Origin of the sequence: Pseudomonas sp. LAM2023 (assembly GCF_016620375.1) — a bacterium.
Lineage (GTDB): Bacteria > Pseudomonadota > Gammaproteobacteria > Pseudomonadales > Pseudomonadaceae > Aquipseudomonas > Aquipseudomonas anuradhapurensis.
In genome coordinates this window covers 738,307-960,361 of the sequence record NZ_JAENHV010000015.1, presented here as the reverse complement: position 1 = coordinate 960,361, position 222,055 = coordinate 738,307, and the positions used below count along the sequence as shown (strand labels likewise).

The 222,055-nt window shown below is 61.8% G+C and carries 216 protein-coding genes (1 of these 216 cut by a window edge); 122 read left to right on the top strand and 94 right to left on the bottom strand.

All coding sequences use genetic code 11. The annotated features are described in order from the left end of the window. Positions 1-607: 607 nt before the first annotated feature. The gene (locus tag JKP78_RS10000; RefSeq protein ID WP_186690189.1) at positions 608-1,828 is read right to left on the bottom strand and encodes a CaiB/BaiF CoA transferase family protein; all 1,221 of its coding nucleotides are present in this window, start codon (positions 1,826-1,828) and stop codon (positions 608-610) included. 14 nt (positions 1,829-1,842) lie between these two features. Then, positions 1,843-3,024, bottom strand: coding sequence for an acyl-CoA dehydrogenase (locus JKP78_RS09995; RefSeq protein ID WP_200626604.1), 1,182 nt, complete (start codon positions 3,022-3,024; stop codon positions 1,843-1,845). 161 nt (positions 3,025-3,185) lie between these two features. On the opposite strand from JKP78_RS09995, the gene JKP78_RS09990 reads away from it, so the two are divergent. The 10 genes from JKP78_RS09990 (at position 3,186) to JKP78_RS09945 (ending at position 13,065) form a co-directional block, all read left to right on the top strand. Then, complete coding sequence (locus JKP78_RS09990) at positions 3,186-4,085, top strand: LysR family transcriptional regulator (RefSeq protein ID WP_200626603.1); 900 nt, start codon at positions 3,186-3,188, stop codon at positions 4,083-4,085. Positions 4,086-4,522: 437 nt separating this feature from the next. Then, entirely contained in the window at positions 4,523-5,644 is a 1,122-nt protein-coding gene (locus tag JKP78_RS09985) for a Re/Si-specific NAD(P)(+) transhydrogenase subunit alpha (protein WP_186690193.1), read from the top strand. An 11-nt stretch (positions 5,645-5,655) separates the two neighbouring features. After that, entirely contained in the window at positions 5,656-5,970 is a 315-nt protein-coding gene (locus tag JKP78_RS09980) for an NAD(P) transhydrogenase subunit alpha (RefSeq protein ID WP_016484308.1), read from the top strand. 2 nt (positions 5,971-5,972) lie between these two features. Beyond that, positions 5,973-7,409, top strand: a complete 1,437-nt coding sequence (locus JKP78_RS09975; protein WP_170027715.1) for an NAD(P)(+) transhydrogenase (Re/Si-specific) subunit beta — start codon at positions 5,973-5,975, stop codon at positions 7,407-7,409. A gap of 184 nt (positions 7,410-7,593) precedes the next feature. Beyond that, the gene (locus JKP78_RS09970; RefSeq protein WP_170027714.1) at positions 7,594-9,087 is read left to right on the top strand and encodes an acetyl-CoA hydrolase/transferase family protein; all 1,494 of its coding nucleotides are present in this window, start codon (positions 7,594-7,596) and stop codon (positions 9,085-9,087) included. 455 nt (positions 9,088-9,542) lie between these two features. Next, positions 9,543-9,758, top strand: a complete 216-nt coding sequence (locus tag JKP78_RS09965) for a DUF1127 domain-containing protein (RefSeq protein ID WP_003256968.1) — start codon at positions 9,543-9,545, stop codon at positions 9,756-9,758. A 303-nt stretch (positions 9,759-10,061) separates the two neighbouring features. Next, positions 10,062-10,379: a DUF2388 domain-containing protein gene (locus JKP78_RS09960; RefSeq protein WP_170027713.1), complete on the top strand. Its 318-nt coding sequence runs from the start codon at positions 10,062-10,064 to the stop codon at positions 10,377-10,379. 85 nt (positions 10,380-10,464) lie between these two features. Beyond that, entirely contained in the window at positions 10,465-10,758 is a 294-nt protein-coding gene (locus tag JKP78_RS09955) for a DUF2388 domain-containing protein (RefSeq protein ID WP_186690195.1), read from the top strand. 34 nt (positions 10,759-10,792) lie between these two features. After that, entirely contained in the window at positions 10,793-11,113 is a 321-nt protein-coding gene (locus JKP78_RS09950) for a DUF2388 domain-containing protein (RefSeq protein ID WP_012316830.1), read from the top strand. Next, positions 11,110-13,065 (top strand): DUF7844 domain-containing protein, encoded by a 1,956-nt coding sequence (locus JKP78_RS09945; RefSeq protein ID WP_170027711.1) that lies wholly within the window; start codon positions 11,110-11,112, stop codon positions 13,063-13,065. The genes JKP78_RS09950 and JKP78_RS09945 overlap by 4 nt, the downstream gene beginning before the upstream one ends. A gap of 118 nt (positions 13,066-13,183) precedes the next feature. On the opposite strand, the gene JKP78_RS09940 is transcribed toward JKP78_RS09945, so the two are convergent. Further along, positions 13,184-13,585: a GFA family protein gene (locus JKP78_RS09940; RefSeq protein WP_170027710.1), complete on the bottom strand. Its 402-nt coding sequence runs from the start codon at positions 13,583-13,585 to the stop codon at positions 13,184-13,186. Between the two features lie 267 nt (positions 13,586-13,852). Between JKP78_RS09940 and JKP78_RS09935 the strand changes: the two genes are divergently transcribed. The 9 genes from JKP78_RS09935 to JKP78_RS09895 all read left to right on the top strand — a co-directional run bounded on the left by JKP78_RS09935 (position 13,853) and on the right by JKP78_RS09895 (position 24,067). After that, positions 13,853-15,160: a CitMHS family transporter gene (locus JKP78_RS09935; protein ID WP_170027709.1), complete on the top strand. Its 1,308-nt coding sequence runs from the start codon at positions 13,853-13,855 to the stop codon at positions 15,158-15,160. Positions 15,161-15,231: 71 nt separating this feature from the next. Next, positions 15,232-16,002, top strand: a complete 771-nt coding sequence (locus tag JKP78_RS09930) for a TerC family protein (RefSeq protein ID WP_170027708.1) — start codon at positions 15,232-15,234, stop codon at positions 16,000-16,002. A 214-nt stretch (positions 16,003-16,216) separates the two neighbouring features. Beyond that, complete coding sequence (locus JKP78_RS09925) at positions 16,217-17,875, top strand: Na/Pi cotransporter family protein (protein WP_200626602.1); 1,659 nt, start codon at positions 16,217-16,219, stop codon at positions 17,873-17,875. A gap of 31 nt (positions 17,876-17,906) precedes the next feature. Next, positions 17,907-19,307, top strand: coding sequence for a M16 family metallopeptidase (locus tag JKP78_RS09920; RefSeq protein ID WP_186690201.1), 1,401 nt, complete (start codon positions 17,907-17,909; stop codon positions 19,305-19,307). 149 nt (positions 19,308-19,456) lie between these two features. After that, positions 19,457-20,479 (top strand): DUF5924 family protein, encoded by a 1,023-nt coding sequence (locus tag JKP78_RS09915; RefSeq protein WP_186690203.1) that lies wholly within the window; start codon positions 19,457-19,459, stop codon positions 20,477-20,479. A gap of 119 nt (positions 20,480-20,598) precedes the next feature. Then, positions 20,599-21,723: an ABC transporter permease gene (locus JKP78_RS09910; protein ID WP_186690205.1), complete on the top strand. Its 1,125-nt coding sequence runs from the start codon at positions 20,599-20,601 to the stop codon at positions 21,721-21,723. Beyond that, the gene (locus tag JKP78_RS09905) at positions 21,720-22,511 is read left to right on the top strand and encodes an ABC transporter ATP-binding protein (RefSeq protein ID WP_186690207.1); all 792 of its coding nucleotides are present in this window, start codon (positions 21,720-21,722) and stop codon (positions 22,509-22,511) included. Before JKP78_RS09910 ends, JKP78_RS09905 begins: the two co-directional genes overlap by 4 nt. 3 nt (positions 22,512-22,514) lie before the next feature. After that, on the top strand, positions 22,515-23,453 hold the full coding sequence (locus tag JKP78_RS09900) for an MlaD family protein (protein WP_170027702.1): 939 nt from the start codon (positions 22,515-22,517) through the stop codon (positions 23,451-23,453). After that, positions 23,450-24,067, top strand: a complete 618-nt coding sequence (locus JKP78_RS09895; protein WP_200626601.1) for an ABC-type transport auxiliary lipoprotein family protein — start codon at positions 23,450-23,452, stop codon at positions 24,065-24,067. The genes JKP78_RS09900 and JKP78_RS09895 overlap by 4 nt, the downstream gene beginning before the upstream one ends. A gap of 148 nt (positions 24,068-24,215) precedes the next feature. On the opposite strand, the gene JKP78_RS09890 is transcribed toward JKP78_RS09895, so the two are convergent. From JKP78_RS09890 to JKP78_RS09865, 6 genes are all read right to left on the bottom strand, one after another. Then, positions 24,216-25,445 (bottom strand): nucleoside recognition domain-containing protein, encoded by a 1,230-nt coding sequence (locus JKP78_RS09890; protein ID WP_200626600.1) that lies wholly within the window; start codon positions 25,443-25,445, stop codon positions 24,216-24,218. Between the two features lie 246 nt (positions 25,446-25,691). After that, positions 25,692-27,020, bottom strand: a complete 1,329-nt coding sequence (gene gltP / locus JKP78_RS09885; protein WP_200626599.1) for a glutamate/aspartate:proton symporter GltP — start codon at positions 27,018-27,020, stop codon at positions 25,692-25,694. A 740-nt stretch (positions 27,021-27,760) separates the two neighbouring features. Next, positions 27,761-28,231, bottom strand: coding sequence for an inhibitor of vertebrate lysozyme family protein (locus tag JKP78_RS09880; RefSeq protein ID WP_170027698.1), 471 nt, complete (start codon positions 28,229-28,231; stop codon positions 27,761-27,763). Positions 28,232-28,233: 2 nt separating this feature from the next. Beyond that, the gene (locus tag JKP78_RS09875) at positions 28,234-28,395 is read right to left on the bottom strand and encodes a DUF1328 domain-containing protein (protein WP_003252966.1); all 162 of its coding nucleotides are present in this window, start codon (positions 28,393-28,395) and stop codon (positions 28,234-28,236) included. 42 nt (positions 28,396-28,437) lie between these two features. Next, the gene (locus tag JKP78_RS09870; protein ID WP_170027697.1) at positions 28,438-28,728 is read right to left on the bottom strand and encodes a hypothetical protein; all 291 of its coding nucleotides are present in this window, start codon (positions 28,726-28,728) and stop codon (positions 28,438-28,440) included. Between the two features lie 178 nt (positions 28,729-28,906). After that, positions 28,907-29,728, bottom strand: a complete 822-nt coding sequence (locus JKP78_RS09865; RefSeq protein WP_186690215.1) for a BON domain-containing protein — start codon at positions 29,726-29,728, stop codon at positions 28,907-28,909. Between the two features lie 212 nt (positions 29,729-29,940). Here JKP78_RS09865 and algB point away from each other — a divergent pair, with 212 nt between their 5' ends. After that, positions 29,941-31,287, top strand: coding sequence for a sigma-54-dependent response regulator transcription factor AlgB (gene algB, locus JKP78_RS09860; RefSeq protein ID WP_170027695.1), 1,347 nt, complete (start codon positions 29,941-29,943; stop codon positions 31,285-31,287). After that, positions 31,284-33,065: a KinB sensor domain-containing domain gene (locus tag JKP78_RS09855; RefSeq protein ID WP_200626598.1), complete on the top strand. Its 1,782-nt coding sequence runs from the start codon at positions 31,284-31,286 to the stop codon at positions 33,063-33,065. The genes algB and JKP78_RS09855 overlap by 4 nt, the downstream gene beginning before the upstream one ends. Here the strand turns inward: JKP78_RS09855 and JKP78_RS09850 are convergent. From JKP78_RS09850 to JKP78_RS09820, 7 genes are all read right to left on the bottom strand, one after another. Next, entirely contained in the window at positions 33,044-34,645 is a 1,602-nt protein-coding gene (locus JKP78_RS09850; RefSeq protein ID WP_186690219.1) for an EAL domain-containing protein, read from the bottom strand. The genes JKP78_RS09855 and JKP78_RS09850 overlap by 22 nt on opposite strands. Before the next feature lie 100 nt (positions 34,646-34,745). Continuing rightward, a complete protein-coding gene (locus JKP78_RS09845) occupies positions 34,746-35,534 on the bottom strand; it encodes an N-acetylmuramoyl-L-alanine amidase (RefSeq protein ID WP_186690221.1) in 789 nt (262 codons plus the stop codon). An 80-nt stretch (positions 35,535-35,614) separates the two neighbouring features. After that, positions 35,615-37,546: a GGDEF domain-containing protein gene (locus tag JKP78_RS09840; protein ID WP_186690223.1), complete on the bottom strand. Its 1,932-nt coding sequence runs from the start codon at positions 37,544-37,546 to the stop codon at positions 35,615-35,617. Between the two features lie 27 nt (positions 37,547-37,573). After that, a complete protein-coding gene (locus JKP78_RS09835) occupies positions 37,574-38,428 on the bottom strand; it encodes an endonuclease/exonuclease/phosphatase family protein (RefSeq protein WP_170027689.1) in 855 nt (284 codons plus the stop codon). A gap of 12 nt (positions 38,429-38,440) precedes the next feature. Then, the gene (gene dsbA / locus JKP78_RS09830) at positions 38,441-39,073 is read right to left on the bottom strand and encodes a thiol:disulfide interchange protein DsbA (protein ID WP_170027687.1); all 633 of its coding nucleotides are present in this window, start codon (positions 39,071-39,073) and stop codon (positions 38,441-38,443) included. Positions 39,074-39,355: 282 nt separating this feature from the next. Further along, positions 39,356-39,973, bottom strand: coding sequence for a c-type cytochrome (locus JKP78_RS09825; protein WP_170027685.1), 618 nt, complete (start codon positions 39,971-39,973; stop codon positions 39,356-39,358). 31 nt (positions 39,974-40,004) lie between these two features. Continuing rightward, the gene (locus JKP78_RS09820) at positions 40,005-40,307 is read right to left on the bottom strand and encodes a c-type cytochrome (RefSeq protein WP_170027683.1); all 303 of its coding nucleotides are present in this window, start codon (positions 40,305-40,307) and stop codon (positions 40,005-40,007) included. 201 nt (positions 40,308-40,508) lie between these two features. Between JKP78_RS09820 and yihA the strand changes: the two genes are divergently transcribed. Then, positions 40,509-41,141, top strand: coding sequence for a ribosome biogenesis GTP-binding protein YihA/YsxC (gene yihA / locus JKP78_RS09815; protein ID WP_186690225.1), 633 nt, complete (start codon positions 40,509-40,511; stop codon positions 41,139-41,141). Positions 41,142-41,496: 355 nt separating this feature from the next. Here the strand turns inward: yihA and polA are convergent, their stop codons facing one another. Beyond that, positions 41,497-44,244: a DNA polymerase I gene (polA, locus tag JKP78_RS09810; RefSeq protein WP_186690227.1), complete on the bottom strand. Its 2,748-nt coding sequence runs from the start codon at positions 44,242-44,244 to the stop codon at positions 41,497-41,499. A 75-nt stretch (positions 44,245-44,319) separates the two neighbouring features. On the opposite strand from polA, the gene JKP78_RS09805 reads away from it, so the two are divergent. Both JKP78_RS09805 and JKP78_RS09800 read left to right on the top strand, forming a co-directional pair. Continuing rightward, positions 44,320-44,607 carry a DUF2782 domain-containing protein gene (locus JKP78_RS09805; protein WP_170027677.1) on the top strand — a complete coding sequence of 96 codons (288 nt, stop codon included), beginning with the start codon at positions 44,320-44,322 and terminating at the stop codon, positions 44,605-44,607. Between the two features lie 69 nt (positions 44,608-44,676). Then, the gene (locus JKP78_RS09800; protein ID WP_170027675.1) at positions 44,677-45,627 is read left to right on the top strand and encodes a homoserine kinase; all 951 of its coding nucleotides are present in this window, start codon (positions 44,677-44,679) and stop codon (positions 45,625-45,627) included. A 48-nt stretch (positions 45,628-45,675) separates the two neighbouring features. Here the strand turns inward: JKP78_RS09800 and JKP78_RS09795 are convergent, their stop codons facing one another. Then, positions 45,676-46,629: a metal ABC transporter solute-binding protein, Zn/Mn family gene (locus JKP78_RS09795; RefSeq protein WP_234454563.1), complete on the bottom strand. Its 954-nt coding sequence runs from the start codon at positions 46,627-46,629 to the stop codon at positions 45,676-45,678. Positions 46,630-46,647: 18 nt separating this feature from the next. Here JKP78_RS09795 and zur point away from each other — a divergent pair, with 18 nt between their 5' ends. The 4 genes from zur (at position 46,648) to JKP78_RS09775 (ending at position 49,517) form a co-directional block, all read left to right on the top strand. Then, on the top strand, positions 46,648-47,133 hold the full coding sequence (gene zur / locus JKP78_RS09790) for a zinc uptake transcriptional repressor Zur (protein ID WP_186690231.1): 486 nt from the start codon (positions 46,648-46,650) through the stop codon (positions 47,131-47,133). Continuing rightward, positions 47,130-47,906, top strand: a complete 777-nt coding sequence (gene znuC, locus JKP78_RS09785) for a zinc ABC transporter ATP-binding protein ZnuC (RefSeq protein ID WP_170027669.1) — start codon at positions 47,130-47,132, stop codon at positions 47,904-47,906. Before zur ends, znuC begins: the two co-directional genes overlap by 4 nt. Continuing rightward, positions 47,899-48,681 carry a zinc ABC transporter permease subunit ZnuB gene (gene znuB / locus JKP78_RS09780; protein ID WP_200626596.1) on the top strand — a complete coding sequence of 261 codons (783 nt, stop codon included), beginning with the start codon at positions 47,899-47,901 and terminating at the stop codon, positions 48,679-48,681. The genes znuC and znuB overlap by 8 nt, the downstream gene beginning before the upstream one ends. 128 nt (positions 48,682-48,809) lie before the next feature. Further along, the gene (locus JKP78_RS09775) at positions 48,810-49,517 is read left to right on the top strand and encodes a PA5502 family lipoprotein (RefSeq protein ID WP_186690233.1); all 708 of its coding nucleotides are present in this window, start codon (positions 48,810-48,812) and stop codon (positions 49,515-49,517) included. A gap of 109 nt (positions 49,518-49,626) precedes the next feature. Here the strand turns inward: JKP78_RS09775 and katE are convergent, their stop codons facing one another. Then, complete coding sequence (katE, locus tag JKP78_RS09770; RefSeq protein WP_200626595.1) at positions 49,627-51,762, bottom strand: catalase HPII; 2,136 nt, start codon at positions 51,760-51,762, stop codon at positions 49,627-49,629. 224 nt (positions 51,763-51,986) lie between these two features. Here katE and JKP78_RS09765 point away from each other — a divergent pair, with 224 nt between their 5' ends. The 3 genes from JKP78_RS09765 (at position 51,987) to JKP78_RS09755 (ending at position 54,500) form a co-directional block, all read left to right on the top strand. Next, positions 51,987-52,994, top strand: coding sequence for a methionine ABC transporter ATP-binding protein (locus JKP78_RS09765; RefSeq protein WP_170027661.1), 1,008 nt, complete (start codon positions 51,987-51,989; stop codon positions 52,992-52,994). Next, positions 52,994-53,665 (top strand): methionine ABC transporter permease, encoded by a 672-nt coding sequence (locus tag JKP78_RS09760; protein ID WP_009683598.1) that lies wholly within the window; start codon positions 52,994-52,996, stop codon positions 53,663-53,665. Before JKP78_RS09765 ends, JKP78_RS09760 begins: the two co-directional genes overlap by 1 nt. 64 nt (positions 53,666-53,729) lie before the next feature. Next, on the top strand, positions 53,730-54,500 hold the full coding sequence (locus JKP78_RS09755; protein WP_170027657.1) for a MetQ/NlpA family ABC transporter substrate-binding protein: 771 nt from the start codon (positions 53,730-53,732) through the stop codon (positions 54,498-54,500). Between the two features lie 122 nt (positions 54,501-54,622). On the opposite strand, the gene JKP78_RS09750 is transcribed toward JKP78_RS09755, so the two are convergent. From JKP78_RS09750 to JKP78_RS09730, 5 genes are read right to left on the bottom strand one after another with little or no spacing between them, the layout of a single operon-like run. Beyond that, a complete protein-coding gene (locus JKP78_RS09750) occupies positions 54,623-55,255 on the bottom strand; it encodes an SCO family protein (RefSeq protein ID WP_170027655.1) in 633 nt (210 codons plus the stop codon). Then, positions 55,252-56,151, bottom strand: a complete 900-nt coding sequence (gene cyoE / locus JKP78_RS09745) for a heme o synthase (protein ID WP_186690236.1) — start codon at positions 56,149-56,151, stop codon at positions 55,252-55,254. Before cyoE ends, JKP78_RS09750 begins: the two co-directional genes overlap by 4 nt. After that, positions 56,136-57,209, bottom strand: a complete 1,074-nt coding sequence (locus JKP78_RS09740; protein WP_186690238.1) for a COX15/CtaA family protein — start codon at positions 57,207-57,209, stop codon at positions 56,136-56,138. Before JKP78_RS09740 ends, cyoE begins: the two co-directional genes overlap by 16 nt. 9 nt (positions 57,210-57,218) lie before the next feature. Next, complete coding sequence (locus tag JKP78_RS09735; protein WP_186690240.1) at positions 57,219-57,800, bottom strand: hypothetical protein; 582 nt, start codon at positions 57,798-57,800, stop codon at positions 57,219-57,221. Further along, positions 57,769-58,506 carry an SURF1 family protein gene (locus JKP78_RS09730; protein ID WP_200626594.1) on the bottom strand — a complete coding sequence of 246 codons (738 nt, stop codon included), beginning with the start codon at positions 58,504-58,506 and terminating at the stop codon, positions 57,769-57,771. The genes JKP78_RS09735 and JKP78_RS09730 overlap by 32 nt, the downstream gene beginning before the upstream one ends. A gap of 63 nt (positions 58,507-58,569) precedes the next feature. Between JKP78_RS09730 and JKP78_RS09725 the strand changes: the two genes are divergently transcribed. Then, on the top strand, positions 58,570-58,773 hold the full coding sequence (locus JKP78_RS09725; protein WP_003258925.1) for a twin transmembrane helix small protein: 204 nt from the start codon (positions 58,570-58,572) through the stop codon (positions 58,771-58,773). Positions 58,774-58,937: 164 nt separating this feature from the next. Here JKP78_RS09725 and JKP78_RS09720 read toward each other — a convergent pair whose 3' ends face one another. Genes JKP78_RS09720 through coxB form a run of 4 tightly spaced genes read right to left on the bottom strand, consistent with a single transcriptional unit; the run spans position 58,938 to position 63,179 of the window. Further along, the gene (locus JKP78_RS09720) at positions 58,938-59,825 is read right to left on the bottom strand and encodes a cytochrome c oxidase subunit 3 (protein ID WP_170027644.1); all 888 of its coding nucleotides are present in this window, start codon (positions 59,823-59,825) and stop codon (positions 58,938-58,940) included. Positions 59,826-59,841: 16 nt separating this feature from the next. Next, positions 59,842-60,408, bottom strand: coding sequence for a cytochrome c oxidase assembly protein (locus tag JKP78_RS09715; RefSeq protein ID WP_170027642.1), 567 nt, complete (start codon positions 60,406-60,408; stop codon positions 59,842-59,844). 10 nt (positions 60,409-60,418) lie between these two features. Beyond that, a complete protein-coding gene (ctaD, locus tag JKP78_RS09710) occupies positions 60,419-62,008 on the bottom strand; it encodes a cytochrome c oxidase subunit I (RefSeq protein WP_170027640.1) in 1,590 nt (529 codons plus the stop codon). A gap of 43 nt (positions 62,009-62,051) precedes the next feature. Beyond that, entirely contained in the window at positions 62,052-63,179 is a 1,128-nt protein-coding gene (coxB, locus tag JKP78_RS09705) for a cytochrome c oxidase subunit II (RefSeq protein ID WP_186683858.1), read from the bottom strand. A 369-nt stretch (positions 63,180-63,548) separates the two neighbouring features. Between coxB and JKP78_RS09700 the strand changes: the two genes are divergently transcribed. Next, positions 63,549-64,193: a hypothetical protein gene (locus JKP78_RS09700; RefSeq protein ID WP_170027636.1), complete on the top strand. Its 645-nt coding sequence runs from the start codon at positions 63,549-63,551 to the stop codon at positions 64,191-64,193. A gap of 102 nt (positions 64,194-64,295) precedes the next feature. Next, on the top strand, positions 64,296-65,384 hold the full coding sequence (locus tag JKP78_RS09695) for a hypothetical protein (RefSeq protein WP_225931911.1): 1,089 nt from the start codon (positions 64,296-64,298) through the stop codon (positions 65,382-65,384). 2 nt (positions 65,385-65,386) lie between these two features. On the opposite strand, the gene JKP78_RS09690 is transcribed toward JKP78_RS09695, so the two are convergent. The 6 genes from JKP78_RS09690 to prlC all read right to left on the bottom strand — a co-directional run bounded on the left by JKP78_RS09690 (position 65,387) and on the right by prlC (position 73,716). Further along, positions 65,387-66,904 carry a SulP family inorganic anion transporter gene (locus JKP78_RS09690; protein WP_200626593.1) on the bottom strand — a complete coding sequence of 506 codons (1,518 nt, stop codon included), beginning with the start codon at positions 66,902-66,904 and terminating at the stop codon, positions 65,387-65,389. 193 nt (positions 66,905-67,097) lie between these two features. Next, entirely contained in the window at positions 67,098-67,817 is a 720-nt protein-coding gene (locus tag JKP78_RS09685; protein ID WP_063912352.1) for a carbonic anhydrase, read from the bottom strand. A 293-nt stretch (positions 67,818-68,110) separates the two neighbouring features. Next, positions 68,111-69,169 (bottom strand): PA0069 family radical SAM protein, encoded by a 1,059-nt coding sequence (locus JKP78_RS09680; protein ID WP_200626592.1) that lies wholly within the window; start codon positions 69,167-69,169, stop codon positions 68,111-68,113. A 77-nt stretch (positions 69,170-69,246) separates the two neighbouring features. Continuing rightward, the gene (locus JKP78_RS09675) at positions 69,247-71,241 is read right to left on the bottom strand and encodes a M3 family metallopeptidase (RefSeq protein ID WP_186683861.1); all 1,995 of its coding nucleotides are present in this window, start codon (positions 71,239-71,241) and stop codon (positions 69,247-69,249) included. Between the two features lie 109 nt (positions 71,242-71,350). Further along, on the bottom strand, positions 71,351-71,632 hold the full coding sequence (locus JKP78_RS09670) for a YheV family putative zinc ribbon protein (protein WP_170027626.1): 282 nt from the start codon (positions 71,630-71,632) through the stop codon (positions 71,351-71,353). Further along, complete coding sequence (gene prlC, locus JKP78_RS09665; RefSeq protein WP_186683862.1) at positions 71,629-73,716, bottom strand: oligopeptidase A; 2,088 nt, start codon at positions 73,714-73,716, stop codon at positions 71,629-71,631. The genes JKP78_RS09670 and prlC overlap by 4 nt, the downstream gene beginning before the upstream one ends. A 66-nt stretch (positions 73,717-73,782) precedes the next feature. On the opposite strand from prlC, the gene JKP78_RS09660 reads away from it, so the two are divergent. Both JKP78_RS09660 and JKP78_RS09655 read left to right on the top strand, forming a co-directional pair. Then, positions 73,783-74,331 (top strand): gamma carbonic anhydrase family protein, encoded by a 549-nt coding sequence (locus tag JKP78_RS09660; protein ID WP_170027622.1) that lies wholly within the window; start codon positions 73,783-73,785, stop codon positions 74,329-74,331. 122 nt (positions 74,332-74,453) lie between these two features. Next, entirely contained in the window at positions 74,454-75,104 is a 651-nt protein-coding gene (locus JKP78_RS09655; RefSeq protein ID WP_200626591.1) for an HAD family hydrolase, read from the top strand. Between the two features lie 45 nt (positions 75,105-75,149). Here the strand turns inward: JKP78_RS09655 and JKP78_RS09650 are convergent, their stop codons facing one another. Beyond that, complete coding sequence (locus tag JKP78_RS09650) at positions 75,150-76,286, bottom strand: aminopeptidase (RefSeq protein ID WP_200626590.1); 1,137 nt, start codon at positions 76,284-76,286, stop codon at positions 75,150-75,152. A 66-nt stretch (positions 76,287-76,352) separates the two neighbouring features. Here JKP78_RS09650 and JKP78_RS09645 point away from each other — a divergent pair, with 66 nt between their 5' ends. Together JKP78_RS09645 and JKP78_RS09640 are read left to right on the top strand one after the other, a co-directional pair. Then, positions 76,353-76,766 (top strand): PA0061/PA0062 family lipoprotein, encoded by a 414-nt coding sequence (locus JKP78_RS09645; protein ID WP_186683868.1) that lies wholly within the window; start codon positions 76,353-76,355, stop codon positions 76,764-76,766. Between the two features lie 55 nt (positions 76,767-76,821). After that, complete coding sequence (locus JKP78_RS09640) at positions 76,822-77,235, top strand: PA0061/PA0062 family lipoprotein (RefSeq protein WP_186683870.1); 414 nt, start codon at positions 76,822-76,824, stop codon at positions 77,233-77,235. 34 nt (positions 77,236-77,269) lie between these two features. Here JKP78_RS09640 and JKP78_RS09635 read toward each other — a convergent pair whose 3' ends face one another. Both JKP78_RS09635 and JKP78_RS09630 read right to left on the bottom strand, forming a co-directional pair. Further along, a complete protein-coding gene (locus JKP78_RS09635; RefSeq protein WP_170027612.1) occupies positions 77,270-77,503 on the bottom strand; it encodes a DUF1161 domain-containing protein in 234 nt (77 codons plus the stop codon). A 74-nt stretch (positions 77,504-77,577) separates the two neighbouring features. Further along, a complete protein-coding gene (locus JKP78_RS09630; protein ID WP_170027610.1) occupies positions 77,578-78,003 on the bottom strand; it encodes an OsmC family protein in 426 nt (141 codons plus the stop codon). Positions 78,004-78,154: 151 nt separating this feature from the next. Here JKP78_RS09630 and JKP78_RS09625 point away from each other — a divergent pair, with 151 nt between their 5' ends. Next, positions 78,155-79,159, top strand: coding sequence for an LLM class flavin-dependent oxidoreductase (locus JKP78_RS09625; RefSeq protein ID WP_186683872.1), 1,005 nt, complete (start codon positions 78,155-78,157; stop codon positions 79,157-79,159). Positions 79,160-79,354: 195 nt separating this feature from the next. On the opposite strand, the gene JKP78_RS09620 is transcribed toward JKP78_RS09625, so the two are convergent. Both JKP78_RS09620 and JKP78_RS09615 read right to left on the bottom strand, forming a co-directional pair. Next, positions 79,355-79,576, bottom strand: coding sequence for a DUF1161 domain-containing protein (locus tag JKP78_RS09620; RefSeq protein WP_186683874.1), 222 nt, complete (start codon positions 79,574-79,576; stop codon positions 79,355-79,357). A 100-nt stretch (positions 79,577-79,676) separates the two neighbouring features. Then, positions 79,677-79,892, bottom strand: a complete 216-nt coding sequence (locus tag JKP78_RS09615) for a dodecin (protein WP_170027603.1) — start codon at positions 79,890-79,892, stop codon at positions 79,677-79,679. Positions 79,893-80,042: 150 nt separating this feature from the next. On the opposite strand from JKP78_RS09615, the gene JKP78_RS09610 reads away from it, so the two are divergent. After that, entirely contained in the window at positions 80,043-80,366 is a 324-nt protein-coding gene (locus tag JKP78_RS09610) for a DUF883 family protein (protein ID WP_170027601.1), read from the top strand. Here the strand turns inward: JKP78_RS09610 and JKP78_RS09605 are convergent. Next, complete coding sequence (locus JKP78_RS09605; protein WP_186683876.1) at positions 80,363-81,259, bottom strand: LysR family transcriptional regulator; 897 nt, start codon at positions 81,257-81,259, stop codon at positions 80,363-80,365. The two genes, JKP78_RS09610 and JKP78_RS09605, sit on opposite strands and share 4 nt — an antisense overlap. Positions 81,260-81,369: 110 nt before the next feature. Between JKP78_RS09605 and trpB the strand changes: the two genes are divergently transcribed. Together trpB and trpA are read left to right on the top strand one after the other, a co-directional pair. After that, positions 81,370-82,587 carry a tryptophan synthase subunit beta gene (gene trpB / locus JKP78_RS09600; RefSeq protein ID WP_012269890.1) on the top strand — a complete coding sequence of 406 codons (1,218 nt, stop codon included), beginning with the start codon at positions 81,370-81,372 and terminating at the stop codon, positions 82,585-82,587. After that, positions 82,584-83,393 carry a tryptophan synthase subunit alpha gene (gene trpA, locus JKP78_RS09595; protein ID WP_200626589.1) on the top strand — a complete coding sequence of 270 codons (810 nt, stop codon included), beginning with the start codon at positions 82,584-82,586 and terminating at the stop codon, positions 83,391-83,393. Before trpB ends, trpA begins: the two co-directional genes overlap by 4 nt. Before the next feature lie 114 nt (positions 83,394-83,507). On the opposite strand, the gene JKP78_RS09590 is transcribed toward trpA, so the two are convergent. Then, complete coding sequence (locus tag JKP78_RS09590; protein ID WP_186671631.1) at positions 83,508-83,840, bottom strand: DOPA 4,5-dioxygenase family protein; 333 nt, start codon at positions 83,838-83,840, stop codon at positions 83,508-83,510. Positions 83,841-83,891: 51 nt separating this feature from the next. Between JKP78_RS09590 and JKP78_RS09585 the strand changes: the two genes are divergently transcribed. Continuing rightward, complete coding sequence (locus JKP78_RS09585) at positions 83,892-84,509, top strand: NAD(P)-dependent oxidoreductase (RefSeq protein ID WP_186683880.1); 618 nt, start codon at positions 83,892-83,894, stop codon at positions 84,507-84,509. Positions 84,510-84,638: 129 nt separating this feature from the next. Here JKP78_RS09585 and JKP78_RS09580 read toward each other — a convergent pair whose 3' ends face one another. Next, positions 84,639-85,538, bottom strand: a complete 900-nt coding sequence (locus JKP78_RS09580) for a choline sulfate utilization transcriptional regulator (RefSeq protein ID WP_200626588.1) — start codon at positions 85,536-85,538, stop codon at positions 84,639-84,641. Between the two features lie 108 nt (positions 85,539-85,646). On the opposite strand from JKP78_RS09580, the gene betC reads away from it, so the two are divergent. From betC to JKP78_RS09565, 3 genes are all read left to right on the top strand, one after another. Then, positions 85,647-87,164: a choline-sulfatase gene (gene betC, locus JKP78_RS09575; RefSeq protein WP_186683884.1), complete on the top strand. Its 1,518-nt coding sequence runs from the start codon at positions 85,647-85,649 to the stop codon at positions 87,162-87,164. 16 nt (positions 87,165-87,180) lie between these two features. Continuing rightward, the gene (choX, locus tag JKP78_RS09570; protein WP_186683886.1) at positions 87,181-88,110 is read left to right on the top strand and encodes a choline ABC transporter substrate-binding protein; all 930 of its coding nucleotides are present in this window, start codon (positions 87,181-87,183) and stop codon (positions 88,108-88,110) included. A 143-nt stretch (positions 88,111-88,253) separates the two neighbouring features. Then, the gene (locus JKP78_RS09565) at positions 88,254-89,819 is read left to right on the top strand and encodes a SulP family inorganic anion transporter (RefSeq protein ID WP_186683888.1); all 1,566 of its coding nucleotides are present in this window, start codon (positions 88,254-88,256) and stop codon (positions 89,817-89,819) included. Positions 89,820-89,945: 126 nt separating this feature from the next. On the opposite strand, the gene aroE is transcribed toward JKP78_RS09565, so the two are convergent. Together aroE and hemF are read right to left on the bottom strand one after the other, a co-directional pair. Continuing rightward, the gene (gene aroE, locus JKP78_RS09560; RefSeq protein WP_186683890.1) at positions 89,946-90,770 is read right to left on the bottom strand and encodes a shikimate dehydrogenase; all 825 of its coding nucleotides are present in this window, start codon (positions 90,768-90,770) and stop codon (positions 89,946-89,948) included. Positions 90,771-90,795: 25 nt separating this feature from the next. Further along, positions 90,796-91,707, bottom strand: a complete 912-nt coding sequence (gene hemF / locus JKP78_RS09555; protein WP_186683892.1) for an oxygen-dependent coproporphyrinogen oxidase — start codon at positions 91,705-91,707, stop codon at positions 90,796-90,798. Positions 91,708-91,841: 134 nt separating this feature from the next. Between hemF and JKP78_RS09550 the strand changes: the two genes are divergently transcribed. After that, positions 91,842-92,819, top strand: a complete 978-nt coding sequence (locus tag JKP78_RS09550; RefSeq protein ID WP_186683894.1) for an NADPH:quinone reductase — start codon at positions 91,842-91,844, stop codon at positions 92,817-92,819. Between the two features lie 160 nt (positions 92,820-92,979). Here the strand turns inward: JKP78_RS09550 and JKP78_RS09545 are convergent, their stop codons facing one another. Both JKP78_RS09545 and dprA read right to left on the bottom strand, forming a co-directional pair. Continuing rightward, a complete protein-coding gene (locus JKP78_RS09545; protein ID WP_015268440.1) occupies positions 92,980-93,537 on the bottom strand; it encodes an L-threonylcarbamoyladenylate synthase in 558 nt (185 codons plus the stop codon). A gap of 42 nt (positions 93,538-93,579) precedes the next feature. After that, positions 93,580-94,677, bottom strand: a complete 1,098-nt coding sequence (gene dprA, locus JKP78_RS09540; protein ID WP_186683905.1) for a DNA-processing protein DprA — start codon at positions 94,675-94,677, stop codon at positions 93,580-93,582. Positions 94,678-94,885: 208 nt separating this feature from the next. Here dprA and def point away from each other — a divergent pair, with 208 nt between their 5' ends. Genes def through JKP78_RS09515 form a run of 5 tightly spaced genes read left to right on the top strand, consistent with a single transcriptional unit; the run spans position 94,886 to position 99,414 of the window. Further along, positions 94,886-95,392, top strand: coding sequence for a peptide deformylase (gene def, locus JKP78_RS09535; RefSeq protein ID WP_051097836.1), 507 nt, complete (start codon positions 94,886-94,888; stop codon positions 95,390-95,392). Positions 95,393-95,452: 60 nt separating this feature from the next. Next, the gene (gene fmt / locus JKP78_RS09530; RefSeq protein WP_186683906.1) at positions 95,453-96,385 is read left to right on the top strand and encodes a methionyl-tRNA formyltransferase; all 933 of its coding nucleotides are present in this window, start codon (positions 95,453-95,455) and stop codon (positions 96,383-96,385) included. Next, positions 96,382-97,692 carry a 16S rRNA (cytosine(967)-C(5))-methyltransferase RsmB gene (gene rsmB, locus JKP78_RS09525; RefSeq protein ID WP_186683907.1) on the top strand — a complete coding sequence of 437 codons (1,311 nt, stop codon included), beginning with the start codon at positions 96,382-96,384 and terminating at the stop codon, positions 97,690-97,692. The genes fmt and rsmB overlap by 4 nt, the downstream gene beginning before the upstream one ends. Positions 97,693-97,715: 23 nt before the next feature. Further along, on the top strand, positions 97,716-99,089 hold the full coding sequence (gene trkA / locus JKP78_RS09520; protein WP_170027569.1) for a Trk system potassium transporter TrkA: 1,374 nt from the start codon (positions 97,716-97,718) through the stop codon (positions 99,087-99,089). A gap of 10 nt (positions 99,090-99,099) precedes the next feature. Then, a complete protein-coding gene (locus JKP78_RS09515) occupies positions 99,100-99,414 on the top strand; it encodes a tetratricopeptide repeat protein (RefSeq protein ID WP_186671657.1) in 315 nt (104 codons plus the stop codon). 139 nt (positions 99,415-99,553) lie between these two features. Here JKP78_RS09515 and JKP78_RS09510 read toward each other — a convergent pair whose 3' ends face one another. Together JKP78_RS09510 and JKP78_RS09505 are read right to left on the bottom strand one after the other, a co-directional pair. Continuing rightward, positions 99,554-100,441: a lysophospholipid acyltransferase gene (locus JKP78_RS09510; RefSeq protein WP_186683908.1), complete on the bottom strand. Its 888-nt coding sequence runs from the start codon at positions 100,439-100,441 to the stop codon at positions 99,554-99,556. Positions 100,442-100,482: 41 nt separating this feature from the next. Further along, a complete protein-coding gene (locus JKP78_RS09505; protein ID WP_170027563.1) occupies positions 100,483-101,034 on the bottom strand; it encodes a DNA-3-methyladenine glycosylase I in 552 nt (183 codons plus the stop codon). A gap of 83 nt (positions 101,035-101,117) precedes the next feature. Between JKP78_RS09505 and glyQ the strand changes: the two genes are divergently transcribed. From glyQ to JKP78_RS09485, 4 genes are read left to right on the top strand one after another with little or no spacing between them, the layout of a single operon-like run. After that, complete coding sequence (glyQ, locus tag JKP78_RS09500) at positions 101,118-102,065, top strand: glycine--tRNA ligase subunit alpha (protein WP_023377955.1); 948 nt, start codon at positions 101,118-101,120, stop codon at positions 102,063-102,065. Beyond that, positions 102,062-104,116, top strand: a complete 2,055-nt coding sequence (gene glyS / locus JKP78_RS09495) for a glycine--tRNA ligase subunit beta (protein WP_186683909.1) — start codon at positions 102,062-102,064, stop codon at positions 104,114-104,116. The genes glyQ and glyS overlap by 4 nt, the downstream gene beginning before the upstream one ends. Before the next feature lie 3 nt (positions 104,117-104,119). Further along, complete coding sequence (gene gmhB, locus JKP78_RS09490; RefSeq protein WP_170027560.1) at positions 104,120-104,647, top strand: D-glycero-beta-D-manno-heptose 1,7-bisphosphate 7-phosphatase; 528 nt, start codon at positions 104,120-104,122, stop codon at positions 104,645-104,647. A 46-nt stretch (positions 104,648-104,693) separates the two neighbouring features. After that, positions 104,694-105,479, top strand: a complete 786-nt coding sequence (locus tag JKP78_RS09485; protein ID WP_170027558.1) for a lysophospholipid acyltransferase family protein — start codon at positions 104,694-104,696, stop codon at positions 105,477-105,479. Between the two features lie 202 nt (positions 105,480-105,681). Here the strand turns inward: JKP78_RS09485 and JKP78_RS09480 are convergent, their stop codons facing one another. Beyond that, the gene (locus tag JKP78_RS09480; protein ID WP_186683910.1) at positions 105,682-107,301 is read right to left on the bottom strand and encodes an MFS transporter; all 1,620 of its coding nucleotides are present in this window, start codon (positions 107,299-107,301) and stop codon (positions 105,682-105,684) included. Between the two features lie 99 nt (positions 107,302-107,400). After that, positions 107,401-109,047 carry a GMC family oxidoreductase gene (locus tag JKP78_RS09475; protein WP_186683912.1) on the bottom strand — a complete coding sequence of 549 codons (1,647 nt, stop codon included), beginning with the start codon at positions 109,045-109,047 and terminating at the stop codon, positions 107,401-107,403. A gap of 292 nt (positions 109,048-109,339) precedes the next feature. Here JKP78_RS09475 and JKP78_RS09470 point away from each other — a divergent pair, with 292 nt between their 5' ends. Next, the gene (locus JKP78_RS09470; protein ID WP_170027552.1) at positions 109,340-110,227 is read left to right on the top strand and encodes a LysR family transcriptional regulator; all 888 of its coding nucleotides are present in this window, start codon (positions 109,340-109,342) and stop codon (positions 110,225-110,227) included. Here JKP78_RS09470 and JKP78_RS09465 read toward each other — a convergent pair. The 3 genes from JKP78_RS09465 to JKP78_RS09455 are packed head-to-tail and all read right to left on the bottom strand — an operon-like array spanning position 110,216 to position 113,226. Further along, on the bottom strand, positions 110,216-111,034 hold the full coding sequence (locus JKP78_RS09465; RefSeq protein ID WP_200626587.1) for a sulfite exporter TauE/SafE family protein: 819 nt from the start codon (positions 111,032-111,034) through the stop codon (positions 110,216-110,218). The two genes, JKP78_RS09470 and JKP78_RS09465, sit on opposite strands and share 12 nt — an antisense overlap. Then, positions 111,031-112,302, bottom strand: coding sequence for an NAD(P)/FAD-dependent oxidoreductase (locus JKP78_RS09460; protein WP_200626586.1), 1,272 nt, complete (start codon positions 112,300-112,302; stop codon positions 111,031-111,033). The genes JKP78_RS09465 and JKP78_RS09460 overlap by 4 nt, the downstream gene beginning before the upstream one ends. A 39-nt stretch (positions 112,303-112,341) precedes the next feature. Further along, positions 112,342-113,226, bottom strand: a complete 885-nt coding sequence (locus JKP78_RS09455) for an MBL fold metallo-hydrolase (RefSeq protein WP_186683915.1) — start codon at positions 113,224-113,226, stop codon at positions 112,342-112,344. Positions 113,227-113,449: 223 nt separating this feature from the next. Here JKP78_RS09455 and JKP78_RS09450 point away from each other — a divergent pair, with 223 nt between their 5' ends. After that, entirely contained in the window at positions 113,450-114,742 is a 1,293-nt protein-coding gene (locus tag JKP78_RS09450) for a sigma-54 interaction domain-containing protein (protein ID WP_200626585.1), read from the top strand. A 60-nt stretch (positions 114,743-114,802) separates the two neighbouring features. Here the strand turns inward: JKP78_RS09450 and JKP78_RS09445 are convergent, their stop codons facing one another. From JKP78_RS09445 to dnaA, 5 genes are all read right to left on the bottom strand, one after another. Then, entirely contained in the window at positions 114,803-115,582 is a 780-nt protein-coding gene (locus JKP78_RS09445; RefSeq protein WP_200626584.1) for an SDR family NAD(P)-dependent oxidoreductase, read from the bottom strand. Between the two features lie 164 nt (positions 115,583-115,746). After that, positions 115,747-118,167, bottom strand: a complete 2,421-nt coding sequence (gene gyrB / locus JKP78_RS09440) for a DNA topoisomerase (ATP-hydrolyzing) subunit B (RefSeq protein ID WP_170027529.1) — start codon at positions 118,165-118,167, stop codon at positions 115,747-115,749. Between the two features lie 4 nt (positions 118,168-118,171). Further along, positions 118,172-119,275 (bottom strand): DNA replication/repair protein RecF, encoded by a 1,104-nt coding sequence (gene recF, locus JKP78_RS09435; protein ID WP_170027527.1) that lies wholly within the window; start codon positions 119,273-119,275, stop codon positions 118,172-118,174. Positions 119,276-119,290: 15 nt separating this feature from the next. Beyond that, complete coding sequence (gene dnaN, locus JKP78_RS09430; RefSeq protein WP_170027525.1) at positions 119,291-120,394, bottom strand: DNA polymerase III subunit beta; 1,104 nt, start codon at positions 120,392-120,394, stop codon at positions 119,291-119,293. Positions 120,395-120,434: 40 nt separating this feature from the next. Continuing rightward, positions 120,435-121,973 carry a chromosomal replication initiator protein DnaA gene (gene dnaA / locus JKP78_RS09425; RefSeq protein WP_186683927.1) on the bottom strand — a complete coding sequence of 513 codons (1,539 nt, stop codon included), beginning with the start codon at positions 121,971-121,973 and terminating at the stop codon, positions 120,435-120,437. Positions 121,974-122,566: 593 nt separating this feature from the next. Here dnaA and rpmH point away from each other — a divergent pair. From rpmH to JKP78_RS09310, 23 genes are all read left to right on the top strand, one after another. Then, positions 122,567-122,701: a 50S ribosomal protein L34 gene (rpmH, locus tag JKP78_RS09420; RefSeq protein WP_003253163.1), complete on the top strand. Its 135-nt coding sequence runs from the start codon at positions 122,567-122,569 to the stop codon at positions 122,699-122,701. A gap of 13 nt (positions 122,702-122,714) precedes the next feature. Continuing rightward, positions 122,715-123,119: a ribonuclease P protein component gene (rnpA, locus tag JKP78_RS09415; RefSeq protein WP_170034354.1), complete on the top strand. Its 405-nt coding sequence runs from the start codon at positions 122,715-122,717 to the stop codon at positions 123,117-123,119. Next, positions 123,112-123,357 (top strand): membrane protein insertion efficiency factor YidD, encoded by a 246-nt coding sequence (gene yidD / locus JKP78_RS09410; RefSeq protein WP_075046823.1) that lies wholly within the window; start codon positions 123,112-123,114, stop codon positions 123,355-123,357. Before rnpA ends, yidD begins: the two co-directional genes overlap by 8 nt. A gap of 2 nt (positions 123,358-123,359) precedes the next feature. Continuing rightward, the gene (yidC, locus tag JKP78_RS09405) at positions 123,360-125,042 is read left to right on the top strand and encodes a membrane protein insertase YidC (RefSeq protein ID WP_200626583.1); all 1,683 of its coding nucleotides are present in this window, start codon (positions 123,360-123,362) and stop codon (positions 125,040-125,042) included. A gap of 86 nt (positions 125,043-125,128) precedes the next feature. Further along, on the top strand, positions 125,129-126,499 hold the full coding sequence (gene mnmE / locus JKP78_RS09400; RefSeq protein ID WP_200626582.1) for a tRNA uridine-5-carboxymethylaminomethyl(34) synthesis GTPase MnmE: 1,371 nt from the start codon (positions 125,129-125,131) through the stop codon (positions 126,497-126,499). Positions 126,500-127,132: 633 nt separating this feature from the next. Then, a complete protein-coding gene (mnmG, locus tag JKP78_RS09395) occupies positions 127,133-129,025 on the top strand; it encodes a tRNA uridine-5-carboxymethylaminomethyl(34) synthesis enzyme MnmG (protein WP_186683930.1) in 1,893 nt (630 codons plus the stop codon). Further along, positions 129,022-129,672, top strand: coding sequence for a 16S rRNA (guanine(527)-N(7))-methyltransferase RsmG (gene rsmG / locus JKP78_RS09390; RefSeq protein WP_170033985.1), 651 nt, complete (start codon positions 129,022-129,024; stop codon positions 129,670-129,672). Before mnmG ends, rsmG begins: the two co-directional genes overlap by 4 nt. Before the next feature lie 18 nt (positions 129,673-129,690). After that, positions 129,691-130,482, top strand: coding sequence for a ParA family protein (locus JKP78_RS09385; RefSeq protein WP_060499722.1), 792 nt, complete (start codon positions 129,691-129,693; stop codon positions 130,480-130,482). A 9-nt stretch (positions 130,483-130,491) separates the two neighbouring features. Next, positions 130,492-131,364, top strand: a complete 873-nt coding sequence (locus tag JKP78_RS09380; RefSeq protein WP_170033983.1) for a ParB/RepB/Spo0J family partition protein — start codon at positions 130,492-130,494, stop codon at positions 131,362-131,364. 148 nt (positions 131,365-131,512) lie between these two features. Next, a complete protein-coding gene (locus JKP78_RS09375; RefSeq protein ID WP_008092225.1) occupies positions 131,513-131,920 on the top strand; it encodes a F0F1 ATP synthase subunit I in 408 nt (135 codons plus the stop codon). Between the two features lie 16 nt (positions 131,921-131,936). Continuing rightward, a complete protein-coding gene (gene atpB, locus JKP78_RS09370) occupies positions 131,937-132,806 on the top strand; it encodes a F0F1 ATP synthase subunit A (RefSeq protein WP_200626581.1) in 870 nt (289 codons plus the stop codon). Positions 132,807-132,950: 144 nt separating this feature from the next. Then, the gene (gene atpE, locus JKP78_RS09365) at positions 132,951-133,208 is read left to right on the top strand and encodes a F0F1 ATP synthase subunit C (protein ID WP_003097235.1); all 258 of its coding nucleotides are present in this window, start codon (positions 132,951-132,953) and stop codon (positions 133,206-133,208) included. Between the two features lie 57 nt (positions 133,209-133,265). Next, positions 133,266-133,736 carry a F0F1 ATP synthase subunit B gene (locus JKP78_RS09360; RefSeq protein ID WP_023383136.1) on the top strand — a complete coding sequence of 157 codons (471 nt, stop codon included), beginning with the start codon at positions 133,266-133,268 and terminating at the stop codon, positions 133,734-133,736. A 12-nt stretch (positions 133,737-133,748) separates the two neighbouring features. After that, positions 133,749-134,285 (top strand): F0F1 ATP synthase subunit delta, encoded by a 537-nt coding sequence (locus tag JKP78_RS09355; RefSeq protein ID WP_043214190.1) that lies wholly within the window; start codon positions 133,749-133,751, stop codon positions 134,283-134,285. 21 nt (positions 134,286-134,306) lie between these two features. Further along, positions 134,307-135,851 (top strand): F0F1 ATP synthase subunit alpha, encoded by a 1,545-nt coding sequence (atpA, locus tag JKP78_RS09350; protein WP_087500987.1) that lies wholly within the window; start codon positions 134,307-134,309, stop codon positions 135,849-135,851. Positions 135,852-135,899: 48 nt separating this feature from the next. After that, the gene (gene atpG, locus JKP78_RS09345; protein ID WP_170033982.1) at positions 135,900-136,760 is read left to right on the top strand and encodes a F0F1 ATP synthase subunit gamma; all 861 of its coding nucleotides are present in this window, start codon (positions 135,900-135,902) and stop codon (positions 136,758-136,760) included. 27 nt (positions 136,761-136,787) lie between these two features. Continuing rightward, a complete protein-coding gene (atpD, locus tag JKP78_RS09340; protein WP_170033980.1) occupies positions 136,788-138,164 on the top strand; it encodes a F0F1 ATP synthase subunit beta in 1,377 nt (458 codons plus the stop codon). Positions 138,165-138,208: 44 nt separating this feature from the next. Then, a complete protein-coding gene (locus JKP78_RS09335; RefSeq protein ID WP_023383131.1) occupies positions 138,209-138,634 on the top strand; it encodes a F0F1 ATP synthase subunit epsilon in 426 nt (141 codons plus the stop codon). Between the two features lie 111 nt (positions 138,635-138,745). Beyond that, the gene (gene glmU / locus JKP78_RS09330) at positions 138,746-140,113 is read left to right on the top strand and encodes a bifunctional UDP-N-acetylglucosamine diphosphorylase/glucosamine-1-phosphate N-acetyltransferase GlmU (RefSeq protein ID WP_200626580.1); all 1,368 of its coding nucleotides are present in this window, start codon (positions 138,746-138,748) and stop codon (positions 140,111-140,113) included. A 279-nt stretch (positions 140,114-140,392) separates the two neighbouring features. Next, positions 140,393-141,169: a DeoR/GlpR family DNA-binding transcription regulator gene (locus tag JKP78_RS09325; RefSeq protein WP_170033976.1), complete on the top strand. Its 777-nt coding sequence runs from the start codon at positions 140,393-140,395 to the stop codon at positions 141,167-141,169. 3 nt (positions 141,170-141,172) lie between these two features. Then, the gene (gene glmS, locus JKP78_RS09320; RefSeq protein WP_170033974.1) at positions 141,173-143,008 is read left to right on the top strand and encodes a glutamine--fructose-6-phosphate transaminase (isomerizing); all 1,836 of its coding nucleotides are present in this window, start codon (positions 141,173-141,175) and stop codon (positions 143,006-143,008) included. 507 nt (positions 143,009-143,515) lie between these two features. After that, positions 143,516-144,124 (top strand): LysE family translocator, encoded by a 609-nt coding sequence (locus tag JKP78_RS09315; protein ID WP_200626579.1) that lies wholly within the window; start codon positions 143,516-143,518, stop codon positions 144,122-144,124. 257 nt (positions 144,125-144,381) lie between these two features. Further along, positions 144,382-145,104, top strand: a complete 723-nt coding sequence (locus JKP78_RS09310) for a helix-turn-helix transcriptional regulator (protein ID WP_186683936.1) — start codon at positions 144,382-144,384, stop codon at positions 145,102-145,104. On the opposite strand, the gene JKP78_RS09305 is transcribed toward JKP78_RS09310, so the two are convergent. Further along, entirely contained in the window at positions 145,105-145,773 is a 669-nt protein-coding gene (locus JKP78_RS09305) for an acyl-homoserine-lactone synthase (RefSeq protein WP_170033968.1), read from the bottom strand. A 382-nt stretch (positions 145,774-146,155) separates the two neighbouring features. Here JKP78_RS09305 and JKP78_RS09300 point away from each other — a divergent pair, with 382 nt between their 5' ends. From JKP78_RS09300 to JKP78_RS09250, 11 genes are all read left to right on the top strand, one after another. Further along, positions 146,156-147,424 carry a beta-ketoacyl-[acyl-carrier-protein] synthase family protein gene (locus tag JKP78_RS09300; protein ID WP_186683938.1) on the top strand — a complete coding sequence of 423 codons (1,269 nt, stop codon included), beginning with the start codon at positions 146,156-146,158 and terminating at the stop codon, positions 147,422-147,424. 2 nt (positions 147,425-147,426) lie between these two features. Next, positions 147,427-148,233 (top strand): MaoC/PaaZ C-terminal domain-containing protein, encoded by an 807-nt coding sequence (locus JKP78_RS09295; protein WP_186683940.1) that lies wholly within the window; start codon positions 147,427-147,429, stop codon positions 148,231-148,233. Next, a complete protein-coding gene (locus tag JKP78_RS09290; protein WP_186683941.1) occupies positions 148,230-148,496 on the top strand; it encodes an acyl carrier protein in 267 nt (88 codons plus the stop codon). The genes JKP78_RS09295 and JKP78_RS09290 overlap by 4 nt, the downstream gene beginning before the upstream one ends. 32 nt (positions 148,497-148,528) lie before the next feature. Beyond that, positions 148,529-149,428 carry a diiron oxygenase gene (locus tag JKP78_RS09285; protein WP_200626578.1) on the top strand — a complete coding sequence of 300 codons (900 nt, stop codon included), beginning with the start codon at positions 148,529-148,531 and terminating at the stop codon, positions 149,426-149,428. Continuing rightward, a complete protein-coding gene (locus JKP78_RS09280) occupies positions 149,425-150,948 on the top strand; it encodes a phytoene desaturase family protein (protein WP_200626577.1) in 1,524 nt (507 codons plus the stop codon). Before JKP78_RS09285 ends, JKP78_RS09280 begins: the two co-directional genes overlap by 4 nt. Continuing rightward, positions 150,933-151,784, top strand: coding sequence for an alpha/beta hydrolase (locus JKP78_RS09275; RefSeq protein WP_234454562.1), 852 nt, complete (start codon positions 150,933-150,935; stop codon positions 151,782-151,784). Before JKP78_RS09280 ends, JKP78_RS09275 begins: the two co-directional genes overlap by 16 nt. Positions 151,785-151,815: 31 nt before the next feature. Next, complete coding sequence (locus JKP78_RS09270) at positions 151,816-152,571, top strand: SDR family NAD(P)-dependent oxidoreductase (protein ID WP_170033955.1); 756 nt, start codon at positions 151,816-151,818, stop codon at positions 152,569-152,571. 43 nt (positions 152,572-152,614) lie between these two features. Further along, complete coding sequence (locus JKP78_RS09265) at positions 152,615-154,120, top strand: phytoene desaturase family protein (RefSeq protein ID WP_170033953.1); 1,506 nt, start codon at positions 152,615-152,617, stop codon at positions 154,118-154,120. 40 nt (positions 154,121-154,160) lie between these two features. Next, a complete protein-coding gene (gene fdxA, locus JKP78_RS09260) occupies positions 154,161-154,532 on the top strand; it encodes a ferredoxin FdxA (protein ID WP_200626576.1) in 372 nt (123 codons plus the stop codon). A gap of 21 nt (positions 154,533-154,553) precedes the next feature. Then, positions 154,554-156,194 carry a phytoene desaturase family protein gene (locus tag JKP78_RS09255; RefSeq protein WP_200626575.1) on the top strand — a complete coding sequence of 547 codons (1,641 nt, stop codon included), beginning with the start codon at positions 154,554-154,556 and terminating at the stop codon, positions 156,192-156,194. A gap of 78 nt (positions 156,195-156,272) precedes the next feature. Beyond that, positions 156,273-156,713, top strand: a complete 441-nt coding sequence (locus JKP78_RS09250) for a hypothetical protein (protein ID WP_170033947.1) — start codon at positions 156,273-156,275, stop codon at positions 156,711-156,713. A gap of 90 nt (positions 156,714-156,803) precedes the next feature. Here JKP78_RS09250 and lpdA read toward each other — a convergent pair whose 3' ends face one another. Next, a complete protein-coding gene (lpdA, locus tag JKP78_RS09245; protein WP_186683948.1) occupies positions 156,804-158,204 on the bottom strand; it encodes a dihydrolipoyl dehydrogenase in 1,401 nt (466 codons plus the stop codon). A 207-nt stretch (positions 158,205-158,411) separates the two neighbouring features. Between lpdA and cfaB the strand changes: the two genes are divergently transcribed. Further along, on the top strand, positions 158,412-159,596 hold the full coding sequence (gene cfaB / locus JKP78_RS09240; protein ID WP_170033943.1) for a C17 cyclopropane fatty acid synthase CfaB: 1,185 nt from the start codon (positions 158,412-158,414) through the stop codon (positions 159,594-159,596). A gap of 48 nt (positions 159,597-159,644) precedes the next feature. Here cfaB and JKP78_RS09235 read toward each other — a convergent pair whose 3' ends face one another. The 8 genes from JKP78_RS09235 to cls form a co-directional block, all read right to left on the bottom strand. After that, on the bottom strand, positions 159,645-159,986 hold the full coding sequence (locus tag JKP78_RS09235) for a DUF2933 domain-containing protein (protein WP_186683950.1): 342 nt from the start codon (positions 159,984-159,986) through the stop codon (positions 159,645-159,647). 43 nt (positions 159,987-160,029) lie between these two features. Then, positions 160,030-160,248, bottom strand: coding sequence for a hypothetical protein (locus JKP78_RS09230; protein WP_200626574.1), 219 nt, complete (start codon positions 160,246-160,248; stop codon positions 160,030-160,032). Then, on the bottom strand, positions 160,245-162,428 hold the full coding sequence (locus tag JKP78_RS09225; protein ID WP_186683953.1) for a heavy metal translocating P-type ATPase: 2,184 nt from the start codon (positions 162,426-162,428) through the stop codon (positions 160,245-160,247). Before JKP78_RS09225 ends, JKP78_RS09230 begins: the two co-directional genes overlap by 4 nt. Positions 162,429-162,452: 24 nt before the next feature. Continuing rightward, positions 162,453-162,722, bottom strand: coding sequence for a DUF5676 family membrane protein (locus JKP78_RS09220; RefSeq protein ID WP_186683956.1), 270 nt, complete (start codon positions 162,720-162,722; stop codon positions 162,453-162,455). After that, complete coding sequence (locus JKP78_RS09215) at positions 162,719-163,405, bottom strand: methyltransferase family protein (RefSeq protein ID WP_200626573.1); 687 nt, start codon at positions 163,403-163,405, stop codon at positions 162,719-162,721. Before JKP78_RS09215 ends, JKP78_RS09220 begins: the two co-directional genes overlap by 4 nt. A gap of 26 nt (positions 163,406-163,431) precedes the next feature. Further along, positions 163,432-163,839 carry a hypothetical protein gene (locus JKP78_RS09210; protein ID WP_186683960.1) on the bottom strand — a complete coding sequence of 136 codons (408 nt, stop codon included), beginning with the start codon at positions 163,837-163,839 and terminating at the stop codon, positions 163,432-163,434. A 107-nt stretch (positions 163,840-163,946) separates the two neighbouring features. Then, positions 163,947-164,345, bottom strand: coding sequence for a hypothetical protein (locus JKP78_RS09205; RefSeq protein WP_200626572.1), 399 nt, complete (start codon positions 164,343-164,345; stop codon positions 163,947-163,949). Positions 164,346-164,485: 140 nt separating this feature from the next. Next, positions 164,486-165,925, bottom strand: a complete 1,440-nt coding sequence (cls, locus tag JKP78_RS09200; RefSeq protein ID WP_170033919.1) for a cardiolipin synthase — start codon at positions 165,923-165,925, stop codon at positions 164,486-164,488. Positions 165,926-166,058: 133 nt separating this feature from the next. Here cls and JKP78_RS09195 point away from each other — a divergent pair, with 133 nt between their 5' ends. Beyond that, on the top strand, positions 166,059-166,586 hold the full coding sequence (locus JKP78_RS09195; RefSeq protein WP_170033917.1) for a DUF3617 domain-containing protein: 528 nt from the start codon (positions 166,059-166,061) through the stop codon (positions 166,584-166,586). On the opposite strand, the gene folE2 is transcribed toward JKP78_RS09195, so the two are convergent. After that, complete coding sequence (gene folE2 / locus JKP78_RS09190) at positions 166,570-167,475, bottom strand: GTP cyclohydrolase FolE2 (RefSeq protein WP_186683964.1); 906 nt, start codon at positions 167,473-167,475, stop codon at positions 166,570-166,572. The two genes, JKP78_RS09195 and folE2, sit on opposite strands and share 17 nt — an antisense overlap. Positions 167,476-167,499: 24 nt before the next feature. Beyond that, the gene (locus JKP78_RS09185; RefSeq protein ID WP_186683966.1) at positions 167,500-167,880 is read right to left on the bottom strand and encodes a glutamine synthetase; all 381 of its coding nucleotides are present in this window, start codon (positions 167,878-167,880) and stop codon (positions 167,500-167,502) included. A 115-nt stretch (positions 167,881-167,995) separates the two neighbouring features. Between JKP78_RS09185 and zigA the strand changes: the two genes are divergently transcribed. The 3 genes from zigA to JKP78_RS09170 are packed head-to-tail and all read left to right on the top strand — an operon-like array spanning position 167,996 to position 170,836. Continuing rightward, positions 167,996-169,204, top strand: coding sequence for a zinc metallochaperone GTPase ZigA (gene zigA, locus JKP78_RS09180; protein ID WP_200626571.1), 1,209 nt, complete (start codon positions 167,996-167,998; stop codon positions 169,202-169,204). Next, complete coding sequence (locus JKP78_RS09175) at positions 169,201-169,827, top strand: DUF1826 domain-containing protein (RefSeq protein ID WP_186683970.1); 627 nt, start codon at positions 169,201-169,203, stop codon at positions 169,825-169,827. Before zigA ends, JKP78_RS09175 begins: the two co-directional genes overlap by 4 nt. Before the next feature lie 40 nt (positions 169,828-169,867). Then, positions 169,868-170,836 carry a CobW family GTP-binding protein gene (locus JKP78_RS09170; RefSeq protein ID WP_186683975.1) on the top strand — a complete coding sequence of 323 codons (969 nt, stop codon included), beginning with the start codon at positions 169,868-169,870 and terminating at the stop codon, positions 170,834-170,836. Here JKP78_RS09170 and JKP78_RS09165 read toward each other — a convergent pair whose 3' ends face one another. Further along, positions 170,837-171,229, bottom strand: a complete 393-nt coding sequence (locus JKP78_RS09165) for a DUF3301 domain-containing protein (RefSeq protein WP_170033905.1) — start codon at positions 171,227-171,229, stop codon at positions 170,837-170,839. Between the two features lie 120 nt (positions 171,230-171,349). Between JKP78_RS09165 and pdxY the strand changes: the two genes are divergently transcribed. Continuing rightward, the gene (gene pdxY / locus JKP78_RS09160; RefSeq protein ID WP_170033903.1) at positions 171,350-172,222 is read left to right on the top strand and encodes a pyridoxal kinase PdxY; all 873 of its coding nucleotides are present in this window, start codon (positions 171,350-171,352) and stop codon (positions 172,220-172,222) included. On the opposite strand, the gene JKP78_RS09155 is transcribed toward pdxY, so the two are convergent. After that, positions 172,219-172,704 carry an acyl-CoA thioesterase gene (locus JKP78_RS09155; protein ID WP_009683536.1) on the bottom strand — a complete coding sequence of 162 codons (486 nt, stop codon included), beginning with the start codon at positions 172,702-172,704 and terminating at the stop codon, positions 172,219-172,221. The genes pdxY and JKP78_RS09155 overlap by 4 nt on opposite strands. A gap of 352 nt (positions 172,705-173,056) precedes the next feature. On the opposite strand from JKP78_RS09155, the gene JKP78_RS09150 reads away from it, so the two are divergent. After that, entirely contained in the window at positions 173,057-174,817 is a 1,761-nt protein-coding gene (locus JKP78_RS09150) for a cation:proton antiporter (protein WP_186683977.1), read from the top strand. Positions 174,818-174,949: 132 nt separating this feature from the next. On the opposite strand, the gene JKP78_RS09145 is transcribed toward JKP78_RS09150, so the two are convergent. The 5 genes from JKP78_RS09145 to zwf all read right to left on the bottom strand — a co-directional run bounded on the left by JKP78_RS09145 (position 174,950) and on the right by zwf (position 180,742). Then, a complete protein-coding gene (locus JKP78_RS09145) occupies positions 174,950-175,357 on the bottom strand; it encodes an SMI1/KNR4 family protein (protein ID WP_186683979.1) in 408 nt (135 codons plus the stop codon). A gap of 114 nt (positions 175,358-175,471) precedes the next feature. Then, positions 175,472-176,335, bottom strand: a complete 864-nt coding sequence (locus JKP78_RS09140; RefSeq protein ID WP_200626570.1) for a Tim44 domain-containing protein — start codon at positions 176,333-176,335, stop codon at positions 175,472-175,474. 252 nt (positions 176,336-176,587) lie between these two features. Then, positions 176,588-178,774: a DNA helicase II gene (gene uvrD / locus JKP78_RS09135; RefSeq protein WP_170033895.1), complete on the bottom strand. Its 2,187-nt coding sequence runs from the start codon at positions 178,772-178,774 to the stop codon at positions 176,588-176,590. Positions 178,775-178,904: 130 nt separating this feature from the next. After that, positions 178,905-179,219 carry a hypothetical protein gene (locus JKP78_RS09130; RefSeq protein ID WP_186683985.1) on the bottom strand — a complete coding sequence of 105 codons (315 nt, stop codon included), beginning with the start codon at positions 179,217-179,219 and terminating at the stop codon, positions 178,905-178,907. Positions 179,220-179,299: 80 nt separating this feature from the next. Further along, positions 179,300-180,742 carry a glucose-6-phosphate dehydrogenase gene (gene zwf / locus JKP78_RS09125; protein ID WP_200626569.1) on the bottom strand — a complete coding sequence of 481 codons (1,443 nt, stop codon included), beginning with the start codon at positions 180,740-180,742 and terminating at the stop codon, positions 179,300-179,302. Positions 180,743-180,845: 103 nt separating this feature from the next. Between zwf and hexR the strand changes: the two genes are divergently transcribed. Together hexR and JKP78_RS09115 are read left to right on the top strand one after the other, a co-directional pair. After that, on the top strand, positions 180,846-181,712 hold the full coding sequence (hexR, locus tag JKP78_RS09120) for a transcriptional regulator HexR (protein WP_011536461.1): 867 nt from the start codon (positions 180,846-180,848) through the stop codon (positions 181,710-181,712). A gap of 208 nt (positions 181,713-181,920) precedes the next feature. Continuing rightward, entirely contained in the window at positions 181,921-182,139 is a 219-nt protein-coding gene (locus tag JKP78_RS09115) for a PA3496 family putative envelope integrity protein (RefSeq protein ID WP_170033889.1), read from the top strand. On the opposite strand, the gene JKP78_RS09110 is transcribed toward JKP78_RS09115, so the two are convergent. Beyond that, complete coding sequence (locus JKP78_RS09110; RefSeq protein WP_325166787.1) at positions 182,081-183,043, bottom strand: LysR family transcriptional regulator; 963 nt, start codon at positions 183,041-183,043, stop codon at positions 182,081-182,083. The genes JKP78_RS09115 and JKP78_RS09110 overlap by 59 nt on opposite strands. A gap of 189 nt (positions 183,044-183,232) precedes the next feature. Here JKP78_RS09110 and JKP78_RS09105 point away from each other — a divergent pair, with 189 nt between their 5' ends. Further along, entirely contained in the window at positions 183,233-184,648 is a 1,416-nt protein-coding gene (locus JKP78_RS09105; protein ID WP_170033885.1) for an acetyl-CoA carboxylase biotin carboxylase subunit, read from the top strand. Positions 184,649-184,659: 11 nt separating this feature from the next. Continuing rightward, positions 184,660-186,468, top strand: a complete 1,809-nt coding sequence (oadA, locus tag JKP78_RS09100) for a sodium-extruding oxaloacetate decarboxylase subunit alpha (RefSeq protein WP_170033883.1) — start codon at positions 184,660-184,662, stop codon at positions 186,466-186,468. Positions 186,469-186,622: 154 nt separating this feature from the next. Here the strand turns inward: oadA and JKP78_RS09095 are convergent, their stop codons facing one another. The 3 genes from JKP78_RS09095 to JKP78_RS09085 are packed head-to-tail and all read right to left on the bottom strand — an operon-like array spanning position 186,623 to position 188,390. Then, complete coding sequence (locus tag JKP78_RS09095) at positions 186,623-187,294, bottom strand: GNAT family N-acetyltransferase (protein WP_186683993.1); 672 nt, start codon at positions 187,292-187,294, stop codon at positions 186,623-186,625. Positions 187,295-187,301: 7 nt separating this feature from the next. Then, positions 187,302-187,748, bottom strand: coding sequence for a GNAT family N-acetyltransferase (locus JKP78_RS09090; RefSeq protein WP_170033879.1), 447 nt, complete (start codon positions 187,746-187,748; stop codon positions 187,302-187,304). Positions 187,749-187,760: 12 nt separating this feature from the next. Further along, positions 187,761-188,390 carry an FMN-binding negative transcriptional regulator gene (locus JKP78_RS09085; protein ID WP_186683995.1) on the bottom strand — a complete coding sequence of 210 codons (630 nt, stop codon included), beginning with the start codon at positions 188,388-188,390 and terminating at the stop codon, positions 187,761-187,763. A 90-nt stretch (positions 188,391-188,480) separates the two neighbouring features. Here JKP78_RS09085 and pdxR point away from each other — a divergent pair, with 90 nt between their 5' ends. Continuing rightward, positions 188,481-190,019, top strand: coding sequence for a MocR-like pyridoxine biosynthesis transcription factor PdxR (gene pdxR / locus JKP78_RS09080; protein WP_200626568.1), 1,539 nt, complete (start codon positions 188,481-188,483; stop codon positions 190,017-190,019). A gap of 80 nt (positions 190,020-190,099) precedes the next feature. On the opposite strand, the gene JKP78_RS09075 is transcribed toward pdxR, so the two are convergent. From JKP78_RS09075 to aspA, 4 genes are all read right to left on the bottom strand, one after another. Continuing rightward, positions 190,100-191,203, bottom strand: coding sequence for a polyamine ABC transporter substrate-binding protein (locus JKP78_RS09075; RefSeq protein WP_200626567.1), 1,104 nt, complete (start codon positions 191,201-191,203; stop codon positions 190,100-190,102). Next, positions 191,204-192,247: a histone deacetylase family protein gene (locus tag JKP78_RS09070; RefSeq protein ID WP_186683998.1), complete on the bottom strand. Its 1,044-nt coding sequence runs from the start codon at positions 192,245-192,247 to the stop codon at positions 191,204-191,206. Between the two features lie 152 nt (positions 192,248-192,399). Then, positions 192,400-193,392 (bottom strand): AraC family transcriptional regulator, encoded by a 993-nt coding sequence (locus tag JKP78_RS09065; protein WP_170033870.1) that lies wholly within the window; start codon positions 193,390-193,392, stop codon positions 192,400-192,402. Positions 193,393-193,573: 181 nt separating this feature from the next. After that, positions 193,574-194,998: an aspartate ammonia-lyase gene (aspA, locus tag JKP78_RS09060; RefSeq protein ID WP_003260072.1), complete on the bottom strand. Its 1,425-nt coding sequence runs from the start codon at positions 194,996-194,998 to the stop codon at positions 193,574-193,576. A 182-nt stretch (positions 194,999-195,180) separates the two neighbouring features. On the opposite strand from aspA, the gene JKP78_RS09055 reads away from it, so the two are divergent. From JKP78_RS09055 to JKP78_RS09035, 5 genes are all read left to right on the top strand, one after another. Further along, complete coding sequence (locus JKP78_RS09055) at positions 195,181-196,113, top strand: LysR substrate-binding domain-containing protein (protein WP_170033868.1); 933 nt, start codon at positions 195,181-195,183, stop codon at positions 196,111-196,113. A gap of 171 nt (positions 196,114-196,284) precedes the next feature. Continuing rightward, a complete protein-coding gene (gene purE, locus JKP78_RS09050) occupies positions 196,285-196,776 on the top strand; it encodes a 5-(carboxyamino)imidazole ribonucleotide mutase (RefSeq protein ID WP_170033866.1) in 492 nt (163 codons plus the stop codon). A 10-nt stretch (positions 196,777-196,786) separates the two neighbouring features. After that, a complete protein-coding gene (locus JKP78_RS09045) occupies positions 196,787-197,869 on the top strand; it encodes a 5-(carboxyamino)imidazole ribonucleotide synthase (protein WP_170033864.1) in 1,083 nt (360 codons plus the stop codon). Positions 197,870-197,966: 97 nt separating this feature from the next. Next, positions 197,967-198,212, top strand: coding sequence for a GlsB/YeaQ/YmgE family stress response membrane protein (locus JKP78_RS09040; RefSeq protein ID WP_003253308.1), 246 nt, complete (start codon positions 197,967-197,969; stop codon positions 198,210-198,212). A gap of 48 nt (positions 198,213-198,260) precedes the next feature. Next, on the top strand, positions 198,261-198,794 hold the full coding sequence (locus tag JKP78_RS09035) for a DUF3299 domain-containing protein (RefSeq protein WP_170033862.1): 534 nt from the start codon (positions 198,261-198,263) through the stop codon (positions 198,792-198,794). Between the two features lie 91 nt (positions 198,795-198,885). On the opposite strand, the gene JKP78_RS09030 is transcribed toward JKP78_RS09035, so the two are convergent. Beyond that, entirely contained in the window at positions 198,886-199,782 is an 897-nt protein-coding gene (locus JKP78_RS09030; protein ID WP_200626566.1) for a D-hexose-6-phosphate mutarotase, read from the bottom strand. 71 nt (positions 199,783-199,853) lie between these two features. Next, entirely contained in the window at positions 199,854-200,252 is a 399-nt protein-coding gene (locus tag JKP78_RS09025; protein WP_003253317.1) for an acyl-CoA thioesterase, read from the bottom strand. 362 nt (positions 200,253-200,614) lie between these two features. On the opposite strand from JKP78_RS09025, the gene JKP78_RS09020 reads away from it, so the two are divergent. The 8 genes from JKP78_RS09020 to JKP78_RS08985 all read left to right on the top strand — a co-directional run bounded on the left by JKP78_RS09020 (position 200,615) and on the right by JKP78_RS08985 (position 211,197). Further along, the gene (locus JKP78_RS09020) at positions 200,615-201,904 is read left to right on the top strand and encodes an MFS transporter (RefSeq protein ID WP_170033858.1); all 1,290 of its coding nucleotides are present in this window, start codon (positions 200,615-200,617) and stop codon (positions 201,902-201,904) included. A 234-nt stretch (positions 201,905-202,138) separates the two neighbouring features. After that, the gene (locus tag JKP78_RS09015; RefSeq protein WP_186684000.1) at positions 202,139-203,137 is read left to right on the top strand and encodes a phosphate ABC transporter substrate-binding protein PstS; all 999 of its coding nucleotides are present in this window, start codon (positions 202,139-202,141) and stop codon (positions 203,135-203,137) included. Between the two features lie 139 nt (positions 203,138-203,276). Next, positions 203,277-205,565, top strand: coding sequence for an ABC transporter permease subunit (locus tag JKP78_RS09010; protein WP_186684001.1), 2,289 nt, complete (start codon positions 203,277-203,279; stop codon positions 205,563-205,565). Between the two features lie 71 nt (positions 205,566-205,636). Beyond that, positions 205,637-207,253, top strand: a complete 1,617-nt coding sequence (gene pstA / locus JKP78_RS09005) for a phosphate ABC transporter permease PstA (RefSeq protein WP_200626612.1) — start codon at positions 205,637-205,639, stop codon at positions 207,251-207,253. A gap of 71 nt (positions 207,254-207,324) precedes the next feature. Next, a complete protein-coding gene (gene pstB / locus JKP78_RS09000) occupies positions 207,325-208,158 on the top strand; it encodes a phosphate ABC transporter ATP-binding protein PstB (protein WP_170033852.1) in 834 nt (277 codons plus the stop codon). Between the two features lie 64 nt (positions 208,159-208,222). After that, a complete protein-coding gene (phoU, locus tag JKP78_RS08995; protein WP_170033850.1) occupies positions 208,223-208,993 on the top strand; it encodes a phosphate signaling complex protein PhoU in 771 nt (256 codons plus the stop codon). A 164-nt stretch (positions 208,994-209,157) separates the two neighbouring features. After that, positions 209,158-210,060, top strand: a complete 903-nt coding sequence (locus tag JKP78_RS08990) for a response regulator (protein ID WP_186684003.1) — start codon at positions 209,158-209,160, stop codon at positions 210,058-210,060. Positions 210,061-210,300: 240 nt separating this feature from the next. After that, complete coding sequence (locus JKP78_RS08985; protein WP_200626565.1) at positions 210,301-211,197, top strand: M23 family metallopeptidase; 897 nt, start codon at positions 210,301-210,303, stop codon at positions 211,195-211,197. Positions 211,198-211,314: 117 nt separating this feature from the next. Here JKP78_RS08985 and JKP78_RS08980 read toward each other — a convergent pair whose 3' ends face one another. The 3 genes from JKP78_RS08980 to phoB all read right to left on the bottom strand — a co-directional run bounded on the left by JKP78_RS08980 (position 211,315) and on the right by phoB (position 214,874). Next, the gene (locus JKP78_RS08980) at positions 211,315-212,655 is read right to left on the bottom strand and encodes a hemolysin family protein (RefSeq protein WP_170033844.1); all 1,341 of its coding nucleotides are present in this window, start codon (positions 212,653-212,655) and stop codon (positions 211,315-211,317) included. Positions 212,656-212,828: 173 nt separating this feature from the next. After that, entirely contained in the window at positions 212,829-214,154 is a 1,326-nt protein-coding gene (gene phoR, locus JKP78_RS08975; RefSeq protein ID WP_186684007.1) for a phosphate regulon sensor histidine kinase PhoR, read from the bottom strand. A 30-nt stretch (positions 214,155-214,184) separates the two neighbouring features. Beyond that, positions 214,185-214,874, bottom strand: coding sequence for a phosphate regulon transcriptional regulator PhoB (phoB, locus tag JKP78_RS08970; protein ID WP_003253341.1), 690 nt, complete (start codon positions 214,872-214,874; stop codon positions 214,185-214,187). Positions 214,875-215,044: 170 nt separating this feature from the next. Here phoB and JKP78_RS08965 point away from each other — a divergent pair, with 170 nt between their 5' ends. Further along, positions 215,045-215,416 (top strand): COG4315 family predicted lipoprotein, encoded by a 372-nt coding sequence (locus JKP78_RS08965; protein ID WP_170033840.1) that lies wholly within the window; start codon positions 215,045-215,047, stop codon positions 215,414-215,416. Positions 215,417-215,533: 117 nt separating this feature from the next. On the opposite strand, the gene ubiA is transcribed toward JKP78_RS08965, so the two are convergent. Together ubiA and JKP78_RS08955 are read right to left on the bottom strand one after the other, a co-directional pair. Beyond that, positions 215,534-216,424, bottom strand: a complete 891-nt coding sequence (gene ubiA, locus JKP78_RS08960) for a 4-hydroxybenzoate octaprenyltransferase (RefSeq protein ID WP_170033838.1) — start codon at positions 216,422-216,424, stop codon at positions 215,534-215,536. Continuing rightward, entirely contained in the window at positions 216,424-216,981 is a 558-nt protein-coding gene (locus JKP78_RS08955; protein WP_170033836.1) for a chorismate--pyruvate lyase family protein, read from the bottom strand. Before JKP78_RS08955 ends, ubiA begins: the two co-directional genes overlap by 1 nt. Before the next feature lie 227 nt (positions 216,982-217,208). Between JKP78_RS08955 and JKP78_RS08950 the strand changes: the two genes are divergently transcribed. The 4 genes from JKP78_RS08950 (at position 217,209) to JKP78_RS08935 (ending at position 219,545) form a co-directional block, all read left to right on the top strand. Then, positions 217,209-217,376 (top strand): rubredoxin, encoded by a 168-nt coding sequence (locus JKP78_RS08950; RefSeq protein WP_003253349.1) that lies wholly within the window; start codon positions 217,209-217,211, stop codon positions 217,374-217,376. Between the two features lie 16 nt (positions 217,377-217,392). Beyond that, entirely contained in the window at positions 217,393-218,541 is a 1,149-nt protein-coding gene (locus JKP78_RS08945; protein WP_200626564.1) for an NAD(P)/FAD-dependent oxidoreductase, read from the top strand. Positions 218,542-218,728: 187 nt separating this feature from the next. After that, entirely contained in the window at positions 218,729-219,028 is a 300-nt protein-coding gene (locus JKP78_RS08940; RefSeq protein WP_170033830.1) for an HU family DNA-binding protein, read from the top strand. Between the two features lie 148 nt (positions 219,029-219,176). Then, complete coding sequence (locus JKP78_RS08935; RefSeq protein WP_186671829.1) at positions 219,177-219,545, top strand: SCP2 sterol-binding domain-containing protein; 369 nt, start codon at positions 219,177-219,179, stop codon at positions 219,543-219,545. Positions 219,546-219,684: 139 nt separating this feature from the next. Here the strand turns inward: JKP78_RS08935 and JKP78_RS08930 are convergent, their stop codons facing one another. Both JKP78_RS08930 and recG read right to left on the bottom strand, forming a co-directional pair. Next, on the bottom strand, positions 219,685-221,088 hold the full coding sequence (locus JKP78_RS08930) for an aminoacyl-tRNA deacylase and HDOD domain-containing protein (RefSeq protein WP_186684011.1): 1,404 nt from the start codon (positions 221,086-221,088) through the stop codon (positions 219,685-219,687). Between the two features lie 78 nt (positions 221,089-221,166). Further along, positions 221,167-222,055: the end of an ATP-dependent DNA helicase RecG gene (gene recG, locus JKP78_RS08925; RefSeq protein ID WP_186684013.1), read on the bottom strand. It continues 1,190 nt past the right edge of the window; 889 of the gene's 2,079 nt are visible here — the last part of the coding sequence; the start codon falls outside the window, past its right edge; it ends in the stop codon at positions 221,167-221,169.

Sequence of the window (222,055 nt, the reverse complement as noted above, 5' to 3'; positions counted from 1 at the left end):
CCAGCGTTCAATCTGAGCCATGATCAAACTCTTCAGTTCAATACTGCTTGGGTTTTTAAGAAACCCTAAACTTGGCTCAGCAATCTCAAATGACTATGTGATTTCTCGCATGGCCACTTCTGATGCTGATAATCTTTGTGACTATCAGTCCGTACTCACAAGCACCCACACGAATTGCTTGATTCGATTTGTTAAAGAGCGTTTGGCTAAGAGCTTTTCATCTCAACCGAGGCGCGCATTCTACGCTTTCCTCATTTGCTGTCAAGCGTTTATTTTGAAGTTTTTTGCGAGAAACTCGTTTAGCTTCAAACACTTGACTCGCTGCGATCGCTCGTAGCGGGAGGCGAATCATACAGCGTTTAAAACCGCTGTCAACCTTCATCTCGACCGCTGCCGATCATTCGATCGAAGCACTTCCGATACTACCTGAATTACTCAACTCTTTGATTATCAAGGAGTTTTGCGCTTCGACCACCTCGGAAGTGGGGCGCATTATAAGGGCATTTGAGACCGCGTCAACCCTTGAATTCGAAGAAAGCCGAATATCGCTGAAAAGCAAAGCGGGGCGGCCTGACGGCCACCCCGCTTTTATCAGGACCACACCCCTTCATAGCACGCCGGTATCGCGAAGCCGTCGCACCTCATCTGCATCCAACCCCAGCACGTCTACCAGCACCGCATCGGTATGCTCACCCAGCAGCGGCGGCGCCCGTCGATATTCCACCGGCGTCTCCGACAGGCGAATAGGGCTCGCCACCTGTGGCACGCTACCCGCCAATGGGTGTGGAATGTCCACTGCCAGCCCACGCGCGAGCACCTGCGGGTCCTGGAACATCTGCGCCAGGTCATTGATAGGCCCACACGGCACCCCGGCGGCCTCCAGCTGGCTCACCCACTCGGCCGTGGTCTTGAACACCGTGGCCTGACGGATCAAAGGGATCAGTTCCGCCCGGTTGGCCACTCGCATTTTATTGGTAATGAAGCGCGGATCGTCTGCCCATTGTGGTTGCCCGGCCACCTCGGCAAATTTGCGGAACTGGCTGTCGTTACCCACGGTAAGGATGAAATCGCCATCCGCCGTCGGGAAATCCTGGTACGGCACGATATTCGGATGCGCATTTCCCAGGCGACGAGGCGGTACACCTGTGGTCAGGTAGTTCATCGCCTGGTTGGCCAGGCAGGCGACTTGAACATCGAGCAATGCCATGTCGATGTGCTGGCCTGCCCCGGTCTGCTCCCGGTGGGCGAGGGCAGCGAGAACCGCCACGGTGGAATACAGCCCGGTCAGGATGTCGGTCAGCGCCACCCCCACCTTCACCGGCCCTGCGCCTTGCTCACCCTCCGGGCGGCCGGTCAGACTCATCAGCCCACCCAACCCCTGGATCATGAAGTCATAGCCGGCGCGCTTGGCATAAGGCCCGGTCTGGCCGAAGCCGGTGATGGAACAGTAGATAAGCCGCGGATTGACGGCTTTCAGGCTTGGGTAGTCCAGGCCATAGGCAGCCAACCCACCCACCTTGAAGTTCTCGATGACGATATCGGACTTCGCCGCCAACTCACGCACCAGGCGTTGCCCCTCGGGCTGGGTGAAGTCGATGGTCACCGAGCGCTTGTTGCGGTTGGCCGACAGGTAATAAGCAGCCTCGCTGGTATTCTGCCCCTCGGCATCCTTGAGGAAGGGCGGCCCCCACGAGCGCGTGTCGTCGCCACTGCCAGGGCGCTCGACCTTGATCACATCAGCACCGAGGTCAGCGAGAATCTGGCCAGACCATGGGCCGGCCAACACGCGCGAAAGGTCCAGCACCCGCAGATGTGATAGCGCGCCCATGGGCTGGCTCCTTATCAATAGAAGGCCTGGATACCGGTTTGCGCGCGCCCCAGGATCAGCGCATGCACGTCATGAGTACCCTCATAGGTGTTGACCACCTCAAGGTTGACCAGGTGACGGGCCACACCGAATTCATCGGAAATGCCATTGCCACCCAGCATGTCACGCGCCATGCGGGCGATATCCAGTGCCTTGCCGCAGGAGTTGCGCTTCATGATCGAGGTGATTTCCACTGCAGCCGTGCCTTCGTCCTTCATCCGCCCAAGGCGCAGGCAGCCCTGCAGCGCCAGGGTGATTTCGGTCTGCATGTCGGCCAGCTTTTTCTGGATCAGCTGGTTGGCCGCCAATGGGCGACCGAACTGTTGCCGGTCCAGGGTGTACTGACGCGCGGTGTGCCAGCAGGCTTCGGCGGCACCCAGCGCACCCCAGGAGATGCCATAGCGCGCCGAGTTCAGGCAGGTGAACGGACCTTTGAGGCCGCGCACCTCGGGGAATATGTTGCCTTCCGGTACGAACACATTGTCCATGACGATTTCGCCGGTGATCGAAGCGCGCAAGCCAACCTTGCCGTGGATCGCCGGTGCGCTGAGACCTTCCCAGCCCTTTTCCAGGACAAAGCCGCGAATATCCCCCTCGTCATCTTTGGCCCAGACTACGAACACATCGGCGATCGGGCTGTTGGTGATCCACATCTTGCTGCCAGTCAGGCGGTAGCCGCCGTCGACCTTGCGTGCACGGGTAATCATCGAACCCGGGTCGGAGCCGTGGTTAGGCTCGGTCAGGCCGAAGCAGCCGATCCATTCGCCGCTGGCCAGCTTGGGCAGGTACTTCTGCTTCTGGGCCTCGGTACCGAATTCGTTGATCGGCACCATCACCAGCGACGACTGCACGCTCATCATCGAGCGGTAACCCGAGTCGATACGCTCCACCTCGCGGGCGATGAGGCCATAGCACACGTAGTTCAGGCCACTGCCACCATATTGCTCGGGAATGGTGGCGCCCAGCAGCCCGACCTCACCCATTTCACGGAAGATCGCAGGGTCGGTCTGCTCATGACGGAAGGCTTCGAGCACACGCGGCGCGAGCTTGTCCTGGGCGAACTGATAAGCGCTGTCACGCACCATGCGCTCTTCTTCAGTGAGCTGCTGATCGAGCAGCAGCGGGTCGATCCAGTTGAAGCTTGCTTTACCGGCCATGAGTGAGATCCTCGAAATTGGGAGCAGTTTCTTGTGCCTTTGAGCCTAGGCCTGATCGGCTGCAGGGACAAACGAGGATTGCGCACCAATTAGTGATAATTTGTCACTTCGTAAATGGGCAAAACGCCTTATTGACAGCGTGACAAGTGAGGTTGACGTACATGCGGCGCAAGATTCCCAGTACCGCTGCGCTGGTTTGCTTCGAAGCGGCGGCGCGCAACGAGAGCTTTACCAAAGCCGCCCAGGAGCTCGCCCTGACCCAGGGGGCTGTTTGTCGGCAGATAGCGGGCCTGGAAGCTTTCCTCAATGTGGAACTGTTCCGCCGCTCGCGGCGTGGAGTGAAACTGACCGAAGCCGGCCTTTCCTACAGCCGCCAGGTGGCCGCCCAACTGGATGCCGTCGAGCGCGACACCTTGTCGGTGATGCGCCAGCAGGGCGCCAACGTGATCGAATTGGCCGTGGTGCCTACCTTCGGCACCCAGTGGCTGCTCCCGCGGCTCAAGGATTTCCAGCAGCGTCACCCAGAGGTCACGGTCAACCTCACCAATCGCACCCGGCCTTTCCTGTTTGCCGACACGACCTTCGATGCAGCCATCTACTTTGGCGATGGCGACTGGTCCGGCACCCAGTCGCACCGGCTGATGGGAGAAAACCCGGTACCGGTATGCAGCCCGGCGCTGCTGCACGGCCAGGGTACGCTCGAGCCACAACGGATTGCCCAGCTGCCGTTGCTGCAGCAAAGCACGCGCCCCTATGCCTGGCGCCAATGGTTCAGCAGCATCGGCATGAACGTGGAACGCGACATGACAGGCCCGCGCTATGAACTATTCTCGATGCTCGCCCAGGCGGCCATGCATGAAATGGGCATTGCCCTGATTCCGCCATTCCTGATCCAGCGCGAGTTGGAGGAGGGTAGGTTGGTGGTCGCTAACTGGCATGCCCTCAGCAGTGACAAGGCCTACTATCTGATGATTCCGGAGCGCAAGGTGGAGTCGGCTTCGCTGCGCGCTTTCCGCGACTGGCTGGTTGGCCAGGCCCAGGCCTACACAGCAAGAAGTTAGTTGAAGCGCTACAACCTGACTTCGTAGTCAATTATTTTAAACACCTACAGATGTATGTATTTGTCGCATAGACATAAACTGTTATGCGAGTGCAAAAATCCTGTTTGACCCGGCTGACTGCGCGGCTTTGCGGGTTATTTTGCGACATTCACCAAGCTGTAAGCGAATTGGCCAGAAATTTTTTGATTTTTTCTCCTAGTCTGCCAATAGCCCTTGCTTGACGGGCTGCAGCCTGACCGTTGCGACATACGGTCACAGGGTGACTTGTAGTTTTGACTTCGTTTCGCTCCAGAACCGGTTGAAGGCCCCTGGCTTCGTCTGCAAAATGCTTCGCCCGCCCGGGATTCGGCGGGCCGGCGCTCCACAGCCGCCCCAGCGCACCATCCGAAGTGTGTTGGCTTTTACAAAGACAAAAGGTCACCGCAGGAGAAATAGTCGTGCACATTGGTGTTCCTCTCGAGACGCAGACCGGTGAGACAAGGGTCGCTGCGACCCCCGAAACCATCAAGAAACTGATTGGCCAGGGCCATCAGGTTACCGTCCAACGGGGGGCAGGGCTCAATGCCAGCATTCCGGACAGTGCCTATGAGGCCGTGGGCGCTTCCCTTGGGAGCGCAGCCGATGCCTACGGCGCCCAATTGGTGCTCAAGGTGGTCGCCCCCAACGACCAGGAACTGGCCCTTATCAACAGCGGCAGCCTCCTGGTGGGCATGCTCAACCCCTTCAACAACGAGCTGATCGGCAAGATGGCCGAACGCGGCATTACCGCCTTCGCCCTGGAAGCCGCGCCACGCACCTCGCGGGCCCAAAGCCTCGATGTGCTGTCGTCGCAGGCCAACATCGCCGGTTACAAGGCAGTGTTGCTGGCAGCCCATCACTATCCACGCTTCATGCCCATGCTGATGACCGCCGCCGGTACAGTTAAGGCTGCGCGCGTGCTGATTCTGGGGGCGGGCGTTGCCGGCCTGCAGGCCATCGCCACGGCCAAGCGCCTGGGCGCAGTGATCGAGGCGTCGGATGTACGCCCGGCGGTGAAGGAGCAGATCGAGTCGCTGGGGGCGAAGTTCATCGACGTGCCGTACGAGACCGATGAGGAACGCGAGTGCGCCGAAGGCGTGGGCGGGTATGCCCGGCCGATGCCAGCCAGCTGGATGCAACGCCAGGCCCAGGCCGTGCACGAGCGCGCCAGGCAAGCGGATATCGTCATCACCACCGCGCTTATCCCAGGGCGCAAGGCGCCAACCCTGCTCAGCGCAGAAACCGTCGCGCAGATGAAGCCTGGCTCGGTGGTCATCGACCTTGCGGCAGCCCAGGGCGGCAATTGCCCGCTGACCGTCGCCGACCAGGTGGTGCAGCACAACGGCGTGATCATCGTCGGCCCGACCAACCTGCCAGCCCAGGTGGCTGCCGATGCTTCGGCGCTGTATGCACGCAACCTGCTGGACTTCATGAAGCTGCTGTTCGACAAGGACGGCGTGCTGGTCATCAATCTCGAAGACGACATCGTCGCGGCCTGCCTGATGTGCCGCGATGGCCAGGTCGTCCGCAAGAACGGCTAAGGAGCACGACAATGGAAGACATGCTGATTTCCCATGGCATCTACAACCTGATCATCTTCGTGCTGGCCATCTACGTGGGCTACCACGTGGTCTGGAACGTCACCCCGGCGCTGCACACCCCGCTGATGGCCGTTACCAACGCCATCTCCGCCATCGTCATCGTCGGCGCCATGCTGGCCGCCGCGCTGACCGTGACCCCGGCCGGCAAGCTGATGGGTACCCTCGCCGTGGCCCTGGCCGCGGTCAATGTGTTCGGTGGCTTCCTGGTCACCCGCCGCATGCTTGAGATGTTCAAGAAGAAAGCCAAGAACGAGGGGCAGAAGTAAGCATGAGCATGAATCTGGTAACACTCCTCTACCTTGTCGCCTCGGTCTGCTTCATCCAGGCGCTCAAGGGCCTGTCGCATCCGACCACCTCGCGGCGCGGCAACCTGTTCGGCATGATCGGCATGGGGATCGCCATCCTCACCACGGTTGGCCTCATTTACAAGCTTGGTGCCGAGCTGGCTACCGCCGGCATCGGCTACGTCCTGGTTGGCCTGCTGGTCGGCGGTAGCGCTGGCTCGATCATGGCCAAGCGCGTCGAGATGACCAAGATGCCGGAGCTGGTCGCCTTCATGCACAGCATGATCGGCCTGGCCGCGGTGTTCATCGCCATCGCCGCCGTGCTGGAGCCGCAATCGATGGGCATCGTCGCCGCGATCAGCGACCCGATCCCCACCGGTAACCGCCTGGAGCTGTTCCTCGGCGCGGCCATCGGTGCCATTACCTTCTCCGGTTCGGTGATTGCCTTCGGCAAGCTCTCGGGCAAGTACAAGTTCCGCCTGTTCCAGGGCGCACCGGTACAGTTCGCCGGCCAGCACAAGCTGAACCTGATCCTCGGCCTGACCACCATCGCGCTGGGCTTGCTGTTTACCTTCACCGGGCACTACAGCGCCTTCACCCTGATGCTGGTCCTGGCCTTCATCATGGGCGTGCTGATCATTATTCCGATCGGCGGCGCCGACATGCCGGTGGTGGTGTCGATGCTCAACAGCTATTCGGGCTGGGCAGCGGCCGGCATCGGCTTCTCGCTGAACAACTCGATGCTGATCATTGCAGGCTCGCTGGTCGGTTCGTCCGGTGCCATCCTTTCGTACATCATGTGCAAGGCAATGAACCGTTCGTTCTTCAACGTCATCCTCGGCGGTTTCGGCGGCGATACCGATGCTGGCGCGGCGCAAGGCTCGAAAGAGCAGCGCCCGGTGAAATCCGGCTCGGCTGACGATGCCACCTTCCTGCTCAGCAACGCCGACAGCGTGATCATCGTTCCGGGTTACGGCCTGGCGGTGGCCCGCGCACAGCATGCACTGAAGGAACTGACCGAGAAGCTGAGCCACAACGGCGTGACCGTGAAGTACGCGATCCACCCGGTGGCCGGCCGTATGCCCGGGCACATGAACGTGTTGCTGGCCGAGGCGGAAGTGCCTTACGACCAGGTGTTCGAGATGGAAGATATCAACGCCGAGTTCGGTCAGGCCGACGTGGTACTGGTTCTGGGCGCCAACGACGTGGTCAACCCGGCAGCGAAGAACGACCCGAAATCGCCGATTGCCGGTATGCCGATCCTCGAAGCCTTCAAGGCCAAGACCATCATCGTCAACAAGCGCTCCATGGCCAGCGGCTATGCCGGGCTGGACAACGAACTGTTCTACCTCGACAAGACCATGATGGTGTTTGGCGATGCCAAGAAAGTCATCGAGGACATGGTCAAGGCAGTAGAGTGACAGCCGCTACTGCAAACCAGCTGATATAAAGAAAGCCCCGGTCAGAATCTGCCGGGGCTTTTTTGATTGATCCGGATCAACGGCTCTACTTCAAGGCTTCTCATACGACCATGGTCGTGGGACGGCAAGGGGCGAAGTCTCTAGACTGCGCTGCAGTAGTTTCAGTAGCCCGAGATAACAATCCATGTACCGTGATCGTATCCGCTTGTCCTCCCTGCATAGCAAGGTAATGAGTGCGGCTGATGCCGCTGGTCTGATCGAGGACGGCATGACCGTCGGCATGAGCGGTTTCACCCGCGCCGGCGAAGCCAAGGCCGTGCCGCATGCCCTGGCCGAGCGAGCCAAGCAGTCGCCACTGAAAATCAGCCTGATGACCGGCGCCAGCCTGGGCAACGACCTGGACAAGCAACTGACCGAGGCCGGCGTGCTGGCTCGTCGCATGCCGTTCCAGGTCGACAGCACACTGCGCAAGGCCATCAACGACGGCAAGGTGATGTTCATCGACCAGCACCTGTCGGAAACCGTCGAACAACTGCGCAACCAGCAGTTGAAGCTGCCGGACATCGCGGTCATCGAAGCCGTGGCCATCACCGAGCAAGGCCATATCGTGCCAACCACCTCGGTGGGCAACTCGGCCAGCTTCGCGATCTTCGCCAAGCAGGTGATTGTCGAGATCAACCTCTCGCACAATACCAACCTCGAAGGCCTGCACGACATTTATATCCCCACCTATCGCCCGACCCGCACGCCTATCCCGCTGGTCAAGGTAGACGACCGAATCGGCAGCACCGCGATCCCGATCGACCCGGCCAAGATCGTCGGTATCGTCATCAGCGACCAGCCGGACTCGCCATCCACCGTACTGCCGCCGGATGACGAAACCCAGGGCATCGCCGACCACCTGATCAACTTCTTCAAGAAAGAAGTGGAAGCTGGCCGCATGACCAACAAGCTCGGCCCGCTGCAGGCCGGTATCGGCAGCATCGCCAACGCGGTGATGTGCGGCCTGATCGAGTCACCGTTCGAAGACCTGACCATGTACTCCGAAGTACTGCAGGACTCCACCTTCGACCTGATCGATGCTGGCAAGCTGAGCTTCGCCTCGGGCAGCTCGATCACCTTGTCCACCCGCCGCAACGCCGACGTGTTCGGTAACCTGGAGCGCTACAAGGACAAGCTGGTGCTGCGCCCGCAGGAAATCTCCAACCACCCGGAAGTGGTCCGGCGCCTGGGCATCATTGGTATCAACACCGCGCTGGAGTTCGATATCTACGGCAACGTCAACTCCACCCACGTGTGCGGCACCAGGATGATGAACGGCATCGGTGGCTCGGGGGACTTCGCCCGTAACGCTCACCTGGCGGTATTCGTCACCAAGTCGATTGCCAAGGGTGGTGCGATCTCCAGCGTGGTACCGATGGTCAGCCACGTCGACCACACCGAGCACGACGTCGACATCCTGGTGACCGAGCAAGGCCTGGCCGACCTGCGTGGCCTGGCGCCGCGTGAGCGGGCAAGGGCGATCATCGACAACTGTGTGCACCCGGACTATCGCGCTGCGCTGAACGATTATTTCGAACGCGCCTGCCAGCGGGGCGGCCATACTCCGCATATCCTGCGTGAAGCGCTGAGCTGGCACGAAAACCTGGAAGAAACTGGGCGCATGCTGGCTGGCTGACCACACCGTTCCCGGAATGGCGGCCCTGCTTCCGCTGTTCCGGTCCCTGTATTTATAGGCGCGGCCTTGGGTCGCGATGTGCTGTGCAGCGGCCCTGCAATCTCAGCTATAACATCGTACCTTGGGGCCGCTTTGCGGCCCTATCGCGACACAAGGCCGCTCCTACAAGACCTGTGCTTTACAGTCCAATCATTTTAGATAACAAAAACTGTTCTACTGTGCTGGTATTTTTACCGCCGCAAGCCGGACCAAACACTCTCCATCTCTAAAAACGCACCATATGTGTGCGCACCAGTACAGTTACGCCAATTTCGAGTGCAACAGTAGGGTTACACAGTTAACTGAGCCATCGTCTTTCCACTGAACTGTATCTACTGTTATGGACAGCAGAGGAGGATCATTGGCATCAGTTAAATCACTACCTAATCCCGCCATAAGCGGAAGGATGAAACATCATGGAACGTACCCTCAGTTCCGGTCTGGTTTTTGAAAGCAACGCCCAGCAATCCAACGCTTCGCTGCCGCTGCGCGCCCTGTCCACCCTGCTGCTGTGGCAGCGCCGTATGGCCAGCCGCCGTCAACTGGCTCGCCTGGACGCCCGCCTGCTGGCCGATGCCGGTATCAGCGAGTCGCAGCGTTACGAAGAGCTGAGCAAGCCTTTCTGGCGCTAAGCTCCGGCTTGCCGGCTTCGGCCGGCACCGCGAATTCTCAAAACCCGTTGCAGGAGACTGCGACGGGTTTTTTGTTTGTAAGGCCCATGCTAGAGCCCTTGCAGGCAATACCAGTACAGTTTATTTAATTTTAAAATCAAACGGTACAATTCCAATCCCGCCTTTCATTAACATCTGGAAACACCGGCGCGTGATACGCTTGGCTTAACAGTCTGGTAGAACCCACTGTCAAAAGTACCGCGACGAGCTGTGCGAGCGTCCGATAAGCAGAACCACCCGACCCTAGTCCAGGAGTCCACCATCATGTCTCGTAAATACCTGATTGGCGCAGCCCTGATGCTGAGCCTGGCCGGCACCGCAAGCGCCACCAGCTTCGTTGTCACCACCGACGCCGTCGTTGGCGCGGTGGCTGCGTCCACCGATGCCACTTCCGACATTTCTTCCTCGTTCCGTGACGACAAGATTGTCCAGGCCGCCCGTGACGACGCCGCCAGCTTCGTTGGCAGCCAAGGCGATATCCGTGGTGCCAAGCTGGAGAGCGCGTTCCTGCACATCCGTTCGCAGATGCCAGCGCTGCAGGCCAGCGACGCGCAACTGGCCCAGGCCATCCTGGCGCTCTGACCCCGACTGATTCGTGCGGCTGTGCCGGTTTGCGCCGGCACGGCCGTACGCCGTTGCCCCCACGTTTCCAGCTGTCGTAAAGCCCATGCGTTATCTGTTGCCTCTGCTGTTTTCCGTTGTTGGCATGGCCAGTGCCCATGCCATGGACACCGCTACGCAAGGCCTGGTCATCACAGGCTATGTCACCAGCCAGGTCACCACTGCACCGTTCGACCGTAAACTGGTCCGCCAGGCCCGCGACGATGCGGCTGCCTTCGTTGCCAGCGACGGCCAGATCCGTGGCGTGCGGCTTGAGGCAGCACTGCAGGCGTTACGCCACAATTGCGCACGGCAGGCCGTCGGCGACCTGGAACTGGCGCAAGCAATTCTCGTCCAATAATTCATCTGGCTCCTTGTATTTTCGGAGATGTTCCATGCGTAAACCGCTGATTGCCGCTACCCTCGGCATGCTCCTGCTGGCCGACCTGGCCCAGGCCCAGACCCTGGTGGCCACCAGCAACATCATCGTGCGTGCCTTTGGCCGCTCGATCGATTTCACTTCTGACACCACCACCTCGATCCGCGACTCCAAAGTGGTGCGCGAAGCCCACGACGACGCTGCCAGCTTCGTCGCAAGCAACGGAGATATCCGCGGCGCCCAGCTCGAGGCAGCCTTCAATACCTTGCGCGAGCGCGTGCCGGAAGCACGCGGCGCCAGCGACCAGGTACTGGCTGAAGCCATCCTCGCGCTGTGAACCGCGTGCGCGCCTGGCTGCTCGGCTGCGCCCTGACGCTGCTCGGCACGCCCGCCCTGGCCGACCTGCAGCTCGAGCTGCAGGCGTCCGGCCTTGATTCGCAACAAACTCAAGCCACCCAGGCCCTGCTCGACGAGGCCCTGGGCAAGCTGCCACCCCGTTTCAAGCAACAGCTGGACCGCCGTGTGCGGGTCAGCTGGAGCGACAACATGCCGGCCGACGCCTATGGCCAGGCATCGCTGGTTTCTACCCTGGAGCTTAACCGTCGCCTGCTGCCCAGCCTCGCTGATGGCAGTGCTGCCAGCGAACGTACCAACCGCCCACATGGCACTGTGCGTGAAGAACTGCTGGCCACCGTGCTGCATGAGCTCACCCATATCTACGACCGCGCCCGGCTGTGGCCTAGCGCCGAGAGCTCGCTGATCGCCCGCTGCAAGCGCCAGCAAGGCACGCTTGGCAAGATCGGCCTGCCCGAGGCATGCCGTGGCCAGGCAGAGCGTCGCTTTACCCTCAGCGACGACCCGCGCCTGCTCGATCTGGCCGGCTGGCAGCAATACGTGGGCCGACGCGGCGAGCGCGAACAGCACAATGGCCAGTTCGTGCGCAGCCCGGACAGTTATGAGCTGAGCAGCCCCAAGGAATACATCGCGGTCAACATGGAGTATTTCCTCCTCGACCCGAGCTACGGTTGCCGCCGCCCGGCACTGAACCAGTACCTGCGCGAGCACTTCGGCTGGGCACCGCAACAGGACGCCTGCGCCAAAGGCCTGCCATTCATCAACGCCGGCAGCGATTTCGCCCGCCAGCCGCTCGGCGAGATCGACCCTGAGCGGGTCTATGAAGTGGACTATCTGCTGGCCGAAGCCAACCAGAACCTGGTCAGCCGCTGGGGCCACAGCATGCTGCGCCTGGTCATCTGCAAGCCGGGCCGGCCACGCGGGCCGGACTGCCGCCTCGACCTCGACCAGAGCCTGGTGCTGTCGTACCGCGCCTTTGTCAATGATGTGCAGCTGTCGAGCTGGGACGGCCTGGTCGGCGCCTACCCGTCACGGCTGTTCGTGCTGCCGCTGGGCCAGGTGATCGACGAATATACCAAGACCGAACTGCGCAGCCTGGCCTCGGTGCCCTTGCGGCTCAGCCGCGACGAGATAGAGAACCTGGTACGCCAGGCCGCCGAAATGCACTGGAGTTACGACGGCAACTACTGGTTCCTGTCCAACAACTGCGCGGTGGAGTCGTTGAAACTGCTGCGCAGCGGCACTGCCAACCCACGCCTGAACGACCTCGACAGCATCATGCCCAACGGCTTGCTGGCGGTGCTCAAGGGCAGGGGGCTGGCTGATACCAGCGTGCTTGACGACCCGCGCGAAGCGCTGCGCCTCGGTTACCGCTTCGACTCCTACCGCGACCGCTATCAGGCCATGTTCGAGGTATTGAAGAAGCAGCTGCCGATCAAGCAGGACAAGGTCGAAGACTGGCTGGGGCTGGACGCCGAGCAACGGCGGGCCTGGTTCGCCAAGGCCGACCTGCGCACCAGTGCAGCCTTGCTGCTGCTTGAACAGGCCAGCTTGCGCCGGCAATTGTTGCTGGCCCAGGACGAGGTCAAACAGCGCTACCTGAATGCCGCCGCGCAGAATGACGGCAGCGTCAGCAAGGCCGACGCCACCCTCAGGCAGATGCTCGCCAACAGCGGCTTCCTCAGCCGCCCGGCAGAGTTGCTCGACACCAAGGGCTACGGGCTGCCGCAACCGCAGGAGCGCAAGCACCTGGAGCGCGTCAGCAGTGAGCGGCAGGCGCAGCTGTTGCGCTTGAGCACCAACCTGGACAAAGAGGTGAGGGCGCTGCTGGAGCCGTCGCGGGCCAGCGAAATTGCCGCCGTCGAGGCCAATGTAAAGCAGATCGGCGAGCATCTGCGGGCCTTGCACAAGGCCGCCGGTGGCCTGCAGTTGTGAGTATGGCTGTACCGGCCCTATCGCCAGCAAGCCGGCTCCCACTATCTACACAAGTCTGATGGTGGCGGGATACCTGTGGGAGCTGGCTTGCCGGCGATAGGGCCAACAGCACAATTTCTTACAGGTTTTCCTCGGCCTCCGAAGGCAGATTTTCATCCAGGTGAAGCCAAGGCAACCGGCTGCCCACCCAGATATGCCGCTTGGCCCTGACCCGTTCCGGGTGGTCCAGCGTCGCCACCGTCACATCCACCGTGCCCAGGCTATGCGTGGTCACCAACGCCACATGCGCCCCGCAATGCCCACAGAAGTACCGGCTGCAACTGGCTGGCGCGACATAGCAGTTCGGCTCGCCCGCCAACCAGCGGAACCCCGAACGGGGCAGGGTGAGCCAGGTCACCACCAGCCCTCCGCTGACCCGCCGGCAGATCGAACAATGGCAATGGGCAATATCCGTCAGATCGCCCTCCAACCGATAACGCAAGGCGCCACAATGGCAGCCGCCCTCGGTCATATCCTGCATCACCTACCTCTCGTCGCCTTTGCTTCGGCGAAAGCTGGCTGAAAGCTTGCCCTCATAGGATAGCCCCCACTACCGGCACAAGACCGGTCAGCCAGCGCACCCGGTAACCACCGCGCCCGGCCCAATCAACAACAACAATGGTGATTCTGATGTATTCCTGTGCCCCACGTTCCGTAGCCCCCCTCCGCATGCTCCCCGCGCAGCGCCAAACACGCTGATCCGCCCGAATCGACGTTCCTTTCGCCGCGCCACACCTGGAGTACTGCCATGCTGACCTTCCTCGGCTTTGCCATGGTCATCACCTTCATGTACCTGATCATGACCAAGCGCCTGTCGGCCTTGATCGCGCTGATCCTGGTACCGATCCTGTTCGCCCTGTTCGGCGGCTTTTCCGCCAAGATCGGCCCGATGATGCTCGAGGGCATCAGCAAGCTCGCGCCAACCGGAGTGATGCTGATGTTCGCCATCCTCTACTTCGCCCTGATGATCGACTCCGGCCTGTTCGACCCGGCCGTGCGCAAGATCCTCAAGCTGGTCAAGGGCGACCCGCTGAAAGTCTCCGTCGGCACCGCCGTGCTGGCCCTGGTGGTCTCGCTCGACGGTGACGGTGCCACTACCTACATGATCTGCTGTGCCGCCATGCTGCCCATGTACAGCCGCCTGGGCATGAGCCCGCGGATCATGGCCGGCCTGATCATTCTCGCTGGCGGGGTGATGAACATGACTCCGTGGGGTGGCCCGACTGCCCGCGCCGCCAGCGCCCTGCACGTGGACCCGTCGGAGATCTTCGTGCCGATGATCCCGGCCATGCTGTTCGGCGTACTGGCGATCCTGGCCATCGCCTACCTGTACGGCAAGCGCGAGCGTGCCCGCCTGGGCGAACTGCACCTGCCCACCGACGATATCGACCATAGCGAAATCACCGTTTCGCAGTTCCCGGATGCGCGTCGGCCGAAACTGCTGTACTTCAACGGGGCCCTGACCGCTGCGCTGATGGCGGCGCTGATCGCCGGGGTGCTGCCGCTGCCAGTGTTGTTCATGATCGCCTTCAGCATCGCCATGATCGTCAACTACCCCTGCCTGCAACAGCAGAAGGACCGCATTGCCGCTCACGCCGGCAGCGTGCTGGCGGTCACCGGGCTGATCTTCGCCGCCGGCATCTTCACCGGCATCCTGTCGGGTACCGGCATGGTCGACGCCATGTCCAAGAGCCTGCTGGCGGTCATCCCGGAAGCGCTCGGCCCGTACCTGGCGGTGATCACCGCGATTGTCAGCATGCCGTTCACCTTCTTCATGTCCAACGACGCGTTCTACTACGGCGTGCTCCCCGTGCTGGCCGAAGCCGCCAGCCACTACGGCATCAGCCCGGTGGAAATGGCCCGTGCCTCGATCGTCGGGCAGCCGGTACACCTGCTCAGCCCGCTGGTACCCTCCACCTATCTGCTGGTGGCCCTGGCCGGCATCGAGTTCGGCGATCATCAGCGCTTCACCTTGAAGTGGGCAGTGCTGGTGTGCCTGTGCATAATGCTCGCCGCGCTGCTGATGGGGATTTTCCCGCTGTTCAGTAGTCTTTAATAAACGCGAATCACCCTAACGCGACGTGCCCTGGTGTGGGCACGTCGCCTTTACCGCTCGAAGGAAAACACATGGAATGGCTGACCAGCCCGGAAATCTGGGTTGCCTTTTTCACCCTTACCGCGCTTGAGATCGTCCTCGGTATCGACAACATCATCATGATCTCGATCCTGGTCAGCCGCATGCCCAAGCACATGCAGCCGCGCACCCGGATCTTCGGCCTCGCCCTGGCCATGGTCACCCGCATCATGCTGTTGCTGTCGATCACCTGGGTCATGCGCCTTACCGCCGACCTGTTCGTGGTGTTCGACCAGGGTATTTCCGGGCGTGACCTGATTCTGTTCTTCGGTGGCCTGTTCCTGCTGTGGAAAAGCTCGCAAGAGATCTACCACGGCCTGGAAGGCGAGGATGAGAACGCTGAAGAGCCGAAAGGCGCGGGTGGCAAGTTCTTCTATACCATCATCCAGATCGCCATCATCGACATCGTGTTCTCGCTGGACTCGGTCATTACCGCAGTGGGCATGGTGTCCCACGTACCGGTGATGATCGCCGCCATCGTCGTCGCGGTGCTGGTGATGATGCTGTGCGCCGGCACCATCAGCGAGTTCATCGACAAGCACCCGTCGTTGAAGATGCTCGCACTGTCGTTCCTGATCGTGGTCGGTACCGTGCTGATCGCCGAATCTTTCGACGTGCACGTGCCGAAGGGCTACGTCTACTTTGCCATGGCATTTTCGCTGGCGGTGGAGGCCATCAACATTCGCATGCGCACCGCCCTGGCCCGCAAGGAAGGCAAAGAGCACGAACCGGTGAAACTGCGCAAGGACATTCCGGGTCAATAAGATCAGGAAGCGCAGTACAAAAAGGGCCCTTCGGGGCCCTTTTTTTCATGCCGGCAATCATTCATTTCCAGCGTGTTTCAAATAAATGGCAGCCATGCGAAGCTGGCAACAGCTACGCAAAACGACTAAAGCTTTGAGTGAGCACTGAAAATTCTTCAAACGCTCGCGCTTCATCTCTTGGCCCGCTGGGCCAATGTATCAGGGGGCCGTCGCCATGCTGACCCTGCTCAACCTGCTCTCGGCCGTGACACTTCTGGTCTGGGGCACCCACATCGTACGTACCGGCATCCTTCGGGTATTCGGCTCGAGCCTGCGGCGCATCATCGGCCACAACATGAACAAGCGGCCGCTGGCGTTCGTCGCCGGTATTCTGGTCACCGCCATGGTGCAAAGCAGTAACGCCACCGCCATGCTGGTCACCTCGTTCGTCGGCCAGGGCCTGATGGCCATGACCCCGGCCCTGGCGATCATGCTCGGAGCCGACGTGGGGACCGCGCTGATGGCCCGGGTGCTGACCCTGGACCTGTCGTGGCTATCGCCGCTGCTGATCTTCCTCGGCGTGATCTTCTTCCTCTCGCGCAAGCAGACGCGGGCCGGCCAGCTGGGCAGGGTAGGCATCGGGCTCGGCCTGATCATCCTGGCACTTGAGTTGATCGTGCAGGCCGCTACGCCGATTACCCACGCCCAGGGTGTGAAAGTGCTATTCGCCTCGCTGACCGGCGACATCATGCTGGATGCCCTGGTCGGTGCGCTGTTTGCCATGGTTTCCTATTCCAGCCTGGCCGCCGTGCTGCTCACGGCGACGCTGGCGGGCGCCGAAGTGATCAGCCTGCCGGTGGCCATCGGCCTGGTGGTCGGCGCCAACATCGGCAGCGGCCTGCTGGCCTTCATCAGCACCAGCATGCAGAACGCCGCCGGCCGTCGGGTGGCCCTGGGCAGCCTGTTGTACAAGCTGATTGGCCTGTTGCTGATCATCCCTGTGCTGCACCCGCTGGTGGCCTGGATGGACTCACTGAGCTTCAGCGCGCAGGAGCTGGTCATCGGCTTTCACCTGCTCTACAACACCCTGCGCTGCCTGATCATGCTGCCCACGGTGAAACCGATGGGCCGGTTGTGCAACACCTTGCTACCCGACCGGGAAAACGGCAATGGCCAGGTACGCCCGCGCCACCTCGATACTTCGGCACTGGAAACCCCCAGCCTGGCCCTGGCCAACGCTGCGCGCGAAACCCTGCGCCTCGGCGACATCGTCGACAGCCTGCTCGAAGCCATGCTCGGTGCCCTGCGCGGCGCCCAGACAGCCTTGCCGCAGCAGGTTCGCGCCTTGGGCGAAGACGCCGACGCCTTGTACAACGCGATCAAGCTGTACCTGGCGCAAATGTCGCGTGAAGACCTCAGTGAGCAGGACAACCGTCGCTGGGCGGAAATCATCGAGCTGGCGATCAACCTCAAGCTGGCCTGTGACCTGATCGAACGCATGCTGCGCAAGGTCCAGCAACAAAAAACCAGCCAGCGCCGGGAATTCTCCCAGGTGGGCCTGGAAGAGCTGACCGGGCTGCAGGAACAGCTGCTGGCCAACCTGCGCCTTGGGCTGTCGGTATTCCTCAGTGCCGACTCGGAGAGCGCCCGCCTGCTGTTGCGCGAGAAGCGCCGATTCCGCGCCCAGGAACGGCGCCTGGCCCACGCCCACGTCAGCCGCTTGCAGCGCAAGGTGGTGCAAAGTATCGAGACCAGTTCGCTACACTTGGAGCTGATCGCCGACATGAAGCGGTTGAACTCTTTGTTCTGTAGCAGTGCCTATGTGGTACTGGGTGGCTCGGACACGGGCGGGCTGATGCTCGACAGCGTGCCGGACGAAGCCCGCCTGCCGTGATTTCCGCCTACCTGAGGACCCAAGCTCGCCCATGCGTTGCCTGATGTTCGTTTGCCTGCTGATCTGCAGCCTGCCCACATTCGCCCTCGACCGCTCGCGGGTTGAAGGCTACCTGTTGCCCAATGGCCTGCAGGTCATCCTGAAAAACGGCTACGAACGTGACCATGTGGCGATCCGCCTGGTAGTCGGCGTAGGCCTGGACGACTTCAATTGCGAGCAGAAGGAGCTGCCACACCTGCTTGAGCACTTGCTGTTCAGCGGCATCGATGAAAGCGGCGAAGGTGGCCTGGAAGAGCGCCTGCAGGCGCTGGGTGGCGAATGGAACGCCTATACCAGCAGCGCCGACACCACGTTCGTCATCGAAGCGCCAGCGCGTAACCAGCGCAAGGTCCTCGACCTGCTGCTGGCAGTTATCCGCGACACCCAGATCGATGCCAAAACGCTGGCCACCGCCAAGCGCATCATCGAGCGCGAGGATGGCGGCCACTATGGCCACCTGCAGCGCTGGCTCGACCGCCAGGACATCGGCCACCCCGCCAGCGACCAGCTGGCCACCGAACTGGGCCTGAAGTGCCCGGAGCGCTCCAACCTCGACGACATGACCTTGGAGCAGGTGCAAACCTTGCGTGACCACTGGTACGCGGCCAACAACATGACCCTGATCATGGTCGGCGGCCTCGACCGCCTGCTGCCGGCCTACCTGGAACGTACCTTCGGCGAACTGCCTGCCAGCGAGCCGGAAGAGCGCCGTACCCTGGAAAGCATCAGCCAGCAGGCCGAGCAGCGCCGCGACCTGACCCGTGGCTGGCTGGGTGACAACGTCAAGCTGCACTGGCTGTTCGTCGAGCCAGTGCTGGACAACGACCACCAGGCCACCCTTGACCTGCTGTCGCATTACCTGGAATGGGCGCTGTATGACCAGCTGCGCCTGCGCAACGGGCTGTCCTACGGCCCTTCGGCGCAACGTGAAAGCTTTGGCGACACCGGCCTGCTCAGCCTCAATGCCGACCTTGAACGCGAAGACATCGACCAGGCGGTCAAGGTGATGCAAGCGTTGTTCGACCACCTGCGCAAGGAAGGCCTCGACCCGGACACCTTTGCCCGCATCAAGGACGCCAGCGTTGCCAAGGAAAGCTGGAGCACCCAGGGTAACAGTGCCTTGGCCGACTATTACTGGGGTGCCCTGAACGACTACAACGACGGGCGCTTCACCGACCCTGCGCGCAAGCTGCGCCAGGTGAGCCTGGAGCAGGCCAATGAAGCGCTCAAGGCATTGCTCAAGAAGGATGGTTATGTGCGCGTCGAGAAGCCGTTGCTTGGCTATGATGACCTTTATGGCCTGGCGGCCTTGCTGTTGGGGCTGATCCTTGCGGCAGGGCTGTTGCGCTGGCGTCGGCATGGCCCGGAAAAACCGGGCGGCGCTACACGCTAGCGTGTAATCGGCGGTATCCTTTTGCCATTACCGGCCGCTTCGCGGGCACGCCCGACCCACAAGGAGCGCTTTATCGCTGAGCCTTGTGGGAGCGGGCATGCCCGCGAAGCGGCCGGCACAGCCACCTCATCTTCTCCGTTGTAGAGCCAATGCCCCACATACCCCGCATCGTCCAGCGCATCATCGATCTGCTCAAACGCTACCCCGGCATCATTGCGCTTGGCGGTTTCCTTTCAGGCATCGGCAGTTTCATCCTGGTTGACCGTCAGGCCAGCCTGGCCAGCTGGGTGGCCGTGCTGATGCTGGTCAGCTGGGTCTGGCTGATGCTGGAGAACACCCTCACCGGCCTGTTCGCGCGGATCTTCAACCGCGAAATTCCGCAACCGCTGTTGCGCTATGCAACGCAGATGATTCACCAGGAATCGCTGTTCTTCGTGCTGCCATTCTTCTTCGTCACCACCACCTGGAACAGCAGCCAACTGGTGTTCACCGGCCTGCTCGGCGCCGCCGGCCTGGTCTCGATCATCGACCCGCTCTACTACAAGTGGCTGGCACCACGGCGTTGGCTGTTCCTGGCGCTGCATACGCTGACCCTGTTCGCCGCATTGCTCACTGCGCTGCCGATCATCCTGCACCTGACCACCGCGCAAAGTTTCAAGCTGGCCCTGATCATCGCCATGGCACTGTCGTTCCCCAGCCTGGCCAGCAGCTTCCCGATCAACAACTGGCGGCGTGCCGTCGCCCTGGTGCTGGTTACCCTGTCGGTCGGCGGCGGCGGGTGGCTGCTGCGCTCATGGGTGCCACCGGCGACCCTGTGGATGACCGACGTCGCGGTCAGCACCGAGGTGCAAAACCGCCAACCAGGCGCTTCGCTGAAAGAAATCGCGGCCAGCCGCATCAGCAGCGACGGGCTGTATGCCTATACCGCGATCAATGCGCCACGCGGCCTGAACGAACGGATCTACCACGTCTGGCAAAAAGATGGCCAGGAGGTCGACCGCATTGCCCTGGACATCCATGGCGGCCGCAAGGAAGGCTACCGCGCCTGGACGCACAAACAGAACTTCCCGCCGAACCCGGAGGGCAAGTGGCAGGTAAGGGTACTGACCGAAGATGGGCAGGTGATTGGCGTACTGCGCTTCAAAGTGGTCGACGACACGCCAGCGCAATGATGAGGGAGAGACGTTGTGCCCCCCGTGCCCCACACAGCACATAATCACCAAACAGCCCCTGCCCGCTGCGCTATGATCAGGCCCTGAGCCTCACTGCCGAGTCAGGAGCATGGAGCCCGATGACCCCACCCAGCGCCACCCTGGACACCAGTAGCCAACCGGCTTGCCTGCGCATTACCGGCGACTGGACGCTGGCGCATTACGCCAGCCTCAAGCGTGACAGCGAGCATCTGCGCGCACAGTACGCCGCCGATACCGTTGCCGATCTCAGCCAACTGGGGCGCCTGGATACCGCCGGGGCCTCGCTGCTGGCCGAACTGCTCGGTGCCGAGCGCCTGTCGCACTGCACCGACCAACTGCCCGAAGCCAGCCGCGCACTGCTGAAGAACGTGTATTGCTCCGTGCAGGACTACTGCATTCCGGTCAAGGAGCCCGAGCGCAACGTGCTGCTGTTGCTGCTGGAACGCATCGGCTGCGCCGTCGGCACCTTGTGGCAAGACAGCCTGCAGTTGCTCGGCTTCGTTGGCGTGATTCTCGAAACCCTTATGCGCCGCGCCCTGCAACCGCATCGCTGGCGCTTTACCCCGGTCGTCGCGCACATCGAACAGACTGGCCTGGATGCCGCGCCCATCGTCGCCTTGCTGACCTTCCTGGTGGGCGCGGTGGTAGCCTTCCTCGGCGCCACGGTGCTGGCTGATTTCGGCGCGACCATCTTCACCGTCGACCTGGTGGCCTTCTCGTTCCTGCGCGAGTTCGCCGTGCTGCTGACCGCCATCCTCATGGCCGGGCGCACCGCCAGTGCGTTCACCGCACAGATCGGCTCGATGAAGGCCAACGAGGAGATCGACGCCATCCGCACCCTGGGCCTGAACCCCATGGAACTGCTGGTGGTGCCACGGGTACTGGCCTTGCTGATTTCGCTGCCCTTGCTCACCTTTGTCGCGATGATCTGCGGCATCGCCGGCGGCGCGGTGGTATGTGCGCTGTCGCTGGACATTTCACCAGCCATGTTCCTGTCGCTGCTGCAAAGCGACATCGGCGTACAACATTTCCTGGTGGGCCTGGCCAAGGCGCCGTTCTTCGCCTTCCTGATTGCCGCCATTGGCTGCCTGGAAGGCTTCAAGGTCAGCGGCAGCGCCGAATCGGTAGGGGCGCATACCACCTCGGCAGTGGTGCAGTCGATATTCGTGGTCATCGTGCTGGACGCGGTGGCCGCCCTGTTCTTCATGGAGATGGGCTGGTGAGTGGCCGGGAACGCGTGATCGAGGCGCGGGGCATCTGCAACCGCTTTGGCCGCCAGAGCGTGCATGAAAACCTCGACCTCGACCTGTACCGCGGCGAGATCCTCGCCGTGGTCGGTGGCTCAGGCAGCGGCAAATCGGTACTGCTGCGCAGTATCATCGGCCTGCGGCGGCCCAATGAGGGGCAGATCAAGGTGTTCGGCCAGGATCTGGCCGGCCTGCGCGAAGAGCAACGCTCACTGGTCGAGCGGCGCTTCGGCGTGCTGTTCCAGAAGGGCGCGTTGTTTTCCTCGCTGACGGTGACCGAGAACGTGGCCTTGCCGTTGATCGAGCATGCCGGGCTGTCCCGCGCCGATGCCGAGCATCTGGCCGGGGTGAAGCTGGCCCTGGCCGGCTTGCCGATCTCAGCCGCTGACAAGTACCCGGCCTCGCTGTCCGGCGGCATGATCAAGCGCGCGGCACTGGCCCGCGCCTTGGCGCTGGACCCTGACATCCTGTTCCTCGACGAGCCCACCGCCGGCCTGGACCCGATTGGCGCCGCCGCCTTCGACCAACTGATCCTGACCCTGCGTGACGCGCTGGGCCTGTCGGTATTCCTTATCACCCACGACCTCGACACCCTCTACACCATCACCGACCGCATCGCCGTGCTGTCGCAGAAGAAGGTCCTGGTCGCCGGCCCGCTGGCCGAGGTCGAACAGGCCAGCGACGCCTGGATTCAAGAATATTTTCATGGCCCACGCGGGCGCGCAGCCGAACAGGCCGCCGTCCGAGCCGGGCAGGAGCGCTGAGCAATGGAAACCCGAGCCCATCACGTCCTTATCGGCCTGGTCACCGTCCTGGTGGTGGCCGGCGCCATGCTGTTCGGCCTGTGGCTGACCAAATCCAGTGTCGACGACGCCTTCAAGGACTACGAGGTGGTGTTCAACGAAGCGGTCTCTGGCCTGTCGCGCGGCAGCCCGGTGCAGTACAACGGGATCAAGGTGGGTGACGTGTCGACCCTGCGCCTGGACCCGAAAGACCCCCGCCGGGTACTGGCACGGGTGCGCTTGAGCGCAGACACCCCAGTGAAGGAAGACACCCAGGCCAAGCTGACCCTGGCCGGCGTGACCGGCAACTCGTTCATCCAGCTCAGCGGCGGCACCCCGCAAAGCCCTGAACTGAAAGGCAAGGACGGCAAGCTACCAGTGATCATCGCTTCGCCCTCGCCGATCTCGCGGCTGCTCAATGACAGCAGCGACCTGGTGACCAACATCAACCTGCTGCTGCACAACGCCAACCAGATGTTCTCCGACGACAACATTGGCCACCTCAGCAACACCCTGGCCAACCTCGACAAGACCACTGGCGCCTTCGCCGGCCAGCACGGCAGCATCACCCAGGCCATCGAGCAACTGGTGGAGGTGGGCAAGCAAGCCAGCGCCACCCTGGCTGAAACCCAGGCGCTGATGCGTAATGCCAATGGCCTGCTGGGCAGCGAGGGCAAACAGGCGATCGGCAGCGCCGAGCAGGCCATGCAGTCGTTGGCCGAAAGCACCGCAACCATCAACCGCCTGCTCGAGGACAACCGCGAAGCGATTGGCGACGGCGCCCAGGGCCTGAACCAACTCAGCCCGGCGATTCGCGAACTGCGCGAAACGCTCAACGCACTCAAGGGTATTTCCCGGCAGCTGGAGGCCGACCCCAGCGGCTACCTGCTAGGCCGCGACAACAACAAGGAGTTCCAGCCATGAAACCGTCGCTGCGCCTGCTGGCCCTGGCGGCTGCGCTGAGCCTGGCCAGTGCCTGCTCGATCCTGCCGCAGAGCGAACCCGTCGACCTCTATCGCCTGCCGGTCAACCAACCCAGCCGTACAGTGCCAGCGCTGGACTGGTCACTGCGCCTGAACAAGCCGCTGGCCAGCGAGGTGCTGGCCGGTCCGCGGATTGCCGTGATTCCCCAGGGCAACGTGGTCAGCAGCTACAAGGGCGCACGCTGGAGCGACGCGGTGCCGGTGCTGCTGCGCAATCGCCTGCTGGACGGCTTTCAGCGTGACGGCCAGGTACGGCGGCTGAGCGCCGACGACAGCAATCTGCAGGCCGACTTCGAACTGGCCGGCGAGCTGCAGGCGTTCCAGAGCGAATACCGGGCGGACGGGGTGGTGGAAGTGGTGATTCGCTATGACGCACGGCTGGTACAGGGGCGCACTCAGCGCGTCCTCGCCAGCAAACGCTTCGAAATCCGCAAACCATTGGCCGAACGGCAGGTGTCAGCGGTAGTCGCAGGCTTTGGCCAGGCTTGTGACCAGCTGACTTCGCAGGTGGTGGGCTGGACCATTGCCCAGGCAGGTAGCGTTCCCGCGCCCTGAAAGCCTGTCCGCGTTGTGTAGGAGCGGCCTTGCGTCGCGATGACGCGCGCAGCGGCCCAGGCCAGCGTCAACGCAGAAATCGCCGGGGCCGCTTCGCGCCCCATCGCGACGCAAGGCCGCTCCTACAACAGCCCGTAGCGCAGATAACTCAGGCGAAGAACCAGTAGCAGACGAAGATCGCTGCTATGACACCGCACAATTCCGCCAGCAATGCGCAACCAACCGCATGGCGCACCCGCTGGATACCCACCGCACCGAAGTACACCGCCAGCACATAGAAGGTGGTTTCGGTGCTGCCCTGGATGGTCGCTGCCACCAGCGCCGGGAAGCTGTCGACGCCCTGGGTCTGCATGGTCTCGATCAGCATCGCCCGCGCGGCACTGCCAGAGAACGGCTTGACCAGCGCCGTGGGCAGGCCCTCGACGAAGCGGGTGTCCAGGCCCATCCAGGTCACCAGGTGGCGAATGCCGTCGAGGGCCATTTCCAGGGCGCCAGACGCGCGCAGCACGCCCACCGCCACCAACATCGCCACCAGATAAGGCAACAGGCCTTTGGCTACATCGAAACCTTCCTTGGCGCCTTCGATAAAGGCTTCATACACCTGCACCCGCCTCAGGGCACCAATCACCAGGAACAGGATGATCACGCCAAACAGGGTGAGATTGCCCAGGATCGACGACAGGCTGGCCAGCGCAGCCGCCGACAGGGTACCGAGGAACGCCATGAAGCCGCCCAGCAGCAAGGCACCGGGGATCAGGTAGGCGAGCACCACCGGATCCCACAGGCGCAAGCGCTGCATCACCGCCACCGACAGCAGGCCGACCATGGTCGAGACACTGGTGGCCAACAGGATGGGCAGGAATACCATGGTCGGGTCCGCTGCGCCCTGCTGCGCCCGGTACATGAAGATGGTCACCGGCAGCAAGGTCAGCGACGAGGCGTTGAGCACCAGGAACAGGATCTGCGCATTGCTCGCCGTGGTACTGCTGGGGTTCAGCTCCTGCAGCGCGCGCATGGCCTTCAGGCCGATCGGCGTGGCAGCATTGTCCAGGCCCAGGCCGTTGGCGGCAAAGTTCATGGTGATCAGGCCCAGGGCAGGGTGGCCGGGCGGGACCTCGGGCATCAGGCGGGCGAATAACGGGCCAAGCACCTTGGCCAGCCACTCGACGATGCCAGCCTTCTCGGCAATCTTGAGAAAGCCCAGCCAAAGGGTCAGGGTGCCGAACAACAGCACCATGACCTCGACCGACAGCTTGGCCATGGCAAAGATGCTCTCGACCATGGCCGCGAAGATACCGGCGTTGCCGCCAACCAGCCATTGCGCCAGGGCGGAGACTGCCGCCACCAGGAAAAAACCAAGCCAAAGGCCGTTGAGCATCCGTGTGATCCCCCTGAAAAATGCCCGAATGATAGCGTATCGCGGCCCTGGCGACCGCGCTTGCGTGTAGCAGCAGCCTTGTCTCGCCAGAGGGGTGCGCAGCGCCCCAGGACTCAAGCTTCGCTGCTCTAAATTACCGGGGCCGCTCTGCGCCCCATTCGCAACGCAAGGCCGCGCCTACCGCAAACACACCGGAAAACAAAAAGCCCCGACAAGTCGGGGCTCTTGGTCAAACGTAGGTGAGGCTCAGCGCTTGGCAGCTTCGCCAAGCACCGCGGCTTCCTGTTTGTCGGCAATCAGCGAGGCGTAGTACTTGTCGCCCTTGGCAGCATCGTACATGCCTTCCCAACGAGCGATGACCAGGGCCGCCAGGGCGTTGCCCACCACATTCAAGGCGGTACGGGCCATGTCCATGATGCGGTCGACACCGGCGATGAAGGCCAGGCCTTCCAGCGGGATGCCCACACTGCCCAGGGTAGCCAGCAGGACCACGAAGGACACGCCCGGTACGCCAGCGATACCTTTGGAAGTGACCATCAGGGTCAGGACCAGCAGCAGCTGCTGGCTCCACGACAGGTCGATACCGTACAGCTGGGCGATGAAGATGGCCGCGATGCTCTGGTACAGGGTCGAACCGTCGAGGTTGAAGGAGTAGCCGGTCGGTACCACGAACGAGCAGATCGATTTCGGCGCACCGTACTTCTCCATTTTCTCGATCACGCGCGGCAGCACGGTTTCCGAGCTGGAGGTGGAGTAGGCGAGGATCAGCTCATCTTTCATGATGCGCATGATCTTGATCACCGAGAAGCCGAACAGGCGGGCGACCAGGCCCAGCACCATGAAGGCGAAGAAGGCGATGGCGAAGTACACCAGCAGCACCAGCTTGGCCAGCGGCAGCAGCGAGCTGAAGCCGAAGTTGGCAACGGTCACGGCGATCAGGGCGAACACGCCGATCGGGGCGTAGTTCATGATCATGTGGGTGACCTTGAACATGGTCTCGGAAACCGCCTGGAAGGTACGTACCAGCGGGTCACGCAGCTCTGCCTGCAGGCTCGACAGGCCCAGGCCGAACATCACCGAGAAGAAGATGATCGGCAGCATTTCGCCACGCATCAGCGCTGCGAAGATGTTCGACGGGATCAGGTTGAGCAGGGTCTCGATGAAGGCATGCTCATGCTGCACTTCGGCTGCAGTAGCCTGGTACTTGGAGATGTCCACGGTACCCAGGGTGCTCATGTCGATACCGGCCCCAGGGTGGAACAGGTTTGCCAGGACCAGACCCACGACAATGGCGATGGTGGTCACCACTTCGAAGTAGATGATGGTCTTCAGGCCGATGCTGCCGAGTTTTTTCGCGTCGCCAACCCCGGCGATACCCACGATCAGCGACGAAATCACGATCGGGACGACGATCATCTTGATCAGGCGAATGAAGATGTCACCAGCGGGCTGGAGGACGTTGCTGATCCACCATGCCTTTTCTGCACTGAAATGATTCAGTAGCGCGCCGATTGCAACACCCAGGATCAGACCGATGACGATCTGCCAGGCGAGGCTCAGTTTTGCCTTCTTCATGTCTTTACCCTTTGTTCTAGTGGTCATGGGCACCCGGCGGAACGCTTGTAACAGAGCCATTGCCCTGTTGATGGGCAACGGATGGTGCGTCCGACGAGTTCATGTAAGGACACCGCAGGCGAACGACAGAACGCTCGGCCAGCGAAAAAGGCCGCAACTATTGCGATGGCAAAAGGGGAAATCTAATGCCGGAAGCGCATACCCCATGCCGTTCATGCATAGGCTTTTTGACCCCCAGGATGAGTTCGCAAGTGCTTGATTTATAACGTTCGGAATCCCGAACAGAACCAAAACGCCAATTTTCGGCAGATTTGGCGGGGTGGAAAGAGCTAGGAGGATGGCTTGTTCGACTATCCGAATGGCGCAAATGCCGCTTGATTGACGAGTCGGCTGTGGAAAAAAAAATGATGTACGGTCGAAACAAAATGTGTCTCGGGAGGGAATTCGCGCAGGAAAAGAGGAGGTTGCCCTATGGCTCCTCGGAAGCCAGGTCTGGCCAGGTGCCCTTGTGGCACCGCCGACCTGATGCTTCCGATTCCGCCTTTCCTGACCCGGCCCAATGCTGGAGGCACTCCCTGTACCCCTAGGCCACTCCGATCCTGTAGCAATCAGAACGGCCCGGCCCCTTGGTCATGTGCTGCCCCTCCTCGGGGCGGCGCATCATAGAAGGCCGAACTATAGAAAGGTTCGGCTTCTATTACGTGACAGTGCGTGACTCTTCATATGTACCGCGCAGGCGCTCAGTACCAGTTCGGGTCACGCTTGAGTTGCTCTTGCAGCATCGCCTTCATGCCGTCATCCGGCTTACCCAACCAGCGATACTGGGCATGGCGGGTTGGCGATTTGTCCTTGGGCAAGCCTTCGGGTACCTCCACGAGCATCCCGTATGCATCGTCCTTGTCCCAGCTGAACGCCACGATCAGGCGCTTGTAGGTGCAGTTGTCCTGTCGTTCACACAACGGGCCAACCAGATACTTGTCGCCATCCTCGGTAACGGCCGACATCTGTTGCTGGGAACTGCCGGTCAGATTGACCACCCAATCGGGCAGGCGTTCCTCGCCTTCGATTGCGTCCTGCCAGGTTTCCCGATATTCCGGGTCCGAGCCGAGCAACTGGTCGACCCGGACCTGGCCGTCATTGGCCGCCATCGCCGCCGCACTGCCGCCCATCAACAGGGCGGCAGCCAGGGCTGTCCAACGCTTCCTGCCCATCTTCAACCTCGTCCACGTCCAAAGAAGAAGGAGGCTACGAACAGCACCAGGAAGACAATGAACAGAATCTTCGCGATACCTGTTGCAGCGCCTGCGATACCACCGAAGCCCAGTACCGCGGCGACAATGGCGATGATGAGGAAAGTGATAGCCCAGCTCAGCATGATGGTTCTCCTTTCTTTATCGAAATCGGTCTGGCCGTCGGGTCAGAAGACCCAGCGATCCTGCGGCACGACAGTTTCCACAGTGGCCGGTGAAGCCGTGGCCTGGCCGGCTGAAATCGGGCCGGTGGCCTTGACCAGGGTGTTGGCATGAGTCGCCTGGATCTGGGTCAACAGGGCGGTCTGCGCCGCCACTTGCTCGGCCAGGCGCGCGGTCTGCCAGCTGTAGTAGAACAGGCCAGCGGCCAAGGTCAGCAGCAGCGCCATGGCGAGTGAAAGCATCTGGCGCAGGGGCAGTGCGGCGTCTTGCGAGCGGTTGACGGGTTGACGGTTCATGCCGGCTCCTCCTGCTGTAATTTTTGTTCAAACCTGAACAGGTAATTGCAGCCAGCATGCCAGCCTAGGAATCTCAGCAAAATCCTTTTAAATCAATGAGTTATGAGTAATCGCCAACCCAGCGAAGCTCGTATCCTGCACGATGCCCGCCTGGCCGTCGTGCGAATTGCACGATCGCTCAGCCCTCGACCTTGGTCGCCACCTTGAGCAGGTCGGCATCGACGCCCCGCACACCGACGATCTGCCGGGCGATTTCGACGGCAATGGTTTTCTGTTCGCTGCTGACCACCTCGCCTGACAACCGAACCAGGCCTTCTTCACTGGCCACTTTCAGGTTCAGGCCGTCAAGGTTGCGACTGAAGCGGTAGCTGTTCTGGATTTTATCGATGATCCAGCTGTCGCTCGGTTGTGGCCCGGTCGGTACGCCCGCCGGGGCTTCCCTGCCCTTGGCCATGGCAGCCGAATCAAGACTGACCAGGTTGTTCACCAGCTGCACGCCATCGGTGGTACGCGCCACCACGCCTGCGAGTTCCTTGGCCTCGGCACTGTCGACCTTGCCGCGCAGGGTCACCACGCCCTCGCTGCTTTGTACATCTATAGGGGCGTTCTCGGTGGTGCGGCTCCACAGCAGACGGGCGCGGATAACGGCCGCCAGGGTGGCGTCTTCCAGACGCTGGGCGTAGGCACGCAATTCCAGCGGGCGCTCCACCAGCTGGGCGTTGACCCGCAGCTGATTGTCCACCCTGTCGATGCCGCGGGTGGCCAGGGCTACCTGCTCGGCCAACTGGCGCTCGACGTCGTTCTCCACTTCACCGGAAAGCCGCGCCTGCTTGCCGTTTACTTCGACGTCGATCCGGAACAGGTCGAGCATGCGGTTGAGCGACAGGGCTGTTTGCAGCGCACCTTCAAGGCGCGCGTCCTGTACCGGGTCGGCGAATGCCGGGGTGAACACCGGCAGCAAGGCGGCTGCCAACACGGCGGTACGCAGGTGAAAGCTCATGTCAATGCCTCCTTCTGTAGGCAAATACTGAAAATCATCGCAACCAATGTGCCACCCGGCATCTCTAAGCAAATCATCGGAATAGCGCGGCCTCTGGGCTTTGATTGGCCATTGGCTAGCATGCAAAGGACAGATTCCTTCAGAATTGACCATGCAACTTGCCCGATTTTTCCCACACTAATTTGAAGACCTAACCCTAAGGAGCGCAGGACATGGAATCAGCTCAGGACACTCAAGGCCGCATTCTGCTGGTGGATGACGAGTCCGCGATCCTGCGCACTTTCCGCTACTGCCTGGAGGATGAGGGCTATAGCGTGGCCACGGCCAATAGCGCGGCGCAGGCCGAAACCCTGCTGCAGCGCCAGGTATTCGACCTGTGTTTCCTCGATTTGCGCCTGGGCGAAGACAACGGGCTCGACGTGCTGGCGCAAATGCGTATCCAGGCCCCCTGGATGCGAGTGGTGATCGTGACTGCGCACTCGGCGATCGACACGGCAGTGGATGCGATCCAGGCCGGCGCGGCCGATTACCTGGTCAAGCCGTGCAGCCCCGACCAGCTGCGCCTGGCCACCGCCAAGCAGCTGGAAGTGCGCCAACTGTCTGCACGCCTGGAAGCCCTCGAAGGCGAAGTGCGCAAGCCCAAGGACGGCCTGGACTCGCACAGCCCGGCGATGATGGCGGTGCTGGAAACCGCCCGCCAGGTTGCCACCACCGACGCCAATATCCTCATCCTTGGTGAGTCCGGTACCGGTAAAGGCGAACTGGCCCGGGCCATCCACGGCTGGAGCAAGCGGGCGCGCAAAGCCTGCGTGACCATCAACTGCCCGTCGCTGAACGCCGAACTGATGGAAAGCGAGCTGTTCGGCCACACCCGCGGCGCCTTTACCGGCGCCAGCGAAAGCACCCTGGGGCGGGTCAACCAGGCCGACGGCGGCACGCTGTTCCTCGACGAAATCGGTGATTTCCCACTGACCTTGCAGCCAAAGTTGCTGCGCTTCATTCAGGACAAGGAGTACGAGCGCGTCGGCGACCCAGTCACCCGCCGTGCCGATGTACGTATCCTCGCCGCCACCAACCTCAACCTCGAAGAAATGGTGCGCGAAAGCCGCTTCCGTGAAGACTTGCTGTACCGCCTGAACGTCATCACCCTGCACCTGCCGCCGCTGCGCGAGCGCAGTGAAGATATCCTGACCCTGGCCGACCGCTTCCTCGCCCGCTTCGTCAAGGAATACTCCCGACCCGCGCGCGGGTTCAGTGACGAAGCCCGAACAGCGCTGCTCAACTACCGCTGGCCCGGCAACATCCGTGAACTGCGCAACGTGGTGGAGCGGGCCAGCATCATCTGCCCGCAGGAGCGCGTGGAAGTCAGCCACCTGGGCATGGGCGAGCAGCCCGCAGGCAACACCCCGCGCGTTGGCGCGGCCCTGAGCCTGGATGAGCTGGAGCGCGCCCATATCGGCGCGGTGCTGGCTGCCAGCGACACCCTGGACCAAGCCGCCAAGACCCTGGGCATCGATGCCTCCACCCTGTACCGCAAGCGCAAGCAGTACAACCTATGAAGTGGCCACCCATGAAGCTGCGTACGCGGCTGTTCCTCAGCATTTCGGCGCTGGTTACCGTGGCGCTGCTGGGCCTGTTGCTGGGGTTGGTCAGTGTTCTGCAGATGGCCGCAGTGCAACAGCAATTGGTGCGCGATACGACCCATGTCCTGGAGGTTGGGCTGAAACTGCGCCAGAACCTCGGCGAACAGATGACCCTGATTCTTGACGAGGACACCACCCCGGAAAGCCTGCGGCTGCTGCAGGAAGATTTCCAGGCCCTGCTCAATCAGGCCCTGGAACAGGGCGGCGAGCGTCCCAGCTTCAGCAAGGCCAGCCGCAATTACCAGGCATTTCTCCAGGCCTACCGGGAGAGCGCCGCGCCCGCTCGCAGCATGGGTGCAGAGCAGCCGCTGGGCGCCGCCTTCAACCAGGTTCGCAGCGACCTGATCGATTCCCACAAACAGGCTTTGGAGCATATTACCCGCAGCGAGGAACTCACCCGCGACCACGCCTTGCTGATCAGCGGCGTGCTTGGCCTGATGGGCCTGGTAGTGCTGGTGCTGGGCTTCGTCACTGCGCACAACATCGCGCGGCGCTTTGGCCAGCCGATCGAAGCACTGGCCAAAGCGGCCGACCAGCTTGGCGAAGGCAATTTCGATGTCACCCTGCCGGTGACCCAGGCCGCCGAGCTCAACCAGCTGACCCGCCGCTTCGGCATGATGGCCGAGGCCATGCGCAAGCACCAGGCCACCAATGTCGATGAACTGCTGGCCGGCCAGCAACGCCTGCAGGCTGTACTGGACAGTATCGACGACGGCTTGCTGATCATCGACCGCCAGGGCCGCCTGGAACACCTCAACCCGGTGGCCCAGCGCCAGCTGGGCTGGTCCGACAGCCGCGTGGGAAGCAGCCTGGCCGACGCCTTGCAGCGCCCGGAACTGGAACAACAAATTCGCCAGGTGCTGCGCGGCGGCAACCTCGACCGCCCACCGGATGACCTGAACATCGAGGTCGATGAAGAAACCCGCCTGCTCACCTACAGCCTGACCCCGGTCAGCCACCCGCAAGGGCCAATCCTCGGTGCGGTGATGGTGTTGCACGATGTGACCGAGCAACGCGCTTTCGAACGCGTGCGCAGCGAGTTCGTGCTGCGCGCTTCTCACGAGCTGCGTACCCCGGTAACCGGCATGCACATGGCCTTCGGGCTGCTGCGCGAGCGCCTCAAGTTCCCACCCGAGGCTCGCGAGCAGGACCTGCTGGAAACCATTGGCGAAGAAATGCAGCGCCTTACCCAGTTGATCAATGACTTGCTCAACTTCAGTCGCTACCAGAGCGGGCTGCAGAAGCTCGAGCTGGCCCCGTGCGCCATCGACGAGCTGCTGGACCGTGCGCAACTGCGCTTTGCCGAGCAGGCAGCGCACAAGCAGATCGAGCTGATCCGAGAGCTGGAACCGCCGTTGCCACGCATCCAGGCCGACGTCGCCCAACTCGACCGGGTCCTGGACAACCTGTTGCACAACGCCATCCGCCATACTGCCAGCGGCGGGCGGATTCGCCTGCATGCACGACGCCATGCGGAACGGGTGATCATCAGCGTCGAGGATAACGGCGAGGGCATCGCCTATGGGCAGCAGGGGCGCATCTTCGAACCGTTCGTGCAGGTAGGGCGCAAGAAGGGCGGGGCTGGCTTGGGGCTGGCGCTGTGCAAGGAGATCGTGCAGCTGCATGGCGGGCGCATGGGGGTTTTCTCCCGGCCAGGGCAGGGCACCCAGTTCTACATGGCGCTGCCGGCCTGACGCCCGCGGGTCACCAACTCGGCAAACTGGCGGGCATTCAACGGCCGGGCAAATAGCCAGCCCTGGCCATAATGAACCCCTTCGCTACTGAGCAGTAGCGCCTGGTCCTCGCTCTCGATGCCTTCGGCAATCACCCGCAGATGCAGGTCATGGGCCATGCGGATGATATGCGGGGCAACCCCACTGCTGGCGGCGTCATGCCCCAAGGCATCGATGAACGCCTTGTCGATCTTCAGGCAATCCACCGGCAGGGTCTGCAGATAAGCCAGGCTGCAATAACCCGTGCCGAAATCATCGATCAACACCTGATGGCCCACCGCCCGCAGTGCCTGCAGGTTATCGCGCGCCACCACCACATCGATCAGGCCACGCTCGGTCACCTCGAAGGCAATCTGCCTGGCCGCCACTTTGTGCAAGGCCAGCAAGCGTGCCGCCACCCGGCCTATCCGCGGCACCATCACATCGCAAGCCGCGAGGTTCACCGAAATGTACAAGTCGGGGTGCGAGCGCAGCAGCTGGCCCAACTGCTCCAGCACTCGCTGCAGGACAAAGTCGGTGATCTGGCGAATCTGCCCGGTGTTTTCCGCCAGCGGAATGAACAGGTCCGGGCTGGTCAGCGTCCCGTCCGGGCGGCGCCAGCGCACCAAGGCCTCGGCCCCCACGCAGCGTCGGCTGTCGAGTTCGAAGATCGGTTGATAGAGCACCTGCAGCTCACCGCGGCGCAAGGCGTTCTGCAATTCCGAACTCATCGAGCGCTTCTGCAGGATCAATTGCAGCACCACCCAGCCGATGAAGCAGGCTGCCAGCACGCTACCGGGGAACAGTAGCCAGAGCATGCCGTTCATCCGCAGCGGCAGTTTCGCCCGCGGGGCGATCAGCACCAGCTGGTAATCCGGTGACTTGGTCGGCATGCGGTAGATCAAGCGGTCGCTGAGTTCGAGCAGCGACTTCTGGCTGGTCGACCAGGCCGAGGGTGGCGGCCAGACCTGCGGCGGGCCCAGGACCGGAATGGCCCGGGCGCCATTATCCAATACCACCACCAGGCTACCGCCTGGAGGAAGGTCGACCACATCGGTCAGGTGGCCACGGGAGGTGGACACCACGAACTTGCCTCGCCCCAACATCAGCGCGGCCAGGTTCTCGTTCGGCTCGGTCGTGGTGTTCAACCAATAACTGTAGGTCGGCCCCTGAATGTCAGGGGCACGCAAGCGTTCGAAGGCCCGCTCGTCACCACGGCTGGAGCAGGCGACGCTCCCATCCACGTACGCCGCCTCATAAATGAACCGCGAACTCAGGCTTACCTGCTGCAGTGTCGTGAGCATCGCCGGGCTGCAACCTCGCAAGGGCTGGGCCTGCAACAGGTCGACCCCTTCACGCAACTGGCCGAACACCTGCTCCAGGCGCTCCAGAAAGCGTTCGCCCTGGGCATTCATCTGTTCGCTCTCGCTTTGCTTCATCTGCTGCAAGGCAATGCCGAGGCTGGCGGAGAGCAACAGTGCGGCACTGGCCAATGCTGCCAGGGTGGCCAGCAACCAGGGATGGAAAAAAATTTGGCGCAGCAACACGGTGAGCGCTGACATCGACGGCATCCAGTTGATTACTAAGGTATAGCAACTGGATCGGGAATCACCTTTGCCGTCTGGCGCCTGGATTGAACCTCTGCCGGCCGCTGCGACAGGCTTAACGCATGTGGTTGAGTACCTGCAGCATCGCCGCTGTCTGGGCATCCGGCATGCCGTCGAAACGCTGTGGGCGGAAGCGCATCTGGAATGCGGCGATCACATGGCGGGTGGCGACATCCAGTACGCCGGTTTGCTCGATCGCATAGCCAAACCGCGCCAACTCCTGCTGATACCAGCCGACACTGGGTGGGTTGACGCTGAAATAGGCCTGCTGGCGCGCCACTGCATTGGCATCCGGCCAGATCCCCAGCCCGGCATCGGCCAGCCGCTTCCAGGGGAACAGCGGCCCCGGATCCAGCTTGCGCAGCGGCGCGATGTCGCTGTGGCCAATGATGTGGCGGGGCTCGATGTGGTTACGCTTCACGATGTCCTTGAGCAGCGCGATCAGCGACTGGATCTGCGCTTCGCTGTAAGGGTGCCAGACCCGGCCGTTCGGCGTGTCGGTAAAGCCTGGGTTGACGATTTCGATACCAATGGAAGAAGAATTCAGCCAGGTTCGCCCCTGCCACTGGCTATCCCCTGCATGCCAGGCGCGACGGCTCTCATCCACCAACTGGTACACCGTGCCCGGGCCATCGCCAATCAGGTAGTGACTGCTGACTTCGCCATGGGTCAGCAACGCCAGGGACCTATCCAGCGAAGCATTGGTGTAATGGAGGACAACGAACTGTATACGGTTGTCCTGGTTGGCCGAAGGATGGCTACGGTCGATGCGCAGGCCCGTCGAGCAACCGGCGACAGACAACAGCAAGAAGGAAATCAGCGTTCTTTTAAGCGTGGAAAGCACGTCAGTGGCCTCAGCGTATGAGCGCTACAGTATAACGTGCTCCCCTGGTACCGTGCGTGCCGCGATTCAGCAACAGCCGACTACCCCTGCTCGACGCGATTGCGCCCCAGGTCCTTGGCCCGGTACAGCGCCGCATCGGCGCGCTTGAGCACCTGGTCGCCACGCTCGCCGGAACGGAACGCACTCAGGCCGATGGACGTGGTGATCACCACCCGTTCGCCCTTGAAGTGGAACGGGCACGCCTCGACGGCAGCGCGCAGAGCCTCGGCCACCTCGGCAGCCGCTGCCAACGAGGTCTGCGGCAGCAACAGGACAAACTCTTCGCCACCAAACCGGGCGATGAACCCGCGACCGTTCAGGCGCTTGCGCAACTGGTCGGCGACAATTTTCAATACCTTGTCCCCGGCCAGGTGCCCGTAGCCGTCGTTGATGCGTTTGAAATGGTCAAGGTCGAGGATCGCCATCGTCAGGTGGCCACCTTTATCCTGCCACTCGATCATTTCGCGCTCGACCCGCTCGCTCCATGCCGCACGGTTGGGCAGGCCGGTAAGCGGGTCGAGCAAGGCTTTCTGCCGCTGTTCTTCCAGGTGCTCGCGATAGCCGAGCGCCTCCTGCTCCATGTTCGCCACCCGCTCCGACAACCCTTGCAGGCGCCCTGCCAGCTCCTGCTCACGGCGATCGCGCTCATGCTTGTGCTGGTCCATGGTTACCAGCAAGCCTTCCAGGCGGTTGTCCAGGATGTGCTTGAGGCTGTCCACATCGGCAGCACCTTGCACGCTGCTTTGCAGCCCGTCGACGTGCTCGCGCAGCTGGTTATCCAGCTCGCGGGCAGCAGAACTGTTGTCGGCATGGCCAACACTGGCCTCGTGCAAGTGGCTCTGGAAGCCTTCCAGGCGTTCGTTGAGCTGCTGCAGGTAGGTTTCGAATTCATGCTGGCCGCTGTCGGTGATCGCCAGCATCAGCACAGCCAGGTCGTCCAGCACCGGGATCAGCTCATACCAGTTCAGGCCGCGGGCAACCCGTTCACGCATCTCCAGCGCCTGGGCCTTGTGCCGCTCGGGCAGGCTGAGATCATCGAGCAGGCCGAGCAGGGTCTGCTCGATATGCGCAGCCACCTGGCTGTAGGGCGGCTCGACCGCATCCGGCAGGGCATAGGTGCCGTCTTCGCCAGGGGTTTCCTCAGGTATTTGTGGCGGCTCTGCTTCAGCCAGCAGCTCGCCACCGGAGGCTTGCGGTAGGGGTTCGTCGTGCGCAGCTGGCGGCGGCAACGGGGCTGGCGATAGTTCGGCCGTTTCGATCAACGCCGGGCCAGGCACTTCCAGCTCGGCCTCCGCCGCCACAGGTACATCGTCAACAGCGGCTTGGGGGGCTGGCAGCGGCTGCAACGCATCCACATCGTCGGCCTGCGCGGCATCAATCGCCTGGGGCTGCGTGGTTACAGCAGGCGGCGCCACCGCTACAGGCGTCGGTGCGCCTGGGGTGTCTTCCTCACGGCTGCCGAACAGGCGCTGCAACAAACCCGGCCGGGCCTCTTCCCCACGCTTGCCCAGGGCTGACAGTGCGCGGCCCTGCAAGCCGCTCAGTTCACCCAGCAACGGCGGCAGATCGCGTGACTGGGCGACGCCGCCTTCGAGCTTCTTCGCCAGTTTTTTCAACGGCCGCGAGACTTCGTTCGGCAGCGGCAGGCCTTGCAGTTGGCCAACCAGTGCGGTCAAGGCGTCACCGACCTGGTTCATGCGGGTTTCCCGACGCTGCTCGGAATCCAGCACCGCTTTCTCCAGGCGCGGAATCAGGCCGGCGAGGCCAGCGTCCATGTTGTCGCTGCGGATGACCTCGCGCATTTCCTTCATGCACTGGTCCACCACCTTGTCACTGCCTTCGGCAGCCAGGGTGCTGCGGACCAGGCCGCGGCGCAGCAAGTCGAGACGGGCCTCCCAACGGCGCTCGAGCCGTTCCTGCTGCTCGATGCTTTTAAGGTATTTTTCTTTCCAGCGCTCAGCGTCTTCAGTCATGCCCGGGTCCGCAAACGGTGATGGCAATTAGCTCGGGACCGGCAGCGTATCCACAGTCAATGCATCAGGCAATCGAATCTCGACGGCAACGGGAAGGTGGTCAGAAATTGGCTGTGCCAGCACCTCGACACGCTCCAGCGTGAGGCTTGGGCTGAGCAGGATGTGGTCCAGGCAACGCTGTGGCCGCCAGCTCGGGAAGGTGGCCTCGACTTGCGGGGCAATCAGGCCCAGGTCGCGCAACGGCGAGTGCTCCAGCAGGTCGGTGGCATGGGTGTTCATGTCACCCATCAACACCTGGTGGCGGTAGCCGCCAATCAGCTCACGAATGTAGCCCAACTGCAGCGCGCGGGTCTTGGCACCAAGGGCCAGGTGCATCATGACCACGATCAGGGCATCGTCACCCTCGCCGAAACGCACCAGGATCGCTCCGCGCCCGGCCGGGCCGGGTAACGGATGATCTTCGAGCACGTGTGGCTTGATGCGGCTGAGCACCCCATTGCTGTGCTGGGCAAAACGCCCGAGGTTGCGGTTGAGCTGCTGGTACCAGTAGGGGAAAGCACCCAGGTGGGCGAGGTGTTCGACCTGGTTGACGTAGCCCGAACGCAGGCTGCCACCATCGGCCTCCTGCAAGGCCACCAGGTCGAAGTCACCCAGCAGTTTGCCGATCTTCTGCAGGTTGCCGGCACGCCCGTTGTGCGGCAGCAGGTGCTGCCAGCTGCGGGTGAGGTAATGCCGATAACGCTCGGTGCTGATGCCCACCTGGATGTTGAAACTGAGCAGCCGCAGGCGACCATCCTCAGGCAGGCCAGGGGCCTGCAGGTGATGCTCGTTGACCTGCGGCTGGTGCAGGCCAATGCCACGCGTGGACCTGAAGCGGGGCATGGGCTGCGCCGCTTACTTAGCGGCGCGCTCCTTGTCGATCAGCTGGTCGGCAACATTCAGCACGCCTTCCGGCCCGCCGGCGGTACCCAGGTCGAAGCGGTACTTGCCGTTGACCACCATGCTTGGTACGCCGGTGATTTCGTACTTCTTCGCCAGTTCCTTGGCCTGGTTGACCTGGCCCTTGATGGCGAACGAGTCGTAGGTGGCCAGGAACTTGTCCTTGTCCACGCCTTGGGTGGCGAGGAATTCGGCCATGTCATTCTTGTCGGTCAGGCGCTTGTGCTGGTTCTGAATGGCATCGAACACCGCCGCGTGCACCTTGTGCTCGACGCCCATGGCCTCGAGGGTCAGGAACATCTGGCCGTGCGCATCCCATGGGCCACCGAACATGGCCGGTACGCGCTTGAAGTTGACGTCCTTGGGCAGCTTTTCAACCCAAGGGTTGATGGTCGGCTCGAAGTGGTAGCAGTGTGGGCAGCCGTACCAGAACAGCTCGACGACTTCGATCTTGCCAGGCACGGAAACCGGAACAGGGTTGCTCAGCTCGATGTATTCCTTGCCAGCCACAGGCTCTGCGGCCTGGACGGCAGTCATACCGAATACGCTGGCGGCGACCAGCGCAGCGCTGAGAATCAGTTTACGCATGCTTTACTCCTGAGCAGTCTTGGGTCGCCCCGACGCGACCTGCACTGTGACAGGCCGGGAAGGGCTCGAGTTCTGTAGTGTAACGGCTGCGGACTGAAAAAAGGGCGGTCCGGCCGCCCTTTCATCATTGGCTTACAACATTAACTGAAAGTTAATGCGCCGCCTGTAATGGCCTTATCGCCGGCAAGCCGGCGCCCACCTCGACCGCATCGACCTCAGGCGATGGAGTACCTGTGGCAGCTGGCTTGCCAGCGATAGGGCCATGGCAGGCTGTCGAGGGTCTCAGTGCAGCCCCTGGATGTAGCTGGCCAACGCCTCGATATCGTGGTTGCTCAGCTTGCCGGCGATGGTGCGCATGGTCATGGCATCGCCATCATTGGTGCGGTTGCCTTCGCGGAAATCGGTGAGCTGTTTGGTCACATACTGCGCGTGCTGGCCGCCCAGGTGCGGGAAGCCGGCCAGGGCGATGCCGGCGCCATTGGGCGAATGGCAACCGGTGCAGGCAGGCATGCCCTTCTCCAGGTCGCCGCCGTTGAACAGCGCACGGCCACGCTCGACGAGCTTGGGATCGGCAGCGCCAACGCTGCCTTTCTGGCTGGAGAAGTAGGCGGCGATATCAGCCAGGTCCTGGTCATTGAAATTGGCCAGCATCCCGGTCATTTCCAGCACGGTGCGCTTGCCCGACTTGATATCGTGCAGTTGTTTTTCGAGGTAGCGCTGGCCCTGGCCGGCCAGTTTCGGGAAGTTCGGCGCCAGGCTGTTGCCGTCGGGGTTGTGGCAGGCGCCACACACGGCAGTCTTGGCCTGGCCGGCGGCGGCATCGCCTTTGATAGGTTGCGCAGCAGTGGCCGCACCTGCGACACCCAGGGTCAACAGCAGACTCACGACTAGTTTGTTCATCAGCTAATCCAACACGGCTAAGGGTGAAATGTTATGTATCGGGACTGCCGCTCATCCAAAGGATGACCAAACGGTAGTCCTCGGCACTGCAGTCCATGCACAATCCACGCGGCGGCATAGCCTTGAAACCCTGGGTCACGTGCTTCACCAGTACCTCCATGCCTTGCGCCAGCCTTGGCTCCCATGCTGCCCGATCACCCTGCCTGGGTGCCTGTGGCAACTGCCCGGCGTGACAGGCCGCACACGTGCGGTTGTACAACACCTCGGGATCCTGTGTAGCCTGTGCGCTGAAAAACGGCAGGAACATACCGACAGCAAGCAGCCATTTCGCCATGCGGAACGACCTTCAGGGTTGGGGGCCGCGCTGCGTTCTGTTGCGCGAGCTATTGTTCGACACCCCATGCTCGTTCCCCTTTGCCGGGAGAATGAGCACACAAAAACTGGGGCATTATATACTTCCGCCATCCAAACGGAAACGACACCGCTTGCCAGGCTCGAGCCTACAGAGTCAGGCAACACCCACATCGGATATCCCATGCAAGTCAAGAACCCCATCCTCGGCCTCTGCCAGAAAGCCACATTCGCCCTCAGCGCTGCCAAGGTCGAACAATGCCCGGACGACCAGGGTTACGAGGTGGCTTTCGCCGGCCGCTCCAACGCCGGCAAATCCAGCGCCCTCAACACCCTGACTCATGCCAGCCTGGCGCGTACCTCGAAAACCCCCGGGCGCACCCAGCTGTTGAATTTCTTCAGTCTGGACGATGAACGGCGTTTGGTCGACCTGCCGGGCTACGGTTATGCAAAAGTGCCGATTCCGCTGAAGCAACATTGGCAGAAACACCTGGAAGCCTACCTGGGCAGCCGTGAATGCCTGCGTGGCGTCATCCTGATGATGGACGTACGCCACCCGATGACCGACTTCGACAAGATGATGCTCGACTGGGCCAAGGCCAGCAGCATGCCGATGCACATCCTGCTGACCAAGGCCGACAAACTGACCCACGGCGCAGGCAAGAACACCCTGCTCAAGGTGCAGTCGGAAATCCGCAAGGGCTGGGGCGATGGCGTGACCATCCAGCTGTTCTCGGCACCCAAGCGCCTGGGCGTGGAAGAGGCCTACCGGGTGCTGGCGGGCTGGATGGAGCTGGAAGACAAGCCAGTGGCCTGAAGGCCTGCGCGTCTTCGTGTAGACGCGGCCTTGTGTCGCGCCTACACAAAGACCGCATCACCAAGGAATTCCGGGCAAAAAAAACCCCGGACTTCGTATGGGGAGGGGGAAGTTCGGGGTCCAAGTCCGGACCGCTAGGGCGGGGTCCGGATATCTGCCAACACTTAACACAACATAGGAGCATCGAAAGGCTTCACCAGCCATTCAGATACTCTGAGTTCCGCTTCACCGGTTTAGTTCCGAAGCCCTGGAAACTATTTGCGATAGTTTCATGAAGCGTCAGCACCCATGGCACTGAGCGGCGCCAGGATCCGCGTCCCTACGTCGCAGATCCTACACAGCTTTACCTGCTCGATCAGTGAGCTTCGTCCCAATTCGCACCAATTCCTGCTTCCACCAGCAACGGCACATCCAGCTGCGCCGCCTGGCTCATGCGCTGGCGAATTTCATCTTTGACCTGGTCTACCAGGTCTTCGCGTACCTCCAGCACCAGTTCGTCGTGAACCTGAAGGATGACCCGGGCATCCAGCCCGCTTTCGCTCAGCCAGTTATCCACATTGACCATGGCGCGCTTGATGATGTCGGCCGCGGTGCCTTGCATCGGCGCGTTGATCGCGGTGCGCTCGGCGCCTTTGCGCAAGGCCGGGTTCTTGGCATTGATGTCCGGCAGGTACAGGCGCCGGCCAAACAGGGTTTCGACAAAGCCTTGCGCGGCAGCCTGAGCGCGGGTGCGCTCCATGTAGGCCAGTACGCCAGGGTAGCGAGTGAAATAGCGGTCGATATAGTCCTGCGACTGCTTGCGATCGACACCGATCTGCTTGGCCAGGCCAAACGCGCTCATGCCATAGATCAGGCCGAAGTTGATGGCCTTGGCGCTGCGGCGCTGGTCGGTGGTGACGTCTTCCAGGGCCACGCCGAACACTTCCGCCGCCGTCGCGCGGTGCACGTCCAGGTTGTTGCGGAAGGCATGCAGCAAGCCTTCATCCTTGGCCAGGTGGGCCATGATGCGCAGCTCGATCTGCGAGTAGTCGGCCGCCAGCAACTTGTAGCCCGGGCTGGCGACGAAGGCCTGGCGAATGCGCCGCCCTTCGGCCGTACGAATCGGGATGTTCTGCAGGTTCGGGTCGCTCGAGGACAACCGGCCAGTAGCCGCCACCGCCTGCTGGTACGAGGTGTGGATACGCCCGGTGCGCGGGTTGATCTGCCCTGGCAGCTTGTCCGTGTAGGTGCTCTTGAGCTTGCTCAGGCTGCGGTACTGCATCAATACCTCAGGCAGCGGATAGCCTTGCTCGGCCAGTTCGTCGAGCACCGCTTCTGCAGTGGATGGCTGGCCCTTGGTGGTCTTGCTCAGCACCGGCATGCCCAGCTTGTCATAGAGGATCGCACCCAGCTGCTTGGGCGAGCCGAGGTTGAATTCCTCACCCGCCAGCTCATAGGCACGCTGCTCCAGCTCGGCCATCTTCACCCCCAGCTCGCCACTCTGCACCCGCAGCAGCGCAGCATCGACCAACGCACCCTGGCGCTCGATCTTGGCCAGCACCGGCACCAGCGGCATCTCGATGTCCATCAGTACCGGCTGCACGCTCGGTGTCTGCGCCAGGCGCGCCTGCAACGCGTGGTGCAGGCGCAGGGTGATGTCGGCGTCTTCGGCGGCGTAGGGGCCGGCCTTGTCCAGGTGGATCTGGTTGAAGGTCAGCTGCTTGGCGCCCTTGCCGGCGATGTCCTCGAAGGCAATGGTGGTGTGGTCGAGGTACTTCTGCGCCAGGCTATCCATGTCATGCCGGGTGGCCGTGGAGTTCAACACATACGACTCGAGCATGGTGTCATAGGCTACGCCGCGCATTTCGATGGCCGGCGTGCCATTGGCGAGGATGTTGATATCGTATTTGGCGTTCTGCCCGACCTTGGCCTTGGCCGGGTCTTCGAGCAACGGCTTGAGTGCCAGCAGCACGCTGTCGCGGTCCAACTGCGCTGGCGCTCCCTCGTAATCATGGGCCAGCGGCACGTAGGCCGCTTCATGCGGCTCGACGGCGAACGACAGGCCAACCAGCTGCGCCTGCTGGGCATCCAGGCTGGTGGTCTCGGTGTCGAATGCGAACAGCGGTGCCTGGCGCAGCTTCTCCAGCCAGACCTGGAAACGGGCCGGGTCAAGAATGGTTTCGTACCTGGGCTCGACCTTGGCCACCGGTTCCGCGATCGGCGCGATGTCATCACCGGCCTTCGCCGCGTCGCGCTGCACTTCGGCGACCCAGCTCTTGAACTCCATTTCGCTGTACAACGCCAGCAGCGCTTCGCGATCCGGCTCCCCGCATACCAGGGCGTCGACCTCGATATCCAGCGGCACATCGATCTTGATGGTGGCCAGCTCATACGACAGGAACGCCGCGTCGCGGTGCTCTTCGAGCTTGGCCGGCAGGGTCTTGGCGCCGCGAATGGGCAGCGTCGGCACCTTGTCCAGGTTGGCATAGAGGTCGCTGAGGCCGCCGCCGATGCCGGTCAGCAGGCCCACTGCAGTTTTTTCGCCGACACCCGGCACGCCGGGAATGTTGTCGACCTTGTCGCCCATCAGGGCCAGGAAGTCGATGATATGTTCCGGGCCGACGCCAAATTTCTCGTGCACGCCAGCAACGTCCAGCACGCTTCCGGTCATGGTGTTGACCAAGGTAATGTGCCCGTCCACCAGCTGCGCCATGTCCTTGTCACCGGTCGAGATGATCACCGGCCGGCCAAGGGCGGCGCTGCTGCGCGCCAGGGTGCCGATCACGTCGTCGGCCTCGACACCCTCGACGCACAACAGCGGGTAGCCCAGCGCCTTGACGCTGGCGTGCAGCGGCTCGATCTGCAAGCGCAAGTCGTCCGGCATGCTCGGGCGGTTGGCCTTGTACTCGGCGAACATGGCATCGCGGAAGGTGCCGCCCTTGGCGTCGAACACCACCGCAAAGAGGCTGTCGGGGTATTGCTTGCGCAGGCTCTTGAGCATGTTCAGCACCCCCTTCACCGCGCCGGTCGGCATGCCCTTGGAGGTGGTCAACGGCGGCAGCGCATGGAAGGCGCGGTACAGGTAGGAGGAACCGTCCACCAGGACGAGGGGCGCTTGGCTCATGAGCAGAATCAACCTTTTCGACGGGTCCGGCGCTAGAATAGCCAGAATCATTGACGACAAAGGGACAAGGTTATCATGCGTACACTCAATCGCCTGTTACTGCTCGGTCTGTTGGCAACCATGCCTGTCGTCACCCTGGCGGCGGACGACGCCCCCTCGGCCGATCCCGAGGTGACCATTCGCACGGAAGGCGACAAAACCATCCAGGAATACCGGCAGAACGGGTTCCTGTATGCGATCAAGATCACGCCGAAACACGGCAAGCCTTATTTCCTGGTACGCGCCGATGGCTCTGATGGCAATTTCATTCGATCCGACCAGCCGGACATGCTGATTCCGTCCTGGAAGATCTTCGAGTGGTAATCTGACGCGCACCGTTCACATCAACCTGGCACTTCCCGGCGGAAGTGCCCGTATGGGCAACTTTTCATCATGTCAGTCTTCACCCCCGTGACCCGGCCTGAGCTGGAAACCTTTCTGGCACCGTACGCGCTGGGCCGTCTGCTCGACTTCCAGGGCATTGCCGCCGGCACCGAGAACAGCAATTTCTTCGTCAGCCTCGAACAGGGGGAGTTCGTCCTGACGCTGATCGAGCGCGGGCCCAGCGAGGACATGCCGTTCTTCATCGAGCTGCTCGATACCCTGCACGCCGCCGACATGCCAGTGCCCTATGCGATACGGGACCGCGACGGCAACGGCCTGCGTGAACTGTGTGGCAAGCCAGCGCTGTTGCAGCCACGGCTGTCGGGCAAGCACATCAAGGCGCCGAACGCCCAGCACTGCGCCCAGGTCGGCGAATTGCTGGCGCACATTCACCTGGCCACCCGCGAGCACATCATCGAGCGCCGTACCGACCGTGGCCTGGACTGGATGCTGGCTTCCGGTGCCGAGCTGCTGCCGCGCCTGACCACCGAGCAAGCCGCTCTGCTGCAACCGGCGCTGGATGAAATCCGCGCGCACAAGGCGCAGATCCTGGCCCTGCCACGGGCCAATCTGCACGCCGACCTGTTCCGCGACAACGTGATGTTCGAAGGCACCCACCTGACCGGTGTAATCGACTTCTACAATGCGTGTTCCGGGCCGATGCTGTATGACATCGCCATCACCGTGAACGACTGGTGCCTGGATGAGCACGGCGCTGTGGATGTACCGCGTGCCCAGGCGCTGCTGGCCGCTTACGCGGCGTTGCGGCCATTTACCGCTGCCGAGGCCGAGCTGTGGCCGGAAATGTTGCGGGTAGGGTGCGTACGCTTCTGGCTGTCGCGCCTGATTGCTGCAGAATCGTTTGCCGGAATGGACGTGATGATCCACGACCCGAGCGAGTTCGAAGTGCGCCTGGCGCAGCGCCGGCAGGTGGCCTTGCACCTGCCGTTCGCCCTCTAATGCACTTTTGCCTCTTCGCGGGCACGTCCGCGAAGAGGTCGGTACAGGCTAGAGCTGCTCCAGGCATCCGGCCAGGTCGCTACCCAGCTTTTCCAGCAAGCGCTCATAGCCCTTGCCATCCACAGGCTCGCTACCGCCCAAGGCATCCAGCTCGGCCAGGCGCACCGGCAAGCCGGCGGTCAAGGTTTCGGCCAGGCGCGGTCGCAACGGCGGCTCGCTGAACACACAGGTCTTGCCCACTTCCTGCAGGCGTTTGCGCATCGCGGCCACATGCTGCGCGCCGGGCTGCACCTCGGCTGCCACGGTGAACACGCCGGTATGCTTCAGGCCGTACTCGGCTTCGAAATAATCGAACGCTTCGTGGAACACGAAGTACGGCTTGCCGGTAATACCGGCCACGCGCGCCTTGATCCGCCCGTCCAGTGCGTCCAGGCGCTCGTCGAACGCCTTCAGGTTGCTCTGGTAGCGCGCCGCATTGGCCGGGTCGACCTGAGCCAGGTCCGTCGCCATCTTCGCAGCAATAACACGCGCGTTGACCGACGATAGCCACAAGTGCGCGTCCAGGCTGCCCGGGCGGTGGTCGTGATCATGGTCATCATGGTCTTCTTCATGGGACTGGCTGTCCTCGCCAAAGTGGCGCAACTTCATGCCCGGCAGCGACTGCACGGCCACTGTGGGCTTGCTGCGATTGCCCAGCACTCGCGGCAGGAAGTTCTCCATGTCCGGGCCGATCCAGTACAGCAGGTCAGCGTCCGCCACCCGCCGTACATCGGACGGGCGCAGCGCATAGTGGTGCGGCGACGCCCCCGGCGGCAGCAATACCTCGGGGCTGCCGACACCATCCTGCACCGCAGCGGCAATCTGCTGCAGGGGTTTGATAGTGGTCAGCACACGTACGTCGGCCTGGGCGGAAAATGCGATAAAAGCGACAAACAGAGCTAGGAATCGGGACACGGTGAGTACTCGAGTCGTCAGAAACAGGTAACATAATAACGTCTCCATAAAGAACCGTCGCTGCCCATGTCCATCACGCCGCTGGCCAACCGTCCTCACGATCATTCCCATTGCGTGCACAGCGCACTGGCTGAAGCCGACGCCTTGTGCACCCGCCAGGGCCTGCGCCTGACCGCGCTGCGCCGCCGGGTACTGGAACTGGTGTGGCAAAGCCACAAGCCGCTGGGTGCCTACGACATCCTCGCCGTGCTCAGCGAGCAGGATGGCCGCCGCGCCGCGCCGCCTACGGTATATCGCGCGCTGGATTTCCTGCTGGAGAACGGCCTGGTACACCGCATCGCCTCGCTCAACGCCTTCATCGGCTGCAGCCACCCAGAACATGTGCATCAGGGCCAGTTCCTGATCTGCAAGGCCTGCCATGTGGCCATCGAGCTGGAACAGGACAGCATCAGCCAAGCCATCATCAACAGCGCCAAGGGCGTAGGCTTCACGGTCGAGGGTCAGACCGTGGAGGTGGTTGGCCTGTGCAGCAACTGCCGGAGCGCGGCATGAGCGATGCACTGATCCGCCTGGAGCAGGTCGGTGTCACCTTCGGCGGCGAGGCGGTGCTCGATAGCATCGACCTGTCGGTTGCACCCGGCCAGATCGTTACCCTGATCGGCCCCAACGGCGCGGGCAAGACCACCCTGGTGCGCGCCGTGCTCGGCCTGCTGAAGCCGCACCACGGCAAGGTATGGCGCAAACCGAAGTTGCGCATTGGCTACATGCCGCAAAAGATCCAGGTCGATGCCACCCTGCCACTGTCGGTGCTGCGCTTCCTGCGCCTGGTGCCCGGAGTAGACCGTGCAGCAGCCTTGTCGGCCTTGCAGGAAGTGGGAGCCGAGCAGGTCATCGACAGCCCGATCCAGACCATTTCCGGTGGCGAGATGCAACGCGTGCTGCTGGCCCGTGCCCTGCTGCGCGAACCCCAGCTACTGGTGCTCGACGAACCGGTGCAGGGCGTCGACGTGGTCGGCCAGGCCGAGCTGTACAACCTCATTACCCGCCTGCGCGACCGCCACGGCTGTGGCGTGCTGATGGTTTCCCACGACCTGCACCTGGTCATGAGCGCCACCGACCAGGTGGTGTGCCTGAACCGCCACGTATGCTGCTCGGGCCACCCCGAGCAAGTCAGCGGCGACCCGGCATTCGTCGAGCTGTTCGGCCAGGCCGCCGCACCCAGCCTGGCCATCTATCACCACCATCACGACCACAGCCACGACCTGCACGGCTCGGTGGTCGCCCCTGGCACCCATGTTCACGGAGCGCACTGCAAGCATGGCTGATTTTCTTCTCTACGCCTTGCTTGCCGGTTTGTCCCTGGCGCTGGTGGCCGGCCCGCTGGGCTCCTTCGTGGTGTGGCGGCGCATGGCCTATTTTGGCGACACCCTGTCCCACGCCGCCCTGCTTGGTGTAGCCCTCGGCTTTGCCCTGGACGTCAGCCCGGCGCTGGCGGTAACCGTAGGCTGCCTGCTGCTGGCGATCCTGCTGGTCACCTTGCAGCAGCGCCAGCCGCTGGCCTCCGATACCCTGCTCGGCATCCTCGCCCCCAGCACCTTGTCGCTGGGCCTTGTGGTACTGAGTTTCATGCATGACGTGCGCATCGACCTGATGGCCTATCTGTTCGGCGACCTGCTGGCCATCAGCCACACCGACCTGGCCTGGATCCTCGGCGGCAGCGTGCTGGTCCTGCTGCTGCTCGCCATGCTGTGGCGGCCGCTGTTGGCCATCACCGTGCACGAAGAGCTGGCCATGGTCGAAGGCCTGCCCGTAGCCGGCCTGCGCATGGCACTGATGCTGCTGATCGCGGTGGTGATTGCCGTGGCCATGAAGATCGTCGGCGTGCTGCTGATTACCTCGCTGCTGATCATCCCCGCCGCTGCGGCACAGCGCCACGCCCGCTCTCCCGAGCAGATGGCCCTGGGCGCCAGCCTGCTGGGCGTGACTGCGGTATGCGGTGGCCTGGCCATGTCCTGGTTCAAGGACACCCCCGCCGGCCCGTCGATCGTGGTGTGCGCGGCGGTGCTATTCTTGCTGAGCCTGGCCCTGCCCAAACGCTGAAAAAACAGGGCGCGTGAAGGCGCGCCCTGCAACCTTTTCGCACGTAAAGGGTCTGTAAGACTTGTTTTCGAGCGTGCGCACCTGGGTGTAGACTTGCTCGCTTTTTGCGCAAATAGAGAGTCGCAGGAATGAAGCCGTTCGCCTCCCGTTATCTGCTTGTTGCCGCGTTTTCCCTGTTCCTGGCTGCCTGTACCAGCGCGCCGGTCGAACAGGCCGCCGTACCTGCCCAAGCCGATGCCTGGCAGCAGTTGCAACAGAACATCGCCAGCAACGAGCTGGCAACCGCCGAAGACCAGCTGGCCGCCCTGCAGGCCCAGTCGCCGGCTGACGCGCGCCTGGAGCAATACCAGCGCCAGTTGGCCGAGGCCTACCTGCAGCGCAGCCAGGTGTTCCTGCAAAAGGGCGATGTGAACGCGGCGGCCACCGCCCTGGCCCGCGCTCGTGCACTGATGCCGCAGGCCCCGGCAGTGACCGGTGGCGATGCCGTGACCCAGGCCCGCAAAGCCGAGCTGGAAAAAGCCGAGGCAGCGTTGAAAGCCGCCGAAGCCAAGCCCAAGGCGCGGATCATCGACCCGACGGCGCCCAGCACCGTGGTGGCCTTGAAAACCACCGACAGCCGCGCCATGCGCCGCCAACTGGATGACATTGCTGCCGACGTGGTCAGCTACCAGTGCGACGTGGTGTTCCAGGTGCCGCGCACCGAGGATGCGCCTTGGCTGAAGACCTTGCTGGAGAAGCGCGTGCGCAAGATCGACAGCGGGTTCGAGTTGAAGCAGAAGCACGAGATCCAGCGATCGCTGCCGGCGCAGGTGGTTCTGGTTCCGCACCAGCGTTAAGAACGCCGGGGGCGCTGCGCGCCCCTTTCGCGACACAAGGCCGCTCCTACAAAGGACGCGATCTCCTGTAGGAGCGGCCTTGTGTCGCGATGGGCTGCGCAGCAGCCCCTTAGGCCGGCACAGCCTCCGCAGCCGCCTCCCGCTCCCACACCCGATGCCGTTCTACCGCTTTTACGAAGGCATCCACGGTCTTCTGCTCATCTCCCAGCAGCAACCCCTTGTCCTCTTTCAGCCCCAAGCTGCCCAAAAGCTCTTTGGACAACACCATCGCCTTCAGGTGCTTGTAGCTCTCCAACAGGAAGTGCCTGGCCAAGCCGCTGGCCGCCAGCGCATCGTTCGAAGCCTGGCCACCAGGCACGACAATCCCATCGAACATGATCGATGGCATCCCCTCCATGGAGGCATCCACCGGTAGTTGCTTGCCGTCCGCAGCCTTCACCGGTGCTGAGGTCGGCCCAAGAAGCAATGGTCGGGCACTGTGTGCTTCCAGGGCTTTGACCAGCTTGTCCACGCTGGCAGCGTCCACACCATCCGCCACCAGTACCGCGATCTTGCGCCCCTTGATACCGACCACACCCGGGTGATTCAGCTGGCTCAGCGCGGGCGACTGGGCCAACTGGCTGCCCTTCACCTGCACGGTACCCGCCGTTGGTGCGGGCAGGCCGAGGTTTGCCGCCACCGCCGCCGCCAGCTTGAGGTCGATGTTGGCCAGGATTTCGTTCACTTCCCGCGCCCGGATCGCCTCGCGCTCGACCTTGCCCAGCTCGAAGCTGTAGGCCTTGATGATGTGCTGCTGCTCGGTCGAGCTCATGCTCTGGAAGAACAGCCGCGCCTGGGAAAAATGGTCGCCGAACGACTCGCTGCGCTGGCGGATCTTGTACGCGTCGATGCGCTCCTGGTAGCTCTCGAAACCGCCATCCTGCGCAGCTGGCGGGGTTTCTTTCGGCCAGCCGCCATCGATGGAGTTTGGCTCGTACGAGGCGCGCCCCTTGTGCACCACATGCTGATGCAGGGCATCGCGTTGGTTGTTGTGGTTGGGGGCGACCGGGCGGTTGATCGGGATCTGGTGGAAGTTCGGTCCGCCCAGGCGGCTAAGCTGGGTGTCGGTGTAGGAGAACAGCCGGCCCTGCAGCAGCGGGTCGTTGCTGAAGTCGATGCCCGGCACGATATGGCCTGGGCAGAACGCCACCTGTTCCACTTCGGCAAAGAAGTTGTCCGGGTTGCGGTTCAGCACCATCTTGCCCAGCGGTGTAACCGGGACCAGTTCTTCCGGGATGATCTTGGTCGGGTCCAGCAAGTCGAAGTCGAACTTGTGCTCGTCGGCTTCCGGCACGATCTGCACACCCAGCTCCCACTCCGGGTAATCGCCCGTCTCGATGGCTTCCCACAGGTCGCGGCGCTGGAAGTCGGGGTCTTTCCCCGCCAGCTTCTGTGCTTCGTCCCACAGTAACGAATGCACGCCCTGACGCGGTTTCCAGTGGAACTTGACGAAGCTGGCCACGCCCTGGTCGTTGACCAGGCGGAAGGTGTGCACGCCGAACCCTTCCATCATCCGCAGGCTGCGCGGGATCGCGCGGTCCGACATTGCCCACATCACCATATGGGCCGACTCCGGCACCAACGAGACAAAATCCCAGAAAGTGTCGTGGGCCGAGGCACCGGTAGGGATCTCGTTGTGCGGCTCCGGCTTCACAGCGTGGACGAAATCCGGGAACTTGATCGCATCCTGGATGAAGAACACCGGCATGTTGTTGCCAACCAGGTCGAAGTTGCCTTCATCGGTATAGAACTTGACTGCAAAACCGCGCACGTCACGCACGGTGTCGGCCGACCCGCGCGGGCCCTGTACCGTGGAAAAGCGCACGAAGACGGGAGTGATTTTTGCCGGATCGCGCAAAAAACCTGCCTTGGTCAGCGCTGCGTGGTCGCCATAGCTCTGGAAATAGCCATGTGCCCCGGTGCCCCGGGCATGCACGATGCGCTCCGGAATTCGCTCGTGGTCGAAGTGGGTGATCTTCTCGCGCATGATGAAATCTTCAAGCAGCGAGGGGCCGCGGTCGCCAGCCTTCAGGGTGTTCTGGTTGTCGGCGATGCGCACGCCCTGGTTGGTACGCAGTGCCTGGCCGGTGGCATCGCTGCGTACGTCTTCCAGGCTTTGCAGCTTGGCATTGGTATTGGCACGGTCAGGCGTATCGGTGCCGGCGAGCTGGCTGTGTCTTGGCGAATCCGTCTTCTTGCTGGGCATCGTGGCTCTCCTCATCCGTCTTCAGGCCGCCCTTCAGGGCATGTTCAAGTAGTGACTGGAGGCCGCTTGGTTGCGTTCAATTGACTTTACCGGTTGTCGCGATATGCCCGAAGGATTGGTGCAATACGAAATAAATGCTAAGAACAGCTATTGGAAAAGGCTAAAATGCGCGACCCCAGCCAACCGCTGACCCAAATTTCCATGCGCCCCACAAGGTTCGCTACGTGATCGAGTTCCAACAGGTACACAAGACCTACCGCGTTGCCGGTAGGGAAATTCCCGCACTGAATCCGACCACCCTGACCATCGAGAATGGCCAGGTGTTCGGCCTGATCGGCCATTCCGGCGCCGGCAAGAGCACCATGCTGCGCCTGATCAACCGCCTGGAAGAACCTTCCGGCGGCAAGATCATCGTCGACGGCGAAGATGTCACCGCGTTCAACGCCAGCCAGTTGCGCGGCTTCCGCCAGCAGGTCGGGATGATTTTCCAGCACTTCAACCTGCTGGCCTCCAAGACCGTCGCCGACAACGTCGGCCTGCCCCTGACCCTGGCCGGCGAACTGTCGCGCAGCGAAATCGACAAGCGTGTCACCGAGCTGCTGGCCCGTGTCGGCCTTTCCGACCACGCCAGGAAGTACCCGGCGCAGTTGTCCGGCGGCCAGAAGCAGCGCGTCGGCATCGCCCGCGCCTTGTCCACCAACCCGAAGATCCTGCTGTGCGACGAGGCCACCAGCGCCCTCGACCCACAGACCACGGCCTCGGTCCTGCAATTGCTGGCCGAGATCAACCGTGAGCTGAAGCTGACCATCGTGCTGATCACCCACGAGATGGACGTGATCCGCCGGGTGTGCGACCGCGTGGCGGTGATGGACGCCGGCCAGATCGTCGAGCAAGGCCCGGTGGCCGAGGTGTTCTTGCACCCGCAGCACCCCACCACCAAACGCTTTGTCCAGGAAGACGAGCAGGTCGACGAAGGCGAGCAGCGCGACGACTTTGCCCACGTGCCAGGACGCATCGTGCGCCTGACCTTCCAGGGCGACGCCACCTATGCACCGCTGCTGGGCACCGTCGCCCGTGAAACCGGTGTGGACTACAGCATCCTCGCCGGGCGCATCGACCGCATCAAGGACGTGCCCTATGGCCAGCTGACTCTCGCCCTGATCGGCGGTGACATGGAAGCGGCGTTCACCCGCTTCAAGGCAGCTGACGTACATATGGAGGTACTGCGTTGATGGACGCCCTGAATTTCTTCGCCAACGTCGACTGGGCCGAAATCTGGCTGGCCACCGTCGATACCATGATCATGCTGTTCGGCTCGCTGTTCTTCACCGTGCTGCTGGGCTTGCCGCTGGGCGTGTTGCTGTTCCTCTGCGGCCCCAAGCAGATGTTCGAACAGAAGGGCGTGTACGCGTTGCTGTCGCTGGTCGTCAACATCCTGCGTTCGCTGCCGTTCATCATCCTCCTGATCGTGATGATCCCGATCACCGTGCTGATCACCGGCACTTCGCTGGGCGTCGCGGGTGCCATTCCGCCACTGGTCGTCGGTGCCACACCGTTCTTCGCACGCCTGGTGGAAACCGCCCTGCGTGAAGTGGACCGCGGCATCATCGAAGCCACCCAGTCGATGGGCGCCACTACCCGCCAGATCATCACCAGTGCATTGCTGCCGGAGGCCCGCCCGGGCATCTTCGCGGCCATTACCGTGACCGCCATCACCCTGGTGTCGTACACCGCCATGGCGGGCGTGGTGGGTGCCGGCGGCCTTGGCGACCTGGCCATTCGCTTCGGTTACCAGCGTTTCCAGACCGATGTGATGGTGGTAACCGTGGTTCTGCTGCTGGTACTGGTTCAAGTACTGCAAAGCGTGGGCGACAAACTGGTCGTGCATTTTTCCCGTAAATAACCCCAATGGGGTCGGCCCGGCCGACCCGTTCGGGGGCCGTCGCGGCCCTCACAAGGAGTGATCAATGAAGAAGCTGCTTGCTGTTGTCGCCGCTGTCGCGGCCTTCTCGGCCCACGCCGAGTCCCTGACCGTCGCCGCCACCCCGGTGCCACACGCCGAAATCCTCAACTTCGTCAAACCTGCCCTGGCAAAAGAGGGTGTGGAGCTGAAGGTCAAGGAATTCACCGACTACATCCAGCCGAACGTGCAAGTGGCGGAAAAGCGCCTGGATGCCAACTTCTTCCAGCACCAGCCGTACCTGGATGAGTTCAACAAGGCCAAGGGCACCCAGCTGGTCAGCGTGACTGGCGTGCACATCGAGCCGCTGGGCGTGTACTCGGCCAAGATCAAGAAGCTGGACCAGCTGTCCTCCGGCGCCACCGTGGTCATCCCCAACGACGCTACCAACGGTGGCCGCGCCCTGCTGTTGCTGGACAAGGCCGGCGTGATCAAGCTCAAGGACAACAAGAACATCCTGTCCACCGTGAAGGATGTTGCCGAGAACCCGAAAGGCCTGAAATTCCGTGAGCTGGAAGCAGCCACCATCCCACGCGTACTGACCCAGGTCGATGCTGCCCTGATCAACACCAACTATGCGCTGGAAGCCAAGCTGAACCCGGAAAAAGACGCGCTGGTGATCGAAGGCAGCGATTCGCCATACGTGAACATCCTGGTCGCCCGCCCGGACAACAAGGACTCGGAGGCGATGAAGAAGCTGGCCGCGGCGCTGCACTCGCCTGAGGTCAAGCAGTTCATCAACGAGAAGTACAAGGGCGCTGTGGTTCCGGCGTTCTGATCCGAACTATCGCGCTGGATTTTTCGCGGGCACGCCCGCTCCCACAGGTACATCGCTAGCCTCAGGCCTGGTGATATCTCTGTGGGAGCGGGCGTGCCCGCGAAGCTTTTCAGGGGCCCCACTCAGTCCCGCTTCACCAGCCCCGGCAACTGCGCCACCAGTTTCTGGTTGTTGAACGGTGCCCGAATGAACCCGCGCTGGCGCCCGTCCGGCCCCACAACCGCCAGGTTGCCGCTGTGGTCCACGGTGTAGCCTGGCTTGCTGGTATCCGCCGGAATGAACGGAATGCTCAAGGCATTGGCCAGCTTCTGGGTATCCTCGATCGACCCCGCCACCCCGACGAAGTCCTTGTCGAAATAACCCAGGTACTGTTTCAGCTGGGTCGGTGTGTCACGGTTCGGGTCCACGCTCACCAGCACCACCTGCAGCCGATCGACCGCCTCCTTGGGCAGCTCGCTCTTGACTTGGCGCAGTTGTGCCAGGGTGGTCGGGCAGATATCCGGGCAATACGTGTAGCCAAAGAACAACAGCGACCATTTGCCTTTCAGGTCATCCAGGCGCACCGGCTGGCCATCCTGGTTGGTCATGGTGACGTCGGCCACGGCACGGCTCTGCGGCAGCAGGATGATGCCGGCATCGATCAGCTCGGTCGGATTGGGTTGGCCGCGGCCATTGAGCACCTTGTTGACGGTCAGGCCCAGAATCAGCGCGACCAGGGCAACGAGGATGAAGACGGTTTTCTGGGTTCGGGTCATAAGTTCAGCAACAGGTAGTGGTCAACGAGCAACGCGATGAACAGCGCGAACAGGTAGCCGATAGAGTACTTGAAGGTGCCGATCGCCGCGTGCGGCCGGCTGCCACGGTACAACACCCAGGCCCAATGGAGGAAGCGCGCGCCCAGCAGGACGGCACAGGCCAGGTACAGCGGGCCACTCATGTGGATGACATAGGGCAGCAGGGTGATCGCCAGCAGCACCAGGGTGTACAGCAGGATATGCAGCTTGGTGTAGCGCTCGCCGTGGGTCACCGGCAGCATGGGGATGTCGGCCTTGGCGTATTCCGCCTTGCGGTGAATGGCCAGGGCCCAGAAATGCGGTGGTGTCCAGGCAAAGATGATCAGCACCAGCAACAGCGGTTCGGCACTGACATGCCCGCTGACCGCGACCCAGCCAAGCAGCGGCGGGGCGGCCCCGGCCAGGCCGCCGATGACGATGTTCTGTGGCGTGGCACGCTTGAGAAAGCCGGTATAGATCACTGCATAACCCACCAGCGAAGCCAGGGTCAGCCAGGCCGTGAGGGGATTGGTGAACACCAGCAACAAGGCCATCCCCACCAGCGCCAGGCCCAAGGCAAACAGCAGCGCTGGCAGCGGCTCGACGCGCCCTTGGGCCAGAGGGCGCTTGTGGGTACGCGCCATCAACGCATCGATACGCCGGTCCACGACGTGATTGACCACCGCCGCCCCGCCCGCGCACAAGCCGATACCGAGGTTGCCGAACACCAGCACCTGCCACGCCACCCCGGCACGGGTGGCGAGCAGCATGCCCACCAGCGAGGTGATCAGCATCAGCACCACCACCTTGGGCTTGGTCAGTTCCAGGTAGTCGCGCCAGCCGGCACGTTGTCCCTGTGCTTTCAGAAGCGTCGCCACAGTGCATTCCTCGGGTGTGGGGCGACGCCCGCGCCGGCCATCGGCGTCAGGCGCCAGCCATGGCTGATATGAATTTGGTCAGCCACCCGGATGCGGTAGTTCAGGAAAACCATGGTCAGCAGCAGCAGCGCCCCGCCAGCGTTGTGCGCCACGGCGACGGCCAGTGGCAGGTGCAACAGCACATTGGCCAGGCCCAGGCTCACCTGTAGCGCCAACGCCAGCAACACCAGGCGCGCCAGGCCATTGAGCTGGTTGCGGTGCAGCTTCCAGCTGAGCAGCAACAGCACTAGCGTCACTGCCAGCGCTCCCAGGCGGTGGCTGATGTGGATAGCGGTGCGAGCGTCGCTGTCGAGCTGGCCGCCCAGGTAATTCGGGCCGACCTGCTGGGTCAGGTGGAAACCATTGCTGAAGTCGGCTGCCGGCCACCACTCACCGTGACAGGTGGGCAAGTCGATGCAGGCCACGGCGGCGTAATTGGAGCTGACCCAACCACCCAGGGCGATCTGGCCAATCACTATCAGCAACGCCAGCGCAGCGACCCGACGAAGGCTCAGCGGCAATTTTGGCAAAGGCGCAAATGCCCGGGATAGACGCAGGGACAACAGGAACAGCAAGCTCAGCGTGGTGAAGCCGCCCAACAGGTGGGCAGTTACCACTTGCGGCCAGAGTTGCAGGGTAACGGTCCACATGCCGAAAGCGGCCTGGGCCAGCACCACGCCCAGCAGCAGCAAGGGCAGACGATAAGGCTGGCCATCGCGGGCATGACGGCGCACCGCCTGGAACGCGAGCAGGGCGATTACCAGCGCCAGCGTACCGGCGAAGTAGCGATGCACCATCTCGGCCCAACCCTTGGCAGCTTCCACCGGGTGATCGGGAAAATGCAGCTCGGCATGGGCCAGCTGCGCTTCGCTCTTGGGCACGCTGATAAAGCCATAACAGCCTGGCCAGTCGGGGCAACCGAGGCCGGCGTGGGTCAGGCGGGTATAGGCACCGAGCAGGACGACCAGCAGCGCCAGCAAGGTGGCGAACACAGCAAGGCGGAATCCGGGTCTGGCCATGGCAGGCTCCTAGCCAATATTGGACAGCTTGAGCAGGTGGCGCAGGTCGTCCAGCACATGCTTGCCGTTGACCTTGGCGTCGTAGCGCAGCACCAGGTTGCCGTGCGGGTCGATGATCCACAGCTGCGGGCCGGCCTCGCCGACCTTCTGCAGGTAGCGTTGCGCATTCAGTGGGTAACGCTGCAACTGCGGGTACTCGCGGCCAAGCAGCGCCTGGTAGTCGGCGCTCAGCGGCTGCGCGCTGGCCAGCGCATGGCTGGCACGGCTGGCGTCACGGCCCAGGCCCACCTGGATCTGCCGGGCCAGGTACACCAGGCGCTGGCAATCGTCGGCACAGGCGGCGGGGGCACTCACCAGCAGCTGCCAGCGCTCGTCCTGGCCCGCCACGCCAAGATCGGCACGGCTCTCACCATTGCCAATCATCTCGCCGTGGTAGCTGCGACCCTCCGGTACCCAGAACTTGAGCTTGTACATGCTGGTGGCGAGGATCATCGGCCCGAGCACCACCAGGAGGATCAGGATCAGCTGCAAACGCCCACGGGCTCTGGGTTTGCTGCGTTCAGGCACGTCCAGTGGAGTGGCGGTGGCCATGGCGTTTCTCCTTGTTGTGGTGCCAGCCGAAGTAGAGGTAGAGCAGCACCAGCGCAGCCGCGAGGGCGAACCACTGCACGGCGTACCCCAGGTGTTTTTCCGGGCCCATGGCGACAACCGGCCAGTCCAGGCGATAGGCTGCCGGGCCGCGTTCCAGGCGCAGTTCGTGGGCGAAGCCTTCGCGGTCGAGTTGCTGCCATAGCTGTGCGGCATCAACGGCAGTCAGCAAATGCGGCCATTGCCCGCCTGTTGGGTCGGGGTGCAACTGGAACGAGCTGCCGGGCGTGACATACACCGAGGCGTCCAGCGCCAACGCCTGGGCCGGCGTATCGAAGTGCACCGGCACGCGGCGATCAGGCCATGGCAGCCAGCCGCGATTGACCAGCAGCCACAGGCCGCTGGCCTGGTCATGAAAGGGTTGCAATAACTCGACACCGGCCTGGCCATCGCGCAGACGGTTGTCCAGCAGCAAGCTGTGTTCGCCATCGAAGCGGCCATACAGGTGCACGCGGCGGAAGGCGTTGTCCTGGTCCGCGGTCAACTGGGCCATGGCCTGGGGCGCCTCGGCCCGGCGCTCGGCATAGGTGGCCAGCAGCGTGCGCTTTTCCGTGGCGCGGCCGAGCTGCCAGCAGCCCAGCGCGATCAGCCCCGGCAGTAGCGCAAGCACCACCAGGGTGGGTACCCAGCCCGGGCGAAACGGCCTCATCGGTGCCTCGCCAGGTCGCTCGCTATACTTGTCCACATCACCGCATCCCCCCGGAGTATCGCCATGCTCAAGGCCGCGATTGTCCTGATGCTGTTGGCCACGATTGCCAGCCTGTTCAGTGGGCTGGTGTTTCTGGTCAAGGACGACGAAAACTCGACCCGCTTGTTGAAGGCGCTGACCGTGCGGGTGACCCTGGCAGCCCTGACCATCGGCCTGGTCGCTTGGGGCTTCATCAGTGGCCAGCTGGTTTCTCACGCCCCCTTCTGATCCTACGAGACACCTTGTAGGAGCGGCCTTGCGTCGCGATGGGCCGCGTAGCGGCCCCAAAGGCAGCCAATGCGGCCTATCAGAGGTATCGGCGGTCGCAGGATTGGGGCCGCTACGCGGCCCATCGCGACGCAAGGCCGCTCCTACAGGGACCGCGCCGTTTGTCAAAGCACGTACACAAAGATGAACAGCCCCACCCACACAACGTCGACGAAGTGCCAGTACCAGCTGGCGGCCTCGAAACCAAAGTGTTTGTCCGGGTTGAAGTGCCCGCGCAGGATGCGCAGGAACATCACGATCAGGATGATCGTGCCAAGTGTCACGTGGGCCCCGTGGAAGCCGGTCAGCATGAAGAACGTCGCGCCATAGATCCCCGAGCCCAGCGTCAGCCCCAGCTTGGTGTAGGCCTCGTGGTACTCGTAGGCCTGCAGCGCAATGAAGCTGGCCCCCAGGACGATGGTCAGCGCCATCCACAATTTCAGCGCACCGCGGTGGTCACGGCGCAGCGCATGGTGGGCAATGGTGATGGTCACGCTGGAGCTCACCAGCAGGATGGTGTTGATCAGCGGCAGGTGCCACGGATCGATCACTTCCTTGGGCGGCGGGAACAGTTTCGGGTCCGGCGTGTGCAGCAGCGGCCAGGTGAATTCGAAGGATGGCCACAGCATGTGCGCCACCCCTTTGGCCCCTTCACCCCCCAACCACGGCCCGGCCAGCACGCGCACGTAGAACAGCGCACCGAAGAATGCCAGGAAGAACATCACCTCGGAAAAGATGAACCAGCTCATGCCCCAGCGGAACGAACGGTCCAGCTGCGGGCTGTACAGCCCCGCGCGGCTCTCCCGCACCACCGAGCCGAACCAGCCAAACAGCATGTAGGCCAGGAACAATGCACCAACGAAGAAGATCAGCGGCCCGTGCGACTCGGGGTGGCCGGCCTTCATGTCGTTGAACCAGGTCCCCAGGCCGAACACCGTGATGAACATGCCGATGGTGGCGATGATTGGCCATTTGCTCTGCGCCGGGACGTAGTAGTGCTGGTGACTTGCCATTGCTGTTCTCCTTCCCTTAACGGGCGCCCTGGACGTCTTGGGCCGCAACGTGCGCGACCGGCGGGTGGCGAGCGGTGATGTCGAACAAGGTGTAGGCCAGTGTCAGGTGCTTCACGCTGGCCGGCAGGTCGCGGTCGACGATGAAGCGCACTGGCATCTCGATGCGTTCGCCGGGCTGCAGCACCTGCTGGGTAAAGCAGAAGCACTCGGTCTTGTGGAAGTACGCCGCGGCCTCGGCCGGGGTGATGCTGGGGATGGCCTGGGCACTCATTGGCCGGTCGGTCGGGTTGTGGGCGACGAAAATCATCTGGTTCACCGCTCCCGGGTTGACCTCCAGCTGATCGGCCGTGGAGTAGAAGTCCCAGACCATGTCGCTGGCATTGGTCGACATGAACTGCACCCGCACCGAACGCGTCGGGTCGGCAAGCTGGCTGCCTTCATACTGCCCGCCGGTCTTGCCATTGATGCCGAAGGCCTTGCACATCACGTCGTAGATCGGCACCAGGGCGAAACCGAAGGCGAACATCACCACCGTCAGCATCAGCAGGCGCAATACCAGGCGTTTCAACGACAGGCCATTCATGGCAGCGTTCCTATTTCACTTCCGGTGGTGTCTGGAAGGTGTGGTAGGGCGCAGGCGAGGGGATCGACCATTCCAGGCCCTCGGCGCCATCCCAAGGCTTGGCCGGCGCTGGCGCACCACCGCGGATGCACTTGATGACGATGAACAGGAAGAACACCTGCGTGGCACCGAACATGAAGGCACCGATCGAGGACACCATGTTGAAGTCGGCGAACTGCAGGTTGTAGTCGGGGATCCGCCGCGGCATGCCGGCCAAGCCGACGAAGTGCATGGGGAAGAACGCCATGTTCATGCCCACGAAAGACAGCCAGAAGTGCAGCTTGCCGAGGGTTTCGTCGTACATGTGGCCGGTCCATTTCGGCAGCCAGTAGTAGGCCGAGGCGAAGATCCCGAAGATGGCCCCGGGCACCAGCACGTAGTGGAAGTGCGCCACCACGAAGTAGGTGTCGTGGTACTGGAAGTCGGCCGGCGCGATGGCCAGCATCAAGCCACTGAAGCCGCCGATGGTGAACAGGATGACGAAGGCGATGGCGAACAGCATCGGGGTCTCGAAGGTGAGCGAGCCCTCCCACATGGTGCTGACCCAGTTGAACACCTTTACCCCGGTGGGGACGGCGATCAGCATGGTGGCGTACATGAAGAACAGCTCGCCGACCACCGGGATGCCGACCACGAACATGTGGTGGGCCCAGACGATGAACGACAGGAAGGCGATTGCGCCGGTGGCGTACACCATGGAGGTGTAACCGAACAGCGGCTTGCGCGAGAACGCCGGGATGATCGAACTGACCGCGCCGAAGGCCGGCAGGATCATGATGTACACCTCGGGGTGACCGAAGAACCAGAACACGTGCTGGAACAGCACCGGGTCACCGCCACCGGCGGCACTGAAGAAGCTGGTGCCGAAATGAATGTCCATCAGCATCATGGTCACTACGCCAGCCAGTACCGGCATCACGGCAATCAGCAGGAACGCGGTGATCAGCCAGGTCCAGACGAACAATGGCATCTTCATCAGGGTCATGCCCGGGGCACGCAGGTTGAGGATGGTGGCGATCACGTTGATCGCGCCCATGATCGAGCTGATACCCATCAGGTGGATGGCGAAGATGAAGAAGGTGACACTGGCCGGGGCATAGGTGGTGGACAGCGGGGCATAGAAGGTCCAGCCGAAATTCGGCCCGCCGCCCGGGCTGAACAAGGTCGAGACCAGCAGCAGGAAGGCCGCCGGCAGCAGCCAGAAGCTGAAGTTGTTCATCCGCGGCAGGGCCATGTCGGGTGCGCCGATCATCAGCGGGATCATCCAGTTGGCCAGGCCGACGAAGGCCGGCATCACCGCGCCGAACACCATGATCAGGCCGTGCATGGTGGTCATCTGGTTGAAGAACGCCGGCTCCACGATCTGCAACCCGGGCTGGAACAGCTCGGCGCGGATCACCATGGCGAACGAGCCACCGAGCAGGAACATGATGAAGCTGAACCACAGGTACATCGTGCCGATGTCCTTGTGGTTGGTGGTCAGCACCCAGCGCATCAGGCCCTTGGCCGGCCCGTGTGCATGCTCATGGCCGTGGGCGTGGTCGTCGATCACTGCACTCATGTCCTGCCTCCTGCAATCCGCTGATTGCCGCGAGTAACCCGGTTCATTGCGCTTCTGCCTGCTTCAGCGCCAGCACGTCCTTCGGCGTGACCATGTCGCCCTTGTTGTTGCCCCAGGCGTTGCGCTCGTAGGTGACCACGGCGGCGATATCGACCTCCGACAGCTGCTTGCCGAACGCCGCCATGGCGGTACCCGGCTTGCCATGGAAGACGATGCCCAGGTGGGCCTCCTTGGGCCCGGTAGCGATCTTCGAGCCCTTGAGCGCCGGGAACATCGGCGGCAGGCCCTGGCCTTCGGCCTGGTGACAGGCTACGCAGGTGGTGTGGTAGATCTTGTCGCCGCGCTCCACCAGCTCCTGCAGGGTCCATTCCTTGCTGGTCAGTTCCTTGAGCTTGGCGGCTTCGGCCTTGCGCTCGCCGAGCCAGGTGTCGTAATCGGCCTTGGACTTGACCTCGACCACCACCGGCATGAAGCCGTGATCCTTGCCGCACAGTTCGGTGCACTGGCCACGGTAGATGCCGGGCTTGTCGATGCGAGTCCAGGCTTCGTTGACGAAACCGGGGATGGCATCACGCTTGACCGCAAACGCCGGCACCCACCAGGAGTGAATGACGTCGGCAGCGGTGACCAGGAAGCGCACCTTGGCGCCGACCGGCAGTACCAGCGGCTGGTCGACTTCGAGCAGGTAGTGCTCGTCCTTGGGTGCTTGGTTATGGATCTGGTCGGCAGGGGTGGCCAGGTTGCTGAAGAACTCCACGTCCTGGCCAAGGTATTTGTAGTGCCACTTCCACTGGTAGCCGGTGACCTGGATGTCGATGTCCGGCTCACTGGCGTCGTAGATGTTGATCAGGGTCTTGGTGGCCGGTATGGCCATCGCCACCAGAATCAGGAAAGGGACTACGGTCCAGAGGATTTCCACCCAGGTATGCTCGTGGAAATGCGCAGCCTGCTGGCCGGTGGAGCGGCGGTGGATGACCATCGACCAGAACATCGCGCCAAACACAACCACGCCGATGATCACGCAGATCCAGAAGATGGTCATGTGCAGGTCGAAGACGGCGTTGGAGACTTCCGTCGCCCCTGGGTGCATGTTCACGGTCCAGGCAGCGTTGGCCTGAGCAAAAACCGACCACAACAGGAGGCCCATCCAGACATGTGGATGTCGCATCATTGCGGGTTCCCCTTCTCGTTCTTGTTGTCCCGGAGGCGTGGCCTGCGGCAAGAGGGAACGGCGGTCAAGACTGCTGGCTTCGACGACCGAGCCCCTGCTAAAAGCAGTTGGGCCTCATCAACGAATCACGTTCACCGGGAGTATAGACAGCGACCAATGGCACGCAACGACACCCGTGAAATGAACTTCATGAAATGCCCGATCACCCCGGAAAACCGCGCACTTGACGGGGCATGGCGCGATAATGGCATTTCGATATGCCGGAGCATGCACAGCGTCGCGCCACTTATAACAAATGCGTCTTAGGTATTCTGTATACCGAGCTAATTTAGTGTCTTCCGTTTGAAACGTAACGTCCCTGGAGTTGTCATGAACATCGCTGCTGTACGCGAGCAGATTAGCCAAGCCCACGATCACGAAAGCCGTACCGGCCAGCTGAAAAAGCGTCTCGAGATACAACTGCCCCACCTGCATCCCTCGATCCAACTGCCTGAGCAGGACGCCCAGGGTACTTTGGCGCGCTTCGTCAGAGCCTACATCGACCAGGTACCGGAATTGCTGGAGGCGGCACACGAGGTCGCCCGTGAAGCCGGTATCGAATCGCAGATCACCCCTGTACTGAAGATTGCCGAGGCTTATTTCCTGCAGCCGCCAAGCATGGTGCAAGGGCATGTGGGGCTGGATTGCCTGCTGGATGAAGCCTACCTGGCTCACCGCCTGGTGGAGGAGGTCAACGACCTGTACATCCGCCATTTCAAGCAACCGCTGATACCTGTGGATACCACCGTGGCCAACCTGGTCGCCCACCAGTTGATTGGTGAAACCTTCGCCAACCAGCTGGATGAGGTGGTGCATCATTCGGTGGATCAGATGCTCGACGACGAGAGCTTCGCCAGCGAATCGGTGGAAGCCTATCGCGCAGCCCTGAGCAGCCCGCAGACAGGCGCGGCCTGGAAGCGCTGGCCGTGCCTGTCCCGTCAGTTGAACGTGGCGTTCGGCCAGACAGGCGCCTGACCCGCACGACCGTCCGGGGAAGGCGGTCCTTCTGCTGCCCATTCGGGCTCATCGCTACTGTCATCCCGCCGTCTGAAGGCGGCGCTTTACTATTTCAAGGTGATGACAATGACGATCAGAAGAAACCGAATGTTCACGGACCTGCTGCGTGGTACCTATGGCACGATATGGGGCAACTGGGGCCTCAACCCATCGATCAAGCCTGGCGCCGTCGGCATCGTCGATTCCGATTCCGGCGACTTCAAGCTGGTCGCCGATGCCCTGCCCGGCGTCGAGGTCAGCAAGAATCTGCAGAGCCGCAAGTGGGACTTCAAGTCCAGTGGCGTGACCTGCAGGAGCGTCAGCGCCAAAGGGCAGGGAGTGATCCTCGATCCGGGCACGGGGGTCGAGGTCAAACCGGATGCCGCACTGGAGTGGACCTTCGACAAGGAAAATGCCATTACCTCCGAGTTTGCCATCGCCGGTGAGCACAGCATCTGCAACCTTTGCGTGCTGGACGATCAGTACGAATGGCTGCTTGCCCAGGCACGCAAGGTGAACATGGCAACCAGCGCCGGTATATCGGAAGGTTTTGGCGTCGTCACCTCGGTGGTCTACGCCAGCAGTGGCCTGAATGCGGTGTCAAAGAAGAGCAAGGCAAGCTTCACCGTTGCCGGCAGCGCGACTGGCCTGAACCGGTTGCTCGGTGAAGAGGGCATTTCGGGCAACGGCAAGGCGAGCTACCTGTTCACCAGCAACTCAAGTGAAGTCGAGACACACACCCTGCCGGCCAAAAGCGGTGAAGTGGCAACAGCCCCCCTGCCTGTGGCCTATTACTTCGCATCGTACGCAGGCAGCCGGGTGTTGATTCCGAGCTGGGTCGGCAAGATCGGCGTATTGAACCTGCATGTCGACAGCAAGGCCTCGTCTCTGACTACCTACGTCACCAAAGTCACACTCGCCTACCAGACGCCCTCTGGCCCTGTGGAACATTCCAGCACCGTAATCGGCGGTAGCTCGGCGAGCTTTGGCGATATCCCGCTGACAGCCACCGAGATGGTGCTGACAGCGGAATTCGTCAACATCGGCGCCAATACCCGCAAATCGCTGAAGTGGAACACCCCCGCCACCGAGTGGCTGGGTGGCACCCGTACGGTCAACCTGACCGGTACCTGGCCGGGTTCACCAGAGATGATCGAGGTGAAGAACTGACCTCAGGCACCCGCCACGCTTCGCAGACGTCCCTCCACCCTGCGCTTGAGCCCTCGTTGTTCAATGCGCAGGATCGAGCCACTGGTTCTGCTCCAGTCCTCCAGCAGCTCCAGGCAGGAGTGGTCGATGTAGGTCAGGTTGGCCAGCGGCACATGCAACGTAGTCCCCGCAGGCACGCTATCGAGTACCTGGGTCAGGGCAGGTACCTTGAGGAAGGTTGCCGCACCGCTCAGGCGTAACTCCATATGGCCGCTGGTCTCGAGCTGGGCGAGGCTGATCTTCAGGCGTGCCGCCTTGAAGGCCAGCTTCAGCAGCGTCAGGGCAAAGCCCAGCAACACCCCGGTCAACAGGTCGGTAAAGACGATCGTCACGGCTGTTGCCACGTAGGTGAACATCGGCATCCTGCCGTAGCGGCTCAGGCCGCGCAGGGCCTTGAAGTCGACCAGCTTCACGCCGGTGTACACCAGCACGCCCGCCAGGCTCGCCACCGGAATCTGCTGCAGCACGCTGCCCAGAGCCACGACGAACGCCAACAACCATGCGCCATGCAGAATGGCCGAAGCCCGTGTTTGTGCACCTGCCTGTACGTTGGCCGAGCTGCGTACGATGACGCCAGTCATTGGCAGCGCGCCCAGCAACCCGCAAAGCATGTTGCCAATCCCTTGTGCCGAGAGCTCACGGTCGAAGTCTGAACGTTGCCCGCTATGCATGCGATCCACCGCAGCGGCGGACAACAAGGTTTCGGCGCTGGCGATGAAGGCCAATGCGAAAGCGGCCACCAGCAGGGACGGATCGGCCAGCTTCATGAGGTCATCGGGGCGGATCCAGTCGATGGCTTCGGTCAGGTCCGTCGGCACCTGTACCCGGTTCACCGGCAGTGCCAGCCACATGGCGATAACCGTCATCGCTGCCACGCCCAACAAGGCACCGGGAACGAAACGCAGCTTGCGCGGCCGCAAGCGCTCCCACCCCCACATGATGGCGATGGTACCCAGCCCGAGTGCACCGGCTTGCCAACCAGAGCCCGCATTCTCCACCGGCAGGGCAGCCGCCACGGTCGAAGGAAATTCCACCAGGTTCTGCAGGCCCGAAGGCTGCGGTGTTGTGTCGAACATCACATGCACCTGGGACAGCACGATCAGCACACCGATACCTGCGAGCATGCCGTAAACAACCGCCGGGGCGGTGACACGGAACCAGCACCCCAGGCGCAGGCGCCCGGCCAGCAATTGCAGCAGGCCAGCCAGCAGCAAGATCGGCCCGAGCATGGCCATGCCATGCTGGCGCACCAGTTCGAACACCAGCACGGCCAGGCCAGCGGCCGGGCCACTCACCTGCAGCGGCGAGCCAGCGAGGAAACCCACGACGATGCCGCCGATGATGCCGGTAATCAGGCCTTTGGCCGGCGGCATCCCCGAAGCGATTGCAATACCCATGCATAACGGCAGGGCTACCAGGAAGACCACCACCGACGCCAGCAACTCACGCGGCAGGGCCGCTTTCAACTGTGTAATGTTCACCGTTGTTTCTCCTTTCTCTGTCACACAGCCATTCCCCTGGCCATGGGCACGTTTGCCCCTGACAAGCGCGCAGGCGCGGGCCGCCAGCAGGCATGCCGGCAGGGCAGTCAGGGAATTCAGGGCAGCCGAAAGCCGCGCCACACCCCAGCAGGGTGCAGCCGGCTATCAAGGTTCCAGCGGGTGGATGGGTCGCTTAGTAGCGGCCTCTCGGAGTAGCGCAGGGGACCGGCTCGCCAGCGGCAAGCGGCAGGAAGCTGTCGCTGGCAGCGTCGTAGGCTTCGATCTTGCTGGTCTCGATGTCGTAGACCCAGCCATGGATAAACAGCTCACCGGCTGCCAGGCGCGAAGCCACCGAAGGGTGAGTGCGCAGGTGATGCAACTGAGCGATGACGTTTTCCTTGGTCAGCACTTGCATCGTTTCGTGTTCGCTACCGCACGAACAGTTGTTCTCGACCACGGTGCGGGCCACTTCGGCGTGGCGCAGCCAGGCGGAAACGGTCGGCATCTTGGTCAGCGATTGCGGGTTGAGCACTGCACGCATTGCGCCGCAGTCAGAGTGGCCACAGACGATGATGTGGTGCACTTTCAACGCCAGCACCGCGTACTCGATAGCGCTGGAAACGCCGCCATTCATCTGGCCATAAGGCGGTACTACGTTACCGACGTTACGGGTCACGAACAGGTCGCCTGGCGAACTCTGGGTGATAAGCTCGGGAACGATGCGCGAGTCGGCGCAGGTGATGAACATGGCACGTGGGGTTTGCGCGGTGGCGAGCTTCTTGAATAGCTCTTGCTGCTCGGGGAAAACGTCATGGTGAAAACGCAGGAAGCCGTCGACGATGTGCTTAAGGGCGGCATCGGCGCTCTCCGCGGGGACCTGCGGAACAACCTTGGATGGGTCCTTGATGGGCATGATTCATCCTCTTGACGGTGTGTAGGTAAATCCATTTTACCGGTGAAAGATTTTGGCTATGCAGGGTTTTAGATGACGCGCATGGGCCATAGATCACAGTCGCTGCAAACTGATTTGCTACGCTAGCGGGGAAAACTTAACTGAAACTTAATTCGACAGCTCTAGAACGGCCGTTCCAGAACAAAGAGGCGGGAATTGAATAATAGCAAAAAACCATCAACTGCCAAGAGCCATTACCACAATTATTTGCTTGCATGAGTCTCACTGAGGGTTTGCAACGTGCGCTTTTCCCACTAGAACAGTGCCATCTGTCCACCGGGCGGGCAGAACGCCGAGCAATCCAGCGCCTGCGCTTCCCGTCCCTCGAAGTCCAGCCGTTTCATGGCCTTGGCGAACCGCTGCGCCAGTAAATCAGCGAACACCCCTTCACCGCGCATGCGCGCACCAAACCGGCTGTCATACAGCTCACCACCACGGCTCTGACGGATCAGGCTCAGGACGTGTGCCGCCCGTTGCGGGTAATGGTCCTGCAGCCACTGTTCGAACAACGGCGCCACCTCCAGCGGCAGCCGCAGCATCATGTAGGCCGCACTCTGTGCACCGGCCTCCCGGGCCGCTTCGAGCAGGTGCTCCAACTCACTGTCGTTGATCATCGGAATCATCGGTGAACACAGCACACCTACCGGCACGCCGGCCTCGCGCAATACGCGAATGGCACGCAACCTTGCCTTGGGCGAGGCCGCACGCGGCTCGAGCACCCGCTTGAGGCCATCGTCCAGGGTTGTCAGGCTGATCATCACCCGTGCCAGGCGCTGGCTGGCCATTTCGACCAGCAGGTCGAGGTCGCGCAAGACCAGCGCGCCTTTGGTGACGATGGTCACCGGGTGGCGAAAGCGCAGCAGCACTTCGAGCAGGCGACGGGTCAACATCTGTTCCCGCTCGATTGGCTGGTATGGGTCGGTATTGGAGCCCAGGTTGATCGGCGCGCAGACATAACCCGGCTTGCTCAGTTGTTGCGCCAGCACCTCGGCAGCGTTGGTCTTGGCGATCAGCTTGGTCTCGAAATCCAGGCCGGGGGAAAGGTCCCAGTAAGCATGCGAAGGACGGGCGTAGCAGTAGATGCAGCCATGCTCGCAACCGCGGTAAGGATTGATCGAACGGTCGAAGGGCAGGTCGGGCGAGGTATTGCGGCTGATTACCGACTTGGCCATCTCGACCCGCACCTCGGTGCCCTGGGTTTGCGGCACCTCCTGGTACCAGCCGTCATCCTCCGCCACCGAATGGCTCGGGGCGAAACGGTTATACGGATTGTGCGCCGTACCACGGCCCTTTGGCGGTGCTGGATGAATCATGGCCCTACCTCGACACTGTATCCATATACAGTAAAGGGTGCGCCACGATCTTTCCAGCACCTCTGGTCAGCACACCTTCACGCCAAACCATGCCAGCGCAGGAATGCCGTAGGGCTCGCCTGTCGGCCAAGGAATGCCTCGATGCCTTCGCGCAATGGCCGCGATGCCCCTGGCGCGAACAGCGCCTCCTGCAGTTCACGGCCAGTCGCCCGGTCCAGCAGCCCTGCCGCTTCAAAGCGGGTGAACAGGTCGAAGGCGTGCACATCCGACCACAGGTACGCGTAATAGCCTGCATCGTAGCCATTCACCAGGTGGTCGAAGGCATGCGCCGGGTGCTCGAAGCCTGCCAGGGGCCAATAACCGCAACGCTCGCGAGCCTGCTCCAGGCGTTGCTCGAGCGTCCTGCCGTCGTTTGGCGTGGCATGCAGGTCCAGATCGAACAGCGCCAGGCTCAGATCACGCGCAATCTCTTCCACGCCTTGCTGGCGCAAGCGATACAGACATTCACCGACCCGCGCACGGTCAAGCGGCCTGCCATCCAGCTGGTGCGACGAGATCGCCACCAGGTAATCCGCGTCCCAGACCCAGCGCTCGAACAACTTGCCGACCAGTTCCACGCCATCGGTACCGAGTTCGGTAACGTTGGACATCACATGATTGGTCGTGCGCACCAGCAAATGGTGCAGGGCGTGGCCGAACTCATGGAACAGCTTGCGAAGCGACAGGTGGTCGAGCAACGGCTGGTCACCCGGCAACGCTTGCGGCACGTCACTGAAGACTACCACCGAGGCCGCCTGGTAGATCCCTTCGGCATCGACCCGGCGGTTGCGTATATAGGTGGTGAACACCGAGTCAGGCTGCTTGCCAGCATGCTGTACGGCATCCAGGTAGAGGAAACCGATGAAGGCGTTGTCCTGCCACACTTCGAACGGCTGCACGCTGTCATCCCAGGTGGCCAGCGGCCTGGGCTGCAACACTACGCCCAACAGCTGCTCCGCCAACTGCTGCAACGCAGTGACGACGGCATTGAGCGGGAAGTATTCGCGCAGGGTTTCGGTGGTGAGAACAGCAGTGTGCCCTGCCTCGAGGTAGGCAATGTCCCAGGGCTGCACAGGCGCCAGCCCTTGGGCAGCCGCCCGGCGTTCGATTTCCGCGCGCCGTTGCAACATGCCAGGGCGGACTTGGTCCGCCAGGTGGCGAAGAAAGCCCCGTACCTCGTCCACCGCGCCCGCACTCTTCACCAGCAGGCTTTGCTCCAGATGGCTGGCGAAGCCAAGCAAGCGCGCCTTTTCGTCAAGCCACGTCGCCAGTTGCTGCAAGTGCAAGCGATTATCCTGCCCAGGCTCGTCACTGACCCCGCGGGCATGGTAAGCGCGATACACACGCTCACGTAACGGGCGGTTACTGGCGTACTTGAGCGCGTCATCAGTGGCCACGCTTTCACAGGCGATCAACCAGCCCGACTCCCCTGCTTCCCGCGCGCGTTCGGCCCATTCATCGCGCACCCGCTGCGGGATGCCGCTCAGCTCGGTTTCATCGGTGATGCTCAAACCTGGCCGGTTGATATTGGCGCGGAAAGCCTCGCGTGCAGTGCCGATTTGCGCCTGCAGTTGGGCCAGGCGCGCCTTGCCGGCGGCGTCGAGCTTCGCACCATTGGCGTTGAACTTGTCCAGATGCCAGCGCAAGGTCGCGCGTTTGCGGGCATCCAGCTGCTTGCCGATATCGCTGTTGGCAAGGCGCTCATACAGCGCCTGCAGCGCAGAGTTGGCGAACTTCTGGTCGAAGCGTGCCGTAACCCTGCCATAAAACCCGATAATGGCATTGGCCCAGTCATCATCCCGGCCAACCAGGGGTGAAGCGGCGTACAGCACTGACAGCAGCTGGGCATCCAGGCCATCCACCGCCAACACCATGTCATCCCAGGTAGGCATCGCCTTCTGGTCGCGGATGATGCGGTCGATGCCTTGCTCATGTGCCAACAGCACATGCGCGAAGGCAGCAGCCATGTTTTCCAGGGTGATCGCCGAATAATCGACGGGGATATGGCTATTTTGCAGAAGCGGGTTGTCCATGACGCTACACCTTGCTCGTAGTGGGGAGCAGGGGAGCTTGCAGGGTTGCTGCGCGGCACGAGGCCTGACTATCTACCACCCGGGCATGCGCCCGGGCGGCACTGCGGCTTCAGTCAGCCGGTTTCTTCAGCTTCGGGTTGGGGAAGAACTGCACGGTCTGAACCTTGGCGGGCGCCGCTTTCGGTGCCAGCTGGTTGACCCGCGTGCCGAGTTCCTTCGGCACCGACAGGCCCTGCTCGTTGAGGGTGTCGGTAAAGCCGCAGGCCACGCACTCGCGGTGCGGTACGCCGTCTTCGTTCCACATCATCAACTTGTCGGTCTCGCTGCATGCCGGGCACACCGCGCCGGCAATGAAGCGCTTCTTGGTCTTGTTCACGGCTACCTCACTCATGCTGCAGCGTCCTCGCTCAGGCCACTGTGGCGCAGCAAGGCATCGATGGAAGGTTCACGGCCACGGAAGTCGACGAACAGCACCATCGGCTCGCGCGAACCGCCGCGAGCCAGAATCGCCTCGCGGAAGGCGCGACCGGTCTCGGCATTCAGCACGCCCTCTTCCTCGAAGCGCGAGAAGGCATCGGCAGACAGCACTTCGGCCCACTTGTAGCTGTAGTAGCCGGCTGCATAGCCGCCCGCGAAGATGTGCGCAAAGCTGTTGGGGAAGCGGTTGTACGCCGGCGGGCGCATCACCGACACCTCGTCACGTACGCCTTCGAGTACCTGAAGCACACTGCGACCATCGCCATGGCTGGCGTGCAGTTCGAAGTCGAACAGCGAGAACTCCAGCTGGCGCACCATCATCATGCCCGACTGGAAGTTCTTCGCCGCCAGCATCTTGTCCAGCAGGTCCTGCGGCAGAGGCGCACCGGTTTCAAAGTGGCCGGATATCAGCGCCAGGCCTTCAGGTTCCCAGCACCAGTTTTCCATGAACTGGCTGGGCAGCTCGACAGCGTCCCAGGCCACGCCATTGATACCGGAAACACCGGCATGCTCGATGCGGGTCAGCAAGTGGTGCAGGCCGTGACCGAACTCGTGGAACAGCGTGGTCACTTCATCATGGGTCAGCAAGGCCGGCTTGCCGGGCGCAGCCGGGGTAAAATTGCAGACCAGGTTGGCCACAGGGCTCTGCAGGCGGCCATCGGCCGTGCGGCGACGGTCACGGGCGCCGTCCATCCAGGCACCGCCACGCTTGTTGGCGCGAGCGTACAGGTCGAAGAAGAAGCGGCCGATGTGCTGGCCGTTTTCCTTGATCTCGAACAGGCGCACGTCCGGGTGCCAGCTGTCGAAGCCCTTGAGTTCGGCAATTTCGATGCCGTACAGGCGCTGAACGATGCTGAACAGACCACCCAGCACCTTGTCGATCGGGAAGTAGGCGCGCAGGGCCTCCTGCGACACGTTGTAGCGCTGTTCACGCAGCTTTTCGCCGAAGTAACCGGCGTCCCAGCTGGCCAGCTCGGGGCAGCCCTGCTCGGCGGCATAGGCCTTGAGCTGCGCCAGGTCCTGTGCGGCGAACGGCTTGGAACGCTTGGCCAGGTCGCGCAGGAAGCTCAGCACCTGGTCGCTGGACTCGGCCATCTTGGTGGCCAGGCTCAGTTCGGCGTAATTTTTGTAACCCAGCAGTTCGGACAACTCCTGGCGCAGGGCGAGGATTTCCTGCATCACCGGGCCGTTGTCGAACTGACCGGCATTCGGGCCCTGATCCGAGGCACGGGTGCAGTAGGCGGCATACAGCTCTTCGCGCAAGGCGCGGTCATCGGCGTAGGTCATCACCGCGTAGTAGCTGGGGAACTCCAGGGTGATCAGCCAGCCGTCGAGCCCCTTGGCCTGGGCTGCTGCCGCCATCTGCGCCTTGGCCGAGTCGGTCAGGCCGGCCAGTGCGGCTTCGTCGGTGACGTGCTTGGTCCAGGCTTGGGTAGCGTCGAGCAACTGGTTGGAGAAGCGGCTGCCCAGCTCGCTGAGCTTGCTCTGCACTTCGGCGTAGCGCTGCTGCTTGTCCGCCGGCAGGTCGATACCCGACAGGCGGAAGTCACGCAGGGCATGCTCGAGGATAGTCTTCTGCGCCACGTCGAAGCCGGCAGCCTCCGGGCTGTCGATCAGCGCCTGGTAGGCTTCGAACAGCGCTCGGTTCTGCCCAAGTTCGGTAGAGTAGGCGCTAAGCGCCGGCAGGCATGACTCATAGGCCTCACGCAGCTCGGGGCTGTTGCACACCGCATTGAGGTGGCTGACCGGGCTCCAGGCGGCGCCCAGGCGATCGTTCAATTCGTCCATGGCCAGCACCAGGCCAGCCCAGGTAGGGTTCTTGCCCTGCTTTTCGAGGATCTCGGCAATGGCTTTACGGTTGTCGGCCAGGATCGCTTCGATCGCCGGCAACACGTGTTCGGCACGGATTTGCGAGAAGGGCGGCAGATCGTAGGACTGCAGAAGCGGGTTGTTCGCACTCACGGTTTGGATACCTTGGCAGAAGAAACACTGGCCCATCTTAATTACAATCGACGCCGACCGCAGCAGGCAGCCTGCCTATCGGCACAGATGAGAGACGCTATCATGGCCATCCGAAGCTTCCAGCAACACACTCCGAAAGTTGGACCACGGGCCTTCGTCGACCGTTCGGCGATCGTGCTGGGCGACGTGGAAATCGGCGAGGACAGCTCGGTGTGGCCGCTGACCGTGGTGCGCGGCGACATGCACCGTATCCGCATCGGCGCACGCACCAGCGTGCAGGACGGCAGTGTCCTGCACATCACCCACGCCAGCACATATAACCCTGACGGCTTCCCGCTGATCATCGGCGACGAAGTGACCATCGGCCACAAGGTCATGCTGCATGGCTGCACCCTGGGCAACCGCATCCTGGTCGGCATGGGCAGCACCATCATGGACGGCGCCATCGTCGAGGACGAAGTGATCATTGGTGCCGGCAGCCTGGTACCGCCGGGCAAGCGCCTGGTCAGTGGCTACCTGTACATGGGTAGCCCGGTGAAACAGGCCCGGCTGCTGAACGACCAGGAGCATGCGTTCTTTGCCTACAGCGCCAGCAACTATGTGAAGCTCAAGGACCAGCACCTGGCCGAAGGCTACGATCAACCTGAATGACCGCATTCGCGGGCTTGCCCGCTCCCACAGGTCTAGTGGAGTATTCAAGGCCAGCGCTGTACCTGTGGGAGCGGGCGAGCCCGCGAAGAAGGCCACGCAGCACTCAAGTGGAACCTATGTAAATGCACCAGCAGAACATCCTCTTCGACCTCGACGGCACCCTGACCGACCCGCGCCAGGGCATCACCCGCTCGATCCAGTACGCCTTGGCCAAGCTGGGCATCGACGAGCCGGACCTGGCCCGCCTCGAACACTTTATCGGCCCGCCCTTGCTGCAGGCATTCATGCAGTTCTATGGCTTCGACGAGGCCAAGGCCTGGGAGGCGGTGAACTTCTACCGGGAACGCTTCCGCGTCACCGGCCTGTATGAAAACCTGGTGTTCGAAGGTGTGCCGGAACTGCTCGCAGCCCTGAATGGCCAAGGCCGCACCCTGTACATCGCTACCTCCAAGCCCTGGGAGTTCGCCCGTAAAATTGCCCGTCACTTCGCTTTCGACCACCATTTCAAGGTGATCTATGGCAGTGAACTGGATGGCACACGCACCAACAAGGTCGAGCTGATTCGCCACCTGCTGGACGAAGAGGGGCTGGACCCGGCGCAGACGCTGATGATCGGCGACCGCAAGCATGACCTGATCGGTGCGCGCAGCAACGGCTTGCAGGCGGTGGCGGTGGGGTATGGGTTTGGCAGCCGGGAGGAGTTGATGGCGGAGGAGCCGGCCTATCACTTTGCAACCTTGGCCGAAATGCATCGAGCGTTTCTCGAGGCTTGAGGGCCATGGGGCTGCTTTGCAGCCCATCGCGACACAAGGCCGCTCCTACCAGGACCGCGTAGGCTTTGCATCGCGATGGGCCGCAACATCTGATGGGTTGATCATCAACCGCTGCAACGTCGCTTTGCGCTCCTCGATCGGCAGCTGTCCCAACTGCTCCACCCGCTGATAAAACCGCGCCCAGTCCCCACCCACCTCGCGGAACAGTGCTGCGAACGCTGGCACCCACTGGTCATACAGCCCGAACGGCAACAGCTTGGCATTGTTCATCGGCCCATACATCCAGGCGTCGTAACGCTTGTCGCCGCCCCACTGGCCGTCACGCAGCAGCCGGTACTCCCGCCGCAACCGCTCGAACTCGGCCTGCTTGGCCACGCGCTTTTGCGCATCGTCCAACGGCTGGGCATAAATGGCCTGCAACCGCTCGCGGCTGGCCAGTACGAGCCGGATGAACTGGTCACGCTGCGGCCCCTGGGCCTGGTCAACCGCTGCAAGCCCACGCGCCACGCGCCATTGCCGCGTGCCCTCCTGCTCGACGAAGGAGGCGAATGACTCGTTGAACTCGGTGTCGTCCTGCACATAGAAGCGCTGGTGGGCCAGTTCATGGAAGATCAACGTGGCCAGGCGCTCATCGCCCCAGCCAACCATCGACGACAGGATCGGGTCATCGAACCAGCCCAGGGTCGAATAGGCTTCCACGCCGCTCACGTACACGTCCATGCCGTCCTGCCGCATCAACGCCGCCGCCCCGCGTGCCGCCCCCAGCTGGTAGTAACCGCGATACGCCACGCAGCCGGCGATCGGGAAGCAGTGCGTGACCGGCTGCAGTGACAGCTCGGGAGTGGCGAACACATTCCACACCACAAAGGGCCGGCCAAGCTCCACGTACACCCGGTAGCTACGGTTGTCCGGCAATTTCAGCTGCTGGCTGGCAAACGCGCGTGCCTGCTCGGCATGCGTCAGTCGCTCACGCAACTTCGGCGAGGTAGCAGGGTCGGCCACTACTCGCTCCACCGACTGACGGGCACGCAGCAGTTGCCACTGGCCTTCGGCCAACTGCCCGTAATAGGTCGTACTGGCACAACCGTTCAGCAGGAGCGCGGCAAGCGGGGGAACCAAACGGGTGAAAAAGCGGTCGAGTGCCCCAGGGCCCGAGCGCTGAACAAGAAAAAATCGAAGCATCCGGTAGGTCAGACTCGCTCTAGGCCGTTTCACTTCAAGACTATCTCGCCAAGGGGGAGTTTCGCCATGCGCGCACTGTTGGTTGCCGGCTCACTGTTGCTGATATCCGCCTGCTCGACCCTGCCGGACCCGGACCCGAACCAGGCCTGGATCGACCTCACCCCCTACGACAACACCTCGCTGCATGCGCTGCAGGTCGATGAACGAGACTGGGCCGACAGCCGTTATTTCGAAGTGCCGCCCGGCAGCCATGAGCTGACCGTGCGCTACCAGTTCCCGGTTACCCCCAGCAATATCGGCCCGGTCGACGAGCCGCTGTGGCGCGACTGCCAGGTCAAGCTGACCTTCAAGGACTTCAGCGCCGGCCAGCGCTACCAGCTGCAGGCTGGCAGTATCGGTTTCCGCCCCTGGATCAAGCTCTACGACCATCAGCAAAAGCTGGTCGGCCAGGGCCTGCCCGCTGGCTGTCAGCACAGCTGACACGCACGAATGGCGCTATGCTTGTAGCGTGTAATTCGCAAGCGGGAGTCTTGCCATGCGCCAGCCCATGATGCTGATAGCCCTCAGTACACTGGGGGCCTGCGCCAGCCCCTTGCCGCCCGTCGACCCCAAGCAGGCCTGGGTCGACCTCTACACCACCACCCCAGGCAGGGTCATCATGGCCGACCGCCTCGACGGAAAACGACTGGATGACGGCCGTTACTTCCAGATGACGCCGGGCAAGCACGAACTGGTCGTGCGCTTCGATTACGAAATCTACTCCGGCGGCATCACCACCGATCCCAGGGACCGAACTTGCTACCTGACCGTGCGCTTCGACAACTTCAAGGCCGGGGAACGCTATCGCCTGGAGGCACGCGCACCCGTGATGGAGCCGCAAGTACGGCTGTATGACGGCAACCGCAAGGTGGTGGTCAACGAACCTAGCGAAGTATTCTGCATTCCGTGATCACGGGCTGCTGCACGGCCCCCGGGGCTAGGACCTACTGGTCATTCTTTTGGTAGATGATCTTCTTGCTGCCTCCATCACAGGTCCCGACGACCATGCTCGGGTCTTTCACTTCGCTGTTGGGCACGATTTCCAGGGTGTAGGAGGGAACCCCCTGGGCCTGTATCTTGGTCTCGATCTCGGCCTTGAGCTCCTCGCACGGCTTCACCGCCGCCAGCGCAGAGGTGGCGACCAGGGAAGCCAACACGGTGATTGCTACGCGAATCATGAAACGGCTCCTGAAAGGGGCAGCATGCTGCCGACGCTGTCTAGACTACAGCAAACCGCCCTCATTGCACCGTTTCAGCCCACCAGTGCCGCATCCAGGCTGATCCTGGCGTTCAGTACCTTGGATACCGGGCAGCCCGCCTTGGCCTTGTTGGCGATATCCAGGAACTGCGCCTCGCTTGCTCCGGGGACCTTGGCCCGCAGTACCAGGTGCACGGCGGTAATGGCAAAGCCATCAGGCTGCTTGTCGAGGGTCACCTCGGCGGCAGTGTCGATCCGCTCGGCAGTCAGCCCCGCTTCGCCCAGCATCATCGACAACGCCATCGAGAAGCAGCCGGCATGTGCTGCGCCGATCAGCTCTTCCGGATTGGTGCCGGGCGAGCCTTCGAAACGGGTATTGAAACCGTAGGGGTTCTGCTTGAGCGCGCCGCTTTCCGTGGAGAGCAGGCCTTTGCCGTCCTTCAGGCCACCTTGCCAGATCGCCGATGCTGTCTTTTTCATGCTACCTCCTGGTCACTGGTTCATACCTACCGGTTCAGAGGCCTGTCGCGTCTGCCAAGTTCAGCGCAATCTGACCACAGGCATTGAATCCAACGAATGCGCCCATACAGAGTCAAAAAGGCCTCTGGCCAACCATTCCTGCGGAGGCACCATGACCCAGTTGCGTGACCTGAAAATATCCACCCTCGATCTGGTGCCCGTGCGCGCCGACGCCGGCCCGGCCCAGTCGCTACGCAACTCGCTGGACCTGGCGCAACACGTCGAACGCTTTGGCTACCATCGCTTCTGGGTAGCCGAACACCACAACATGGACGGCATTGCCAGTTCCGCCACTGCGGTGCTGATCGGTTACCTGGCCGGTGGTACTTCGAGCATTCGCGTGGGCTCTGGCGGGGTCATGCTGCCCAACCATGCACCGCTGGTGATCGCCGAACAGTTCGGCACCCTGGCCAGCCTGTATCCAGGGCGCATCGACCTGGGCCTGGGCCGTGCCCCGGGCTCCGACCAGATGACCGCCTACGCCCTGCGCCGCGACCGTGCTGGCGGCCCGGACGATTTCCCGGACGACGTCGAGGAGTTGTCGCGCTACCTCGGCCCGCGCACCGATGACCAGAAAGTGATTGCGGTGCCAGGGCACGACACCGAAGTACCGATGTGGCTGCTTGGCTCCAGCCTGTTCAGTGCCCAGCTGGCTGGTATGCGCGGCATGCCCTATGCCTTCGCCTCACACTTCGCGCCGCGCTACATGCACGAGGCGATCCGCGTGTACCGCAACCACTTCAAGCCGTCGACCACGCTGGACAAGCCGTACGTGATGCTGGGTATTCCGATGGTCGTGGCGGAAACCGACGAGAAGGCCGAATACCTGGCCACTTCGGTGTACCAGCGTATCCTGGCGCTGATCCGCGGGCAGAGCCTTATGCAGAAGCCGCCGGTGGCAAGCATGGAGGGCCTGTGGCTACCGCATGAGCGGGATGCGGTGGGCAGTTTCCTGGGCCTGGCGATGATTGGCAGCCCAGAGAAAGTGCGGGCCAAGGTGGAAGTGCTGCTGGAGCAGACCGGGGCGGATGAGCTGATCTTTACCTGTGATCTGTACGAGCATGCCGACCGGGTGCGGTCGTACGAGCTGCTGGCGCAGGCCCTCAGGGCCGAGTGACCTCCTGCGCCGGCAATCCCGGCGCGGTTACCTGTAGGAGCGGCCTTGTGTCGCGAAGGGCTGCGAAGCAGCCCCGGCTATTGTGCACCTGCGCTGAAATCCTGGGGCTGCTTCGCAGCCCTTCGCGACACAAGGCCGCTCCTACAGGGACAGCGCCACGTTCAAGCCTATCTGGCCGACGAAGACGCCAGGCCGTCAGCCACGGCGGTACACGATCTCCTTGGTGCCGGCCTCGCAGCTACCAATCACCTTGCCCGCCGGTTCGCCCTTCTTCACCACCTCCAAGGTGTATCCCTGAACACCTTTGGCATCCAGCTTGGCTGTAATCTCCGCCTTCAGTTCCTCGCAGGGCTTGCCTGCTGCCAGCGCCCCACCGGCCAGGCTCATCAGGCCCAGCACCAGAATCAGCTTGCTCATCGATCGCTTTCCTTGTGCAGATGAAATCAGAAGGGCGCCTGCCAAGGCGCCCGCTTCCTAAATATCCCATCCTGCCGGACTCATCCAGCCCGGTAACGTTTCAGCTGTTGGCGATACGGAAGCCAACCTTCAGCGTGACCTGGAAGTGTGCAGCCTTGTTGTCACGGATATGACCACGAGTGTCGACCACCTCGAACCACTCCAGGTGCTTGATGCTCTTGCCAGCTTCGGCCAGGGCGTTGTTGATCGCCTCTTCGATGCTGGTGGTCGAAGACCCTACCAGCTCGATCTTCTTGTAAGTGTGATGATCGGTCATGAGCACTCTCCTTGGATGACGGTGTGATTGAGCCTAGCAGCGCAGGCAGGGTTTACCTGCGAGCCGCCACGAATGTGGAAAGTTCGATCGCACTTTCGCTTCGCTTGGCAGTCGCAACTTCTACAGCCCACAACGCGAAGGAGAGTCAACATGCCCCGCAATTCGCTGCGAAAAGCATCCCTGGAAAGCATGGAAGCCGAGATCGAAAGCCTGCTGAAGAGCCTGGAAAGCCTCAAACACGACGCCTCGGAAGAATCCCAGAAGTCGGTCAAGGCCATCCGCAGCAGCGCCGAGAGCGCCCTTCGCCATTCTCGTAGCCTGCTGAGCGACGCCTACGAGGAAATGAAGCAGCGCACCCGCCAGACCGGCATCGCTACCCGTGACTACGCGCAGCAGCACCCTTACACCACGGCAGGTGTTGCCATCGGTGCACTGGGCCTGCTGGCGGCGTACCTGCTGTGCAAACGCAACTAAGCGCCTTGACCGGCCAGTTCGGCGCGTAGCCACTGTGCCAACTGCTCGGCGCGTCCGTCTGCGGCGCGCTGGGGCACCCATAACGCCAGCACTGCCGAAGTAGGGGAAAAGCCCCAAGGCGCACGCAAACGCCCCGCCCGAAGGTCATCGGCGACCAGCGGCTGCGGCGCAATAGCTACGCCCAGGCCCGCTACAGCAGCTTCCAGCAGGTAGTACAAGTGCTCGAAGGCCTGCCCATACTGCAATGCCCTCGGGTCCAGCCCCTGTTCTGCCGCCCAGGTCGGCCAGGCCTGCGGGCGCGAGGTGGTGTGCAGCAAGGCCTCGTCGAGCAAGGCGTTGGCAGGTGCGCCCTGCAATCGCTCGAAACCGGCAAAATGCGGGCTGAGCACCGGCCCGATGCGTTCCTCGGCCAGCACATGCACCTGCATGTCCGTCGGCCATGGCGGCTCGGCATATACCAACAGCGCATCCAGCCCCGGCCGGCGCGGGTCGAGGTCGCCTTCGCCTGCCGACAGGTGCAGGCGCAGCTCGGGCAAATCGGCCTTCAGCCGCCCCAGCCGCGGTATGAACCAGCGCGCCAACAAGCTGCCCGAGCAACCCAGGACAAACGGCGCCTCACTCACATCTCGGCTGAGTTCAGCACATACGCTGCGCAGCCGATCGAACGCTTCGCCGCTGGCATCACGCAGGCGCATACCGGCATCTGTGAGTTTGATGCCACGTCCGTCCTTGACGAACAGCGCAACCCCCAGGTGTTCTTCAAGCACCTTGAGCTGCCGGCTGACGGCGCCATGGGTGACATGCAGCGCTTCAGCCGCCTGGCTGACGCTATTAAGCCGGGCGGTGGCCTCGAAGGCTCGCAGGGCGTTGAGGGGAGGGAGGTCGTGAGCCATTTTACCTGTGAGTTTTCCTGACAAGTTTGCGCAATCTTATCGGTTTTCAGCCAGGCCTGTCGTGGTTAGAGTAAAGCCCATACCTCATCGACTACGCCTTGGAGCGCCCCATGACCCAGTCCCAATACCGCCCCGGCCCAGATGCCAATGGCCTGTTCGGCTCGTTCGGCGGCCGCTACGTGGCCGAAACCCTGATGCCACTGGTGCTGGACCTGGCCCGCGAATACGAAGCCGCCAAGGCAGACCCGAAATTCCTTGAAGAGCTGGCCTATTTCCAGCGCGACTACATCGGGCGTCCCAACCCGCTGTACTTCGCCGAGCGCCTGACCGAGCACTGCGGCGGTGCAAAGATCTTCTTCAAGCGTGAAGAGCTCAACCACACCGGCGCGCACAAGGTGAACAACTGCATCGGCCAGGTGCTGCTGGCCAAGCGCATGGGCAAGAAGCGCCTGATCGCAGAAACCGGTGCCGGCATGCACGGCGTTGCCACTGCTACCGTTGCCGCGCGCTTCGGCCTGCCTTGCGTGATCTACATGGGCGCCACAGACATCGAGCGCCAGCAGGCCAACGTGTTCCGCATGAAGCTGCTAGGTGCCGAGATCGTCCCGGTCACCGCCGGCACCGGCACCCTCAAAGACGCCATGAACGAGGCCCTGCGCGACTGGGTCACCAACGTCGAAGACACCTTCTACCTGATCGGTACCGTGGCCGGCCCACACCCGTACCCAGCCATGGTTCGCGACTTCCAGTCGATCATCGGCAAGGAAACCCGCGCCCAGTTGCAAGAGAAGGAAGGCCGCCTGCCAGACAGCTTGGTCGCCTGCGTCGGTGGCGGTTCCAATGCCATGGGCCTGTTCCATGAATTCCTGGAAGAGCCGAGCGTGCAGATCATTGGCGTCGAAGCCGGTGGCCATGGCGTGCACACCGACAAACATGCCGCCAGCCTCAACGGCGGTGTCCCAGGCGTGCTGCACGGCAACCGTACCTACCTGCTGCAGGACGCAGACGGCCAGATTACCGACGCCCATTCGATTTCCGCCGGCCTGGACTACCCGGGCATCGGCCCGGAGCATGCCTACCTGCACGAAGTGAAACGTGTGGAATACGTCAGCATCACCGACGACGAAGCGTTGGATGCGTTCCACGCCACCTGCCGCCTGGAAGGCATCATCCCGGCCCTGGAGAGTTCCCATGCCTTGGCCGAGGCGATCAAGCGCGCGCCGAAGCTGCCCAAGGACCACTTGATGGTCGTGTGCCTGTCGGGCCGCGGCGACAAAGACATGCAAACCGTCATGAACCACATGGCTGCCCAGGAGAAACAGGCATGAGCCGTCTTGAACAACGCTTCGCCGAGCTGAAGGCCGAAGGCCGCTCGGCACTGGTCACCTTCATTACCGCGGGCGACCCGGGCTACGACGCCTCGCTGCAGATCCTCAAGGGCCTGCCGGCAGCCGGTGCCGACGTGATCGAACTGGGCATGCCGTTCACCGACCCGATGGCCGATGGCGTGGCCATCCAGCTGGCCACCCTGCGTGCCCTGGAAGCCGGCCAGACCCTGGCCAAGACCCTGCAGATGGTTCGCGATTTCCGTGTGGGTGACCAGGCCACGCCGATCGTGCTGATGGGCTACTACAACCCGATCCACCGCTTTGGCGTGGAACAGTTCGTGGCCGAGGCCAGGCAAGCGGGCGTCGATGGCCTGATCATCGTCGACCTGCCGCCGGAGCACGACGCCGAACTGGCTACCCCGGCCCAGGCCGCAGGCATCGACTTCATCCGCCTGACCACCCCGACCACCGACGATGTGCGCCTGCCGCGCGTGCTGGAGCGCAGCTCCGGGTTCGTCTACTACGTGTCGGTGGCCGGTGTGACCGGCGCCGGCTCGGCCACCACCGAACACGTGACCGAGGCCATTGCCCGCCTGCGTCGGCATACCGACCTGCCGATCAGCGTTGGCTTCGGCATTCGTACGCCGGAGCAGGCGGCGAACATCGCCCGCCTGGCGGATGGTGTGGTGGTGGGCTCGGCACTGGTCGACAAGATTGCCCAGGCCAAGAGTGGCGAGCAAGCGGTGAACGATGTGTTGAGCCTCTGCGCGGCACTGGCTGAAGGGGTGCGCGGCGCTCGCCGCTGATCCGCGTCGCCATCTTCGCGGGCTCGCCCGCTCCCACAGGTACAGCGCCGTGCTCAGGCCCTGTGCTATCCCTGTGGGTGCTGGCTGGCCGGCGATGACGTCAACACCAACGGCCTAGCCCCCGAAAATCGACAGGTCCAAAGGCCGCACAGCGCCCATCCAGATCGCATGATCACGATGGTCCGCAAGTTCATCCCCGGTCAACGGATGCATGAACACCACAAGTCCCTTGCGATACAACGCCAACCAAGGCAAAACCACCCCCACCACCTCCGGCCCGAACGCCAGCTGGCAGCTCCAATCCGGGTGTGGCCCCACCGGTTTCTGGTGCATGCGCCCCATGGTCACCGGGAACAGTCGCGCGGCCTCCTCGCACAACTCACGGGCCTGCTCCATGGTCGCTGCGTCGTAGTACACGTGGGCGTGGTACCCCTTGATCCTCTGCACGATAACTCCTGATTGCGGTCCAACCATCACCACCTGCAAGGGAGTGATGCCGTGAAAAACGCCGAAACGCCAGTGTTCAAGCTGGTCCTGTTCGGGCCTGAAAGCAGCTTGGGCAACGCCCTGATGGTCGAACTGCTGGCGCGCCAGCACGAAGTCACGGCCGTGGTGAATGACCTCAACCGCCACGCGCCACGCCCGGGCCTGCATTTCAAGATAGGCGGGCTGGGCGATGCCGACCAGGCGGAACAGGGTGCGGCAGGCGGTTCGGCGGTGATCGCCCTGTTATCGGCGCTGGCACCGGGCGACCTGCCTGGTCAAGCGCGAATGAGCGAGGCGCTGATGGCCGGGCTCAAGCGCACGACTATACGCCGGCTGTTGCTGGTGGGCGATTTCGATGTGCTGGATGAACCGGGCAAGTACAGTGAAGCGGAGCGGGAATGCGTGGACCAGGTGGTCGATGGCTTGCAGCGCAGTGCCTTGCACTGGACGTTGATCAATGCGCCGCCGGAGCTGCCCGGGTTGGGGATGGAGCATTTTCGCAATACCGAGGGCACGCTGGAGCCGGGGTTGGCAGAGCCGTTGCGGCACCTGGCCGGGGTCGCGGCGGGGATGGTGGATATGCTGGAACTGGACTTGCACCGGGGCGAGCATCTGAACTTCGTGGTCTAGATGGCCGGGGCTGCTGCGCAGCCCATCGCGACACAAGGCCGCTCCTACCTCGACCGCGCAGCCTCGGCTGGCGCGATTCCTGTAGGAGCGGCCTTGCGTCGCGATGGGCCGCAAAGCGGCCGCAAAATCTCAAAGGCTGCGCTCCCGCTCCAGCCAATCCACAAACCGCTCGATCAACGCCCCACGCCGCTTGCGCGGCGGCAACACTGCGTAATACCCACGCGCCGAACGCAAACTCTCCTCCAGCGGCCGGCACAGCAACCCTTGCTCCACCAACCCGTCCACCAGATGCCCCCAGCCAATCGCCACGCCCTGGCCGGCGATCGCCGCCTGGATCAGCAACGTATAGTTATCGAACCGCAGCTGCCCCGGCGGCGGCGGGCTGGCCACGCCAAACCCGCGAAATACCCCCGCCCAGTCGAACCAGCGGCTGGCCTGCTCGCCCTTCAAGTGCAACAACGGCAATCGTTGCAAAGCCTCGGCTGACAAGGGTTTGCCATGAATCAGCCGCGGGCTGCAGACCGGAAAAACCTCTTCATCGAACAGCCACCGGCTCTCGCCCTGGTGAAAGCGCCCGTCACCAAACAGCACTGCCACATCGATGTCCGGGCGCAACATGCCCTGGCTGCGTTCACCAGTCACCAGGCTCACATCCACCTGTGGATAAGCCTGATGAAAACGCTGCAACCGTGGCATCAGCCAGAACGCCGCAAAAGCGAAGTCGGTCGCTACCTGCAGCACCTCGCGCTGGCCTCTCCCGCAGACCTCAGCGACGCCGTCATCCATGGCCTGCAGGCCCTGATGCACCTGTTCGAACAACACCTGGCCAGCCTCGGTCAGCTCGATGCCCCGGTAAATGCGGTCGAACAAGCGCGTGCCCAACTGAGCCTCCAGCCGTTTGACCTGCTGGCTCACCGCCGGCTGCGTGGTGCCCAGCTCCAGCGCCGCCGCAGTGAAGCTACGCAACCGCGCAGCGGCCTCGAACACGCGCAAGGTATCCAGCGAAAAATCGGCGAGGTGGTCAAACATAAGCGTGGCTAATCCTGGTCATTGTTCGCCATGGGCTTTACCCATGTTATCCACAGTCGCATCTTGATAGGCAAGCGGTTCGCATAACTCTCAACGATGGAAGCCACCATGACGCGCCCGAATATCCTGTTCATCATGGCCGACCAGATGGCCGCGCCCTTGCTGCCGATCTACGCCCCCTCGCCAATCCAGATGCCACACCTGAGCCGCCTGGCCGCGCAGGCGGTGGTGTTCGACGCCGCCTACTGCAACAGCCCGCTTTGCGCCCCGTCTCGTTTCACCCTGGTCAGCGGCCAGTTGCCCAGCCGCATTGGCGCCTACGACAACGCCGCCGACTTCCCCGCCGATGTACCTACCTACGCCCACTACCTGCGTCGCCTGGGCTACCGCACTGCGCTGTCAGGCAAGATGCACTTCTGTGGCCCGGACCAGTTGCATGGCTACGAAGAACGTCTGACCAGCGATATCTACCCGGCAGACTACGGCTGGGCGGTGAACTGGGATGAACCGGATGTGCGCCCAAGCTGGTACCACAACATGTCGTCGGTGCTGCAGGCCGGCCCCTGCGTGCGCACCAACCAACTGGATTTCGACGAAGAAGTGCTGTTCAAGGCGCGCCAGTACCTGTACGACCACGTCCGCGAAAACGATGGCCGGCCGTTCTGCCTGACCGTGTCGATGACCCACCCGCACGACCCATACACCATCCCCAGGCACTACTGGGATCGCTACGAGGGTGTGGATATTCCCATGCCACGTGCCGAGCTCGCGCAGGCGGAACTCGACCCCCACTCGCAGCGCCTGCTGAAGGTCTACGACCTGTGGAACAAGCCGCTGCCTGTGGACAAGATTCGCGATGCCCGCCGCGCCTACTTCGGCGCCTGCAGCTACATCGACGACAACATCGGCCAGCTGCTGCAAACCCTGGAGGAATGCAACCTGGCCGACAACACCGTGATCGTATTCTCCGGCGACCACGGTGACATGCTCGGTGAGCGAGGCCTCTGGTACAAGATGCACTGGTTCGAGATGTCGGCGCGGGTACCGCTGCTGGTGCATGCGCCAAAGCGCTTCGCGGCAGGCCGCGTGAGCGCCTCGGTATCGACCTGCGATTTGCTGCCGACGCTGGTCGAACTGGCTGGCGGGGCTGTGGATAAAGACCTGCCGCTGGATGGCCGCTCGCTGCTCGGCCACCTGCAAGGGCAGGGCGGCCACGACGAGGTGATCGGCGAGTACATGGCCGAAGGCACCGTCGGGCCGCTGATGATGATCCGCCGCGGGCCATACAAGTTCGTGTACAGCGAAGACGACCCGTGCCTACTCTATGACCTGAGCCGCGACCCGCACGAGCGGGAGAACCTCACCAGCAGCCCGGACCACCAGGCGCTGCTGCAGGCATTTGTCGATGAAGCACAGCAACGCTGGGATATCCCCAGCCTGCGCCAGCAGGTGCTGGCCAGCCAGCGCCGTCGCCGGCTGGTGGCCGAGGCACTGGCCATCGGCAAACTGAAAAGCTGGGACCACCAACCCTGGGTGGACGCCAGCCAACAGTACATGCGCAACCACATCGATCTCGACGACCTCGAGCGCAAGGCACGTTATCCACAGCCCGCACCCTTGGAATGAGTAAAGAGAGGCCGCCATGCATAAGTTCTCCGCCGCCGTGTTCGCCCTGGCCATCAGCCTGGGCACGGGCACCGTTTACGCCGCCGACAGCGACACGCAATGCACTACCGTGAAATTGGCCGACCCCGGCTGGAGCGACATTGCCTCGACCAACGCCGTGGCCCGCCTGCTGCTGGAAAGCCTGGGTTACCAGGTAAAGATCGACAGCCTGGCTGTACCGATCATCTATGGCGGCCTCAAGGATGGCCGCGTAGATGCCTTCCTCGGAAACTGGATGCCCGCGCAACAGGGCTTTCATGACAAATTCATCGCCAATGGCGACGTGAAGCAGCTGTCACGCAATCTGGAGGGAACCGAGTTCACCCTGGCAGTGCCAGATTACGTGTGGAATGCCGGCGTCAAGGACTTTGCCGACCTGCAGAAGCACGCCGAGCAATTCGACAAGAAGCTTTACGGGATTGGCTCCGGCGCCCCGGCCAACCTGTCACTGAAGGAAATCATCGACAAGAATGAATTCAACCTTGGCCAATGGAAGCTGGTGGAATCCAGCGAACAGGCGATGCTGGCGCAGGTCGACCGGGCAGTGAAAAAACAGCAGTTCATCACCTTCCTCGGCTGGACCCCGCACCCGATGAACGTGAAGCTGAAAATGCATTACCTGACCGGCGGGGAAAAGTGGTTCGGCAGCAAAGGCGATGTCTATACCCTGACCCGCACGGGTTATCCACAAGCCTGCCCCAATGCGGCGAAGATGCTGGAAAACCTGAAGTTTACGCTGGATATGGAAAACAGCATCATGGCCGAGGTTGTGGACAAGAAGATAAGCTTCGACGAAGCAGCCAAGGCCTGGGTTAAAGCGCATCCCGAGGTGCTGGAGGGGTGGTTGGCTGGGGTGAGTACCAAGGCCGATGGCAACGCCCTGGAGGCCGTCAAAGCCAAGCTGTAACTTCGCAAGCGACACCTCATCCTGTGGGATCGGGCATGCCCGCGAACACCGGCGAAGCCGGTGCCATCCACTGCGGTGGTATCTTCGCGGGCTCGCCCGCTCCCACAGGGTTTGGCGAAAACCTTAAGGATTGTGGATAACCCATGTATCGTCTCATTCACCTGCTGCCCTTCCTCACCTGGCTGCCCCGCCAATCGGCCCGCAGCCTGCGCCAGGATCTGCTGGTGGGGCTGAGCGGTGCCATCCTCGCCCTGCCACAATCCATCGCCTACGCCCTTATCGCCGGCCTGCCCGCCGAATACGGCCTCTACGCCGCCATCGTGCCGGTGCTGATCGCCTGCCTGTGGGGCTCGTCCTGGCACCTTATCTGTGGCCCGACCGCCGCCATTTCCATCGTTCTCTATGCCAGCATCAGCCCGCTGGCCGTGGCCGGCAGCGCCGACTACGTAACCCTGGTGCTGTTGCTGACCTTTCTCGGCGGCCTGTTCCAATTGCTGCTCGGGCTTTTGCGCTTCGGCGCGCTGGTCAACTTTGTCTCCCATTCCGTGGTGCTTGGCTTCACCCTGGGCGCTGCCATTGTCATTGCCCTGGGCCAGTTACCCAACCTGCTGGGCATGGACCTGCCCAGCCAGGCCACTGCGCTGAAGACAGCGCAGGACCTGGCCAGCCACGCCGGTGAGGTGGACCTGCCTTCGTTGGTGCTGGGCCTGGCCACCGTGGCCATCGGCGTGGCCTTCAAGCTCTGGTGCCCACGCTGGCCGAGCCTGTTGCTCAGCCTGATACTGGTCAGCCTGCTGGCCTGGTTGCTGCCCGGCTGGTTTGGCCATGTACCGCGAGTGCCAGCCTTCGCCGGCCAACTGCCACCGTTCAGCCCGCTGCCGTTGCTGGATGTGGAACTGGTGCTGCGGCTACTGCCCAGCGCCGTGGCGGTGGGTATGCTCGGGCTGGTCACCAGCCTGTCGATTGCCCGCTCGTTGTCGGCACGTTCGGAACAGTTGATCAACGCTGACCAGGAAATTCGTGCCCAGGGCCTGTCGAACATCATTGGGGCGTTCTTCTCCGGTTACCTGTCTTCCGGCTCCTTCACCCGCTCCGGGTTGAGCTATGACGCTGGCGCCCGCTCGCCCCTGGCCGGGGTGTTCTCGGCACTGTGGGTAGCGCTGTTCGCCGTCGCCGGGGCCGGGCTGATTGCGCATCTGCCGATACCGGCCATGGCCGGCAGCATTCTGTTGATCTGCTGGGGGTTGGTGGACCACCGCGCGATTCGCGCGCTGTTCCGGGTCAGCCGTTCGGAATTCCTGGTCATGGCACTGACAGCGGCGGCGACGTTGTTGCTGGAGCTGCAAACCGCGATCTATGCCGGGGTGTTGGCATCGCTGTTCTTCTACCTCAAGCGCACGTCACGGCCAAGGGTGCAGCAAACCCGTGAAGGGGAGGCGGACGTGCTGCGGGTAGGCGGGTCGATTTTCTTTGGTGCAGCGCCTTACCTGCAGGTGCGCTTGCAGCGCTGCCAGGGGCCGCATGTGGTGATCGATGCGCGGCAGGTGAACTTTATCGACTATTCCGGTGTGGATATGTTGCACCGCGAGGCGCGGCGGTTGCGGCGGGCGGGGGGAAGCCTGACCTTGCACCGGGCCAGGCCGCAGGTGATCGAGGAATTGCAGAAGCTGGAAGGGGTGGAGCTATGCCCAATCCGGTTCGAGGAATGAGCTTGGGTTGATATTTTGGGGCTGCTACGCAGCCCATCGCGACGCAAGGCCGCTCCTACAGGCGTTTCGCGTTCGTTGTAGGAGCGGCCTTGCGTCGCGATGGGCCGCAAAGCGGCCCCGACTATTTCAGCCCCGAGCGAGCTGTCGGCGCAGTTCAGCCAAAACCGGCGCCGTATCCGGACGCACCCCACGCCAGACCAGGAACGCCTCAGCCGCCTGCTCGGCCAGCATCCCCAGCCCATCCAGCACCTGAGCCGCGCCGAGCCTGGTAGCCCACTGGCAAAACGGCGTCGGCTCCTTGCCATACATCATGTCGTAGCACACCGTACGCCCCGCCTCGACCAGGCTGTCGGCAATTGGCGGCAATTCACCGGCCAGGCTCGCCGAAGTGGCATTGATGATCACGTCCACCGGCTCCTGCAACCAGGCAAAACCACTGGCTACCACCGGCCCCAGTTCATCGAATTCCCGCGCCAGCTGCTCGGCCTTTTCCACGGTGCGGTTGGCAATCACCAGCGACTGCGGCCTGTGCGCCAGGATTGGCTCCAGCACGCCACGCACGGCGCCGCCAGCACCCAGGATCAGGATACGCTTGCCTGCCAGCTCGACCCCGGCATTCACCGTCAGGTCGCGCACCAGGCCCGCGCCATCGGTGTTGTCGCCCTGCAGCGTACCGTCGGCCAGCTTGCTCAGCGTATTCACCGCGCCGGCGCGCTGGGCGCGTGGGGTCAGGCTGTCGCACAGGCGGTAGGCCTCTTCCTTGAACGGCACGGTGACATTGGCGCCGCTGCCTTGCTTGAAAAAGCCGCGTGCACAATCGCTGAACCCGTCCAACGGCGCCAGCAGGGTAGCGTATTCCAGGTCCTCGCCAGTCTGTTCGGCGAACAGACGGTGGATCAGCGGCGACTTGCTGTGGCCGATGGGGTTACCGAAAACGACGTACTGGTCCATGGCGATTCCTCTATTGTGCGCGGGCTTACTGGCCGAGCCAGTCGCGGTCCTGCAGGAAGTATTCGGTCAGGCGCGCTTCCTCGCTGCCGGGCGCGGCCTTCCAGTCGTAGCCCCAGCGCACCTGCGGCGGCAGCGACATGAGAATGGACTCGGTACGCCCACCCGATTGCAGGCCGAACAGGGTGCCACGGTCGTAGACCAGGTTGAACTCCACATAGCGGCCACGGCGGTATTCCTGGAACTCGCGCTGTTGCGGGGTGTACGGCGTGTTCTTGCGGCGCTGGACGATCGGCAGGTAGGCGTTGACGTAGGCATCGCCAATGGCGCGCATGAAGGCGAAGCAGGTGTCGAAGTCCCACTCGTTCAGGTCATCGAAGAACAGCCCGCCAATACCGCGTGGCTCGCCACGGTGCTTGAGGTGGAAGTAACGGTCGCACCAGGCCTTGTAACGCGGGTACACGTCGGCACCGAACGGCGCGCAGGCCTGCTCGGCCACGCGGTGCCAGTGAATACAGTCTTCCTCATTGCCATAGTAGGGGGTCAGGTCGAAACCACCGCCGAACCACCACACGGCTTCTTCACCTTCCTTTTCGGCAATGAAGAAGCGCACGTTGGCGTGCGAGGTAGGCACATGCGGGTTGTGCGGGTGGATCACCAGCGACACGCCCAGAGCCTCGAAGCCACGGCCCGCCAGCTCGGGGCGGTGGGCGCTGGCTGACGGCGGCAGGCCGGCACCGAATACGTGAGAAAAGTTGACCCCGCCTTTCTCTATCACCTTGCCGTCGCCGATCACCCGCGTGCGGCCCCCACCACCGGCCTCGCGCACCCAGGCGTCCTCGACGAAGCTGGCACCGCCGTCTTCTGTTTCGAGGGCAGAGCAGATGCGGTCTTGCAGGTCGAGCAGATAGGCTTTCACGGCCTCGGTGCGGCTAGTCATCGGGTCACCAGGAACGGGCAGGGAATAATTCGCCGCGTAGCATACCACCGCCAGCGCGCGCGCCGCAGTTGACGGCGATCAAGCAAAGGCGTCCGATAGAAGGCCTTTCCCGATCCCGACTACAGGAGTGCGAGATGGCCAAGCGTATCCAGTTCAGCCAGCATGGCGGCCCGGAAGTGCTGCAGTTTGTGGAATTCGAACCCGCTCCGCCCGGGCCGCAGCAGGTACGAGTGCGTAACCATGCGATCGGCCTGAACTTCATCGACACCTATTTCCGCAGCGGCCTGTATGCACCGCCATCGCTGCCCTCCGGGCTGGGTACCGAGGCGGCGGGCGTGGTCGAGGCCGTAGGCGAGGGCGTGACCCGCCTGAAGGTTGGCGACCGCGTCGCCCACGCCGGAGGCCCATTGGGTGCGTACAGCGAAGTGCATACTCTGCCGGAGGCCAACCTGGTCAAGCTACCCGACAACATCAGCTTCGAGCAGGCGGCGGCGGTGATGCTCAAGGGTCTGACCGTGCAGTACCTGTTGAAGCAAACCTATGCGGTGAAGGCAGGCGACGTGATCCTGTTCCACGCAGCGGCGGGCGGCGTGGGTTCGTTGGCGTGCCAGTGGGCCAAGGCACTGGGGGCCAAGCTGATCGGTACCGTCAGTTCTGCCGAAAAGGCCGCACGGGCCAAGGCGCTGGGGGCGTGGGCGACCATCGACTACAGCCATGAGGATGTGGCCAAGCGGGTACTGGAACTGACCGACGGCAAGAAATGCCCGGTGGTGTATGACGGGGTGGGCGCCGACACCTGGCTGACCTCGCTGGACTGCCTGCAGCCGCGTGGTTTGATGGTGAGCTTCGGCAATGCCTCGGGCGCGGTGAGCGGGGTGAACCTGGGCATTCTGGCGCAGAAGGGTTCGCTGTACGTGACCCGGCCAACTCTGGCCACCTATGCCAATAATGCCGAGAACACCCAGGCCATGGCCGATGACCTGTTTGCGATGATCGGCAGTGGCAAGCTGGTTGTGGATATCCAGCAGCGGTATCCGCTGAGCGAGGCGGCCAAGGCACAGGCGGAGCTGTCGGCACGGCGGACTGTGGGGTCGACTGTTCTGCTACCTTGAGCCCGCTGGTACAGGTACTGCACCGATCTCAGGCGCAACGCCAGCCCTGCGGGAGCGGGCATGCCCGCGAAGACGGGCGAAGCCCGTGCAGGCACCGCGCTGGTTTCTTCGCGGGCAGGCCCGCTCCCACTGGGGCCCCCGCCAAGCTTGTGGACAGGTATCAACCCGGACGAACCACCTCGCCAGTGGCAAGGTTGCGAATCACGCTCGGATTCTTCCGCCCCCCCAATGCCCCACCCAGCACCAGGTCCAGCTGGCCATGGAAGTACTGCTCCACCCGCAACCGGGTCTTCGCCGCCGGGCGCCCGCCGGGGTTGCACGAGGTGGAAATCAGCGGGCCCACCAACGCACACAGTTCACGCACCACCGGATGGTCGCTGACCCGCAGCGCCACCGTGTCATGCTGCCCGGTCACCCACTCTGGCAGCAGGTCCTGGTGCGGCACCAGCCAAGTGTTCGGCCCCGGCCAGGTGCTGCCCATGCGGTCGATCCAGTCTTCGGGAAAATCCTCGAACAGGAAGTCGAACTGGCGGATGTTGTCGGCCACCAGGATCAGCCCTTTATCCACAGGCCGCGACTTCAGCGCCAGCAGGCGATACACCGCGTCCTCGTTCCACGGGTCGCAGCCCAGGCCCCAGACCGCTTCCGTCGGGTAGGCGATCACCGCGCCGGCCCGGATCTCACGTGCGGCTTGTTGCACTCGAAAACTGCTCACCATTTCTGTCACTCCACCTATGAAACTTGCTTGTGAGCAGTGTACTTAGCCCGCGCGGGCAAACCAACGCCCGGCTTCATTGCTGACCCGCCCTTCCAGCTCAAGTTCGGTAAGCTGCGCCAGCACATCGGCCAGCGGTTGCTCGCTGCAGTGGGCCAGGCTTTCGCTGGTCTGTGGCGCAGCATGCAGCAGCGCGAGCAACGGATGCTCGAACTTGTCCACAAGCGCCGGCGGCAGGTTGTGCCAGCCCTGCAGGCTTTCCAGGATCTGCTCCACGCTTTCCACCAACAGTGCGCCGTCACGAATCAACTGGTGGCAACCCTTGGCCCCTGGGTGGTGAATGGACCCCGGGATGGCATACACCTCGCGCCCCTGCTCGGCCGCCAGGCGGGCAGTGATCAGCGAACCACTGGCCAGACTTGCCTCGACCACCAGCACACCCAGCGACAAGCCACTGATGATGCGATTGCGCCGTGGGAAGTTGCCCGGCAGCGGTCCGGCGTCCAGCGGGTACTCGGAGACCAATGCGCTGCCATTGTCGACCATCGCCTGCGCCAGAGCCTGGTGGCGCTGTGGATAAAGTTTTTGCAACCCCGTGCCCAGCACCCCGATCGTGCGCCCTCCAGCCTGCAACGCGGCCCGATGAGCGGCGCCATCTATACCCACGGCCAGCCCGCTGGTGATGGTGAAACCGGCTTGTGCCAGATAACGGGAAAACGCACCGGCATTGTCGATTGCCGGCGGTGAAGCACGCCTGCTACCCACAATTGCAAGCTGTGGGCGTTCGAGCAAAGCCGGGTCACCGGCGACGAAAAGCAGCGGCGGAGCATCGTCGATCTCGGCCAGTAGCGGTGGGTAGCCAGGGCCGTCCCACATCAGTAAATGCTGGCCTGGGCGCTCTAGCCAGGCCATTGCGGCCAATGCGCCTTGACGTACTTCGGCACTGCGCCTGGCATCGATGGTAGCCTGCGGTATGCCCAATGCACGCCAGGCACCGGCCGGGGCACACAGGGCCGACGAGGCACTGCCAAATGCTTCGAGCAAGCTGCGAAAGCGTCGCAATCCGGTCTCAGGCAGGCGGTGCAGGCGCAATCGCGCCTCCAGTTCTGCAGGTGGAAGAGGCGACGAATGGTAATTTTCCATGAGGGATCATCCTTGATCGAAACGGGGCCATCGGCGTGGCACAAGCTGTGGATAACTTTGTTGATAACGCTTTGACAACCTGTCCATCGAATGGGCTATAAGCTGGCCCTGAAAACCCTAGCCGAGCTTTGCCAGGTGCTGAAATCGCCGTTTCCCTTTATTATGTGTGCTCAGTTTTCAACCGAACGCACAGTGACTGCCTGACCTTATGGCCATCTTGAACATTCTCGAATTCCCGGACCCGCGCCTGCGCACCATCGCCAAACCGGTGACGGAGTTCGACGACGCCCTGCGTCAGCTGATCGACGACATGTTTGAAACCATGTACGAAGCCCCCGGCATCGGCCTGGCCGCCACCCAGGTCAATGTGCACAAGCAGGTCGTGGTCATGGACCTCAGCGAAGACCGCAGCGAGCCGCGCGTGTTCATCAACCCGACGGTCGAAGAGCTGACCCATGACATGGGCCAGTACCAGGAAGGCTGCCTGTCGGTACCGGGCTTCTACGAGAACGTCGACCGCCCGCTACGTGTGCGGGTAAAGGCCCAGGACCGCGACGGCAAGCCGTACGAGCTGGAATGCGAAGGCCTGCTGGCGGTATGCGTGCAGCACGAATTCGATCACCTCAACGGCAAGCTGTTCGTCGATTACCTGTCGCAGCTCAAGCGTGACCGGATCAAGAAGAAGCTGGAAAAGCAGCACCGCCAGCAAGCCTGATCCCTACCTTCCAGAAGGCTTGCTCCGGCAAGCCTTTTTCTTTTTTGAAGCGAGAACTCCATGCGCATCGTCTTTGCAGGCACTCCAGAGTTTGCCGCCGAACACCTCAAGGCCCTGCTCGACAGCCCGTACGAGATCGTGGCCGTCTACACCCAGCCCGACCGCCCCGCCGGCCGCGGCCAGAAACTCATGCCGAGCGCGGTCAAGGCACTGGCGGTGGCCCATGACATTCCGGTGTTCCAGCCGCCGTCGCTGCGCAACGCCGAAGCCCAGGCCGAACTGGCTGCGCTGCAGCCAGACCTGATGGTGGTGGTGGCCTATGGCCTGATCCTCCCGCAGGCAGTGCTGGATATCCCGCGCCTGGGTTGCATCAACAGCCACGCCTCGCTGCTGCCACGCTGGCGCGGTGCCGCACCGATCCAGCGCGCCGTGGAAGCCGGCGATGCCGAGAGTGGTGTAACCGTCATGCGCATGGAAGCAGGCCTGGACACCGGCCCGATGCTGCTCAAGGTGGTTACCCCGATCAGTGCCGACGACACCGGTGGCAGCCTGCATGACCGCCTTGCCGAAATGGGCCCGCCCGCGGTGGTAAAGGCCATCGCCGGCCTGGCCGACGGCTCGCTGCAGGGGGAAGTGCAGGACGATGCCCTGGCCACCTATGCGCACAAGCTGAACAAGGACGAAGCCCGCATTGACTGGAGCCGCCCGGCGGTCGAGCTGGAGCGCCTGATCCGCGCGTTCAACCCATGGCCGGTTTGCCACAGCACCCTCGATGGGGAAAGTGTAAAAGTGCTGGCCGCCAGCCTGTCTAACGCCCAAGGCGCGCCGGGCGAGATCCTGTCGGCGAGCAAGGACGGCCTGGTAGTCGCCTGCGGTGACCAGGCGCTGAGCCTCACCCGCCTGCAATTGCCCGGCGGCAAGGCGCTGAACTTCAGCGACCTGTTCAACAGCCGCCGCGAGAAATTCGCCAGCGGCAAGGTGCTGGGCCAATGAACCCACGCCTCGCCGCCGCCCGCGCCCTTGCCGCTGTGCTCAGCGGCAAGGCCTCGCTGAACAGCTCGCTGCCGGCGCAGCTGGACAAGGTCGACGAACGCGACCGTGGCTTGACCCAGGATCTCGCTTTCGGCACCGCACGCTGGCAGCCGCGCCTCGACCTGCTGGCCGCACAGTTGCTGCAAAAGCCGTTCAAAGCCGCCGACGCCGATGTCCAGGCGCTGTTGCTGGTCGGCCTGTACCAGCTGTTCTACACCCGTATTCCGGAGCACGCCGCCATCGGCGAAACCGTGGGCTGTGCCGACAAGCTGAAGAAGCCTTGGGCCAAGGGCCTGCTCAATGCCGTGCTACGTCGCGCCCAGCGCGAAGGCGAGGCATTGCTTGCGGGCATGGAGCGCGACCCGGTGGTGCGCACCGCCCATCCACGCTGGCTGCAAAAATCGTTGAAGGCCTTCTGGCCGGAGCAGTGGGAAGCCATCTGCGCCGCCAACAATGCCCACCCGCCCATGATTCTGCGGGTCAACCGCCGACACCACAGCCGCGACGCCTACCTGGCGCTACTGGCCGAGGCGGGCGTTGGCGCCAGCGCCTGCCAATACAGCCGTGACGGCATCGTGCTGGCCGAAGCCTGCGATGTGCGTGGCCTGCCCGGCTTTGCCGAAGGCTGGGTGAGCGTGCAGGACGAAGCCGCGCAGCTGTCCGCCGACCTGCTGGAACTGGCCCCGGGCCAGCGCGTGCTGGATGCCTGCTGCGCACCCGGCGGCAAGACCTGCCACCTGCTGGAGGCCGAAGCCGGCCTGGCCCAGGTGGTGGCCATCGACCTCGAAGCCAAGCGCCTGAGCCGGGTGCGCGAGAACCTCGACCGCCTCCAGCTTGACGCCCAGCTGATCGCCTGCGATGCCCGCGACACCGCCAGCTGGTGGGATGGCAAGCCGTTCCAGCGCATCCTGCTCGACGCGCCGTGCTCGGCCACCGGCGTGATCCGCCGTCACCCGGACATCAAGCTGACCCGCCAGGCCGACGACATCCCGGCCTTGGCCGCGCTGCAAGGTGAGCTGCTCGATGCCCTTTGGCCGACCCTGGAGGTTGGCGGCATGCTGCTGTACGCCACCTGTTCCAGCCTGCCGACGGAGAACACCGAAGTGATCGACGCCTTCCTCGCCCGCACCCCTGGCGCCCGCGAGCTGGACCTGGCCACCGCGGCCGGCCTGCGCCAGCCCCATGGCCGCCAGTTGCTGGCCCAGGAAGGCGGCCACGATGGCTTCTACTATGCCAAGCTGATCAAGATCGCCGCTTCGCGCGGATAAGAAAACAAGGTAGGGAGTAGCGGATGAAGATCATCATCCTCGGGGCAGGTCAGGTAGGCGGTACGCTGGCAGAGCACCTGGCGAGCGAAGCCAACGACATTACCGTGGTCGACACCGACGGCGACCGCCTGCGCGACCTGGGCGACCGCCTGGACATCCGCACGGTGCAGGGCCGCGGCTCGCTGCCCACGGTGCTGCGCCAGGCCGGTGCCGACGATGCCGACATGCTGGTGGCAGTGACCAACAGCGACGAGACCAACATGGTCGCCTGCCAGGTGGCCTATTCGCTGTTCCACACCCCGACCAAGATCGCCCGAGTTCGGGAATCGGCCTACCTCACCCGCGAAGAGCTGTTCGACAACGACCATATTCCGGTCGACGTGCTGATCAGCCCGGAACAGGTGGTGACCAACTACATCAAGCGCCTGATCGAACAACCCGGCTCGCTGCAGGTAATCGACTTTGCCGAAGGCAAGGCCCAGCTGGTGGCGGTGAAAGCCTACTACGGCGGCCCGCTGGTGGGGCAGCAGTTGCGCCAGATCCGTGCCCACATGCCGAATGTCGACACCCGCGTGGCGGCCATCTTCCGCCGCGACCGCCCCATCACGCCACGCGGTGACACGGTGATCGAAGCCGACGACGAAGTGTTCTTCATCGCCGCGAAGAAGGACATCCGCGCGGTAATGGGCGAACTGCGCCGCATCGACGAGACCAACAAGCGCGTGGTCATCGCCGGTGGCGGGCAGATCGGCGAGCGCCTGGCCGAGGCCATCGAAAGCCGTTACCAGGTAAAGATCATCGAGATGAGCCCGGCCCGTTGCCGGTACCTTTCCGACACCCTGGAAAGCACCGTGGTGCTGCAGGGCAGTGCCTCGGACAAGGACCTGATGCTCGAAGAAAACATCGCCGATGCCGACATCTTCCTGGCCCTGACCAACGATGACGAAGCCAACATCATGTCATCGCTGCTGGCCAAGCGCCTGGGTGCGCGCAAGGTGATGACCATCATCAACAACCCAGCCTATGTCGACCTGGTACAGGGCGGCGAGATCGACATCGCCATCAGCCCGCAGCTGGCCACCATCGGCACCCTGCTGGCGCATGTGCGCCGGGGCGACATCGTCAGTGTGCACTCGCTGCGCCGCGGTGCAGCCGAGGCCATCGAGGCGGTCGCGCACGGGGATTCGAAGTCGAGCAAGGTGGTCGGCAAGGCCATCGAAGACATCACCCTGCCGCCGGGCACCACCATCGGCGCGATCATTCGCGACGAAGAGGTGATCATCGCCCACGACGACACGCGGATCGAATCGGGCGACCATGTGATCCTGTTCGTTGTGGATAAAAAGCACATCCGGGATGTGGAGAAGCTGTTCCACGTTGGCTTGACCTTCTTCTAGGAAAACAGGCATGCGCGAATCGCTGGAGAAGATGCTGGCCAAGGGTGTGGATAACCCGTTGCTGAGGTTTGGCCTGGGCAAGGCTTGGCTGGACGAGGGCAATGGCGCTGAAGCGGCCGTGCACCTGGCGCGGTGCGTGGAGCTGGACCCGAAATATTCGGCGGCGTGGAAGCTGCTGGGCAAGGCGTACCAGTTGCAGGGCGACCTGGCGGCGGCGCGCAAGGCCTGGGAAGAAGGGATCGTGGCGGCGCAGGCGCATGGCGACAAGCAGGCCGAGAAAGAGATGGCCGTGTTCCTGAAGAAGCTCAACAAGACATCAGGCTAACGCGATCCCTGTGGGAGCGGGTTCACCCGCGAATGCGATGTAGGACTCACCGACGCATTCGCGGGTATACCAGCTCCCACAGGGTCCCTGCTACAGCAGGCAGAAGTGCATTCAGCCTGCTGGAACAGCAGTGGATAACTCAGTACCAGCGCGCTTCGCCCGCCGGGCGTTTCTTGAAGCGCTTCATGCTCCACATGTACTGGCTCGGGTACTCGCGCACGTAACGCTCGACTACCTTGCTCATCGCCGCCGCCGATACCGTCACATCAGTGCTGTACATTTCTTCCGGCGCCGCCTCGAGGAACACCTTGAAGCCCGAACCGTCCGGCAACCGCAGCGCATGCAGGAACACCCCCACCGCCTTGCCACCGGCCAGCATGTTCGGCACGAACTTGCTGGTCAGCGCCTGGGTCCCGAGGAACGGCACGAACACGCCAGCCGACTCCGCAGGCTCCGGGTCGGCAGGAATGCCCACCTGGCCACCGCGGCGCACTTCCTTGATGACGCTGAGGATGCCTTCCTTGGTCGAAGGCGCCACGCGGTTGCCCATCTGCACCCGCTGCTCGCGCAGCAGGTCATCCACGGCCTTGAGCTTCGGCGGGCGGTAGAAGATGATCGGTTTGCACTGGTTGCAGTAGAAGTGGTTCAGCACCTCCCAGTTGCCCAGGTGGCTGGTGATGCCGACCACGCCCTTGCCCGAGGCCAGGGCCTGCTCCAGCACTTCCAGGCCATGCACTTCCTTGACCAGCGCCAGCGAGCGTTGCGGCGGCCAGATCCAGGCACAGGCACTTTCGACGAAGGATTTGCCGATATCTTTCAGCGCACGGCCGACCAGTTGCTCCCGCTCGGCCGGGTCCATCTCCGGGAAACACTTGGCCAGGTTGATGCGCACGACGTTGCGCGAGCCATTGGGGATTTTCCACATCAGCCAGCCGATACCCGCGCCGACGCGCTGCACAGCGCCCCAGGGCAGCTTGGCAAACAAGCGCAGCACCCCGACCATCAGGGCGCCCTTGAACTTTTCCACAGGCGAATTCCTTATTTCAGCAAGGCTCGCATTGTAACCCCTCAGCGCAACAAGGCGGCGTAGCGATCGCAATCGGTGGTGTGGTCCATGACCATGCCGGTGGCCTGCATGAAGGCATAGCAGATGGTCGGGCCGACGAAGGTGAAGCCGGCCTTCTGCAGGGCTTTGCTCATGGCCTTGGCCTCCTCGGTTACCGCTGGCACCTCGCTGCGGCCATTGAAGTGGTTGATCTTCGGTTCCCCACCAACGAACGACCAGAGCCATTGCGCCGGGTTATCCACAGCCAGCCAGGCCTGGGCATTGCGCCGGACGGCCTTGAGCTTGAGGCGGTTGCGGATGATGCCGGCATCCTGCATCAGCGCTTCGATCCGCTCATCGCTCAGGGCCGCCAGTTGCACGGGATCGAAGCCATGCAGCACCTCGCGATAGCGCTCGCGTTTGCGCAAAACGGTGATCCAGGAAAGCCCGGCCTGGAACCCTTCGAGCAAAAGCATCTCGAACAGCAACGCCGGGTCACGCTGGGGCGTACCCCATTCCTGGTCATGGTAGGCCTGGTACAACGGATCGTCGGTACACCAAAAGCAGCGTGGCATAAGGCTCCAATGAGTAGAGGGCGAGGCGAATCAGGTTATACTCCCGCTCTTTACATCCGCATCCCCAGATACAGGTGAATTTCGTGAGCCAGCCTACGCCAGCCGTGCGTACCTTCCAAGACCTGATCCTCGCCCTGCAGAACTACTGGGCCGAGCAAGGTTGTGTGGTGCTTCAGCCCTACGATATGGAAGTAGGCGCCGGCACATTCCACACCGCCACATTCCTGCGCGCCGTGGGTCCAGAAACCTGGAACGCCGCCTATGTGCAGCCTAGCCGTCGCCCTGCCGACGGGCGGTATGGCGAAAACCCCAACCGCCTGCAGCACTACTACCAGTTCCAGGTAGTACTGAAGCCGAACCCGGCCAACTTCCAGGAGCTGTACCTCGGCTCGCTGAAAGCCATCGGCCTGGACCCGCTGGTGCACGACATTCGCTTCGTCGAGGACAACTGGGAATCGCCGACCCTGGGCGCCTGGGGCCTGGGCTGGGAAATCTGGCTCAACGGCATGGAAGTCACCCAGTTCACCTACTTCCAGCAGGTGGGCGGCATCGAGTGCTACCCGGTTACCGGTGAAATCACCTACGGCCTGGAGCGCCTGGCCATGTACATCCAGGGCGTCGACTCGGTGTACGACCTGGTATGGGCCGACGGCCCGTTCGGCAAGGTCACCTACGGCGACGTGTTCCACCAGAACGAAGTGGAGCAGTCGACTTACAACTTCGAACACGCCAACGTCGAGAAGCTGTTCGAGCTGTTCGATTTCTATGAAAGCGAAGCCAACCGCCTGATCAAGCTGGAGCTGCCGCTGCCGACCTATGAAATGGTCCTGAAGGCCTCGCACACCTTCAACCTGCTGGACGCCCGCCGCGCCATCTCGGTGACCGAGCGCCAGCGCTACATCCTGCGTGTACGTACCCTGGCCCGGGACGTGGCGCAAAGCTATCTGCAAGCCCGTGCACGCCTGGGCTTCCCGATGGCCACCCCTGAACTGCGTGACGAAGTGTTGGCTAAGCTGGAGGCTGCACAATGAGTGCTCAAGATTTCTTGGTAGAACTGGGCACCGAAGAGCTGCCACCGAAGGCCCTCGCCAGCCTCGGCGAAGCCTTCCTGGCAGGCATCGAGAAGGGCCTGCAGGCCGCCGGCCTGAACTACGCCGGCAAGCACGTCTATGCTGCGCCGCGTCGCCTGGCCGTACTGATCCGCCAGTTGGACGTGCAGCAGCCAGACCGCAGCATCAACATCGACGGCCCGCCCCTGCAGGCGGCATTCAACGCCGAAGGCGAGCCGACCCAGGCGGCCCTGGGCTTTGCCAAGAAGTGCGGTGTGGAACTGGCCGAAATCGACCAGAGCGGCCCCAAGCTGCGCTTCTCCCAGCACATTCCAGGCAAGGCCACCGCTGGCCTGCTGCCGACCATCGTCGAAGACTCGCTGAACGACCTGCCGATTCCCAAGCGCATGCGCTGGGCAGCCAGCCGTGAAGAGTTCGTGCGCCCGACCCAATGGCTGGTGATGCTGCTGGGCGACCAGGTGGTCGACTGCACCATCCTGTCGCAGAAGGCTGGCCGCGAATCCCGTGGCCACCGCTTCCACCACCCGGAAAACGTGCTCATCACCACCCCGGCCAACTACGTCGAAGACCTGCGCAAAGCCTACGTGCTGGCCGACTTCGCCGAGCGCCGCGAGCTGATCAGCAAGCGTACCGCCGAGCTGGCCATGCAGCAGGAAGGTACCGCCATCGTGCCAGCGGCGCTGCTGGACGAAGTGACCGCCCTGGTCGAGTGGCCAGTTCCGCTGGTGTGCTCGTTCGAGGAGCGTTTCCTCGAGGTGCCGCAAGAAGCCCTGATCACCACCATGCAGGACAACCAGAAGTACTTCTGCCTGCTGGACAGCGAAGGCAAGCTGCTGCCGCGCTTCATCACCGTGGCCAACGTCGAGAGCCGTGATCCGAAGCAGATCGTGCAGGGTAACGAGAAGGTGGTGCGCCCACGCCTGACCGACGCCGAGTTCTTCTTCAAGCAGGACAAGAAGCAGCCGCTGGAAACCTTCAACGAGCGCCTGAAGAACGTGGTCTTCCAGGCTCAGCTGGGTACCGTGTATGACAAGGCCGAGCGCGTTTCCAAGCTGTCTGCCTTCATCGCTCCGCTGATCGGCGGCAACGCCCAGCGTGCCGGCCGCGCCGGCCTGTTGTCGAAATGCGACCTGGCCACCGAGATGGTTGGCGAATTCCCTGAAATGCAGGGTGTCGCCGGTTACTACTACGCGCTCAACGACGGCGAGCCGGAAGACGTCGCCCTGGCCCTGAACGAGCAGTACATGCCGCGCGGTGCTGGCGCCGAGCTGCCGCAGACCCTCACCGGCGCTGCCGTGGCCATCGCCGACAAGCTCGATACCCTGGTCGGCATCTTCGGTATCGGCATGCTGCCCACCGGTAGCAAGGACCCGTACGCCCTGCGCCGCGCCGCCCTGGGCGTGCTGCGCATCCTGATCGAGAAGCAGCTGGACCTGGACCTGACCGCTGCGGTCGACTTCGCGGTCAAGCAGTACGGCGCCAAGGTCAAGGCCGCCGGCCTGGCCGAACAGGTGCTGGAGTTCATCTTCGACCGCCTGCGTGCACGCTACGAAGACGAAGGCATCGACGTTGCCACCTACCTGTCGGTACGGGCCCTGCAGCCACGCTCGGCGCTGGACTTCGACCAGCGCGTGCAGGCCGTGCAGGCGTTCCGCAAGCTGCCGGAAGCCGAGGCCCTGGCTGCGGTGAACAAGCGCGTTTCCAACCTGCTGAGCAAGGCCGAAGGCGCCATCGCCGACCAGGTCGAGCCGAAGTACTTCGACAACGCCAACGAGTTCTCGCTGTACTCGGCGATCCAACAGGCCGACCAGGCCGTACAACCGATGGCCGCTGCACGCCAGTACAGCGAATCGCTGGCTCGCCTGGCAGCCCTGCGTGATCCGGTCGACGCCTTCTTCGAGGCGGTGATGGTCAATGCCGAGGACGCCAAGGTACGCGCCAACCGTTATGCCCTGCTCAGCCGCCTGCGCGGTCTGTTCCTGGGCGTGGCCGACATCTCGCTGCTGGGGTAAGCCTTGAAACTGCTGATTCTCGACCGTGACGGGGTGATCAACTACGACTCCGACGCCTACATCAAGACGCTGGAAGAATGGGTCCCGATCCCTGGCTCGGTCGCAGCGATCGCGCAGTTGAGCAAGGCGGGCTGGACGGTGGCGGTCGCCACCAACCAGTCCGGCATTGCGCGTGGCTACTACCCCCTGGCCACTCTCGAAGCCATGCATGCGCGCCTGCGCACGCTGGTGGCGGAGCAGGGCGGCGAGGTGGGCCATATCGTGTATTGCCCGCACGGGCCGGACGAGGGCTGCGATTGCCGCAAGCCCAAGCCTGGCATGCTGCGGGCTATCGCCGAGCATTACCAGGTAAGCCTTGAAGGCGTCTGGTTCGTCGGCGACAGCAAGGGTGACCTGGAAGCCGCCTTGGCCGTCGGTGCACAACCGGTGCTGGTGAAAACCGGCAAGGGCGAACGGACCCTGGAAAAAGGCGTCCCGGAAACTACACTGATTTTCGACGATCTGGCAGCTATCGCCAGGGAACTAATTTAAACAGTGCGCCTACGGGCGCATTTTTCTCAGGCGGGCATGCCCCGCAATGGTACAAGCCACTATGTCGATCCTGCAGGCGATCAGAATCTTTCTTTTTTACCTGCTGCTGGGCACCAGTTCGCTGCTGTGGTGCTCGCTGAGCTTCTTCGTCGCGCCGTTCCTGTCCTTCCCCAAGCGCTACAGGTTCATCAATGTGTACTGGTGCCGCTGTGCCTTGTTCCTGGTGCGTACCATCCTGGGCATCGATTACAAGATCACCGGTGCCGAAAACGTGCCGAATGAGCCCTGCGTGATCCTGTCCAACCACCAGAGCACCTGGGAAACGTTCTTCCTTTCCCAGTATTTCTCGCCGTTGAGCCAGGTGCTCAAGCGCGAGCTGTTGTACGTGCCGTTCTTCGGTTGGGCCATGGCCATGCTGCGGCCGATCGCGATCAACCGCGACAACCCCAAGGAAGCCCTGCGCCAGGTAGCGAGCAAAGGTGATGAACTGCTCAAGCAGAAAATCTGGGTGCTGATCTTCCCGGAAGGCACCCGCGTACCGTTCGGCACCATCGGCAAGTTCTCCCGTGGCGGTACTGCCTTGGCGGTAAATGCCGGGCTGCCGGTGCTGCCGATCGCGCACAACGCTGGCAAATTCTGGCCAAAGACCGGTTGGGGCAAACGCGCAGGCACGATCGAGGTGGTCATTGGCGAACCGATGTACGCCAACGGCACTGGGCCACGTGCAATCGCCGAACTCAACGACCGCGCCGCAGCATGGAATGAAGCGACCCAGCGGGCCATGGGTTCGCTGCCTCCAGCAGAGGAAACCCCTCAGGAACAAATGGCCTGATCATCTGTGGATAACTTGTGTGCAATTTTTGGATGAAATGCTCGAAGTATGCGCTAACACGTTGAATTAGCTACTTATTTTTCTGTATGACGTTTTTCTGAAAATCGTGCATAAGTTTTTTCAGAAGCATAAAAAAACCGGCTTTTACCGCCGGTTTTTTTATAGGTGAATCAGGTGTGCTTAGAGCAGGCCCACGTTAACGTCAGACCTTGTCGATATCCACATCCTTGGTTTCTTTCAGGCAGAAGATTCCCACCACCAGGCTGATCCCCGTCACCAGCACCGGGTACCACAGCCCATAGAAGATGTCCCCGGTATACACCACCAGCGCGAACGACACCGTCGGCAGGAAGCCCCCGAACCAGCCATTACCGATGTGGTAGGGCAGCGACATCGAGGTGTAGCGGATACGGGTCGGGAACAGTTCGACCATCACCGCCGCCAGCGGGCCATAGGTCATGGTCGCGATCAGGATCATTGCCACGATCAGCACCACCACCATCACCTGGTTGACCTGTGACGGGTCAGCCTTGGCCGGGTACCCGGCCTGCTCCACAGCAGCGCGCATGGCCGCTTCGTCAAAGCCGTTGATGGTCTTGTCACCGATGTTCACCACCACCTCGCTGCCGGCTACATCGACCGAGCTGTATGGCAGGCCCTGCTTGACCAGGAAGGTCTTGACCTTGTCACACGGGCTGTCGAAACGCGCCTTGCCCACCGGGTCGAACTGGAAGGTGCAGCCTTGCGGATCGGCAGTGACCACAATCGGTGCCTGGCGGCTGGCGGTGTCGATCTGAGGGTTGGCGTAATGGCTCAACGCCTTGAACAGCGGGAAGTAAAGTACGGTCGCCAGCAGCAGCCCAAGCATCAGGATCGGCTTGCGGCCAACACGGTCGGACAACCAGCCGAAGAACACGAAGAACGGTGCCCCGATCACCACGCTGATGATCAACAGGGTATTGGCCTGGGCCGGGTCCATCTTCAGCATCTGGGTCATGAAGAACAGCACATAGAACTGCGCCGTGTAGAAGGTCACAGCCTGCCCGGCGTTGATGCTGAACAAGGCGGTAAGCACCACCTTGAGGTTCGGCCAGGAGGTGAACGACTCACGAATCGGCGATTTGCTGACCTTGCCCTGGGCCTTCATTTTCACAAAGGCCGGCGACTCATGCATGCTCATGCGGATCCAGGTGGAAATGGCCAGCAGCACGATCGACAACAGGAACGGCAGGCGCCAGCCCCAGGTCTCGAACTGGTCGCCACTGATATAGCGGCTGCCCAGCACGACCACCAGCGACAGCAACAGGCCGAGCGTGGCGGTGGACTGGATGAAACCGGTATGGAAGCCGCGCTTGCCAGGCGGTGCATGTTCGGCCACGTAAGTGGCCGCTCCACCGTACTCACCGCCCAACGCCAGCCCCTGCAGCATGCGCAGAACCACGAGGATGATCGGTGCGGCAATGCCGATGCTGGCGTAGGTGGGCAATAGCCCGACGGCGAAGGTGGACAGGCCCATCAGCACGATGGTGACCAGGAAGGTGTACTTGCGCCCGATCATGTCACCCAGACGGCCGAACACCAATGCACCGAACGGCCGCACCAGGAATCCCGCAGCAAAGGCCATCAGGGCAAAGATGAACGCGGTGGTGTCGTTCACCCCAGCAAAGAACTGCTTGCTGATGACCGCTGCCAGCGCGCCATAGAGAAAAAAGTCATACCACTCGAACACCGTCCCGAGGGATGACGCAAAAATGATCTTGCGCTCTTCACGACGGCTTGGGCTGCTGGCCGCCGCACTCTGCTCTTGGATGAAATCCGACATCGTTGCTGTCCTCGGCCCTAAGGCCACAGTGATTATTGTTGTTGTTCCACTGTCGACGGCTTCTGACCGCAAGCCGCCGTTCACTTGCACGCACCCGGGTCAGGGCGTCGGTATCGCGTCTTCGTTCAGACAGGTCTGGGTAGCCGCTCCTTTGAGGATCAGTTGCGCCGCCTTTTCAGCGATCATCAGGGTGGGTGAACAGGTATTACCGGAAGTGATATACGGCATGATCGATGCATCGGCGACACGCAGGCCGGGGATGCCATGTACCCGCAGCTGGTTATCCACAACGTTCATCGCGCCGTTGCCCATGCGGCAGGTGCCGACCGGGTGGAAGATGGTCGTGCCGATCTTGCCCGCGGCTTCGAACAGCTCTTGCTCACTTTGCAAGGCTGGGCCGGGCAGATATTCCCTGGGCTCGAAGGCGGCGAGGGCAGGGGCCTGGACGATACGCCGGGTAAGGCGAATGGCATCGGCGGCAACGCGCAGGTCCTCGGCGGCGCTGAGGTAGTTGGGGTCGATCAGCGGCGTGCTGCTCATGTCGGCACTGCGGATATCGATACGCCCGCGGCTGGCCGGGCGCAGGTTGCACACCGATGCGGTAAAGGCCGGAAACCCGTGCAGTGGCTCGCCGAAGCGCTCGAGTGACAGCGGCTGGACGTGATACTGCAGGTTGGCGGTAGTCTGCTCCGGGCCAGAGCGTACGAACGCGCCCAGCTGGCTCGGGGCCATCGCCAGCGGGCCGCTGCGGTCGTAGAGATAGCGCAGGCCCATGCCCATCTTGCCCAACAGGCTGTTAGCCATCTGGTTCAGGGTGCGGGTATTGCGGACCTGATAGATCAGCCGCAGTTGCAGGTGGTCCTGCAGGTTGCCCCCCACACCTGGCATGTCGTGACGCACGCCAATGCCCAGACGTTCCAGCAGCGGGCGCGGGCCGATGCCGGAACGCTGCAGGATGCCCGGCGAACCCACCGCCCCCGCGCACAGCACGATCTCGCGACGAGCTACAAATTCGTGCCAGGCGCCTTGCCACAGCGCTTTCACAGCACGCGCACGGGTGTTGTTGAGAAGCACCTGGTCAACCTGGACACCGGTCAGCACCGTGAGGTTGGGGCGCTTCCTGATTGGCCGCAGGAAAGCCTTGGAGGCGTTCCAACGCACACCGCTGCGCTGGTTGACCTGAAAATATCCACAGCCTTGGTTATCGCCGGTATTGAAGTCGTCGACCTTGCCGATGCCACTCTGCTCGGCAGCATCGCGAAAGGCGTCGAGGATCGGCCAACTGTAGCGCTGGCGTTCAACCCGCCATTCGCCGTCACCGCCATGGTATTCGCTGGCACCGGCAAAGTGGCTCTCGCTGGCCTTGAACAGCGGCAGTACATCCTTCCAGGCCCAGCCGTCATTGCCTTGCTCGGCCCAACGGTCATAGTCCGCCGCCTGGCCGCGCATGTAGATCATGCCGTTGATCGAGGAACAGCCGCCCAGCACCTTGCCTCGCGGGTAACCCAACGCGCGGCCGCCCAGGCCGGGCTGTGCCTCGGTCCTGAAGCACCAGTCGGTGCGCGGGTTGCCAATGCAGTAGAGGTAACCGACAGGGATGTGAATCCACGGATAGTTGTCGCGGCCACCGGCTTCCAGCAGCAGGACGCGGCAGGACGGGTCGGCGGATAAACGATTGGCCAGCAGGCATCCGGCAGGGCCGGCACCCACAACCACGTAGTCGAAGACAGAATCGGCTGATGGCATGTGCAACCTCGCGCCTGTTTATTATTCTTGTCCCGGTCCATCTTAGTGAGTAATTTCGTGGAGGAAACACGAGATTTCGCGCAGCCGCTGTGCGTTTTGGCACAGCGACCATCACCGCAACGGTGCGTTACTGTAGGAGCGGCCTTGTTTCGCGATGGGGCGCGCAGCGGCCCCGAGTACAGCAAACCGGTCCATCTCGATGACCGCATGTGCTCTCCCAGGGCCGCTGCGCGCCCCATCGCGACACAAGGCCGCTCCTACAAAAGTACGCGCCTGGGGCATAGGGACTAGCATGTTCGACTGGAACGATCTGCGGTTTTTCCTCGAGTTGCAGCGCAGCGGCCGCCTGCTAACCGCCGCCAAGCGCCTCAACACCACCCACAGCACCGTCGCCCGGCATATCGAAAACATCGAGCAGAGCCTGGGCACCGCGCTCTTCGTGCAGCATGCCCAAGGTTACGAACTTACCCCTTCGGGCCAGGCCCTGCTCAAACACGCCGAGGCCATGGAAAATGTCGCCCTGCTGGCGCAGGAAGAAATCACCCAGGCCATCACCCCGCTGGGCAAGATTCGCCTTGGGGTAACCGAAGGCATCGGCATCATGTTCTTCACCCCGCGCATGAATGCCCTGTTCGAACGCTACCCCGGCCTAGAAGTGGAATTGGTGGCAGTGCCGCGCTTCGTCAGCATTCTCAACCGCGAAGCAGAGATCAGCATCCACCTGGAGCGCCCCAACGCCGATCTGCTGATTACCCGCAAGCTCACCGACTATCGCCTGGCCCTGTACGCCAGCCAGGCTTACCTGGACCGTGCGCCTGCGTTGCGCAACCGCGAGGACCTGGCCCGGCACAGCTGGATCGGCTACGTCGACGACTTGCTGTTCAGCCAGGAGCTGTTGTTTCTCAACAGCTTCTGCCGCACACCCAACGTGGTATTCCGCAGCACTAGCGTGATCGCTCAGCAGGCCGCCGCCCGCGCCGGGCTGGGCATCGCCGTACTGCCCAACTACATGGCCCGCCACGACCCGACACTGGTGCGCGTACTGCCTGGCGAGACCATCCAGCGCAGCTACTGGATCTGCACCCGTCGCGAGCTGCACAAGTCGGTGCGCCTGCGGGTCGTATGGGACTACCTGCTGGCGCTGTGTGCGGCTGAACAGAGCGAACTGCTAGCCCAGTAGCGCCTTGCCGGCAAGCAGCGCCGCTGCCACCCACCCCGCCACAGCGAACATCTGCTGCAAACGCGGCCCGGCCAGCCTGGCCGCCAAAGGCCGCGCCAGCAGCAAGCCGAGCACCGCGCCAACGGCAAACGGCGCACCGACCTGCCAGTGCATGACCCCGGCCAGGCTGGCACTGACCACACTGCCGGTAGACACCAGGGCAATCACCGCCAATGAGGTGGAGACGATGCTGGCCATGCGCAGGTTGGTATAGCGGTTCAGCGCCGGGATGATGACAAAGCCACCGCCCACACCGAGCAGCCCGGACAGCAGGCCGGACAATGCCCCGGTGAACGCCAGGGCGCGCGCGCAGGGCAGCGTCCAGCGCAAACGCCCCTGCAGCGGGTTGAGCACACAGGGTTCGATGTAGCGATGGGCGTCATTGGCTTCGCCACGCAATTCCTTGGCCGCCTTGCGCCAGATACGCAGGCACGCGTATACCAGTACCCCGGCGAATAGCAACTGCAAGGGTGAATTGGGCACGCGGTGCGCCAGCATCAGCCCGAACGGCGCCGTGGCCACACCCACCAAGGCGATGAACAATGCCGCCCGGTAGCGCACCAGGCCCTGACGCAAGCCCAGCACAGCCCCCACTGCCGCCGCCAGGCCGACGGCCAGCAGGCCAACCGGTGCCGCCTCGACCATGGACAGCCCGAGGCCGAACACCAGCAATGGCACTGCCAGGATGCCACCCCCGGCACCGGTCAACGCCAGTACGGCGCCAATGATTGCCCCCAGGCCAGCACCCAACAGTTGATGTTCGATCACTGGCCACCCTCGGCTACCAGCGGCTGCGGCCGCGCCAACCACTCGCGTCCCTTGAGCATGCCTTGCCAGTACAAAGGTGGCAGCACTTGCGCCTTGAGCAACCAGGCCAGGCGCGTCGGCTTGCGGCCATCCAGCAACCAGCTGGGGAAACTCGGCGCCAGCTTGCCGTCATAGCAGAACTCCGCGAGGACAATCTTGCCGCGCTCAACGGTAAGCGGGCAGGAGCCATACCCGTCGTAGCGGGCCAGGGTTGGCAGCCTGCCCAGTGCCACCAGCACGTTGTTGGCCACTACCGGGGCCTGCTTGCGAGTAGCCGCAGCGGTCTTGGCATTGCTGGTGTTGGCCACGTCACCCAGGGCATGGACATTGGCGAACTGGCGATGGCGCAGGGTGTACGGGTCGACATCAACCCAACCGGCAGCGTCGGCCAAGGGGCTTTCGCGGATGAAATCCGGCGCCACTTGTGGCGGCACCACATGCAGCATGTCGAAAGCCTCGGTGCGGGTTTCACTGCTGCCATCAGCCATGGTCCGCACAAAGGTGGCGCGCTTGTTGGCGCCATCCACGGCGACCAGGCGGTGAGCAAAGTTGAGGTCCACCGCGTACTTTTCGATGTACTTCATCAGCGCGGGTACGTAGTCCGGCACGCCGAACAACACCGCACCGGCATTGAAGAAACTGGCTTTCACTGCACCCAGCCGGCCATGGCGCAGCCAGTGGTCGCAAGACAGGTAAAGCGCCTTCTGCGGAGCGCCCGCGCATTTGATCGGCATGGGCGGCTGACAGAACAGGGCGCGGCCTTGCTTGAGCTTCTGCACCAGCTCCCAGGTATAGGGCGCCAGGTCATAGCGATAGTTCGAAGTGACGCCATTGCGCCCCAGGGTTTCGCTGAGCCCCTCAATGGCAGCCCAGTCCAGCTTGAGCCCAGGGCAAACCACCAGCTGTTGGTAACCGATGGCGCGCCCATCGTCGAGGATGACCTGTTGGCCGTGCGGGTCGAAGCCTTGCACCCGCGCCTTTATCCAGCGCACACCGCGCGGAATGGTCGAGGCCATGGTGCGGGCCGTGCTCGGTGCGGTGAACACACCGCCACCGACCATGGTCCAGCCGGGCTGGTAGTAATGCACCTCGGCAGGGTCGATCAACGCCACGTCCAGCGACGGGTCACGGCTGATCAGGCTGGAGGCAGTGGCAATACCGGCGGCACCGGCACCGACGATGACCACGGTGTGGTGGTTGCTATTGGCAGGGGACAACAAGGCAGGCATGGCGGTAAATCCTGGAAATCTGGTTATGGGGCAGGGCGGTTACAGCGTGTTCAGCGGAATCTTCAGGTAGCTGACACCGTTCTCTTCTGGCGCGGGCAACTGGCCGCTGCGCATGTTCACCTGCACCGACGGCAGGATCAGCACCGGCATATCGAGGGTCTTGTCACGGGCTTCGCGCATGGCGACAAAGCTGTCCTCGTCGACCCCTTGGTGGATGTGGATATTGCTGGCGCGTTGCTCGGCCACCGTGGTGACGTATTGCATGTCGCGGCCACCGGGCAGGTAGTCATGGCACATGAACAGCAGCGTCTGGTCAGGGAAGGCCAGCAGGCGGCGGATCGAGCGGTACAGGGTGCGCGCATCGGCCCCAGGGAAGTCACAACGAGCGGTGCCGTAGTCGGGCATGAACAGCGTATCGCCGACAAACACGGCGATCTCGCCTGCGTCCTCGATCATGAAGCTCATGCACGCGGGAGTGTGCCCTGGGGTGTGCAAGGCACGGGCATGCAGGTTGCCGATGCGAAAGCCTTCTTCGTCCTCGAACAACGCATCGAACTGGCTGCCATCGCGAGCGAAGCCAGGCTCGGCGTTGAACAACGCACCAAACACTTTCTGCACCTGGGTGATGTGTGCGCCGATGCCGGTGTGGCCACCCAGTTTCGCCTTCAGGTAAGCCGCTGCCGAAAGGTGGTCGGCGTGTACATGGGTTTCCAGTATCCATTGCACGCTGGCTTCAAGCTCGGCCACGCGCTGGACCAGGCGGTCTGCCGAAGCGGTGCAGGTGCGTCCGGACTTCGGGTCGTAGTCCAGCACACTGTCGATCAATGCGCACTGGCGCGTTTCACGGTCCATGACCAGGTAGCTGATGGTCGAGGTCGCCTGGTCATAGAAGGCGTCCACGTGCAGGTTGTTGCCGATGATCATCACGTTCTCCAAATTTTCCGCCCAGCCTTGTACAGGCGTAGGCAGTGAAAGGAGCTTTATCAAGATGCATGCCAGGCATTTTCCTACGAGCAGACCAATGAAATCGGCTTGTTATTGACAGCGCTTACTGCTACTGGCAGCACGGGCTGGCAGTCGACTGTCAGCCAATGGCAGTATTTGGCAGTCCTTGTTACCCTGCGCCGGTAAACCTACCGGTGTCCCCATGCCTGAAACCCACCCGCTCATCCTCGCCCTGGTTTCCTATCTCGAGCACGATGCCCTGCCAACCATCGTGCTGGACACCGACTACAACATCCTAGCCGCCAATGCCGCCTATCGCCGCCAGTTCGGCCACCACGACCAGGCGCCGCTGGGTGAAAAGTGCCATAAGGTCTCGCATCACTATGCCGTGCCTTGTGACCAGGCCGGCGAGCATTGCCCGATGCGCAAGGCATGGCACAGCAAGCAGCCAGAGCGGGTCTTGCACATTCATCACACGCCACGCGGGCCCGAGCATGTGGATGTCGAGTTACGTCCGATCCTGGATGAACAGGGCAGGGTAGTGGCCTTCGTCGAACGCCTGACCAGCATTACCCTGGCCTCGGCACAGCCACAGGAACAAGGGCTGGTGGGGCGCGCCCCTGCATTCAAGGCTGCCCTGGTCAGCCTGCAACGGGCAGCGCCAGCGCAGATTCCGGTGTTGCTGCAAGGTGAGTCGGGTACCGGCAAGGAACTGTTTGCCCGCGCGGTGCACATGGGCAGCCCCAGGGCGAATGGGCCATTGGTGGTGGTCGACTGTACCGGCCTGACTGAATCACTGTTCGAGAGCGAGTTGTTCGGCTACGAGAAGGGGGCGTTCACCGGCGCCAACCAGCGCAAGATCGGCCTTGCGGAAGCTGCCCATGGCGGAACCCTGTTCCTCGATGAAATTGGTGAAGTGCCGCTGGCGATGCAGGTGAAGCTGCTGCGCCTGATCGAGTCTGGCAGTTTCCGTCCGGTGGGTAGCCTGCGCACGGTGCATTCGGATTTCCGCCTGGTGTCGGCCACCCACAAACCGCTCAGGCAAATGGTTGCAGACGGCAGCTTCCGCGAAGACCTGTACTACCGCATCAGCGGCTTCCCGATCCGCCTGCCGGCCTTGCGCGAGCGAGTGGAGGACCTGCCTCTGCTCGCGCAGAGCCTGCTTCAGCGCATGGCTGGCAAACCGACACCCACGCTGAGCGACGATGCCTTGCAGCAGCTTCGGCTGCATCCGTTCCCGGGTAATATCCGCGAGCTGCGCAACATCCTTGAACGGGCGCGGTTGTTTGCCGATGACGGGCTGATCCAGCCGGAACATCTACCCGAGGACATAGGGCCAACTGCAGCAGTCTTGGGCAGCGGCCGGCGCAATCACCTGGGTGAGCTGGCGCAGGCGCTGGAACACTTCAAGGGGTCGCGCAGTGAACTGGCCCGTCACCTCGGCTTGAGCGAACGCACGCTGTACCGCCGCTTGAAGGAGCTCGGCCTGAATTGACGCATTGCTGGCGGCGCCATCCGTCGGCAGGCCGAAAGAAAGGCACAAAACAGTACCGAATCATCTGCCGGACCTATTCTCCAGCAGGCGGTTACCACCATCGACAATCAACCTAGTGCCGGTTATGTAGCTGGCTTCTGGCGAGGCGAGGAAAGCGACGGCAGCCGCCACCTCCTCAGGGCGGCCAGGTCGTCCGAGCGGAACATGGCTACCAGCCTCTAGCTCGTCACTGCTGCTGGACGCCGTGGCGATCCAGCCAGGGGCAACAGAGTTCACGGTAATCCCCAGGTGAGCGACCTCTAGCGCAAGGGCCATGTTCATGCCCACCATGCCCGCTTTGGCCGCACTGTACGCCGCTTCGCCTGGGTTACTGGCGATTGTGCCGGTGGTTGAGCTGATGTTGACCACCCTCCCATAGTTCCGGCGTTGCATCGCAGGCAGTAGGCCGCGGGTCAGGAGAAAGGCAGTGGTCAAGTTCCTTGCGATCGACTGTTCCCATATCGACAGGCTCATCGCCGCTAGTTCGGCGAAGGGTTCGGGGCTACCTTGCGCGGCCATGCCAGCATTATTGACCAGAATATCTACCCGTCCCCACAGCGCAAGGGCCCAGTCGCAAAGCTCCACGACCTGCTGTTCATCCGTCAGGTCAGCCACACGACCTTCTACCTGCAAGCCTTCCGCACGCAGTTCGGCCACTCGTGCATGGATACGGGAACTGCTGGCAGTGATTATGAGCTTGGCGCCCCGCTGGCCAAGGCAGCGCGCAATGGCGATACCTATGCCTTTTTCACTGCCGGCACCGCTGATCAAAGCTACTTGAGATGGCCACTGAGTCGACATGAAAAGCTCCCGTTGAGGAAAGTTATTCGCGTGAAGAGTCTATTCAAGAAATCCGGATCGTGCGTCCGCCCCGGGACCCAAGGCTGCGGGGAAGAATGGCGCGCCATAGAAATCTGGCAAAAAAAAAGCCCGCGGATGCGGGCTTTTCTTTTTATCTAACCTGATCAGAAATCCAGGTTCGATACCGACAGCGCATTGCTTTCGATGAAGTCACGACGCGGCTCGACCGCATCGCCCATCAGGGTGTTGAAGATCTGGTCGGCAGCGATGGCGTCTTCGATGGTCACCTTGAGCATGCGACGAACAGCCGGATCCATGGTGGTTTCCCAAAGCTGGTCCGGGTTCATCTCACCCAACCCTTTATATCGCTGGATGGTATGGCGCTTGGTGGTCTCGTTCATCAGCCAGTCCAGGCCTTCCTTGAATTCGACGATCGCTTTGCGGCGCTCACCACGCTGCACGTAGGCGCCTTCACCCAACAGGCTGGACAGCTTGGCACCGATGTTGACCACGGTCCGGTAGTCATTGCTGCCGAAGAAGTCGCGGTTGAAGGTGACGTAGCTGGCCAAGCCGTGAGAGGTGATTTCCACCTCGGGCAGCCATACATTGCGTTCCTTGTCCTCACGCAGGCTGGCTTTGTAAACCAGGCCAGACTTCTGGCTGTTGCTTAGACGCTCCTGGAACTTGGCCAGCCAGGCTTGCATCACCGCGTGGTCACCCAACTGCTCAAGGGTCACCTCCGGCAAGTAGATGAAGTGCTCGGTCAGCTCTTCCGGGTACAGGCGCGACAGACGCTTGAGGGTCTTCATGACGCTACGGAATTCGTTGACCAGCGCTTCCAGTTGCACACCGGAAACCGCTGGCGCCGACTCGTCCAGGTGCAGGCTGGCATCTTCCAGGGCCGACTGGGTCATGTACTCTTCCATGGCCTCGTCGTCCTTGATGTACTGCTCCTGCTTGCCCTTCTTCACTTTGTACAGCGGCGGCTGGGCAATGTAGATGTAGCCACGCTCGACCAGCTCCGGCAACTGACGGAAGAAGAAGGTCAGCAACAGGGTACGGATGTGCGAACCGTCAACGTCAGCATCGGTCATGATGATGATGTTGTGATAGCGCAGCTTGTCGATGTTGTACTCTTCGCGGCCGATACCACAGCCCAGCGCAGTGATCAGCGTGCCAACTTCCTGGGACGAGATCATCTTGTCGAAGCGTGCTTTCTCGACGTTGAGGATCTTGCCCTTCAAAGGCAGGATCGCCTGGGTACGACGGTTGCGGCCCTGCTTGGCCGAACCACCCGCAGAGTCACCCTCCACCAGGTACAGTTCGGAAAGGGCAGGGTCCTTCTCCTGGCAGTCCGCCAGTTTGCCCGGCAGGCCGGCGATATCCAGCGCCCCTTTGCGGCGAGTCATTTCGCGGGCTTTACGGGCAGCTTCGCGCGCTCGCGCCGCGTCGATCATCTTGCCAACGACGGCCTTGGCCTCGTTCGGGTTTTCCAGGAGGAAGTCGGCGAAGTACTTGTTCATCTCCTGTTCCACGGCGGTTTTAACCTCCGAGGAGACCAGCTTGTCCTTGGTCTGCGAGCTGAACTTCGGGTCCGGTACCTTCACCGAGATGATCGCGGTCAGGCCCTCACGAGCGTCATCGCCAGTGGTTGCCACCTTGTTCTTCTTGGCCAGGCCTTCCTGCTCGATGTAGCTGTTAAGGCTACGAGTCAGAGAGGAACGGAAGCCCACCAGGTGCGTACCACCGTCACGCTGAGGAATGTTGTTGGTGAAGCACAGCAGGTTTTCGTTGAAGCTGTCATTCCACTGCAGGGCAACTTCCACGCCTACGCCATCATCGCGCTGGACATTGAAGTGGAACACCTGCGAGTTCACCGGGGTCTTGTTGGTGTTCAGGTATTCGACGAATGCACGCAGGCCGCCTTCGTACTTGAAGAACTCTTCCTTGCCGCTGCGCTCATCCTTCAGCAGGATGCCCACGCCCGAGTTGAGGAACGACAACTCACGGATACGCTTGGCCAGGATGTCCCAGCTGAAGTGAATATTCTTGAAGGTTTCGGCCGACGGTTTGAAGTGGATGTGGGTACCCGTGGTTTCGCTGTCGCCAACCACCGCCATAGGAGCCTGGGGAACGCCATGGACGTAGGTCTGCTCCCAGATCTTGCCGCTACGGCGAACAGTCAGTACCAGTTTCTCGGACAGGGCGTTCACCACGGAAACACCTACGCCGTGCAAGCCACCGGATACCTTGTAGGAGTTATCGTCGAACTTACCGCCGGCGTGCAGTACGGTCATGATGACTTCAGCTGCGGAAACGCCTTCTTCCTTATGCACGTCGACCGGAATGCCGCGACCGTTGTCGCGCACACTGATGGATTCGTCCGGGTGGATAATGACGGTGATGTCGTCGCAGTGACCGGCGAGGGCTTCGTCGATGGAGTTGTCGACCACCTCGAAGACCATGTGGTGCAGGCCGCTACCATCATCGGTGTCGCCAATGTACATGCCGGGACGCTTGCGTACGGCATCCAAACCTTTCAGCACCTTGATGCTGGAGGAGTCGTACGTTTGATTTTCGCTCATGCCTTCACTCCCGATGGTCGTGGGTCTGGGTGATACGGCCTTGTTCCACGTGGAACAAAGCAACTGGCGTTTCCGTCTGCCAGCCTTCCCTCAGTAATTCGTGATCTACACAGGTGATGAACACCTGGCAGCGTAATTCTTCAAGCAAGCGGCACAGCGCGCGGCGATGCTGGTCATCCAGTTCGGACGGCAAGTCATCCACGAGATAAATACAGTGACCGCGGCGAGCCTGACTAACGAGGTGGCCTTGGGCAATGCGCAAGGCACACACCACCAGCTTTTGCTGACCACGCGACAGAATGTCGGCTGCGTTGTTGGCAGCCAGACGAAGACGCAGATCAGCGCGCTGCGGACCGGCCTGGGTGTGGCCCATCTGCTGATCGCGAAGGAGAGAGGAGGCGAGTACTTCTTGCAGTTCCCGGTCCTTATCCCAGCCTCGGTAGTAGCTCAGGGTCAACCCGTCCAGCTCGACCAGTTCGCTCAGGGTTCGCTCGAAGACGGGCTTCAAGGCCTTGATGTAGTTGCGACGGTATTCATCTATTTCCGCGCTGGCCAGGCACAACTCCCGATCCCAGGCGGCTTGCGAAGCTGGGTCAAGTGTACCATGACGCAACCATGAGTTCCGCTGCCGCAGCGCCTTCTGCAGCCGCTGCCAAGCTGGCAGGAAACGAGGTTCCACGTGGAACACTCCCCAATCCAGAAACTGCCGCCGAATCTTCGGGGCACCTTCCAGCAAGCGGAAGCTGTCCGGATTAATGAGCTGAAGCGGCAGCAATTCAGCCAACTGTGCTGCGCTGCGTGCATTCTGCCCATCGATACGAATAGTGAACTCCCCTTGCCGCTCCCGAGATACGCCCAGGTTGCTGCTGCCGCCCTCGGCCAATTGCACTTCACCAAATACGGTACAGGCAGGCTGTTCGTATTGAATGACCGGGTTCAAGCGGGTACTGCGGAAAGAGCGCGCCAGCCCGAGCAGGTGCACAGCTTCGAGCACACTGGTCTTGCCGCTACCGTTGGCGCCGTAAAGGATGTTGATGCGGGGAGAGGGTAAGAGTGTCACCGGGTGCAAGTTGCGCACCGCGGTGACCATGATACGTCGAAGGGACATTTCGCCTGCTACGGGTTACAGGCGCATCGGCATGACAACGTAGGAAGAATCGTCGTTACCCGCTTCCTGCAGCAGCGCACTGCTGTTGGAGTCGGACAGGATCAGACGAACTTGCTCGGTAGTCATTACGCCCAGCACATCCAGCAAGTAGCTGACGTTAAAGCCGATTTCCAGCGAGCTACCGTCGTAGTCCACGCTGATTTCTTCTTCAGCTTCTTCCTGCTCAGGGTTGTTGGCCTGGATTTTCAACTGACCAGCTGCCAGCTGCAGGCGAATACCGCGGTACTTTTCGTTGGAAAGAATCGCAGTACGGCTAAACGCTTCGCGCAACGCCTGGCGGTCACCGACCACAAGCTTGTCACCGCCTTTTGGCAGAACCCGCTCGTAGTCCGGGAACTTGCCGTCCACCAGTTTGGAGGTGAAGGTGAATTCACCGGTGGTGGCACGAATGTGGTGTTGGCCGAGGACGATGCTGACCATACCTTCCGGATCGGTGAGCAGGCGTGCCAGCTCGAGGATACCTTTACGCGGCACGATCACCTGATGGCGCTCATCCTGCTCGATCGGCGCGCTCATGGAGCACAGCGCCAGGCGGTGGCCGTCGGTCGACACTGCACGCAGAGTATTGCGGGACACTTCCAGCAGCATGCCGTTGAGGTAGTAGCGCACATCCTGCTGGGCCATGGCGAAGCTGGTGCGTTCGATCAGGCGGCGCAGTTTGCTTTGTTCCAGGTTGCAGGTCAGCGAGCCCGGGCCTTCTTCGACGGTCGGGAAGTCATTGGCTGGCAGAGTCGACAGGGTAAAGCGGCTGCGGCCGGCCTTGACCAACAGTTTCTGCTCGTCAACCTTGATATCGATCAGGGCGTCGTTCGGCAGGCTTTTGCAGATGTCCATCAGCTTGCGAGCTGGAACAGTGATTTCGCCAGGCTCGGCTGGCTCTTCCAGTTGCACGCGGCCTACCAGTTCGACTTCCAGGTCGGTACCGGTCAACGACAGTTGCTGGCCTTGAACGACCAGCAATACGTTGGACAGCACCGGCAAGGTCTGACGGCGCTCGACGACACCGGCGACCAGTTGCAGGGGTTTCAACAGGGCTTCGCGTTGAATGGTGAAATGCATGGTCTAGTCCCTTGCCTTCAATTAGCTGCGCAGACGGCCATCAGGTCGTCAGCGTCCGCAGCAGGTTCTTGTAGTCCTCGCGGATGTCCGCGTCGGATTCCTTCAGTTCATTGATCTTGCGGCAGGCGTGCAGCACGGTCGTATGGTCGCGACCACCGAACATGTCGCCGATTTCGGGCAGACTGTGGTTGGTCAGCTCCTTGGACAGTGCCATGGCCACCTGGCGCGGACGCGCGACAGAACGCGAACGCCGCTTGGACAACAGATCGGAGATCTTGATCTTGTAGTACTCGGCGACGGTACGCTGAATGTTATCCACACTGACCAGCTTGTCCTGCAGCGCCAGCAAGTCCTTGAGCGATTCACGAATCAATTCGATGGTGATGTCGCGGCCCATGAAGTGCGAGTGAGCGATCACCCGTTTCAATGCGCCTTCCAGCTCACGGACGTTGGAGCGAATACGCTGGGCAATGAAGAACGCGGCGTCATGCGGCAGCTCGACCTTGGCCTGGTCGGCTTTCTTCATCAGGATCGCCACGCGGGTTTCCAGCTCGGGTGGCTCGACTGCCACCGTCAGGCCCCAACCGAAGCGCGATTTCAGGCGTTCTTCCAGGCCTTCGATCTCCTTGGGGTAGCGGTCAGAGGTAAGAATGACCTGCTGACCACCCTCGAGCAGGGCGTTGAAGGTGTGGAAAAACTCTTCCTGCGAGCGCTCTTTCCGGGCAAAGAACTGGATATCGTCGATCAGCAACGCGTCCACCGAGCGGTAGAAGCGCTTGAATTCGTTGATGGCGTTGAGCTGCAGTGCCTTGACCATATCCGCGACGAAACGCTCCGAATGCAGGTACACGACCTTGGCGTTCGGGTTCTTTTTCAACAGGTGGTTACCCACAGCATGCATGAGGTGGGTCTTACCCAGGCCCACGCCCCCATAAAGGAAGAGCGGGTTGTAGCCATGCTTGGGGTTGTCGGCCACCTGCCAGGCAGCAGCTCGCGCCAGCTGGTTCGACTTACCTTCGACGAACGTGTCGAAGGTAAAGGTGCGATTCAGGTAGCTGGTGTGCTTGAGCGCGCCTTCGACCTGCACGGTACGTTGTTCGGTCCGGGTGCTGGCGGCTGACTGCGAAGCCGGTTCGGCCATGGAATCGAAGCTGTCACGCAAGGACGGTTCGGCCAACTCATCGACCAGCACAGGCTCAGCCGCTGCCACTGCAACCGGTTCGACCGCTGCCGGCACTGCCTTCTGGGTCTGGCTCTGTGCCTGGGTATTGGCCAGCGATGCCGCAACCGCAGCACTCACTGGCGCGTTAGGTGCAGCACGTGGTGCCGAGCTGCGGCGGCTGCCGATCAACAAGGAAAGGGCAGGCGCGATGCCGCTGCCGTTTTCGCCCAACAGTTCGAGCAAGCGCCCCAGGTACTTTTCATTGACCCAATCGAGAACGAAACGGTTAGGCGCATAGACGCGCAACTCGTCGCCTTCGGCTTCGACCTGTAGCGGACGGATCCAGGTGTTGAATTGCTGGGCAGGCAGTTCATCGCGCAGAAGCTCCACGCACTGCTGCCAAAGTTCCACTGACACGGATTTCCCCTGAGTTTGAAAGCCGGATGAGGCAAAAACAAACCGCCATTGTACCGGTCGAGCGCCCAGTTATCCACATGTGGACACGTTAGGAGCCATGACAAAACAGCCATTTATCGACCAAAACGGCTTCGCCTCGGTGTGAATAAGCCCTGTGGATAAACGCCCTTGAGGGCTATGCACAACCCTGAGCGTCACCCTGTTGATAACTCATCTGTGGATAACGACTGATTTAATCCACAGCTTTCGACCACGAACAAAACAAGCGCAGCACCGGTTGAAAACACAGTTATGAAACGCTGCACGCATTGATTTTACTGGGCTACACAAGGTTATCCACAGAAGGTTATCCACCTAAGATCTATAAGTTCTTCAGAAAAGCTTTTTATATGTCTCTTCTTTTTTTCATGTTGTCCCCAATGTCGCTGTCCGATCAAGCACCTTGGTGATGCCAGATTGAGCCACCGTCCATCACACGCTCTATATGGAAAGGCTGGTTGGAAATTGACCTATGGGCTTGCTTTCTCTAGAATCGCCGGTCTCTTAAAAAGGGGGCCATCCCGGCCCGTCGTCGACAAACCAGGTAACACGCCATGAAACGTACTTTCCAACCAAGCACCATCAAGCGCGCGCGCACCCACGGCTTCCGTGCCCGTATGGCTACCAAGAACGGCCGCGCTGTTCTGTCGCGTCGTCGTGCCAAAGGCCGTAAGCGTCTGGCCATTTGATTTTTCGGCACAGGTGGTGAGTCAGGACTTCAGTCGGGAAAAGCGACTGCTTACACCCCGGCATTTCAAAGCGGTCTTCGACTCCCCAACCGGCAAGGTTCCAGGGAAAAACCTGCTGATCCTTGCTCGCGAGAACGGCCTCGATCACCCACGCCTAGGCCTGGTAATCGGAAAGAAGAGCGTCAAGCTCGCCGTTCAACGCAACCGCCTCAAGCGCTTGATGCGCGATTCCTTTCGTCTGAACCAGCATTTGCTTGCCGGGCTGGACATCGTGATCGTCGCGCGCAAGGGATTGGGTGAGATAGAAAACCCGGAATTGCACCAACACTTTGGCAAACTCTGGAAACGCCTGGCGCGCAGCCGGCCCGCTCCAGCAGTTACCGCCGATTCCGCAGGGGTAGACAGCCAAGATGCGTAAACTGGCCCTCGTTCCGATCCAGTTTTACCGTTACGCCATTAGTCCTCTGATGGCCAGTCACTGTCGTTTCTTCCCCAGTTGCTCCTGTTACGCTTATGAAGCCATTGAAAACCACGGCCTCTGGCGTGGTGGGTGGCTAGCCGTTCGTCGCCTGGGGCGTTGTCATCCGTGGAACGACGGCGGTTTCGATCCCGTTCCTCCCGCTCCTTCCTCCCGAACTTCTTCGATAGCCGAGTAATCATGGATATTAAACGCACGATCCTGATCGTCGCCCTGGCAATCGTGTCCTACGTCATGGTCCTCAAGTGGAACCAGGACTACGGCCAGGCTGCCCTGCCGACTCAGAATACTGCTGCCAGCACTGTTGCCCCGGGCCTGCCGGATGGCGTACCGGCCGGTAATGCCGGCGCCAGCGCCGATGTGCCGAGCGCCAATGCCGAAACCAGCGCTGCCGAACTGGCACCGGTTGCGGTCAGCAAGGACCTGATCCGGGTCAAGACCGATGTCCTGGACCTGGCTATCGATCCGGTCGGTGGTGACATCGTCCAGCTGAACCTGCCGAAGTTCCCACGTCGCCAGGACCACCCGGAGATTCCGTTCCAGCTGTTCGATAACGGTGGCGAGCGTGTCTACCTGGCACAAAGCGGCCTGACCGGTGTCAACGGTCCGGACGCCCGCCCAACTGGCCGCCCGCTGTACGCTGCCGACCAGAAGGGTTACCAGCTGGCTGATGGCCAGGACCAACTGGTGGTCGACCTGAAGTTCAGCGACAACGGTGTCAACTACATCAAGCGCTTCAGCTTCAAGCGTGGTGAGTATGACCTGACCGTCACTTACCTGATCGACAACCAGAGTGGCCAGGGCTGGAACGGCAACATGTTTGCCCAGCTCAAGCGTGATGCCAGCTCCGACCCGTCGTCGAGCACTGCCACCGGCACTGCGACCTACCTGGGCGCTGCCTTGTGGACAGCTTCCGAGCCTTACAAAAAGGTCTCGATGAAGGACATCGACAAAGGTAATTTGAAAGAAAACGTGTCCGGCGGTTGGGTTGCCTGGCTGCAGCACTACTTCGTGACCGCCTGGATTCCGGCCAAGTCGGACAGCAACGTTGTCCAGACCCGCAAGGACAGCCAAGGCAACTACATCATCGGCTACACCGGCCCGGCCCTCAGCGTGCCTGCTGGCGGCAAGGTTGAAACCAGCGCGATGCTGTACGCCGGCCCGAAAATCCAGTCCAAGCTGAAAGAGTTGTCCCCAGGCCTGGAACTGACCGTCGACTATGGTTTCCTGTGGTTCATTGCCCAGCCGATCTTCTGGCTGCTGCAACATATCCACAGCCTGCTGGGTAACTGGGGCTGGTCGATCATCGTCCTGACCATGCTCATCAAGGGTCTGTTCTTCCCGCTGTCGGCTGCCAGCTACCGCTCGATGGCGCGCATGCGTGCCGTTGCACCGAAGCTTGCTGCGCTCAAGGAACGCTTCGGTGATGATCGCCAGAAGATGTCCCAGGCGATGATGGAGCTGTACAAGAAAGAGAAGATCAACCCGCTGGGCGGCTGCCTGCCGATCCTGGTACAGATGCCGGTATTCCTGGCCCTGTACTGGGTACTGCTGGAAAGCGTGGAAATGCGTCAGGCCCCGTGGATGCTGTGGATTACCGACCTGTCGATCAAGGATCCGTTCTTCATCCTGCCGATCATCATGGGCGCCACCATGTTCATCCAGCAGCGCCTGAACCCGACCCCACCGGATCCGATGCAGGCCAAGGTGATGAAAATGATGCCGATCATCTTCACCTTCTTCTTCCTGTGGTTCCCAGCCGGTCTGGTGCTGTACTGGGTTGTGAACAACTGCTTGTCGATCGCGCAGCAGTGGTACATCACCCGCAGCATCGAAGCAGCCACCAAAAAAGCTGCTGCTTGACAGGCTACTGCGCTAGCCTGTGAATAAAAACGCCCCCTAGTGGGGCGTTTTTGCTATCTGTCGTTTTGTCGTAGAGGCTTTCGAGCATGAACATTGTGCGTGAAACCATCGCTGCCATCGCCACCGCCCAGGGCCGCGGCGGTGTCGGTATTGTCAGGTTGTCCGGCCCTCTGGCTGCCAAGGCCGGGCAGCTGATAACCGGCCGTACGCTGACCCCGCGGCATGCGCACTACGGCCCGTTCCGCGACGAGGAAGGGCTGGTGCTGGACGAAGGGATCGCGCTGTTCTTCCCCGGGCCGAATTCGTTCACCGGTGAGGACGTGCTCGAACTGCAGGGCCATGGTGGCCCGGTGGTCCTGGACATGTTGCTGCAGCGCTGTGTACAAGTTGGCTGCCGCTTGGCCCGCCCGGGCGAATTCAGCGAGCGCGCGTTCCTCAACGACAAACTCGACCTGGCCCAGGCTGAAGCCATCGCTGACCTGATCGAAGCCAGCTCAAGCCAGGCGGCGCGCAATGCCCTGCGTTCGCTGCAGGGGGAATTCTCGAAGCGTGTGCATTCCCTGACCGAAGCGTTGATTGCCCTGCGGATTTACGTCGAGGCGGCAATCGACTTCCCTGAGGAGGAGATCGACTTCCTGGCTGATGGCCACGTCCTGTCGATGCTCGATGCAGTACGCCTGGCGTTGTCCACAGTACAACGTGAAGCCGGGCAGGGCGCCTTGTTGCGTGACGGCATGACCGTGGTCATCGCCGGGCGGCCGAACGCCGGCAAATCGAGCCTGCTGAACCAGCTGGCCGGGCGGGAAGCTGCGATCGTCACTGATATCGCCGGTACCACCCGGGACATCCTGCGTGAACATATCCACATCGACGGTATGCCGCTGCATGTCGTCGATACCGCTGGCCTGCGCGACACCGACGACCATGTGGAAAAGATCGGTGTGGAACGCGCACTGAAAGCCATTGGCGAGGCCGACCGAGTGCTGCTGGTGGTGGATTCGACCGCGCCCGAGGCCAGCGATCCCTTCGCCCTGTGGCCGGAATTTCTCGACCAGCGGCCAGACCCGGGCAAGGTCACGCTGATCCGCAACAAGGCCGACCTGAGTGGTGAGCCGGTGGCGCTTGAGCAGTGTGATGACGGGCATGTGACGATAACCCTTAGCGCCAAAGGGGACGACCTGGGGCTGCAACTGTTGCGTGACCACCTGAAGGCCTGCATGGGCTATGAGCAGACAGCCGAAAGTGGTTTCAGCGCTCGTCGACGCCACCTGGATGCCTTGCGTCAGGCCAGCGAGCATCTGGATCATGGCCGTGCCCAACTGACGCTGGCCGGGGCAGGCGAGCTGTTGGCAGAAGACCTCCGCCAGGCACAGCAGGCCTTGGGCGAGATTACCGGGGCATTCAGCTCTGACGACCTGCTAGGGCGGATCTTCTCCAGTTTCTGCATCGGCAAGTAATCCACAACCAGGCAAGGCCAAGGGCCGCTCCTTCGGGAGCGGCTTTTTTTTGCCCTGAATTTCATCACAGCAGATGCCCGTAGCCAGGCGAACGGAGTGTCTGTGGGAACGGGCCTGCCCACGAAGAACGCCTCACAAAGCCTGAGATTCTGTAGCTGTACCGATATTTCGCGGTCTCGCCCGCTTTCTCCTTGTCTGTACCTGGCCGCTATCTCGATGATTTTCCTGCTCGAGGTTGAAAACGCGTTCAGGAGCCCTGTGGAAAACTCGGCTTCAGCTCCGTTGATAAGCAGGCTTTTTTTCTGAGGACAAACCGCCCTGTGGGTAAACAGGCATTTAATCCACAGGCTAAATCGCGTTATCCAGAGCCCTCATGGCCCTCCAGCCACAGGGTTTAATTTCTCTCGAAGTAGCGTGAATCATGGGCTGTGTGAGTTTATCCACAGATAAGGCTGTGCATAAGAATAAACATAAAAACAAAGCTTTTTTAAATTTTTCCTCTTTGATTTTTGTTGTCTGCCATTCATCCACAGACTGGTCAAAATTTGCTCAGACGGTTTCTTTAAAGGGGGTGAAGTCCCTATACTTGTCCGCTTACCTTCTCTATTCGCAAAAACAGGCACGAGGTGCGTGGTGGATTTCCCTTCCCGTTTTGAAGTGATCGTCATCGGCGGCGGCCATGCCGGTACCGAGGCTGCGCTTGCGTCTGCACGCATGGGTGTGAAAACCCTGCTGCTGACCCATAACGTGGAAACCCTCGGTCACATGAGCTGCAACCCCGCCATCGGTGGCATTGGCAAAAGCCATCTGGTCAAAGAGATCGATGCCCTCGGCGGCGCCATGGCGTTGGCCACCGACAAGAGCGGCATCCAGTTCCGCGTTCTGAACAACCGCAAGGGCCCGGCCGTACGCGCTACCCGTGCACAGGCCGACCGCGCCATCTACAAGGCAGTGGTGCGTGAAATCCTGGAAAACCAGCCAAACCTGTGGATATTCCAGCAGTCCTGCGACGACCTGATCGTCGAACAGGACCAGGTCAAAGGCGTGGTGACCCAGATGGGCCTGCGTTTCTTCGCCGAATCGGTGGTATTGACCACCGGTACCTTCCTCGGCGGCCTTATCCACATTGGTCTGCAGAACCATTCAGGTGGTCGCGCAGGTGATCCGCCTTCGATCGCCCTGGCCCACCGCATGCGTGAACTGCCGCTGCGCGTCGGGCGCCTGAAAACCGGTACGCCGCCACGCATCGACGGCCGTTCTGTGGATTTCTCGGTGATGACCGAACAGCCAGGCGATACACCGATTCCGGTGATGTCGTTCATGGGCAATGCCGAGATGCATCCGCGCCAGGTGAGCTGCTGGATTACCCACACCAACGCCCGCACCCACGAAATCATTGCCTCGAACCTTGACCGGTCGCCGATGTACTCGGGTGTGATCGAAGGGGTCGGCCCGCGCTACTGCCCGTCGATCGAAGACAAGATCCACCGCTTCGCCGACAAGGAAAGCCACCAGGTGTTCATCGAGCCGGAAGGCCTGAACACCCATGAGCTGTACCCCAACGGTATTTCCACTTCGCTGCCGTTCGACGTGCAGCTGGAACTGGTGCGTTCGATCCGCGGTATGGAAAACGCCCACATCGTGCGCCCGGGCTATGCCATCGAGTACGACTACTTCGACCCGCGCGACCTCAAGTACAGCCTCGAAACCAAAGTCATCGGCGGCCTGTTCTTCGCTGGCCAGATCAACGGCACCACCGGTTACGAAGAAGCCGGCGCCCAGGGCCTGCTGGCCGGTACCAACGCCGCCCTGCGGGCGCAGGGCCGTGACAGCTGGTGCCCGCGTCGCGACGAGGCCTACATCGGTGTGCTGGTGGACGACCTGATCACCCTGGGTACCCAGGAGCCGTACCGCATGTTCACGTCACGTGCCGAGTACCGCCTGATCCTGCGCGAAGACAACGCCGATCTGCGTCTGACCGAAAAGGGCCGTGAACTTGGCCTGATCGACGACCAGCGCTGGGCCGCCTTCTGCGCCAAGCGCGACGGCATCGAGCGTGAGGAACAACGCCTGAAATCGACCTGGGTACGGCCGAACACCGAGCAAGGCCAGGCCATTGTGGATAAGTTCGGTACCCCGCTCAGCCACGAGTACAGCCTGCTCAACCTGCTGGCCCGCCCGGAAATCGACTACGCCGGTCTGATCGAGGCGACCGGCGGCGAAGCGATCGATCCACAGGTCGCCGAACAGGTCGAGATCCGCACCAAGTACGCCGGCTACATCGACCGGCAGCAGGATGAAATCGCTCGCTTGCGTGCCAGCGAAGACACCCGCCTGCCTGTGGATATCGATTACTCGGGCATTTCCGGGCTGTCCAAGGAAATCCAGGGCAAGCTGGGCCAGACCCGTCCGGAAACCCTCGGCCAGGCTTCGCGCATTCCTGGCGTCACTCCGGCGGCGATTTCCCTGTTGCTGATTCACTTGAAGAAACGCGGCGCTGGCCGCGAATTGGAGCAAAGCGCTTGAGTTCCCTGGTCACCCCGCAACACGCTGAAGAGTTGTCCACAGGTGCGCGCCAGCTCGGTGTCGAGCTGAGCGCCGAGCAGCACGAAAAGCTGCTCGGCTACCTGGCCCTGTTGATCAAATGGAACAAAGCCTACAACCTGACTGCCGTGCGCGACCCCGACGAGATGGTGTCGCGTCATCTGCTCGACAGCCTCAGCGTCATGCCGTTTATCCACAGCGAACGTGACAACTGGCTGGATGTCGGCAGTGGCGGCGGCATGCCTGGCATCCCATTGGCTATCCTGCATCCGCACAAGCGGGTGACGGTGCTGGATGCCAACGGCAAGAAGACGCGCTTCCTGACCCAGGTGAAAATGGAACTCAAGCTGGACAACCTCACGGTTATCCACAGCCGGGTCGAGGCCTTCCAGCCGGCGCAACCGTTCAACGGGATCATCTCCCGCGCTTTCAGCAGCATGGAAAATTTCACCAACTGGACCCGCCACCTGGGCGACACCGGGACGCAATGGCTTGCAATGAAGGGGCTGCATCCTGCCGATGAACTGGTAGCATTGCCCGCAGACTTCACAGTGGAAAGCGAGCAGGCCCTGACCGTTCCAGGTTGCCAGGGCCAGCGCCATCTGCTGATACTGCGCCGCAAGGCATGACTGGGAACACACGCAACAATGGCTAAGGTATTCGCAATCGCGAACCAGAAGGGTGGTGTGGGCAAGACCACCACCTGTATCAATCTCGCTGCCTCGCTGGCCGCAACCAAGCGTCGTGTGCTGCTGATCGACCTCGATCCGCAAGGCAACGCTACCATGGGCAGCGGTGTGGACAAGCACGAGCTCGAACACTCGGTCTACGACCTGTTGATCGGGGAATGCGACCTGGCCCAGGCCATGCATTACTCCGAGCACGGTGGTTTCCAGTTGCTGCCGGCGAACCGTGACCTGACTGCCGCCGAAGTGGTGCTGCTGGAAATGCAGGTCAAGGAAAGCCGCCTGCGCAACGCCCTGGCACCGATCCGCGACAACTACGACTACATCCTCATCGACTGCCCGCCGTCGCTGTCGATGCTGACGCTCAACGCCCTGGTCGCCTCGGATGGCGTGATCATCCCGATGCAGTGCGAGTATTACGCGCTGGAAGGTCTCAGTGACCTTGTGGATAACATCAAGCGCATCGCTGCCCGGTTGAATCCGGAGCTGAAGATCGAGGGCCTGCTGCGGACCATGTACGACCCGCGGCTGAGCCTGAACAACGATGTTTCGGCGCAGCTGAAGGAGCACTTCGGCCCGCAGCTGTACGACACGGTCATTCCGCGCAACATTCGCCTGGCCGAGGCCCCGAGCTTCGGCATGCCGGCCCTGGCCTACGACAAGCAATCGCGCGGCGCGCTGGCGTATCTGGCCCTGGCCGGGGAACTGGTCCGCCGCCAACGCCGTCAATCACGCACTGCACAAACAACTTAAGGAATCCGTATGGCCGTCAAGAAACGGGGTCTCGGACGTGGGTTGGATGCACTGCTCAGTGGTCCTTCCGTCAGCGCGCTCGAAGAGCAGGCTGTGAAGATCGACCAGAAAGAACTGCAACACCTGCCGGTCGAGCTGATCCAGCGTGGCAAGTACCAGCCGCGCCGGGACATGGACCCGGAGGCGCTGGAAGAGCTTGCGCACTCGATTCGCAACCATGGCGTGATGCAACCGATCGTGGTGCGCCCGATCGGCGACAACCGCTACGAGATCATCGCCGGTGAGCGCCGCTGGCGTGCTACCCAGCAGGCTGGCCTGGACAAGATCCCGGCCATGGTCCGCGAAGTGCCCGACGAAGCTGCCATCGCCATGGCGCTGATCGAGAACATCCAGCGCGAAGACCTCAACCCGTTGGAGGAGGCCCTGGCGCTGCAGCGCCTGCAGCAAGAATTCGAACTCACCCAGCAGCAGGTGGCCGACGCCGTAGGCAAGTCGCGGGTAACCGTGGCCAACCTGCTGCGCCTGATCACCTTGCCTGAGGCGATCAAGACCATGCTCGCCCATGGCGACCTGGAGATGGGCCACGCGCGTGCATTGCTCGGGCTGGAAGAAGGCCGTCAGGAAGAGGGGGCGCGTCATGTTGTCGCACGCGGCCTCACCGTGCGCCAAACCGAGGCACTGGTTCGTCAGTGGCTCAGCGACAAACCTGATCCGGTCGAGCCGAGCAAACCTGATCCGGATATCGCACGCCTTGAACAGCGTCTCGCAGAGCGCCTGGGCTCGGCCGTGCAGATCCGTCATGGCAACAAGGGCAAAGGCCAGTTGGTTATTCGCTACAACTCGCTTGACGAGTTGCAAGGTGTGCTTGCTCACATCCGCTGAAACAATTCCTGTTGTAGCGTGCAGTCGGAAATCACTACGAAGAGTTGAATAGGGGTTAATCCACCCCTATACTCTGCGCGCATTTTGTCGGCACAAATTATGCCAAGTCATAGCTGACTTGTTGGTCGACTTCCGAGGAGCAGTTGTGATGGAAATCCGCACGCCAAACCGCCTGCCTTTCCATCGCTGGGCGGTTTTTCCGGTACTGCTGGCTCAATTCGTCGTACTGCTGCTGGCAACCTTGGTTTTGTGGCAGTGGAAAGGGGCGGTCAGTGGATATTCAGGCCTTTGCGGAGGTTTGATTGCCTGGCTACCCAATGTGTACTTCGCCTGGAAGGCTTTTCGCTTCAGCGGAGCCCGGGCGGCACAAGCCATCGTCAAGTCGTTCTACGCTGGCGAGGCAGGCAAGATGATTTTGACGGCAGTGCTTTTTGCACTGACCTTCGCAGGAGTGAAGCCATTGGCGCCGTTAGCAGTATTCGGCGTCTTCGTGCTGACCCTTTTGGTCAGCTGGTTCGCGCCCCTGCTGATGAATAAAAGACTTTCGAGACCTTAGGGCGTTTGAGGCAACCATGGCAGCAGAAACCGCTTCGGGCTATATCCAGCACCACTTGCAGAACCTGACCTACGGTCAACTACCAGACGGCAGCTGGGGCTTCGCCCATTCGGCTGCAGAAGCCAAGGCAATGGGCTTCTGGGCGTTCCACCTGGACACCCTGGGTTGGTCCGTCGCGCTGGGTCTGATCTTCCTGTTCATCTTCCGCATGGCGGCCAAGAAGGCGACTTCCGGCCAACCTGGCGGCCTGCAGAACTTCGTTGAAGTGCTGGTGGATTTCGTCAACGGCAGCGTGAAGGACTCCTTCCACGGCCGTAGCCCGGTAATCGCCCCGCTGGCGCTGACCATTTTCGTCTGGGTGTTCCTGATGAACGCCATCGACCTGGTACCGGTCGACTGGATTCCTCAGCTGGCCATCCTGATCTCCGGTGACCCGCACATTCCGTTCCGCGCCGTGTCGACCACCGACCCGAACGCGACCCTGGCCATGGCCTTCTGCGTGTTCGCCCTGATCATCTTCTACAGCATCAAGGTCAAGGGCCTGAGCGGCTTCATCGGTGAGCTGACCCTGCACCCGTTCGGCAGCAAGAACATCTTCGTGCAGATCCTGCTGATTCCGGTCAACTTCCTGCTGGAATTCGTCACCCTGATCGCCAAGCCGATCTCGCTGGCACTGCGTCTGTTCGGCAACATGTACGCTGGCGAGCTGGTGTTCATCCTGATCGCCGTGATGTTCGGCGCCGGCATCCTGTGGCTCAGCGGCCTGGGTGTGGTGCTGCAGTGGGCGTGGGCTGTGTTCCACATCCTGATCATCACCCTGCAAGCCTTCATCTTCATGATGCTTACCATCGTCTACCTGTCGATGGCTCACGAAGATAACCATTAAGACCGCCTGGCGTGTCTGATAGCCTTCCCCGCTCGTTTGGGGGGAGGGCTTAAAAAGTCCGCAAGGGCATGCTGTACCAAACGATTTGTTTTACCGCTTCAAACTAAAAACCTAACCAATACGACGTAAAAGTCGGGAGGAAAGATGGAAACTGTAGTTGGTCTGACCGCTATCGCTGTTGCTCTGCTGATCGGCCTGGGTGCTCTGGGTACCGCCATTGGTTTCGGCCTGCTGGGCGGCAAGTTCCTGGAAGGCGCTGCTCGTCAGCCTGAAATGGTTCCGATGCTGCAGGTCAAAATGTTCATCGTTGCCGGTCTGCTCGACGCCGTAACCATGATCGGTGTTGGTATCGCCCTGTTCTTCACCTTCGCGAACCCCTTCGTTGGTCAGATCGCCGGCTAATCACTCGTTTCCACGAGTTGATTGGTGTGATGGACAAAGACCGAGCGAGGTGTTGGCGTGAACATTAATGCAACCCTGATTGGCCAATCCGTTGCTTTTCTGATTTTTGTACTCTTCTGCATGAAGTATGTATGGCCTCCGGTCATCACTGCTCTGCAAGAGCGCCAAAAGAAGATTGCCGACGGCTTGGACGCTGCCAACCGCGCAGCTCGCGACCTGGAGCTGGCCCAAGAGAAAGCGGGTCAGCAACTGCGTGAAGCAAAGGCACAGGCAGCCGAAATCATTGAGCAAAGCAAGAAACGCGCTGCTCAGCTTGTCGAGGAAGCCCGTGAACAGGCTCGCGTCGAAGCTGACCGTGTGAAGGCTCAGGCTCAAGCCGAGATCGAACAGGAACTGAACAGCGTCAAAGACGCCCTGCGTGCCCAAGTGGGTGCCCTGGCTGTTGGCGGTGCTGAAAAGATCCTTGGCGCCACAATCGATCAAAACGCGCATGCGGAGCTGGTTAACAAACTGGCCGCTGAAATTTAAGCGAGGGCGATCATGGCAGAACTGACCACGTTGGCCCGACCTTACGCTAAGGCTGCCTTTGAGCATGCCCAGGCCCATCAGCAACTGGCCAATTGGTCAGCCATGCTCGGCCTGGCTGCTGCGGTGTCGGAAGACGACACCATGCAGCGCCTGCTCAAGGCCCCGCGACTGACAAGCGCAGAAAAGGCCGCCGCATTCATTGAAGTGTGCGGTGACAAGTTCGATGCACAGGCACAGAATTTCATTCATGTTGCCGCGGAAAACGACCGTCTCCTGCTCCTGCCGGAGATTGCCGCCCTGTTCGACCTGTACAAGGCCGAGCAAGAAAAATCCGTGGACGTGGAAGTCACCAGTGCTTTTGCGTTGAACCAAGAACAGCAAGACAAACTCGCCAAGGTTCTCAGTGCACGGCTCAGCCGGGAAGTGCGCCTGCACGCGTCGGAGGATGCCAGCCTGATCGGCGGCGTCGTCATCCGCGCCGGCGACCTGGTAATCGATGGCTCGGTTCGCGGCAAGATCGCGAAACTGGCCGAAGCATTGAAATCTTGAGTTTGAAGGGGCAGCAGAGCAATGCAGCAACTCAATCCTTCCGAAATTAGTGAAATCATCAAGGGTCGCATCGAGAAGCTCGATGTCGGCTCCCAAGCCCGTAACGAAGGTACCGTCGTAAGCGTTTCCGACGGTATCGTACGGATCCACGGTCTGGCCGACGCTATGTACGGCGAAATGATCGAGTTCCCAGGCGGCGTATACGGTATGGCACTGAACCTGGAGCAAGACTCCGTAGGTGCGGTGGTACTGGGTGCGTACACCTCCCTCGCCGAGGGCATGAGCGCCAAGTGCACCGGTCGCATCCTGGAAGTTCCGGTCGGCAAAGGCCTGCTGGGCCGCGTCGTCGACGCTCTGGGTAACCCGATCGATGGCAAAGGTCCTCTGACCACCACCGAAACCGACGCGGTCGAAAAGGTCGCTCCGGGCGTGATCTGGCGTAAGTCGGTAGACCAGCCTGTACAGACTGGCTACAAGTCGGTTGACGCCATGATCCCGGTTGGCCGTGGCCAGCGCGAGCTGATCATCGGTGACCGTCAGATCGGTAAGACTGCCATGGCGGTCGACGCGATCATCAACCAGAAAAACAGCGGCATCTTCTGCGTATACGTGGCCGTAGGCCAGAAGCAGTCGACCATCGCCAACGTTGTGCGCAAGCTGGAAGAAGCCGGCGCCCTGGCCAACACCATCGTTGTTGCCGCCAGCGCCTCGGAATCGGCCGCGCTGCAGTTCCTGGCTCCTTACGCCGGCTGCACCATGGGCGAATACTTCCGTGACCGCGGTGAAGACGCCCTGATCGTTTACGATGACCTGTCCAAGCAGGCCGTTGCCTACCGTCAGATCTCCCTGCTGCTGCGCCGTCCGCCAGGACGTGAAGCGTACCCAGGTGACGTGTTCTATCTCCACTCCCGTCTGCTGGAGCGTGCATCGCGCGTTTCGGAAGAGTACGTCGAGAAGTTCACCAACGGCGCAGTCACTGGCAAGACCGGTTCCCTGACCGCCCTGCCGATCATCGAAACCCAGGCTGGCGACGTTTCCGCGTTCGTTCCGACCAACGTGATTTCCATCACCGACGGTCAGATCTTCCTGGAATCGGCCATGTTCAACTCGGGCATCCGCCCTGCAGTTAACGCCGGTGTTTCGGTATCCCGCGTAGGTGGTGCCGCTCAGACCAAGATCATCAAGAAGCTGTCCGGTGGTATTCGTACCGCTCTGGCTCAGTACCGTGAACTGGCTGCATTCGCCCAGTTCGCTTCCGATCTGGACGAAGCGACCCGCAAGCAGCTGGAGCATGGTCAGCGCGTTACCGAGCTGATGAAGCAGAAGCAGTACGCGCCAATGTCCATCGCGGACATGGCCCTGTCGCTGTATGCCGCTGAGCGTGGCTTCCTGACCGACGTAGAAGTCTCCAAGGTCGGCAGCTTCGAGCAAGCTCTGATCGCCTACTTCAACCGTGATCACGCCGAACTGATGGCCAAGATCAACGTGAAGGGTGACTTCAACGACGAAATCGACGCTGGCATGAAAGCTGGTATCGAGAAGTTCAAGGCCACCCAGACCTGGTAAGCCGCAGCGGGGGCCCTGGCCCCCGCTTGCTAACCTGATAGGTGATACATGGCAGGCGCAAAAGAGATTCGCAGTAAGATTGCGAGCATCAAAAGCACGCAAAAAATTACCAGCGCCATGGAAAAAGTGGCGGTCAGCAAAATGCGCAAGGCACAACTGCGCATGGCTGCTAGCCGTCCTTATGCGGAGCGTATCCGCCAGGTGATCGGTCATCTGGCCAACGCCAACCCGGAGTACCGCCACCCGTTCATGATCGAGCGCCCTGTAAAGCGCGCCGGTTATATCGTGGTGAGCAGTGACCGTGGTCTGTGCGGCGGCTTGAACACCAACCTGTTCAAGGCCCTGGTCAAGGACATGAACGAAAACCGCGAACAGGGCGTTGAAATCGACCTGTGCGTGATCGGCAGCAAGGGTGCGGCATTCTTCCGCAGCTTTGGCGGTAACGTCGTAGCCGCGATCAGCCACTTGGGCGAAGAGCCATCGATCAACGACCTGATCGGCTCCGTCAAAGTGATGCTGGACGCCTACCTGGACGGCCGCATCGATCGCCTCTCGGTGGTTTCGAACAAGTTCATCAACACCATGACCCAAAAACCGACGGTCGAGCAATTGGTACCGTTGGTGGCAACCCCGGATCAGGATCTCAAGCATCACTGGGACTACCTGTACGAACCCGACGCAAAAGAGCTGCTGGACGGCTTGATGGTGCGTTACGTGGAGTCGCAGGTGTACCAGGCGGTGGTCGAGAACAACGCTGCTGAACAAGCGGCCCGGATGATCGCCATGAAGAACGCCACAGACAACGCCGGTGATTTGATCAGCGAACTCCAGCTGATCTACAACAAGGCGCGTCAGGCTGCGATCACCCAGGAGATCTCGGAAATCGTCGGCGGCGCTGCCGCGGTTTAACGGTTCAAATATTCAGAGGATCCAGCTATGAGTAGCGGACGTATCGTTCAAATCATCGGCGCCGTCATCGACGTGGAATTCCCACGTGACGTCGTGCCGAGTGTTTACAACGCGCTGAAAGTACAAGGCGCGGACACCACCCTGGAAGTTCAGCAGCAGCTGGGCGACGGCGTGGTTCGTACCATTGCGATGGGCTCGACCGAAGGCCTGAAGCGCGGTCTGGATGTCGTCGACACCGGCGCTGCCATCTCCGTTCCTGTTGGTAAGGCCACCCTGGGCCGTATCATGGACGTTCTGGGCAACCCGATTGACGAAGCTGGCCCGATCGGCGAAGAAGAGCGTCGTGGTATCCACCAGAAGGCGCCTTCCTTCGCTGACCAGGCAGGCGGCAACGACCTGCTGGAAACCGGCATCAAGGTTATCGACCTGGTTTGCCCGTTCGCCAAGGGTGGTAAGGTTGGTCTGTTCGGTGGTGCCGGCGTCGGCAAGACCGTTAACATGATGGAACTGATCCGTAACATCGCCATCGAGCACAGCGGTTATTCCGTGTTCGCTGGTGTGGGTGAGCGTACTCGTGAGGGTAACGACTTCTACCACGAGATGAAGGACTCCAACGTTCTCGACAAGGTAGCACTGGTCTACGGTCAGATGAACGAGCCACCAGGAAACCGTCTGCGCGTAGCGCTGACCGGCCTGACCATGGCTGAGAAGTTCCGTGACGAAGGTAACGACGTTCTGCTGTTCGTCGACAACATCTACCGTTACACCCTGGCCGGTACCGAAGTATCCGCACTGCTGGGCCGTATGCCTTCCGCAGTAGGTTACCAGCCGACCCTGGCCGAAGAGATGGGCGTTCTGCAAGAGCGTATTACTTCGACCAAAGAAGGTTCGATCACCTCGATCCAGGCCGTATACGTACCTGCGGACGACCTGACCGACCCGTCGCCAGCCACCACCTTCGCCCACCTGGACGCCACCGTCGTTCTGTCCCGTGACATCGCTTCCCTGGGTATATACCCAGCGGTTGACCCACTGGACTCGACTTCGCGCCAGCTGGACCCGAACGTGATCGGCAACGAGCACTACGAAACTGCCCGCCAGGTTCAGTATGTTCTGCAGCGCTACAAAGAGCTGAAAGACATCATCGCGATCCTGGGTATGGACGAACTGTCCGAAGCCGACAAGCAACTGGTAGCCCGCGCTCGTAAGATCCAGCGCTTCCTGTCGCAGCCGTTCTTCGTGGCCGAAGTCTTCACCGGTTCGCCAGGCAAGTACGTTTCCCTGAAAGACACCATCGCTGGCTTCAGCGGCATCCTCAAAGGTGACTACGACCACCTGCCAGAACAAGCGTTCTACATGGTCGGCAGCATCGACGAAGCGATCGAGAAAGCCAAGAAACTGTAATCCCGGCGCCCCGAAAGGGGCGCTAATCAGGTTGAGGCAAGCAGATGGCTATGACAGTCCATTGCGATATCGTCAGCGCGGAAGGAGAAATCTTCTCCGGTCTGGTCGAGATGGTGGTTGCGCACGGCAACCTGGGCGATCTGGGTATCGCTCCGGGCCACGCGCCGCTGATCACCAATCTGAAGCCAGGTCCGATTACGCTGACCAAGCAGGGCGGCGAGCGCGAGGTGTTCTACATCTCTGGCGGCTTCCTGGAAGTGCAGCCGAACATGGTCAAGGTACTCGCCGACACCGTGCAACGTGCAGCCGACCTGGACGAAGCCTCCGCTCAGGATGCCGTCAAGGCAGCTGAGAAGGCCCTGCATGAGAAAGGCGCGGATTTCGACTACAGTGCCGCATCCGCACGTCTGGCCGAGGCCGCAGCCCAGCTGCGTACCGTCCAGCAGATCCGCAAGAAGTTCGGCGGTTAATTCCGCAGGCTTCATGTAGATTGAGAACAAGGGTAGCCATCGGCTACCCTTTTCTTTTTTGCAACCTTAGAACCGGTCATTTCACTGACCGCCCAGGATTGGTAGCCAGTAATGTCACTCGATATCGTTATTCTCGCTGCCGGCCAAGGTACCCGCATGCGCTCGGCGCTGCCCAAGGTGCTGCATCCGGTAGCCGGCAATTCCATGCTCGGGCATGTTATCCACAGTGCGCGCCAGCTTCAGCCGCAAGGTATTCACGTGGTCATTGGCCATGGTGCCGAACTGGTACGCGAGCGCCTGGCCGCCGACGACCTGAACTTCGTCATGCAGGACAAGCAACTGGGCACCGGCCATGCAGTTGCCCAGGCGTTGCCGGCCTTGACTGCCGACACCGTGCTGGTGCTGTACGGCGACGTGCCTTTGATTGAAGTGGAGACGCTGCAGCGCCTGCTGGCCAAGGCCAACTCCCAGCAGCTGGGCCTGCTCACGGTAACCCTCGACGACCCGACCGGCTATGGCCGCATCGTGCGTGACGAGCAGGGCAAGGTGACCGCTATCGTTGAGCACAAGGACGCCAACGATGCGCAGAAAGCGATCAAGGAAGGCAACACAGGCATTCTTGCCCTGCCAGCCGCACGCCTGGCTGACTGGATGGGTCGCCTGTCGAACAACAATGCCCAAGGCGAGTATTACCTGACCGATGTCATCGCCATGGCGGTGGCCGACGGCCTGGTAGTGGCTACCGAGCAGCCACACGACCCTATGGAAGTGCAAGGCGCCAATGACCGTCGCCAGCTGTCCGAACTGGAACGTCACTACCAGCTGCGCGAAGGCCGCCGCCTGATGGCCCAGGGCGTGACCCTGCGCGATCCGGCACGCTTCGATGTTCGCGGTGAAGTGACCGTCGGCCGTGACGTGCTGATCGACATCAACGTAATTCTCGAAGGCAAGGTTGTCATCGAGGACGACGTCCTGATCGGCCCGAACTGCGTGATCAAGAACACTACCCTGCGCAAGGGCGCAGTAGTCAAAGCCAACAGCCACCTCGAAGGCGCCGTGATGGGTGAGGGCAGCGATGCCGGCCCGTTCGCCCGCCTGCGCCCGGGCAGCGTGCTGGAGGCCAAGGCCCATGTGGGTAACTTTGTCGAACTGAAGAACGCGCACCTGGGGGAGGGGGCCAAGGCTGGCCACCTGACCTACCTGGGCGATGCGGAGATTGGCGCACGCACCAACATCGGTGCCGGTACCATCACTTGCAACTACGATGGCGCCAACAAGTTTAAGACCGTGATGGGCGAAGATGTCTTCATCGGCTCGAACAATTCGCTGGTTGCCCCTGTGGATATCCAGGCGGGTGCGACCACTGCAGCTGGTTCGACCATCACCCAGACCGTCGAGGCTGGTGACCTGGCGGTAGCACGAGCCCGCCAACGCAACATCGCGGGCTGGAAGCGGCCGGAGAAGATCAAGAAGAACTGAGTTATACACAGCTAGTTCGATCAACAGCCGACTTATGTGAATAAGTCGGCTTTTTTGTGGGCGGCCCATCCATTTTGGATGAGTTTTGCACAATTCCTGTAGGAGCGGCTTCAGCCGCGAACACCGGCAAAGCCGGTGCCAGCCACAGGTGGTTCTTCGCAGGCGAACCCACTCCCAGCGGTTGGCCATTTATCTTGGGCTTTTATCCACAGCTTGACGAATCGCCCATCTTAGGTTTTGATTGCAAGCATTATCTTTCGAATCGAAACTTAAGCGCGAATGTCGAAACGAAACACACCACAACGGCGGCATAACATCCTGGCATTGCTCAGCGAGCAGGGCGAGGTGAGTGTGGACGCGTTGGCCAAGCGTTTCGCCACCTCGGAAGTGACCATTCGCAAGGATCTGGCCGCCCTCGAAACCAACGGCCTCCTGTTACGCCGTTATGGTGGCGCAGTCCCGGTGCCGCACGAGCTGCTCGCTGAACCCGCCCAGCCCGTATCTTCCTATAAAAAGGCCATTGCACGTGCCGCCGTCGGCCGTATTCGTGAACATGCACGCATCATCATCGACAGTGGCAGCACCACGGCGGCGATGATCCCTGAACTGGGGCGCCAGCCTGGCCTGGTGGTGATGACCAATTCGCTGAACGTCGCCCGCGCCATCTGCGACCTCGAACATGAGCCGGTGCTGCTGATGACGGGCGGTACCTGGGACCCCCATTCCGAATCGTTCCAGGGCCAGGTGGCCGAGCAGGTATTGCGTTCCTATGATTTCGACCAGCTGTTCATCGGCGCCGATGGCATCGATCTCGGCCGGGGTACCACCACCTTCAACGAGCTGCTCGGGCTGAGCCGAGTCATGGCCGAAGTCGCCCGAGAAGTGATCGTGATGGTCGAGTCGGACAAGGTCGGGCGCAAGATCCCCAACCTTGAGCTGCCCTGGGGCAGCGTGCACACCCTTATTACTGACGAACGCCTGCCCGCAGCGGCACGCGAACAAATTCAAGCCCGCGGCATCAACCTGATCTGCGCCGCGATCAGCCAGGAGCAATAAACCATGTGTGGAATCGTTGGTGCCGTCGCCGAACGCAACATCACAGCCATCCTGATCGAAGGCCTCAAGCGTCTTGAGTACCGCGGCTACGACAGCGCCGGCCTGGCCGTGCTCACCCAGAACGGTGAACTGCAGCGCCGCCGCCGTATCGGCAAGGTCAGCGAGCTGGAAGCTGCGGTTGCCGCCGAGCCACTGTCCGGGCAGCTGGGCATCGCCCATACCCGCTGGGCTACCCACGGTGCGCCGACCGAAGGCAACGCCCACCCGCACTTCTCCAGCGACACGGTGGCGGTGGTACACAATGGCATCATCGAGAACCATGAAGAACTGCGCGAGGAACTGAAGGGCCTTGGCTACGTCTTCAGTTCGCAGACCGATACCGAAGTCATCGTCCACCTGATCCATCACACCCTCAAGCGCGTTCCCGACCTCACCGATGCCCTCAAGGCCGCGGTGAAGCGCCTGCATGGCGCCTACGGCCTGGCGCTGGTCAGTGCCGACCAACCCGACCGCCTGGTGGCGGCACGCAGCGGCAGCCCGCTGGTCATCGGCCTGGGGCTGGGTGAAAACTTCCTGGCCTCCGACCAGTTGGCGCTGCGCCAGGTCACCGACCGCTTCATGTACCTCGAAGAAGGCGATATCGCCGAGATCCGCCGTGACCAAGTGAGCATCTGGGACCAGGCCGGGCACAAGGTACAGCGTGAGACCGTGCAGTACCACGAAGGCGCCGAAGCGGCCGACAAGGGCACCTATCGCCACTTCATGCTCAAGGAAATCCACGAGCAGCCAAGCGTAGTGCAGCGCACCCTGGAAGGCCGCCTGGGCAAGGATCACGTCATGGTCCAGGCCTTTGGCCCACAGGCTGCCGAGCTGTTCGCCAAGGTGCGTAACGTACAGATCGTTGCCTGTGGCACCAGCTATCACGCCGGCATGGTGGCCCGCTACTGGCTGGAAGAACTGGCGGGCATACCTTGCCAGGTGGAAGTGGCCAGCGAATTCCGCTACCGCAAGGTTGTAGTGCAAGCGGACACCCTGTTCGTCTCCATCTCCCAGTCCGGCGAAACCGCCGACACCCTGGCAGCGCTACGCAACGCCAAGGAGCTGGGCTTCCTGGGCAGCCTGGCGATCTGCAACGTAGGCATCAGCTCGCTGGTGCGTGAATCCGACCTGACCCTGCTGACCCTGGCCGGCCCGGAAATCGGCGTAGCCTCGACCAAGGCCTTCACTACCCAGCTGGTTTCGCTGATGCTGCTGACCCTGGCCCTGGGCCAGGTGCGCGGTACCCTGCAAGCCGGTGTCGAGGCCGAGCTGGTGGAGGAGCTGCGCCGCCTGCCGGCCCGCCTGGGCGAAGCGCTGGCGATGGACGCCATCGTCGAGAAGACCGCCGAGCTGTTCGCCGACAAGCATCACACCCTGTTCCTGGGCCGTGGTGCCCAGTACCCGGTGGCCATGGAAGGAGCGCTCAAGCTCAAGGAGATCTCCTACATCCACGCCGAAGCCTATCCGGCGGGCGAACTCAAGCACGGCCCGCTGGCCCTGGTAGACAACGATATGCCAGTGGTTACCGTGGCGCCGAACAATGAACTGCTGGAAAAGCTCAAGTCCAACCTGCAGGAGGTGCGCGCCCGTGGTGGCGAGCTGGTGGTGTTCGCCGACGAGCAGGCCGGCATGAGCAACGGCGAAGGCACCCACGTGATCAAGGTACCGCACATCATCGATGCCCTGGCGCCGATCCTCTACACCATCCCGTTGCAGCTGCTGTCCTACTACGTGGCGGTGCTCAAGGGCACGGATGTGGACCAGCCGCGTAACTTGGCCAAGTCGGTGACTGTGGAGTAAGGCGCTGCAGTTTCTGCAGCTGTTGGTTTCTGATAACTGAAGCTGTCGCAAAGGGAGGGAGCCACCCGTGGCTCCCTTCGGCGACAAGCACTTCCTGCCTCTGTTGCGCTCGCCGCAACCCGCTTCGCCTCTCGTCCACGCCTTTTCCAATAGCTCGTCTCCTGCCACAGCGTCCTACTGGCGATAGCTTTTCACCTGTCAAAGTCGCCTGGGCCCGATGCCGGCGACACGCTATAGCACTAGCAAATCAGCGGCAGTGCCAGCTGAGAAAGGGGATAGGTGTCTAATTAAGTCACAGCAGAGGCGCAATTAAAGCGTTTGTAAGCTTGTGTGCTTCACGCCAATCTAAAGGTCGCACCTCTGTGGGGGCGATGGTGGCTGCGCTGTCACAGCCTGCAGCTGTCACTGCACGTGGTCGGTACTGGCTCGTTGTTAACCGGGGCTGCTTGGCAGTACAGGTTGTGGACGCCCGGAAGCTGTTGAGTTGATTGCCAGGAGGCACCTTGCATGGCCAGTTATGGACTGTTTTTCATCCTCGCGACCCTTACCGTATTGAGCCCCGGCCCCGGGGTGGTGCTGACCCTCTCCAATGCCCTGCGCCATGGCTGGAGCGGTGCCCTGCCGGGGATCTTCGGTATCGCCTTGGGCGCTTTCATCGTTGCTGGGCTCTCGGCCAGTAGTGTGGGGTTGGTTCTGGCGACCTCGGCAACGGCGTTCACCGTACTCAAGTACGTCGGCGCGTTGTACTTGTTGTACTTGGGCGTGAAGATGTGGCGTACCCAGCGTTTCATCCCGGAGCTCGCCGTGACCGCCACGCAACCCTGGCGGCGCTTCGTCGAAGCGTTGTCGATCCAGCTGCTGAATCCCAAGGCCGGATTCTTCTTCCTGGCGGTGTTTCCGCAATTCATCAGCCCCCAGGACAACTACTACCGGCAGTTCTTCCTGTTGGTTTCGTCCTATGCCTTGCTCGTCGTGTTGGTGCACACCGGCTACGCGCTGATGGCCAATGGCGCCAGGGGCTGGTTGTCGACCAACCGTGGCGCGCGAATCGTCGGCAAGCTCTCCGGAATCACCTTCTTTTGCTTTGGTATTCTGATGGCGTCGGCTAGCAAATAAAACGCTGAATGGAACTTATCCGAAAGTCGCAATCTATATGTCACATGCGACACGTACCTTGGTCGTAATCGCGATAGCCACGACAAACGGATAAACAGAGTTCCAGCATCCACATTGACTCACATTTTAATATCACCGACTATCACGCTTGCGCGGTAATCCGAGGCTCACGATTTTTGAGCAACAACTCTAAAATGATTTGCACGGCGCAATGGCTTTGCCATTTATCGCGCCGTGAGAAACGGCAGGAACACGACATGGACAGTCGAAACCGGGACGCAGCCACTACATGCGATAAAAACCACCCCATCACATACCTGCATGACGAGCTGCAGCTTCAATTGTGTGATGTGAAAGATTTGAAATATGCGTACTACGCCGCTACTCATAATCGCAATGTAGAGCCGATTATCATTTCAAATTACCCACCGAGCTGGGTTAAAAGCTATAAAGATAACAAGAGCTATCTGATCGACCCAATCATCAAGCATGGGCTGAGGGAGATCACACCTTTCTCTTGGCACGAAGCCCTTGCCAACAGCGGTCCCGAAGGCGTGGACTTTTTCAGGCGCGCTACCCGTTATCGAATCTGCTCGGGTACCACGTTTACCCTGCGCGATGCGTCCGGAACCTTCTGTGCCTTGAGTGTGTGCGATGCGGGTTCGCAAGTGGATTTTGATCGACGTATGGCCAAGCAGCAAAGCCAGCTGCAAATGCTGCTGATCAAATTTCATAGTTGGCTGATGACCTCGCGCAAAACCGATCAGCTGTTTTCCAGTGCAGCCGATGGGCCGCTTTCCACCCGCGAACTGGGCGTGCTGCAACTGGTCATGCGCGGCAAGACCTACCGCGAAATTGCCACGGACTGTGGAATTTCAGAGCGCACAGTGAAATTCCACATGTCGAACATTTCTGGCAAATTGCAGGTCGGCAACGCCAAGCAAGCCGTCTACGAGGCCAAGCGACAGGGCATCATCTGATCAGGCGATGTGGTTGTCGGATACATCGTGCAACTGCAGGCTCAACGGCCATTGCTGGGTCTGCAGTGATGACAGCGGTTGCTTGCGCGCAATGCTTTCGAGCAGTCGCAGGCGGTTGGACGAACTGATCGGCATGTCCAGCAAATGCACCGTCTCACCCGGCGACGCCTCGCCGCTGTCGAGAATCTGGTAGTGCCAGCCGGCCTGTCGAACGATGCGTGCCATGGCATCGCTGACCACGGTGACGATCGATTTCAAGCCGGTCAGTTCGCCGTGGTCATGCATGCTGAAAAGCAACATTTCGGTCAATGGCAAGTGCGCCAGGCCCAACTTGCGTGAACGGGTCTTATCGACGAAGAAGCGGCTGGATTCAGCCATCAAGGCCCGCTTGGGCGGTGTGCAACTGAAGAAATCGCGAAAGGGACCTTCAACCATATAAGGGTGCAGCGTGTTGATCAGGCGCAGCCCCGCCAACGGTATGCCTTGGCAAGTGCCAACCAGATACGTCGTGTTCCAGTTGTCATATTCATCCAATTCAATGCCATTTCTCACCGTGACTTTCCAATTAAGGCGATCACAGAAAACATGCTTGCGTAAGCCGTACAACTCGGCAACCCAAGGATGTGGGTCACGACGGTATTCAATCTTGTGAAAGTCGATAGTTATCATATTGGGCTGTTCCCTTGCCTCAGGTATGGCGGTCGCGTGGGCGTTGGTATACAGCATGCCCTTCGAAATACAACCTGCTGATTCTATCAACTGTCGGCGCTGAGCAACCTGTACTTAAGTGCATGCAGCCCGTCGGTATTGCGGCAAATACCGAGCGCCTGTACCTAGATACAGTTGTTGCCATCGCAGAATTGGGCACACTTCCCGGGTCGTTGTGTAGGACGCCAGTTTTCACAACTTACAAGACGTTATTTGCCAGGCACACGGTTGCGATGGGTATCGAAAACCCTCGTATGTTCGGCCCTGGCAGTTAGCGCCTGCACTCAATGCCGCCCTTGTTCATACACGGGTTGTCACGCCAGCACATCAATCAGGGAAGACCATGGAAAAGCCAGCCTCTCCAGCACCTCGCCGCGTCGTCGTTACTGGTTACGGTGCGATCTGCTCGCTCGGCCAGAACGCCGATGCCATCTGGGACGCGATGATGGATTACCAGATCGGCTATCGTCTGCACCGTTTTGATGACCCGACTATCCATGCGCGCTTCTTCGGTTTCATCGACGACTTCGGCCGCGAGGCCATGCGGCCGTTCTCGAAGAAGATTTCCAAGATGTTGCCTCTGTTCGCCAAGTACAGCTTGGTGGCGGCCCATGAAGCATTGCACATGGCTTATGGCGACACACCACTGGATGACGTGGTCGCACCGTTCGACCGTGGTGTCGTTCTCGGCACCGGTTGGGGAGGGCTGGACACGGCGAACTTCAATAACAACGAATATTGCCAACAAGGCATTTCCACCTCGTTCGCCACGGTCATGTCGATGTGCAACGCCGCGACGGCGGCCATCACCATGAACTGGAACATGCGTGGTGTTCAAAACAGCCCGGTGGCAGCGTGCGCCACGGGCACCATCGCCATTGGCGAAGCTTATGAGGCGATTCGTGCCGGTCGCGCGAAAATGATGATCGCCGGTGGCAGCGAATCGTTGAAAGAGCAGTTCAACGTCTGGTCGATCGACGTCATCCAGGCTCTGAGCAAAGAGCAGGAAAACCCGCGCCTGGCTTGCTGCCCGTTCAGCAAAGGGCGAAGCGGTTTCATCCTTTCCGAAGGCGCGGCGGTACTGTGCCTTGAGGATTATGAGCTGGCCAAGGCTCGCGGCGCCAAGATCCTCGGCGAAATCACCGGTTACGCCAACTACTCGGACGCCTTCGACATGACGGCCCCGGCCGAGGACATGCAGGCTCGCGTGCGGGTGATCCAGGAAGTATGCAGGCAAGCCAATGTCGATGCGCCGCACATCGATTACATCAACTTGCATGGCACCTCCACACCGCTGAACGACGTCAATGAAGCCCGCTCCATCAAACTGGCGCTGGGCGACGCTGCCCATGGCATTCCGATGTCCAGCACCAAGTCGTACACCGGCCACCTGATTGGTGCAGCAGGTTCGATGGAAGCGATCTTCTGCCTCAAAGCCATGGCCCGTGGCACGATCCCGGCAACCATCCATCTGGATGAGGCCGATCCTGAGTGCGACCTGAACTTCGTACCTAACGAGCACTTGCACGGGCGGCAGCTGGACAACGTGCTGAACCTGAGCTTCGGCTTCGGTGGCGCCAATGCCGGCATCATGCTGCGCAAGGTGCATTGATCATGCAGTGGCAATTTGGCCCTGAACAGATCGAGGCGTGGGCTGATCTTTCCGGCGATCGCAACCCTATTCACTTTGACCTGGAAGCGGCGCGGCGCATGGACGCCGCGGATGTCGTGGTGCACGGCATGCTGGCGCTGCTGCCAATCAAACATCAAATGGGGCGTGCCGCCGATGGCCGCGATGAGGACTGGGTACAGTTCAAGGCGCTACTGAAGGCGCCGGTTCTGCGCAACCGCCCTGTCGCGCTTTCCACCCGCCCGCGCAGTGCAAGCACGGCATTCACGCTGCGTTCCGAGAACAGTGACAGCGAGCATGTGCTCGGCCATGTCTCGCAAGTTGCGCCGCCAACGTGGGCGTCGAAATCCCCAGGCTTCGCCCTTGACCGGGAATATGTCGAGGCTTGGCTCACCCAGTTTCGCGAAGGGTTGGGCAAGGGGCTGGATGACTGGGTGGCACTGGATGCGCTGATATTTTCCCACTTCATCCGCAACCATCTGGGGGTGATCTTCGAGCGCCTGTCCGGGCAATTTGCCCAACGCCAGGTTCCTGAGCGTATCGAGGACATCACCAATCACCTGGTCGTGCAGACCAGTCACCAGATCACGTTCTGCACGCATCTGCGTTCGTTGGGCAGCTTGCAATCCGATATCCGCTGCGAGATCGACAACATTCTCTTGATCGAAACACCAGGCAAGGCCGTCGGCACCCTCGACCTCGGAGTCGTCGTCAGCGGCAGCCATGTAATGACCATAACCCTCGGCTTGATGATCAAGACCGTTCTCAACCCCACTGGAGCGAAACAATGACCACTGTTGACCAAGTATTCACCATCGTTCGTGATCTGATCCTGGACCTCAAGGATGTCGAGGAAAGCGAAGTGACCCTCGATACCACCATTGAAGCGATGGAGTTCGACAGCCTGGACTTCGTCGAGATGCAGGTGGTCGTGCAGAAGAAGATCGGCGTGGCGATCAACCCGGATTCGTTCGTCACCCGCAAGATCGCCACTTTGCGCCAGCTCTGTGAATTCATCGTCGAGCTCAAGGAATCGACTGCCGTCGAAGCCTGAGCCGCTGTACCCAATTCATGGAGGAGCAGGAAATGTCTACGCTGAACAATAGTGTGCTCGCTATTTCCCCGGCGAGGGAGTCGAAGGTTCGCAAGTTAAGCGAAGTGTCGCATCACAAGACGATGGACCACGCGACCGTACTGCCATGGGACCAGGACATCAATCGAAGCCTTTACCCCAAGGATCCCGAGCATCTGTGGATCAACGGAACGCGCTATTGCGAAGGCTTGACCGACGCCCAGAAGCTGGAACTGGCCTGGCTCGAGACGGGCCGTGACATTTCCATGTTCATCTGGCTCGAGCAGACCATTCCGCCGTTGTACATGGGCTACATCACCCAGTTCCATGACCGTATTTCGCCGGACCTGCAGGAATACCTGATGATCTTTTCCAAGGAAGAGATCGTTCATACCCTCACCTTCAAGCGCTTCATGGCCAAGGCCGGCCTGCAGATCTGGAACCCACCGGTCGGGCTCTATGAGTTGCTGACCCAGACACTGCCGAAAATGGAGCCGGCGGTTGGCGTGTTGTTCACGCTGTTGATCGAATGGGTTGCCGAAATGGGCGCCATGCACACCTCCCAGGGCGCAGCGGTAGAGCCGATGACCCGCACCCTGTTCCGTGAGCATCACTATGACGAGGCACGGCACATCGCCTTTGGCCGCTGGATCAGCGAGTCCTTCTTCGAGACTGCCAGCGCTGAGTCGATCGCCCAGGTCAAAGCCATGAGCCGGAAAATCATTCCGGCGCTGATCGACATGTTCACCTACAACCCCGAGATCGCGTTGCACACTTCCTTCGAGTTCCCGATTGCAGTGGATGACAAGGCAAAGATCGAAGAGGTCTGGCGTTCACCGAACAATGCTCGACTGAACGACGCCCGATTCGCCGAAATTTACGCCTGGATCGACAAGTTGGGGCTGCGGCAATGAGTTCTTCGACCTGGGACGCGATCTTCGTGGGTACCGGGATCACGAGCCTGGCCTGCGCGGCCATGCTGGTCAAGCGTGATCGCGGTGCACGCGTCCTGATGCTCGACAAGCATATTGTGGTTGGGGGCTATGCCTCGACGTTCAGCCGGCCCAAGCAATCGGCGATCTTCGATTGCAGCCTGCACAAGCTCAGCGGTATGTCGGAAGGCGGCAACCTGATCCGCATCCTGCGGGATCTGGGCCTTGAGGATGAACTGAACCTGGTCTACCCCAACGACTATTTCTGCGCCTACCAGAACGGCACGGCGCTGCCGTTGGCTAACGATGCCGACCAGGTCGAACGGCAACTGATCGAACGGTTCCCTCATCAGGCAGAGCCCTTGGTTACCTTTTTCACTCAGGTACGCACCTATGGGCGCAACGGCTACTACCAGTTCCAGATGCTCGATGGCAGTTTCGAGCCTGACATGGCGCAGTTGCGCTGGGCCCATCGTAACCTCAAGCACAAGACCGTGCGTGAGGCGTTGCACGAGTTGTTCGATGACCCCTACCTGATTGAAATCCTGGCAGCCCCTGGCATTTATGTCGGTGGCTACTCGGAGGACCTGGGCTACCTGTACTACCTGCACGTGGTGTATGCCACGCTCAATCGCGGCAACGCCTACGTTGCAGGCTCGTCCCAGCGCCTGTCCGACCTGCTGGCGCAGCAGGTCGAACAGGCTGGGGGCAAGATCATGCTCAGCACGCCTGTAGAAGAAGTGACCACCGACAGCAACGGCAATGTCACGGGGGTACGCACCCGGGCCGGTGAGTTTCATGCGCCACAGGTGTTCATCAATACCTCGCCCCATTATGCGGTTGAGCACTTGTTCCAGGCGGATGTGGACCTGACGAGCACCCGAGAGAAACTGGCCGCGTTGAAGCCGGCACGCTCGACCACCACGGTGTACCTGACCACCGATCAAGCGCCCGCACAGCTGGGGCTGCGGCATAGCGAGTCGATGCTGTTTGCTGCGGACCCCGCGCTGGCAGCCGAGCTGCGCATCGACGCCGAGCGCAGCGGTTTTCAGCCAGAGCTCTGCGAACAGGCCTTCTGGGCGATGTCCCCGATCGAGGTCACCAACTATCACGCCCTGGCACCTGCTGGCGGCAAGGTCGTGTGTATCAACGTGCTTGATTCCATCGCCCATTGGCCTGCCCGGCGTACGGCGCAATATCGCGCGAAAAAGCAACGCGCGTGTGAGGTGCTGGTAGAGCGGCTGCTGGTTCAGGTTCCTCAGCTGCGTGGCCACATCTTGCATACCGAAGTGGCTACCCCGCATACCTATGTGCGCTTCACCAACAACACCGATGGCTCTGGCTACGGGGCGATGGTCGGTACCGACCTCAAAGGGCATGTCTTCCACCATGGCTTCCCGGTGCAGGGCGTGCAGTTTCTCAGCGCTTGGGTCGCGGGCCCAAGTTATGAAGCCGCCTTTGGCTATGCCGAGATGAAAGCCAGGCAATGGAGACGGGCATGACAACGCATGCACACTCGCCCGGCTGGTTTGGGATCGCCGTTTCCAAATTGTTCATTCGCGTGATGTTCAGGCAGGTACAAGGGTGGAAGCGCGACGTGCCCAGCCGGGCCGAGGGCTTCGTCGAGACGGCCAGCGACGGCAGCAAGCTGGAAGGGGCGGTACTGCTGGCCAACCCAGCCAAAGCCAAGGGTGTCGTGCTGCTGTGCCATCCGTTCTTGAAATATGGCATGCATTACTTTTTCGAGAACGGCATCGATCAGGCGTTCCTGGAACAGGGCTACCACGTCGTTGCCTTCAACTTCAAAGGCTTCGGGCGCAGCACCATCGGTGGTCATGCATTCGCCGATGACGTCTTGTCCATTGCGCGAAAGATCGCACGGGAATACCCAGGCCTGCCGATTCACCTGGTCGGCTGCTCATTCGGTGGCTACCACCTGTCACATGCCTTGGCACGTGACGCCTCGCCCTTCACCTCGGCCGTCCTGGACAGTGTGCCTGTCTCGGTTCGCAGCTATTTCACGCGTGGTCCGTTGCGCCTCGCCATGCGCTGGATCAGCGGGAGCCGTCTGGCAGTGCCTACCGGTACCTGTGCGATCGACCATTCCCTGAAGCATGTTCAGCACCTGCCAATCGCCTACTTCTACGGGTTGAGTGACCGCTATATCCCAGAGGCGAGCGTGGCAAGGCTGAGCCTGGATTGCACATCCCTGCATGTGGTCGGCTTCGAAGCGTGTCGCCACCTGGAAAACCACAAGAAGCACCGGGATCAGTACTTCCAGGAGATCTTCGCGTTCTTCGCCCGTGCTGAATCTCATAAACCCGTTGTAACGGCCTGACTACGGGCTCTTTGACTTAAGGAAACAGAACATGGATGTCCAACAGCTCGGCAAAGGCAAGTGGATACTCATCAGCGGCGGTACCCGCGGTATAGGGCGCGCACTTGTACAACACCTGTCGCGTGAAGGTTATGAAGTTGCGTTCACCTATCAGTCCTCCGCTGACGCTGCTCGCCAGCTCGAACAGGAGGTAGCCGCCAGCGGCGGCCGTGCGCATGGGCATGCCTGTGACGGTCGGGACTTCCAGTCGGTCAGTTCATTGTGCGAACAGTTGGTCAACGATCTCGGCGGCCCCTATGGCTTGATCAACAACATGGGCGTGACTGGCGACCAGCTGCTGTTCAACCTCGACGTCGAGCGCTATCGCGACGTGGTTGCGACCAACCTCGACTCGGCAGTTTATTTCAGCAAGTCGTTGGTCCCGGCCATGGCTGGTGAGCGGCGGGGCAAGATTTTGCACATGTCCTCCGTCAGTGGCGTCAAGGGAAACAAGGGCCAATTGGGTTATTCCGCAACCAAGGCCGCGATGATCGGGATTACCAAGACCATGGCGTTGGAACTGGCGCGCTTCAAGATCAATGTCAATGCCATTGCTCCCGGCTACATCGCCACGGACATGATCGACCAGATCCCCGATCACGTGCGCAAGTCGATCACCGACAACATCCCCCTCAAGCGCTTCGGCGAAGTACACGAAGTTGCTGCATTGGCCAGCTTCCTGTTGTCACCGCAAGCCGACTACATCACTGGCCAGACCTTCCTGATCGACGGTGGCCTGACGGCCTGATTCGCCTTGCGCGATCTGCTGTGCGGTGATGCCCGGAGCATTCATGAGTCAATCATACGATACTGTTTTTGTAGGATCAGGGCTGGGCGCGCTCGCCAGCGCCAGCCTGATGGCCCAACGGGGCCAGAAGGTCCTGGTGGTAGAAAAGCACAATATACCCGGTGGTTACGCGAGCAATTTTCGTCGTAAAGACTTCACCTTCGATGTGTCTCTGCATTCGTTCGATGGGGTGGTCCGCGGTGCGCATTCATTCAAGGTGATCGAGGCTTGTGGCGTCGCGGACAAGGTCGAGTTTCTCCATCATCCGACGCTCTATCGCTACCGTTCTCCCGATATCGACATCACCGTCGGGCATCGCGACCTGGAAGGTTACAAACAGACTCTGTATCGCTGCTTCCCCGAAGAAATCGACAACATCGATCGGTTGTTCGCCGAGTCCAAGCGCAACTACAAGGACCTGTGTGGCTTCCTTTATTCTCCCAAACCGTTCTGGATGCGATTTGTCGCTACCCCCTTCGCCTATCCCCGGGTCCTGCGCTATGGCCATGAAACGGTGGATAAGTACTTTTCCAGGTTCACCCGCAACGAACGCCTGAAGGAAGTACTGTCGGCGCAGTGGAGCTACTACGGGCTGCCGGCGAAAGACCTGGCATTCGGCTATTTCTCGTACCCCTTCATCGACTATCTGGAAAACGGCGGCTATTCGATCAAAGGCGGCTCGCAGGCGCTTTCCTCGGCATTGGTCGAGGTTATCGAGGCGCACGGCGGCCGTGTCGAACTGGAGTCGGGAGTCCAGCAGATATTGGTCGACCGAGGCAGGGTCACCGGCGTTGTCACGCGCAGATCGGGGCCGGTGAAGGCCCGCAACGTGGTGGCCAATGTTTCCCCGCATGCCGTGGTGGGCTTGGCAGGAAAACAGCACTTCCCCAGTAAATACCTCACTCGGCTGGACAAGCTGAAGTTCTCGGTATCCGGCTTCCAGGTGTACCTGGGCCTGGATTGCCCGCTGAGTGAACTGGGTGTCGGCCCTGAGGAATACATCCACTTCTTCTCACCCGGGAAAACGCAGCGCACGCAATTCGAACATATCCAGGCAGGCGAGCTGCATCAGGACAACACCAGCTGGTCGATCAACTACTTCTCCAATGTCGACCCGTCCATGGTGCCACCTGGAAAGTCCAGCCTTGGCCTGTTCACCCTGACCGGCCCCGACGTCTGGCACTCGCTGGACAAACTGGCTTACCGCCGCAAGAAAGCCGCACTGACCGACTTGTTGATCGCTAATGCCGAGCGCGTCATTCCAGGCCTGCGCGACCACATCGAAGTTTGTGAAGCAGGCTCTCCGCGCACCATGACCAAGTTCACCCAGAACCCCCAGGGTGCGATCTACGGCTTCGAACAAACGCCTCAACAGTCCGGACTGTTCAACCGTTTTCCGCAGAAGTATCCGGTAAAGGGGCTCTACCAGGTGGGCGCCTGGACGTTCCCTGGTGCGGGCTTCATCGGAACGATGTTGTCTGCCCGCTTGTTGGTTGACCGCTACTTCTAGGCGGTGATGTGCCCGTAAATGCGACCTCGAGAGACTAACCATGACTTATGTAGTGACTGACAACTGCATCCAGTGCCGACACACCAACTGTGTGGATATATGCCCTGCAGACGCGTTCCACCTGGGGCCGAACTTCATCGTGATCAACCCGGAGGCATGCGTCGATTGTGGTCTCTGCCTGCCGGAATGCCCTGAAGAGGCGATTCTGCCGGAGAACCGCCTGGATGACGGTAATCGGCACTTCCTGGCGTTGAATGCCGAGCTTGCACAATATTGGCCCGTCATTCTCCAGAGCATCCCACCGCTGGGCGATTACCAGAAGTGGAGTCACCAGCCGAACAAACTTGCACACCTCGTGCGCGAAGCCGAAGCGGTCGATCCGACCCGCGACCACCATCTGCAGCACGCTTGAAGTGCCCCTGGACGAATGCCCATGCAAAGCTATGACCGCTTCAAGACGCTGGAAAGCGATACCTTCGACGTGATTGTCGTGGGTGCCGGCATTGGTGGACTGACCGCAGCCGCGACCCTCGCCAATCGGGGCAAGCAGGTATTGGTGCTGGACATGCACTATGAGATGGGGGGCTGCGCCACGGTCTTTCATCGTAAGGGCAAGGATTACGAGTTCGACGTAGGTCTTCATTACATCGGCGACTGTGGCAAGGACGGGTTGATCCCGCGTATTTTGCGCGGGGCCGGCATCGATGATGGCGAAATCAATTTTATCGAGCAGGACCCAGAAGGATTCGAAACCCTCTGCTTCCCCGATTTTCAATTTGCCGTGCCGCGTGGATATGAGCGCTTCCGGGAAAGGCTTATCGAAGCGTTCCCCAAGGAAAAATCCGGCATCAACCGCTATTTCAAGATGCTGCAGCAAGTCTGGGACTTCATGGGCATCCACTCCCGGCCGCTCTCCGCGCTGTGGGTGCTGCCACGTTCGTGGATGCTGATGCGCCATTCGAAATCGACGGTTGCCCAGTTCCTCGACACCTGCACCCATGATCAGCGACTGCGCGCCATCCTGACCGGACAGCTCGGCGTTTACCATCAGCCTCCCAGCAGGGCGACCATGGCTGGCCACGCTGCGGTGGTCAACCACTTCCTGCAAGGGTCGTATTACCCTTCGGGAGGGGGCCAGATGTTCTCTGACAAACTCGGCGCGGTTGTCGAACGCAACGGAGGAAAGATCCTGCTGCGTTCCAAGGTCGAACGTATCCTGGTCGAGAAGGGCCGCGCGGTAGGTGTCGAATTCAGCAACAAGCATCTGGGCAAACGTACGGTCAAGGCAGACGCGGTGATCTGCAACGCCGACATCAAGCACACCTTGCTGGACTTGATCGGACGGGACCAGCTCAAGGCGAAGACCGTCACCAGGGCAGAGCGTTTCGAAATGTCGCCGGCCATGGGCGTGGTTTACCTGGGCATCGATATGGACCTGAAGGCGATGGGTCTTAAAAACACCAACTATCGCATCTATCCCGGTTGCGACTATGAGCGTGCCTACCGTGAGGTGTTCGCCGGTCAATTCCCGGATGAGCCGCATCTGTTCATCGGTAACGCCACGATGAAGGACCCGGACAATCCGGCCATTGCCCCGCCTGGCATCTACAACCTGCAATTGATGTCGGCAGTTCCTTCGAACCCGGAAAGCTGGGGTGTTACCCAGGCCGAGGTAGCGGATGGCAGCTATCGGAACAACCCGGCGTACCTGGCGAAAAAGGAATGGTATGCCCGGCAACTGATTGCACTGGCTGAACGCGTGATACCGGGTATGTCGCAGCATATCGTGTATCAGGAAGTCTCCACTCCGTTCTCGGTGACCCGTTTCATCGGTTCAGCCGGGGGAACATCTTATGGCCTGGCATTCACTCCTGAGTACTTCCTGCATAATCGGCCGGGTACCAAAACCGAAATACGAAACCTGTTCTTGTGTGGCGCATCCACCCGCACCGGGCACGGGATATTCGGCGCTATGACGGGTGGTGTCGAAGCCGCTGCCGCTGTCGACGGGCGCAAGCTACGCTACCAGATCATGGATGTCGGCACGCGTGCCGAGGCACAGGCGGGCACTTGAGCCCACCCAATGTCGGTCGATAACGCCCTGTAGTGCATGAGGCAGCTGGCGCCGTGCAATTCATCAAGGAGAGATGATATGTCGAATGACTACAACACCGCTTTGCTGCTGGCCGCGGGGCTTAGCCTGCTGGCGTCGATCCTGCACGTGGGGGTAATCCTGGTGGGGCCATCGTGGTATCGCCTGTTCGGCGCAGGCGAGCGTTTCGTGCGTGCGGCCCAGGCTGGGCGTTGGTATCCGGCGGTAGTAACGGCGGGCATCGCCCTGGTTCTCGCTACCTGGGGCGTTTATGCCCTGTCGGGAGCCGGAGTGGTCGATCCATTGCCGCTGTTACGGCCGGCGCTGATCGCCATTACCGTGATCTACCTGTTACGCGGTGTACTCGGACCTTTTGCTCTGGCTGGTACCGGGCGCAGTGGCCGTTTCATCGTGGTCAGCTCGGCAATATGCTTGCTGTATGGCCTTGTGCACCTGGTCGGGCTCATTCAAGTGTGGCAGTTGCTCAATCCCACTGGCTGATTACGTTTGGCCAGAGCAAATCGGCAAGTGCATGAAAAGGGCGAACCTCACGGTTCGCCCTTTGTTTAGGCACAGCCTTTTTCGCCGCCGTCAGATCTGCATGGCCATGCCGTCCACGTTCATCGCCGCCTGGCGCAGGGCCTCGGAGCGGGTCGGGTGCGGGTGGCAGGTGAGGGCGATGTCTTCCGCCGAGGCCGAGAACTCCATGGCCACACAGAATTCGCCAATCATCTCACTGACGCTTGGGCCCACCAGGTGCACGCCCAATACTTCATCGGTCTGGGCATCGGCGATGACTTTGGCGAAGCCTTCGGTCTCGTGATTGATCTTGGCCCGGCTGTTGGCGGTGAAGGGGAATTTGCCGACCTTGTAGGCCCGCCCTTCGGCCTTGAGCTGCTCCTCGGTCTTGCCCACGCTAGCCAGTTCCGGCCGCGTGTAGATCACCCCGGGAATGAGGTTGTAGTTGACCTCATGGGGCTTGCCGGCGATGCGTTCGATGCAGGCCACCGCTTCGTCCTCGGCCTTGTGCGCCAGCATTGGGCCGGAGGTGACATCGCCAATCACCCAGATGCCTGGCACGGAAGTTCGGTGGTGTTCGTTGCCGAGCATGCCGCGCTTGTCGGTTGCCAGGCCCACGCTTTCCAGATTCAGCCCTTGGGTATAAGGGCGGCGGCCAATGGCGACCAGTACATAATCGGCCTGCAGGGTTTCCGTGCTGCCACCTGCGGCTGGCTCCAGGGTCAGGTTGACACCGTCATTGCTGGCATTGGCCTGGGTCACCTTGCTGCCCAGCTTGAACACCATGCCTTGCTTGGCCAATGCTTTCTGCAGGGTCTTGGCGGTTTCCTCGTCGGTGCCGGGGCAGATACGGTCGAGGTATTCGATGACCGTGACCTGGCTGCCCAGGCGACGCCATACCGAACCGAGTTCGAGGCCGATAACGCCGGCACCGATGACGACCAGATGCTTGGGTACCTGCGGCAGGGACAGGGCGCCGGTCGAGTCGATGATGCGCTGGTTGTCGATGGCCACGCCTGGCAGCGGCGTAGGCTCCGAGCCAGTGGCAATGACGATGTCCTTGGCTTGCAGTGCGGTTTCACTGCCGTCCTCGGCCTTGACCACGACCTTGCCAACGCCATCCAGGCGACCCCAGCCCTTGATCCAGTCGACCTTGTTCTTGCGGAACAGGTACTCGATGCCCTTGGTCAGGCCAGTCACGCTCTCATCCTTCTGTTTCATCATCTGGGCGAGATTGAGGGAAGGTTGCACTTCGATACCGAGGTGGGCGAATTCGCCACCGCTGGCAGCCTCGTAGAGCTCGGACGCGTGCAACAGTGCCTTGGAGGGCATGCAGCCCACGTTCAGGCAGGTACCACCAAGGGTCGAGCGGCCTTCCACGCAGGCTACGCTAAGGCCCAGCTGGCCAGCACGGATGGCTGCGTTGTAGCCGCCAGGGCCACCGCCGATGATCACCACGTCATAGGATTTCATGGGTTCAACTCCAGGATGAGGAAGCACGAGAGGGGCACAAGGTTAAGCTGAGAAGTAAAAATTGTATACAATCTGGCGCCTGGATAAGATCGACCAATGCTCGACCAAGGTCTGGATAGAAGGAAACATCCCACGAATGAACTACTCTGATTCGGCGACGTTCGAAATTCCAGGCGTCGTGGCCAAATACGGACAGGAGGGTCGTTCATGCTTGCGCAACTTCCACCGGCATTGCAGAGCCTGCATCTGCCGCTGCGGCTGAAACTGTGGGACGGTAACGAGTTCGATCTGGGGCCTAGCCCTCAGGTCACCATCCTGGTCAAGGAGCCGCAGCTGATCAGCCAGTTGAGCCACCCGAGCATGGACCAGCTGGGCACGGCATTCGTCGAGGGCAAGCTGGAGCTGGAAGGGGATATCGGTGAAGCCATACGCGTGTGCGATGAGCTCAGTGAAGCGCTGCTGACCGAGGAAGAAGACGCTCCACCGCAACGGCAGGCGCATGACAAGAGCACCGATGCCGAAGCCATCTCCTACCACTATGATGTTTCCAACGCGTTCTACCAGTTGTGGCTGGATCAGGACATGGCCTACTCGTGCGCCTACTTCCGCGAGCCGGACAACACCCTCGATCAGGCGCAGCAGGACAAGTTCGATCATCTGTGTCGCAAGCTGCGCCTGGACGCCGGCGACTACTTGCTCGACGTAGGCTGTGGCTGGGGTGGGCTGGCGCGTTTCGCTGCCCGCGAATATGGGGCCAAGGTGTTCGGCATCACCTTGAGCAAGGAGCAGCTCAAGCTTGCCCGCGAGCGTGTCAAGGCAGAGGGGCTCGGCGGCAAGGTCGATCTGCAGATCCTCGACTACCGTGACCTGCCGCAGGATGGCCGCTTCGACAAGGTGGTCAGCGTTGGCATGTTCGAACATGTGGGCCATGCCAACCTGGCGCTGTATTGCCAGAAGCTGTTCGGTGCCGTGAGGGAAGGGGGCCTGGTGATGAACCACGGCATCACCGCCAAGCACGTCGATGGCCGCCCGGTCGGGCGTGGCGCTGGCGACTTCATCGACCGCTACGTGTTCCCCCATGGCGAGCTGCCGCACCTGTCGATGATCAGTGCCAGCATCTGTGAAGCGGGGCTGGAAGTGGTAGACGTGGAAAGCTTGCGTCTGCACTACGCCAAAACCCTGCACCACTGGAGCGCGAACCTGGAGAACCAGCTGCACAAGGCGGCGGCCCTGGTGCCCGAGAAGACCTTGCGTATCTGGCGCCTGTACTTGGCCGGGTGTGCCTATGCCTTCGAAAAGGGCTGGATCAACCTGCACCAGATACTGGCGGTCAAGCCTTATGCCGATGGCCACCATGATCTGCCGTGGACGCGGGAAGACCTGTATCGCTGAAAATCATGCAAGGCTGCTCCGGTGGGAGCAGCCTTGTGTCGCGAAGGGTCATGCAGGGCGATCGGGGTATTTAGTCGGGTTATCGGATAGAACAGGGTGCTCCGGCTCTCGGTCATGGCCTTCCTGGGTGTGCGGGTGGCCACAGCAACTGTGACGTTCGCCTGCGCTGTCGTGTTCATGTCCATCATTTTCCTCGCGCGCATGTGTGCGATGCCCACGGTGCATGAGCAAATGCATCAAGGGGCAGGCCAGCACCAGCAGGAAGGGCAGATACGGAATGATGTGAGCCCTGTGTTCAAGGAACAGGAAATAGCCGGCGATGGCCAGAAAGCCCAGTAGGTACCAGTTGGTTCCCCGTGAGCGGTGGGGGCGTGATTCGGGTCGGTTCATGATGGCGCTCCTTGGACGAAACGGCACAGACGACACAACCGTATCAGGGCAGGTTTTTCTTCTGCATGATACGGCGCGCCTCGCTCATGTCCTTGTCGAACTGGCGCACGCCGCGCAAGAGCTGCACCCCGACAAAAACCGGGCACAGCAGGAATAGGGCTGCCATGGCCAACGATTTACCGCTGAGCCCCATCAGATAAAGCACCGTGGTAATGCCCACACCCGTCACCAGCAGACAGAACAGCAGGATTTCGCGTTTCATGATTTCGCCTCGTGACTCAAACCGATATGGGCGCGTTTCAGCAGCGCAGAGTTGGCGATTACCGATAGAGAACTGAGCGCCATGGCGGCGGCAGCGATGATCGGATTAAGCAATCCGAAGGCTGCAATCGGGATACCGATGCCGTTGTAGAGAAATGCCCAGAACAGGTTTTGCTTGATCTTGACCATGGTTGCGCGCGACAGCTCGATCGCGTTGACCACGTCGCGTACATCGTTCTTGAGCAAGATGATGCCGCCCGTTTCCTTGGCGACATCGGACCCCGAGCCGATGGCGATACCAATGTCGGCGGCGGCCAATGCCGGTGCATCGTTGACCCCGTCGCCAACCATGGCAACGACCTGCCCTTCGCTTTGCAATTGACGTATCACTGCGACCTTGTCGTCTGGCAACACCTCTGCAATCACCCGCCCGATGCCGACCTGTCGGGCGACCGCTTCGGCAGTGCGGCGGTTGTCACCGCTCAGCAGCACGACCTTGATGTTGCTTGCCTGCAATGCCGTTACCGCTTCAGCTGCCTCTGGCTTGATGGTGTCAGCCACCGCAATTACCCCAAGCAGGCGGTTGTCGACACCAACCAGCATGGCGGTCTTGCCGTCGGCCTCAAGGCCTACCAAGTGCTCTTCGGCTGCCTCGGTTGAAATGCCTTGGCGGTCGAACAAGCGCCGATTGCCCAACCAGACTTTGCCATGGTCGATACTGCCTTGGATGCCGTGACCGGCGATCCCGCTTATGTCGGTGGCCTTTGGCAGGTGGATGTCACGATGCCGGGCGGCGCGCACTATCGCTGCTCCAAGCGGATGTTCCGAACCGGACTCCACGGCAGCAGCGAGCCCCAACACCTCGATTTCCGACGCTGTTCCAATTGCAATCACGTCGGTTACGTCAGGTTCACCTCGGGTGATGGTGCCGGTCTTGTCGAAAACCACCGTAGTCAGTTTTTCTGCCCGCTCCAGTACCTCGCCGCCCCGTATGAGAATGCCGTTATCAGCGCCCTTGCCGACACCGACCATCAAGGCAGCGGGCGTCGCCACGCCGAGTGCGCAGGGACAGGAGATGATCAGTACCGCGATAAAGGCCAACAGGCCCTGCGGAAAATTCCCAACCACGGACCAACCGAGCAATGCCAGGAGGGCGACGGCCACAACCGCAGGCACGAAGTAGCCAGTGACCTGGTCGGCCAAGCGCTGGATCTGCGCGGTGCTGCTCTGTGCTTCCTCAACCATCTTGATGATCTGCGCCAGTGCAGTATCGGCGCCGATCCTGCTCGCTTTGATCGTGAGTACACCGCTGCCATTGAGCGTACCCCCGATCACCGAGCTGCCCCGGTGTTTGTCCACCGGCATCGATTCGCCGGTCAGCATGGACTCATCCACCGTCGACTGGCCGTCACTGACTTCGCCATCGGTAGGGATCTTTTCGCCAGGCTTGACGATTAGTGTCTCGCCAGCCATGACGCTTTCAGCAGGCAGGTCGATTTCTTGTCCGTCACGCATGACATGTGCGACCGCCGGTTTGAGTTCAAGCAAGCGTCGCACTGCAGCGGAGGATTTTTTCTTGATGATCTCCTCCATGTACCTGCCGAGCAGCACGAAGGCGATTATGACTGCAGACACTTCGAAATAGACGTCGCGCTCGTACACTTTCACCGGTAGGACGTCCGGGAAGAACAACACCGCTACCGAGTAGAAATACGCCACCGATGTGCCGAGGGCGATCAGGAAGTCCATGTTGATGTTGCGGGTGTGAATGGCGTTCCACGCGCCCTTGTAGAAACTCCAGCCACCGATGAACTGGACCGGAGTGACCAACAGGAAAAGCCATATCCCCCAGGTGAACCAAGGGAGCGCCGGGATTGGCACCCAGGTCAGTAAGGTGGCCCCGGCGGCCAACGCAATGAAGGCGCCCGCGCGCAGAAGGGCCAGGGCGAGTACACCGGTGAGGGCGATAGTCACGCGGGTCTTGATTGCCTTCAATTCCCTTTCTGGCGATTCGAAGGTACGCAGGCACGCATCGCTACAAAAGTAATAGGTACGGCCGCCACGTTCGCGTGACAGTGCGCTGGTCTTGTCCACCATCATTCCGCAGATCGGGTCTTTCGCCAGGTTCCTGGAGGCGGACGCCAACGGCTGGTGATTATGCTGCATAGGCGATTCGTTCATTTCGTCTTCTGCCTGCGTCGACGTTCAAGACTTGCCATGGAGCTTGCCTGACAGCCAGGCGAACAAGGTTCCGACTATCGCGCCCCATAGGGTCAGGACCAGTAATGGGCCGAGGAAAGTCATCATTCCGTAGCCCTGCGTAGTTTGCAGGCGATTGAAGTCGAGCCCGTGGAACAAGGCGTTCAGAAAAGCGATACCTTGCACCGGCCATAGCACATACAGCAGCGTGCAGACCGCATAGGAAACAGCCATGGTCAAGGCCAGGGAGAGACCGGTTTTCCAAGGAGCGTTCATGATTGTTTACCTGAACTGGGAGGGGCGTTGGACGGGATGTCGGGACTGCGACGGGTTAACCAAGGCAGGAACGCTGGCGTCTTTGCACGGTAAACGCGGTAGGCATCGCCGAAGTGCGCAAGCAATTCACGCTCTTCCCGTTTCGCAAGTTGGATGTACACGAACAAGAGAATTGGAAACATCAGCAGGGTGATCAGGGTTGGCCATTGCAGTAAAAAGCCAAACATGATCAGCACGAAGCCGACGTACTGTGGATGGCGGATCCGCGCATAGGGGCCCTCAAGTGCAAGTCGTCCACTCGCTTGGGCTTGGTAGAGGACCCGCCACGCAGCCGCCAATAACCAGAAACCGCCCGCGATCAGAAAATTGCTGATGACGTGAAACGGCCCCCAATGCGGGTTGACCTTCCAGCCCAGCACCGTTTCGAGCAAATGCCCGGCATCGTGCGAGAAGAAATCGATGCCGGGTAAGTTGCGAGTGAGCCAGGGCATCAGCAGGTAGATTGTCAGCGGGAAACCGTACATCTCGCTAAACAGAGCCACCAGGAATGCTGAAAACATGCTGAAGGAGCGCCAATCTCGGCTTGTCTTCGGCCGGGCGAAGCTGAAGGCGAACAGGATGAACACCAGCGAATTGAGGATAACAAGCGACCAGAGGCCGTAGGCCGGCTCATTGTGGTTCATGGCGGGCACCCCTCTTTGTTACGCGCTCACTTTTTAGTTGGCATATCCATCATCGATGACTGCTGCTCCATCATCTGCATCATCATGTTCATCATGCCCATGCCTGAACCGCCCTTGGCTCCATGCATGCCCATACAATCCATTGCGCCTTTATCCTTGTTCATCATGGCCATGCTGTCCTTCATCACTTGCATGCCTTCCTGCATGGCAGCGTGGCGTTCGGCGGGCGTCTTGGCCGCTGCCGCTTTGTCGTGTGCCGTCTGCATCTTCTGCATTTGCTCATTCATGGCTTTGGTCAGGTCGCTCGACACGGGGGCGGGGCTCGTGGCTGAGTCAGCGGGCGCAGCGTCTGGGTGATGGGCATCTTCGGCAGAGGCGATGAGGGTGCAACCAGCCAGGATTGCAGCCAGAACGAATTTAGGATGCTTTTGCATGGTGAACTCCAGGGATCGTCAGAAGTGAACATGGACAGATAGCCGAGCCGCGAAGAAACGGCGCAGCAGGACAGCGCAATCAGTGCTTTGCCGATATGCAGTAAGGTCTAATCGTTGAGGCGGGCGAAAATCAGGCGGGCAGGGCGCTTTGATGGTGTGGGGAGCTTCAGTGCCAGAACGGCAAGGGATGACTTTTGCGCAGGACCGAGCACGATTACCAATGCCGAAGTTAACAGCAAAAGAATGGGCCAATGGAGAGGATCCATCATCTGGATCATCTGTGCTGCAGGTCTTATTGCTGCAGCAACGTCCTCGCAGTTCTGAAGACAACCATTGGCGTGGAGATCATGCGCATGGCCCACATGCAGCTCGGCATGGTGGGCAGCAGTGATATCGTGATTCGGTTGTACCAGGCAGCCATGGATCGTCATCACGGCCAAAGCTAGCACCCATGCGGCGAGGGTGAGGTACAAGATGCTTTGGCGGTGTCGACGGAACCAGTACATGAGGTATGACCTCGACCAATCAAGTCGTATTGGTTTCAATCTAGCTGGCAAAGCAAAGGCGCATTTGATCAAAGTCAAATTGCTCGAATAGCCAGCACCAATGACGACCCGAGGCTGCTCCCGCGAGTGGGCTGTGTACCTTACAGAATCGGCGAAATCAGCCGCGCAATCCGCATCCCCAGTTGCTGTAGACGATGGGTATCACGGCTGTCCTCCGCCGTGATTTCCCGAGCCTGTTCAAAGTCATTGATCAACATGTTCTCGACCTGGTCGGCGAAGCTGCGGTCGACCGTCAACAGGGTGATTTCGAAGTTCAGACGGAACGAGCGGTTGTCCAGGTTGGCACTGCCGATCGCGCTGATGTCGTCATCCACCAGCACTACCTTCTGATGCAGGAAGCCAGGTTGGTAGCGGAACATGCGCACCCCGGCACGTACCGCTTCGAAGGCAAACAGGCTGGAGGCGGCATAGACGATACGGTGGTCAGGGCGTGACGGTATCAGCACGCGTACATCGACCCCACGCAGGACCGCCAGGCGCAACGCGGCGAATACCGCTTCGTCGGGGATGAAGTACGGGCTGGTGATCCATACTCGCCGGGTAGCGGAATGGATCGCTTCGATGAAGAACAGCGAACAGGTTTCCTGTGGGTCGGCCGGGCCGCTTGCCAAGGCTTGGCAAAGTACGCCGTCCTCCGGGTAGGCGTCAGGCAGGATCAGCGGCGGCAACTGGCGGGTGGCCCAATACCAATCCTCGGCGAACGACTCTTGCAGGCACGCCAGCACCGGCCCGGTGATCTGCACATGGGTATCGCGCCATGGCGAGAGCTGCGGATGCGCGCCCAGGTATTCGTCGCCCACGTTATGGCCACCGACGAAACCGAGCAGGCCATCCACCACGACAATCTTGCGGTGGTTACGAAAGTTCACCTGGAAGCGGTTGAACCAGCCTCGGCGAGTGGCGAAGGCATGGATCTGCACACCGCCTTCACGCAGGACCTGGCTGTAGCTGGCCGGCAGGGCGTGGCTGCCGACCCGGTCGTACAGGACGAATATCTGCACGCCTTCGGCAGCCTTGCGCAGCAGCAGTTGTTGCAGCGCCTTACCAAGGCTGTCGTCATGAATGATGAAGAACTGGACCAGCACCACGTCGCGGGCATTTTCGATGGCAGCGAAGATGGCATCGAACGTCGCTTTCCCGTCGATCAGCAGTTTCACCTGGTTGTTGGCCAGGCAGGGCATGCGGCCAAGCTTGGGCATGGCACGCAAGGCTGCGTAGCTTTCCGACTCGCGAGCGGTGAGGGCTTCCTCTACCCATGGCCGCCAGTTGAGGTTGGCCATGGCAACGTGCATTTCCTGGTTGGCCTGGCGCCTGGCCTTGATGTAGGCGTAGAACGAACGCGCACCGAAGACCAGGTAAGGGATCAAGGTGAGGTAGGGGATGAAGAACAATGGCATGGCCCAGGCAATTGCGCCTTGGGCAGTACGCACGGTGAACAGCGCATGCAGTGCCGCGACGATACCCAGCAGGTGGACCAGGCCGAGTAGGTAACCAAAGAAGTAGGGGCTGTGGTAATCCATATGCATCCTGCTTGCCGAGTACACTCGAGTAACAGAACACGTTCCCGCTCTGCCTTGCAACCGGAAGGTGGATTTGGCGTCTAAGGCTCAGCCCGGCCCGGTTGGCCGGCTTTTTTTCCAGGAGCGTTCGTCCATGAAGATTCGTCTGCCACTGTTGGCGTTGGCCCTAGGTATGAGCAGCCCGTTGGTGCATGCTCAGATGCTGCAGCCAGGTTTGTGGGAGCTGACCACCAGCAACATGCAGGTCGATGGCAAGCCGTTACCCGACATGGAGTTCATGCTCGGCCAGTTGAAGAACCTGCCACCGGAACAGCGCGCGATGATGGAAGGCGTGCTGGCCAAGCAGGGGGTGACTGTGGGTGGTAAGGGGGTGCGTTCTTGCTTGACGCCAGAGCAAGTGGCAACCAATGACATCCCGCTACAGGACCCTAAGTCAGGTTGCACCCAGAAGATCACCGACCGCACCGGCAATGTGTGGAAGTTCCAGTTCAGCTGCCCGCGAGCACAGGGCAGTGGCCAGGCGACTTTCCTCAGCGACCGGGAATTCACTACCCAGGTGAACGGTACGTTCAACGCGTCGGGTGTGCAGCAGCAGGGCAGCATGAACACCCGCGCCGTGTGGTTGGGTAGGGACTGCGGTTCGGTCAGGCCGCGCAGCTGATATCCCACTGCCACTGGCTGGCCGCGACAGCATCGTGGGCATGCAGGCTTTCTGCATGTTCCACGCGTAGTTTGAAGGCGGTGCTCCAGTCGATTTGTCGCAACGCCTTGTGCAAACGCCGAGCAGCATCTTCACAGAACATCAAGTTCTGGCCATTGGCCAAGGCGAAGGCTTGTTCATCGGCGCGCTTTACTGCGGTCTGTACCGCAGTCCCCAGGCTCGCCTCCACGCAATCGATCAGCTCGGTAATTGGCAACTGCTGCTGATTGCTGCGTAGCCTCACCTGCACATGCGCGCTACTGCGTTGGCTGTGGGGTGTTGCGACGATGCCCTCGGCGCTACCAAGCCACTGCATCACCGCATACTTGTCGACTTGGTCGGTGCTGAAGTCCGCCTGGAACTGTTGCTGGATCAGTTGTCGTGCAAGCGCAGCCGAGCACGGGCAGGTCGACGAGTAGGGAACGCAAACGGATAGTTCCACGTGGAACATTTCTTTCTCAATCTTTGCATCGACCGTTACCGCATAGCTTTTCCAGCCGTGCAAGGGGCTGACCAGAGCGGGCCTTTTCAGCAGATGTTCAAAGCGCAAACGCAGATAGGCAGCAGCAGAAAGCCCGTCATGGCTGTCCAGAAAGTCAGACAATAGCTGGCGAATGACCAGTGGCGTAAGGGGCTGGTGTTCCAGAGCTTCCAGGGCAAGGTAAAGCCGCGACATGTGGATTCCACGTGAGCTGCCGTCCACCAGGCTGACGCCAGCATCCACCGTAGCAGCCGCGATGCGCCCTTCGAAATGGATCGGCAGGGCTATCCCGCACATTCCCACCCAGTTCAAAGGCAAGGTGTGTTCCTGGGCCTGTGCGGCGATGTCGGGGAGCTTGAGCTGGGTCATTTGGCATTCCAAACAATTGGTAGGTCAGCGGCAGCCGGCGATCAAACTGCAATGCAGGCTGAAGCGCTGACCACTGGAGCTGGAAACACGGTTCACGGTGGTCCAGCCGATGCGGCGGCTATAACCCACCCAAGCCTCGCCATCGCTGGCCAGGCCGGTGAAAAAGGTCAGCGAGCCGTAGCGGCTGTTGGTTTGCGCCCAAAGGCGACGGCTATTGAAGTCGAAACCACGCAGATAGAACGTGCTGCCTTCACTGCGAACGCTGTAGTAACTGCCCTTGCCGTCCTGACAGGCGAGCAGTGTCGAGCTGCGGGTACAGAGCGCCAATGGGCCACCCTGTGGCATGGCATACAGTGCCGTGGGCAGCGCGAGCAATAGCAGCACCGAGTCGCGTAGCAGATTCATTTTCATCCTTTGTCAGCACGTGTTCGTCGAGAACGGCTTGGCGAAATTGTATTGTTACTTTATAACATTGTGCAATGCATCGTTTCGAATGCGCTTCGCCTGAAGAGGTTTCGCCATGTCCAATCGTCTCCCTGTTACTGTGCTGTCCGGCTTCCTTGGCGCCGGCAAGAGCACATTGCTCAACCATGTGCTGCGCAACCGCGAAAACCTGCGAGTCGCAGTCATCGTCAATGACATGAGCGAGATCAACATCGACGCCAGCGAGGTACAGCGCAACGTCAGCCTCAACCGTGCTGAAGAAAAGCTGGTGGAGATGAGCAATGGCTGTATCTGCTGCACGCTGCGTGAAGACCTGCTCGAGGAAGTGGCACGGCTGGCCGAAGAAGGTCGGTTCGATTACTTGCTGATCGAATCCACGGGGATCTCGGAGCCGCTACCGGTAGCCGAGACCTTTACCTTCCGCGACGAACAGGGCCGTAGCCTCTCTGACATGGCGCGGCTGGACACCATGGTCACCGTGGTCGATGGCCTGAACTTCATGCGTGATTATCAGGCGGCCGACAGCTTGGCCAGCCGTGGCGAAACCCTGGGTGAAGAGGACGAGCGCTCGATCAGCGACCTGTTGATCGAACAGGTCGAGTTCGCCGATGTGTTGTTGCTGAGCAAGATCGACCTGATCAGCCAGCATCAGCGCGAAGAGCTGATGGCCATTCTACGTAGCCTTAACGCGCGAGCGCAGATCATCCCCATGGTAATGGGCCAGGTCCCGCTGGCGCGTATCCTGGATACCGGCTTGTTCGACTTCGAGCAGGCCGCCCAGGCACCCGGTTGGTTGCAGGAACTGCGAGGCGAACATGTACCCGAAACCGAAGAGTACGGTATCGCAGCCACTACTTGGCAGGCCCGGCGGCCGTTTCACCCACAGCGCTTTTTCGATTTTATCCACACGCCCTGGAGCAATGGCCGGCTGCTACGTTCAAAAGGCTTTTTCTGGTTGGCCAGCAAGTTCCAGGAGGCGGGGAGCTGGTCGCAAGCGGGCGGGATGATGCGTCATGGGCTGGCGGGCCGCTGGTGGCGCTTCGTATCGCGCGAACAGTGGCCGCAAGATGTGGATAACACCGCTGCGATCCTGGAAAACTGGACAGCCGAGAGTGGTGATTGCCGCCAGGAGCTGGTGTTCATCGGGCAGAATATCGATTTCGCGGAATTATCCACAGCACTCGATGCATGCCTGTTGACCGATGAAGAAATGGCCTTGGGACCCATGGGCTGGTTACGCCTGCCCGACCCGTTCGGTCCATGGCAGGAGGAGGCCGCAGCATGATCCCCATACGCACACCTGTGGATATCTTTCAGGTAAGCGGCGATACACCTCAGGTGCTGACCGAGGTGCTGCAGGACGGCGTCAACCTGGCGGTGTGGCGCCGGCGCTTGCCGGCACAGCTGGAGGACTTTGCCGCGCTGGCCATCAGCCTTGGCCAGCCATTGGCGGACCAGCGCGTTATCGACGTGGACGAGCAGCGCATGCCGGTATTGACAGAGCTGTTGCGGGAAACGGCAGATTTGCACGGCTATGAAGCGTTCGTTGCCGATGTGAATTGGCTGCTGGCGGCCTACACCTGCCTGGTGGGTGCACGGCGGGTCGGCTTGCGCTTGCGGGTATTGGCGGGGCCCATGTGCCCACGCTTCCATGTGGATAACGTGCCGCTGCGCTTGCTTACCAGCTACGCTGGCCCAGGCACCGAATGGTTGCCCGTGCAGGCCAGTGCGTGCGTCGATTTGCGCACAGCGCAGCCGCCTGTGGATAACATTCAGCGTTTGCACGCAGGCGATGTGGCAGTGCTCAAGGGCGAGAAGTGGCATGGCAACGAAGGCGCTGGCCTGGTGCATCGTTCGCCTCCGGAGCGGCAGGGGCGACTGTTGCTCAGCCTTGACTGGCTGGCCTGACGGCGCATAGTGAGGCATTGCCATCGCCCGAAGCCACGCCATGCTGCAGAATATTCCCACCCATGTGATTGCCGGCCCGCTCGGGGCCGGCAAGACCACCCTGATCCGCCATCTGTTGGCCCAACGTCCGCGCAATGAGCGCTGGGCAGTGCTGATCAACGAGTTCGGCCTGGTCGGGCTTGATGCGGCCTTGCTCAGCCGTGACGAGGACGGGATCGCCATCGGCGAGGTCGCGGGTGGCTGCCTGTGCTGCGTCAACGGCATGCCGTTCCAGGTCGGCCTGGGCCGGCTGCTGCGCAAGTCCCGGCCTGACCGGCTGTTCATAGAGCCGTCCGGGTTGGGCCATCCGCTGCAGCTGCTTGCTCAGTTGCAACAAGCACCTTGGGCTGGGGTGCTGGCGGTACAGCCGTTGCTGATGGTCATGGATGCGCAGTCGATGGTTCGCAACGAACGGCTGGCGGAGGCGCAACAGCAGGCGCTCGATGCAGCGGAGAATGTTGTCTTCAACAAGGCAGAGTCGGTGGGTGATGCTTGCAAGGCATCGATAACAGACAGGTTTCCCGCCAAGAAAGTGTTCTGGACGATCGAAGGGCAGCTGCCCGTGTCGGACCTGCCCACTGTACCCACCAGTGCGGCTGCCAATGCCCTTGTGGATAACCTGATTCCCGACAATAGGGTGATGCCCCCGCCACTCTGGGCAGACCCTGGCCAGCCGATCTGCCTCGCCCAGCAAGGGGAGGGAGGTTGGAGCATCGGCTGGCGCTGGCATCCCGGCCAACGATTTTATCCACAGCGGCTGCTGGCGTTCCTGCACGCCTGGCCATGGCGGCGTGCGAAAGGGGTTATCCACACCGTGGAAGGCTGGCAATCATTCAATGGCCTGAACGGCGACATGCCCATCTGGCAGCCCAGCGACTGGCGCCGGGATACCCGCATCGAGCTGATTTTCGACCAGCCACAGTCGCAGCCGGCGTTACAAGCCGGTTTGAGCGAGTGCCGCGTCAGCTGATCAGTTGCGCCAACGGTTGTGCTCCTGGCGCCACTGCTGCATCTCGATGACATTGTCGGCGCGAGGAGGGGTCTTGATTTCGAACGGATAGGGCGCCAGTTCGATCTGCACGCTGTGGGCGCCGAACTGGGTTATGGTACCGGGATGGCGTTGCTCACCGGTAACCGTGAATTCGAAGGCATAGACGCGCGCCAGGCGCTTGCGGCCATTGGCGTCACGGACAAAGGCGATGCGCTTGAGCGCGACGGCATCGTCGAGCAACTCGAGGTCGAGTTTGGCGCAGTGCTGTTTGACCCGTTCCAGGGCTTTTTCACGCAAACCGTGGTTGTGCCACAGCCAGGCGCCTGCCGTGGCTACCAGCATCAGGACTAAGAGGTTTTCCAGGGTCAACATTTGCATCTGCTCCAAACAGGTCGATCCAGCTTAACTGCGTCCCTGGCCTGTCGTACAGGTGGCAATCGAGTCCATACTGCGTTGCGCACAATCCTTGAAACAGCTTTGGAAATCTCCCGCATGAAACGTACTCCGCACCTGCTCGCCATCCAGTCCCACGTGGTGTTCGGCCACGCCGGCAACAGCGCGGCGGTGTTCCCCATGCAGCGTATCGGGATCAATGCCTGGCCGCTCAATACCGTGCAGTTCTCCAACCACACACAGTATGGCCAGTGGGCGGGTGAAGTGCTTGCTCCGGCGCAAATTCCTGCGTTGGTGGAAGGCATTTCCAACATTGGCGAACTGGGCAATTGCGACGCGGTGTTGTCCGGCTACCTGGGCAGTGCCGAGCAAGGCCGGGCGATTCTGGCGGGGGTCGCGCGGATCAAGGCGGTAAACCCAAAGGCTTTGTACTTGTGTGATCCAGTCATGGGGCACCCGGAGAAGGGCTGCATCGTGCCGGCGGAAGTCAGCGAGTTCCTGCTCGACGAAGCGGCCGCCACGGCTGACATCCTGTGCCCCAACCAGTTGGAGCTGGACAGCTTCTGTGGGCGCCGTGCGCAGTCGCTGGAGGACTGCGTGCGCATGGCGCGCAGCCTGCTGCAGCGCGGGCCGCAGGTGGTACTGGTCAAGCACCTGGCCTACCCGGGGCGGGCCGAAGACCAGTTCGAGATGCTGCTGGTGACCGCCGAGCACAGCTGGCACCTGCGTCGCCCGCTGCTGGCGTTCCCGCGGCAGCCGGTTGGGGTGGGCGACCTGACCTCGGGCCTGTTCCTGGCCCGCGTGCTGCTTGGCGACAGCTGGCTACAGGCGTTCGAATACAGCGCTGCGGCCGTGCACGAAGTGCTGCTGGAAACCCAGGCCTGCGCCAGCTACGAGTTGCAACTGGTGCGGGCCCAGGACCGCATCGCGCACCCACGGGTGCGCTTCGAGGCGCAGTTGCTGACGCTTTAAATGGCGTCGGTCTTCAGGTCCTGGTAGCGCTTTTCCAGCTCCTGGCGGATCTGCCGGCGCTGCTGGCCCTGCAGGAAGCGGCGCTTCTCCTCGCTGCTTTGCGGCTGGCGGGGTGGTACCGGTACCGGGCGACGGTTGTCGTCGACCGCGACCATGGTGAAGAAGCAGCTGTTGGAATGGCGCACCGAGCGTTCACGGATATTCTCGGTCACCACCTTGATGCCCACCTCCATCGAGGTGTTGCCGGTGTAGTTGACCGACGCCAGGAAGGTCACCAGTTCACCCACGTGTACCGGCTCGCGGAAGATAACCTGGTCGACCGACAGGGTGACCACATAGCTGCCGGCATAGCGGCTGGCGCACGCATAGGCCACTTCGTCGAGGTACTTGAGCAGGGTGCCGCCATGTACGTTGCCAGAAAAGTTGGCCATGTCCGGGGTCATCAGGACGGTCATGCTCAGCTGGGCGTTTCCAGGTTCCATAGTGTGCTCACGGTGAGGTTGCGCTGAATCGGGCGAATGGGGCCGTTGGGGATCGTTATCTGAAGACACTTCTTTTCCCCTCATGTGAATTAGCCGTCTTGCTACGGGACGCTGGCTGACGCGCCATCGTCACGCTGATCATGCCATCAGCGGCGCTTTTCCTGCCGATCTGTTTCTGCATATTGCACCGGCTTTTTGCGGCGGAGTGCGATGTTAACCTGACCATGCCCATGCAACATGGCCACATTGCGCGTCCACAACAGTATGTACGCGCTGCTCGCACAAGGCTGCCCTGGTCGAGGAGCGGTCTGCCCCGGCACCCGCCAAAGGACGAAAAAGGGAGTATCACGCCATGCATGCCATCAGCTTCATCCAGGACCTGGCAGTGATCATGCTGGTCGCTGGCGTGGTCACCGTTGTCTTTCACCGCCTCAAGCAACCCGTCGTGCTGGGTTACATCGTCGCCGGCTTCATCATCGGCCCGCACACGCCCCCGTTCGGCCTTATTCACGATGAAGACACCATCAAGACCCTGGCCGAGCTGGGCGTGATTTTCCTGATGTTTTGCCTTGGGCTCGAGTTCAGCCTGCGCAAGCTGTTCAAGGTCGGCGCTACCGCCTTTATCGCGGCGTTCCTGGAAATCGTGCTGATGATCTGGATCGGTTTCGAGATTGGCCGCTGGTTCGGCTGGAACACCATGGATTCGCTGTTCCTGGGGGCGATCCTGGCAATTTCCTCGACCACCATCATCGTCAAGGCGCTGAATGACCTGAAGATGAAGAACGAGCGCTTCGCCCAGCTCATCTTTGGAGTGCTGATCGTCGAGGACATTCTCGGCATCGGCATCATTGCCTTGCTGTCGGGCATCGCCGTCAGCGGTACGGTCAGTTCGGGCGAGGTGTTTTCCACCGTGGGCAAGCTGTCGCTGTTCATGATCGTCGCGCTGGTCATCGGCATCCTGTTGGTACCGCGGCTGCTGGCTTACGTGGCCAGGTTCGAGAGCAACGAAATGTTGCTTATTACCGTGCTAGGCCTGTGTTTCGGCTTTTGTCTGCTGGTAGTGAAGCTCGAATACAGCATGGTGCTGGGCGCATTCCTGATTGGCGCGATCATGGCCGAATCGCGCCAGCTACTGGCAATCGAGCGCTTGATCGAACCGGTACGCGATCTGTTCAGTGCCATCTTCTTCGTCGCCATCGGCCTGATGATCGACCCTCTGGTGCTGGTCGACTACGCCTGGCCGATCGTGGTGATTACCCTGGCAGTGGTGCTGGGCAAGATGCTGTCCTGTGGCATGGGCGCGTTCATTGCCGGAAATGACGGGCGCACGTCGCTGCGGGTTGGCATGGGTCTTTCGCAGATTGGCGAATTTTCCTTCATCATCGCCGCACTGGGCATGACCCTGCAGGTGACCAGCGACTTTCTCTACCCGGTGGCGGTGGCGGTATCGGCAATTACCACGCTGCTGACACCGTACCTGATCCGTGCGGCTGACCCGCTGTCGCGCAAGCTGGGCAAGGCAGTGCCCGCCCGCCTGGCGCGGGTGTTGTCGTTGTACGGCGAATGGTTGCGCAGTATCCAGCCACAGGGTGAGGGTGCCATGTTGGCGGCGATGATCCGGCGCATTCTGTTGCAGGTGGGGGTCAACCTGGCGCTGGTTATCGCGATTTTTTTCACTGGCGGCTATTTCGCCGGGCGTATCGGTAACTGGCTCAGCGAGTGGGTCAGCGATGTCAGCCAGCAGAAAGCCTTGATCTGGGGCGCAGCATTGCTGTTGTCGCTGCCGTTCCTGATTGCCGCCTATCGCAAGCTCAAGGCGCTATCGATGCTGCTGGCGGAGATGGGCGTGAAACCAGAGATGGCCGGGCGGCATACACAGCGCGTGCGCCGCGTGATTGCCGAGGTGATTCCGCTGCTGTCGTTGCTGGTGATCTTCCTGCTGCTGTCAGCGTTGTCGGCGAGCATTCTGCCGACCAGCGAGCTGCTGCTGGTGATTGCCGTGGTGGCAGCGGTGGTCGTGGCTTTGCTGTGGCGCTGGTTTATCCGCGTGCACACACGGATGCAGATCGCCTTGCTGGAGACGTTGGAGCACAGTCGCGAGAGTTCGCACTGAGCAAGGCAACGCTCCCTGCGCCAACTTCACCGTCGTCCGAGGGGATGGAGCGGTAGCGATGTCGCCAGGCGCAGAAAGCCTGGCGATGTTAACTGCATTAATGGCACTGAGCCATAATTTTGCGACTGGCGATCAGCTCTCCAGCCAGACATCCCGCGCCCAGTGCCAGACAGACTCCCAGCTGTCTTCACCGATACTTTCTTCTTCGGCATCCCACAGCACCACGGTGCCGTCTTCTTCGACACAGTAGTAGTTGTCGCCATCCTGGCACAGTGGAATAAGGTCGCGCGGCACGCCGGCATCCCAGGCGTTGGCAGCAACCTCGGGCAGGTAGGTGTGCGACTGTGGGTCGGTGACGGTCACTGGCTCCAGCGAGCCGTACACCACGTCGCTGACGGTCAGCAGAAACTCCTTGAACACGAACGGAATGTTGATGAACAGCTCTTCCTCGATTTCGACCAGCTGGTCCTCGTCGGGAAGCTCGAGCGGCACCGGCACTGGCTCATTGGCTTCACGGAGTTGTTCGATCACTTCTTCCACGGTTCACTTCCTCTGACCTAGATGACAACGCTGCGCGTTATACCCTAGTAGCCTAGTCTGGCAAAAGCAAAAACCCCGGGGCAGCCCCGGGGTTTTTTGTGCAGCACGCAGCGGTTAGCCGTTCTGACGGATACCGGCGACCAGCCAAGGCTGGTTTTCGCCTTGGGCACGGACCATGTGCCAGCTTTCGCTGAACACTTCGCCCTGGTCGAAGCGCGAGCTCTTCGACACGCCACGGAAGGTCAGGGTGGCGTCGGTGCGGTCGGCACGGTCGTCGACACCGTCCAGTTGCACATCGAGGTTGTCGATGTAGGTGGACTGGAAGCCGTCACCCAGGTCAGCCCGCTCGCGCTTGAGGAACTCGAGCATTTGCGGGGTGACGAATTCGGCGATCTTGTCCATCTCGTTGGCGTCCCAGTGCTGCTGCAGGGCCTGGAAGTGGTTACGAGCGGCAGCCAGGAAGCTTTGCTCATTGAACCAGGCCGGGGCATTGATCACCGGTGCAGCGGCGGCGGCAGGTGCGGCCGAACCACCGAAGATCGAAGGCTGGGCAGCTTGGGCGTGGGCTTCACGCTGCATCGGCGCGTGGCCTGGCATGGCCATTTGCGGCTGCTGCTGGCGGCGGCGCGCGGCGATGAAGCGGAATACCAGGAAGGCGATGAGCGCCACGATCAGGAAGTCCATGATCTGGAAGCCTTCGAAACCGTCACCCATGAACATGGAGGCCAGCAGACCACCGGCGGCGAGGCCGGCCAGTGGGCCCAGCCAGCGCGAAGCACCGCTGGCGGCCGGCGCGGCGCGGCCAGGTGCGGTCGGCGCGGCAGCAGGCGCAGTTGGCGTGGTTGGCGTGGCTTGACGGGTCTGGTGGATAGGCGCGGAGCCCGAGCTCTTGCCGCCGCCAAAACGCTTGGCGTTGGCGTCCAGGCTCAGCGTCAGGCCGACGCAGAGCGCCAGAGCGATGCTAAGAAAACGTTGCATAAATGGGATATCCCCTGTTGTGGATTGCACGCGCGTCATGGTGCACAGGTTCCCAGGCACATGACCAGCGACATAATGTTTCTAGCTTTTGCCTGGATATTACCAAGCTGGGGGCTGGCGCTTGCAGAGCGGCCTTGTGGCGCGATGGGCTGTGCAGCAGCCCCAGGATTTCGACGTGGGCGCTGAGACTGCCGGGGCTGCTGCGCAGCCCATCGCGACACAAGGCCGCTCCTACAATGGCCGGTGCAGGTTTCAGATGGCTTCGAGCTTGGCGTAGCCCAGCATCAGCCACTTGCTGCCTTCGGCAAAATTCACCTGCACCCGTGCCTGCGCGCCGGAGCCCTCGAAATTGAGGATCACGCCCTCGCCAAACACCGCATGTTGCACACGCTGGCCGAGGTTGAAGGTCGTCTGCGGGATATTGGCATTGGCGAACAGGTTGCTGTTGGTAGTGGCCTTGGCCCCACCAAACGGGCGGCTGACACTGTTGGACAGACGTACTTCCTGAACCAGACCAGCCGGAATTTCACGTACGAAACGCGACACCTTGTTGTAGGTCTCGCTGCCATACAGGCGGCGCGTTTCGGCGTAGGTCATGACCAGCTGGCGCATGGCGCGGGTGATGCCGACGTAGGCCAGGCGGCGTTCCTCTTCCAGGCGGCCGGGTTCTTCCAGGCTCATCTTGTGCGGGAACAGGCCTTCCTCCATGCCCACCAGGAATACATACGGGAACTCCAGGCCCTTGGCGCTGTGCAAGGTCATCAGCTGGATGCTGTCTTCATGCTCGTCGGCCTGGGCATCGCCTGCCTCGAGCGAGGCATGGCCGAGGAACGCCGAAAGTGGCGAGAGGTCGGCGTCTTCTTCGGTGGACTCGAAGTTGCGCGCTGCGCTGACCAGTTCCTCAAGGTTTTCTACCCGTGCCTGGCCCTTTTCACCTTTTTCTTCCTGGTGATAGATGATCAGCCCGGACTGCTCGATGGTGGTCTGGGTCATGGTATGCAGCGGCATGTCCACAACTTTGGCAGCCAACCCCTCGATCAGCTCGATGAACGCACCCAGGGCGCTGGCGGCGCGGCCTTTCAGGGCCTTTGCCGCCAGCAGCTGGCACATGGCTTCCCACATCGACAGCTGGCTGTGGCGGGCATGCTCACGGATGGCTTCGACGGTTTTCTCGCCAATCCCGCGTGGCGGTACGTTGATCACCCGCTCGAGGGCGGCATCATTGCCACGGCCTTCGATCAGGCGCAGGTAGGCCATGGCGTTCTTGATTTCGGCGCGCTCGAAGAAGCGTTGACCGCCGTAGATACGGTAGGGAATGCGTTCGCGCAGGAGGGCTTCTTCCAGCACCCGCGACTGGGCGTTGGAACGGTACAGGATGGCAATTTCGTTGCGCGCATTGCCCTGCTTGACCAGGCCCTCGATGGTTTCCACCACGTAGCGCGCCTCGTCGTGCTCGTTGTAGGCCGCGTACAGGGTCAGGGGTTCGCCTTCGCCCATATCGGTCCACAGCTCTTTGCCCAGGCGCCCGCTGTTATTGGCGATCAGCGCGTTGGCCGCCTTGAGGATGCCACCGGTGGAGCGGTAGTTCTGCTCCAGGCGGATCATCTCGGCGTCAGGGAAGTCGGCGGTGTATTGATGAATGTTCTCGATCTTGGCCCCGCGCCAGCCGTAGATCGACTGGTCGTCATCGCCCACCGCCATCAGGCTGTCACCGCCGCGCGCCAACAGGCGCAGCCAGGCATATTGCACGGCGTTGGTATCCTGGAACTCGTCCACCAGTACGTGGCGGAAGCGCCGCTGGTAGTGTTCGAGCAGGCCCGGATGGTCACGCCACAGGTCCAGGGCGCGTAGCAGCAGCTCGGAGAAGTCGATCACCCCGGCGCGCTCACAGGCCTGTTCATAAGCGGTATAGACGTCGCGCATGGTCGACAGGAACAGGTCGCCACCGGCCTGGATATGCTGTGGACGCAGGCCTTCATCCTTTTGCCCGTTGATGAACCATTGGGCCTGGCGTGCCGGCCATTTCTGTTCGTCCAGGCCCAGCTCGCGCATCACCCGCTTGATCAGCCGCTGCTGGTCGTCGCTGTCGAGGATCTGGAAATTCTGCACCAACCGCGCTTCCTGCCAGTGTGCCCGCAACAGGCGGTGGGCCAGGCCGTGGAAGGTCCCGACCCACATGCCCGCCGGGTTGATCCCCAGCAATTGCTCGATCCGCTGGCGCATTTCAGCCGCAGCCTTGTTGGTGAAGGTCACCGACAGGATCGAGTGCGGCGATGCCTGCTCGACCTGGATCAGCCAGGCGATGCGGTGCACCAGCACGCGGGTTTTACCGGAACCGGCGCCAGCAAGCACCAGTTGACGCCCGAGCGTGGCCGCTACGGCCTGGCGTTGGGCATCGTTGAGGGAATTCAGCAGGAGGGAGAGGTCGTCTGTGTGCATCGGGCCATTCTAGGGCGCGGCAGGGGAACGGGCAAACCTCTACTGTATAAATATTCACCTTGCCAGCGGCCGTTCATCGACCCGATGGCAGGCGCCAGGCCGCCGCTCGGGCGGCCCGGTCAACCACGGTTCAGTCGATCATCTCTACGGTGCGTATTTCGCAGCGCTGCTGCGAACCGGCGTGAGTGATTTCCAGCATTTTCCAGTGGGTGCCACCCGCGCGTTCAAACGTCACGGTTTTTTCCGTCAGCACTTGCGGGGCGATCTCGCCGCTGTCCAGCAACTGAAGCTCCAGCACTTCCCAGCCTCCCCGGTGGCGTATCTTGGGTTCGACCAGCACCGGTTCGATAGCCGGGGAAGCGACCGTGACGGTGCAATGGACCTTGAAGGTCTGTTCGCCGTCGGCGATGTCATTGATTGCAACGAGATTGGCGATGGTAGCCATTGATTTGCTCCTGTGATGGTTGAAAGTAGCGACAGCGCAACTGTCGTCCCTTTCATCCATCACAGGAGCAGGGTAGTGCTTCAGCTATGCCAATGCCTGCCATGTCTGGCGAGCAGGCTGTTGGCTTGCTCCGGGCCATTGGTGCCTGACGGGTACGGTCGTGGTGCCTGGAAGTGTTCTTCGCAACCCTTGATGATCGGGTCGATCCACGCCCAGGCCGCTTCCACTTCGTCGCGGCGCATGAACAGCGTCGAGTCGCCCTCCAGCACATCCAGCAGCAAGCGCTCGTAGGCCTCCCAGCGGCGGGTCTGGCTGAACACCTGGGCCAGGTTCAGGTCCAGGTCCACCGGCTCCAGGCGCATGCCCTTGCCCGGGCTCTTGGTCATCATGCGCAGGCTGATGCGTTCGTCTGGTTGCAACTGGATCAGCAACTGGTTGACCTGGCCACCCATGAACAGCTCATGGGGCACTGGCTTGAACTGGATGACGATCTGCGACGAGCGCCGTGCCATGCGTTTGCCGGTGCGCAGGTAGAAGGGCACGCCCGCCCAGCGCCAGTTGTCGATGTGCGCCTCGATGGCGACGAAGGTTTCGGTGTCGCTATCGTTGTCGACGTCCTTTTCGAAGTAATAGGCTGGCACTTCCTGACCACCGATGCGCCCGGCGCCGTACTGGCCGCGCACGGTCTTGTCCTGCACGTCCTGGCCGGTGATGGGCTTGAGGGCGCGAAGGACCTTGACCTTTTCGTCACGCACCGCTTCGGCCTCGAACTGTGCGGGAGGTTCCATGGCCACCAGACACAGCAATTGCAGCAGGTGGTTCTGCAGCATGTCGCGGATCGCCCCGGCGCGGTCGTAGTAAGCACCCCGGTTCTCGACCCCCAGGGTCTCGCATACGCTGATCTGCACATGGTCGACCTGGCTGTTGCGCCATACCGGCTCCAGCAGGGCGTTGGCAAAGCGCAGGGCCATGAGGTTCTGCACGGTTTCCTTGCCCAGGTAGTGGTCGATGCGAAATACCTGGTTTTCCTCCAGCACCGCACCAATCGCTTCGTTGATGGCGGTAGCCGATTGCAGCGAGTGGCCGATCGGCTTTTCCAGCACGATGCGCGCTTCGGCGTCGGCCAGGCCAGCGTTACGCAGGTGGTTGGCAATGGGCACGAACAGGTTGGGGGCGGTGGCCAGGTAGAAGATGCGCGTCAAGCCGCCGGGCTCGCCCAGGTAGCGCGCCAGCCGGCCAAAATCGGCGCTTTGCGAAGCATCCATGGGGAAATAGTCGACCCGCGCGGAAAACCGCCGCCAGACATCTTCGTCGAAATCGTTGCGGGCGATCTGGGCTCGGCAATGGCGTTCGGCGAGCTTGAGATATTCGTTGCGTGGCAGGTTGCGTCGCGCCAGCGCGATGATCCGCACGGCATTGTTCAGACGGGCCTCGCGAAACAGGTGGTAGAGCGCCGGAAGCAATTTGTGCAGGGCCAGATCGCCGGTGCCGCCGAAAACCAGAATGTCGCAAGGAATAGTCAAACCACCACTCTCCACGTTCGTTTAACTGGGCGGGTTGGCGTCCATGTAGTATAACTACAAGAAAGCTACAACCCGGCCAGCCGATCATAACCGAGTCCAGCCTGTGAATCTGTTGCAACATATCGCCCAATCGCGCCACCTGCTGCGCAAATCGGAACTCAAGGTAGCCGACCACGTGCTACTCGACCCGGCTGCCGTCATGCACAGCTCCATGGCCGACTTGGCGCACAGCGTAGGTATCAGTGAACCGACCATCGTGCGGTTCTGCCGTGCCATCGGTTGCTCGGGCTTCCAGGACCTGAAGTTGAAACTGGCACAGAGCCTGGCCGCCGGGGCCAGTTTCGGTCAGTTCGCCATCCATGAAGACGACTCGGTTGCCGACTACAGCCTGAAGATCTTCGACACCACCCTGCACACCCTGATGGAAGTGCGTGAGCACCTCGACCCTCAGGCGCTGCAGCAGGCGGTAACCGCCATGGCCCAGGCGCAACGTGTGGAGTTCTACGGCTTTGGCGCCTCCGGTGCGGTGGCGGCCGATGCCCAGCACAAGTTCTTCCGCCTGCTGCTCAGCGCGGCTGCCTACTCCGACCCGCACATGCAGGCGATGTCGGCGGTGACCCTCAAGCCGGGTGATGTGGCGGTGTGCATTTCCCAGTCGGGCCGCTCCAAGGACCTGCTGATTACCGCCAACCTGGTGCGTGAGAGCGGCGCCAACCTGATCACCCTGTGCCCCAGCCAGACGCCGCTGGCCGAACTGTCGACGGTCAACCTGGCAATCGACGTGCATGAAGACACCGAGATCTACACCCCGCTGACCTCGCGTATCGCCCACCTTGTGGTTATCGACGTGTTGGCCATGGGCGTGGCCATGGCGCGTGGGCCGAGCCTGGTCAATCACCTCAAGAGCGTGAAGCGCAGCTTGCGCAGCCTGCGTTTGTCGCCCAAGTCGATCAAGGCTACCGACGACTGAACGCCTGCACCGGCCTCTTCGCGGGCTTGCCCGCTCCCACAGGGATTGCGCCGATTTCAAAAAGTGCGCAGTACCTGTGGGAGCGGGCAAGCCCGCGAATGGGCCGGTACAGACAGTGAAATTTCACTGTTTTGTCACCATTCCACAGTCAAACCGTAAACCACCAAGGCCAGTCTGAAACTCCCGCATCCTATCTGGGAGACAGGCAATGGCTCGTGATTACGACGGTACTTACCAACCCAGCGCCAAGGCTCGCAAGCAGCAGGAAAAGGATCAGCGCCGCATGGAATACCGCCGCGCGATCGAAAGCTACTGCGACCAACGTCAACTACTGCGCGACCTGGTGGACTACCCCGAGTTGCAAGACCTCACGGTTTGGCAGGCGTCGGCGGCAATTTCCCCGAAAAACGCTCAACCAGGCCGCTGATCAGCGCACGTTCGCTACGGATGAACGCCAGGAAGGCCAAGGCAACCGGCGACTGCCGTTTGGCCTTGGACTGCACCACGCACCAGCTGCGGTACAGCGGTAGCTCCTCTACCGGCAGCTCCTTCAGCACACCGGTGGCCAGCTCGAGGTTGACTGCATGGCGGGTGAGCAGGGCAATACCCAGGCCGGCGATCACGCATTCACGCTGGGCGTCGGCCGAGGCCACTTCCAGGGTCTGGGTGAAGTGCACACGCTTGTCCTTGAAGTACTCCTCGCAGGCCTTGCGCGTACCTGAACCTTGTTCGCGGACCAGCAGCGTATGAGGTTCCAGATCCTGCAGGCGCAGTCGTTCCAGTTTGCACAGCGGATGCTCGGGTGGCGCCACCGCGACGATCGGGTTGTTGAGGAACGGCAGAAACTCCAGGCCCATGTCCTGCGGCACCATGGACATGATGATCAGGTCGTCGCGGTTGTCCGAAAGGCGGCGGATGGCCTGGGCACGGTTGACCACGGTCAGGGTCAGGTTGACCTCCGGGTGACGCTGCTTGAAGGCGGCGAACAGGTGTGGCACGAAGTACTTGGCGCTGGACTCGATCGCCAGTTTCAGTTGCCCCTGGAGTGAGCCCTGCATATCCGACAGCTGCATGTCCAGGCTCTCCAGGCGGCCGAATATGTCGCGGCTGGCGCGTTGCAGGGCTTCGGCCGCTTCGGTCAGGTAGAGCTTCTTGCCTACGTACTCGAACAGCGGCTGGCCGATCAGCTCTTCGAGTTGACGGATCTGTAGACTAACGGCGGGTTGTGTCAGCGCCATCTCTTCCGCAGCGCGGCTGTACGAGCGCAAATCGCACACCTCGTTGAAGATCTGTAGTTGACGCAATGTCATACGCATCAATGACTTACGCATTTTAGCCCGCCCTTCGGCAATACCTTGTTACCGCACCATAAGCTTTTACTAATACAGCGTCTAACAAATATTGATTTTTGTTTATCGACCCACAGCGCTAGGGTGAATGTGCGACTGGCCAGCGACGCCTGGTCACGCGCCGACCGGTAGAACCGGCTCGACTGTTCCTACGGCTTTGGGAAGACTCCAGTGATAAAAAAAATCCTGATCGCCAACCGAGGTGAAATCGCAGTGCGCATCGTGCGTGCCTGCGCCGAGATGGGCATTCGCTCGGTAGCGATCTATTCCGATGCCGACCGGCATGCGCTGCACGTCAAGCGCGCCGACGAAGCCCACAGCATCGGTGCCGAGCCGCTGGCCGGTTACCTGAACCCGCGCAAGTTGGTCAACCTGGCTGTGGAAACCGGCTGTGATGCCTTGCACCCGGGCTACGGTTTCCTCTCGGAAAACGCCGAGCTGGCGGAGATCTGCGCCGAACGCGGGATCAAGTTCATCGGCCCGGCCGCCGATGTCATTCGCCGCATGGGCGACAAGACCGAAGCACGCCGTACCATGATCGCTGCCGGCGTGCCGGTGACCCCCGGCACCGAGGGTAACGTTGCCGATATCCACGAAGCCCTGAGGGAAGGTGACCGCATCGGTTACCCGGTCATGCTCAAGGCCACCTCTGGTGGCGGCGGTCGGGGTATTCGCCGTTGCAACAGCCGCGAAGAACTGGAACAGAACTTCCCACGGGTCATCTCCGAAGCCACCAAGGCCTTCGGTTCGGCCGAGGTGTTCCTGGAAAAGTGCATCGTCAACCCCAAGCATATCGAGGCGCAGATCCTCGGTGACAGCTTCGGCAACGTGGTGCACCTGTTCGAGCGCGACTGCTCGATCCAGCGGCGTAACCAGAAGCTCATCGAGATCGCCCCAAGCCCGCAGCTCACCCCCGAGCAGCGTGCCTACATCGGTGACCTCGCGGTACGTGCCGCCAAGGCGGTGAACTACGAGAACGCCGGTACCGTGGAGTTCCTGCTCGCCGATGGCGAGGTGTACTTCATGGAAATGAACACCCGGGTGCAGGTGGAGCACACCATCACCGAGGAAATCACCGGTATCGATATTGTCCGTGAGCAGATCCGCATTGCCTCGGGCCTGCCACTGTCGGTGAAGCAGGAAGACATCCAGCACCGCGGCTACGCGCTGCAGTTCCGGATCAACGCCGAAGACCCGAAGAACAACTTCCTGCCCAGCTTCGGCAAGATCACCCGCTACTACGCCCCCGGCGGCCCGGGCGTGCGTACCGATACGGCGATCTATACCGGCTACACCATTCCACCGTTCTATGACTCCATGTGCCTGAAGCTGGTGGTCTGGGCGTTGACCTGGGAAGAAGCCATGGACCGCGGCCTGCGGGCCCTGGACGACATGCGCGTGCAAGGGGTGAAGACCACTGCCGCGTACTATCAGGAAATCCTGCGCAATCCCGAATTCCGTAGCGGCCAGTTCAATACCAGCTTCGTCGAAAGCCACCCCGAACTGACCAACTACTCGATCAAGCGCAAACCCGAAGAGCTGGCCCTGGCCATCGCCGCCGCCATCGCCGCCCACGCAGGCCTGTGAGGAACCCCATAATGTCCAAGAAAATTCACGTAACCGACACGATCCTGCGCGACGCCCACCAGTCCCTGCTGGCCACCCGCATGCGTACCGAAGACATGCTGCCGATCTGCGACAAGCTCGACAAGGTCGGCTACTGGTCGCTGGAAGTCTGGGGCGGCGCCACCTTCGACGCCTGCGTGCGCTTCCTGAAAGAAGACCCGTGGGAGCGCCTGCGCAAGCTGCGCGCAGCGTTGCCCAACACCCGCCTGCAAATGCTGCTGCGTGGCCAGAACCTGCTGGGCTACCGCCACTACAGCGACGACGTGGTCAAGGCCTTCGTCGCCAAGGCCGCCGTCAACGGCATCGACGTGTTCCGCATTTTCGACGCCATGAACGACGTGCGTAACCTGCGCGTGGCCATCGAGGCGGTCAAGGCTGCCGGCAAACACGCCCAGGGCACCATCGCCTATACCACCAGCCCGGTGCATACCATCGAAGCCTTCGTCAACCAGGCCAAGCAGATGGAAGCCATGGGTTGCGACTCGGTGGCGATCAAGGACATGGCCGGCCTGCTGACCCCTTACGCCACCGGCGAACTGGTCAAGGCGCTGAAGGCCGAGCAGTCGCTGCCGGTGTTCATCCACTCCCACGACACTGCCGGCCTGGCCGCGATGTGCCAGCTGAAGGCCGTGGAGAACGGTGCCGACCACATCGACACCGCCATTTCCAGCTTCGCCTGGGGCACCAGCCACCCCGGCACCGAGTCGATGGTTGCCGCGCTCAAGGGCAGCGAGTTCGACACTGGCCTGGACCTGGAACTGCTGCAGGAAATCGGCCTGTACTTCTATGCCGTGCGCAAGAAGTACCACCAGTTCGAGAGCGAGTTCACCGCCGTGGACACCCGCGTGCAGGTCAACCAGGTGCCGGGCGGCATGATTTCCAACCTGGCCAACCAGCTCAAGGAGCAGGGCGCGCTCAACCGCATGAACGAAGTGCTGGCAGAGATCCCGCGTGTGCGTGAAGACCTCGGTTTCCCGCCGCTGGTGACCCCGACCTCGCAGATCGTCGGTACCCAGGCGTTCTTCAACGTGCTGGCTGGCGAACGTTACAAGACCATCACCAACGAGGTGAAGCTGTACCTGCAAGGCGGCTACGGCAAGGCCCCGGGTGTAGTCAACGAGCAGCTGCGTCGCCAGGCGATCGGCAGCGAAGAAGTGATCGACGTACGCCCGGCCGACCTGCTGAAGCCGGAAATGGCCAAGCTGCGTGCCGACATCGGTGCCTTGGCGCGTTGTGAAGAAGATGTGCTGACCTTCGCCATGTTCCCGGACATTGGCCGCAAGTTCCTCGAGGAGCGCGAAGCCGGCACCCTGACGCCTGAAGTGCTGCTGCCAATTCCTGAGGCGGGCGCAGTAGCGTCCCATAGCGGCGAAGGCGTGCCGACCGAGTTCGTCATCGACGTGCACGGCGAAACCTACCGTGTCGACATCACTGGCGTAGGGGTGAAGGCCGAAGGCAAGCGTCACTTCTACCTGTCGATCGACGGCATGCCGGAAGAGGTGGTGTTCGAGCCGCTCAACGAATTCGTTGGTGGCGGCAGCAGCAAGCGCAAGCAGGCCAGCGCCCCGGGCCACGTCAGCACCACCATGCCTGGCAACATCGTCGATGTGCTGGTCAAGGAAGGCGACATGGTCAAGGTCGGCCAAGCCGTGCTGATCACCGAAGCCATGAAGATGGAAACCGAAGTGCAGGCGGCCATCGCCGGCAAGGTCGTGGCCATTCACGTGGCCAAGGGCGACCGCGTGACCCCGGGCGAGATCCTGATCGAGATCGAAGGCTGAGATAAGCCTTCATCTACAAGCGGTTAACCTCTGGGGAGCGGATGCTCCCCTTTTTTTTAACTGTGGGGCCCCAGGCCAATCACAGGGCTCAAGGCGGGTGACGCCCAAGGGGGCGGGTCCACCCGCGCAGAAGCCGGCTGCTACAGCACAACCCTCAGCCTTTGCGACAGGCCTCCAGCGTTTTTACCTGGCCTGTCGGCAGTTGGTTTTCCTCGCTCAACCAGCGTTCGAATCCGGCAGCCAACGCCGGCCACTCATCGTCGGTAACCGAGTACCAGGCGGTATCACGGTTATGGTCCTTTACCACCAGGTGCTTGCGGAACACCCCTTCGTAGACAAAACCAAACCGCTCCGCCGCGCGCTTGGAGCGGGCGTTGGCGTTGTTGCACTTCCATTCCAGCCGGCGGTTGCCCAGTTCAAAGGCCAGCTTGCCAAGCAAGTACACCGCCTCGGTGCCCTTGGGCGTGCGCTGCATGGCGGCACCGAAGGCGACGTGGCCGATTTCGATGCGGCCGTGCTCGGGCACCATCGACATCAGGCTGAGGATGCCCTGGGCCTGGCCGTTGTTGCGGTCGATCACGGTATAGAACAGCGGATCGCGGCCGGCAGCATTACCTTCCAGCCAGCGGTCGAAGGCAGCACGTTCGGCAAACGGCCCATAGGGCAGGTAGTCCCACAGGGCAGGGTCGGCAGCCGGACCTTGCAGCATCTGCCAGAGGTCGTTGCCATGGCGCGCCGGGTCGAGCTTTTGCAGACGGATAAAGCGGCCTTCGATGGGCTCGGCCCGCGGCGTAGCGGCGGGCTTCCAGTTCAATGCGTCGTTCATGTTCGGCTTACAACTCTTTACGGAATTGGATAAAGCCCGAGCGCTCGGCAACCTGCTGGTACAGGCTGATGGCGGTGGCGTTGGTTTCGTGGGTCACCCAGTACACCTTGCTGCATTTTTCAGCCTCGGCTGCAGCATAGACGTGCTCGATCAATTGGCGGCCGATGCCCAGGCCACGCTGCGTGCTGTCCACGTACAGGTCCTGCAGGTAGCAGGCATTGCCGATACTCCAGTTGGTCCGATGGTAGATGAAGTTGACCATGCCAACCGCCTTGCCATCGACCCAGGCCAAGGCTGAATGGGTCGGCTCGTTGGGGTCGAGCAGGCGCTGCCAGGTGCTCAGGCTCACCTCATCGGTCAGTTCGGATTTATAGAAGCGCAGATAGGCGTGCCACAGGGCAAGCCAGGCAGCGTGGTCTTGGGCAGTGACGGGGCGCAGGGTAACACTGGGCATGAGGCTGTTCCTTCAGAGTGGGCGCATGTGCGCTGCGAGTTGGTTATCCAGATAGTCCGGGCTGGCGCCCAGGCCTTCACGCACCCCGGCAATGTCTTGCGCCGAGCGGTTCTGGCTGAGCTTGCGCGCGCCTTGCAGGCGAGCGATGGGCACACGGATGCCGACAATGGCACGGAGCATGCCGTCGATATAGTCGGCCGGGGCGTCAGCGACCTTCCACGGTTCGGTGCGGCCTTGTTCGTGGCGTTCGGTCAGGCGGCTGACGATAGCCAGCAGCGCCGGGCCATCGTGCAGCACCTCGGCCGTGCCGTAGGCATGCACGGCCAGGTAGTTCCAGGTGGGGACCACCTTGGGGTTCTCGGCCTTGCTTGGGTAATAACCGGGGCTGACATAGGCATCGGCGCCGGGAAACACCAGCAAGGCCTCGGCACCTTGTGCCAGGTCCTGCCATTGGTGGTTGGCCCGGGCCAAATGGGCATAGACCGTGCCGAACTCGCCTTCACTGGTATCGATCAACACCGGCAGGTGGGTAGCCAGCAGGCCTTGCTCGCCATGGCTGACCAGTATGGCCAGGCGGGTGTCATGCATGTGCTGGTACAGGCGACCAAGGTCGTGTTCCTGGTGGGGTTTGCTGTTGTACATGCCCGGTTTCCTTGTGCAATGACGCCATCCTAGGCAGGCTATTGGTTCCATGTAAGAGCCATTGCTGGCTGTTCTGATAGGTCCAATGCCATGACCGAGCGCCCTTTAGTGTTGCCCTTCGACCCTGCCGGCATCGTACTGGATCGCCGCCGCGGGCTCAGCCAGCAGCTGTACCAGGCGCTGCGTGCGCGGGTGCTCGACGGGCGTCTGAGCAGCGGCACGCGGCTGCCGGCTACGCGCGATCTGGCTGCCATGCTGGCGCTGTCACGCAACAGCGTGGTGCGTGCCTACGACCAGCTGTATGCCGAGGGCTTCATCGAAAGCCGGGTAGGTGATGGCACCTATGTCAGCCAGCTACCTAAACTATCCACACAAGTATCCACAGGGTTATCCCGTGGTTTATCAACAGGTTTATCCACAAAATTTGTAGAAGGTACTGGAAATTTATCCAGCCAGCCACGCGCCAGCGAGCCTTTGCGGCGCCTGGAAAATAACCATTTGCTACCGCCAAGAAGTGGTGCGCCGCGAGCGTTTCGGCTTGGTATTCCGGCGTTCGATTTGTTCCCGTTCGACGTGTGGGCCAAGCTGCAGGCGGGTTTCTGGCGCAACCCGGCGCCTGCGCAGCTCGGTTATGGCGACCCGGCAGGGGAGCCGCAACTGCGCGAGTTGGTCGCCGCCTACTTGCGTAGCTCGCGTGGGTTGAGCTGTACAGCTGCACAAATTGTGATCACCAGTGGTGCGCAGCAGGCGATCAGCCTTTGTGCACAGCTGCTGTTGCAGCCGGGAGACGGTGTGGCTGTGGAAAACCCAGGTTACCGGGCGGCGGGACATGCCTTTGCGTTGGCCGGTGGCAGGTTGCATGGCGTGCCGGTGGACGAGGATGGTTTGGACTGCCGCTGGCTGGGGCAATTGTCCGATTGCCGGCTCGCCTATGTCACGCCGGCTCACCAGTACCCGACCGGGGTGACCATGAGCCTGGCGCGGCGCCTGGAACTGCTGGCCTGGGCCGAGCGAAGCGGTGGCTGGATCATCGAAGACGACTATGACGGCGAATATCGCTACAGCGGCGCGCCCCTGGCTCCGCTGGCGTCGCTCGACCGGAACGGGCGGGTGCTGTATGTCGGTACATTCGGCAAGATCGCCTTCCCGGCACTGCGCCTTGGCTACCTGGTGCTGCCGCCGTCGCTGGCGCAGGCGTTCAGCCAGGGCAGGGCACTGGCGATGCGGCACTCGGAGGTCAGCAGCCAATGCGTGATGGCCGAATTCATGGCACGGGGGCATTTCCAGCGGCATATCCGGCGCATGCGCAAGGCGGCCTTGAGCCGACGCAACGTGCTCAAGGCCGGTTGGCCTGTGGATATACCGGGCTTGGGAAGCATGCCGGAAGTGGCAGCCGGGCTGCACGTCAAGGTGGTTGTGGATAATTTAGCCCTGGAACAAGAGCTGGTAGCCAAGGCTGAAGGTGTGGGGGTGGAGATGACTCCGCTGAGTAATTTCTGGCTCGCTGACAGCACCGAGCCTGTGGATAAGCGGGCAGGACTGGTGCTTGGATTCGCGGCGGTGCCGGAGGGTGAGATTGCCGAGGCCTTGCTGAAATTGCGCAAGGCCTGGCGCCCGCTTCGCGGGTAAACCCACTCCCCAAGGGGCTGCACCGCACCTGCGGCCAGCGCTCCCCCTGTGGGAGCGGGCTTGCCCGCGAAGCAGGCGACTCAGGTGCCGGACTTGATCCGCGTCCAGGCCCGCGTGCGTGCCCGCTCGGCATCCCGCGCCAGAGGCTTGAGGGTATACAGCTTGGTCATCGCCTCCGCCGTCGGGTACAGGTTGGGGTTGTTGCGAATCGTCGGGTTCACTTTGTCGCTGGCATCCTTGTTGGGGTTCGGGTAGCCGACAAAATCGCTGATCGGTGCAATTACCTCAGGCCGCAGCAGGTAGTTGATGAACGCATGCGCGTCTTCCGGGTTGGCTGCATTCTTCGGAATTGCCAGCATATCGAACCAGATTGGCGCTCCTTCCTTGGGCAGGCGCATGTCCACCACCACGCCATTCTTCGCATCGCGGGCGCGGTTGGCGGCCTGGGAGAAGCTGCCGCTGTAGCCGACCGCCACGCAGATATCACCGTTGGCTATGTCCGCCATGTATTTCGAGGAGTGGAAATAGGTGATGTAGGGGCGGATTTTCAGCATCAGTGCCTCGGCCTGCTTGTAGTCGGCCGGCTTGTCGCTGTTTGGCGGCAGGCCCAGGTGCTGCAAGGCCAGCGGCAGGATCTCCGACGGCGAGTCGAGCAGTGCCACGCCACACTGCTTGAGCTTGGCGATGTTCTCTTCCTTGAAGATCAGGTCCCAGCTGTCCACTGGCGCGTTGTCGCCGAGCGCAGCCTTGACCTTGGCCGGGTTGAAGCCGATCAGCACGGTACCGTACATGTAAGGCACGGCAAACTTGTTGTCCGGGTCGTTGGCTTCGATCAGCTTCATCAGGGACGGGTCCAGATGTTGCCAGTTCGGCAGCTTGCTGCGGTCCAGTGGCTGGAACACCCCGGCTTCGATCTGCTTGGCCAGGAACACGTTGGATGGCACCACCACGTCATAGCCGGAGTTGCCGGTCAGTAGCTTGGCTTCCAGCGCCTCGTTGGTGTCGAAGATGTCGTAGATCAGCTTTACACCGCTGTCCTTCTGGAACTCGGTGAGGGTTTGCGGGGTGATGTAGTCGAACCAGTTGTATACCCGCAGGGTACGCTGTTCGGCCTGGGCCTGCAGGGCGCCGGTAAACAGCGTGGCGGCGATGAACGGGGCGAGCAGGTGCTTGAGTCGGACCATTTAGCGGGCTCCTGGTTGGCTGCGCTGGAAGCCTTCCAGCACATTGACTGCGTTGATACCGATTTCTTCGACAGCGTAGCCGCCCTCCATCACGAACAGGGTCGGTTTGCCGAGCTGCGCGATGCGCTTGCCCATCTCCAGGTAGTCCGGGCTGTCCAGCTTGAACTGCGAGATCGGGTCGTCCTTGAAGGTGTCCACGCCGAGCGAGATCACCAGTACGTCGGCGTCATAGGCTTCGATGCGCTGGCAGGCGTCCTCCAAGGCAGCGCTCCAGGCAGTCCAGTCGCTGCCGGCGGGCAGTGGGTAGTTGATGTTGCAGCCTTCTCCGGGACCGTCGCCGGTTTCGTCGGCATAGCCGAGGAAGAATGGGAATTCGTCCTGCGGGTCGCCATGGATCGAAGCGAAGAACACATCCCCGCGGCGGTAGAAGATGTCCTGGGTGCCGTTGCCATGGTGATAGTCGACGTCGAGGATGGCGACTTTGTGCCGGCCCTGGTCGAGAAACGCCTGGGCGGCGATGGCGGCGTTGTTCAGGTAGCAATAGCCGCCCATGACTTCGCCGGCGGCGTGGTGTCCTGGTGGGCGGCACAGGGCAAACGCCGAGTGAGCGCCCTGCTGGATGGCGGCCTGGGCGGTGAGGGCCACCTGGGCGGCGCTGTAGGCAGCCTGCCAGGTACCGGCGGTGATCGGTGCCCCGGCATCGAAGCTGTAGTAGCCCAGCTCACCGTGCAGGCCGCTGGGCTTTTTCTGGCGCAGGGTGCGGGCTGGCCAGGTGAACGGCAGCAGGTCGCCTTCCTGGCCCAATGCGGCCCAGCGCGCCCAGGCGCCTTCGAAGAAGTCCAGGTAGGCGGCGCTGTGGATGCGCAGGAGCGGTGCGCGGCCGAAGTCGGTAGGGCCCTGGATGTCGCCGAGGTTGCGCTTTTTTACCTGTTCGAGCACATGGTCGGCGCGCGAAGGCATTTCGAAGCAGGGCATCAGCTTGCCGTCTATCAGCTCGCAGCGGCCATGGTGCAGGCGGTGGTCATCGGAATAGATCGTCAGCATTGTTGTTCTCCCTTGGACACTGGCGTTGGCCCATTCTCGGGTGGACGCCAGTAGGGGAGAACGACGCAAACGGCCAAAAGGGGATCGATGTGGCCAGGCTCTTTGGCCGGCTTTCCCTGTGCCGGCCCCTGCCCGGGGCACGGCTGGCGCGGTCAACCGCGAAAATGGCTGGGAGCTACACCACTCCAACGCTGGAAGGCATGGCGGAAACTGGCCGTCTCGCTGAACCCCAGCGTTTCGGCAATCCGGTAGATCGGCATCTGATTGTCGGCCAGCAGCTGCTTGGCCCGCTCGAACCTCAGCTCATCCAGCAGTTGTTGATAACTGCTGCCCAAGGCCTGCAAATGCCGACGCAGGGTACGCGATGAACAGTTCATCTGCCGCGCCAGGCCCTCCAGCCCGGGCGCCGCATCCAGTTGCTGCGCCAGCAGTTGGCGGATCCGCCCCAGCCAGGCCTGGCGGCCAGTGAATTCCAGGTTCAGGCGCCGGCAACGTTCGCTCATGGCCTTGTGGGTAATCGGGTCGGCCAGCGGCAGCGGCGTGTCCAGCCAGCGGCGTTCGAAAGCAAAGGCATTGGTCTCGGCGTCGAAACCGACCGGGCACTGGAATGCATCGGCATAGAGCGCGTGGTAGCTGGGCCGAGGGTGCTCGAAGCGGGCGCCCAGCAGCGGCAGTGGGCGGCCGAGCAGGTCGTCGCAGATGACTTTCAGCGAAACCAGGCAGAACTCGGCGTTGAAGGCGGTCAGTGCCGGGCTGTCATGGCAATCGCTGGCGCTGAACCAGACCCGCTGGCCGTCGTCGAGCAAACGCAGCTTGAAGACTGTTCCCAGCAGTGCCGGATACTGCAACGCCAGGCGCAAGGCGTCACCCAAAGTGGCACTGGAGAGCAGGGCGTAACCGAGCATGCCGTAGCACGACACATGCATGCGCCGGCCCAGTTCCAGGCCGATGTCCTCGCGCCGGGCAACGGCGTTGGCGCATACCTGCAGTTCCTGCTGGGTGGTGATGCGCGCATCGGCATGCCCCAGGTCTGCCGGGCCGATGCCGCTGCCGGCCAACAGCGCCGACGCCTCGCAACCATCGGCCTGGAAGACGTTGAGGATCAGCGAAACCGCGTTGAGGGTAGTCAGGTGGCTGTGCAGCATGCTGGGAAGTCCCGTTGGCCTGGGACGCATTATGGAGCAAGTTGTGTGCCGATATCCCGAGGGCTGCGCAGGAGCCCGAGAATCCGCAGGCAAAAAAAGGCCCGAAGCATAGGCTCGGGCCTTGTAAAGGTTGAGAGGTGTCTAGTCCCTCGACCTGGTGAGACTGTTTACAGCGGCCTGGTTACGCCTTCAGCGGTACCAGACGGGGAGCGATCATGTTTTCCGGGCGCAGGATGTCGTCGAGCATCGCGTCGTCCAGCAGCTTCTCCTCGCGCACCAGTTCCAGTACGCCGCGGCCGGTTTCCAGGGCAACGCGGGCGATGCGGGTGGCGTTTTCGTAGCCGATGTACGGGTTCAGGGCGGTGACCAGGCCGATCGAGTGTTCGACCAGTTCGCGGCAGCGCTGTTCGTTGGCAGTGATGCCGACGATGCAGTGCTCGCGCAGCATGTCCATGGCGCGCTGGAGCAGGCGGATCGAGTCGAAGATCTTGTAGGCGATCAGCGGTTCCATCACGTTCAGCTGCAGCTGGCCACCTTCAGCGGCGACGGTCAGGGCCAGGTCGTTGCCCATGATGGCGAAGGCCACCTGGTTGACCGCTTCCGGAATAACCGGGTTGACCTTGCCTGGCATGATCGAGCTGCCTGGCTGGCGCGCCGGCAGGTTGATCTCGTTGATGCCGGTGCGCGGGCCGCTGGACAGCAGGCGCAGGTCGTTGCAGATCTTCGACAGCTTGACGGCGGTACGCTTGAGCATGCCGGAGAACAGCACGAAGGCGCCCATGTCGGAGGTGGCTTCGATCAGGTCGGCAGCCGGTACCAGCGGTTGGCCGCTGATGGCAGCCAGGCGCTGTACGGCCAGGGCCTGGTAGCCCGGGTCGGCGTTGATGCCGGTGCCGATGGCGGTACCACCCAGGTTGATTTCGGTCAGCAGTTCCGGAGCCAGCGAACGCAGGCGCTGCAGGTCTTCGGTCATGGTGGTGGCGAAGGCGCGGAATTCCTGGCCCAGGGTCATCGGCACGGCGTCCTGCAGCTGGGTACGGCCCATCTTCAGTACGTGGTCGAACTCTTTACCCTTGGCAGCGAAGGCCTGGATCAGGCTGTCGAGGCTGGCCAGCAGGGCGTCGTGACCCAGCAGCAGGCCCAGACGGATGGCCGTCGGGTAGGCGTCGTTGGTCGACTGCGCCATGTTCACGTCGTTGTTCGGGTGCAGGTACTGGTACTCACCCTTCTGGTGGCCCATGGCCTCCAGCGCGACGTTGGCAATGACTTCGTTCGCGTTCATGTTGGTGGAAGTACCGGCACCACCCTGGATCATGTCGACCACGAACTGGTCGTGGTAGTCGCCTTTGATCAGGCGGGCGCAGGCTGCGGTGATGGCAGCATGCTTGGCATCGCTCAGGTGACCCAGCTCACGGTTGGCGTCGGCAGCGGCCTGCTTGACCATGGCCAGGGCCACGACCAGCTTCGGGTAGTGCGACAGCGGAACACCGGAGAGGTGGAAGTTGTTGGCAGCGCGCAGGGTCTGGATGCCGTAGTAGGCATCGGCAGGGACTTCAAGGGTACCAAGCAGATCTTTTTCGACGCGGAACGATGCAGCGGAGGACATGATGGATATCATCTCGATTTTGACCCGGCACATGCCGGAATGGCGCCAATCCTAGGCCTGAAGGCGATTTTGCGGCAAATGCTGTTGCACGCTAACCTATGCACAAACGGCATAGTGTTTCATGTGACGCCAATTGACATTCGAGCGTGTTCCATTTTGGTGCATGCCAGGAGATGTACTTCGTGAACCTTGAAAGCAAATGGCTGGAAGACTTCAGCGCGCTGGCGGCTACGCGCAGTTTTTCCCAGGCGGCAGAACGGCGTTTCGTGACCCAACCCGCATTCAGCCGACGCATCCGCAGCCTGGAAGCGGCGTTGGGGCTACAACTGGTGAACCGTTCCCGCACGCCGATAGAACTGACCGAGGCTGGCCAGCTGTTTCTGGTCACGGCACGTACGGTTGTCGACCAGTTGAGCGAAATTCTTCGCCATTTGCATCATCTTGAGGGCGGGCAGGGCGAAGTGGTGCAAGTAGCTGCGGCCCACTCGCTGGCCTCGGGCTTTTTCCCCCGTTGGGTGGCCCAGTTGCGCAATGACGGCCTGAACATCGCCACCCGCCTGGTTGCGACCAACGTCGGCGATGCCGTGCATGCCTTGCGCGAAGGCGGCTGCGACCTGATGCTGGCGTTCTATGACCCGGACGCCGCGCTGCAGATGGACGCCGAAATCTTCCCGTCGCTGCACATGGGCACCACCGAAATGCTGCCGGTGTGCGCGGTGGACGCCGACGGCAAGCCGTTGTTCGATCTCGAAGGCGAGGGCAGCGTGCCACTGCTGGCCTATACCGCCGGCGCGTTCCTCGGCCGTTCGGTCAACTTGCTGCTGCGCCAGCGCAACCTGCGCTATACCACGGTCTATGAAACTGCCATGGCCGACAGCCTCAAGAGCATGGCGCTGGAGGGCATGGGCATCGCCTGGGTACCGCGCCTGTCGATGCGTGGCGAGCTCGAACGGGGTGAGCTGGCAATCTGCGGCGGCAGCCAGTGGCATGTGCCGCTGGAAATCCGTCTGTATCGCTGCGCCCTGGTACGCAAGGCCAATGTCAGGCTGCTGTGGCGCAAGCTCGAGGGGGCGGCAATGGTTGACTCGAAAGTCAGCCAAAGCCCCGAAAAATAAGGGGCGACAGTTGGTCGCCGGGGTGCCTTAAACGCACCACCTTACGATATACTGCGCGGCCTTTCGACCGGATGCGTCCGGTCCTGATCAGCAAACAAGCCACGCCGGCCGTCCCGCGTGGCTTGTTGTTTTTTGACGCGCCCAAGGGCGCACAAGCGAAGAGGCTCGACGATGAGTGCACTGGTTGGCGTGATCATGGGCTCCAAGTCCGATTGGTCCACCCTTAGCCACACCGCCGATATGCTGGAAAAACTCGGCATTCCCTACGAAGTGAAGGTGGTTTCCGCCCACCGCACCCCGGACTTGCTGTTCCAGTACGCCGAAGAGGCTGAAGGGCGGGGCATCGAGGTGATCATCGCCGGTGCCGGTGGTGCAGCCCACCTGCCTGGCATGTGCGCGGCCAAGACCCACCTGCCGGTGCTGGGCGTGCCGGTGCAATCGTCGATGTTGTCGGGCGTCGATTCGCTGCTGTCGATCGTGCAGATGCCTGCCGGCGTGCCGGTTGCTACCCTGGCCATCGGCCGGGCTGGTGCTGTCAATGCCGCGCTGCTGTCGGCCAGCATCCTCGGTGCCAAATACCCGCAGTACCACACGGCGCTCAAGCAGTTCCGCACGGAGCAGACCGAGACCGTGCTGGACAACCCAGACCCGCGCCAGGCTTGAGGCTCTACCCATGAAGATCGGTGTAATCGGTGGCGGCCAGCTGGGCCGCATGCTGGCCCTGGCGGGTACCCCGCTGGGCATGAACTTCGCCTTCCTCGACCCGGCACCGGACGCCTGCGCCGCGCCACTGGGCGAGCACCTGCGCGCCGACTACGGCGACCAGGACCACCTGCGCCAATTGGCCGACGAAGTCGACCTGGTCACCTTCGAGTTCGAAAGCGTCCCGGCCGAGACCGTGGCCTTCCTTTCGCAATTCGTACCGGTGTACCCCAGCGCCGAAGCGCTGCGTATCGCCCGCGACCGCCTGTTCGAGAAAAGCATGTTCCGCGACCTGGGTATCCCTACCCCGGCATTCGCCGACATCCTCTCGCAGGCAGACCTGGACGCCGCAGTGGCCAGCATCGGCCTGCCGGCCGTGCTGAAAACCCGCACCCTGGGTTACGACGGCAAGGGCCAGAAGGTACTGCGCACGGCTGAGGACGTGGTCGGTACCTTCGCCGAGCTGGGCAGTGTGCCGTGCCTGCTGGAAGGCTTCGTCCCGTTCACCGGCGAAGTGTCGCTGGTGGCCGTACGTGCCCGCGATGGCGAAACCCGCTTCTACCCGCTGGTGCACAACACCCATGAAAGCGGCATCCTGCGCCTGTCGGTCGCCAGCCAGGCGCACCCGCTGCAGGCCCTGGCCGAGGACTACGTGGGCCGCGTGCTCAAGCAACTCGACTATGTCGGCGTGCTGGCCTTCGAGTTCTTCGAAGTCGACGGCGGCCTGAAGGCCAACGAGATCGCCCCGCGCGTACACAACTCCGGGCACTGGACCATCGAAGGCGCCGAGTGCAGCCAGTTCGAGAACCACCTGCGTGCCGTCGCCGGCCTGCCACTGGGTTCGACTGCCAAGGTGGGCGAGAGCGCGATGCTCAACTTCATCGGTGAAGTGCCGGCTGTGGACAAGGTGATCGCCATCGATGATTGCCATCTGCACCACTACGGCAAGGCGTTCAAGGCCGGGCGCAAGGTTGGCCACGCCACCCTGCGTTGCCACGACATGGCAACCCTGGAGCGCAAGATTGCCGAAGTAGAAGCCCTGATCGACAACTGATCGAACTTCTACCAGCGGCATGCCCTCTGAAATGGCAACAAGCCAAAGCGCTGTCTAGGCTTTGGCTTGTTCCATTCTTCATTGCAGAGGGATCGCCATGGGCATCATTGGAACCATCTTCATCGGCCTCATCGTCGGCCTGCTGGCCCGCTTCATCAAACCGGGCGACGACAGCATGGGCTGGATCATGACCATCCTGCTGGGTATCGCCGGCTCCCTGTTGGCCACCTATGGCGGCCAGGCGCTGGGCATCTACCAGGCCGGGCAGGCTGCAGGCTTCCTTGGCGCCCTGGTGGGTGCGGTCGTTCTGCTGGTGATCTACGGATTCATCAAGAAGCGTTGAATACTGGGTAGAATGCCCGGCAATTCTTCCGAGTTGCCGAGCATTTCCATGCGTGCCTTTTTCCTCGCCCCCTTGCTGTTGGCCAGTGCCCTGGCCCATGCCGAGCTGCCCGAAACCGACTGGCTTGAGCTGATGCCCAAGTCGGACCAGAAGGCGCTCGAGCAGATGCCCGAAATCGACCACAATTCGCCGGAAGCCATGGGTACCTTTACCGCCAAGGGCGGCCTCAAGCAAAGCAAGGGCTTGCCGGCGGTGATGTACTCGACCAAGACCGTGGCGGCGATGAACGGCAAGGACATCCGCCTGGGCGGTTACCCTGTGCCGCTGGAGAGCGACGCCAAGGGCAACAGCACGCTGTTCTTCCTGGTGCCGTACCCGGGCGCCTGCATCCATGTGCCGCCACCACCGCCGAACCAGTTGGTCCTGGTGCGCTACCCGAAAGGCCTGAAGATCGATGACATCTACACACCGCTGTGGGTCAGCGGCACGCTGAAGGTGGAAAAGGTCAGCAACGACCTGGCCGATGCCGCCTATGCGCTGGATGCCCAGAAGGTGAGGGTGGTGGAGGATGCCGACCTCTGATGCCTTGCGGCGCGCCTCAGGTGACCGCGTACCCTTGTAGGAGCGGCCTTGTGTCGCGAAAGGACCGCACAGCGGTCCCGAGTGCTTCAGATCAAAGCGCTTCGCTCGCCACTACCAGGCCAAGCGAATGAGTTGCCCCTGGCTTCAACTCCACCAGGTCATCCCACACATTCGCCGTCTCGATGCACAGCATCCGCTGCCAGCCATCATCGGCCATGTCCGGCAACTCCCTGGCCCGCTCGGTCCAAGGGTTCCAGATCACCGCCGAACGTGACCCGCTGCTGGCCAGGGTGATCCGCCGGTTCCAGTGCGGGTCGACAATGCTCAGTTGCGGCGGGGTGGCGAGGTAGATGCGGTCAGTCTCACCGCTGAACGCCAGCGCGCCCTGCTGCTGGCGCTGCTCCCAGTCGGCCAGGGTCTCGATGTAGCCCAGCCCTGCGACACCTTCAACCCGCACTTGCCGCACATCGCTGACTGCAAAGTAGCTGTGCAGGGCCTGGCTGAGGGTGACCGGGGTATTGCCCATGTTGCGGCTGGTCAGCTTCAGTTTCAGCTCAGCGCCCAGTTCCACCAGCAACTTCAGCTCCACGTCGTGGGGCCAGTCGGGCAGCTTGCCCTGCGCTTCGGGCAGCTCGAACTCGATACGCAGCCCGTCGCCCGCTTCTTCGATGCCCAGCAGTTGCCAGTCACGGGTCCGTGCCAGGCCGTGGGCAGGTGCCTGTTCGCCGTGGTACATGGCCTGCACGGCCTGTGGGTTGCGCTGCAGGTTGCCGAACCACGGCCAGCATACCGGTATCCCGGCACGCACCGACTTGCCCTGGTGGAAGATGGCCTGGTCGCTCAGCCACAACAGCGGTGGCTGGCCAACGCACTGGTAGCTGAGGATCTGCGCGCCCTGCTGGGCGATCAGTAGTTCGGCGTGGTTGCTGCTGATACGCCAGCAGTTGAGTTCGCCATGTTGCTCGCTTACGACCTGGAAGGAAGCCATTGTGTTCATCTCATTGATTGCCAGTGGGCCTTGGACCCGGGCACATGCAATGAGTTTACCGCCGGCGTGGCTCAGCGACGAGGTACGGAGCGGGTACGGCCACTGCCGTCGATGGCGACGAAGACGAACACCGCTTCGGTGACCTTGCGCCATTCGCTGGACAGCGGGTCGTCGCTCCACACTTCGACCATCATCTGGATCGAGCTGCGGCCGATTTCCAGGGTCTGGGTATAGAAGGACAATTGTGCGCCAACGGCCACTGGCACCAGGAAAGCCATGCGGTCGATGGCCACGGTGGCCACACGGCCGCCGGCGACACGGCTGGCCATGGCGGTACCGGCCAGGTCCATCTGGGCGACCAACCAGCCGCCAAAGATATCGCCAAACCCGTTGGTCTCGCGCGGGAGTGCGGTGATCTGCAAGGCCAGGTCGCCCTGCGGGATAGGATCTTCTTGTTCGAGCTCAATCATGCGATGGGGCCTCTGACCCGTGACGCTTTTCGTTGGTGTGGCGCAAAGGCCGGGTAAACGATTCAGCTTGAAACATACTACGCCGATTTCGTTTCACTGGGCGGCCGTAGGGAAACTCTGCGAAACCGCCTGACAATAATGACCGGCGTTTTCGCACAACATCCCACGTTAGGAGCAACCTTTTCCTACGAATCGCCAGTATATAGAGCATAACGGCCAGCGACGACCGCGCATTCATGAATATGTGTATGGATTTTGTATCGCTTTCGGCGCAGCTCGGCAATTTGCTATCTTCGTCCGTTACCAATCCAGAAGCCGCGTGCCAAGCGGCCTGCATGCCCCTACAAAGAGAACAATCAGCGATGACCTCCGTGCCGAGCAGTATCGAGCAGCCCTCGCGGCCGCTGACCCGCAGTGACTACAAGACTCTCTCTCTGTCCGCATTGGGCGGCGCGCTGGAGTTCTACGACTTCATCATCTTCGTGTTTTTCGCCACGGTGGTCGGCAAGCTGTTCTTCCCCGCCGACATGCCCGAATGGCTGCGCCTGATGCAGACCTTCGGCATTTTCGCCGCCGGCTACCTGGCGCGACCGCTGGGCGGCATCATCATGGCCCATTTCGGTGACCTGCTCGGGCGCAAGAAGATGTTCACCCTGAGTATCTTCATGATGGCCCTGCCAACACTGATCATGGGCCTGTTGCCGACCTATGCGCAGATCGGCCTGTGGGCGCCGGTCCTGCTGTTGCTGATGCGCGTGATCCAGGGTGCGGCAATCGGTGGCGAGGTGCCGGGGGCCTGGGTGTTCGTGTCCGAGCACGTGCCGGCACGCAACACCGGCTACGCCTGCGGGACCCTCACGGCCGGCCTGACCGCGGGCATCCTGCTCGGCTCGCTGGTGGCGACCCTGATCAACAGCGTCTACAGCGCAGAGGAAGTGGCCGATTACGCCTGGCGTATCCCGTTCCTGCTTGGCGGTGTGTTCGGCCTGTTCTCGGTGTACCTGCGTCGCTGGTTGCACGAAACCCCGGTGTTTGCCGAGATGCAGCAGCGCAAGGCGCTGGCCGAGGAACTGCCGCTGCGTGCCGTGCTGCGTGACCATCGTGGCCCGATCGTGCTGTCGATGCTGCTGACCTGGATGCTGTCTGCCGGCATCGTGGTGGTCATCCTGATGACGCCGGCGCTGCTGCAGAGCATCTATCACATCAGCCCCACCGATTCCCTCAAGGCCAACAGCCTGGCAATCGTACTGCTCAGCTTCGGCTGCATCGGCGCTGGCAGCCTGGCCGACCGCTTTGGCGCGGGCCGGGTGTTCGTGATCGGCAGCCTGCTGCTGCTGGCGAGCTCCTGGACCTTCTACCACAGCCTGCCGACCCGGCCCGAGCTGCTGTTCCCGCTGTATGCAGTGACCGGTTTGTGTGTGGGTGTGATCGGTGCGGTGCCTTATGTGATGGTCAAGGCGTTTCCGGCGGTGGTGCGGTTCAGCGGGCTGTCGTTCTCGTACAACGTGGCCTACGCGATTTTTGGCGGGTTGACGCCGATGGTGGTGACTGCGCTGTTGAAAGTGAGCCCGATGGCGCCTGCCTACTATGTGGCAGGGTTGTGTGCCGTTGGTCTGCTGGTGGGGCTGTACCTGCTCAGCAACAAGCGCTGACCTGTTGCAGGAGCGGCCTTGTGTCGCGATGGGCTGCGCAGCAGCCCCGGCAATTCGTGCCGGGTTCGCCATGTCTGGGGCTGCTGCGCAGCCCATCGCGACACAAGGTGTTGCCAGGCAGCTGATGATGGCCTTTCATCCAATTGTCACATTCAAGTCATATCGTATTCATGCGGCCTGCAGATACTTGGGCCCGTTCCATCCAACACCCCCTATTCCTGCTAGGAGCAAGGCATGAAACTGAAGCGTTTGATGGCGGCCCTCACCTTTGCCGCCGCTGGCGTTGCAACCGCCAACGCGGTAGCCGCTGTCGATCCTGCAATCCCGACCTACACCAAGACCACCGGTGTTTCGGGCAACCTCTCCAGCGTCGGTTCCGACACCCTCGCGAACCTGATGACTCTGTGGGCCGAGGCCTACAAGAAGGAATACCCGAACGTAAACATCCAGATCCAGGCTGCCGGCTCCTCCACCGCGCCACCCGCGCTGACCGAAGGTACCGCCAACCTCGGCCCGATGAGCCGCAAGATGAAGGATGTCGAGCTGCAGGCCTTCGAGCAGAAGTACGGCTACAAGCCAACCGCCATCCCGGTTGCCGTCGATGCCCTGGCCGTGTTCGTGCACAAGGACAACCCGATCAAGGGCCTGACCATGGCTCAGGTCGACGCCATCTTCTCGTCCACCCGCCTGTGTGGCGCCAAAGCCGACGTCAAGACCTGGGGTGACCTGGGCGTGACCGGCGACCTGGCCAACAAGCCAATCCAGCTGTTCGGCCGCAACTCGGTATCCGGCACCTATGGCTACTTCAAGGAAGAAGCCCTGTGCAAAGGCGACTTCAAGCCTAACGTCAACGAACAGCCTGGTTCGGCTTCGGTCGTGCAGTCGATCAGCTCCTCGCTGAACGGCATCGGCTACTCGGGCATCGGCTACAAGACCGCCAGCGTCAAGACTGTTGCCCTGGCCAAGAAAGAAGGCGGCGAGTTCGTTGAAGACAACGAAACCAACGCCCTGAACGGCAAATACCCGCTGTCGCGCTTCCTCTACGTCTACGTCAACAAGGCGCCGAACAAGCCTCTGGCCCCGCTGGAAGCCGAGTTCGTCAAGCTGGTGCTGTCGCAAGCTGGCCAGCAGGTCGTGGTGAAGGATGGCTACATCCCGCTGCCGGCCAAAGTCATCGACAAGACCCTGGCTGACCTGGGCCTGTCCCACGCCGGTAACGTCGTAAAGAAGTAACTGACTGAGGGGGAGGCCGGTACTGCTGCCTGGCCTCTTCCACGAATTCCCAGCCCGAAGCCAGGCTTCCTGTGCGGCGGGCTTTCGTGCGTCACTACATTGTCATGTTTTTGTCATACGGGACCGCTAGGGTGTGCGCATGAATGATCTGGCCAACTCCACAATGACTCCAAATTCCCAGCCCGAGCGGATTGACTTCAATACGCCGGAGTTGCAACGCAAGCGCCGCATGCGCGCACTCAAGGACCGCCTGACCCGCTGGTATGTACTGGTGGGCGGGCTTGCCGTGTTGGCGGCAATCACCCTGATCTTCTTCTACCTGGCCTATGTGGTACTGCCGCTGTTCCAGGGCGCCGAGTTGACCAGCAAGAAGGCGCTGGAGCCAACCTGGCTGCAACAGGATGCCGGCAAGCCGCTGATGATCGCGCTTGAAGAGCAGAACCTGGTGGGCATGCGCGTTTCGGACAAGGGCCAGGTACTGTTCTTCGATACCAAGACCGGTAACGCGCTCAAGCGGGTCGACCTGCCGCTGCCGGCAGGCGCCCAGGTGACCTCGATCAGTACCGACCAGCCAGGGAGCCCGCTGGTGGTGCTGGGCTTGTCCAATGGCCAGGCCCTGGTGTTCCACCACAGCTACAAGATTACCTACCCCGACAACAAGAAAACCATCGACCCCGGTATCGACTACCCGTACGGCGAGCAGCCGTTCGTGCTCGATGACCAGGGCCAGGCGCTGGATCACGTCAGCGTCAACGTCAATGGCGACGTCCTGCTGCTGGCTGGCTCCACTGGCGCGCACCTGCAGGTGGTCGAGCTGACCCGTAGCGAAAACATGATGACCGGCGAGGTCACCACCGAGCAGAACCGCATCGAACTGCCGCAAATGACCGAAACGGTGAAGAACATCTTCATCGACCCGCGTCAGCATTGGCTGTACGTGATCAACGGCCGCGCCACTGCCGACGTCTTCAGCCTGCGCGACAAGAGCCTCAACGGCCGCTACAAGCTCTCTGAAAGCGCGGACACCGAAATTACCGCCACGGCCCAGCTGGTTGGCGGCATCTCGCTGATCATGGGTGACTCCAAAGGTGGTCTGACCCAGTGGTTCATGGCCCGCGACCCGGATGGCGAGTCGCGCTTCAAGCAGATTCGCAGCTTCCAGATGGGCAAGGCCCCGATCGTGCAGATCGACGCCGAGGAGCGCCGCAAGGGCTTCATCGCCCTGGATGCCGAGGGCAAACTGGGCGTGTTCCACAGCACCGCGCACCGTACCCTGCTGGTCGAGCAGGCTGCCGAAGGCGCCGGCATCCTGGCCCTGTCGCCACGCGCCAACCGCATCATGATCGAAGAGGGCGGCAAGCTGCTGCCGCTGAGCCTGCGTAACCCGCATCCGGAAATTTCCTTCAGCGCGCTGTGGGGCAAGGTCTGGTACGAGAACTATGACGAGCCCAAGTACGTCTGGCAGTCGACTGCCTCGAATACCGACTTCGAGCCCAAGCTGAGCCTGTCGCCGCTGACCTTCGGTACCCTCAAGGCGGCGTTCTACGCCATGGTGCTGGCGGCGCCGCTGGCAATTGCCGCAGCCATCTACACCGCCTACTTCATGGCCCCGGGCATGCGCCGCAAGGTCAAGCCGGTGATCGAACTGATGGAAGCGATGCCGACGGTGATCCTTGGCTTCTTCGCCGGCCTGTTCCTCGCGCCCTACCTGGAAGGTCACCTGCCGGGTGTGTTCAGCCTGTTCGTGATCATGCCGATCGGCATCCTGGCAGCAGGCTTTGCCTGGAGCCGGCTGCCCGAGTCGATCCGCCTGCGCATTCCGGACGGCTGGGAGGCGGCCATCCTGATTCCGGTGATCCTGGTGATCGGCTGGTTCGCCTTGTACATGAGCCCGCTGCTGGAAACCTGGTTCTTCGGCGGCGACATGCGCCTGTGGATCACCCGCGACCTGGGTATCACCTACGACCAGCGCAACGCCCTGGTGGTGGGTATCGCCATGGGCTTCGCGGTCATCCCGAACATCTACTCCATCGCCGAAGATGCCGTGTTCAGCGTGCCGCGCAGCCTGACCCTGGGCTCCCTGGCGCTCGGCGCCACGCCCTGGCAGACCCTGACCCGCGTCGTCATCCTCACCGCCAGCCCGGGTATCTTCTCGGCGCTGATGATCGGTATGGGCCGTGCGGTGGGCGAGACCATGATCGTGCTGATGGCCACCGGCAACACCCCGGTGATGGAGCTGAACCTGTTCGAAGGCATGCGTACCCTGGCCGCCAACGTGGCGGTGGAAATGCCTGAGTCGGAAGTCGGCGGCAGCCACTATCGCGTGTTGTTCCTGGCCGCGCTGGTATTGCTGATGTTCACCTTCATCATGAACACCTTGGCCGAGCTGATTCGCCAGCGTCTGCGCAAGAAATACTCGTCGCTTTGATAGAAAGGTAGCGATCCGTGAAAAAGGATTCCCTCAAAGGCTGGTTCAAGAGCGGCGCCCCAGGCGTCTGGATGAGCGGCGGCGCGGTGGCCATGGCGGTGATCATGACCGTCGGCCTGCTGGCGGTGATTGCCGTGCGCGGCCTGGGCCACTTCTGGCCGGCCGACCTTGTCCAGGCCACCTACAAGGTGCCGGGCCAGGCCGATCACGTCGTCATCGGCGAAGTGGTGCAGAAGGAGGAAGTACCCCGGGCCCGTCTGAAGGGCGCCGGCTTGCCGGTACCTGACCAGGGCCCGGAGTTCATGACCCGAGAGCTGATCAAGGTGGGTAACCGCGACCTCAACGGCAGCGACTTCACCTGGGTAGTCGGAGAGTGGCTGGTCGATGAACAGCACCCAGCCGACCTGATGGCGCTGGAGCGCCGCGAGTGGGGCAACTTCTACGGTTACCTGGTCAGCGTCAAGGAAGAGGGCCGCGTGGTCGCCGAGGGGCCTGCCGCCTGGAACGAGCTGCAGGCCCGGCTCAAGCGCGCCAACCAACTCAACAGCGAGCTGCAAAGCCTTGAGAAGAAGGACATTGGTGCCATCAACCATGGCCTTGAACGCCTGCGCCTGCAGGCCCGCAAGCTGGAACTGGACGGCAAGCTGGACGCCGCTGCCCAGGCCGACATGGACGCCGACCGCGCCGAGCTGAACAGCCGCTACAAGGCCATCGAAGAGCGCCTGACCGGCCTGCACCAGGCGTTTGCTCGCGACAGCCTGGTGGCTCGCGATGCCAATGGCCGGGAAGTGGAGATCAACCTGAGCAAGGTGGTGCACGCCATCCAGCCGAACGGCATGTCGGGCTTCACCAAGCTGGGCAGCTACTTTACCAAGGTGTGGGAGTTCCTCAGCGACGACCCGCGCGAGGCCAACACCGAAGGCGGTATTTTCCCGGCCATCTTCGGTACCGTGATGATGACCTTGATCATGGCCGTGATCGTTACCCCGTTCGGGGTGCTGGCGGCCGTCTACCTGCGCGAATACGCCAGGCAGGGCCCGGTGACCCGGCTGATCCGCATCGCGGTGAACAACCTGGCCGGGGTGCCGGCGATCGTCTATGGCGTATTCGGCCTGGGCTTCTTCGTCTACGTGCTGGGCGGCTCGATCGACCGCCTGTTCTTCCCCGAGGCGTTGCCGGCACCCACCCTGGGTACCCCGGGCCTGCTGTGGGCATCACTGACCCTGGCGTTGCTGGCCGTGCCGGTGGTGATCGTCGCCACCGAGGAAGGCCTGGCGCGTATCCCGCGCACCGTGCGCGAGGGCTCGCTGGCCCTGGGCGCGACCAAGGCCGAGACCTTGTGGAAGATCGTCTTGCCCATGGCCAGCCCGGCCATGATGACCGGCATGATCCTGGCCGTGGCCCGCGCCGCCGGTGAAGTGGCGCCGCTGATGCTGGTGGGGGTGGTCAAGCTGGCGCCGTCGTTGCCAGTGGACGGCAACTACCCGTACCTGCACCTGGACCAGAAGATCATGCACCTGGGCTTCCACATCTATGACGTCGGCTTCCAGAGCCCCAACGTCGAAGCCGCGCGGCCACTGGTGTACGCCACGGCGCTGCTGCTGGTGTTGGTAATCGCGGCCCTCAACCTCTCGGCAGTGTGGATCCGCAACCACCTGCGCGAAAAGTACAAGGCCCTCGACAGCTGAGCCTGATCGCAAGCGTGCCGCCCCATGTGGCGCGGCCCTTTGAAACGAATTGTTAGCGTATGGAGTTGACCATGCAGCAAGAATCCCACGCCCACGGCATCGACATGTCTGCCCTGGGCCGCGACAAGCAAGGCCTGCGCCTGGCCGAAGAAACCGTGGCCATCGAAGTACCGGGCCTGAGCCTGTTCTACGGCGACAAGCAAGCGCTGTTCGACGTGCAGATGAACATCCCCAAGCAGCGCGTGACCGCCTTCATCGGCCCGTCCGGCTGCGGCAAGTCGACCCTGTTGCGTACCTTCAACCGCATGAACGACCTGGTTGACGGCTGCCGCGTGGAAGGCGCCATCAACCTATACGGCACCAACATCTACCGCAAGGGCGAAGACGTGGCCGAGTTGCGTCGCCGTGTCGGCATGGTGTTCCAGAAGCCCAACCCGTTCCCCAAGACCATCTATGAGAACGTGGTCTACGGCCTGCGTATCCAGGGCATCAACAAGAAGCGCGTGCTCGATGAAGCGGTCGAGTGGGCGCTGAAGGGTGCGGCCCTGTGGGACGAGGTCAAGGACCGCCTGCACGATTCGGCCCTGGGCCTGTCCGGCGGCCAGCAGCAGCGCCTGGTCATCGCCCGCACCATCGCCGTGGAGCCGGAGGTGTTGCTGCTCGACGAACCGTGCTCGGCGCTGGACCCGATCTCGACCCTGAAGGTCGAGGAACTGATCTACGAATTGAAATCCAAGTACACCATCGTCATCGTGACCCACAACATGCAACAGGCGGCGCGGGTCTCCGACTACACCGCGTTCATGTACATGGGCAAGCTGGTCGAATTCGGCGATACCGATACCCTGTTCACCAACCCGGCGAAGAAGCAGACCGAAGACTACATCACCGGTCGCTACGGCTAGCAGCCCTGCGGCACAGGGAACCAGACGATTACTTGAAGCTTTGAGCTTCTTCGCGGAGCGAATGATGATCAACAAAGAAAGCCTTACCCATCACATTTCCCAGCAGTTCAACGCCGAGCTCGAAGAGGTGCGCAGCCACCTGCTGGCCATGGGCGGGCTGGTCGAGAAGCAGGTCAACGACGCGGTCACCGCGCTGATCGAGGCCGACTCTGGCCTGGCCCAGCAAGTGCGCGAAGTCGACGAGCAGATCAACCAGATGGAGCGCAACATCGACGAGGAGTGCCTGCGGATCCTGGCCCGTCGTCAGCCAGCGGCGTCCGACCTGCGCCTGATCATCAGCATCTCCAAGTCGGTGATCGACCTGGAGCGCATTGGTGACGAGTCGACCAAGATCGCCCGCCGCGCCATCCAGCTATGCGAGGAAGGCGAGTCGCCGCGTGGCTACGTCGAGGTGCGCCACATCGGCGACCAGGTGCGCAACATGGTCCGCGACGCGCTGGACGCCTTTGCCCGCTTCGACGCCGACCTGGCGTTGTCGGTGGCCCAGTACGACAAGACCATCGACCGCGAATACAAGACCGCCCTGCGCGAGCTGGTGACCTACATGATGGAAGACCCGCGCTCGATCTCGCGGGTACTGAGCGTGATCTGGGTGCTGCGTTCGCTGGAGCGTATCGGCGACCACGCGCGCAACATCTCCGAGCTGGTGATCTACCTGGTGCGCGGCACCGATGTGCGCCACATGGGCCTCAAGCGCATGACGGCAGAAGTGCAGGGCACTGCAGTCGATGACGGCGAAAAAGCTAATGTTCCGGCTGAACCTGACGATAAATAAGGTTGCTCCCGAGCATCGACGCCCGGCCTTGGCCGGGCGTTTTCGTTTGCGGTCGAGGAGCCGGCAGGCACCCGCGAACGATGTGAAGAAGTCCCGGCGTGACCAGGTTGTAGCAAATGGCCATTATTCGGCGGTAGGCTAGCCGGGATTCAGAAGGAGTATCGATGAGTAAAGTGAATGTGCTGGTTGTGGATGACGCTCCGTTCATCCGTGACCTGGTCCGCAAATGCCTGCGCAATGCCTTCCCGGGCATGACCATCGACGATGCCGTCAATGGTCGCAAGGCTATGGCGCTGCTGGGCAAGGAAGCGTTCGACCTGGTCCTGTGCGACTGGGAGATGCCGGAAATGTCCGGCCTGGAACTGCTCACCTGGTGCCGTCAGCAGCCTGAGCTGAAAAACCTGCAGTTCATCATGGTGACCAGCCGTGGCGACAAGGAAAACGTGATTCAGGCGATCCAGGCCGGCGTTTCCGATTTTGTCGGCAAGCCGTTCACCAACGAGCAATTGCTGACCAAGGTGAAAAAGGCCCTGAGCAAGATCGGCAAGCTCGACAGCGTGATGAGCAGCGGCCCTGCGCGAATCAACTCGGCGTTCGCCAACGATTCGCTGAGCGCGCTGACGGCCGGCAAACCGGAAGTGGCAAAAATCACCGCCCCCGCAGCGGCGCCGGCACCTGCCAGGCCGTTGGTCAGCGCTGCTGCTCCTGCTCCCGCTACGCCAGCCCCGACCGGCCGTGGCCAGGGCCAGCTGCGCCTGGCCAGTGGCATGCAGGCCTGCGTGATCAAGGCGCTGAGCCTGAAAGAGGCCTTGCTGGTGGTTCGCCGTGGCGAAACCCTGCCGCAGGTGCTGGAAGGCGCCGTGTTGAACCTTGAGCAAGGCGAGAACGCCGAAGTCGCGCGTCTGAACGGTTACCTGCATGCCATCGTGGCGCTGGAGCCCAAGCCCGACAGTGACTGGCTGCAATTGACGTTCAAGTTCGTCGACCAGGACGCCCAGAAGCTCGACTACCTGTCGCGCCTGATTGCCCGCGGCACTGCGCAGAAGCACTTCACCCCGGGCGCCTGACCCTCGGCCCCGCGCCGCTCTCTTTGTAGCGGCGGCCTTGCGTCGCGAAAGGGCTGCAAAGCAGCCCCGGCAATCGATACGGCGACGCCGAAATCCTGGGCTGCCTTGCAGCCCTTTCGCTATGCAAGGCCGCCCCTACAAAAGCCTGCACAACCGTTGTGCCATCCGACCAACTGTCATACCCGCCGTAAAACTGGCTGCTAGTCTTCGACAGACCATAACTGTCAAAAAGCCACCATCATGCCTGCCCGCCTGCTGCTGTTCTGTGCACTGCTCATGGCTTCGGCGTCCAGCCTGGGCATGACTACCTACACGATCAACGATGATGGCCGTGTAACCTCCTATACCGACCGGCCTGGTCCCCGTGCCAAACCCCTGGTGCAGCGCGTGCCCATGGTCGAAATGCACGAAGACCAGGTGCAGCTGAACGCGATAACCTTCGATGGTGGCGTCAGCTTCTCGGCCCGCAATCAATTGCATGTGCCGGTAGAAGTGGAGTTGCGGTTGGACAACCTGGTGAATGCCCAGGGCGGCAATGCACCGCGTATCGTGCGCCGGCTACTGCCCCCGCATAGCACGCAGATGCTCACCGTGCTCCATGGGCGGCCTGGCATGTTGCTGAACTATCGCTCCACCCTGCTGCAGGCCATGGGCGACCCGGGCAGGCGGCCCCAGGGCTTTCGCTATGCCTTCCCTTGGCTGGGTGGCCCGTTCCGTGTGACTCAGGGCCCCAATGGCCGAGTCAGCCACTTTGGGCCGAAAGGACGTTATGCCATGGACATTGCCATGCCCGAAGGCACCACCATCATTGCGGCGCGGGAAGGCGTAGTGGTGAAGACGGAGAACCGCCAGAGCGGGCGCGGGCCGAACCCGTCGGGCAATTTCGTGCGGATCCTGCACCCGGACGGCACCATGGGCGTCTACCTGCATCTGATGCGCGGTTCGGTGGTAGTGACGGAAGGGCAGCGGGTGCGGCAGGGGCAGATGCTGGCCAAGTCAGGCAACACGGGCAACAGTACCGGGCCGCACCTGCATTTCGTGGTGCAGCGCAATGTGGGGTTGGCGCTTGAGTCGATACCGTATCAGTTCGACAGGCCGATCAACGGGTTACCGGACTTCACCGCGGGCAACCCTTGAGATCGCCGGGCCTGCTTCGCAGGCCATCGCGACACAAGGCCGCTCCTACGGGGACACGCGGTCCTCTGTAGGAGCGGCCTTGTGTCGCGATGGGCTGCGCAGCAGCCCCATAGGCATTCAATCCAGCTTGAGCACCTTGGCCAGGACGATCTTCGGCCCTTTCATCTTCTTGATGATGATGCGCAGCCCTTCGACCTCCAGCACTTCCTCTTCTTCAGGCACGCGCTTGAGCGTCTCATAGACCAGCCCGGCCAACGTTTCTGCCTCGATGTGGTCAAGGTCGACACCCAGCAGGCGTTCGACCTTGAACAGCGGCGTGTCGCCGCGTACCAGCAGCTTGCCCGGCTGGTAGGCGAGAATGCCGCGTTCGGCCTTGCGGTGCTCGTCCTGGATGTCGCCAACCAGCACTTCCAGCACGTCTTCCATGGTCAGGTAGCCAATCACCTTGCCATCGGCTTCCTCGACCAGCACGAAATGCGCGCCGCCCTTGCGGAACTGCTCCAGCAGCTGGGCCAGCGGCATGTGCCGCGACACGCGCTCCAGCGGCCGGGCGAGGTCGTCCAGGTCGATGGTTTCGGGCAGGTGCTCGAGTTCTGCCAACTCCAGCAGCAGGTCCTTGATGTGCAGCAGGCCGGTGAACTCCTCGCGCTCGGCGTCGTACACCGGGTAGCGGCTGAACTTGTGGCGACGCACCAGTGCCAGGATCTGCTTCAACGGCGCATGGGCGTCGATGCTGACCATGTCCTCGCGCGAGTTGGCCCAGTCGACGACCTCCAGCTCGCCCATTTCCACCGCCGAGGCCAATACGCGCATGCCCTGGTCGCTCGGGTCCTGGCCACGGCTGGAGTGCAGGATCAGCTTGAGTTCCTCACGGCTGTAATGGTGCTCGTGGTGCGGGCCGGGTTCGCCCTGGCCGGCGATGCGCAAGATGGCGTTGGCGCTGGCATTGAGCAGGTAGATGGCCGGGTACATGGCCCAGTAGAACAGGTACAACGGCACGGCAGTCCATAGCGACAGCAGCTCTGGCTTGCGGATAGCCCAGGACTTGGGCGCCAGCTCGCCGACCACGATGTGCAGGTACGAGATGACGAAGAAGGCGACGAAGAACGAGATGGCCTTGATCAGCTCGGGCGTGTCGACGCCCAGGTAGGCCAGCAGTGGCTCCAGCAGGTGGGCGAAGGCTGGCTCACCGACCCAGCCCAGGCCGAGGGAGGCGAGGGTGATACCGAGCTGGCAGGCCGACAGGTAGGCATCGAGCTGGTTGTGTACCTTGCGCAGAATGTTGCCGCGCCAGCCATGCAGCTCGGCGATGGACTCGACGCGGGTTGCCCGCAGCTTGACCATGGCGAATTCGGCGGCAACGAAGAAACCGTTGAGCAGCACCAGCAGCAAGGCAAAGATGATCATGCCGAAATCGGCGAATAACGAGGTGAGGCTGATACCAGGGGAAGGGTCCATGATGGAGTTTTTACGGGTTCCGTCTTTGAGATCGAGAGAAAAAAAGTGCCAGCTCCAGCTGGCACAGGGGGTCCAATGTAGCGGCTGGGGCGGCAAAAGCAAAGGGTGATGGTCTGGTCGCGGCCGCTGTGGCGGCGGGCGCACCCGCCAAGGGCTGCGCTGCAGCCGCGGTTTCAGCTCTTGCCGCTAGCCAATTGTGCCGGGGCAAAATGACAGGTGAAGGTGCTGCCGTGCCCCGGCACGCTGCTGATCTCCAGCCTGCCGCGGTGGCGCATCAACACATGCTTGACGATCGCCAGCCCCAGCCCGGTGCCACCGGTATTCGATGCGCGGCTGGAGTCGACCCGGTAGAAGCGTTCGGTCAGGCGCGGCAGGTGCTTGGCATCGATCCCTACCCCCGAGTCCTGTACCGACAGGTGCGCGCCCTGGGCGTCGGCCCACCAGCGGATACGGATGCTGCCCTCGTCCTGGGTGTACTTCACCGCGTTGAATACCAGGTTGGAGAAGGCACTGCGCAGCTCCGACTCACTGCCCTTGAGCTTCACCCCAGGCGCCGCTTCGAGGGTAATGCGCTGGTTGCGCGGCCCGGACAGGGCCTGGGCGTCGTTCTTGATCGCCGCAAGCAAGGCATCGACCGCCACCGGCTGGTTGTCCGACGGGTAGTCGGTGGCCTCCAGTTTGGCCAGCAGCAGCAGGTCGTTGAGCAGGGTCTGCATGCGCGAGCCCTGTTGGCTCATCTGCTGCAGGGCGCGGCCCCAGCGCGGGTTCACGTCTTCGACGTTGTCGAGCAGGGTTTCCAGGTAGCCGGTGATTACTGTCAGCGGTGTGCGCAGCTCGTGGGACACGTTGGCGACGAAGTCCTTGCGCATCTGTTCCAGCTGGTGGATGCGGGTCACGTCGCGCACCAGCATCAGGTGTTCGTTGTTGCCGTAGCGGGTGATATGCAGCTGCAAGCGCATACGGTCGTTGATCGGCGAGGGGATTTCCAGCGGTTCGAGGTAGTTTCCCGCCTCGAAGTATTCCTTGAAGCGCGGGTGGCGGACCAGGTTGGTGACTTGCTGGCCGCCGTCCTGCGGCGTCTTGAAGCCCAGCAAGGTTTCGGCGGCGCGGTTCCACCATTCGAGGTTGCCGTCGCTGTCGAGCATGATCACCGCATCACGCAGCGCGGCGGTGGACTCCTGCACCCGGTCGATCACCGCCTGCAGGCGGCCACGCACGCGCTGGTCGCGGCGTTGCAGGTGGTAGATGCTGTCGAACACCTCGCCCCACAGGCCATAGCCATCGGGTGGTGCTTCATCGGGTTGGTGGTTGCGCAGCCAGTCGTGCAGGCGCAGCAGTTGCTTGAGGGTCCAGCCCAGGTAGAGCGCCAGGCCGATGGCCAGGCTCCAGCCATAATAGCCGCTGGCCAGCCCGCCGATGAGGCAGACGGTAATCAGCAGCAGCAGGTGGCGGATCAGGGTGGCGTGCCAGTTCTGGTTCAATTGACTGTCCTTGTACAACGACGTGCAGCTTGGCGCTTTTGAACTCGATCAGCTTTTGGTCGAGAAGCGGTAGCCGGTGCCCCGGACGGTTTGTACCAGATTTTCGTAGGCTTCACCCAATGCCTTGCGCAGGCGGCGGATGTGCACGTCGACGGTGCGCTCCTCGACATAGACGTTGCCGCCCCACACCTGGTCCAGCAGTTGCCCACGGGTGTAGGCGCGCTCCTGGTGGGTCATGAAGAACTGCAGCAGGCGGTATTCGGTAGGGCCCATCTCGGCCGGCTTGCCATCGATGGTGACGCGGTGGCTGATCGGGTCGAGCAGCAGGCCGCCGACTTCGATCGGTGCCTCGCTGTCGCTGGGGCCGGTGCGGCGCAGTACGGCTTTCAGGCGCGCAACCAGTTCGCGTGGCGAGAACGGCTTGGTGATGTAGTCGTCAGCACCCACCTCCAGGCCCTGGATCTTGTTGTCCTCTTCGCCCTTGGCGGTGAGCATGATGATCGGAATATCACCGGTCAGCTCGTCGCGCTTGAGGCGGCGGGCCAGCTCGATGCCGGAGGTGCCCGGCAGCATCCAGTCGAGCAGGATCAGGTCCGGCTTGCGGTCGACGATGATCGCATGGGCCTGTTGGGAGTTTTCTGCTTCCAGGCAGTCATAGCCGGCCATTTCCAGGGCAACGGCGATCATCTCGCGAATGGGCGCTTCGTCGTCGACGATCAGTATGTTCCTGCCAACCATGCTCAAAACCTCTCCTGGATACGATGTCTTGGCCCGCATTAGATAACGGAATTATTGCAGCTGTGTGACAGGCTGTTGGCCGTTCTGGCGACATTCCGTGACTCAACTAGGCTTGAAAGGGCTGTTTTGCCGCAACCCGAACTCAACCCCCCGAAACGATGGTGAATCCAATGACACGACATACGCTGAGCTGGATGGCCCTTTTCACTGCGCTGGCGCTACCGGGGGTGGCCTCGGCCGAGCATGCGATGGAGAAGGGCGGCATGTTGGTAGACCCTGCCGGCATGACCTTGTATACCTTCGACAAGGATACGGGCGGCAAGTCGATGTGCAATGACGGTTGTGCCAGCAACTGGCCGCCGCTGATGGTCAAGGCCACTGACGAACCGGCCGAGGGCAAGTGGACCGTGGTGATGCGCGATGATGGTTCCAAGCAGTGGGCCTATGATGGCAAGCCGCTGTATACCTTCATCAAGGACAAGAAGGCTGGGGACATGACCGGTGACGGCGTGAAGGACGTCTGGCACGTCGCCAAGCCTTGAGATAGCCGGGGCCGCTGTGCGGCCCATCGCGACGCAAGGCCGCTCCTACAGGAGTGCGCGATCCCTTGTAGGAGCGGCCTTGTGTCGCGAAAGGGCTGCAAAGCAGCCCCAGAACGCTCAGCGCAATGCGTAATCCAGCACCACCCCGATAAACACCAGCATCCCCGCCCAGTGGTTGTGCAGGAACGCCTTGAAGCATGACTCCCGGTCCAGCTTGCGCGTCGACCAGTACTCCCAGGCAAAGCACGCCGCCGCGCCCAACAGGCCGAGGTGGAACCAGCCGCCCAGCTCGAAGCGGTTACCCGCCAGCAACAGGCAGCCCAGCGACAGCAACTGCAAGGTCAGGATGATGGTGCGGTCGGCGTCGCCGAACAGGATCGCGGTCGACTTCACGCCAATCTTCAGGTCGTCATCGCGGTCGACCATGGCGTAGTAGGTATCGTAACCCACCGTCCACAGCAGATTGGCGATGTACAACAGCCAGGCACTGGCCGGCAGTTCGCCACCGGCTGCGGTGAAGGCCATGGGAATGCCCCAGGAATAGGCCGCCCCCAGCACCACCTGTGGGTAGTAGGTGTAGCGCTTCATGAATGGGTAGCAGAACGCCAGCGCCACCGCGCCGAACGATAGCCACACCGTGCGGCTGTTGGTGCACAACACCAGCAGGAAACTCACCCCGACCAGGATGGCGAACAGCGCCAGCGCCTCGCGCGGACGGACCCGACCACTGGCCAGGGGGCGGTCGGCGGTGCGTTTGACGTGGCCGTCCACCTTGCGGTCGGCAAAGTCGTTGATGCAGCAGCCTGCGGCGCGCATGAGCACCACGCCGAGGCCGAAGATCAGCACGTTGGCCACGGTTGGTGAGCCGTTGCCGGCAATCCATACCGCCGACAAGGTTGGCCACAGTAGCAGGTAGATCCCGATCGGCCGGTCCATGCGGCTGAGCTGGATGAAGTCCCAGGCCCGCGGGTGCAAGCGGTTGAGCGACTTGAGCAGTTGCAGGTACATCAGCGGGTCTCCTCCCTGGCCGCTTGCCACAGCGCTGGCAGGAACACTTCTGCCACCAGCAGGTCCAGGCCGCCACGTTCAAAGCGTGAGCGGCGGCCCCATAGCGCCGTATGGGCGGCTTCGCCAGGCAACCAGGCCTGTGGGTAACTGCACACCTCGATCGGGTGGCGGATAAACGCCTGGTCACAGAACAGCAACTCGCCCAGCGAGCGGCTGCCCAGGGTTTCCAGGTCCAGCCCGCCACGCTCCAGGGCTGTGCGGCTGGCGACGCTGCGGGCGAACACCCAGGGTTGGCCGTGGCCACGCAGGTATACCTCGCGCACCCAGCCTTCGGCACCCGCGGCGATACCCAGGGCCTGGCATTCGTCATCGCGCAGCGGCTGCCAGCCTTCGAACAGTGGCGTGACGCTGAAATGGTCGTCGGACAGGCGGGTCAGGCGGCGGGTCAGGGAGCCTTCGTCGAACAGCCAGTCCAGGGTGGGCTGGTCGATGCCGGTCGCCAGCTGTGAATACGGCAGCCACGCGACAGCGGCTGCTTGCGGGGATTCGTACGACACGTCGGTCTGCTTGTTACATCCAGAGAGGCGGCGAGCTTAGCATGATTGCCCCGACTGCTTGCATACTGGTGGCAGGGCCGATACAAAGCCCCCACCAATTGCGCACTGGTACTTCGCCGGTGAACCCGTCCCCACAGGCTGCGCGGTCGCTGTAGGAGCGGCTTTAGCCGCGAAGAGGCCCTTGGCAGCGCCACCAAGCCCCAACCCGAACCGAGGAAAACGACCTGATGAAAAAGTGGCAATGTATTGTCTGCGGCCTGATCTACGACGAGGCCGAAGGCTGGCCCGACGACGGCATCGCTCCCGGCACCCGTTGGGAAGATGTACCAGAAGACTGGCTTTGCCCCGACTGCGGTGTCGGCAAGAGCGACTTTGAAATGATCTCCATCGGCTAATCGAGGAACGCACGACATGACCTCCCCTGTGGTAATCATCGGTACCGGCCTGGCGGGCTACAACCTGGCCCGCGAATTTCGCAAGCTCGATGCGCAGACACCGTTGCTGCTGATCACCGCCGATGACGGTCGTTCCTACTCCAAGCCCATGCTCTCCACTGGCTTCGCCAAGCACAAGGACGCCGATGGCCTGTGCATGGCCGAACCGGGAACCATGGCCGAACAACTGAATGCGGAAATCCGTACCCATACGCGTATCAGCGGCATCGACCCTGGCCACAAGCGCCTGTGGGTCGGGGAGGAAGCGGTGGAATATCGCGACCTGGTGCTGGCCTTGGGCGCCCAGACGGTACAAGCACCGATCGACGGCGATGGCAGCGACCTGGTGTTCCCGATCAACGACCTGGAAGACTACGCCCGTTTTCGCGCCGCCGCCTGTGGCAAGCGGCGCGTGCTGATTCTGGGTGCCGGCCTGATCGGCTGCGAATTCGCCAACGACATGAGCCTGGGCGGCTTCCAGGTCGACGTGGTGGCACCGTGCGAACAGGTCATGCCTACCCTGCTGCATCCCGCTGCGGCGACGGCCGTGCAGGCCGGGCTGGAAGGCTTGGGCGTACGTTTCCACCTGGGCCCGGTGCTGGCCCGTCTTGAAAAGGTGGGCCAGGGCCTGGCGGCGCACTTGTCCGACGGCAGCGTGATCGCCTGCGACCTGGTGGTCTCGGCCATCGGCCTGCGCCCGCGCACCGACCTGGCCGCCGCCGCTGGCCTGCAGACCAACCGCGGCATCAGCGTGGACCGCCAGTTGCGCACCTCGCATGCCAATATCTTTGCCCTTGGCGACTGTGCCGAGGTGGATGGCATCAATCTGCTTTATGTCATGCCGCTGATGAGCTGTGCCCGCGCCTTGGCGCAAACCCTGGCCGGTAACCCGACGACGGTCGCCTATGGGCCGATGCCGGTGACTGTGAAAACCCCGGCCTGCCCCCTGGTGGTCTCGCCGCCACCGCAGGGCCACGAAGGTACTTGGCAAGTCGAGGGGCAGGGCAGCGACCTCAAGGTGCTCTGCCTCGATGCCGAAGGCAAGCTGCTGGGCTACGCCCTCACCGGAGCAGCGGTGATGGAGAAGCTGGCGCTGAATCGCCAGTTGCCAGCCGTGATGGCATAAATAGCTGGTGTTCTGTCGGATTTATCCTGTTGTTGCCTGCACAATGGCCGCCCAGATACTGGCGCGGCCCCGGAGCACGTGCCATCCTCACTCCCGTCTGCCGCAGATTAGAGCCTGCGGTGCCTTGAGCGCTGCTCCCAGAGGCAGCACGGCATAACAACAAGAATTCCGTCAAAGAGGCTTCACTATGCGCAAACCAGAACTCGCCGCCGTCATCGCCGAAAAGGCCGATCTGACCAAGGACAAGGCCAATCAGGTGTTGAACGCGATTCTCGACAGCATCACCGGTGCCCTGGACAAGGACACCGTGACCCTGGTCGGTTTCGGCACCTTCGAAAAACGTCATCGTGGCGCGCGTACCGGCAAGAACCCGCAGACTGGCGAGCCGGTCAAGATCAAGGCCAGCAATACCGTAGCCTTCAAGCCAGGCAAGAACCTGCGCGACAGCGTCAACGTCCCCGCCAAGCCGGCCAAGAAAGGCAAGTGATCGCGTCCTGAGGATGCAATGCCAGCCAAACGGGCGCCGCCAAGGCGCCCGTTATGCTTTCTGCAGGCAAAATGTTTCGAACTTGTATAAACCGTTCTAGAAAAGGATAGACTTCGCGCTTTAGTCACTTTTAGTTCGAGGCGCGTTGATGAAGTTTCGCTTTCTTCTCTGGGCCATGGGATGGTTGATGGCCCGGGCCAGCCGTAACAACCCGGCATTCCAGCAGCAGCTCAAGGGCAAGGACTTGGTGTTCCAGATGCAGACACTGGATGGCAAGGTCGCCCGGCACTTCATCGTCAACAATGAGCGCATCAGCAGCAAGGGCGGTGCCCACCCGCAGCCGGCCTTCGCCATAGCTTTCAAGGACGCCGCCTACGGCTTTGCCACGATGCAGGCGAGCAACAAGCAGCTGGCGTTCATGCAGGGGATTCAGGACAAGCACATCCAGATCAAGGGCAATCCGGCGTTGGTGATGTGGTTCCAGGGGTTGATGAAGTACCTGAAGCCGAAGAAGTAGTGCCGAGATTATTGGCGCTGCTGCGCAGCCCATCGCGACACCAGGCCGCTCCTAAGGCGGCCGCATCACGCGCAGGACATACGGGCCCCTGCAGGAGCGGCCTGGTGTCGCGACAGGGCCGCAAAGCGGCCCCATGGCCTTAATGCGGTGCGTGGAACTGCGAAGCCAGTTCACGCAGCAGGTTCTCGGCCTCGAGTACCTTGTTCACGACTTCCTCGGCCTTGTCGCGGGTAATTCCCAGGCGCTCCAGCAGCTCCTCGGGAATCTCCTCCTGCGGCCCCGTGCCGATACCCCGTGCGCGCAGCAGGCGGGTGGTCAGGCATACCAGGTTGGGGAACGCCGAATATTCGCCGTCATAGGCCGGGTCGTGCTGGAAACGCAGCGCGGCCGACAGCTCTTCCGGCATGTCCCACAGTTTCATCAGCCAGGCACCGATCTGTTCGCGGCTGATACCCAGCAGGTGCTGTTCCACATAGGTGTGGCACAGGTGCGGGTTGACCTCCAGGTGGCGGCAGATCAGCGAGAAGTGTGGTGGAAACACATGCGCCAGCAGCAGGTAGCCAAAATTGTGCAGCAGCCCGGCCAGGTAGGTCAGGCCAGCCTCCGGGCGCTGAGCGCGTGGCATGGCGCGGGTCAGGCCATCGATGACCGCAGCGGTATAGATTGACTGCTGCCAGTACGGCGTGGCCTGTTGCGGGTGGTCTTTCGGCAGGCTCAGGGTCTTGCCCAGCGCCAGGCCCAGGGCCAGGTTGATCACCAGGTCGAAGCCCAGCACGCGCACGATGGCATCTTCCACCGAGCGAATCTTGTGGGTCGAGCCGTAGTAGGGCGATGCCGCCCAGCTCACCACCTGCGCCGCCAGCGCCGGGTCGGTTTCGACCACACCAGTGATGTCGTCGATGCTGGCGTTGGGGTCTACCCGCAGTTTGATGATCTTTTGTGCGGTGTCGGCCAGAGGCGGGATTTCGATGGTTTCTTCCAGGCGTTTCTGAATGCGTCTGGCGGTGAAAGCCTGTACTGCCTGGCTGATTTCCCGGGTGTCGTCATGGGGACGGTCGAGGTTGGGACTAATCGCCTCGACTTCGAGGCCGAAGCTGCTGGCGCTGGCCTTGGCCAACATGCGCTTGAAATGCGCGCGTTCGATTTCCAGCAACAGCCCGGTCTCGCCGGACTGGATATACACGCGTTCGACGTCGAGCAGGCTCTTTTCGTACTGGCACGGCGAACTGGTCAACGCCGGGATACCCGGCAGGGCCTTGAGCTGGTGCTTGTCGAGCATCTGCTTCAAGCGCGCCATCGACACGGCAGTAAGCTGGCGTCCGGTCAGTTCGGCCAGGCGATTGAGGTCCAGCAGTTGACTCTGTGGGAACAGCACCAGCAAGGCGCCGATTTCGTCATCGAGCAACACGGCCTGTACCCTTGACGCCGCCGGCAGTTGCGGATGCTCCACTACCTCACGGTAGGCCACGCCGAGCTTTTCGAGCAGCAGCCTGATGACGGAGGGTGCATGTGGGGTTGCGGTGTCCAGGGCGACTTCAGTCATGGTCCGTATCCACTGATTCCTTTAAACGCGAAGTATAACCAGCCTTGCGGCAAATCTGGATCCATTATGGAACCATCGTCACACTTGGCCATATTGCTGGCCATGCCGCAGCCAGCGGTCGAGCAATGGGCTGACATGCTCCGGCCAGCGCGCAAGCAGGGCCTGGGCGGCGTCACGCACTGCCGGTAACAGGTCGGCATCGCGCATCAGGTCGGCGACCTTGAACTGCAGCAGGCCGGTCTGGCGGGTACCAAGCATCTCGCCCGGGCCGCGTAGCTCCAGGTCCTTCTCGGCGATGATGAAGCCGTCGTTGGTTTCCCGCATGATCCCCAGGCGCTCGCGGCCGATCTGCGACAGGGGCGGGTGATACAGCAGCACGCAATGGCTGACGGCGCTGCCCCGGCCAACTCGGCCGCGCAGCTGGTGCAACTGGGCCAGGCCCAGGCGCTCGGGGTTCTCGATGATCATCAGGCTGGCGTTGGGCACGTCCACGCCGACCTCGATCACCGTGGTAGCAACCAGCAACTGCAGGTTGCCGGCCTTGAACTCGGCCATGACCTCAGCCTTTTCCGCCGGCTTCATGCGCCCGTGGATCAGCCCCACGCGCAGCTCGCCCAGGGCGCTGCCCAGCTCCTCGTAGGTGCTTTCGGCGGCCTGGCAGGTCAACTCTTCGGATTCTTCGATCAGCGTGCATACCCAATAGGCCTGGCGCCCTTCGGCGCAGGCGGCGCGTACCCGCTCGACCACTTCGAAGCGGCGGCTGTCGGCCACCAGTACGGTATTCACCGGGGTACGCCCGGGCGGCAGTTCATCGAGTACCGACGTGTCCAGGTCGGCATAGGCGCTCATGGCCAGCGTACGCGGGATAGGTGTGGCAGTCATGATCAACTGGTGCGGGCACAATTCGCCGGCCACGCCTTTCTTGCGCAGGGCCAGGCGTTGCTGCACGCCAAACCGGTGCTGCTCG

Bases quoted from the DNA above. Each gene is read 5' to 3' on its own strand.
- uvrD (WP_170033895.1), bottom strand. From the start codon at position 178,774: ATGCACACAGACGACCTCTCCCTCCTGCTGAATTCCCTCAACGATGCC.
- atpB (WP_200626581.1), top strand. From the start codon at position 131,937: ATGGCAGCAGAAACCGCTTCGGGCTATATCCAGCACCACTTGCAGAAC.
- fmt (WP_186683906.1), top strand. From the start codon at position 95,453: ATGCGCATCGTCTTTGCAGGCACTCCAGAGTTTGCCGCCGAACACCTC.
- JKP78_RS09185 (WP_186683966.1), bottom strand. From the start codon at position 167,880: ATGAATCTGCTACGCGACTCGGTGCTGCTATTGCTCGCGCTGCCCACG.
- JKP78_RS09010 (WP_186684001.1), top strand. From the start codon at position 203,277: ATGAATGATCTGGCCAACTCCACAATGACTCCAAATTCCCAGCCCGAG.
- trkA (WP_170027569.1), top strand. From the start codon at position 97,716: ATGAAGATCATCATCCTCGGGGCAGGTCAGGTAGGCGGTACGCTGGCA.
- JKP78_RS09165 (WP_170033905.1), bottom strand. From the start codon at position 171,229: ATGTTGACCCTGGAAAACCTCTTAGTCCTGATGCTGGTAGCCACGGCA.
- JKP78_RS09865 (WP_186690215.1), bottom strand. From the start codon at position 29,728: ATGAGCTTTCACCTGCGTACCGCCGTGTTGGCAGCCGCCTTGCTGCCG.
- JKP78_RS09695 (WP_225931911.1), top strand. From the start codon at position 64,296: ATGACAATGACGATCAGAAGAAACCGAATGTTCACGGACCTGCTGCGT.
- JKP78_RS08930 (WP_186684011.1), bottom strand. From the start codon at position 221,088: ATGACTGAAGTCGCCCTGGACACCGCAACCCCACATGCACCCTCCGTC.
- pdxR (WP_200626568.1), top strand. From the start codon at position 188,481: ATGACCGAGCGCCCTTTAGTGTTGCCCTTCGACCCTGCCGGCATCGTA.
- JKP78_RS09880 (WP_170027698.1), bottom strand. From the start codon at position 28,231: ATGGGCAGGAAGCGTTGGACAGCCCTGGCTGCCGCCCTGTTGATGGGC.
- def (WP_051097836.1), top strand. From the start codon at position 94,886: ATGGCCATCTTGAACATTCTCGAATTCCCGGACCCGCGCCTGCGCACC.
- JKP78_RS09075 (WP_200626567.1), bottom strand. From the start codon at position 191,203: ATGGTCCGACTCAAGCACCTGCTCGCCCCGTTCATCGCCGCCACGCTG.
- znuC (WP_170027669.1), top strand. From the start codon at position 47,130: ATGAGCGATGCACTGATCCGCCTGGAGCAGGTCGGTGTCACCTTCGGC.
- JKP78_RS09095 (WP_186683993.1), bottom strand. From the start codon at position 187,294: ATGAACGACGCATTGAACTGGAAGCCCGCCGCTACGCCGCGGGCCGAG.
- zigA (WP_200626571.1), top strand. From the start codon at position 167,996: ATGTCCAATCGTCTCCCTGTTACTGTGCTGTCCGGCTTCCTTGGCGCC.
- JKP78_RS09850 (WP_186690219.1), bottom strand. From the start codon at position 34,645: ATGTCAGCGCTCACCGTGTTGCTGCGCCAAATTTTTTTCCATCCCTGG.
- JKP78_RS09825 (WP_170027685.1), bottom strand. From the start codon at position 39,973: ATGAACAAACTAGTCGTGAGTCTGCTGTTGACCCTGGGTGTCGCAGGT.
- JKP78_RS09130 (WP_186683985.1), bottom strand. From the start codon at position 179,219: ATGGCTACCATCGCCAATCTCGTTGCAATCAATGACATCGCCGACGGC.
- JKP78_RS09325 (WP_170033976.1), top strand. From the start codon at position 140,393: ATGTCGAAACGAAACACACCACAACGGCGGCATAACATCCTGGCATTG.
- JKP78_RS09875 (WP_003252966.1), bottom strand. From the start codon at position 28,395: ATGCTGAGCTGGGCTATCACTTTCCTCATCATCGCCATTGTCGCCGCG.
- JKP78_RS09760 (WP_009683598.1), top strand. From the start codon at position 52,994: ATGGACGCCCTGAATTTCTTCGCCAACGTCGACTGGGCCGAAATCTGG.
- JKP78_RS09685 (WP_063912352.1), bottom strand. From the start codon at position 67,817: ATGCCCATCAAGGACCCATCCAAGGTTGTTCCGCAGGTCCCCGCGGAG.
- JKP78_RS09670 (WP_170027626.1), bottom strand. From the start codon at position 71,632: ATGAGTGAGGTAGCCGTGAACAAGACCAAGAAGCGCTTCATTGCCGGC.
- atpE (WP_003097235.1), top strand. From the start codon at position 132,951: ATGGAAACTGTAGTTGGTCTGACCGCTATCGCTGTTGCTCTGCTGATC.
- choX (WP_186683886.1), top strand. From the start codon at position 87,181: ATGCATAAGTTCTCCGCCGCCGTGTTCGCCCTGGCCATCAGCCTGGGC.
- JKP78_RS09255 (WP_200626575.1), top strand. From the start codon at position 154,554: ATGCAAAGCTATGACCGCTTCAAGACGCTGGAAAGCGATACCTTCGAC.
- JKP78_RS09965 (WP_003256968.1), top strand. From the start codon at position 9,543: ATGGAACGTACCCTCAGTTCCGGTCTGGTTTTTGAAAGCAACGCCCAG.
- purE (WP_170033866.1), top strand. From the start codon at position 196,285: ATGAGTGCACTGGTTGGCGTGATCATGGGCTCCAAGTCCGATTGGTCC.
- JKP78_RS09290 (WP_186683941.1), top strand. From the start codon at position 148,230: ATGACCACTGTTGACCAAGTATTCACCATCGTTCGTGATCTGATCCTG.
- JKP78_RS09215 (WP_200626573.1), bottom strand. From the start codon at position 163,405: ATGAACCACAATGAGCCGGCCTACGGCCTCTGGTCGCTTGTTATCCTC.
- JKP78_RS09220 (WP_186683956.1), bottom strand. From the start codon at position 162,722: ATGAACGCTCCTTGGAAAACCGGTCTCTCCCTGGCCTTGACCATGGCT.
- JKP78_RS09485 (WP_170027558.1), top strand. From the start codon at position 104,694: ATGGTACAAGCCACTATGTCGATCCTGCAGGCGATCAGAATCTTTCTT.
- JKP78_RS09675 (WP_186683861.1), bottom strand. From the start codon at position 71,241: ATGGACAACCCGCTTCTGCAAAATAGCCATATCCCCGTCGATTATTCG.
- JKP78_RS09940 (WP_170027710.1), bottom strand. From the start codon at position 13,585: ATGCAGGATATGACCGAGGGCGGCTGCCATTGTGGCGCCTTGCGTTAT.
- JKP78_RS09025 (WP_003253317.1), bottom strand. From the start codon at position 200,252: ATGATTGAGCTCGAACAAGAAGATCCTATCCCGCAGGGCGACCTGGCC.
- polA (WP_186690227.1), bottom strand. From the start codon at position 44,244: ATGAGCCAAGCGCCCCTCGTCCTGGTGGACGGTTCCTCCTACCTGTAC.
- JKP78_RS09820 (WP_170027683.1), bottom strand. From the start codon at position 40,307: ATGGCGAAATGGCTGCTTGCTGTCGGTATGTTCCTGCCGTTTTTCAGC.
- zur (WP_186690231.1), top strand. From the start codon at position 46,648: ATGTCCATCACGCCGCTGGCCAACCGTCCTCACGATCATTCCCATTGC.
- JKP78_RS09385 (WP_060499722.1), top strand. From the start codon at position 129,691: ATGGCTAAGGTATTCGCAATCGCGAACCAGAAGGGTGGTGTGGGCAAG.
- JKP78_RS09630 (WP_170027610.1), bottom strand. From the start codon at position 78,003: ATGAAAAAGACAGCATCGGCGATCTGGCAAGGTGGCCTGAAGGACGGC.
- JKP78_RS09960 (WP_170027713.1), top strand. From the start codon at position 10,062: ATGTCTCGTAAATACCTGATTGGCGCAGCCCTGATGCTGAGCCTGGCC.
- coxB (WP_186683858.1), bottom strand. From the start codon at position 63,179: ATGATGCGACATCCACATGTCTGGATGGGCCTCCTGTTGTGGTCGGTT.
- JKP78_RS09150 (WP_186683977.1), top strand. From the start codon at position 173,057: ATGCATGCCATCAGCTTCATCCAGGACCTGGCAGTGATCATGCTGGTC.
- JKP78_RS09205 (WP_200626572.1), bottom strand. From the start codon at position 164,345: ATGTACTGGTTCCGTCGACACCGCCAAAGCATCTTGTACCTCACCCTC.
- JKP78_RS09280 (WP_200626577.1), top strand. From the start codon at position 149,425: ATGAGTTCTTCGACCTGGGACGCGATCTTCGTGGGTACCGGGATCACG.
- JKP78_RS08965 (WP_170033840.1), top strand. From the start codon at position 215,045: ATGACACGACATACGCTGAGCTGGATGGCCCTTTTCACTGCGCTGGCG.
- JKP78_RS08990 (WP_186684003.1), top strand. From the start codon at position 209,158: ATGAGTAAAGTGAATGTGCTGGTTGTGGATGACGCTCCGTTCATCCGT.
- JKP78_RS09680 (WP_200626592.1), bottom strand. From the start codon at position 69,169: ATGATTCATCCAGCACCGCCAAAGGGCCGTGGTACGGCGCACAATCCG.
- JKP78_RS09310 (WP_186683936.1), top strand. From the start codon at position 144,382: ATGGACAGTCGAAACCGGGACGCAGCCACTACATGCGATAAAAACCAC.
- hemF (WP_186683892.1), bottom strand. From the start codon at position 91,707: ATGACTAGCCGCACCGAGGCCGTGAAAGCCTATCTGCTCGACCTGCAA.
- atpA (WP_087500987.1), top strand. From the start codon at position 134,307: ATGCAGCAACTCAATCCTTCCGAAATTAGTGAAATCATCAAGGGTCGC.
- glmS (WP_170033974.1), top strand. From the start codon at position 141,173: ATGTGTGGAATCGTTGGTGCCGTCGCCGAACGCAACATCACAGCCATC.
- JKP78_RS09805 (WP_170027677.1), top strand. From the start codon at position 44,320: ATGCGTACACTCAATCGCCTGTTACTGCTCGGTCTGTTGGCAACCATG.
- JKP78_RS09975 (WP_170027715.1), top strand. From the start codon at position 5,973: ATGAGCATGAATCTGGTAACACTCCTCTACCTTGTCGCCTCGGTCTGC.
- JKP78_RS09730 (WP_200626594.1), bottom strand. From the start codon at position 58,506: ATGAGGCCGTTTCGCCCGGGCTGGGTACCCACCCTGGTGGTGCTTGCG.
- prlC (WP_186683862.1), bottom strand. From the start codon at position 73,716: ATGGGCCAGTGTTTCTTCTGCCAAGGTATCCAAACCGTGAGTGCGAAC.
- JKP78_RS09110 (WP_325166787.1), bottom strand. From the start codon at position 183,043: ATGCGTAAGTCATTGATGCGTATGACATTGCGTCAACTACAGATCTTC.
- JKP78_RS09275 (WP_234454562.1), top strand. From the start codon at position 150,933: ATGGAGACGGGCATGACAACGCATGCACACTCGCCCGGCTGGTTTGGG.
- katE (WP_200626595.1), bottom strand. From the start codon at position 51,762: ATGCCCAGCAAGAAGACGGATTCGCCAAGACACAGCCAGCTCGCCGGC.
- JKP78_RS09660 (WP_170027622.1), top strand. From the start codon at position 73,783: ATGGCCATCCGAAGCTTCCAGCAACACACTCCGAAAGTTGGACCACGG.
- JKP78_RS09335 (WP_023383131.1), top strand. From the start codon at position 138,209: ATGGCTATGACAGTCCATTGCGATATCGTCAGCGCGGAAGGAGAAATC.
- JKP78_RS09285 (WP_200626578.1), top strand. From the start codon at position 148,529: ATGTCTACGCTGAACAATAGTGTGCTCGCTATTTCCCCGGCGAGGGAG.
- trpA (WP_200626589.1), top strand. From the start codon at position 82,584: ATGAGCCGTCTTGAACAACGCTTCGCCGAGCTGAAGGCCGAAGGCCGC.
- JKP78_RS09655 (WP_200626591.1), top strand. From the start codon at position 74,454: ATGCACCAGCAGAACATCCTCTTCGACCTCGACGGCACCCTGACCGAC.
- JKP78_RS09565 (WP_186683888.1), top strand. From the start codon at position 88,254: ATGTATCGTCTCATTCACCTGCTGCCCTTCCTCACCTGGCTGCCCCGC.
- JKP78_RS09920 (WP_186690201.1), top strand. From the start codon at position 17,907: ATGCGTTGCCTGATGTTCGTTTGCCTGCTGATCTGCAGCCTGCCCACA.
- JKP78_RS09015 (WP_186684000.1), top strand. From the start codon at position 202,139: ATGAAACTGAAGCGTTTGATGGCGGCCCTCACCTTTGCCGCCGCTGGC.
- JKP78_RS09515 (WP_186671657.1), top strand. From the start codon at position 99,100: ATGCGCGAATCGCTGGAGAAGATGCTGGCCAAGGGTGTGGATAACCCG.
- JKP78_RS09175 (WP_186683970.1), top strand. From the start codon at position 169,201: ATGATCCCCATACGCACACCTGTGGATATCTTTCAGGTAAGCGGCGAT.
- JKP78_RS09870 (WP_170027697.1), bottom strand. From the start codon at position 28,728: ATGAACCGTCAACCCGTCAACCGCTCGCAAGACGCCGCACTGCCCCTG.
- pdxY (WP_170033903.1), top strand. From the start codon at position 171,350: ATGAAACGTACTCCGCACCTGCTCGCCATCCAGTCCCACGTGGTGTTC.
- JKP78_RS09645 (WP_186683868.1), top strand. From the start codon at position 76,353: ATGCGCGCACTGTTGGTTGCCGGCTCACTGTTGCTGATATCCGCCTGC.
- JKP78_RS08940 (WP_170033830.1), top strand. From the start codon at position 218,729: ATGCGCAAACCAGAACTCGCCGCCGTCATCGCCGAAAAGGCCGATCTG.
- znuB (WP_200626596.1), top strand. From the start codon at position 47,899: ATGGCTGATTTTCTTCTCTACGCCTTGCTTGCCGGTTTGTCCCTGGCG.
- yihA (WP_186690225.1), top strand. From the start codon at position 40,509: ATGCAAGTCAAGAACCCCATCCTCGGCCTCTGCCAGAAAGCCACATTC.
- JKP78_RS09970 (WP_170027714.1), top strand. From the start codon at position 7,594: ATGTACCGTGATCGTATCCGCTTGTCCTCCCTGCATAGCAAGGTAATG.
- JKP78_RS09115 (WP_170033889.1), top strand. From the start codon at position 181,921: ATGGCTCGTGATTACGACGGTACTTACCAACCCAGCGCCAAGGCTCGC.
- algB (WP_170027695.1), top strand. From the start codon at position 29,941: ATGGAATCAGCTCAGGACACTCAAGGCCGCATTCTGCTGGTGGATGAC.
- JKP78_RS09045 (WP_170033864.1), top strand. From the start codon at position 196,787: ATGAAGATCGGTGTAATCGGTGGCGGCCAGCTGGGCCGCATGCTGGCC.
- mnmE (WP_200626582.1), top strand. From the start codon at position 125,129: ATGAACATTGTGCGTGAAACCATCGCTGCCATCGCCACCGCCCAGGGC.
- JKP78_RS09305 (WP_170033968.1), bottom strand. From the start codon at position 145,773: ATGATAACTATCGACTTTCACAAGATTGAATACCGTCGTGACCCACAT.
- JKP78_RS09855 (WP_200626598.1), top strand. From the start codon at position 31,284: ATGAAGTGGCCACCCATGAAGCTGCGTACGCGGCTGTTCCTCAGCATT.
- JKP78_RS09265 (WP_170033953.1), top strand. From the start codon at position 152,615: ATGAGTCAATCATACGATACTGTTTTTGTAGGATCAGGGCTGGGCGCG.
- JKP78_RS09040 (WP_003253308.1), top strand. From the start codon at position 197,967: ATGGGCATCATTGGAACCATCTTCATCGGCCTCATCGTCGGCCTGCTG.
- JKP78_RS09610 (WP_170027601.1), top strand. From the start codon at position 80,043: ATGCCCCGCAATTCGCTGCGAAAAGCATCCCTGGAAAGCATGGAAGCC.
- JKP78_RS10000 (WP_186690189.1), bottom strand. From the start codon at position 1,828: ATGGGCGCGCTATCACATCTGCGGGTGCTGGACCTTTCGCGCGTGTTG.
- JKP78_RS09835 (WP_170027689.1), bottom strand. From the start codon at position 38,428: ATGCCCCGCTTCAGGTCCACGCGTGGCATTGGCCTGCACCAGCCGCAG.
- JKP78_RS09225 (WP_186683953.1), bottom strand. From the start codon at position 162,428: ATGAACGAATCGCCTATGCAGCATAATCACCAGCCGTTGGCGTCCGCC.
- dprA (WP_186683905.1), bottom strand. From the start codon at position 94,677: ATGGAAAATTACCATTCGTCGCCTCTTCCACCTGCAGAACTGGAGGCG.
- trpB (WP_012269890.1), top strand. From the start codon at position 81,370: ATGACCCAGTCCCAATACCGCCCCGGCCCAGATGCCAATGGCCTGTTC.
- ubiA (WP_170033838.1), bottom strand. From the start codon at position 216,424: ATGTACCTGCAACTGCTCAAGTCGCTCAACCGCTTGCACCCGCGGGCC.
- dsbA (WP_170027687.1), bottom strand. From the start codon at position 39,073: ATGCGTAAACTGATTCTCAGCGCTGCGCTGGTCGCCGCCAGCGTATTC.
- JKP78_RS09065 (WP_170033870.1), bottom strand. From the start codon at position 193,392: ATGCTGCACAGCCACCTGACTACCCTCAACGCGGTTTCGCTGATCCTC.
- fdxA (WP_200626576.1), top strand. From the start codon at position 154,161: ATGACTTATGTAGTGACTGACAACTGCATCCAGTGCCGACACACCAAC.
- glyS (WP_186683909.1), top strand. From the start codon at position 102,062: ATGAGTGCTCAAGATTTCTTGGTAGAACTGGGCACCGAAGAGCTGCCA.
- lpdA (WP_186683948.1), bottom strand. From the start codon at position 158,204: ATGAAATCCTATGACGTGGTGATCATCGGCGGTGGCCCTGGCGGCTAC.
- JKP78_RS09445 (WP_200626584.1), bottom strand. From the start codon at position 115,582: ATGTCGACTCAGTGGCCATCTCAAGTAGCTTTGATCAGCGGTGCCGGC.
- JKP78_RS09735 (WP_186690240.1), bottom strand. From the start codon at position 57,800: ATGGCCACCGCCACTCCACTGGACGTGCCTGAACGCAGCAAACCCAGA.
- atpD (WP_170033980.1), top strand. From the start codon at position 136,788: ATGAGTAGCGGACGTATCGTTCAAATCATCGGCGCCGTCATCGACGTG.
- JKP78_RS09650 (WP_200626590.1), bottom strand. From the start codon at position 76,286: ATGCTTCGATTTTTTCTTGTTCAGCGCTCGGGCCCTGGGGCACTCGAC.
- JKP78_RS09930 (WP_170027708.1), top strand. From the start codon at position 15,232: ATGGAATGGCTGACCAGCCCGGAAATCTGGGTTGCCTTTTTCACCCTT.
- JKP78_RS09995 (WP_200626604.1), bottom strand. From the start codon at position 3,024: ATGGCCGGTAAAGCAAGCTTCAACTGGATCGACCCGCTGCTGCTCGAT.
- JKP78_RS09270 (WP_170033955.1), top strand. From the start codon at position 151,816: ATGGATGTCCAACAGCTCGGCAAAGGCAAGTGGATACTCATCAGCGGC.
- JKP78_RS09700 (WP_170027636.1), top strand. From the start codon at position 63,549: ATGAACATCGCTGCTGTACGCGAGCAGATTAGCCAAGCCCACGATCAC.
- JKP78_RS09640 (WP_186683870.1), top strand. From the start codon at position 76,822: ATGCGCCAGCCCATGATGCTGATAGCCCTCAGTACACTGGGGGCCTGC.
- JKP78_RS09155 (WP_009683536.1), bottom strand. From the start codon at position 172,704: ATGGAACCTGGAAACGCCCAGCTGAGCATGACCGTCCTGATGACCCCG.
- JKP78_RS09950 (WP_012316830.1), top strand. From the start codon at position 10,793: ATGCGTAAACCGCTGATTGCCGCTACCCTCGGCATGCTCCTGCTGGCC.
- JKP78_RS09085 (WP_186683995.1), bottom strand. From the start codon at position 188,390: ATGTACAACAGCAAACCCCACCAGGAACACGACCTTGGTCGCCTGTAC.
- atpG (WP_170033982.1), top strand. From the start codon at position 135,900: ATGGCAGGCGCAAAAGAGATTCGCAGTAAGATTGCGAGCATCAAAAGC.
- JKP78_RS09925 (WP_200626602.1), top strand. From the start codon at position 16,217: ATGCTGACCCTGCTCAACCTGCTCTCGGCCGTGACACTTCTGGTCTGG.
- JKP78_RS09450 (WP_200626585.1), top strand. From the start codon at position 113,450: ATGCCTGAAACCCACCCGCTCATCCTCGCCCTGGTTTCCTATCTCGAG.
- cls (WP_170033919.1), bottom strand. From the start codon at position 165,925: ATGGATTACCACAGCCCCTACTTCTTTGGTTACCTACTCGGCCTGGTC.
- rsmB (WP_186683907.1), top strand. From the start codon at position 96,382: ATGAACCCACGCCTCGCCGCCGCCCGCGCCCTTGCCGCTGTGCTCAGC.
- JKP78_RS09550 (WP_186683894.1), top strand. From the start codon at position 91,842: ATGGCCAAGCGTATCCAGTTCAGCCAGCATGGCGGCCCGGAAGTGCTG.
- gltP (WP_200626599.1), bottom strand. From the start codon at position 27,020: ATGAAGAAGGCAAAACTGAGCCTCGCCTGGCAGATCGTCATCGGTCTG.
- JKP78_RS09605 (WP_186683876.1), bottom strand. From the start codon at position 81,259: ATGGCTCACGACCTCCCTCCCCTCAACGCCCTGCGAGCCTTCGAGGCC.
- JKP78_RS09910 (WP_186690205.1), top strand. From the start codon at position 20,599: ATGACCCCACCCAGCGCCACCCTGGACACCAGTAGCCAACCGGCTTGC.
- JKP78_RS09020 (WP_170033858.1), top strand. From the start codon at position 200,615: ATGACCTCCGTGCCGAGCAGTATCGAGCAGCCCTCGCGGCCGCTGACC.
- JKP78_RS09035 (WP_170033862.1), top strand. From the start codon at position 198,261: ATGCGTGCCTTTTTCCTCGCCCCCTTGCTGTTGGCCAGTGCCCTGGCC.
- pstA (WP_200626612.1), top strand. From the start codon at position 205,637: ATGAGCGGCGGCGCGGTGGCCATGGCGGTGATCATGACCGTCGGCCTG.
- aroE (WP_186683890.1), bottom strand. From the start codon at position 90,770: ATGGACCAGTACGTCGTTTTCGGTAACCCCATCGGCCACAGCAAGTCG.
- JKP78_RS09890 (WP_200626600.1), bottom strand. From the start codon at position 25,445: ATGCTCAACGGCCTTTGGCTTGGTTTTTTCCTGGTGGCGGCAGTCTCC.
- JKP78_RS09470 (WP_170027552.1), top strand. From the start codon at position 109,340: ATGTTCGACTGGAACGATCTGCGGTTTTTCCTCGAGTTGCAGCGCAGC.
- JKP78_RS08935 (WP_186671829.1), top strand. From the start codon at position 219,177: ATGAAGTTTCGCTTTCTTCTCTGGGCCATGGGATGGTTGATGGCCCGG.
- JKP78_RS09355 (WP_043214190.1), top strand. From the start codon at position 133,749: ATGGCAGAACTGACCACGTTGGCCCGACCTTACGCTAAGGCTGCCTTT.
- JKP78_RS09795 (WP_234454563.1), bottom strand. From the start codon at position 46,629: ATGGAGACGTTATTATGTTACCTGTTTCTGACGACTCGAGTACTCACC.
- JKP78_RS09090 (WP_170033879.1), bottom strand. From the start codon at position 187,748: ATGCCCAGTGTTACCCTGCGCCCCGTCACTGCCCAAGACCACGCTGCC.
- JKP78_RS09300 (WP_186683938.1), top strand. From the start codon at position 146,156: ATGGAAAAGCCAGCCTCTCCAGCACCTCGCCGCGTCGTCGTTACTGGT.
- phoB (WP_003253341.1), bottom strand. From the start codon at position 214,874: ATGGTTGGCAGGAACATACTGATCGTCGACGACGAAGCGCCCATTCGC.
- JKP78_RS09030 (WP_200626566.1), bottom strand. From the start codon at position 199,782: ATGGCTTCCTTCCAGGTCGTAAGCGAGCAACATGGCGAACTCAACTGC.
- JKP78_RS09915 (WP_186690203.1), top strand. From the start codon at position 19,457: ATGCCCCACATACCCCGCATCGTCCAGCGCATCATCGATCTGCTCAAA.
- JKP78_RS09455 (WP_186683915.1), bottom strand. From the start codon at position 113,226: ATGATCATCGGCAACAACCTGCACGTGGACGCCTTCTATGACCAGGCG.
- JKP78_RS09615 (WP_170027603.1), bottom strand. From the start codon at position 79,892: ATGACCGATCATCACACTTACAAGAAGATCGAGCTGGTAGGGTCTTCG.
- JKP78_RS08980 (WP_170033844.1), bottom strand. From the start codon at position 212,655: ATGGACCCTTCCCCTGGTATCAGCCTCACCTCGTTATTCGCCGATTTC.
- JKP78_RS09740 (WP_186690238.1), bottom strand. From the start codon at position 57,209: ATGGCCAGACCCGGATTCCGCCTTGCTGTGTTCGCCACCTTGCTGGCG.
- JKP78_RS09235 (WP_186683950.1), bottom strand. From the start codon at position 159,986: ATGAACCGACCCGAATCACGCCCCCACCGCTCACGGGGAACCAACTGG.
- JKP78_RS09935 (WP_170027709.1), top strand. From the start codon at position 13,853: ATGCTGACCTTCCTCGGCTTTGCCATGGTCATCACCTTCATGTACCTG.
- yidD (WP_075046823.1), top strand. From the start codon at position 123,112: ATGCGTAAACTGGCCCTCGTTCCGATCCAGTTTTACCGTTACGCCATT.
- phoU (WP_170033850.1), top strand. From the start codon at position 208,223: ATGATCAACAAAGAAAGCCTTACCCATCACATTTCCCAGCAGTTCAAC.
- glmU (WP_200626580.1), top strand. From the start codon at position 138,746: ATGTCACTCGATATCGTTATTCTCGCTGCCGGCCAAGGTACCCGCATG.
- aspA (WP_003260072.1), bottom strand. From the start codon at position 194,998: ATGTCCTCCGCTGCATCGTTCCGCGTCGAAAAAGATCTGCTTGGTACC.
- rpmH (WP_003253163.1), top strand. From the start codon at position 122,567: ATGAAACGTACTTTCCAACCAAGCACCATCAAGCGCGCGCGCACCCAC.
- JKP78_RS09475 (WP_186683912.1), bottom strand. From the start codon at position 109,047: ATGCCATCAGCCGATTCTGTCTTCGACTACGTGGTTGTGGGTGCCGGC.
- JKP78_RS09070 (WP_186683998.1), bottom strand. From the start codon at position 192,247: ATGCTGACGATCTATTCCGATGACCACCGCCTGCACCATGGCCGCTGC.
- oadA (WP_170033883.1), top strand. From the start codon at position 184,660: ATGTCCAAGAAAATTCACGTAACCGACACGATCCTGCGCGACGCCCAC.
- JKP78_RS09635 (WP_170027612.1), bottom strand. From the start codon at position 77,503: ATGATTCGCGTAGCAATCACCGTGTTGGCTTCCCTGGTCGCCACCTCT.
- JKP78_RS09990 (WP_200626603.1), top strand. From the start codon at position 3,186: ATGCGGCGCAAGATTCCCAGTACCGCTGCGCTGGTTTGCTTCGAAGCG.
- JKP78_RS09505 (WP_170027563.1), bottom strand. From the start codon at position 101,034: ATGCCACGCTGCTTTTGGTGTACCGACGATCCGTTGTACCAGGCCTAC.
- JKP78_RS09460 (WP_200626586.1), bottom strand. From the start codon at position 112,302: ATGCCTGCCTTGTTGTCCCCTGCCAATAGCAACCACCACACCGTGGTC.
- recF (WP_170027527.1), bottom strand. From the start codon at position 119,275: ATGTCCCTTCGACGTATCATGGTCACCGCGGTGCGCAACTTGCACCCG.
- JKP78_RS09210 (WP_186683960.1), bottom strand. From the start codon at position 163,839: ATGCAAAAGCATCCTAAATTCGTTCTGGCTGCAATCCTGGCTGGTTGC.
- JKP78_RS09750 (WP_170027655.1), bottom strand. From the start codon at position 55,255: ATGACCCGAACCCAGAAAACCGTCTTCATCCTCGTTGCCCTGGTCGCG.
- JKP78_RS09755 (WP_170027657.1), top strand. From the start codon at position 53,730: ATGAAGAAGCTGCTTGCTGTTGTCGCCGCTGTCGCGGCCTTCTCGGCC.
- JKP78_RS09315 (WP_200626579.1), top strand. From the start codon at position 143,516: ATGGCCAGTTATGGACTGTTTTTCATCCTCGCGACCCTTACCGTATTG.
- JKP78_RS09980 (WP_016484308.1), top strand. From the start codon at position 5,656: ATGGAAGACATGCTGATTTCCCATGGCATCTACAACCTGATCATCTTC.
- JKP78_RS09195 (WP_170033917.1), top strand. From the start codon at position 166,059: ATGAAGATTCGTCTGCCACTGTTGGCGTTGGCCCTAGGTATGAGCAGC.
- JKP78_RS09230 (WP_200626574.1), bottom strand. From the start codon at position 160,248: ATGAAACGCGAAATCCTGCTGTTCTGTCTGCTGGTGACGGGTGTGGGC.
- pstB (WP_170033852.1), top strand. From the start codon at position 207,325: ATGCAGCAAGAATCCCACGCCCACGGCATCGACATGTCTGCCCTGGGC.
- JKP78_RS09140 (WP_200626570.1), bottom strand. From the start codon at position 176,335: ATGCAACGTTTTCTTAGCATCGCTCTGGCGCTCTGCGTCGGCCTGACG.
- JKP78_RS09775 (WP_186690233.1), top strand. From the start codon at position 48,810: ATGAAGCCGTTCGCCTCCCGTTATCTGCTTGTTGCCGCGTTTTCCCTG.
- dnaN (WP_170027525.1), bottom strand. From the start codon at position 120,394: ATGCATTTCACCATTCAACGCGAAGCCCTGTTGAAACCCCTGCAACTG.
- cfaB (WP_170033943.1), top strand. From the start codon at position 158,412: ATGCTTGCGCAACTTCCACCGGCATTGCAGAGCCTGCATCTGCCGCTG.
- JKP78_RS08985 (WP_200626565.1), top strand. From the start codon at position 210,301: ATGCCTGCCCGCCTGCTGCTGTTCTGTGCACTGCTCATGGCTTCGGCG.
- JKP78_RS09625 (WP_186683872.1), top strand. From the start codon at position 78,155: ATGACCCAGTTGCGTGACCTGAAAATATCCACCCTCGATCTGGTGCCC.
- JKP78_RS09375 (WP_008092225.1), top strand. From the start codon at position 131,513: ATGGAAATCCGCACGCCAAACCGCCTGCCTTTCCATCGCTGGGCGGTT.
- folE2 (WP_186683964.1), bottom strand. From the start codon at position 167,475: ATGACCCAGCTCAAGCTCCCCGACATCGCCGCACAGGCCCAGGAACAC.
- gyrB (WP_170027529.1), bottom strand. From the start codon at position 118,167: ATGAGCGAAAATCAAACGTACGACTCCTCCAGCATCAAGGTGCTGAAA.
- JKP78_RS09250 (WP_170033947.1), top strand. From the start codon at position 156,273: ATGTCGAATGACTACAACACCGCTTTGCTGCTGGCCGCGGGGCTTAGC.
- JKP78_RS09580 (WP_200626588.1), bottom strand. From the start codon at position 85,538: ATGTTTGACCACCTCGCCGATTTTTCGCTGGATACCTTGCGCGTGTTC.
- JKP78_RS09620 (WP_186683874.1), bottom strand. From the start codon at position 79,576: ATGAGCAAGCTGATTCTGGTGCTGGGCCTGATGAGCCTGGCCGGTGGG.
- JKP78_RS09955 (WP_186690195.1), top strand. From the start codon at position 10,465: ATGCGTTATCTGTTGCCTCTGCTGTTTTCCGTTGTTGGCATGGCCAGT.
- JKP78_RS08945 (WP_200626564.1), top strand. From the start codon at position 217,393: ATGACCTCCCCTGTGGTAATCATCGGTACCGGCCTGGCGGGCTACAAC.
- JKP78_RS09545 (WP_015268440.1), bottom strand. From the start codon at position 93,537: ATGGTGAGCAGTTTTCGAGTGCAACAAGCCGCACGTGAGATCCGGGCC.
- JKP78_RS08950 (WP_003253349.1), top strand. From the start codon at position 217,209: ATGAAAAAGTGGCAATGTATTGTCTGCGGCCTGATCTACGACGAGGCC.
- yidC (WP_200626583.1), top strand. From the start codon at position 123,360: ATGGATATTAAACGCACGATCCTGATCGTCGCCCTGGCAATCGTGTCC.
- JKP78_RS09725 (WP_003258925.1), top strand. From the start codon at position 58,570: ATGCTCAAGGCCGCGATTGTCCTGATGCTGTTGGCCACGATTGCCAGC.
- JKP78_RS09380 (WP_170033983.1), top strand. From the start codon at position 130,492: ATGGCCGTCAAGAAACGGGGTCTCGGACGTGGGTTGGATGCACTGCTC.
- JKP78_RS09715 (WP_170027642.1), bottom strand. From the start codon at position 60,408: ATGAATGGCCTGTCGTTGAAACGCCTGGTATTGCGCCTGCTGATGCTG.
- JKP78_RS09170 (WP_186683975.1), top strand. From the start codon at position 169,868: ATGCTGCAGAATATTCCCACCCATGTGATTGCCGGCCCGCTCGGGGCC.
- JKP78_RS09480 (WP_186683910.1), bottom strand. From the start codon at position 107,301: ATGTCGGATTTCATCCAAGAGCAGAGTGCGGCGGCCAGCAGCCCAAGC.
- JKP78_RS09840 (WP_186690223.1), bottom strand. From the start codon at position 37,546: ATGACTGAAGACGCTGAGCGCTGGAAAGAAAAATACCTTAAAAGCATC.
- betC (WP_186683884.1), top strand. From the start codon at position 85,647: ATGACGCGCCCGAATATCCTGTTCATCATGGCCGACCAGATGGCCGCG.
- JKP78_RS09900 (WP_170027702.1), top strand. From the start codon at position 22,515: ATGGAAACCCGAGCCCATCACGTCCTTATCGGCCTGGTCACCGTCCTG.
- JKP78_RS09295 (WP_186683940.1), top strand. From the start codon at position 147,427: ATGCAGTGGCAATTTGGCCCTGAACAGATCGAGGCGTGGGCTGATCTT.
- JKP78_RS09895 (WP_200626601.1), top strand. From the start codon at position 23,450: ATGAAACCGTCGCTGCGCCTGCTGGCCCTGGCGGCTGCGCTGAGCCTG.
- ctaD (WP_170027640.1), bottom strand. From the start codon at position 62,008: ATGAGTGCAGTGATCGACGACCACGCCCACGGCCATGAGCATGCACAC.
- JKP78_RS09800 (WP_170027675.1), top strand. From the start codon at position 44,677: ATGTCAGTCTTCACCCCCGTGACCCGGCCTGAGCTGGAAACCTTTCTG.
- JKP78_RS09720 (WP_170027644.1), bottom strand. From the start codon at position 59,825: ATGGCAAGTCACCAGCACTACTACGTCCCGGCGCAGAGCAAATGGCCA.